The organism is Sporomusa termitida (genome assembly GCF_007641255.1).
GTDB classification, from domain to species: Bacteria; Bacillota; Negativicutes; order Sporomusales; family Sporomusaceae; genus Sporomusa; species Sporomusa termitida.
In genome coordinates, this window is sequence record NZ_CP036259.1 from 2,880,010 (window position 1) to 3,100,000 (window position 219,991).

General features: G+C 49.6%; 190 protein-coding genes, 4 tRNA genes, 1 rRNA gene, 1 pseudogene and 3 riboswitches (2 of these 199 running past the window's edge). Of the genes and pseudogenes, 40 read left to right on the plus strand and 156 right to left on the minus strand.

Going from position 1 to position 219,991, the window contains the following annotated elements; genetic code table 11:
* From SPTER_RS13650 to yedE, 9 genes are all read right to left on the minus strand, one after another.
* On the minus strand, positions 1-678 hold the 5' portion of the coding sequence (locus SPTER_RS13650) for a CPBP family intramembrane glutamic endopeptidase (RefSeq protein ID WP_246105304.1). The gene continues 39 nt to the left of window position 1, outside the view; only the first 678 of its 717 coding nucleotides appear in the window; its start codon is at positions 676-678; its stop codon lies beyond the left edge, outside the window.
* 77 nt (positions 679-755) lie between these two features.
* Complete coding sequence (gene gatB / locus SPTER_RS13655) at positions 756-2,198, minus strand: Asp-tRNA(Asn)/Glu-tRNA(Gln) amidotransferase subunit GatB (protein ID WP_144350891.1); 1,443 nt, start codon at positions 2,196-2,198, stop codon at positions 756-758.
* Between the two features lie 4 nt (positions 2,199-2,202).
* Positions 2,203-3,663 carry an Asp-tRNA(Asn)/Glu-tRNA(Gln) amidotransferase subunit GatA gene (gatA, locus tag SPTER_RS13660; protein ID WP_144350892.1) on the minus strand — a complete coding sequence of 487 codons (1,461 nt, stop codon included), beginning with the start codon at positions 3,661-3,663 and terminating at the stop codon, positions 2,203-2,205.
* 18 nt (positions 3,664-3,681) lie between these two features.
* Positions 3,682-3,972 (minus strand): Asp-tRNA(Asn)/Glu-tRNA(Gln) amidotransferase subunit GatC, encoded by a 291-nt coding sequence (gene gatC / locus SPTER_RS13665; protein WP_144350893.1) that lies wholly within the window; start codon positions 3,970-3,972, stop codon positions 3,682-3,684.
* A gap of 55 nt (positions 3,973-4,027) precedes the next feature.
* Positions 4,028-6,055, minus strand: coding sequence for an NAD-dependent DNA ligase LigA (gene ligA / locus SPTER_RS13670; RefSeq protein WP_144350894.1), 2,028 nt, complete (start codon positions 6,053-6,055; stop codon positions 4,028-4,030).
* Positions 6,056-6,080: 25 nt separating this feature from the next.
* Complete coding sequence (gene pcrA / locus SPTER_RS13675) at positions 6,081-8,303, minus strand: DNA helicase PcrA (RefSeq protein WP_144350895.1); 2,223 nt, start codon at positions 8,301-8,303, stop codon at positions 6,081-6,083.
* Positions 8,304-8,432: 129 nt separating this feature from the next.
* On the minus strand, positions 8,433-8,669 hold the full coding sequence (locus SPTER_RS13680; RefSeq protein ID WP_144350896.1) for a putative Se/S carrier protein: 237 nt from the start codon (positions 8,667-8,669) through the stop codon (positions 8,433-8,435).
* An 80-nt stretch (positions 8,670-8,749) separates the two neighbouring features.
* Positions 8,750-8,911 (minus strand): sulfurtransferase TusA family protein, encoded by a 162-nt coding sequence (locus SPTER_RS13685; RefSeq protein WP_144350897.1) that lies wholly within the window; start codon positions 8,909-8,911, stop codon positions 8,750-8,752.
* A gap of 6 nt (positions 8,912-8,917) precedes the next feature.
* Positions 8,918-9,988, minus strand: a complete 1,071-nt coding sequence (gene yedE, locus SPTER_RS13690; RefSeq protein WP_144350898.1) for a YedE family putative selenium transporter — start codon at positions 9,986-9,988, stop codon at positions 8,918-8,920.
* Positions 9,989-10,135: 147 nt separating this feature from the next.
* Between yedE and SPTER_RS13695 the strand changes: the two genes are divergently transcribed.
* The 6 genes from SPTER_RS13695 to SPTER_RS13715 all read left to right on the plus strand — a co-directional run bounded on the left by SPTER_RS13695 (position 10,136) and on the right by SPTER_RS13715 (position 15,367).
* Positions 10,136-11,023 (plus strand): LysR family transcriptional regulator, encoded by an 888-nt coding sequence (locus SPTER_RS13695; RefSeq protein ID WP_144350899.1) that lies wholly within the window; start codon positions 10,136-10,138, stop codon positions 11,021-11,023.
* Between the two features lie 172 nt (positions 11,024-11,195).
* Positions 11,196-12,515, plus strand: a complete 1,320-nt coding sequence (locus SPTER_RS13700) for a putative DNA modification/repair radical SAM protein (RefSeq protein WP_144350900.1) — start codon at positions 11,196-11,198, stop codon at positions 12,513-12,515.
* Positions 12,499-13,326 (plus strand): TIGR03915 family putative DNA repair protein, encoded by an 828-nt coding sequence (locus SPTER_RS13705; protein WP_144350901.1) that lies wholly within the window; start codon positions 12,499-12,501, stop codon positions 13,324-13,326. The genes SPTER_RS13700 and SPTER_RS13705 overlap by 17 nt, the downstream gene beginning before the upstream one ends.
* 77 nt (positions 13,327-13,403) lie before the next feature.
* Entirely contained in the window at positions 13,404-13,544 is a 141-nt protein-coding gene (locus SPTER_RS24795; protein WP_170233272.1) for a hypothetical protein, read from the plus strand.
* 111 nt (positions 13,545-13,655) lie between these two features.
* Complete coding sequence (locus SPTER_RS13710; protein ID WP_144350902.1) at positions 13,656-14,153, plus strand: cation:proton antiporter regulatory subunit; 498 nt, start codon at positions 13,656-13,658, stop codon at positions 14,151-14,153.
* 2 nt (positions 14,154-14,155) lie between these two features.
* The gene (locus SPTER_RS13715; protein ID WP_144350903.1) at positions 14,156-15,367 is read left to right on the plus strand and encodes a cation:proton antiporter; all 1,212 of its coding nucleotides are present in this window, start codon (positions 14,156-14,158) and stop codon (positions 15,365-15,367) included.
* A 175-nt stretch (positions 15,368-15,542) separates the two neighbouring features.
* Here SPTER_RS13715 and SPTER_RS13720 read toward each other — a convergent pair whose 3' ends face one another.
* The 4 genes from SPTER_RS13720 to SPTER_RS13735 all read right to left on the minus strand — a co-directional run bounded on the left by SPTER_RS13720 (position 15,543) and on the right by SPTER_RS13735 (position 19,098).
* On the minus strand, positions 15,543-16,232 hold the full coding sequence (locus tag SPTER_RS13720) for a P-II family nitrogen regulator (protein WP_144350904.1): 690 nt from the start codon (positions 16,230-16,232) through the stop codon (positions 15,543-15,545).
* Positions 16,233-16,283: 51 nt separating this feature from the next.
* The gene (locus SPTER_RS13725) at positions 16,284-17,048 is read right to left on the minus strand and encodes a DUF1538 domain-containing protein (protein WP_144350905.1); all 765 of its coding nucleotides are present in this window, start codon (positions 17,046-17,048) and stop codon (positions 16,284-16,286) included.
* Positions 17,049-17,066: 18 nt separating this feature from the next.
* On the minus strand, positions 17,067-17,771 hold the full coding sequence (locus SPTER_RS13730) for a DUF1538 domain-containing protein (protein ID WP_144350906.1): 705 nt from the start codon (positions 17,769-17,771) through the stop codon (positions 17,067-17,069).
* Positions 17,772-17,901: 130 nt separating this feature from the next.
* Positions 17,902-19,098, minus strand: coding sequence for a divergent polysaccharide deacetylase family protein (locus SPTER_RS13735; RefSeq protein WP_144350907.1), 1,197 nt, complete (start codon positions 19,096-19,098; stop codon positions 17,902-17,904).
* Between the two features lie 241 nt (positions 19,099-19,339).
* Between SPTER_RS13735 and SPTER_RS13740 the strand changes: the two genes are divergently transcribed.
* Both SPTER_RS13740 and SPTER_RS13745 read left to right on the plus strand, forming a co-directional pair.
* Complete coding sequence (locus SPTER_RS13740; protein ID WP_170233273.1) at positions 19,340-21,214, plus strand: methyl-accepting chemotaxis protein; 1,875 nt, start codon at positions 19,340-19,342, stop codon at positions 21,212-21,214.
* Positions 21,214-21,549: an STAS domain-containing protein gene (locus SPTER_RS13745; RefSeq protein ID WP_144350909.1), complete on the plus strand. Its 336-nt coding sequence runs from the start codon at positions 21,214-21,216 to the stop codon at positions 21,547-21,549. The genes SPTER_RS13740 and SPTER_RS13745 overlap by 1 nt, the downstream gene beginning before the upstream one ends.
* Before the next feature lie 53 nt (positions 21,550-21,602).
* On the opposite strand, the gene SPTER_RS13750 is transcribed toward SPTER_RS13745, so the two are convergent.
* The 6 genes from SPTER_RS13750 to SPTER_RS13775 all read right to left on the minus strand — a co-directional run bounded on the left by SPTER_RS13750 (position 21,603) and on the right by SPTER_RS13775 (position 27,235).
* On the minus strand, positions 21,603-22,097 hold the full coding sequence (locus tag SPTER_RS13750) for a YajQ family cyclic di-GMP-binding protein (RefSeq protein WP_144350910.1): 495 nt from the start codon (positions 22,095-22,097) through the stop codon (positions 21,603-21,605).
* A gap of 207 nt (positions 22,098-22,304) precedes the next feature.
* Positions 22,305-24,155: an ASKHA domain-containing protein gene (locus SPTER_RS13755; RefSeq protein ID WP_144350911.1), complete on the minus strand. Its 1,851-nt coding sequence runs from the start codon at positions 24,153-24,155 to the stop codon at positions 22,305-22,307.
* 160 nt (positions 24,156-24,315) lie between these two features.
* Entirely contained in the window at positions 24,316-24,702 is a 387-nt protein-coding gene (locus SPTER_RS13760; RefSeq protein WP_144350912.1) for a hypothetical protein, read from the minus strand.
* The gene (locus tag SPTER_RS13765; RefSeq protein WP_144350913.1) at positions 24,695-25,288 is read right to left on the minus strand and encodes a GTP-binding protein; all 594 of its coding nucleotides are present in this window, start codon (positions 25,286-25,288) and stop codon (positions 24,695-24,697) included. Before SPTER_RS13765 ends, SPTER_RS13760 begins: the two co-directional genes overlap by 8 nt.
* A 463-nt stretch (positions 25,289-25,751) precedes the next feature.
* Positions 25,752-26,384, minus strand: a complete 633-nt coding sequence (locus SPTER_RS13770; protein WP_144350914.1) for a cobalamin B12-binding domain-containing protein — start codon at positions 26,382-26,384, stop codon at positions 25,752-25,754.
* A gap of 47 nt (positions 26,385-26,431) precedes the next feature.
* A complete protein-coding gene (locus SPTER_RS13775) occupies positions 26,432-27,235 on the minus strand; it encodes a methyltetrahydrofolate cobalamin methyltransferase (protein WP_144350915.1) in 804 nt (267 codons plus the stop codon).
* 312 nt (positions 27,236-27,547) lie between these two features.
* Here SPTER_RS13775 and SPTER_RS13780 point away from each other — a divergent pair, with 312 nt between their 5' ends.
* Complete coding sequence (locus SPTER_RS13780) at positions 27,548-29,350, plus strand: urease accessory protein UreH domain-containing protein (RefSeq protein WP_144350916.1); 1,803 nt, start codon at positions 27,548-27,550, stop codon at positions 29,348-29,350.
* 124 nt (positions 29,351-29,474) lie between these two features.
* Here the strand turns inward: SPTER_RS13780 and SPTER_RS13785 are convergent, their stop codons facing one another.
* From SPTER_RS13785 to SPTER_RS13810, 7 genes are all read right to left on the minus strand, one after another.
* Positions 29,475-30,884, minus strand: coding sequence for an aspartate aminotransferase family protein (locus SPTER_RS13785; RefSeq protein WP_144350917.1), 1,410 nt, complete (start codon positions 30,882-30,884; stop codon positions 29,475-29,477).
* A 324-nt stretch (positions 30,885-31,208) separates the two neighbouring features.
* Positions 31,209-31,613: a hypothetical protein gene (locus SPTER_RS13790; protein WP_144350918.1), complete on the minus strand. Its 405-nt coding sequence runs from the start codon at positions 31,611-31,613 to the stop codon at positions 31,209-31,211.
* 315 nt (positions 31,614-31,928) lie between these two features.
* Positions 31,929-33,596 (minus strand): formate--tetrahydrofolate ligase, encoded by a 1,668-nt coding sequence (locus SPTER_RS13795; RefSeq protein WP_144350919.1) that lies wholly within the window; start codon positions 33,594-33,596, stop codon positions 31,929-31,931.
* Between the two features lie 38 nt (positions 33,597-33,634).
* Positions 33,635-33,808: a hypothetical protein gene (locus SPTER_RS24800; protein WP_170233274.1), complete on the minus strand. Its 174-nt coding sequence runs from the start codon at positions 33,806-33,808 to the stop codon at positions 33,635-33,637.
* A gap of 145 nt (positions 33,809-33,953) precedes the next feature.
* Complete coding sequence (locus SPTER_RS13800) at positions 33,954-34,670, minus strand: response regulator transcription factor (protein ID WP_144350920.1); 717 nt, start codon at positions 34,668-34,670, stop codon at positions 33,954-33,956.
* Positions 34,657-36,552, minus strand: a complete 1,896-nt coding sequence (locus SPTER_RS13805) for a sensor histidine kinase (RefSeq protein WP_170233275.1) — start codon at positions 36,550-36,552, stop codon at positions 34,657-34,659. The genes SPTER_RS13800 and SPTER_RS13805 overlap by 14 nt, the downstream gene beginning before the upstream one ends.
* A 200-nt stretch (positions 36,553-36,752) precedes the next feature.
* The gene (locus SPTER_RS13810; RefSeq protein ID WP_144350922.1) at positions 36,753-37,859 is read right to left on the minus strand and encodes a uroporphyrinogen decarboxylase family protein; all 1,107 of its coding nucleotides are present in this window, start codon (positions 37,857-37,859) and stop codon (positions 36,753-36,755) included.
* Between the two features lie 470 nt (positions 37,860-38,329).
* Here SPTER_RS13810 and SPTER_RS13815 point away from each other — a divergent pair, with 470 nt between their 5' ends.
* The 3 genes from SPTER_RS13815 to atpC all read left to right on the plus strand — a co-directional run bounded on the left by SPTER_RS13815 (position 38,330) and on the right by atpC (position 41,206).
* Positions 38,330-39,280: a LysR family transcriptional regulator gene (locus SPTER_RS13815; RefSeq protein WP_170233276.1), complete on the plus strand. Its 951-nt coding sequence runs from the start codon at positions 38,330-38,332 to the stop codon at positions 39,278-39,280.
* Between the two features lie 374 nt (positions 39,281-39,654).
* On the plus strand, positions 39,655-40,383 hold the full coding sequence (locus tag SPTER_RS13820; protein WP_144350924.1) for a hypothetical protein: 729 nt from the start codon (positions 39,655-39,657) through the stop codon (positions 40,381-40,383).
* A 445-nt stretch (positions 40,384-40,828) separates the two neighbouring features.
* Positions 40,829-41,206, plus strand: coding sequence for an ATP synthase F1 subunit epsilon (gene atpC / locus SPTER_RS13825; protein WP_144350925.1), 378 nt, complete (start codon positions 40,829-40,831; stop codon positions 41,204-41,206).
* A 248-nt stretch (positions 41,207-41,454) separates the two neighbouring features.
* Here the strand turns inward: atpC and SPTER_RS25680 are convergent, their stop codons facing one another.
* The 13 genes from SPTER_RS25680 to SPTER_RS13890 all read right to left on the minus strand — a co-directional run bounded on the left by SPTER_RS25680 (position 41,455) and on the right by SPTER_RS13890 (position 58,869).
* Positions 41,455-42,273, minus strand: a complete 819-nt coding sequence (locus SPTER_RS25680; RefSeq protein WP_144350926.1) for a methyl-accepting chemotaxis protein — start codon at positions 42,271-42,273, stop codon at positions 41,455-41,457.
* Positions 42,274-42,572: 299 nt separating this feature from the next.
* On the minus strand, positions 42,573-43,559 hold the full coding sequence (locus SPTER_RS13835) for a LysR family transcriptional regulator (protein ID WP_144350927.1): 987 nt from the start codon (positions 43,557-43,559) through the stop codon (positions 42,573-42,575).
* Positions 43,560-43,737: 178 nt separating this feature from the next.
* A riboswitch (molybdenum cofactor riboswitch) is annotated at positions 43,738-43,855 on the minus strand.
* A gap of 616 nt (positions 43,856-44,471) precedes the next feature.
* Complete coding sequence (locus SPTER_RS13840; RefSeq protein WP_144350928.1) at positions 44,472-45,965, minus strand: sodium:solute symporter family protein; 1,494 nt, start codon at positions 45,963-45,965, stop codon at positions 44,472-44,474.
* Between the two features lie 536 nt (positions 45,966-46,501).
* Complete coding sequence (locus tag SPTER_RS13845) at positions 46,502-47,758, minus strand: molybdopterin molybdotransferase MoeA (protein ID WP_144350929.1); 1,257 nt, start codon at positions 47,756-47,758, stop codon at positions 46,502-46,504.
* Between the two features lie 186 nt (positions 47,759-47,944).
* On the minus strand, positions 47,945-48,958 hold the full coding sequence (locus tag SPTER_RS13850; RefSeq protein ID WP_246105628.1) for a molybdopterin-binding protein: 1,014 nt from the start codon (positions 48,956-48,958) through the stop codon (positions 47,945-47,947).
* 240 nt (positions 48,959-49,198) lie between these two features.
* Positions 49,199-49,606, minus strand: coding sequence for a prenylated flavin chaperone LpdD (lpdD, locus tag SPTER_RS13855; RefSeq protein WP_144350931.1), 408 nt, complete (start codon positions 49,604-49,606; stop codon positions 49,199-49,201).
* Positions 49,593-50,171, minus strand: a complete 579-nt coding sequence (locus SPTER_RS13860) for a UbiX family flavin prenyltransferase (RefSeq protein ID WP_144350932.1) — start codon at positions 50,169-50,171, stop codon at positions 49,593-49,595. The genes lpdD and SPTER_RS13860 overlap by 14 nt, the downstream gene beginning before the upstream one ends.
* 463 nt (positions 50,172-50,634) lie before the next feature.
* Positions 50,635-52,131, minus strand: coding sequence for a UbiD family decarboxylase (locus SPTER_RS13865; protein WP_144350933.1), 1,497 nt, complete (start codon positions 52,129-52,131; stop codon positions 50,635-50,637).
* A gap of 165 nt (positions 52,132-52,296) precedes the next feature.
* Positions 52,297-53,631 (minus strand): MFS transporter, encoded by a 1,335-nt coding sequence (locus tag SPTER_RS13870; RefSeq protein WP_144350934.1) that lies wholly within the window; start codon positions 53,629-53,631, stop codon positions 52,297-52,299.
* Positions 53,632-53,800: 169 nt separating this feature from the next.
* On the minus strand, positions 53,801-54,232 hold the full coding sequence (locus SPTER_RS13875; protein ID WP_144350935.1) for an MOSC domain-containing protein: 432 nt from the start codon (positions 54,230-54,232) through the stop codon (positions 53,801-53,803).
* A 35-nt stretch (positions 54,233-54,267) separates the two neighbouring features.
* A complete protein-coding gene (gene moaA / locus SPTER_RS13880) occupies positions 54,268-55,251 on the minus strand; it encodes a GTP 3',8-cyclase MoaA (protein ID WP_144350936.1) in 984 nt (327 codons plus the stop codon).
* A gap of 187 nt (positions 55,252-55,438) precedes the next feature.
* Positions 55,439-56,284, minus strand: a complete 846-nt coding sequence (locus tag SPTER_RS13885) for a 4Fe-4S dicluster domain-containing protein (RefSeq protein WP_144350937.1) — start codon at positions 56,282-56,284, stop codon at positions 55,439-55,441.
* Positions 56,284-58,869, minus strand: coding sequence for a molybdopterin-dependent oxidoreductase (locus tag SPTER_RS13890; RefSeq protein ID WP_144350938.1), 2,586 nt, complete (start codon positions 58,867-58,869; stop codon positions 56,284-56,286). Before SPTER_RS13890 ends, SPTER_RS13885 begins: the two co-directional genes overlap by 1 nt.
* A gap of 739 nt (positions 58,870-59,608) precedes the next feature.
* Here SPTER_RS13890 and SPTER_RS13895 point away from each other — a divergent pair.
* Complete coding sequence (locus SPTER_RS13895; protein WP_144350939.1) at positions 59,609-60,502, plus strand: LysR family transcriptional regulator; 894 nt, start codon at positions 59,609-59,611, stop codon at positions 60,500-60,502.
* Positions 60,503-60,579: 77 nt separating this feature from the next.
* Here SPTER_RS13895 and SPTER_RS13900 read toward each other — a convergent pair whose 3' ends face one another.
* The 12 genes from SPTER_RS13900 to SPTER_RS13955 form a co-directional block, all read right to left on the minus strand.
* Positions 60,580-61,569, minus strand: a complete 990-nt coding sequence (locus SPTER_RS13900) for a branched-chain amino acid ABC transporter permease (RefSeq protein ID WP_246105629.1) — start codon at positions 61,567-61,569, stop codon at positions 60,580-60,582.
* A 36-nt stretch (positions 61,570-61,605) separates the two neighbouring features.
* On the minus strand, positions 61,606-62,475 hold the full coding sequence (locus SPTER_RS13905; RefSeq protein WP_144350941.1) for a branched-chain amino acid ABC transporter permease: 870 nt from the start codon (positions 62,473-62,475) through the stop codon (positions 61,606-61,608).
* A gap of 21 nt (positions 62,476-62,496) precedes the next feature.
* Positions 62,497-63,234 (minus strand): ABC transporter ATP-binding protein, encoded by a 738-nt coding sequence (locus tag SPTER_RS13910; protein ID WP_211367284.1) that lies wholly within the window; start codon positions 63,232-63,234, stop codon positions 62,497-62,499.
* A complete protein-coding gene (locus SPTER_RS13915) occupies positions 63,231-63,956 on the minus strand; it encodes an ABC transporter ATP-binding protein (protein ID WP_170233277.1) in 726 nt (241 codons plus the stop codon). Before SPTER_RS13915 ends, SPTER_RS13910 begins: the two co-directional genes overlap by 4 nt.
* A gap of 122 nt (positions 63,957-64,078) precedes the next feature.
* On the minus strand, positions 64,079-65,359 hold the full coding sequence (locus SPTER_RS13920; protein WP_144350943.1) for an ABC transporter substrate-binding protein: 1,281 nt from the start codon (positions 65,357-65,359) through the stop codon (positions 64,079-64,081).
* 439 nt (positions 65,360-65,798) lie between these two features.
* Positions 65,799-66,095 (minus strand): hypothetical protein, encoded by a 297-nt coding sequence (locus SPTER_RS13925; protein WP_144350944.1) that lies wholly within the window; start codon positions 66,093-66,095, stop codon positions 65,799-65,801.
* 288 nt (positions 66,096-66,383) lie between these two features.
* Complete coding sequence (locus tag SPTER_RS13930; RefSeq protein WP_144350945.1) at positions 66,384-67,319, minus strand: cyclase family protein; 936 nt, start codon at positions 67,317-67,319, stop codon at positions 66,384-66,386.
* A gap of 86 nt (positions 67,320-67,405) precedes the next feature.
* Positions 67,406-68,194 carry an SDR family NAD(P)-dependent oxidoreductase gene (locus tag SPTER_RS13935; RefSeq protein WP_144350946.1) on the minus strand — a complete coding sequence of 263 codons (789 nt, stop codon included), beginning with the start codon at positions 68,192-68,194 and terminating at the stop codon, positions 67,406-67,408.
* 19 nt (positions 68,195-68,213) lie between these two features.
* Positions 68,214-68,555: a cupin domain-containing protein gene (locus SPTER_RS13940; RefSeq protein ID WP_144350947.1), complete on the minus strand. Its 342-nt coding sequence runs from the start codon at positions 68,553-68,555 to the stop codon at positions 68,214-68,216.
* A gap of 64 nt (positions 68,556-68,619) precedes the next feature.
* A complete protein-coding gene (locus SPTER_RS13945) occupies positions 68,620-69,267 on the minus strand; it encodes a 3-oxoacid CoA-transferase subunit B (RefSeq protein ID WP_144350948.1) in 648 nt (215 codons plus the stop codon).
* Between the two features lie 21 nt (positions 69,268-69,288).
* Positions 69,289-69,936: a CoA transferase subunit A gene (locus SPTER_RS13950; RefSeq protein WP_144350949.1), complete on the minus strand. Its 648-nt coding sequence runs from the start codon at positions 69,934-69,936 to the stop codon at positions 69,289-69,291.
* A gap of 539 nt (positions 69,937-70,475) precedes the next feature.
* Positions 70,476-72,026: a sigma-54 interaction domain-containing protein gene (locus tag SPTER_RS13955; protein WP_144350950.1), complete on the minus strand. Its 1,551-nt coding sequence runs from the start codon at positions 72,024-72,026 to the stop codon at positions 70,476-70,478.
* Positions 72,027-72,202: 176 nt separating this feature from the next.
* Between SPTER_RS13955 and SPTER_RS13960 the strand changes: the two genes are divergently transcribed.
* From SPTER_RS13960 to SPTER_RS13970, 3 genes are read left to right on the plus strand one after another with little or no spacing between them, the layout of a single operon-like run.
* Positions 72,203-73,381 (plus strand): acetyl-CoA C-acetyltransferase, encoded by a 1,179-nt coding sequence (locus tag SPTER_RS13960; protein ID WP_144350951.1) that lies wholly within the window; start codon positions 72,203-72,205, stop codon positions 73,379-73,381.
* Positions 73,382-73,405: 24 nt separating this feature from the next.
* Positions 73,406-74,230 (plus strand): beta-keto acid cleavage family enzyme, encoded by an 825-nt coding sequence (locus SPTER_RS13965; protein ID WP_144350952.1) that lies wholly within the window; start codon positions 73,406-73,408, stop codon positions 74,228-74,230.
* 14 nt (positions 74,231-74,244) lie between these two features.
* Positions 74,245-75,195: a 3-hydroxyacyl-CoA dehydrogenase family protein gene (locus SPTER_RS13970; RefSeq protein WP_144350953.1), complete on the plus strand. Its 951-nt coding sequence runs from the start codon at positions 74,245-74,247 to the stop codon at positions 75,193-75,195.
* Between the two features lie 66 nt (positions 75,196-75,261).
* Here SPTER_RS13970 and SPTER_RS13975 read toward each other — a convergent pair whose 3' ends face one another.
* From SPTER_RS13975 to SPTER_RS14005, 8 genes are all read right to left on the minus strand, one after another.
* On the minus strand, positions 75,262-76,047 hold the full coding sequence (locus SPTER_RS13975) for a short-chain-enoyl-CoA hydratase (protein WP_144350954.1): 786 nt from the start codon (positions 76,045-76,047) through the stop codon (positions 75,262-75,264).
* A 24-nt stretch (positions 76,048-76,071) separates the two neighbouring features.
* Complete coding sequence (locus SPTER_RS25920) at positions 76,072-76,194, minus strand: 3-hydroxyacyl-CoA dehydrogenase family protein (protein WP_425474370.1); 123 nt, start codon at positions 76,192-76,194, stop codon at positions 76,072-76,074.
* Positions 76,195-76,210: 16 nt separating this feature from the next.
* Complete coding sequence (locus tag SPTER_RS25925) at positions 76,211-76,312, minus strand: 3-hydroxyacyl-CoA dehydrogenase family protein (protein WP_425474273.1); 102 nt, start codon at positions 76,310-76,312, stop codon at positions 76,211-76,213.
* 93 nt (positions 76,313-76,405) lie between these two features.
* Complete coding sequence (locus tag SPTER_RS25930; protein ID WP_144350955.1) at positions 76,406-76,519, minus strand: 4Fe-4S binding protein; 114 nt, start codon at positions 76,517-76,519, stop codon at positions 76,406-76,408.
* Positions 76,520-77,019: 500 nt separating this feature from the next.
* Positions 77,020-78,348: a purine/pyrimidine permease gene (locus tag SPTER_RS13990; RefSeq protein WP_144350956.1), complete on the minus strand. Its 1,329-nt coding sequence runs from the start codon at positions 78,346-78,348 to the stop codon at positions 77,020-77,022.
* Between the two features lie 307 nt (positions 78,349-78,655).
* Positions 78,656-79,240, minus strand: a complete 585-nt coding sequence (locus tag SPTER_RS13995; protein ID WP_170233278.1) for a Uma2 family endonuclease — start codon at positions 79,238-79,240, stop codon at positions 78,656-78,658.
* A gap of 206 nt (positions 79,241-79,446) precedes the next feature.
* Entirely contained in the window at positions 79,447-80,286 is an 840-nt protein-coding gene (locus tag SPTER_RS14000) for a 4Fe-4S dicluster domain-containing protein (protein ID WP_144350958.1), read from the minus strand.
* The gene (locus tag SPTER_RS14005) at positions 80,283-83,252 is read right to left on the minus strand and encodes a molybdopterin-dependent oxidoreductase (RefSeq protein WP_144350959.1); all 2,970 of its coding nucleotides are present in this window, start codon (positions 83,250-83,252) and stop codon (positions 80,283-80,285) included. Before SPTER_RS14005 ends, SPTER_RS14000 begins: the two co-directional genes overlap by 4 nt.
* A gap of 206 nt (positions 83,253-83,458) precedes the next feature.
* Between SPTER_RS14005 and SPTER_RS14010 the strand changes: the two genes are divergently transcribed.
* On the plus strand, positions 83,459-84,361 hold the full coding sequence (locus SPTER_RS14010) for a LysR family transcriptional regulator (RefSeq protein WP_144350960.1): 903 nt from the start codon (positions 83,459-83,461) through the stop codon (positions 84,359-84,361).
* Between the two features lie 107 nt (positions 84,362-84,468).
* Here SPTER_RS14010 and SPTER_RS14015 read toward each other — a convergent pair whose 3' ends face one another.
* The 5 genes from SPTER_RS14015 to SPTER_RS14035 all read right to left on the minus strand — a co-directional run bounded on the left by SPTER_RS14015 (position 84,469) and on the right by SPTER_RS14035 (position 92,275).
* Positions 84,469-85,821: an S-layer homology domain-containing protein gene (locus SPTER_RS14015; RefSeq protein ID WP_144350961.1), complete on the minus strand. Its 1,353-nt coding sequence runs from the start codon at positions 85,819-85,821 to the stop codon at positions 84,469-84,471.
* A gap of 332 nt (positions 85,822-86,153) precedes the next feature.
* Positions 86,154-87,629, minus strand: coding sequence for a sodium:solute symporter family protein (locus tag SPTER_RS14020; protein WP_170233279.1), 1,476 nt, complete (start codon positions 87,627-87,629; stop codon positions 86,154-86,156).
* Between the two features lie 418 nt (positions 87,630-88,047).
* Positions 88,048-89,760 (minus strand): methyl-accepting chemotaxis protein, encoded by a 1,713-nt coding sequence (locus SPTER_RS14025; RefSeq protein ID WP_144350963.1) that lies wholly within the window; start codon positions 89,758-89,760, stop codon positions 88,048-88,050.
* Between the two features lie 153 nt (positions 89,761-89,913).
* Positions 89,914-91,053: a uroporphyrinogen decarboxylase family protein gene (locus SPTER_RS14030; protein ID WP_144350964.1), complete on the minus strand. Its 1,140-nt coding sequence runs from the start codon at positions 91,051-91,053 to the stop codon at positions 89,914-89,916.
* A 115-nt stretch (positions 91,054-91,168) separates the two neighbouring features.
* A complete protein-coding gene (locus SPTER_RS14035; RefSeq protein WP_144350965.1) occupies positions 91,169-92,275 on the minus strand; it encodes a uroporphyrinogen decarboxylase family protein in 1,107 nt (368 codons plus the stop codon).
* 808 nt (positions 92,276-93,083) lie between these two features.
* Here SPTER_RS14035 and SPTER_RS14040 point away from each other — a divergent pair.
* Positions 93,084-94,112 carry a LysR family transcriptional regulator gene (locus SPTER_RS14040; protein ID WP_144350966.1) on the plus strand — a complete coding sequence of 343 codons (1,029 nt, stop codon included), beginning with the start codon at positions 93,084-93,086 and terminating at the stop codon, positions 94,110-94,112.
* An 83-nt stretch (positions 94,113-94,195) separates the two neighbouring features.
* On the opposite strand, the gene SPTER_RS14045 is transcribed toward SPTER_RS14040, so the two are convergent.
* The 6 genes from SPTER_RS14045 to SPTER_RS14070 all read right to left on the minus strand — a co-directional run bounded on the left by SPTER_RS14045 (position 94,196) and on the right by SPTER_RS14070 (position 100,582).
* On the minus strand, positions 94,196-94,930 hold the full coding sequence (locus SPTER_RS14045; RefSeq protein WP_170233280.1) for a DUF1638 domain-containing protein: 735 nt from the start codon (positions 94,928-94,930) through the stop codon (positions 94,196-94,198).
* 1 nt (position 94,931) lies between these two features.
* A complete protein-coding gene (locus SPTER_RS14050; RefSeq protein WP_144350968.1) occupies positions 94,932-95,498 on the minus strand; it encodes a DUF2284 domain-containing protein in 567 nt (188 codons plus the stop codon).
* A 196-nt stretch (positions 95,499-95,694) separates the two neighbouring features.
* Positions 95,695-97,053: an S-layer homology domain-containing protein gene (locus SPTER_RS14055; RefSeq protein WP_170233281.1), complete on the minus strand. Its 1,359-nt coding sequence runs from the start codon at positions 97,051-97,053 to the stop codon at positions 95,695-95,697.
* 55 nt (positions 97,054-97,108) lie between these two features.
* Positions 97,109-98,215 carry a uroporphyrinogen decarboxylase family protein gene (locus SPTER_RS14060; protein ID WP_144350970.1) on the minus strand — a complete coding sequence of 369 codons (1,107 nt, stop codon included), beginning with the start codon at positions 98,213-98,215 and terminating at the stop codon, positions 97,109-97,111.
* Between the two features lie 33 nt (positions 98,216-98,248).
* Positions 98,249-99,424, minus strand: a complete 1,176-nt coding sequence (locus SPTER_RS14065; RefSeq protein WP_144350971.1) for an MFS transporter — start codon at positions 99,422-99,424, stop codon at positions 98,249-98,251.
* Positions 99,425-99,445: 21 nt separating this feature from the next.
* Positions 99,446-100,582, minus strand: coding sequence for a uroporphyrinogen decarboxylase family protein (locus tag SPTER_RS14070; RefSeq protein ID WP_170233282.1), 1,137 nt, complete (start codon positions 100,580-100,582; stop codon positions 99,446-99,448).
* 280 nt (positions 100,583-100,862) lie between these two features.
* Here SPTER_RS14070 and SPTER_RS14075 point away from each other — a divergent pair, with 280 nt between their 5' ends.
* Positions 100,863-101,792 carry a LysR family transcriptional regulator gene (locus SPTER_RS14075; protein ID WP_144350972.1) on the plus strand — a complete coding sequence of 310 codons (930 nt, stop codon included), beginning with the start codon at positions 100,863-100,865 and terminating at the stop codon, positions 101,790-101,792.
* Positions 101,793-101,867: 75 nt separating this feature from the next.
* On the opposite strand, the gene SPTER_RS14080 is transcribed toward SPTER_RS14075, so the two are convergent.
* From SPTER_RS14080 to hisG, 13 genes are all read right to left on the minus strand, one after another.
* Positions 101,868-102,584 carry a DUF1638 domain-containing protein gene (locus tag SPTER_RS14080; protein ID WP_144350973.1) on the minus strand — a complete coding sequence of 239 codons (717 nt, stop codon included), beginning with the start codon at positions 102,582-102,584 and terminating at the stop codon, positions 101,868-101,870.
* Between the two features lie 15 nt (positions 102,585-102,599).
* Complete coding sequence (locus SPTER_RS14085; protein ID WP_144350974.1) at positions 102,600-103,256, minus strand: cobalamin B12-binding domain-containing protein; 657 nt, start codon at positions 103,254-103,256, stop codon at positions 102,600-102,602.
* A 4-nt stretch (positions 103,257-103,260) separates the two neighbouring features.
* Positions 103,261-103,989, minus strand: coding sequence for a GntR family transcriptional regulator (locus SPTER_RS14090; protein WP_144350975.1), 729 nt, complete (start codon positions 103,987-103,989; stop codon positions 103,261-103,263).
* Positions 103,990-104,085: 96 nt separating this feature from the next.
* Positions 104,086-104,775, minus strand: coding sequence for an LrgB family protein (locus SPTER_RS14095; protein ID WP_144350976.1), 690 nt, complete (start codon positions 104,773-104,775; stop codon positions 104,086-104,088).
* Complete coding sequence (locus SPTER_RS14100) at positions 104,775-105,131, minus strand: CidA/LrgA family protein (protein WP_211367285.1); 357 nt, start codon at positions 105,129-105,131, stop codon at positions 104,775-104,777. The genes SPTER_RS14095 and SPTER_RS14100 overlap by 1 nt, the downstream gene beginning before the upstream one ends.
* 151 nt (positions 105,132-105,282) lie before the next feature.
* A complete protein-coding gene (hisIE, locus tag SPTER_RS14105; protein ID WP_144350977.1) occupies positions 105,283-105,936 on the minus strand; it encodes a bifunctional phosphoribosyl-AMP cyclohydrolase/phosphoribosyl-ATP diphosphatase HisIE in 654 nt (217 codons plus the stop codon).
* A complete protein-coding gene (hisF, locus tag SPTER_RS14110; RefSeq protein WP_144350978.1) occupies positions 105,933-106,691 on the minus strand; it encodes an imidazole glycerol phosphate synthase subunit HisF in 759 nt (252 codons plus the stop codon). Before hisF ends, hisIE begins: the two co-directional genes overlap by 4 nt.
* On the minus strand, positions 106,691-107,428 hold the full coding sequence (hisA, locus tag SPTER_RS14115) for a 1-(5-phosphoribosyl)-5-[(5-phosphoribosylamino)methylideneamino]imidazole-4-carboxamide isomerase (protein WP_144350979.1): 738 nt from the start codon (positions 107,426-107,428) through the stop codon (positions 106,691-106,693). The genes hisF and hisA overlap by 1 nt, the downstream gene beginning before the upstream one ends.
* A 6-nt stretch (positions 107,429-107,434) precedes the next feature.
* Positions 107,435-108,067, minus strand: coding sequence for an imidazole glycerol phosphate synthase subunit HisH (gene hisH / locus SPTER_RS14120; protein WP_144350980.1), 633 nt, complete (start codon positions 108,065-108,067; stop codon positions 107,435-107,437).
* 12 nt (positions 108,068-108,079) lie between these two features.
* Positions 108,080-108,667, minus strand: a complete 588-nt coding sequence (gene hisB / locus SPTER_RS14125; protein ID WP_144350981.1) for an imidazoleglycerol-phosphate dehydratase HisB — start codon at positions 108,665-108,667, stop codon at positions 108,080-108,082.
* Positions 108,664-109,707, minus strand: a complete 1,044-nt coding sequence (gene hisC, locus SPTER_RS14130) for a histidinol-phosphate transaminase (RefSeq protein WP_144350982.1) — start codon at positions 109,705-109,707, stop codon at positions 108,664-108,666. Before hisC ends, hisB begins: the two co-directional genes overlap by 4 nt.
* 1 nt (position 109,708) lies before the next feature.
* Positions 109,709-111,049: a histidinol dehydrogenase gene (gene hisD, locus SPTER_RS14135; RefSeq protein WP_144350983.1), complete on the minus strand. Its 1,341-nt coding sequence runs from the start codon at positions 111,047-111,049 to the stop codon at positions 109,709-109,711.
* Positions 111,046-111,711 (minus strand): ATP phosphoribosyltransferase, encoded by a 666-nt coding sequence (gene hisG / locus SPTER_RS14140; protein ID WP_144350984.1) that lies wholly within the window; start codon positions 111,709-111,711, stop codon positions 111,046-111,048. The genes hisD and hisG overlap by 4 nt, the downstream gene beginning before the upstream one ends.
* Positions 111,712-111,901: 190 nt before the next feature.
* Between hisG and SPTER_RS14145 the strand changes: the two genes are divergently transcribed.
* Positions 111,902-112,858, plus strand: a complete 957-nt coding sequence (locus tag SPTER_RS14145) for a D-2-hydroxyacid dehydrogenase (RefSeq protein WP_144350985.1) — start codon at positions 111,902-111,904, stop codon at positions 112,856-112,858.
* On the opposite strand, the gene SPTER_RS14150 is transcribed toward SPTER_RS14145, so the two are convergent.
* Genes SPTER_RS14150 through SPTER_RS14160 form a run of 3 tightly spaced genes read right to left on the minus strand, consistent with a single transcriptional unit; the run spans position 112,855 to position 114,879 of the window.
* On the minus strand, positions 112,855-113,382 hold the full coding sequence (locus SPTER_RS14150; RefSeq protein ID WP_144350986.1) for an HDIG domain-containing metalloprotein: 528 nt from the start codon (positions 113,380-113,382) through the stop codon (positions 112,855-112,857). The two genes, SPTER_RS14145 and SPTER_RS14150, sit on opposite strands and share 4 nt — an antisense overlap.
* The gene (gene hisZ / locus SPTER_RS14155; protein ID WP_144350987.1) at positions 113,375-114,559 is read right to left on the minus strand and encodes an ATP phosphoribosyltransferase regulatory subunit; all 1,185 of its coding nucleotides are present in this window, start codon (positions 114,557-114,559) and stop codon (positions 113,375-113,377) included. The genes SPTER_RS14150 and hisZ overlap by 8 nt, the downstream gene beginning before the upstream one ends.
* A gap of 2 nt (positions 114,560-114,561) precedes the next feature.
* The gene (locus SPTER_RS14160) at positions 114,562-114,879 is read right to left on the minus strand and encodes a YerC/YecD family TrpR-related protein (protein ID WP_144350988.1); all 318 of its coding nucleotides are present in this window, start codon (positions 114,877-114,879) and stop codon (positions 114,562-114,564) included.
* Between the two features lie 201 nt (positions 114,880-115,080).
* A riboswitch (SAM riboswitch) is annotated at positions 115,081-115,186 on the plus strand.
* A gap of 125 nt (positions 115,187-115,311) precedes the next feature.
* On the opposite strand from SPTER_RS14160, the gene SPTER_RS14165 reads away from it, so the two are divergent.
* Positions 115,312-116,133: a MetQ/NlpA family ABC transporter substrate-binding protein gene (locus tag SPTER_RS14165; RefSeq protein WP_144350989.1), complete on the plus strand. Its 822-nt coding sequence runs from the start codon at positions 115,312-115,314 to the stop codon at positions 116,131-116,133.
* Between the two features lie 894 nt (positions 116,134-117,027).
* Here the strand turns inward: SPTER_RS14165 and SPTER_RS14175 are convergent.
* The 6 genes from SPTER_RS14175 to SPTER_RS14200 form a co-directional block, all read right to left on the minus strand.
* Positions 117,028-117,618 carry a TetR/AcrR family transcriptional regulator gene (locus tag SPTER_RS14175; RefSeq protein WP_144350990.1) on the minus strand — a complete coding sequence of 197 codons (591 nt, stop codon included), beginning with the start codon at positions 117,616-117,618 and terminating at the stop codon, positions 117,028-117,030.
* A 13-nt stretch (positions 117,619-117,631) separates the two neighbouring features.
* Positions 117,632-118,150, minus strand: coding sequence for a DUF456 domain-containing protein (locus tag SPTER_RS14180; protein ID WP_170233283.1), 519 nt, complete (start codon positions 118,148-118,150; stop codon positions 117,632-117,634).
* Between the two features lie 27 nt (positions 118,151-118,177).
* Positions 118,178-119,449 (minus strand): phosphoribosylamine--glycine ligase, encoded by a 1,272-nt coding sequence (gene purD, locus SPTER_RS14185; protein WP_144350992.1) that lies wholly within the window; start codon positions 119,447-119,449, stop codon positions 118,178-118,180.
* Positions 119,450-119,470: 21 nt separating this feature from the next.
* Entirely contained in the window at positions 119,471-120,223 is a 753-nt protein-coding gene (locus SPTER_RS14190) for a YdcF family protein (RefSeq protein WP_144350993.1), read from the minus strand.
* A gap of 178 nt (positions 120,224-120,401) precedes the next feature.
* Positions 120,402-122,135, minus strand: a complete 1,734-nt coding sequence (locus SPTER_RS14195) for a glutamine--tRNA ligase/YqeY domain fusion protein (protein ID WP_246105305.1) — start codon at positions 122,133-122,135, stop codon at positions 120,402-120,404.
* 157 nt (positions 122,136-122,292) lie between these two features.
* Entirely contained in the window at positions 122,293-124,260 is a 1,968-nt protein-coding gene (locus SPTER_RS14200) for a methyl-accepting chemotaxis protein (protein ID WP_144350994.1), read from the minus strand.
* 333 nt (positions 124,261-124,593) lie between these two features.
* On the opposite strand from SPTER_RS14200, the gene SPTER_RS14205 reads away from it, so the two are divergent.
* The 5 genes from SPTER_RS14205 (at position 124,594) to SPTER_RS14220 (ending at position 130,558) form a co-directional block, all read left to right on the plus strand.
* Positions 124,594-126,549: a spore germination protein gene (locus SPTER_RS14205; protein ID WP_246105306.1), complete on the plus strand. Its 1,956-nt coding sequence runs from the start codon at positions 124,594-124,596 to the stop codon at positions 126,547-126,549.
* 17 nt (positions 126,550-126,566) lie between these two features.
* A complete protein-coding gene (locus SPTER_RS14210) occupies positions 126,567-127,649 on the plus strand; it encodes a GerAB/ArcD/ProY family transporter (RefSeq protein WP_144350996.1) in 1,083 nt (360 codons plus the stop codon).
* A complete protein-coding gene (locus tag SPTER_RS14215) occupies positions 127,634-128,884 on the plus strand; it encodes a Ger(x)C family spore germination protein (RefSeq protein ID WP_170233284.1) in 1,251 nt (416 codons plus the stop codon). Before SPTER_RS14210 ends, SPTER_RS14215 begins: the two co-directional genes overlap by 16 nt.
* Complete coding sequence (locus SPTER_RS24805) at positions 128,881-129,045, plus strand: hypothetical protein (RefSeq protein ID WP_170233285.1); 165 nt, start codon at positions 128,881-128,883, stop codon at positions 129,043-129,045. The genes SPTER_RS14215 and SPTER_RS24805 overlap by 4 nt, the downstream gene beginning before the upstream one ends.
* Positions 129,046-129,232: 187 nt before the next feature.
* The gene (locus tag SPTER_RS14220; RefSeq protein ID WP_144350998.1) at positions 129,233-130,558 is read left to right on the plus strand and encodes a lipase family protein; all 1,326 of its coding nucleotides are present in this window, start codon (positions 129,233-129,235) and stop codon (positions 130,556-130,558) included.
* Between the two features lie 65 nt (positions 130,559-130,623).
* Here the strand turns inward: SPTER_RS14220 and SPTER_RS14225 are convergent, their stop codons facing one another.
* The 3 genes from SPTER_RS14225 to SPTER_RS14235 all read right to left on the minus strand — a co-directional run bounded on the left by SPTER_RS14225 (position 130,624) and on the right by SPTER_RS14235 (position 133,435).
* Entirely contained in the window at positions 130,624-131,517 is an 894-nt protein-coding gene (locus SPTER_RS14225) for a hypothetical protein (RefSeq protein WP_144350999.1), read from the minus strand.
* Positions 131,518-131,586: 69 nt separating this feature from the next.
* Positions 131,587-132,747: a sensor histidine kinase gene (locus SPTER_RS14230; RefSeq protein ID WP_144351000.1), complete on the minus strand. Its 1,161-nt coding sequence runs from the start codon at positions 132,745-132,747 to the stop codon at positions 131,587-131,589.
* A complete protein-coding gene (locus SPTER_RS14235) occupies positions 132,740-133,435 on the minus strand; it encodes a response regulator transcription factor (protein WP_144351001.1) in 696 nt (231 codons plus the stop codon). Before SPTER_RS14235 ends, SPTER_RS14230 begins: the two co-directional genes overlap by 8 nt.
* A 371-nt stretch (positions 133,436-133,806) precedes the next feature.
* On the opposite strand from SPTER_RS14235, the gene SPTER_RS14240 reads away from it, so the two are divergent.
* Positions 133,807-134,484 (plus strand): DUF881 domain-containing protein, encoded by a 678-nt coding sequence (locus SPTER_RS14240; protein ID WP_144351002.1) that lies wholly within the window; start codon positions 133,807-133,809, stop codon positions 134,482-134,484.
* A 93-nt stretch (positions 134,485-134,577) separates the two neighbouring features.
* Here SPTER_RS14240 and SPTER_RS14245 read toward each other — a convergent pair whose 3' ends face one another.
* Both SPTER_RS14245 and SPTER_RS14250 read right to left on the minus strand, forming a co-directional pair.
* Positions 134,578-136,407, minus strand: a complete 1,830-nt coding sequence (locus SPTER_RS14245) for an ABC transporter ATP-binding protein (protein ID WP_144351003.1) — start codon at positions 136,405-136,407, stop codon at positions 134,578-134,580.
* Positions 136,404-138,128 (minus strand): ABC transporter ATP-binding protein, encoded by a 1,725-nt coding sequence (locus SPTER_RS14250; protein ID WP_144351004.1) that lies wholly within the window; start codon positions 138,126-138,128, stop codon positions 136,404-136,406. Before SPTER_RS14250 ends, SPTER_RS14245 begins: the two co-directional genes overlap by 4 nt.
* Positions 138,129-138,296: 168 nt before the next feature.
* Between SPTER_RS14250 and SPTER_RS14255 the strand changes: the two genes are divergently transcribed.
* A complete protein-coding gene (locus SPTER_RS14255; protein ID WP_246105307.1) occupies positions 138,297-140,126 on the plus strand; it encodes a PEP/pyruvate-binding domain-containing protein in 1,830 nt (609 codons plus the stop codon).
* A 134-nt stretch (positions 140,127-140,260) separates the two neighbouring features.
* On the plus strand, positions 140,261-140,938 hold the full coding sequence (locus SPTER_RS25390) for a PEP-utilizing enzyme (protein ID WP_246105308.1): 678 nt from the start codon (positions 140,261-140,263) through the stop codon (positions 140,936-140,938).
* 183 nt (positions 140,939-141,121) lie between these two features.
* Here the strand turns inward: SPTER_RS25390 and SPTER_RS14260 are convergent, their stop codons facing one another.
* The 23 genes from SPTER_RS14260 to ilvD (SPTER_RS14370) all read right to left on the minus strand — a co-directional run bounded on the left by SPTER_RS14260 (position 141,122) and on the right by ilvD (SPTER_RS14370) (position 167,039).
* On the minus strand, positions 141,122-141,559 hold the full coding sequence (locus SPTER_RS14260) for a hypothetical protein (protein ID WP_144351005.1): 438 nt from the start codon (positions 141,557-141,559) through the stop codon (positions 141,122-141,124).
* A 45-nt stretch (positions 141,560-141,604) separates the two neighbouring features.
* Complete coding sequence (locus SPTER_RS25685; RefSeq protein ID WP_144351006.1) at positions 141,605-142,159, minus strand: C40 family peptidase; 555 nt, start codon at positions 142,157-142,159, stop codon at positions 141,605-141,607.
* A 23-nt stretch (positions 142,160-142,182) separates the two neighbouring features.
* Positions 142,183-142,644 carry a hypothetical protein gene (locus SPTER_RS14270; protein ID WP_144351007.1) on the minus strand — a complete coding sequence of 154 codons (462 nt, stop codon included), beginning with the start codon at positions 142,642-142,644 and terminating at the stop codon, positions 142,183-142,185.
* A 26-nt stretch (positions 142,645-142,670) separates the two neighbouring features.
* Positions 142,671-145,856, minus strand: a complete 3,186-nt coding sequence (locus SPTER_RS14275; RefSeq protein ID WP_144351008.1) for an efflux RND transporter permease subunit — start codon at positions 145,854-145,856, stop codon at positions 142,671-142,673.
* 11 nt (positions 145,857-145,867) lie between these two features.
* On the minus strand, positions 145,868-147,139 hold the full coding sequence (locus SPTER_RS14280) for an efflux RND transporter periplasmic adaptor subunit (RefSeq protein ID WP_144351009.1): 1,272 nt from the start codon (positions 147,137-147,139) through the stop codon (positions 145,868-145,870).
* 21 nt (positions 147,140-147,160) lie between these two features.
* On the minus strand, positions 147,161-148,507 hold the full coding sequence (locus SPTER_RS14285) for a TolC family protein (protein ID WP_246105309.1): 1,347 nt from the start codon (positions 148,505-148,507) through the stop codon (positions 147,161-147,163).
* Between the two features lie 248 nt (positions 148,508-148,755).
* Positions 148,756-148,959: a CopZ family metallochaperone gene (locus SPTER_RS14290; protein ID WP_211367286.1), complete on the minus strand. Its 204-nt coding sequence runs from the start codon at positions 148,957-148,959 to the stop codon at positions 148,756-148,758.
* Between the two features lie 46 nt (positions 148,960-149,005).
* Entirely contained in the window at positions 149,006-151,432 is a 2,427-nt protein-coding gene (locus SPTER_RS14295) for a heavy metal translocating P-type ATPase (RefSeq protein ID WP_144351010.1), read from the minus strand.
* A 70-nt stretch (positions 151,433-151,502) separates the two neighbouring features.
* Positions 151,503-151,772 carry a metal-sensitive transcriptional regulator gene (locus tag SPTER_RS14300; protein WP_144351011.1) on the minus strand — a complete coding sequence of 90 codons (270 nt, stop codon included), beginning with the start codon at positions 151,770-151,772 and terminating at the stop codon, positions 151,503-151,505.
* 247 nt (positions 151,773-152,019) lie between these two features.
* Entirely contained in the window at positions 152,020-153,249 is a 1,230-nt protein-coding gene (locus tag SPTER_RS14305) for an NAD(P)-dependent malic enzyme (protein WP_144351012.1), read from the minus strand.
* Between the two features lie 88 nt (positions 153,250-153,337).
* The gene (locus tag SPTER_RS14310; protein ID WP_144351013.1) at positions 153,338-154,630 is read right to left on the minus strand and encodes a nickel-dependent lactate racemase family protein; all 1,293 of its coding nucleotides are present in this window, start codon (positions 154,628-154,630) and stop codon (positions 153,338-153,340) included.
* 75 nt (positions 154,631-154,705) lie between these two features.
* A complete protein-coding gene (locus tag SPTER_RS14315) occupies positions 154,706-156,013 on the minus strand; it encodes an MFS transporter (RefSeq protein ID WP_144351014.1) in 1,308 nt (435 codons plus the stop codon).
* A gap of 103 nt (positions 156,014-156,116) precedes the next feature.
* Positions 156,117-157,310: a uroporphyrinogen decarboxylase/cobalamine-independent methonine synthase family protein gene (locus tag SPTER_RS14320; RefSeq protein WP_144351015.1), complete on the minus strand. Its 1,194-nt coding sequence runs from the start codon at positions 157,308-157,310 to the stop codon at positions 156,117-156,119.
* A gap of 35 nt (positions 157,311-157,345) precedes the next feature.
* Positions 157,346-158,140 carry a dihydropteroate synthase gene (locus tag SPTER_RS14325; protein ID WP_144351016.1) on the minus strand — a complete coding sequence of 265 codons (795 nt, stop codon included), beginning with the start codon at positions 158,138-158,140 and terminating at the stop codon, positions 157,346-157,348.
* Between the two features lie 18 nt (positions 158,141-158,158).
* A complete protein-coding gene (locus tag SPTER_RS14330; protein WP_144351017.1) occupies positions 158,159-158,791 on the minus strand; it encodes a cobalamin B12-binding domain-containing protein in 633 nt (210 codons plus the stop codon).
* A 336-nt stretch (positions 158,792-159,127) separates the two neighbouring features.
* Positions 159,128-160,333: a DUF401 family protein gene (locus tag SPTER_RS14335; RefSeq protein ID WP_144351018.1), complete on the minus strand. Its 1,206-nt coding sequence runs from the start codon at positions 160,331-160,333 to the stop codon at positions 159,128-159,130.
* 147 nt (positions 160,334-160,480) lie between these two features.
* Positions 160,481-161,353, minus strand: a complete 873-nt coding sequence (sucD, locus tag SPTER_RS14340; protein ID WP_144351019.1) for a succinate--CoA ligase subunit alpha — start codon at positions 161,351-161,353, stop codon at positions 160,481-160,483.
* A 30-nt stretch (positions 161,354-161,383) separates the two neighbouring features.
* Positions 161,384-162,526: an ADP-forming succinate--CoA ligase subunit beta gene (sucC, locus tag SPTER_RS14345; protein WP_144351020.1), complete on the minus strand. Its 1,143-nt coding sequence runs from the start codon at positions 162,524-162,526 to the stop codon at positions 161,384-161,386.
* Positions 162,527-162,544: 18 nt separating this feature from the next.
* Positions 162,545-163,102, minus strand: a complete 558-nt coding sequence (locus SPTER_RS14350; RefSeq protein WP_144351021.1) for a 2-oxoacid:acceptor oxidoreductase family protein — start codon at positions 163,100-163,102, stop codon at positions 162,545-162,547.
* Between the two features lie 41 nt (positions 163,103-163,143).
* Positions 163,144-163,977, minus strand: a complete 834-nt coding sequence (locus SPTER_RS14355) for a thiamine pyrophosphate-dependent enzyme (RefSeq protein ID WP_144351022.1) — start codon at positions 163,975-163,977, stop codon at positions 163,144-163,146.
* A complete protein-coding gene (locus SPTER_RS14360) occupies positions 163,970-165,115 on the minus strand; it encodes a 2-oxoacid:acceptor oxidoreductase subunit alpha (protein ID WP_144351023.1) in 1,146 nt (381 codons plus the stop codon). The genes SPTER_RS14355 and SPTER_RS14360 overlap by 8 nt, the downstream gene beginning before the upstream one ends.
* A complete protein-coding gene (locus SPTER_RS14365) occupies positions 165,108-165,320 on the minus strand; it encodes a 4Fe-4S dicluster domain-containing protein (RefSeq protein ID WP_144351024.1) in 213 nt (70 codons plus the stop codon). The genes SPTER_RS14360 and SPTER_RS14365 overlap by 8 nt, the downstream gene beginning before the upstream one ends.
* A gap of 45 nt (positions 165,321-165,365) precedes the next feature.
* Positions 165,366-167,039 (minus strand): dihydroxy-acid dehydratase, encoded by a 1,674-nt coding sequence (gene ilvD / locus SPTER_RS14370; protein ID WP_144351025.1) that lies wholly within the window; start codon positions 167,037-167,039, stop codon positions 165,366-165,368.
* A gap of 140 nt (positions 167,040-167,179) precedes the next feature.
* Between ilvD (SPTER_RS14370) and SPTER_RS14375 the strand changes: the two genes are divergently transcribed.
* Positions 167,180-168,133, plus strand: a complete 954-nt coding sequence (locus SPTER_RS14375) for a LysR family transcriptional regulator (RefSeq protein WP_144351026.1) — start codon at positions 167,180-167,182, stop codon at positions 168,131-168,133.
* Between the two features lie 71 nt (positions 168,134-168,204).
* On the opposite strand, the gene SPTER_RS14380 is transcribed toward SPTER_RS14375, so the two are convergent.
* Positions 168,205-169,149, minus strand: a complete 945-nt coding sequence (locus SPTER_RS14380; RefSeq protein WP_144351027.1) for a LysR family transcriptional regulator — start codon at positions 169,147-169,149, stop codon at positions 168,205-168,207.
* A 176-nt stretch (positions 169,150-169,325) separates the two neighbouring features.
* On the opposite strand from SPTER_RS14380, the gene SPTER_RS14385 reads away from it, so the two are divergent.
* Positions 169,326-170,540 (plus strand): pyridoxal phosphate-dependent aminotransferase, encoded by a 1,215-nt coding sequence (locus SPTER_RS14385; RefSeq protein WP_144351028.1) that lies wholly within the window; start codon positions 169,326-169,328, stop codon positions 170,538-170,540.
* A 206-nt stretch (positions 170,541-170,746) separates the two neighbouring features.
* On the opposite strand, the gene SPTER_RS14390 is transcribed toward SPTER_RS14385, so the two are convergent.
* The 3 genes from SPTER_RS14390 to SPTER_RS14400 all read right to left on the minus strand — a co-directional run bounded on the left by SPTER_RS14390 (position 170,747) and on the right by SPTER_RS14400 (position 174,018).
* Positions 170,747-170,932, minus strand: a complete 186-nt coding sequence (locus tag SPTER_RS14390; RefSeq protein ID WP_144351029.1) for a hypothetical protein — start codon at positions 170,930-170,932, stop codon at positions 170,747-170,749.
* Positions 170,933-170,968: 36 nt separating this feature from the next.
* Positions 170,969-172,117 (minus strand): aldo/keto reductase, encoded by a 1,149-nt coding sequence (locus tag SPTER_RS14395; RefSeq protein WP_144351030.1) that lies wholly within the window; start codon positions 172,115-172,117, stop codon positions 170,969-170,971.
* 602 nt (positions 172,118-172,719) lie between these two features.
* A complete protein-coding gene (locus tag SPTER_RS14400; protein ID WP_144352912.1) occupies positions 172,720-174,018 on the minus strand; it encodes an amino acid permease in 1,299 nt (432 codons plus the stop codon).
* 740 nt (positions 174,019-174,758) lie between these two features.
* Between SPTER_RS14400 and SPTER_RS14410 the strand changes: the two genes are divergently transcribed.
* Positions 174,759-175,199: a hypothetical protein gene (locus SPTER_RS14410; protein ID WP_144351031.1), complete on the plus strand. Its 441-nt coding sequence runs from the start codon at positions 174,759-174,761 to the stop codon at positions 175,197-175,199.
* A 363-nt stretch (positions 175,200-175,562) separates the two neighbouring features.
* Here the strand turns inward: SPTER_RS14410 and SPTER_RS14415 are convergent, their stop codons facing one another.
* A complete protein-coding gene (locus tag SPTER_RS14415) occupies positions 175,563-176,510 on the minus strand; it encodes a Bug family tripartite tricarboxylate transporter substrate binding protein (RefSeq protein ID WP_246105310.1) in 948 nt (315 codons plus the stop codon).
* A gap of 376 nt (positions 176,511-176,886) precedes the next feature.
* The gene (locus tag SPTER_RS14420; protein WP_144352913.1) at positions 176,887-177,396 is read right to left on the minus strand and encodes a ClbS/DfsB family four-helix bundle protein; all 510 of its coding nucleotides are present in this window, start codon (positions 177,394-177,396) and stop codon (positions 176,887-176,889) included.
* Positions 177,397-177,661: 265 nt separating this feature from the next.
* On the opposite strand from SPTER_RS14420, the gene SPTER_RS14425 reads away from it, so the two are divergent.
* Positions 177,662-178,381, plus strand: coding sequence for a helix-turn-helix domain-containing protein (locus tag SPTER_RS14425; protein WP_144351033.1), 720 nt, complete (start codon positions 177,662-177,664; stop codon positions 178,379-178,381).
* Positions 178,382-178,489: 108 nt separating this feature from the next.
* The gene (locus SPTER_RS14430; protein ID WP_144351034.1) at positions 178,490-179,662 is read left to right on the plus strand and encodes an MFS transporter; all 1,173 of its coding nucleotides are present in this window, start codon (positions 178,490-178,492) and stop codon (positions 179,660-179,662) included.
* On the opposite strand, the gene SPTER_RS14435 is transcribed toward SPTER_RS14430, so the two are convergent.
* The 16 genes from SPTER_RS14435 to SPTER_RS14510 form a co-directional block, all read right to left on the minus strand.
* Entirely contained in the window at positions 179,659-181,587 is a 1,929-nt protein-coding gene (locus SPTER_RS14435; protein WP_144351035.1) for an endonuclease MutS2, read from the minus strand. The genes SPTER_RS14430 and SPTER_RS14435 overlap by 4 nt on opposite strands.
* A 464-nt stretch (positions 181,588-182,051) precedes the next feature.
* Positions 182,052-182,861 carry an AraC family transcriptional regulator gene (locus SPTER_RS14440; protein WP_144351036.1) on the minus strand — a complete coding sequence of 270 codons (810 nt, stop codon included), beginning with the start codon at positions 182,859-182,861 and terminating at the stop codon, positions 182,052-182,054.
* Between the two features lie 329 nt (positions 182,862-183,190).
* Complete coding sequence (locus SPTER_RS14445) at positions 183,191-183,607, minus strand: MaoC family dehydratase (RefSeq protein WP_144351037.1); 417 nt, start codon at positions 183,605-183,607, stop codon at positions 183,191-183,193.
* Between the two features lie 40 nt (positions 183,608-183,647).
* Positions 183,648-184,787, minus strand: coding sequence for an acyl-CoA dehydrogenase (locus SPTER_RS14450; protein WP_144351038.1), 1,140 nt, complete (start codon positions 184,785-184,787; stop codon positions 183,648-183,650).
* A gap of 34 nt (positions 184,788-184,821) precedes the next feature.
* Complete coding sequence (locus SPTER_RS14455) at positions 184,822-185,412, minus strand: indolepyruvate oxidoreductase subunit beta (RefSeq protein ID WP_170233286.1); 591 nt, start codon at positions 185,410-185,412, stop codon at positions 184,822-184,824.
* The gene (locus SPTER_RS14460; RefSeq protein WP_144352914.1) at positions 185,409-187,226 is read right to left on the minus strand and encodes a thiamine pyrophosphate-dependent enzyme; all 1,818 of its coding nucleotides are present in this window, start codon (positions 187,224-187,226) and stop codon (positions 185,409-185,411) included. Before SPTER_RS14460 ends, SPTER_RS14455 begins: the two co-directional genes overlap by 4 nt.
* A 38-nt stretch (positions 187,227-187,264) precedes the next feature.
* Complete coding sequence (gene ilvD / locus SPTER_RS14465; RefSeq protein ID WP_144351040.1) at positions 187,265-188,983, minus strand: dihydroxy-acid dehydratase; 1,719 nt, start codon at positions 188,981-188,983, stop codon at positions 187,265-187,267.
* Between the two features lie 23 nt (positions 188,984-189,006).
* Entirely contained in the window at positions 189,007-189,774 is a 768-nt protein-coding gene (locus SPTER_RS14470) for an HpcH/HpaI aldolase family protein (protein ID WP_144351041.1), read from the minus strand.
* 37 nt (positions 189,775-189,811) lie between these two features.
* Entirely contained in the window at positions 189,812-191,083 is a 1,272-nt protein-coding gene (locus tag SPTER_RS14475) for a nickel pincer cofactor-dependent isomerase, group 22 (protein WP_144352915.1), read from the minus strand.
* Between the two features lie 317 nt (positions 191,084-191,400).
* Entirely contained in the window at positions 191,401-192,174 is a 774-nt protein-coding gene (locus SPTER_RS14480; protein WP_144351042.1) for an IclR family transcriptional regulator, read from the minus strand.
* Positions 192,175-192,432: 258 nt separating this feature from the next.
* Complete coding sequence (locus SPTER_RS14485) at positions 192,433-193,596, minus strand: UxaA family hydrolase (RefSeq protein ID WP_144351043.1); 1,164 nt, start codon at positions 193,594-193,596, stop codon at positions 192,433-192,435.
* 50 nt (positions 193,597-193,646) lie between these two features.
* Positions 193,647-193,943 (minus strand): UxaA family hydrolase, encoded by a 297-nt coding sequence (locus tag SPTER_RS14490; RefSeq protein ID WP_144351044.1) that lies wholly within the window; start codon positions 193,941-193,943, stop codon positions 193,647-193,649.
* 39 nt (positions 193,944-193,982) lie between these two features.
* Positions 193,983-195,329 (minus strand): MFS transporter, encoded by a 1,347-nt coding sequence (locus tag SPTER_RS14495; protein ID WP_144351045.1) that lies wholly within the window; start codon positions 195,327-195,329, stop codon positions 193,983-193,985.
* Positions 195,330-195,574: 245 nt separating this feature from the next.
* Positions 195,575-196,504, minus strand: a complete 930-nt coding sequence (locus tag SPTER_RS14500; RefSeq protein WP_144351046.1) for a dihydrodipicolinate synthase family protein — start codon at positions 196,502-196,504, stop codon at positions 195,575-195,577.
* Between the two features lie 404 nt (positions 196,505-196,908).
* Entirely contained in the window at positions 196,909-198,312 is a 1,404-nt protein-coding gene (locus tag SPTER_RS14505; RefSeq protein ID WP_144351047.1) for an FAD-binding oxidoreductase, read from the minus strand.
* Positions 198,313-198,424: 112 nt separating this feature from the next.
* Positions 198,425-198,751 carry an ATP-binding protein gene (locus tag SPTER_RS14510; protein ID WP_144351048.1) on the minus strand — a complete coding sequence of 109 codons (327 nt, stop codon included), beginning with the start codon at positions 198,749-198,751 and terminating at the stop codon, positions 198,425-198,427.
* A 219-nt stretch (positions 198,752-198,970) separates the two neighbouring features.
* On the opposite strand from SPTER_RS14510, the gene SPTER_RS14515 reads away from it, so the two are divergent.
* From SPTER_RS14515 to SPTER_RS14530, 4 genes are all read left to right on the plus strand, one after another.
* Entirely contained in the window at positions 198,971-199,936 is a 966-nt protein-coding gene (locus SPTER_RS14515) for a helix-turn-helix domain-containing protein (protein WP_144351049.1), read from the plus strand.
* Positions 199,937-200,103: 167 nt separating this feature from the next.
* On the plus strand, positions 200,104-201,894 hold the full coding sequence (locus tag SPTER_RS14520) for an ABC transporter ATP-binding protein (RefSeq protein ID WP_144351050.1): 1,791 nt from the start codon (positions 200,104-200,106) through the stop codon (positions 201,892-201,894).
* Complete coding sequence (locus SPTER_RS14525; protein WP_144351051.1) at positions 201,887-203,629, plus strand: ABC transporter ATP-binding protein; 1,743 nt, start codon at positions 201,887-201,889, stop codon at positions 203,627-203,629. Before SPTER_RS14520 ends, SPTER_RS14525 begins: the two co-directional genes overlap by 8 nt.
* A 344-nt stretch (positions 203,630-203,973) precedes the next feature.
* Positions 203,974-204,417: a VOC family protein gene (locus SPTER_RS14530; protein WP_144351052.1), complete on the plus strand. Its 444-nt coding sequence runs from the start codon at positions 203,974-203,976 to the stop codon at positions 204,415-204,417.
* Here the strand turns inward: SPTER_RS14530 and SPTER_RS14535 are convergent.
* The 5 genes from SPTER_RS14535 to SPTER_RS24810 form a co-directional block, all read right to left on the minus strand.
* On the minus strand, positions 204,414-204,803 hold the full coding sequence (locus SPTER_RS14535; RefSeq protein ID WP_144351053.1) for a PadR family transcriptional regulator: 390 nt from the start codon (positions 204,801-204,803) through the stop codon (positions 204,414-204,416). The two genes, SPTER_RS14530 and SPTER_RS14535, sit on opposite strands and share 4 nt — an antisense overlap.
* 26 nt (positions 204,804-204,829) lie before the next feature.
* Positions 204,830-205,933, minus strand: coding sequence for a GTP-binding protein (locus tag SPTER_RS14540; protein WP_144351054.1), 1,104 nt, complete (start codon positions 205,931-205,933; stop codon positions 204,830-204,832).
* Positions 205,934-205,974: 41 nt separating this feature from the next.
* Entirely contained in the window at positions 205,975-206,781 is an 807-nt protein-coding gene (locus tag SPTER_RS14545) for an MIP/aquaporin family protein (protein WP_144351055.1), read from the minus strand.
* 112 nt (positions 206,782-206,893) lie between these two features.
* The gene (gene arsM, locus SPTER_RS14550) at positions 206,894-207,865 is read right to left on the minus strand and encodes an arsenosugar biosynthesis arsenite methyltransferase ArsM (RefSeq protein ID WP_144351056.1); all 972 of its coding nucleotides are present in this window, start codon (positions 207,863-207,865) and stop codon (positions 206,894-206,896) included.
* Between the two features lie 378 nt (positions 207,866-208,243).
* The gene (locus SPTER_RS24810) at positions 208,244-208,624 is read right to left on the minus strand and encodes an SDR family NAD(P)-dependent oxidoreductase (RefSeq protein WP_144351057.1); all 381 of its coding nucleotides are present in this window, start codon (positions 208,622-208,624) and stop codon (positions 208,244-208,246) included.
* A 648-nt stretch (positions 208,625-209,272) separates the two neighbouring features.
* On the opposite strand from SPTER_RS24810, the gene SPTER_RS14560 reads away from it, so the two are divergent.
* Together SPTER_RS14560 and SPTER_RS14565 are read left to right on the plus strand one after the other, a co-directional pair.
* Complete coding sequence (locus tag SPTER_RS14560) at positions 209,273-209,890, plus strand: hypothetical protein (protein WP_211367287.1); 618 nt, start codon at positions 209,273-209,275, stop codon at positions 209,888-209,890.
* A gap of 301 nt (positions 209,891-210,191) precedes the next feature.
* Positions 210,192-211,472: an MFS transporter gene (locus tag SPTER_RS14565; RefSeq protein ID WP_144351058.1), complete on the plus strand. Its 1,281-nt coding sequence runs from the start codon at positions 210,192-210,194 to the stop codon at positions 211,470-211,472.
* 1 nt (position 211,473) lies between these two features.
* Here SPTER_RS14565 and SPTER_RS25935 read toward each other — a convergent pair.
* The 9 genes and pseudogenes from SPTER_RS25935 to SPTER_RS14610 form a co-directional block, all read right to left on the minus strand.
* Positions 211,474-211,527, minus strand: a pseudogene (locus tag SPTER_RS25935) (hypothetical protein); the annotation flags it as partial.
* Positions 211,528-211,889: 362 nt separating this feature from the next.
* Positions 211,890-211,966 (minus strand) — tRNA-Arg (locus tag SPTER_RS14575).
* A 284-nt stretch (positions 211,967-212,250) separates the two neighbouring features.
* Positions 212,251-213,507 carry a hexokinase family protein gene (locus SPTER_RS14580; protein ID WP_144351059.1) on the minus strand — a complete coding sequence of 419 codons (1,257 nt, stop codon included), beginning with the start codon at positions 213,505-213,507 and terminating at the stop codon, positions 212,251-212,253.
* Positions 213,508-213,920: 413 nt separating this feature from the next.
* The gene (locus tag SPTER_RS14585) at positions 213,921-214,091 is read right to left on the minus strand and encodes an aspartyl-phosphate phosphatase Spo0E family protein (protein ID WP_144351060.1); all 171 of its coding nucleotides are present in this window, start codon (positions 214,089-214,091) and stop codon (positions 213,921-213,923) included.
* Positions 214,092-214,331: 240 nt separating this feature from the next.
* The gene (locus SPTER_RS14590) at positions 214,332-215,591 is read right to left on the minus strand and encodes a diaminopimelate decarboxylase family protein (RefSeq protein ID WP_144351061.1); all 1,260 of its coding nucleotides are present in this window, start codon (positions 215,589-215,591) and stop codon (positions 214,332-214,334) included.
* A gap of 103 nt (positions 215,592-215,694) precedes the next feature.
* Positions 215,695-215,871, minus strand: a riboswitch (Lysine riboswitch).
* 240 nt (positions 215,872-216,111) lie between these two features.
* Positions 216,112-216,187: transfer RNA gene (locus tag SPTER_RS14595), tRNA-His, on the minus strand.
* A 7-nt stretch (positions 216,188-216,194) separates the two neighbouring features.
* Positions 216,195-216,270 (minus strand) — tRNA-Met (locus SPTER_RS14600).
* Positions 216,271-216,595: 325 nt separating this feature from the next.
* Positions 216,596-216,671: transfer RNA gene (locus SPTER_RS14605), tRNA-Asn, on the minus strand.
* 304 nt (positions 216,672-216,975) lie between these two features.
* Positions 216,976-219,991, minus strand: a 23S ribosomal RNA gene (locus SPTER_RS14610) (it continues 33 nt past the right edge of the window).

Here is a 219,991-nt window from a genome sequence, read left to right on the forward strand (position 1 = left end):
ACTGGTATTGATGAACGAATGGGCCGTAATGGCAGTGAGCAGCGACCCTGTCCAAAAATACAGCAGGGCGAACCCAATACCAACGATAATCATCTCCACAAGCCAATACGCATTAAAATGAAACAGGGCAAAAATTGCGGCACTGAGCAGAGCGCCGCCCCACAGGCCCCATCTATCTTTCAGCGGCAGAAAGGTAAACAGGCGGTAAAGAACCTCTTCCGTAACCGGTGCCGCAATACCGGCCAGAAACAAAGGCATGATAAGCTGCTGCCAGGACATGGCGGCCTGCACCTCGGCGACAATCGGATGCTGAGCCGGCGCCACCAGCAGCGTGGTGGTGTACACACGTTCACTGTACAGACTGATCAATAATAAAACCAGTCCGCCAGCCAGACCTTGCCCAACATTGCGCCCCCAGTTGCGGAACGAAAGCCCCAGCTTAGCCGGGTCGCCCCTGGTATCGCGGACCTTCCACAACACTAACGCCACTATAATCAGGCGGTCGGTCAGTTCGATTACCCAGGGACTTGCCGTAAAAAAAAGCGGATATACCAGCCGCACGATAAGTATGCCGGTTGCCAGGCGCAGAACATGAACAGCGAATACGGCCCGTAAATCCCAGGTAGCTTTCAGCATGATAATAACCTCATTTTTTTTCGGCGTTATCAATACTACCATTATGCGCGGTCAGACAGGCTTTCATGCAAAAAACAAGACGCGGTAAACCGCGCCCTGCCTGGCAATTTATGCTTAAATTACATGTTAGCCAGCCGATCTTTTAACAGTTTGTTGACAAGCTCAGGATTGGCGCGGCCCTTACTTTGCTTCATAACCTGGCCAACCAAAAAGCCAATCGCTTTTTCTTTGCCGGCTTTAAAATCAGCTACCGACTGCGGATTGGCGGCAATAACACCGTTAACAATGGCCACAATCGCACCTTCGTCACTGATTTGCACAAGCCCCTGCTCTTTGACAATGACCGCCGCGTCCTTGCCACTGTCCCACATGCCTTCAAACACCGTTTTGGCAATCTTGCCGGAAATAGTGCCTTTGGTAATCAAGGCAATCAAACCGGCTAACTGGGCAGGCGCAACCGGACAAGCGGCCGCCGTCTTGCCGGCGGCATTAAGATGCCTGGCTACATCGCCCATTAGCCAGTTGGCTGCCGCCTTGGCATCGGCACCGGCCTTAACGGCAGCATCATAATAATCAGCCATGACCCGGCTGGCGGTGATGGTCTCGGCATCATACGCCGATAGGCCATACTCACTCATCAGCCTGGCTTGGCGGGCGTCAGGCAATTCCGGCAGGCCGGCCCGGATATTCTCGACCCAGGCTGGATCGACGACGATCGGCACCAGCTCCGGTTCCGGGAAATAGCGATAATCATGGGCCTGTTCTTTATTGCGCATTGAGAGGGTTATACCCTTGCTTTCATCCCAGGAACGGGTCTCCTGGACTACGCGGCCGCCTTCTGAGAGCAGCTCGGTCTGTCGTTCCACCTCATATTCGAGGCCCCGCTGCACAGACCGGAACGAGTTCAGGTTCTTGAGCTCGGCCTTGGTGCCAAAAGGCTCGGCACCGGCCGGCCGCAGCGAGATGTTGGCATCACAGCGCAGGCTGCCTTCCTCCATCTTGCAGTCCGAGACATCAATATACTGCAGGATGGCCTTCATTTTCTCCAGATAGGCCTTGGCTTCCTCCGGGGAGCGCAGGTCCGGTTCGGAGACAATCTCGATCAGCGGCACGCCGGTACGGTTATAGTCAACCAGGGCATATTCGCTGTTGCTGATCGTGCCTGAATGGACCAGCTTGCCGGCATCTTCCTCCATATGGACCCGGGTAATGCCGATGCGTTTGGTCTCGCCATTGACCTCGATGTCCAGATAGCCGTTGACGGCAATCGGCAGATCATACTGTGAGGTCTGATAATTCTTGGGCAGATCCGGGTAATAGTAGTTTTTGCGGTCAAATTTACTAAACGGCAGGATCTGGCAATTAAGCGCCAAACCGGCCCGGACGGCAAACTCCACCACCTTTTCGTTAATTACCGGCAGTACCCCCGGCAGACCCAGGCAAACAGGGCACACATTGGTATTCTGGTCGGCCCCGAAGCGGGTGCTGCACCCGCAAAATATTTTCGATTGGGTTTTTAGCTCGGAATGGACTTCCAGTCCAATGACTGTTTCATATTTCATGGCGTTAAACCTCCCCCAGCGGCGCAAAACGCGTATGGTAATCATTAGCCTGTTCCAAGGTGTAAGCCGCCTGGATAATTGCAGCTTCAGCCAGCGGTTTGCCGATAATCTGCAGGCCGACAGGCAGGCCGTGAACAAAACCGCACGGGATGGATATCCCGGGCAGACCGGCCAGGTTAACCGGGATGGTGAAGATATCCTGCAGGTACATTGCCAGGGGGTCGCTGAGTTCGCCAATTTTAAAGGCCGTAGTCGGCGCCGTCGGCGTAACCAGTACATCAACCTCGGCAAAGGCCTGGTCAAAGTCCTGTTTGACCAGGGTCCGGACCTGCAGGGCCTTCAAATAATAGGCATCATAATAACCGGAGCTGAGGGCATAGGTGCCCAGCATAATGCGGCGCTTTACCTCCGGCCCAAAGCCTTCACTGCGGGTTTTCTTATACATGTCGATAATATCAGTGCCTGGCGCCCGGTGGCCAAAGCCCACGCCGTCATACCGGGCCAGATTGGAGCTGGCCTCAGCCGGGGCCAGCAGGTAATAGGCCGGCAGGGCATACTCGGTGTGCGGCAGGGACACTTCTTTAACCTCAGCGCCCATGGCGATCAGCTGATCAACCGCTTTTTTGATAGTGGTTGCAACCTCCGGCTGAATACCGGTGCCGAAATACTCTTTAGGCAGGCCGACCCGGAGACCTTTAACATTATTCACAAGCGCCCGGGTATAATCGGGGGCGTCGATATTAATGGCAGTCGAGTCCTTGGCATCATAACCGGCAATGGCATTAAGCACCAGGGCGCAGTCGGTAACATCCCGGGTAATCGGGCCGATTTGATCCAGCGACGAGGCATAAGCCACCAAACCGTAGCGGGAAACCCGGCCATAGGTTGGCTTCAGGCCGACATTGCCGCAATAGGCGGCAGGCTGGCGAATGGAACCGCCCGTATCCGAGCCCAGAGCCCACACCGCTTCGCCGGCGGCCACCGCCGCGGCCGAGCCGCCGCTGGAGCCACCGGGAACCCGGTCGGTATCCCAGGGGTTGCGGGAAACAAAAAAGCCCGAGTTTTCCGTGGAGCCACCCATGGCAAACTCATCGCAGTTGGCCTTGCCGGTGACAACAGCCCCCTGGGCGGCCAGCTTGTCTACGACCGTGGCATCATAAGGAGGAACGAAATTGGCCAGAATTTTGGAAGCACAGGTCGTTCTGGTCCCGCGGGTGCAGATATTGTCTTTAATGGCACCGGGGATGCCGGCCAGCGGCGCGATCGCCTCGCCCCGCCCGATTTTGGCGTCGACGGCAGCAGCCTGAGCCAGCGCCTGCTCTCTGGTCTCGGTTATGTAAGAACGTATGGTAGGCTCAACCTCATCGGTTCTGGCCAAGCTGCTCTGCGCCAGCTCCACGGCCGATATTTCTTTTTTTACCAGCATAGAATGCAGGGCATGTGCTGTCTGTTTAAACAATTTCACTGTTCTGACCTCCAATCCTTACCCTTCCATGATCTTCGGCACCTTAAAGTAGCCGTCCTCGGCCTCCGGTGCATTGGCCAAGGCCAGTGCCTGCGGCAATGAAGGCTTGACCGCATCCGGACGCATGACATTTTGCAGCGGCAGCACATGGGCTGTCGGCTCAACGCCATCGGTATCAAGCTTATTTAAGATATCTGCATATTCTAAGATAGCGTTAAGCTGTACGGCATAGGCGTCCAGTTCCTCAGGTGCCATCTCCAGCCGGGATAAGAGGGCTACATTTTCAACAGCTTGGCGGTCAATTTTCATAAAATCCCCTTCCTCAAGGCAAAACGTGCCAATATTTTCAATAACAGATATTATATCATGCCTGCGGCTTTTGTACCAGCATCCGGAACTGTTCTTCGTCCAGAACCGTAATTCCCAGTGCCTGCGCTTTGTCAAGCTTGCTGCCGGCCTCGGTACCGGCAACAACGTAACTGGTCTTTTTGCTGACAGCCGCCGACACCTTGCCGCCGCAGGCGGTAATAAGCTCTTCGGCTTCTTTACGGGCCATCGACAGCGTACCGGTCAGGACAAAAGTTTTACCGGCCAGTTCCTGGCTTACCGCCTGCGTCTCTTCCGTCAGTTTAATGCCGGCGGCTTTAAGTTTTTCAATATAAGCCAAATTGACAGGATCAGCAAAATAACTGGCCGCACTTTCAGCAATTTTGGGACCAATCTCGTCGATTGTCAGCAGTTCTTCCGCACTGGCTGCCGCCAGCCTGTCAATGTCGCCGTACCGCCGGGCCAGGATTGCCGAGGCCTTAGCCCCGACATGCCTGATGCCAAGGGCAAAGAGGGCGCGGGCTAAACCGGCCTTTTTACTGGCCTCAATGGCGGTCACCAGATTTTGGGCCGATTTTTCCCCCATCCGGTCCAGAGCGGCCAAAGCTGCAGGCTGCAGGCGGTACAGATCGGCGGCATCCCGTACCAGCCCCGCGGCCAGCAGGCTGGCAATGACCGCCGGCCCCAAACCGTCGATATTCATGGCATCCCGGGAAACAAAGTGAATCAGCCCCTCCCGCAGCAGGGCCGGACAGCGGGAATTGACACATTTATGGGCCACCTCGCCGGCTTCACGCTCAACCGGCTGGTCGCATTCCGGACAGACAGACGGCATAACAAAGGGTAATTCACTGCCTGTCCGGCGGTTAGTCACAACTGCTATCACCTCGGGAATAATCTCGCCGGCTTTATGGACAACCACCGTATCACCGATGCGGATGTCTTTTTCTGCAATATAATCGGCATTGTGGAGCGTAGCCCGGCTGACAGTGCTGCCGGCCAGCCGCACCGGCCGCAAAACCGCGGTTGGCGTCAGGGCCCCGGTACGGCCGACCCGGACAAAGATATCTTCCACAACCGTGGTGGCCTGCTCGGCCGGGAATTTATAGGCAATGGCCCAGCGCGGGTCCTTGGCCGTGGACCCCAGGACGCGCTGGCTGGCGAGGCTGTTGACCTTAATCACCAGGCCGTCAATGTCGTAGGGCAGGTCAATCCGCTTTTCGGACCAGCTTTCGCAATAGGCGGCAACATCGTCAATATTAGTAAACAGCCGGTAATGAGGATTGATTTTAAAGCCCAGGGACTGCAGCTTTGCCAGCATGGCCGCATGGGTTGCCACTCCCAGCCCCTCTTCGGTCCCCAAACCGTGCATAAAGATATCCAGCGCCCGCTCAGCCGTGATTTTCGGGTCAAGCTGGCGGATGGAGCCGGCGGCTGCATTCCGGGGGTTAGCCATCAGGGCTTCACCGGCAGTTTCCCGGAGCTGATTGAGACGGTCAAACTCACGTCTGGGTAAAAATACCTCGCCCCGCACCTCCAACAGCGGCGGCATCCTGCCGGCAGCATGCAAAACCAGCGGCACCGACCGGATGGTGCGGATATTTGTTGTTACATCCTCGCCATAGGTGCCATCGCCCCTGGTAGCCCCCCGGGCTAACCTGCCATTCTCATACACCAGATTCATGGCCAAACCATCTATCTTAAGTTCAACAACATATTCCACCTCATCACTGTCAAGCCCGCTTCTGACCCGGGCATCGAAGCTTTTAAGCTCGTCCGCGGAAAAAGCATTGCCCAGACTAAACATCGGGGTCAGGTGGGCAACCCGTTCAAAGCCGCCGGCCGGCGCCCCGCCCACCCGCTGACTTGGTGAATCAGGCGTTATGAGGGAAGGGTAAGCGGTCTCAATGTCAATAAGCTGCCTGAGCAGACGGTCGTATTCGGCATCACTGAGTTCAGGGCTGTCAAGTACATAATAACGGTGACTGTGATAGTGAATCGTCTTTTTTAATTCCTCAATGGCTTGCGCTGCAGCCGCCAGGCTGGCCGGTATCTCTGTCTTCACATTGTTAACCCCCGCAAAGAGTATATTACAGCCTGCTGATTGGTGCCATTTGGGCCAGCAGTTTTTTTATGCCTTCATTAGGAAACGCAATACTAAGCTGCAGGCTGCTGCCGCTGCCGGTGACGGCAACAACCGTGCCTGTGCCCCACTTGGCATGATAGACCTTTTCCCCCGGCTTCCAGTCGGTATTGACAGGTTGAGCCCCAGACTGAACCTGGTCCTTGAGCAAAATCAGCTCCGGTTTGGGCATCGCCCGGGACGGCATCACGGTTGCGGCGGCCGGGCGGCCGGGCACAGGGGCTAAATAGCCGGGGCGCCGGGGCGCATACCGTTCAATCAGCGCCGGTGGAATCTCATCCAAAAAGCGGGAGGGCGCGTAGCATACCGAATTACCATAGATCATACGCTGTCTGGCATTGGAAACAAACAATTTGCGCTCCGCCCGGGTAATGCCGACATAACACAGCCGGCGTTCCTCCTCGACCTCCTGTTCATTCATCAGGGTGCGGACATGAGGGAAAATCCCCTCTTCCAAACCAGCCAGGAATACGGTGGGAAACTCCAGGCCCTTGGCCGAATGCAGGGTCATCAGCGTAACCTTGTCATCACCGGTTTCCGCTTTATCAGTATCTGTCAACAGGGCCACATGGCTCAGGAAATTTTCCAGGGTGTTATCCTCTTCATTTTCGGCAAATTTTTTGGCATCACTTTTGAGTTCTTTCAGGTTTTCAATCCGGGTCTCCGCCTGAGGGTCACTGTCGATTTCCAGCTCCGCCAGATACCCTGAATCGCGCATCACTTTTTCCAGCAGGTCGGCTACCGCCAGGGTATGCTGGCAGGCCATCAGGTTGAAAATCAGGGCAGCTAATGATTCCAGCTGATTTTTGGCCCGGGCGGTAAGGCCCGGAACCAGGTCAGGATTGGATACGGCATCAAACAGCGGCACCTCGTTGTGGGCCGCATAATCGGCCAGACGCCCAATGGTAGTGTCGCCAATGCCCCGGCGCGGCACATTGATGATGCGCAGCAGGCTGATGGCATCGGCCGGATTAAACACCAGCTTAACATAGGCCATGATATCTTTAATTTCCTTGCGGTCATAGAAGCGCAGCCCGCCCACCATCGTATAGGGGATCGCACCGTTGCGCAGGCCTTCCTCTATCGCCCGGGACTGGGCGTTAGTCCGGTACAGGATGGCAATATCCTTATAAGGTGTGCGGTATACCGTATTCAGCTTAATGATGGTATCGGCAATATGCCGGGCCTCGTCCCGCTCATCCATGGCCAGGTAATGAGTGATTGCATCACCGGCCTGATTATCGGTCCACAATGACTTGGCCTTGCGGTTGCAGTTGTTTTCGATAACCGCATTGGCAGCATCCAGAATCGTTTGCGTCGACCGGTAGTTTTGTTCCAGTTTGATGACCTTGGCATCAGGATAATCTTTTTCAAAATCCAGGATGTTTTGAATATCCGCTCCCCGCCAGGCATAAATGCTCTGATCAACATCGCCGACAACACACAGGTTGCGGTATTTGGCCGCCAGGGTCCGGGCCAGCAGATACTGGGCCCGGTTCGTGTCCTGATATTCGTCAATCAATATATAATGGAACTTATCCTGATATTTTTCCCGAACCATGGCATTATATTCCAGCAATTCAACCGACAGCATCAAAAGATCGTCAAAATCCAGGGCATTATGTACTTTTAGTTTGCTCTGATACAGCTTGTATACCTCAGCCACCTTGAGGTTATAGAAATTATCGGCCTGAGAGGTAAATTCCCGTACATCCTGCAGGGCATTTTTAGCATTCGAGATCGTAGCCTGGACACCGCCGGGGGTAAATTGCTTATCATCCAGATTCAGGTCCCGAATGCAGTTCTTGATAAGTGTCTGGGATTCGCTGGCATCATAAATAACAAAATTGCGGTTGTACCCGCCCAGGTTTTCAATCTCTATCCGCAGGAATTTGGCACAAAAGGCGTGAAATGTACTCAGCCAGATATCCCGGGCCGCCGGACCGACAAGGCTTGTTACCCGTTCCTTCATTTCCGCAGCGGCTTTGTTGGTGAAGGTGATAGCAAGAATATTGTAAGGCGCCACCCCCTGCGCCAGCAGGTTGGCAATCCGGCTCGTCAATACCTTGGTTTTGCCTGAACCGGCCCCGGCCATAATCAGGAGCGGTCCGTTGGTGTGGGCGACAGCGTCCTGCTGGGCCGGGTTCAGGCGGTCATAAATTTTATTCATAGCTTCCTCCCTCAATCAGAGTAGGGTAAACATATTTATTTTCTCCATCGCTTCCCTTTTTCCTGTCGCCGGGAAAGAAAAAAGAGCCTGTTGCCCAGACTCTCACGAATACTGCATTTACTCTCAATTTCAATAGGCCTGAATCAGCTTAACACCCTTTTGCAGCATGGCAATCCCTTTAGCCCCCAATACCTCAACGGCCCTGTCAACCTCGTGCTCGGCAACCTGAGCGGCCAGGCCTTCACAGGATGCGCTCAGTTCCCGCGGCACCGGGATTAATTCGGCCAGGATACCGTTCTCTCTTAAGATTTTTTTAGCCCGGAAGGCGTGATAGACGGACGGAAATGTAATGACACAACTGAGCATATATCTACCCTTTCTAAAACCGGCAACATCATTGACCGCTATTTGGCTATGTTAATAGTATATTCACCGCCGGCCCCGGCTCATTCAACATGAAGCTTCTGCGACCTGGCATATTTTATTATTTTTTCTTTAACTCCAGGCTCAGCCGCCAGGATGCGGACACTGCTGTCAGCCAGCGCGGCTTGGGTCCTGAGCAGCGGCAGGGGGCAGCTTAGACCCCGTACGTCAAGAGTATTCGCCACGGTTTATCAAACTCCTTTACCTGCCGGTACAAGTTTTTCCCTGAACAGGCAGCCAATGCCGGCAACTACGGCAATACCGGCTATGACGGCAATCTGCCCGTTGATGCCGACACCGGCCGCTGAACCGGCCGCATTAAGATTATGGGCTATACCGGCCCCGGCCAGCATGCCGAGCACGCAAAACATTGCATCCGTACTGCCCTCGCCGGACAGTATCAGCTGACGAAGCGGACAACCGCCGGCCAGCGTGGCTGCCAGACCGGTCAGGAACAGACCAAGAAAATTCCAGATATGCATGGTATGAGCCAGCGGCTGGTTCGCAAAGCCTAGCTTAAAGAACCCGAAATACAGGTTGCCGGCGAGGGCGGCGGCGAACATAACCCCGTAGATTTTAAGCAGCGATGTATCCCCGGCCAGCATAAAATCGCGAAAACCGCCACTCAGGCACATCCGGGTACGCCAGGCCAGGACACCACCGGCCAAACCGGCGACCAGGCTCAGTATGACTGGAGCATGCATAGAACCTGGCCCTTGGACACTGAAGTGCAAAAAACCCGCTTCCATACTTACGCCAATCAGCAGTATAAGGGCCGCTGCTGCCGCCAGATAACCGGTCACCCGGCTCCCGCCGGTATAGGTATAGGCTCGTCCCAGATTAAAACCGCGCTTCAGGAATAGGATCCCGGCCCCAATACCGGCAATAAAGCCGGCCAGGGCGGTGATGCCGTTGAGATCGCCGCCGGCCACCCGCAGGATGGCCCGCAGGGGACAGCCTAAAAACACCAGCGCCCCCAGCATCATCGCCATTCCCAGCACAAAGCGCACGAGCGGGCTGGAGCCGCCCCTGGCTCTGAACTCGCCGCCAGCGCGGGACAGACCAAAAGCGCCAAGGACGAACCCCAGAATCTCAGGCCGGGCATACTGCAGGGTGGCTGTGTTATGAAGCCCCACTGCACCGGCAATATCCCGCAACTGACAGGCGGCACAAAAACCATAATTGCCGGGATTACCAAACTTGACCAGCAACACCGCCCCGAGACCAAAAACTACGCCTGTGACAATAATCAACCAGTTCAATTCCCTCACCCCATATACAGAAAATTTTTAATACCACCATAAATATTATATATAAACAAATATATTCCTCCCCGGCCAGGCTTTAACAGGATAATTTATCCCTGCTTACGAATTATTAACACCATACTAAATTGTTGAGGTGAGCGCATGTCATATATCCAATCTTTAACTGTGTTTTCCTATGTTGCTGAAGAGGGAAGCTTTTCTGCTGCGGCCAAAAGGCTGGAACTCACTCAGCCCACAGTCTCCTTTCACATTGATAACCTGGAAAAAAGTTTTGGCTGCCCCTTGTTCTTCAGGACATCCAAAGGTGTTTCCTTAACCATATATGGCGAAAGACTGTATCAGACCACCCGGATAATAAATGACCTGACGACCGCTGCCCGCAAAGAAATTCAAGCCATGGCCCAGGGTTCGGCCGGCCGGATACTGCTTGGTGCCAGCACAATCCCCGCCGATTATATCCTCCCGCCGCTAATGGCTCAGTTCCTGAAAAGCAACCCCGGCCTGAGCATATCGCTCATAACCGGCGACAGTCATACCATCCTGGAAAAGTTTAGGCGGGGTGAATTCCCTATTGCTGTAGTCGGCACCAAGCCGGACGACAGCCTGATCAGCCAGCCGCTCTGGACGGACGAACTGTTGCTTGTCGCCCACCCAGACTATCAATCAGTGGCCGGCGCTAGCCCGATAAAAGACTGGGTCCTGACATTGCCGTTTATTTTACGAAAAAAATCATCAGGCACCATCAGCTCAGCCCTGGATGCCCTGGCCCGCTTTGGCATTAACCGGGACGAGCTTACTGTTGTTATGGAAGCCGGCAGCAATCAGGCGGTAAAAGCGGCTATCCTGAATAAAATCGGCGTAGGCTTTATCTCTTCGTGGGCGGTTGAGGCTGAGCTTATGTCCGGCCGGCTAATTTCCCTGCCGCTGCCGATACCGGTAATCGAGCGCCAGTTTTATGCGGTTTGCCGCCAGTCGCTGCTGCCGGCCTGTCTGGACCGATTTTGGCAGTATCTCATTGCGCAGAAATAACGGCCTGGTTCAGCGCCGTCGCTGCCGCAGCCAGCTGGTCTGAATGCCGATAAAAATTCAACCCCGCCAGTCAGCTGCTTCTATAAGCCTCTGCTTGCTAAAATATTATTATCCCTCTTTACTAGAACGTATGTTCTCGGGTATAATAAGAGCATGCAAGGAGCTGATGAATGTGGATGTGTTCGACAAACTGAAGATCTTAACCGATGCGGCAAAATATGATGTGGCGTGCACCTCAAGCGGCGTAAATAAAAAAGCCGCCGCCGGCGGTATCGGCAGTGCCGCCGCCTGTGGCATCTGCCACAGCTTTTCCGCCGATGGGCGCTGCATTTCCCTGTTCAAAGTGCTGCTGACCAATATCTGCATTTATGATTGTAAATACTGCGTTAACCGCCGCTCAAACGACACCCCGCGAACCATGTTTTCACCCCGGGAATTAGCTGAACTGACTATCAACTTTTACCGCCGCAATTATATTGAGGGCTTGTTTTTAAGCTCCGGCGTGCTGAAAAATCCGGACTACACCTGCGAACAGATCATAGAGACCTTGCGTATCCTGCGTGAGGAATACCGCTTTGCCGGTTATATTCATGCCAAGGCGATTCCCGGCGCCGACAGTGCCCTGATTACCCGTCTGGGCCTGCTGGCCGACCGGATGAGTGTGAATATCGAATTACCCTCGCAAAACAGTTTGCAGCTGCTGGCACCGGATAAGTCAAAGCATGCCATTTTTACCCCTATGGGTCATATTCAGAACCGGATCCGGGAGAACTCGCGGGATATAGTAAAGTACCGCCATGCACCCAAATTTGTTCCTGCCGGCCAAAGCACCCAGATGATTATCGGGGCTACGGCCGACACCGATTATCAGATTCTAAACCTGACGGAAAATCTGTACAAAAGATATCAATTGAAACGGGTTTTCTTCTCCGCCTATATGCCGGTAGCTGTGGACAGCCTCCTTCCCGCCCTGGATACAGCCCCGCCGCTGTGGCGCGAACACCGGCTTTATCAGGCCGACTGGCTGCTCAGGTTTTACGGGTTTGCTGCTGACGAACTGCTTGATCAGCAGCAGCAAAGTTTCAATCCCTATCTTGATCCTAAATGCAACTGGGCCCTTCACCATATGGATTCCTTCCCGGTGGAGGTTAACCGGGCTTCCTACCGTGACTTACTGCGGGTACCGGGCATCGGCGTAACCAGCGCCCAGCGGATAGTAACCGCCCGCCGTACAACCTCCCTCCATTTCGACAACCTGAAAAAGCTGGGGGTTGTCCTCAAACGGGCGCAGTATTTTATCACCTGCGCCGGCAAAACCGCCGACGGCATAAAAAACACCCCTAATGCCATGCTCCGCTCTTTGCTGTCGGCTAAAACACTGGAACTGTATCATTCCCAATTTGCCAGCCGGCCGGAACAGCTCTCGCTCTTTCACCAGCCGGCGCTGCGCCCCCTACCACAGGAGGCTAGCAACAATGCCGGCCGGGTCTGATCTGATTTACTGCTATGACGGCAGCTTTGACGGTTTATTGTGCTGTGTCTTTGAAAGTTACGAAAAAAAAGAAATTCCCGTTGATATCCTGGTAGCGGCTACAGCTCAGCCGCTGCTCTTTTCGACCAAAGAGATTCCAACTGACAGCCAAAAAGCCGGCCGGGTACTGGCCTCTATTCCCCAAAAACTGGGCCCGGCAGCGCTGGTCTTTATCCAACAGGCCTTTTTAACCTGCCTGGGGCAAAAAGAGCTGTATATCCTGCTCTTCCTGCGGCTTGGCTACCGCAACGGCCCGTCGGTGATGAATATGCTGACCGATAACGTGGTCGGCACACTTTGCAGGGCGGTAAAACATTTAGAGCGGGAAAGTCATTTGTTTAAAGGCTTCCTGCGTTTTTCCATTTTTAGCAACGTCCTGGTCGGTGAGATCGAACCCAAAAATTATGTACTGCCGCTGCTGACGCAGCATTTTTGTGAACGTTATCCGGAAGAACGCTTTTTAATCTATGATAAAACCCATGGCATGGGACTGGTATATCAGCCCTACCAGTCGGCCGTCATTCCCATCAGTTCGCTTGATCTGCCGGCAGCAGATGCCGAGGAACAACGGTTTCGTGAACTCTGGCAACTATTTTATGATACCATCGCGATTGAGGGGCGGTATAATCCAACCTGCCGCATGAGCCATATGCCCAAACGGTACTGGACGTACATGACGGAGTTTGGCAGCCGGCCTAAAGAGGCCCGGCCTAAGCTGCCTGACGCCGGCCGGACATTATTGCCCATTCCTGTACAGGAAAAATTGCCCTGATATTGTCTTTTTGCAAGTGTTTAAGCCCGGTTCCTGGCTTAACCGCCCGCCAAACCAAGTGAATGGAGTTGCCGCCATTGGCTGAGCAAGCCTGCCTGATCCTTGCGCTTACGCCGGCGGTGGGGCTTAAACCGGCTGCGTTTCTGGGGCTTTTAATCCCGGCCGGCGAGAGGCTGGAATACAGCGCGGGGCAACTAACTTTATTTGACTTTTATTAAGTGTTTATATATAATAATACCACCAAAAGCTAGTAATTATCTTCATTTATCTAGAGAATTTCTACATAAAATTAATACAATGAAATTATGTTATAACTTAGGAGGAATTACATGTTTAGTATTAAAGAATCTAATCTTCCGGGAATTGGCAAGAAATATCAAATGTTAACGCGCGGAGGGGATCTATTGGTTTTTGTGATTCATGATGACGGTCGCAGGGAGATTTATCAGTATGATCCCAAAGATCCGGATGAAATGATCTCGACCTTTACACTTGAGGATGACGAAGCGCGGCAAGTTGCTGCCATTGTTGGCGGTATGACATATAAGCCCAAAGCATTGGAAACAATTGAGATGGCTTTGAATGATTTGATTATTGAATGGTATAAATTAGAAAGCAGCTCGCCTTGCATCGGTAAATGTATTGGTGAGTTAGATATCCGTCAAAAAACAGGCGCAACGATTATTGCGATTGTGGAAAAGGACCAAACGCAGACGGTTAGTCCGGGACCGGAGCATATTCTTAAAGCCGATGCCATGCTGGTGGTGGCCGGAGATCGAAAACAAATTAAGGCTTTGAAAAATCTCCTGATTCACAAGGAATCATAAGTATGGAAATACTAGTATTCGAAATAGGCGTGGCGATTGCTCTCCTAGCCTGTGCCGGGTTGATTTCCAACAAGCTTCGCTCTTCGATTGTTCCCTTTTACATCATTGTTGGTATGTTAGTCGGTTCTCACGCCCCCCATGTCGGGATTGTGGATTTCCGTTTTATTGAAAGCGCTGAAACCATCCATTTCATGGGCAGAATGGGCATTTTGTTTCTACTGTTCTATTTGGGGCTGGAGTTTTCGGTAGGGCGATTGATTAGCGCCGGGCGCTCCATCGCCATTGGCGGTACGATCTACTTAGCGATCAATTTCACATTAGGGTTAGTGTACGCTATGGCCGCCGGATTTTCAATAAAAGAAGTTATGGTTATAGCCGGGATCACAACGATCTCTTCCAGTGCCATCGTAGCCAAAGTGCTTGTTGACCTAAAACGTACCGCCAATCCCGAAACGGAAATGATTTTGGGGATTATTATGGTGGAAGACATTTTTCTGGCAGTATATATATCAATTCTGTCCGGGTTATTGCTGAGTGGTGCTACCTCGCTCATGGGAATTATCGGCGCTGCCGCAGTTGCCCTGATATATATCCTGGGAATGCTGGTCGTCGGCCGTAAAATTACACCGTTTTTAAATCGGGTTTTATCCGTTCAGTCTAATGAGTTGTTTATCCTGATGGTTTTTTCGCTACTGTTTTTAATTGCCGGCTTTTCCGAAACCCTTCATGTTGCCGAGGCTATTGGCGCTCTTTTGGCTGGTTTGATTCTTGCGGAAACCGAGCATATACATAGAATTGAACGGATAATTTTGCCTTTTCGGGATTTTTTCGGCGCCATGTTCTTTTTCAGCTTTGGCTTGTCGATTGATCCGTTTAATCTTTTAGGAGCTTTTTGGCTGACCCTTGGCGCGGTTGTTATCACTATTATCGGTAATTTAGTTGCCGGCTTACTGGCTGGAAGAACTGCGGGTTTATCAGCGAAAGCTTCTACCAATATAGGGCTCACCATTGTTTCCCGCGGCGAGTTTTCCATCATTACTGCTAATCTGGGAAAAGCAGGCGGATTGCTGCCGATTTTACAGCCCTTTGCAGCTTTGTATGTATTGCTGCTGGCGATATTAGGGCCTTTAATGACTAAAGAATCAAAAACAATCTACAAATGGCTTAACAGTATCTTTAAGTTTGCCACTAAAAATTTGGCTAAACAAGAGTGATAAAAGCCAAATTCAATATAGAACGACTTAATTCAGTCTGCACGCTCTTATCAACTAGCAGCGAAGAAAATGGCACGATCAACTTTTGACAGTGTCTCTTGATAATGATAAATCCCTCCCATACCCGGGAGGGATTTATCATTATCCGGAATCACTAGTGGATCTGTTGCTAGCGCTATTCTAATTTGGCTGTCTGGATGCCCTTTACACCGTTTACCTGCAATGAAAAAGAAATCCCGCACGCATCAGTAGTGGGACCGACTTTTTCAGCAATGCCGGTCATGATGGCATTAGCAGCACTGTTCGGGGCCACGATCATCAGCATTTCTTTTTCAGGGACGATTGTCACCCCAAAAAATTTTTCCATTTCCGCCATGCCGCAACTGCGCGCGTGCAGTACCGTGCCGCCTTTGGCACCATACGCCCGGGCCACATCCATAACGTCTTCGCTGTATCCGCGGTTAAGCACCACTATAATTAGATTATGCGCAGAATCTTGCCCCATCGTCACCCCTCCGTTTGCATTACTAACAAATTCAACAGGCTTACGGTAGCATCCCTGATGTACCTGCGTTATAAACAATATTCCATTCCCCGGTTTTTTCATTTCCAGTTTCTCATCTATTTTGTCCATTATTTCCCAGGCGGTATTTGTAGGCAGGATGCTAAAAAAGACCACCTTTTCCGATTCGCCCAAGCCAAGATAATTTAAAATCTTGGAGTTAGCCGTGCCCTTTCCATGAGTAACCAGGCTGCAGAAGGTTTCGTACTGTTTCAGGATATTTGTTACTTTTTCGCGCCGGTTCGAGTCGCATATTACCCATAGAAGGCTGATCGCCAAATGACTGTGTTTTTCCAATTGCATAACGATAATCCTCTCCTTTTAGGCTGCTACATTGCCTCAGTTGTTCCGGCGCTATGCTTCCTGGCCAGCAGCCTCCAGCTCCTTGGCCTTTTTCAGTTTGTTGCTATAGATGAGGCCTATTGTTTGTATAATAATGGGCGGGATCATGGTGATTAAGCCCGCAATGCCGAAAGCATCCACAACCACATTGCGGTCTGGAATCACTGAACATACGCCAATGGCAAAGGGAATGACAAACGCCGCGCTCATCGCGCCTGTGACCACTTCACCGGAGTCAAAGCCAATGCCCACAAAGATGTTAGGTACAAAAAAGGTGAGCGCAAGGGAAATGGTATACCCCGGCAGCAAAAACCACCAGATGGAAAGGCCGCTTAAAATACGCACTATCGACAGGCTCATGGCGATACCGACGCCCAGCGCCATGGCAGAGAGCAGCAGCCTCCGGGATATCGCCCCGTCGGTGATCTTTCTCACCTGATTTACCAGCACATAAACCGTCGGTTCTGCCAGCACCACGCAGGCGCCGATGACCAAGGAGATGGGTATCAGAATCCAATTATAGGAAAGCTGGCCTATAGCCTCGCCCAAGGCAACCGCTGCGGGCATAAACCCCTTGTTCACCCCGGACAGGAATATGGTAAGCCCCACCAATAAATAAATGAGCCCTACGAATATCTTGATCAGTTCAATGCGGGAAAGCTTCAGTTTCGTGATCTGAAAGATTAAAAACATCCCCAAAATTGGCACCAGGATGATGGCTACTTCAAGCAGAGTATGCCACATGGCCCAGCCAAACATACTGAACAAACCGGACATGTTTGTGATTTCGACAGCCTACGCGGGAAGATACTGTGTGTCCGACGAATCATAGAACATGCCCAATATCAGCACCGAAATAATGGGACCTACGGAACAAATTGAACTAATACCGAAATTATCTTCCTCAGCGTGCCGGCTGTTGGAAACAGCCGCGAACCCGCCGCCAATGGCAAGGAGGAAGGGTACCGTGACCGGCCCGGTGGTGACTGCTGCCGAGTCGATGGCCACGGCGAGATAATCACTCGAAAAAATCGCGATGATGAAGGCAAGGGGGTATGCTACCGCCAACACGCGCCCCAGGCGCCAGTCAAAAAGCACCCGTAATACGGCCAGCACCAAAAATGCGCCTACGCCCACGCTGATACCGGCAATCAGATTAACTTTGGGAATCGAAGCTACCTGATTGGCAAGCACGGAAAGGTCCGGTTCAGCCGCGGTCGCCATAAAGCCGAAAACGAACAAGGAGATAATGATCAACGGCAGTTTGCGCGACGAAATCAATGCGGCCCCTACATGCTCGCCAATGGGCATCATGGCAAGTTCCACGCCGATGGAAAAAAGCGCAAGCCCCACAAACAGCATTGCCATGCCGACCAGCATCATCCCGAGCGTCCAGGGTGCCAGCGATGCGACCATAAAATGCAGTGCCAAAATGATCGCGCCTATCGGAACAACAGCCATGACCGATTCTTTTAATTTCTCGTTTAACACTTTCCTCATCAATCAACCTCTTTTCATTCTTCAGTATTTTCTTCAATATTTTCTTCAGTTATTCTCTATTTTACTTTACACTGAAAAATTTGGCAAATGCAATTTTTTAAAAAAACCACAGCCTTGTTGCAAAATTATATTATCTGATTAATTGATCGGCATAGACCAGCCGGATGCCGGCTGCTTCTATCTCCGGGATCATTTCCCTTACCGCAATGACTGTGTTAGGCCGGGCATGGCCAATAACGGTTACACTGCCATTTCTCCGGGCCATAGCAATGGCTGTCCGCAGTTGCTTTTTTATTAATTCAATGTCTGAACTATTATCTAAAAACAGCTCATTTTCTCCGGTTCGCAGCCCCAGCTGCCTTGACACCTCGGCCGCCACCGTTTTATTGCTGGTCCGGCTGTCAATAAAAAACAGATTATGGGCTTTAATAACCCCTAATACAGTTTTCATTACCTGCCTGTCGGCAGTTGCCTTTGAGCCCTGATGGTTGTTGACCCCTTTGAGGCCAGGTATAGAGGCAATTGCCTGTTCCACCGTCTGTTTAATCTCAGCCGCAGGCATATTGACAGTAATAACGGTAGGCTCTGTTTCTTCCGTTGCCGACAGCGGCTCCAGCGGCAGGTGCAGCATCACTAGATGACCGGCGCTGAGAGCTGCCGATGCCGCCTCCGTACTATACTGGCGATAAGGTAAAACGGCAAAGGTGATTGGCCGCCCCATATTGGCATATTCAGCAATCGGCTCCCGGATATAGCCAAAATCATCAATGATAATCGCCATTTCACCGCCACCGGACTTGACCTCCGGCTTAGGCTTAATTTGCGGTACCGGGCTTTGCTCCTGCGCAACATAGATCCGGTCTGTCACTATGGTCAGGGGTTCATTGTTTAACATATCCTTAATACCAACATCAATCCGCACAGTCGGCGCCCCATTATAGGTATCCGGTTCGGTGCCGATTACCTGGCCGCCGGCATTAGCAGCCGCCGGGGTTAAGGCCTGCTCCACCACTGCCGGCGACATTGTGGCCGGCACCATAACCAGCATACTCCGGCTATGCCAGCGAATAAGCCCCTCGACCCCGGTGCGGGGGACCTCCTGCCGGGCTTCTGTCAACCTTTCCGGCTTTACCTTGACACTGTTCAGGCCAGCATCAACAGCAGCATGAATCTTATTGGCCGTATCGGTAAAATCAAGGACCACACCGGCCCCGGTCTTTTCCAGATCGTAGCCGGCCGGCGGGCTGCCTGCCTGATAAAAGATAACAGCGATAACAAGGGCAGCCAGTGCCAGTATCCATTTTAAATGATTGCTTTTTTTGGCCATAGTACTTCTCCTTATGTGTTACCTGCATTAAATTCCATAAATAATTATATAGTTTTGGGGCCACTTATGTCTACCAGCAAGCTCTTAATTGTTACTAGGATCTGTCAATAACAGAAACTTAACATAAAGTTAACACTTCCTTAAAATACCAGAGCAGGATAATGCCCGGCCAAAGACTAACATTTTATACAAAGCAAAAGTCAGTACAGAAAAATACGCAAAAATGACAAAGGAGTGCAGCGTGAGGTTATTTAAACGCATTGCCATTAAGGGCAAATTTCCAGGAAAACTGAACATTAAACTACCGGTCAGCTTCAGGTTCGGCGGTCAGTTAAAACTGCCGGCGGCTGTAACAGGGATTCAGCTGACAGCCCTGTCGGCCTTGTTAGGCCGTCTGCATCTCAGAGCAAAACTCCTCATTGTTGTAGCTATATTTTCGCTGTTGTCTGTGGTTATTGGCCTGGTCGGATTACAGGGCATAAAAACGGCCAACACCGCCCTCAAGGATATGTATGCAAGCCGGATCATCGCCCTCCAGGAGCTCAAAATCATGTCCGATGCCCTTACCGTCAATGTTGTCGATACCTGCCACAAGGTTAGCGACAGACATATGGCCTGGGCCCTGGGCAGAGACAGACTCAATGAGGGATCCCAAACCATCAAAGACCAGTGGAGTTCCTACAAAAGCCATGCCGCAACCCCGGAAGAAGAGCATCTGGTCGCTCAGATTGACGGGTTCCTGGGTATGGCGGACGGAGCCCTGGCTAAAGCAGCGGAAATTATGATAAAAGAAGATCAGCCGGCGTTAAATGCATTTATGATTGAAGAACTGTACGCAAGTATTGAGCCGGTATCGGGAAAGCTGACTGAACTCATCCACCTGCAGCTTGAGCTGGCCAAACGAGAATATCAAGCTGCCGATAGCCGGTACAACTGGCTGATAATGCTGTTTTCGGGCATGATTGCCGCCGGCTTGGGCATCGCGGTTACGCTGGCCCTCTTCATCCTGCGCCAGGCGCTGCGGGAGATTGACAAGATGGTGACCAACGTCGAGCAGGTGGCGGCCGGCAATCTGGCATTATCAGCAATCCCCGTCACGGCCACCGATGAAATCGGCCGCCTGGCCACAGCAATAAATTCGATGGTCCTGAGCCTGCGTTCGCTTGTTGAAACAGTTTCTGTATCAGCCGAACAGGTTGTGGCCGGCGCCGAGGAAACGGCCGCAGCGGTTGAGCAGGTATCGGCTACCGCCGCCGAAGTGGCTGGCAACAGTTCGCTGCTGGCCGCCGACGCAGCGGTCGGCACAGCCTCGGTTGTTGAAGTCTCTAAATCCCTCTTAGAACTGTCCTCCCTGGTTGATATTGCCAAACGTGAAGCCACCTCGGCTGCCGCCAATTCCCGGGCAACCCTCAATACAGCCCTGGAAGGCCGGGACACAGTGGCCAACACAGTAGCCTGTATGGGCAACATTAAGGACAAAACCCTGGAAACGGAAGAGCTGATGACAACTCTCAATCAATATATTGCCAAAATCGGGGCCATCACTGCTACCATAACCGGTATTGCCTCGCAAACCAATCTGCTGTCGCTAAACGCTGCTATTGAGGCTGCCCGGGCCGGCGAAGCCGGCCGTGGTTTTGCCGTAGTGGCGCAGGAAGTCAAAAAACTGGCAGACCAGTCCACCCAAGGCGCGGCCGAGGTATCGGCACTTGTGCAAAGAGTGAAGGAAAGTACCGCCGCCGCCGCCCAGGCCATGCAAAGCAGCCGGACCGAAATGGAGCATGGCGTAGCCAGCGCCAGCCAGGCCCAAGGCGCCCTTGAGAATATCTTCACGGCTGTCAGCAATACCGTCACCGACATCGAGGCCGTAATGGCAATCACGGATGAAGAAGTCACCCAGTCTGACCGCATTATTGACCTGATCGACTCGCTGGCCACCGTAATTGAGAATACCGCGCAGCAGGCGGAAGAAGTCTCAAGTGCGACCAGGCAAACAGCAACGGTAATGGACTCTCTTGCCGCCAACTCCACTGGTACCAACAAAATGGCTGCCGGTTTAAAGGCCGCCATTGCCTTTTTTAGAACCGGCCAGTATACAAATGAACAGGAGGCCTAATGATGAAAAATCAGGAATTTATCATTGATAACTGTCAGGTAACCGCAATTCTTACCGGCAACCTGCAAGGAGAACTCGCTGCCGGCATCAGGGAAACGATGCTCACCTATATAGCTGACGGCTATTGCAACTTTAACGTCAACCTGACTAAAGTAAATACGATTAATTCCACCGGCCTGGGCATGCTTGTCAACATCCAGAAGCGCGCCCTGCAGCAGGGCGGCAATATCAGCCTCGAAGGCCTGCAGGGCACAGTGAAAGCCGCTTTTGACCGCACAAGGCTGAGTAAAGCTTTTACTATCCTGGAATGTAAACCCTTCGCTGACAAGCCATAACACTTACTATCAATAAAAACCGCTAACACTTCAAGCCGTTAGCGGTTTTGCCATTACGAGCGGAAATTAATGCATTGCAGTTCGATTCCGAAATCCTTTTCTTTCAGCTTGTGGATAACAGCCTGCAAATCATCTTTTTTAGCACCGGTCACCCGCAGCTGGTCATCCATAATCTGAGCCTGAACTTTCAGCTTTTGTTCCTTAATATAAGCAATTACCTCTTTCCCCTTTTCTTTACTGATCCCTTTTTGGATAGTAACCGTTTGCTTAACGGTACCGCTAAAGGCGGACTCAATCTTACCCGCATCCAGACATTTTAAAGGCACGTTGCGTTTAACCATTTTGGTCCGCAGAATGTCCAGCATTGCCCCCAGCTTATACTCGTCTTCGGCTGATAATTTTAAGGACTGTTTATCCATAACGATTTCTGCTTTGCTGCCTTTAAAGTCGTAGCGCTGCGCGATCTCCTTGGTAGTCTGGTTGACAGCATTGTCCATCTCCTGCATATCCACCTCTGACACAATATCGAAGGAACAGTCTTTTGCCATCCTAATAACCCCTTTCATCTCCATAATATTCGTCTAATTATAATACCATATTTCTCTAATTTAGCAAAAAAACCTGCCCGGCTAATTGCTTTTGGTTAAAGCCGCCTCGCGTCATACCGGTGATAAAAGGCAGGGCTGCGCTTGCCCTGCCTTTACTGCCGCCGGCTTGCCCGTATATTTGCTGTCCGCTTAAGGATATAACCGGGATTAAAGCCGGGGAAATGCAAGGTTGGACAAAAAACGCTGTTGAAAACCGGGCTGAGCTGCCAGTTCGAGATAATTGACTTTACCGGCAATAGCAAAACACCGCTGCATTTTTTCTGCCGACAGCAAGGCCTGGGCGGCCCCGGTACCGGCGGCATTGCCGGCCGAACAGACTAGCTCTTTTTTACACACCGGCAGCATCCCGATCGCCAGGGCACTGTCAATATCAATATAATTGCCGAAAGCACCGGCTAAATAGATTGCCATTTCCCCGTCCGGGTTCAGCTTTTCCATTAAAAACTCAATACCCGTATAGATTGACGATTTCACCAGCTGGATCTGCCGGATATCAGCCTGCGTAATCGAGATATCCGCCCCGCTGGCACTATCTGCCCCCTCAACAAGAACAAACTCCCATTGTCCGTCCTGATTCCGCAAGCGTGCCTGCAGGCCTGGCGGCAGTTTGGCCGCCGCGGCGCTGGTAAATCGCCCGCTGCCGTTTATGATGCCGGCTTTCACCAGCTCGGCAACGGCTTTGACAATCCCTGATCCACAGAGTCCCACCGGCTTGCCATTGCCGATTACCTGTACCTGAATCCCCTGCGCTGTCAGCACAACATCGGTTATGGCCCCATCAGCGGCCCGCATGCCGTCACGGATATGAGCCCCTTCAAAAGCAGGACCGGCCGCAGTGGAGCAGGCATACAGCTGCTGGCCGTCACCGATCACCATCTCCCCGTTAGTTCCCAAATCAACCAGCAACAGCGGTGTTTCCGCAATATCCTGGTCTACAGCCAGAATAGCAGCAGTCGTATCAGAACCAACAAAGCTCGCGATATTGGGTAATACCACAATTTTCCCCTGCGGGTTTATCTCCAGCTCCATATCCTGCGGGTTTAGCGGAGCCATGTATTTAAATAAGGCGGCATAGGGCTTGCGTACCAGGGTTGACGGAGAAATCTCCAATACCAGATGCGACATTGTGGCATTGCCGGCGATAGTTACAGCATAGATATTGTCGGGAATAATCGCCGCCGTACAGCACAGCTCGGCAATAATCTGCTTCAGACAACGCCGGATCAGCTGCGACAGCCCCTCCAGTCCGCCAAGCAGCTCGTGGGTCGCCTGAATCCGGGAAATAACATCGGCGCCCATGGACGCCTGCGGATTATTTCTTGAGCAAACAGCTACTACCTGTCTGGCATTAAGATCAATCAGCATACCTACGACCGTGGTTGTGCCAATATCAAACGCCACCCCGTACAGTACCTTTGACGTATCATGCGCTTCAACCGCTATGGCTTGCTGTTCCAGCAGCGTAATCGTAATAAGCTCAGGCTTTGTTTCTACAACTTCACTTAACCGCCGCAGCATGGCCGCATTATCGATAAAGCCGGTACCGGCCAAACAACCCGTAACAGCGGTCTGGGCCGGCAAGGCCTGTTGAATCATCTCCTGCAAGGAATAATGATTATCTACGGTGGGATAGGCCGGAGCCAAAACCACTTTCCTAACAAGCGGCATACTGTCATCAACTCTGATTTCGGTGGTTTGTCCTTTTTGGCTGGCTTGTTCCTTTTTTAATACAATCGTTATATCACCCTGAGGATAAACCTGACAGGCCAGGTAGGTGTTTTCACTGCCTGGCTGTACTGCCAGTCCGTTTTTATCCGTAACCTGCCCCTGAGGTACCTGGATCTTACATTTACCACAGGTACCCCGGCCGCCACAGTTGGCTTCCAGAAATACGCCGCCATCAATTAGCGCCCGCAACACGGTCTTATCCCGTGAGCACGGCAGGTAAAGGTCATTGCCTTCAATGTGTAAAGTATAGGTTGCGGATGGTTCAATCATAGGTAAACCCTCTTTCGTATTATCATTACCCATACAATATCCAATCAGGGATAAGTCGCTAGAAACCAAAAAGAAGAACTCCTATTTTATTAGCGGATAGTTCTTCTTCCGGTGGAATGTATGTAGCGCGCCTGGCGGTTAGGCCGGCGTCGAAACAGCATTATTCTTCATATAAATTGCTTTGACGCAGCACGGCCAGGGCCGCATCAACGGCTTTGGCAATTGCCGCTTCCTCATAGCCAAAGACCAGTACATTGACATCAAGATCGAACCGGGTAAAACCACGCTCTGCATCAACCGGCCACTGCGCAGAGAATTTTACATCAACCCGGTCCAGGCGGGTAAGCGATACAAATATAAATTCCTCAGCCGACAATTTGGCCAGCACTTTAATATGGCCGACAATAATACCATTATGTGATAACGGGCTGCCGACATCCAGCACCAGCCGCCTGACCAGTTTCTCTACCGCCGGCTTAGTTAATTCCTTATCAAAAGGAATGGTGTAGGTCTTGCTAAACACGGTGGCATCGGTTAATTTATTCAAAATCAATTACCTCCTTAATTACATCCAAAGGCAATTGGTTGGCCGCACTGGCGACTCTGATCGGTGCATTGACAACAAGCTCCCGGATATCGGCGATAATCTCCGCCTGATCGGAACCGGCAATATCAGCTTTATTAATGATAACAAAATCAGTTTTTTCCACCTGGCTGGTAACAAGCGGCCCCAGCACCTCTTTTAGTTCCGGCCAGCGCCCCATATCGACAATCGTTATTGTTTTAAAGCCGGTGTAGAACTGACAGTATTCGTTAATTAGCTTCGCTATATTGCCGGGGATTGCCAGTCCGGTCATTTCAATTATAAGCCAGTCCGGCTTGATCGTGTCATGGATCTCCCGCACCGCACTGATCAGATCACTGGTTATCTGGCAGCATACACACCCGCCGAACAACGGCCGCACTTGTAAACCGCTGTCAGCTAACAACTTATCGTCAATCCCGGCTTCGCCGATTTCGTTTTCAATAAGGGCCACCGTTTCCTGCTTGTTTTCAGTAATATATTTAGCGATTTGCAATATAGTCGTTGTTTTACCAGAGCCCAGAAAACCGCCGAAAAGTAAAATACGCATATTTTCCTCCGCTTCCTGATACAAATTTAACGTGCTGGACACCGCATTGGCAAAGTTAGTCAGCCCGGCGCAAGCAGTGTTTTTTATTTGTCTCCAGCAGGAAATCCGGCTTGCTAAAGCAAGCCGGATTGAACTCACCCACGAGATCGATCATACGTGTATTCACTGGCCTTGGAACCGCTTGCAACAGGTCGCGCTTCAATAGGAATTTTCCGCTCAGACAGACAACAAATCTCTTTAGCAATGCTTAATATCCTGGTAATGATTTGTGCAATCTCATCCCGGCCATATTGTGCAGCTAGTGGAGTCCGTGCATCCTGGCTATCAGGCAAGGTATCGGACTCCTTCCCGTTAACAGGGTTTTGTATCCCATTGTTTTTACGATGCATGCAGAGCCGACACCTGCCTTCAAGTCATCTTTAATAAGCGTTTCCCCAGGCTATAGAGGAGGCTATAGAGGAGACTAGGCTACAGCGCCTGATGCTTTTTTGGACATTTCGACTGCATCATAGGCATTTTTGCAATATCCGTCGGCTGAGCACCAGGTGGCAACATTTTCATCAACAGGACCGCCGCCGACAAGAACAGTGGTTTTAATACCGGTAGCTTTAACTGCGGCAACTGTTTCTTTCATTACGTCAAAAGCAGTCGTCAGCAGGCAGAACATCCCCACCACATCCGGTTTATGGGTTTTTACGGCCTCAACAAAAGTTTCAATCGGTGCATCAACCCCAACGTCAACTACCTTGAAACCGTTGCAGCTCAAAATTGTGGAAACAATATTTTTGCCGATATCATGAATATCATCTTTTACAGTACCAAGGATGACAGTGCCGATAGTTTTGCTTTCGCCGGAGTCAGCCAGGGCTGATCCGAGCAGAGCAGCCGCATTGGCGAATACCTCCGCCGACATAATTAATTCCGACAGATAGTAGTCCCCGGCTTCATACAGCTTGCCTACGCCTTCCATACCGGCCTGCAGTTGTGCCAATATTTCTATTGCTGGCACACCGGCAGCCGCTTGTTCGTTTACTCCGGCAATTACTAAATCTTCCTCTAGTTCAGTTACCGCTTTTACAAGATCAATCTTTGACATTCAAAACTCCCCCTAATTTTTTTTTATGAATAGGCTTACTTCTGTTTCTATTCGTAGAGCCCTTTTCTATGAGCCTTCAGGTATTTGGCGCAATATCTGTCATTACCCAGCAATGCCTGTCCGGCGTATACTACACCCATCATGGCTTTGTCGGTCGGATTCAGAATATAGCCATCCATGCCCACAGTCATGGTTTGAACGACAAACAGCCGGTTGAGCACAGCTCGGTTGGGAAAACCGTAAGAAATATTGCTTAAGCCGCAGGTCAGGTGGACAGCAGGATATTTTTGCTTAATAGCATAAATGGCATCCAATACCGACTTGCCGTATTTGTCATTGGTACTCAGCGGCTTGATCAGCGGATCAATGTAGATATCATCCTGCTCAATACCCTCTTTTGCCATATCATCGATCAGCTTGCTGGCAATACGCAGGCGATCTTCGGCAGTTTCCGGCATGCCGGCGTCCTCAATACACAGGGCCACAATCTTGGCATTGAACTCTCTAACCAGCGGGACAACCGCTTGGTAACGCCCTGTTTCGGCCGTTGTCGAGTTGATCATGCGCTTGCCATTGGTAGTTTTAGCCAAGGTAAGTCCGGCTCTTAATGCATTTACATCAGGACTGTCAATACACAGAGGCATATCAGTAACCTCTTGGATCGTATTTACCAGCCATTCCATACACTCAATTTCCTGTCCAACCATAGTGCCGCAGTTTACATCAAGATAATTAGCACCAGCTGCTTCCTGTTGCTTGGCAACTTCCTGAATATAAGCGGCGTTTCTTGTTTCTACTGCTTCGCGAATTGCCTTGCGGCTGGTGTTAATGAGTTCTCCGATTATTAACATTAATCTTTCTCCTCCCGGTCGATCTATGTTGTATATACATCTATATATAGAGTAACTCCATCTGTTTTTTTTGTCAATACTATTTATTCTCACATTTCAAAAAAATCTCATATTATTGATTCGGGCTTCAGCAAATACTGAACAGGGAGCCGGTGACACTGCCAACACCGGCAATTTGATGGCCGCTTAAACGCTCGCGGAAAGTATACAGCGGCGAAAAATAAAATAAAGACAGCCTGTTCCATTGCTTCTTGGCTATGAGTCTAGTATTATCATTATTAGGATATTTTACAACAAGTAGGTGAGGCTTGATTGTTAATTACAGCAACTTTCTCTGTCGGCGATATGCACTGTCCGGCCTGTGAAAAAAAGATTGAACAAGCGCTAAAGCGCTTACAAGGAATTACTGTTGTAAAAGCCAGCTATTCACAAAACACCGTTACCATCGAATTTGACCCGGCCATCTGCAGCGAAACCCAGATTCATAATACGATCCATGAATGTGGTTATACCGTTAACGGCCAGACCAATGCTAAAAATAAACTGAAAAACTATGTGGGCATAGCTTGTGTGTTTGGGGCCATTTTTATACTCAGTCAGTTCACAGGCAACTTTGATATGAGTTCACAATTAACAGGCCAGGTTACCTATTTGGTGATTTTTGTTATTGGCCTCATGACTTCGCTGCATTGTGTCGGCATGTGCGGCGGCCTCATGATGTCCCAGGCAGTTTCTGCCGCGCCTCACAGCAGGCACTCCCCTTGCTTACGCTCATTTCGCTATAATGCCGGCAGAATAATCAGCTATACGCTGATTGGCGGCATTGTGGGAGCTCTGGGCTCAGTACTAGCCGTTTCGATCGGCTTTATGGCCGGAGCCGCAATAATTGCCGGCTTGTTTATGATTGTTATGGGACTCAATCTGACAGGTGTTACGCTCTTTAGACGGTTTCTAACCCTGCCCCGGCTGTTTAATTTACCGGTAAAGCCGGCTAACTCTCCTTTTATTGTAGGTTTGGTTAACGGTTTAATGCCCTGTGGTCCCTTGCAAACGATGCAGCTTTATGCGCTAAGCACCGGCAGTATCCTGCAGGGAGCAACGGCAATGCTGGTCTTCTCACTGGGCACATTGCCGCTGATGCTGTCTTTTGGCACCATAACAACTATGCTTAGTAAAGACTCTACCAAAGCAATCCTCAGGTTCAGTGGTGTTCTGGTCATAGTTTTAGGGTTGATCATGACCAACCGGGGTCTTGCCATTGCCGGCATCAATCCTTCATTCCTAAATAACTATGCCGTAAAAAACACCGGCAATAAGGCCATGCCGGTCAAAGCCGAGCTAAGGAACGGGCAGCAAACTATTAAAATAGCGGCAACGAACCAGGGTTATGTGCCCAATGTTGTATATGTGCAGAAAAACCTGCCCTTAAAAATGATCGTTACCGGCGATCAAATCAATTCCTGCAACAATGAGCTGATCATTCCATCCCTGCACATAAAAAAGAAGCTGACTGCCGGTGACAACATCATTGAAATGACACCACAAGGCGAAGACCTAAACTTCAGCTGCTGGATGGGGATGCTGCGCGGGCTGATTAAAGTAGTTGATGATCTCAACAGTATCGATATTTCCCAGCAAAATGTCGTAGTTCCTCCAGGCAAGAGCTGTTGCTCTACGAATGGCAAATCCCAGTGCTGTGGCAACCGGGAGAGACGCCCCAGCATATACGGTGACGATATCCGCCAGATTCCCACTGACCGGCTGCTGAAAAAGGCAGTGGCCGGCGACAACCGGCAAACAGTACATATCGCGGGAATTGGTTATGAGCTGGAGCCCTTAATTATCGTTATCAGTAAAGAGATACCGGCGCAAGTGCTGATCAATTTTGCACAATTCGATACCCCCCAAGGTAAATGGGAGATTGTAGCCTTTGACCGGAAAAAAGTTATTCAAACCTTTAGCGGCACCAAAGGTGTCTATGAATTAGAGCTTCCGCCCCAGCCGCCGGGAACCCTGGGTATTTACCACCAGGGAAATATTGTCGGTGTAGTTGAAGTAGTGGAAAATGCAGCTGATGCTGATCCGGCAAAAATCCTGGCAAAATTATTGCAGTAGCAGCCTCCCTTTACAGCCCGCGAGACACTTTCGTAAGTTCCCGCCGTTCACCGGCGCCTGCTATAAAAACAATCCCGGCACTTCACCTCTGAATTGTCGGGATGTTTTTATAGCAGGCGCTTTACTATTTCTTTACCAACGACCCCAGAATCGTTTTACTGCTGGCAATTACCATATCGCCAAAACTTTTGTTCTTGGCGCAGATTACGTCCAGGGCCGCCAGTAATTTGTCAAGTTGTTCATAAGTTACCGTAAGCGGCGGTTCTAAACGAATTACATTGGGATTATTCAAGGTATATGCTGTTATGATCTGATGGTTGTTCAGGAGTTCTCCGGCTACCATTGCGCCCAGATATTCGCCGGCTAGTTTTCCCACGGCGCCGCCGGTCAGTTTGTTGAGAAGCCCCTTCTCCGGCTGGGCAAACTCCATGCCAATGATCAGCCCTTGCCCGCGAACCTCTTTCAGAAACGGATATTTCGCCTGCAGCTGCCGCAATTTGCCTAGGAGATATTCGCCCTTTTCCGCAGCCTGACGGGCCAGATCGTCCCGGAAGAGAACTGACAAAGTGGCAATACCAGCCGCTGCCGCCCGGGTATTCCCGCCAAAAGTCGAGGTGTGCAGCGTAGCTTTTTCCGTGCTGCCGTAAGCTTTCTTCCAGATTTTTTCGGTAGTCGTATAGGCCGCAAGCGGCATGATCCCGCCGCCAAAAGATTTGGACAGGCACAAAATATCCGGCGCAATTCCCGCCAGTTCGCAGGCAAACAATTTGCCGGTACGCCCGAATCCGGTCTGGATTTCATCGACAATCAGCAAGGTATGATATTTCGTACAAATATCCCTGACTTCTTTCAGGTACCCTGCCGGCGGGACAATGATCCCCCCCTCTCCCTGAATCGGTTCTACGATAAAGGCCGCTGCCGCATTGGCCGACAAAATATTTTCAAGGGCCTGGGCATCCCCAAAAGGAATAAAAACTACATCAGGCAGTAACGGGGCAAATGGCTTCCTGTATTTCTCCCGCCCCGTAACGGACAGGGCGCCAAAGGATTTGCCATGAAAAGAGCCTTCACAGGAAATGATTTTGGTTCTGCCGGTGGCGGCCCGGGCCAGCTTTAAAGCCCCTTCCACGGCTTCGGCACCACTGTTGCCAAAAAATGAGTATTGCAGCTCGCCGGGAGTAAATAAGGCTAAATTCCGGGCTAACGCCCCGGCAATCGGATTGGGGGCAGCCTGAATCAGATTCGGCAGTTCTTTTACGGCCTCTACTGCGGCCTCGATTTCCGGGTGGTTATGTCCCAGGTTCAGAGCGCCATAGCCGCCTAAGAAATCCAGGTATTCATTATTTTCCCGATCCCAGATTGTTGTCCCGGCGGCTCTGACAAAACTTTTGTCAAAGTTTAAAAGCCCCATAAGATTTACTAAATCCGGATTTATAAAGTGCCGGTGGTTATCCCGGTTTTGTTCCCGGGATAGCGCCATTGCCTCTTTAAGCTCTATAAAATCCGGCATTACTTCTTTTATGTTTCTGGCCATTTTGTATCCCTCCGCAACTTAGATAGCGTTGTAAACAATTTATTATGTAATAACTTCCCTGTATTGAGGGCAATTACCTGCAATCAGACCGGCAAAATTAGTGCCTTATAGATCATTATGGCATAATTTGCCCTTCGGTAAACGTCTGTACATATCTGACAATAAATAAACTGGCACCTGCAGCTCAGGATGCCAGTTTATCTTATCGACGAGTTAATACTCCCGCCTCTATAGGCGGCGCCAGTTCAGGTGGAGTTGACTCTCCACCTGCCCCCCGAAGTTTCAGCTTTGCTGAAACGAGTTCACTCCCTTATGCCGATAGATTTATAGTTTTCTCATCGTTGGTACTGGGTGATCGGACAATAAGCCGATTTCTTGCGCAATTGCAGCCATCTTCTTAATAATCGCTATGATTTCGCGCTGCTCCATGCCGGAATCGCGCATAGACCTGCAAGCCTTTTGTAAACTTTCCGCAATCAGCTGTAAATCAGTATCTATGTCTTTCGTAACCGCAGGGTGTGTGGCATTTTCCCTGCCGCCCTTGGCCAGAAGGCATTTCTGCTGGTTATCCTTCGCATCGTTTTGCACTTCATCCACCTCGATTTTATATAACAACATATGAAACTCATGAGCTAAGAATATTTGTTTGAGAGTTCGAATAACAAAATATTCATTGGGAAGGCAGAAGATTTTCAGGTACGAACCCAGAAAATTTGCTCTCTTTATCATTGGTGCTACCAATAGCTTAGCGTATTTTACATTAAATTCACATAAAATTAATAACTTGTCATATTACAAAAACATTACAAAACCACTATTTTACTACAATGATGTTAAAACCCAAACCACAGGATCCTCTAGGGCCTATGCACACTGCTCTGCTGTTTTATTTAATTTTGCCAAGTTCCTCATTAAGCGCGAATCTTTTATCATTTAAGGCGAAAGTAATGAGCAGACCCAGCAGCAGGATTACTGCTGCCGAGACAAAGAGGAAAGCCGGCAGATATGCACCGATGGCTTTCCTCGTTTGGGGATCTCCGAGGATTAAAACAAACCAACAATTTTCCCGTTATTGTCAATATCCATTTTGACGGCCGAAGGTTCCTTAGGCAAACCGGGCATAGTCATAATCTCGCCGGTAATAGCCACTAAAAAGCCGGCGCCAGCCGCTACCCTTATTTCGCGGACGGTAAGCGTAAATCCGGTCGGACGGCCAATCTTAGTCAGATCATCACTCAGCGAATATTGGGTTTTAGCCATACAAACAGGCGTTTTATCAAAACCCATGGCCGTCAGTTCCTGGATGGTTTTTTCGGCTGCAGTTGTATAGGTTACCCCATCAGCCCCATAGATTTTTGTGGCTATCGCCGCAATTTTATCTTTAATCGGTGCCTTTTCATCATAGGCGAAAGTAAAGTTATTCGCTTTTTCACAAGCAGCCAATACCTTGTCGGCAAGAACCTGGCCGCCAAGGCTGCCTTTCGCCCAAACCTCAGACAGTGCCACTTCAGCCCCCATTGCCTTACATTGTTCCTCCACAAAATTCAGTTCTTTATCCGTATCTGTGGGAAAAGCATTAATAGCGACAACAGCCGGCAGCCCAAACTGCTGGATGTTTTCAATATGCTTGGTAAGATTGGCAAGCCCTTTTTCCAGTGCCGCCATATTCTCGCCGGCCAGCTGGTTCTTGGGAACGCCGCCATGCATCTTGAGAGCGCGCACGGTGGCTACTATAACAACCGCACTCGGCTGAAAACCGGCAAAACGGCACTTGATATCAATAAATTTTTCTGCCCCCAGATCAGCACCGAAACCGGCCTCGGTCACGCAGTAATCAGCCAGCTTCAGGGCATATTTAGTTGCCGATATACTATTGCAGCCATGGGCAATATTGGCAAACGGCCCGCCATGAACGAAAGCCGGCGTGTTTTCCAGGGTCTGCACAAGATTTGGTTTAATCGCATCTTTAAATAACAGGGTCAGGGCGCCGGTTACTTTCAAGTCATTGGGCGTGACAGGCTTGCCGTCATAGGTGTAAGCGACAATAATCCGGCCAATGCGCGCCTTCATGTCATCAAGGTCATTGGCAAGACAGAGAATTGCCATCATTTCCGAAGCAACGGTAATATCAAAGCCGTTTTCCCGGGGCACGCCGTTGGCCTTACCGCCAAGGCCGCAGACAATAGCCCGCAGAGCCCGTTCGTTAAGGTCAAGTACCCGCCGCCAGGTAATGCGGCGGGAATCAATGCCCAGCGCATTGCCATGGTGAAGGTGGTTGTCAAGAATAGCCGCTAACAAGTTGTGGGCCGTGGTAATTGCATGAAAATCACCGGTAAAGTGAAGATTAATATCTTCCATCGGCACAACCTGGGCATAGCCGCCGCCGGCAGCGCCGCCTTTTACGCCAAAACAAGGTCCCAGCGACGGCTCACGCAAGGCAATTACTACTGTCTTGCCCTGCCGGCGCAAAGAATCGCCCAACCCAACAGTCGTCGTTGTTTTTCCTTCACCGGCCGGCGTAGGATTAATTGCAGAAACTAAAATCAGTTTGCCATTAGGCCGGTCATGAATCCGTTCCCAGGTATTAAGAGAAACTTTGGCTTTGTAGTTGCCGTAGAGTTCCAATTCTTGGGCCGGAATCGCTAATTCTGCAGCTACTTCTACAATCGGCTTCATCAAGGCTTCCTGGGCAATTTCCACATCACTTTTCACAAATATACCCCCTAAAATGCGCTATTCCTTATTACCGATTAATGCTGCGGCTCTGCCGCCTGAGCCAGTTCTGTATTTGAGCCGTGAATTCCGCAGACCGGGCAAACCCAGGTTTGCACTCTTAACAGTACTTCCTTGTCTTCAAAACAGTACTTAACCGTACTGTATTTTGAAGTCTTTTCATCATGTTCACACCACAAAGACAGATTCATAATTGGTCCTCCTTTTTTTATAGTACCAATGCCAGGCAAAGCTCAGGCGATCCTGATTAATTCTATATTAATTCATTAATCATTAAATTCGCATAAAACAAACAACTTCTGCATTACAAAAACATAAAAAATCCCACCAGTTATTTTACTGATGGGATTTTTCCCCTTCCATATTCGGAACCATATAACCAACGCCCGGGTAGGTTACAATAAAACCCCCGTCAATGTCCACACTCTTAATCTTCTGGCGAATCCTGGCGATGGCTACCCGCAAATATTCCACATCATCGCGGTACTCGCTGCCCCACACATCCGTAAGCAGCTGCTCATGCGTCAATACCTTACCCGCATTAGCCATTAATAACGAAAATAGATTATATTCTGTTTCCGTCAGCCTTAGCTCCCGGTCTCCGGCCCAGGCCCGCCGCTGGGCCAGATTAACAGTAACCTCGCCGTTTTTAATTTCACTGGTCATATAATTGTTCTCCACCCTGCCGGCAGAACGCCGCAGAACAGCCTTCACCCTGGCAAACAGCTCCTCCAGCGAAAACGGTTTGGTAAGATAATCATCAGCGCCCATGTTAAGGCCCTGTACTTTATCGGTCGCATGACCACGGGCAGTCAGAATAATCACCGGCACATTGGTAAACGTGCGCAGCCGGTTCAGCACCGCCAGGCCATCCAGTCCGGGCATCATGAGATCCAGCAGAATAAGCTCCGGGTCCAGCAGATCAAACTTCGCCAGCGCGTCGGCGCCATTCTGGAATATATGGGGCTCATAGCCCAGTGACTTAAGGTTGGCTGAGATAAAGCGCAATATTTTGGGCTCATCATCAATAATAAATATTCTACACTTTTTCATAGTTACCACCACTGCCTCTGTATTTGGGTATGGAAACAGTAAAGACACTGCCGGTTCCTTCACTGCTTGCAACACTTATCCGGCCCTGATGGGCATCAACAATCCCCTTGCAGATCGCCAGTCCTAGACCTGTACCGCCGCTGGGACGTTCGCGGCTGGTGTCAACACAATAAAAACGGTCAAATACTTTTGTCAGGTGCTTGTCACTGATCCCGATTCCATTGTCGGCTACACTGATATGAACATAATGTTCGTCACAATTGGCTGTAATTTTAATATGCGGACTGCGTACATTATAACGAATGGCATTAGTAAACAGATTTGACAGAACCTGCCCCAGTCGAACCCGGTCACCATAAAGCAACGGCAGGCTTTCGGCCACCGTTGATTCAATCTTCACACCGCTGGTAAAGTGTTTGGGCAGCTTTCTGACAGCATGCTCAACAACATCGCTCGGCCGTACCGGCTCCCGGTCCAGGCTGATCGCTTTCGCGTCAATGCGGGAAATGTCCAGCCAGTCATTAACCAGCTCCTGAATGCGGCCAATATCCTCATGGATTCCGGTGAGCATTTCCTGTTTGAAAGCCTCATCCCAGTCAGTGTCTACCCGCAGCAAGGTTTCCACACTGCCCTTTATACTTGTTATCGGGGTCTTGAATTCATGGGAAACCATTGAGAGCAAATCACTTTTGAGCTTATCAACCTCGTGTTCCTTGGTAATATCCCGCCAGACAAGCCCCTTGCCAATGATATGATGTTCATCATCCGTAACCGGAAAAGCGGACAGCATGATGTGCCGCTGAGTATCGCCATAATTAATCTTAAACCGGAAGATGCCGTTGCCCTGCCTCACTTGCTCAAAAATCTGCCGGTCCGAATCCGCCAGCCGACCGGCAATAGCCTCAAAGATATGCGATTCTGACAACCCCCGCATCTTGTCACGGGGTATATTCAGCAGTTTGGCCATCCGGCCATTCGCATACACGACTTCGCGCTTTTTATCAATCAGGGTAATTGCATCATACATACTCTCCAGTACGGCTTTTAAAACTGCATGATTTTGTTGCAGCGTCAGAGATAACATTTCCTTTTGAATAATGATTCCCGCCGAGTGTGACAGGGTTTGCAGAAACTGGCAGTCTGCCTCGCTGAGGGGTGAATTAGACACCACCAGATGGCCAAAAGTGGTATTGCCTGACCGGATAGGCTGTACATAATACCGGTGCACATTGTCCTGTCTGATTCTGCCACCGGTTTCGTTATCCTCGCCTCTCATCATATCTTCATAAGCTCCCAGCAAAGAAAACACCGGCTTGGTGAGATATAATTTTACATTTACCCCTGATAACTCGCAAAACTGCCGCACGCACCCCCCAATAATATCGGCGCCCCCCGGTGAGGGGGCAGTCGGGGTGATTAACTGATTTAGTATTGCCAGTTCACGGTTGGTTCGCAGTAAACTCATTGTCCGTTCTTCTACCCGTTGTTCCAATTCGGTATTTAATTTAATCAGTTCCTGGCGGCTTTCCTTGATTTTTTGGGCCATAATAAAAAAATTTCCGGCCATAAGATGAAACTCCTGCGGCGCAAAGCGCGGAAAGCTGACCGGATTGATCTCATCTTCGCTGCTGATGACGGCCTGAATATATTCCAAGAGAATTTTTATCGTACTAGTTATCCGTTTCGCCGGGAAATAACCTAATAAAAGGGTAAATACCAAGGTACCAACAACGCTCAAAATGACAGACTGCAGCGGAATCTCCTGGGACTGCAAAAGCAGCAGGCTGCTAAGAAAGACTATGGGAATTATGGGGATAATCGCAAAAGCAATCCATAAATGCGCCTTTATTGATAGGTTTTTCATCGTAACTGCTTCCGGCATACCTGCCCCTCCTTTGAACACTGCACTATATTGACTCATTTCGCCCTAAGGTTACAATATCCTGTAACTGTCAACAAAAGAAAAAAATCACAAAGCCTTCATGCCGGTCCCGGCTATTAGCATAACTGCGGCCAAACGTCCGGGCAACATAAGCAAAGCCCCTGCATCACAGTAAACTGCGATTACAGGGGCTGAGTTTCTTATTTACCGGTGGCGGCAGCAATCATGGCTTTGACATTCTCAACCTTGGCATTCGGCGGTATCGAGCAGCCGGAAGAGAGGATAAAGCCAGGTCCCATATCCCTGATTAACTGGGAGGAATAATCATATACCTCATCAGGTGTACCCAGTGTCAGTTTCGCGGCCGGAACATCCCCCTTAATGCACATGACGTCACCGATGACTTCCTTAACTTTATAAATATCGGTGGCATTGTCGGTCTCAAAAATGCATTTTCCTTTCGGCAGAGTCCGGAAGTATTCCAGATCGCGCGCCCAGTTGGAATCAATATGAATATCGGCGGCAGCCCCCTCTTCCAGGATGACCTCCACTGTTTCTTTCAAATACTTCCAGGTAAACCGCTGCCATAATTTAGGTGAGAAAAATTCACTGGCCCCGCGGGCCGGAGACATAAAGACAATCGAGGCATTCGTTGCCCTTATTTGCTGCCGCAGCGTTTCGAGGCATTCTTTTTGAATCACATCAAGGACCGCTTCCACCTTATCCGGAATCTTATACAAATCCCGCATAAATTTCGGCATGGAGCGGCCGCCGCCCAGGAGTTCCGGTACGGCAACACCGATAATGGGCGAATAAATCATATAACCGGCATCTTCAAAATTTTTAACAAACTGCGGTGTTTGCGCCAGATCCTCCATAATTTGCGGGAGCGGATAATGCAGTCTGTTTACCAGATAATCCTGCATAAAAGGCCCCCAGCCCTTATTGAGTATCGTATCATAATCCTCTACTGTCATGACTTCTTTCTCGTCCAGCTGCCACAGGGAATTGTCCGGCAGCTCCTGGCCGGGCAGCTTCACATGGGTCATAAACAGCAGCGGAAACAGCGGTCCGGCCGCATAAGGGGCATTCATACCGTCAATATCGCCAAGAGCTTTTGCTGAATTCAACATAGTTTGGTTTTGAACGACAATGCTTGAACAAAACTCAGACATCTTGACCCCCATATGGTTCGCGCAAAAGGCGTCGGCCATTATTATGACCGGCGTTCTGTCCGGTTTTTCCAATGCAATGGCTTTGTGGACCCTGGTTTTACGTTCCAAAAGTAATTCTTGTGGTGTTTTCATGTCAACACTCCTTTGTAATATGATGATCAATTTTTATTTATCCATCATCTGCGCCTTTAGTCTGATTCGCAAAAGCGCAGGCAGCAGCTAAAAAAGCCGGGCTAACTAAGTTTATTCCGGATTCCCGTGTATTCAAGCCCCGAAGCTTTTTGAATCATAGTATATAGTATTGTTTATGCTTGTCAGCTGTATACGCAACCGACTTGTTCGTATTTTTATTTGTAATTATCCCCTTTTAATAATATCTTACAGGCAATATGCTTCTACAATGCAAATGTACTGACTTGCACATTGCTTTAATTCTATGTTAGACTCTTCTGTAAGCGACGTCAAATTCTCATAATTCCGACTACTATTCCTAATCAGCATAATAAACAGGCTTAGCTATCTATCGTTTTGCCGGCAGTTATATTATGATAGATATATATATATCTATATATCATAAATTGGGCAGGCAGGAGGAATTTATCATGGATATTCGGAATTTGCAGTCCTTTATAACGGTTGCGCAATGCCTCAGCTTTACAGAGGCTGCTAAACGGATCTACATTGGCCAGTCAGCCCTAAGCAAACAAATTGCCGACCTTGAATCAGAGTTGGGGGTTGAACTGTTTATTCGCCACCATAGATCGCTGGAATTGACACCGGCAGGCAAAACGCTGCTAAAAGAAGGCAATGCCCTAATGACCAAAATTACCGATATTGTGGAAAAAACCCGTCAGGCCCAGCGGGGAATCCGTGGCAGTTTGAAAATTGGCTGTTTTGGGTTCGAGAATGCATTTCTCCCCTATTCCCTCAAAAAGTTTCGTGCCCTTTACCCGCAAATCAGTGTTGATATCCGTGTCTTAACCCTAAGAATGATCGAAAACGCTATAGAGTCGGGAGAATTAGACCTTGGCTTTACCTTAATCATGGGCAGGGAAATAAAGGCTAACCGGTTCTCCCAGCGGTTAATTCACCGAACCCCCCTGTGCTTTTTGTTGCCCGGTGACCACCCCTATGCCGGCGCCGCTTCATTAGATATCTCGGCTTTGGCGGCAGATTCCTTTATTGTCCTGTCTGATTCCGAAACGCCTGATGGCTTTAACTGGTTTATGAATCTATGTGCCGCCAGGGGGTTTACCCCCTGCATTGCCAGTAAAACCACACGTATGGAAAGTATATACTGGTATGTAGAGGCAGGAGTGGGTATTTCTTTTATGCCTAAAGATCCCTCGCTGGCCAGGCACGTGCCTGCCAATATCTCTTTAGTCAGTATGCAGGGGAAAGAGGCCTATTGCAACATTATGGCAACCTGGAGAAAAGAACATACCAACCCGGCCGTGCCACTTTTCCTAAAAGTTCTCAATCAATTCAGCCAGGATACCCAGCCTGATACCCAAGAATATCTCCTGACAACAGCGGTAGGGTCAAGGAAATAAGCGGCGTAACAAGACCAGTCCTGGCGGTCGGCGCGGCCTCTGCCCGCCACCGTCTGGCAGATACTCCCGCATATCCCGCTCAATGCCAGCGGCCCACCGCGCATCCGCCGGGGCGAAGCGCAACAGGCGCAGCCTCTGCGTTGTTGTGCCCATTGCTGCTTGCCGTAATTCAGCTCCCCTTTACTTATATAATACAATTATTGTAATATATTATATAGAAAGGACGGTGCATTACTATAGCCAGACAAGCAGAAACGTCTGACGAAAAAGTTACCGTTAGTGCCAGGGTCAACGGCGCCGCGGTCAGTATTTTAAAACGTTATGATATCCCAATTTCAGATGTCATCGAAGCCGGCCTCATCTATTTTTTATGTTTGGATGATATTGACAAAGTTGCTCATTACTTAAAAAACAGTTCTGATGTTGTTGATAGGAGTGATTTTAAAATTCCTCATACTTCCTGGACTGAATGTATACGTTATGTACTTGATTTAAGCAGTACTGCCGATGTCAAGGAAGAGGTTAAATCTTTCAAGTCGGCCGCTAAATGGCTGCCGGACAAAGGAGCGGCCAGGATTAACCAACTGAGCCTGCGTAAACTGACGTCCTCAGAAATAATAAAAAAAGCCGATGATCAAATACGGACAGGCAATATTCAGGAAGCACTCCTTTATTATGATTATGCAGTTATGGTCCTAAAAAAGGCAGGAAACTCCCGGCAGATCGGGAAACTGCTGCTAATTATTGGTGACGCTTATTGTAAAATGGGCAACTTTTCTCTCGCTTTAAGTGCCTATGAGGGAGCGGAACTATATTTTTCCAAAGACAATAATGAAAATGATAAGGCAGAACTGGCTTATTCCCGCGGCGTTTGTTTCCAGCTCTGGGGCAAACACAAAGAAGGCTACGACTATTTGCTCATGGCATATGAACTTTTTAGCAATGTGCGCAACTTAGACAAAGCTCACAAAACATTGTCCCGCATGTCACTCAGCCTTAGCTTTTTAGAGCCGGAGGATGCGATTAAAGCCTGCAATGAGGCTCTGGAATTCTTCGAACAGCAAAAGGCTGTTTTTACTGATAAGCTGTTAAAAAAATCGTAAAAAAAGGAGGCTGTCAGTATAACAACCTCCCGATGCGTTCAAGACAAACGAAGGTGGGTACGTCTGCCCCGGCATTCCTCCACTAATGAAGAACCAGCTTACGCCAAAATTATGTAATGCTCAGAAAGAAAGTTTTTACCTTCTATGAGCCAAATCAACTTTACTCACAGCCTGATTATGTATTACAAAAATCATCTTTATTTATTACAAATATATCCTTTTATTATTTTTTTGTCAAGATTTTTTTCCTGTTACTAGAAATTTACATTTCCTATTGACAATCGTTTGCTCAGTTATATAGAATTATCCATATCGATGTATATATATATAGATAGATCATGGCAATTTGTAATAAATAATATGTATATATTTATCGTCAGCTTCCATTGCAAAGCTTAGGAATTAAAAGCGCAAAAGGGCTCAAAGAGTAAGGAGACAATAATATATGGCTTCTAAAATGCGGTTGGATATTGTTACTCCTGACCGAATAGTCTATTCCAAAAACGTTAATAGGGTCATTGCCTCAACGCCTGCAGGCGATTTGGACATTCTGCCAGGCCACTCTTGGCGGATTACCAGTCTCGAAATCAGCGCAATTAAGATTATCAGGGACAAAAATGAACAGCAGCTATCCCTAAGTGGCGGCTTCATAGAAGTACATAAGAATAAACTCATGGTCTTAGCCAGTTTTGTGGAAACACAGACGGAAATTGACGGCAAGCGCGCTAAAGCGGCCAGAGTACAAAAAGAACTAAAGTTAAACGGCGGTATTGTGCTTACCCGCCGGGCCCGAATTCGCACCTATCACAGCACTGCGCCTTAAGACTTCTTACTCCGCAGGATTTACACAGCCACCTTTTCCTGGTATTGAACCGGGACGGTGGCTGCAATTTTTCCATTAATCCCGCCGCCAAGCCTTCAGCGCAAGAAAACTAACCTTCAGATGGGCTAAAAGGTTTGCTGCCCTTAGCCAGGGACTTAACGGCTCTGTACTCCGATAAAACTGCTGTATTTATACCTATTTAAATTTAAGATAATTTCCGAAGAAAGCGTTTAATACATAACTGCCCATTATACACGGAATGCAAGTTCCTGTACCCGTGTTGCCAGACCGGTAAGTGATTCTATAGCTTTACTTATCTCATAGCTGGCAGCTTTCTGCTGGGAGCTGATTTTATCAACCTCGTCTATTTCTTTTTCGATCTGCGTTATTTCCCCGCGCATGCTTTCTAAAATTTCCTTGATCTCCTTAACAGATACCTGGCTATTAGTAGACAACTTCCGAATCTCCTGCGCCACCACCGAAAATCCCCGTCCCTGCTCTCCCGCTCTCGCCGCTTCAATGCTCGCGTTTAATCCCAGCAAATTTGTATTTGCTGCTATATCTCTAATGAACATAAGGATAGCGTCTGACTTGCCAATATTATGTACCATAGATTGCCCGGTGACCCCGAGCAGTTCTAATCGCTTATTAAGCAAGGCCGCATTAGCTGCCAGTTCCTGACTTGATGCCGCCACCTGCTCAGATGCTGCCGCGATGGTTTGGGCAACCGCATGCAGAATTTCCTGGGTTTCTAAACTACACGCCAACCCTATTGCGCCGACGATTTCACGGGTTTCATTAATGACAGGCACACTAATGCTCCGGAACGGAAAGCCCCATACGTCTTTAGACACTACAATATCCTGCGTAATTTTACTGGTTATGGCTTCCCACATGCCATCGCCTTTGCTCACAGCTTTACCGACAGGTGACTCGTGCTGCATCTTTTTGCCTGGCCGATAGTAGAGAAAGGTGTCTCTATCAGCAATAACGACCATTGAGTCAAACGGCAGCACCGTTTGTATAATAGGCATACATAAAATAAGTGATTCTAATGTTTTATCCATAATCAATACTTCCCTCTTTTGCGCTAGTATATAGGGAGCTGTTTAATCCCGGCAGCAGCCACAGCTGAGCATTGTCCTGAGTAAACAAAGCGTTGGTGGCTTTAACTCAAATATAAATTGGTGAATTCTGCATATCAATGCCGGAGTTTATTTCAGCCCCTATGCCTCTATTTATAAGCAATAAACGTGCCAAATCAAGTTTGGTCTCCGCCGGCAGCACAAAAATACTAAAAAACGAAGAGCAGCCCCGCATATAGCAGGCTGCTCTTCGTTTTTGCTGCTTTTATTTAACAATCGCCTTACAGGCCTGATGACAAACAACCGACAACTTCTTGTTTACCATAACAATTATATTGCCGCAGCTCGTGAGAGCTGCCCATTTCTGTATTACCTGTTAAGGCTGCATGGGAACCGGAAAAGCATTTAACAAAAAATGGAATTGCCGGGTTTAAATGCTTTCGATTCCAAGCAAGCATTACATCAAAGCATCGTTGCGGATAACTGAGTTCAATAATGCAGATTTCAGGGCCGGCGACTTCACGAACAGGGCCCGGAACTACCATCACCCCCACACCGGCTTCAACCATAAATAACAACGAAGCTAAGTCCTGACTGTAGTTAGCTACATTGGGAGTAAAGCCACTTTCACCACATATTCGATAAGTTAAATCATGCAGCAGACAATCTGCTTGCTGATTGAACATGACGAACGGTTCATTAGTAAGCTCTGATATATCAATTTTCTCTTTTTTTGCCAATACGTGCTGGCGATTAACGGCCACGCAAAACACATCACTTAACAGTCTGTGACCAACAAGATCAGGAAAACTATGTAATTGACAGGATAGCGTAAAGCCAACATCTAATGCTCCCCGCATCAGCGCTTCATTAATCTTCATCCAATTGTACTGCTGCAGTGTAATATGAATATTAGAGTATTTTTGATGAAATTCTCTAATTGCCTGAGGCAGGATCGCTTTCTCAACGCCGCCTAAAAAACCTATTTTCAAAAATCCGGAAATTCCCTTAACTGCTTGCTCAATCTTACTTGCTATTTCATTAGACACAGCCAGTAAAGCATAAGCCTCTTTTAACAATACTTTCCCCGCCCAGGTTAGCTCCAACGGGCGTTTATTCCGGATTATCAATTGTACATTTAATTTTTTTTCCAATTCTGAAATCTGCTGGCTTATTGCCGATTGCGTAACACCGGCCTGCACAGCAGCATCGGTAAAATTCAAACATTCCGCCACCGAAATAAAGTACTTCAATTTTTGAATATCCATCTTTTTGCCCCTCACCCGCCTCTCATATGCAACGTGTTTTAATACGAAAAGAGAAAGGATATACTTTCTGATAATGTAAAAAAATATACCAAGGCCTTCTATTTTTAGAAAAGGACTTGGCAATAATTCTAAGTCAACACAACACAGGCAACCCAAAATAGACGCGTAAGTTGCGCTGACCTTTTTTTCTTGCACTCCTTTCCAAATAGGGAAGCATAGCAGTTTCCCACTATACCGGTCGGCCGGCTACCATGCCAAAGGGGTTAGGTAAATCGGCTAAGGAGTAGTATCTAATTCAGTTTATCGAAGCATTATTTCTGCAATGATAGCACAAGGCAAAACGGACATGACCAATATATGCCAGAACAAACAGATGCCTGTGATTACAACTATCTTAATACATCTACCAAGCACTGTCAATCACCATCGCTAACATAAGCAAACATAGAAGGATTTAGTTGCTAAGGTTAATTAGGTTTCATCAGTTACATTTACGTTGTACTGTTGCCGCTAAGCCAAAGGACCCGCAAGTCGCGGAGGTGTCTGCCGAAAGTTATACTATTATAACCATACAGAGTAAAAAAGGAAGACATCCCTGGTGCTGCTGTGCCAACAGCAGCACCAGGGATGTCCGTCAATAGCCTTTCCAGCCGGAGAGAGAAGGAGCTTACATTATTTTTTTGAGTTTTGTCTCATTTGCCCAACTGTGCAAATAAGACCGAGAATCAGCATTAGGCCACAAAGATAAGAAGCAACACCAAGGTCGACACTCATTCGCCTTCCTCCTTTACCATTTTTTCCCTGGATTGGCGAATCGCCATGCACCATAAAAGATAAAAGCTATTGCCAGCGTTAGTACTAGCTCTTGAATAAATAACTGTAAAACCCACATATTTCTTCCCTCCAATTTAGTTATTTCATGTTAGGATGCTCTGCTGAAGCATAAGCAACAGCGGCAGTATTGGTTCTTCGCAGCATCCCCGGTTCACCAGGGAGAGCAGCAAATAAAATAAATCCTAACACAACTGAACACAAAGTTACCGGGTACATATTCAAGGCCCATGGTCCGGATGCCCAGGCCGGGGTAGCAAAGGTCCACCAAAAGTTCACAATATAGGTAACAATAACCGTTATCCAGGCAGCCGGCTTACTGGTCTTCCAGATCAAGCCAAATAGAAATATCAGGAACAACGGGATGCCAAAGGAAAATGCCCACAAGAAAACGGGAAATAAAATGGGGGCAATCATTGCGGGAACAGCGGCCAGCAGGCCACACACCAGAATCATCGGCCGCATCAGCTTAAGCCTGGTGCTATCAGACATTGCCGGGTTACAAGCGCCTTTGAGAATGTCGTTAACAAATACGGTTGCGTTCCCCATGATAATAGCACTGCCTGTTGACAATACGGATGTGAGTAAGCTAACCATGAGCAAGGCATAAACCCACTGCGGCATCGTTTTTAAGGCAACTTCCATGACAATCAGTTTAGGGCCGATAGCGGCAAACGCCGGAATTGCCATACCACACAGCGCTATAACCACCCACGGAAAACAGGTAAGAACATTGGTCAAGCTGCAAATCCAGAAGCCTTTCCGGCAGTCTTCATCTGTTCTTGCCGATAAGAGCGGTATATACATCCCCTGAGCAACACCACCTGCACAGATATGCAATACAGCTACCGGTATTATGACCTGGAATAAAGTTTCCGGTGAGAAGTTAAATAAATCAAATTTCCATAATTGATCGACTTGCGCATAGGTGGCGAGTATACCTTCCCAGCCGCCAACATTAGCAGCAAGCCACGTTCCCAGAAAAAACAAGGCAAGATAGGAGCCGACCGTCATTACTATGACGTTGATCGTACTTATCCATACCAATTCTAATACCCCGCCAAAGATAATGTACCCAATCATTAACAGAAAAGCTAATATAATGCACCAGGGCTGATACGGAAGTACTCCGGCACATAAGCCGTAAATAGCGCCGGCTGTAGCCAGCGTTTCAGCCATAGCAATCGCGGTCCAGGTGCCAATCTGTATGCTACAATGTAAAAAACGCATTTTGTGCCCATAGAGAAGCCCCATAGCCTCGGGAATTGTTTCTACTTTTAAATTGCGCACCCACGGCCCGGTCCAGAACATCATGATCGGGATAAAGGCCCCGCCAACGATTATCGGCCACCAAAGCACCGCCGCTCCCATTACCGAGGACGACTCCCATAATGACATTGTGTGTCCGGAGCCATGCGGGATAAGCGCTAACGCTAAAGTAACCAACCCCCAGGTTAGCGACTGCCCCCCCATTGAAAAATCAACCATGTTCTTGATGCGGCTATGGAGAAAATAATTCGCCAAACCAATTAAAATGACAAAATACAAAATAGCAATGATTAACGGTCCCCACATATTAATAAGCTCCTCCTTTTTTGATAAATATTATCAACGTCCTAATCATTATCTTTTATTTATTCCCCCCAATGCCCTTGCCGGCAAATAATGCTGCTCTCCCTGCCTGGCGCCTCCCCTCCGGCCTTAAATTTACCGTTATTAAAATATGCGAATATTCATTTTTTTCTATTGCAATTCATGTGCCAAGCCAGAAATCCGGTTTTAGCAGTAAATCTCTTACATTATGCAATTTATCGATGATTTTTTTCATCATAGCGTGCATAAGTTTATTTAATTTTTTCATAAACATTACTAATATCAGGCTAAATATTTTGATGCTGTTATTCATCATACGATGCTGTCTTCCATCTATTGTTGATTCTGATTTTTACACGGTGTAATCATTATAAAAAAAAAGCGGCAACCTGGTTGAAATCACCAGTTTGCCTGACCATATTTTACCTCCGATTTTTATCCCGCCATCCGCGAGCTGCGTCCACCTGCTAAAATTATACCACTCACCGCCATAATACTTCCGCCTGTACAAAGACTCCTTAAAGGCCGGGCAAAACCGCTGCTGTCCGTTCATCAATATTGCCTACCAATACGGCTGAAACTTTCTGTCCCACACATAGCGGACCACTGTTGGCAGGTATGTCAATTAAAGCATTGCAAGTAATCATAGATTTTAATATGCCATTACTCTGTTCCCCTGTCAGTTTTATATAGTTTTTTTCGTCTTGCCGGTAAATCCTGCCTCGCAAAAATCTTCGCTGCGGGCTTTGCTTAGGGAAATTATCAGCAAATACTGCCGAAATTCGCAAAGGCAACTGACACGCAAGCCCCATCATTTTTTTTAATAACGGGACAACGATTAAGTTAAAAGTTATCAGGGCGGCGGCAGGATTTCCCGAAAGGGCAATAATCAGCTTATTGTTTTTTTCAGCCGCAATAACGGGTGAGCCCGGCTTCATATCGACTTTCCAAAAAATAATATTTGCTGCCATTTGCTTCAGCGCATCTAAAACCACATCATAATCACCGACAGAAGCTCCGCCTGTGGTAATGACTATATCGGATACCATTAAGGCTTGAGAAATCCGTTCAGCGGTAACCGCTTGTTTATCAGCGACAATCCCAAAGGCAATCGGTTCCGTACCCAACTTTAGACAAAGCGCCCGTAAACTATGCAAATTACTATTATAAATTTTTCCCGGCTGCAATTCTTGCGCCGGGTCTAACAGTTCATCACCGGTACTAAGAATAGCCACCCGTACTTTATTAAATACCGGCACTTTGGATAATCCAATCCCAGCAAATAAACCAATCAGCGACGGGCTTAGCAAGTTGTTTTTATAAGCAACGGTTTCGCCTTTTTTTATATCCTCTCCCGCCTGAATAATATTGCTGCCGGCGTTTAAGATATCACTTATGGTTATATAGTCGCCGTTTCTTTCGACAGCCTCGTATTTAATAATCACATCAGCGCCAGCCGGTACAGGCGCACCAGTCATTACTTTGCTGGCGGTGCCTGAGGTTACTTTCTTCGCAGGGAGATATCCCGCCCGGATCTCCTCAATCACACTAAGTTTGACAGAACCCAGTTGGGCAACTTTTTCAGTATCTTTGGCCTGCAGGGCATATCCATCTAAGGGCGATTTGGCAAATGGCGGCAAATCCTGGCCTGCCTGTATGTCTTGGCTTAAGACCCGGCCTGTGGCGTCGAATAAAGACACATAGCCTTCTTTTACAGGCTTAGCCAGTGCCAAAAGCAGGGTTTGAGCTTCTTCCAGAGAAATATTGGTCTTCATCTTTTTCCTCCTCTAAATAGTAATACTAGTACTTCATCTTTCTTAAAACCGATGGAATAGTTTGCGTAGATTTTTACGCAATGCAAGGCGGAGGAAGGAGGCATACCGGACGTATGCCGACTGACGACAACGAAGGGTTGCGGAAAATAGACCGTCAGTATTCACTGGATTAGGGCTGACAAGGTACTATGCGCCGGTGCCAAATGAGCAGGCCGGATACTGGCAGACATCACATTCCAGACATAAACCGCCCTTACCCAGTTTAATGATGTGCGCTCTTGTAATCACCTGCTTTGTCAGTACCAGCGGCAGAATGAGATCGAAAATGGTAGTATGATGATACATGACACAGCCGGGAAGTCCCAATACCGGTACTGTCCCCAAATAAGCCACCAGCAGCATCGTACCTGGTAAAACAGGGGCGCCGTAAGTTACTATTTCAGCCCCGGCTTTTTTTACTCCGCACGGTGTTACATCGTCAGGATCAACCGACATCCCACCGGTAGTCAGTATAAGCTCAACGCCACCGGCTATTAATGTTTCAACAGCATTGGCTATTAATTCTGCTTTGTCCGGAACAGTAATATGCTGTATTACCTTGCAATCATATCTTTCTACTTTTTCTCTGACAACCGGCGTAAATCTATCTTCTATGCGGCCATGATAAATCTCACTGCCGGTAGTAATAATACCGACCCTAAAGGGATGAAATGGTTGTATGGATATTACCGCCTGCCCCTTGGCGATAGTAGCCACAATATCTAGTTTTCGTTCCTCAATGACCAACGGAACAACCCGGACACCGGCTATCTTATTTCCTTTTTTCACCGGCCTGTGATTATTGCGGGTAGCAACTGCTATTTCCTCTACCGAATTAATTTGCAGTAAAACCTGCTCGTCAATCATACATATTCCATCATACTCAGCTGTCATGCTGACCTTACCTTCACTAGGCTCGGAAAAAATAATTCCTTCGCCGCTTATTGTTTGGGCAATGCGTAATCCTGCCTCATTTTCATGGACAAACCCCTCTTTGCATTCCCAGACAAAGATATGCTCCTTGCCTAGCTGTAAAAGTTCGGGAATGTCTTGGGCCGTAACTATATGCCCCTTTTTGAATGCCCGCCCCTTAAATTCTCCGGGAACAATTTTGGTGATATCGTGGCACAATATACACCCAACAGAATCTTCCACTCGCATTTTCTGCACAACTCCATCTCCCTCTGGGTTCATGATCTCAATTTAAAATTTAATTCTCTCTTAAATAAAAATACTTTCTTGAAATAATAAAGAAATACCATTGCGAATTGCTGTACCCGGGCAACACTTGCTTCGCTTGGTAAACATAGCTCGGCAACCTGCCAGTAATAAGATTTTATTTATAACACAGTAGTTATTCTTATATTATAAATTGCAAATAAACAGGGGGCATATTTACGACTACTTTTTTAAACTGTTTAAGTCTGTGATTATTTTCTTTATAAGCAACTTACAATTAACAATAAGCTGGCTAATATCCTCTGTGGATATCTTATCAATATGGATGCCCGCCACAACCGTTACCCTGCAATGTATTGCCGCCGCTATTTTCCTCGCCGCATTCCGGGCTAACATATCCTCTTGGTGGCCGGTTACACACAGGACAGAAGCACTGGCAGAAACCTGCGAGGAGTCAGCAAGGCTGGGGCGCGGTATCCCCAAAGCCACAGCCCCGATATGATAGCCAGTGCCGCCGGCAAGGACTACCACAACATCTGTTCCGCAAATACAGACAGCTGCTTCAATTTTGTGAACCCCTGTCCCCCAGCTTAGCTTGCGCATTTCGATTTGATTGTTACTTTCGGTCACGCACTTTCACTCCTTTCCAGGGAGCGAACTCTGTAAAAACAATATCAAACAGCATCATAATCTTCCCCATAAGGTGATTAACCATATCCTGAATCGAGCCTGGGTTATTGTAGAAAGTCAGCATCGGCGGGAGAATTATGCACCCCTGCTGAGCAGCCTTAGACATATTCTCCAGGTGAATTGAACTTAATGGCAGTTCCCTGGGTACCAGCACTACCCGGCGCCGTTCTTTAAGGCAAACATCTGCCGCCCGCAACAAAAGATTGTCTGTATAACCGGTAACAATGCCGGCTAATGACTTCATGCTGCAAGGAATAACAACCATTCCATCTGTTTTAAAGGATCCGCTGGCAATTGGTGCCGCAAGATTATTAATATCATGCTGATAGTCCGCCAAAACGGCGATATCGTGAAAGCGCATATCGGTCTCATATTCAAAGGTTTTTTTCGCACCGTCAGTGACAACCAAATGAGTTTCACAATCTGGCTGCTCAGCGAGTGCCTTCAGTAAATTCACGCCCAAAATTACACCGCTGGCTCCGGTGATGCCAATAATTATTCTCACGTATCTGTGCCTCCTGTAGTATAACTAAAGAGATTATTTACCATGATGATAGAGCCTTTTTCAATCCGCGACATGATACGGCGCCGTAAACGCTGTTCTACGTTACCCTTGGTTGTACTATTTATGGCACCTGATAAATCCTTGACACTCTGGAACTGAAGAATAAACCAGCTGCCACTTATTTATTAGGCGCTCGCCGCCCGCTTAGTCATCCGGACCGGCTGCTTCTCCCCCAGCGCCAGATACATATTCAGGTTTGAACACTATATAATGCAAAGGGGTCCGAGAATCAAAGAAGACTCTTGGACAAATGACCAGTCTTGTTTTCGGACCCCTTGCACAATCCACTCTACTAACAAAGCTTATTGAATTATGTTTAATAAAGTCTAATAAAGCTTCAGTCTTGCGCTGCTTTTTAGGGTTAACATTGCGGAAGGTGAGCTGTCTGATTAAGTGTATATTACTATTCTTTTTTGAATAACTCCGGCGCATAACGCCTCGGATCTACTTCCATAAATTTTGCCCTTTGGAAGTGGGCTTTTAGGGGAAAAGGTACCGTACAATCAAAAATCACCTTGCAGGAAATCCCACGATCCCGAATCATGGGATTATAATCAGCAGTCTGGGAAGGGTCTAAGGGATGACAACGCACGCCAGGTATAAAAATTGTGTCAATATCACCTTGATAACGGGTATTTAGAGCCCACAGAACATCATTGCTATCAAACGGATCAACATCTTCATCAACTAAAATTACATGTTTAAGCTCCGAGAAGGCGGAGAATGCCAATAATGCAGCTTGCCTTTGCCGGCCTTCATCACTGGGCATGCTCTTTTTGAATTGCAGAACCGCCATATATTTGCCACCGCCGGCCGCATGAGCATAAACATTCAACAGACGGCCTGGCATGGCCTTTTCTACCATCTGCAATATACTTGCCTCGGTCGGTATGCCAGCCATAGTTACATGTTCTTCACTTGGCCCAATGCAGGTTTGCATAATTGGATTACAGCGGTGAGTAACTGCTTTTACTTTGATCACTGGCAGTTCCGGGGCAGCCGGCCCTGAATAACCGGGAAATTCCGGCATAGCTTTGCCGGTATTACTGTGGAAATCTTCTCGCATGCGCACTCCGGGCAGCAACTCACCTTCAATAACATATTCCGCATTGGCAATGGCCCGTTCGTTGATCGTTAAGCATTGCACCATCTCTACGGCTTGTTTTCTTATCGCTCCGGCCACACTTAATTCATCAAAACCAAGCGGAGTCGTCGGCGGCTCAAAACATGACCCCACGGCAATAGCCGGGTCTACGCCGATACTTATTGAAATCGGCAGCGGCTTGCCGGCATCTTCGGCTGTTTTAAAAAAAGAACCGATATGACGGGCGCCGGGGGTTATCCACATCGACATTTCGTCCTTGCTTTGCAGGCATAGGCGGTGTATGGTGACATCTGATTCACCAGTCTCGGGATCTGAGGCATAACACATACCCAGGGTAATATAGGGACCTGCATCCTCTGCGGTATTGGTTGGTGCAGGAATCAATGCTCTAATATCAAAACCCGGTTCAGTCGCATAATGTACAACTGCCTGACATAGGGCTCGCTCGCGGGGAATGGTTATGGGCGCGATCGGTTCTTTAACGGCCTCATTTAAAAGAAAACCAAGCCGTTCCGGTTTTGTACCAAGCATTAAGGCTACTCTTTCCCGACTGGCCAAAAGCCCTGTGACCACTTTCGCACCTGCGTGCCCTTTTATGTTGTTAAACGACATTGCCGGTCCAATTCGCGTGGGCCGCTGCACCGTCCCCCCCGCGCCAACATGGCGATAAACACCTGCTAGTTCTGCCTGGGGATCTACTGGTTCGTCGGTCTCAATTAATTGTCCCTGGACCGTCCTCAGGAGGTCCAGGGCGGAACGCAAATCAGTTATTTGCGCATTTGTTTTTGCAGACATCATACACCCTCCTATAAAAAATCTCGGCAACCGGTATTCTCGTCCTGCACGCCAGGTTATTAAATGCCCCGCAGGCAAGCACGCTTCCCTCCTCTTGCCTGCAAGAAGTTCACCAAAATCCGGCTAACATAAGTCAGGCTTTGTATATCAACAATACAGTCGATACTATTTTGCTAATCTGTTATCAATTGCCGAATTTGTATCTTTTTGAAAAAAATCAGTGGTAAAACTAACAACAATGGCGCTAAAAATGGGAAACAGGGCAAAAAACATCAGATTATAGCCCACAGGCAGGTTCATGGCTACCAGCATGCCGCCAATGATCGGGCCGGCCGTACCGCCAACACGACCAAGGCCATAACCCCAGGTAGTACCCGTGGCCCGGAAAGAAGTGGGATACGATTGGGCGATATAGGAACCGGCCACGCCGGACAGACCATGTTGTGCCGATCCGGTCAGGAACAAGCATACTGCCAGCAGGTAGGGATTTGGCAAAAAACCGATAAGCGAGACCAGTATGGCTAACGTGACCAAGCCTATTTGCAAAGACTTCTTACCGCCAATAGTATCCTGCATCCAGCCAAATAGAGGGATGCCGAGTAAGAACCCAAGGTTCCAGGTCATGGTAAAGAACAAGCTGGTATTTATGCTCCACCCCAGCATGGTCATGAGTTTAGGCAGCCACATCAAAACACCATAGATGAATATATAGTTGCTCATCATCATCAGCCAGAACAGAATAGTATTTTTGCCGTAGCCGGCTGAGAATAAACTGGCCAGACTAGCTTTACCGGTATCCTTTATATCCAGCTGATAGTCATCTGCCGGCGTAGCCTTGAACGTCGGTTCAATTTTTTCTAAAACCCGGCCAATTTCAGCATCCTTTCCTTTCCTCTTAAGAAAGGCTAATGATTCAGGCAAAGTATACTGCGCCACAAGCAGCAGCACCATAACAGCGGTAAGCAGGAACATCGGCCGCCAGCCATAGGCGGAAATAACCGCCATACCCACCAGAGCAGCGATCACTGTACCCGAGGCCATACCGGAAGTAACCCAGACTGTTACACGACTGCGAATTGGTTTCGGCGAAAACTCGGAGGCGTAGGCCACCGCCAGCGGAAAAACACCAGCCAGGGCGAACCCGCCCAGAAAACGGTAGACGGCAAACTCTGTCAAAGTCGAAACAAAGCCACACAATACGGTGAATACGATATACATAGCCGTACCGATCATAATCGCCAGCTTCTTGCCAATCTTATCGGCTAAAGGGCCAAAAAACAAGGAACCGAAAATCATGCCAAACATGCCCCAGCTGCCGAGCACACCGATTTGAGCAGGGCCAATATTCCAATCCTTCATTAAAGATGGAACAATCAGGCCAAAAATGTTAATATCGATACCATCACAGATTGTGGTAATCATGCAAATAGCAATAATTTTTTTGAAAAACCCATTAAATTTAGCCTTATCAATCATTTCACTTATCAATATTGGACGCATTTCTACTCCCCCCTGAACTTAAATCTGCTTAGCACCGCATCCCTGGTTGTACCGAATTTAGGATTTAGATCCCAATTACTGAGTGGAAACAACCCGGATAAATACTGCGAATTTTCTGAACTTAATTCTTGCAATGCTCTATGCAAGTTTAATGACCAAGACGACAGACTTAAACAACCGCCACGACGTCACCAGTTTTTATCGACCCACCTTGCAGCACAGCCGCAAAAATCCCCTCTTTGGGCATGACACAATCGCCGGCCTGATAATAGATGGCACAACGGTTATGACATTCTTTACCGATCTGGCTTATTTCCAGCACCGCTTCCCCTATTCGCAGGTGAGTTCCTATCGGTAAAGCCGGCAAATTTAAATTAACGGTGGTAATGTTTTCTGCAAAATCGCCGGGATTTACCCTGAGGCCTGCCTGCCGCATTTTTTCTATACTTTCTAATGCCAGCAAACTTACCTGACGGTGGGCAAAACCGGCATGCGCGTCGCCCTCTAAACCTAAACCCGGTAGTAAGCGGGCCGAACTAACATTTTTTTTACGCTCCCCCTTGTAAAGACTGGTGGATACGGCGACTACCCTGCTTGCCAAATGTCTGTCCCCCTTTCGACTTTATTTTTTTGGACTCAGCCGCCAATTTGCGACATTCTCCGTTTAAAATCCGGATAGCCACTGGCGCGGCAAAGTGAATGGCCCTGCGGTTTGGCCTTGACGGCCTCATGAAATAACATAGCCAATTCCCGATCACTGGCACCACTGCGTAAAGGCGTTTTAACATCCACCTCCCGGTTGGCTAACAGGCAGGGTCTAAGCATACCGTCTGCAGTCAACCGTAAGCGATTGCATTCGCCGCAAAAATGGTCGGACAGGGGTGTAATAAAGCCGAATGTTCCTCTCGTCCTGGGGAATTGGTAATATTTCGCCGGTCCGTTGCCCTTAATATTGCCTGCCGGCCCCAATGTCTGGCTGCCGGCAACCGTACTTAATAATCTTTTCACAGCAGCGGTATCTGCCCCGCTGCCAATTCCGTTGCCGCCAATGGGCATGTATTCGATAAACCGAACCGCTATGGGATGGCGATAGACTAGTTTATTGAAATAGGCTAAGTCGGTTTCTTGCAAGGCATCGGTCATCACTACATTAAGCTTTACCGGATGTAACTCTGCCGCCAAAGCACTCTCAATCCCCCGCAGTGTGTCTTCCAGCCGCCCACAGGTCGTGATTCGGGAAAAGCTGGCCGGATTGACAGTATCGAGACTGATATTGACGCGGTGCAGCCCGGCGGCTTTTAAAGCCTGAGCCAGCGGCGGCAACAAACTGCCGTTGGTGGTCAGAGATATATCATCAATAATTCCTATTTCCTTAATGCCGCGAATAAAATCTGCAAGGCCGGCCCTTACCAGCGGTTCCCCGCCGGTAAGCCGTATTTTGGTGATTCCTTCGCGGCCAAAGACAGTAATTAACCGCAATATCTCTTCATAAGTGAGAATTTCCTTATGGTCCAGCCACTTGGCCCCTTGGGGAGGCATGCAGTATACGCAGCGAAAATTACAACGATCGGTAACTGAAATCCGCAGGTAGTTCACAACACGCTTATAATGGCCCGGCATACCTTTCCTCCTATCCAGAGAAATTAAGAGAAATTAGCAAACTGTAATTTTATTTCAGATCTTTTCCGGCATTAACCCAATTGGCGTCTGACGCATGGTCTACCAGCAGCATATATCTACCTGCTCTGATAGACCATTTATCATAGCCAAAATCTCTATGCAGCACATCGTGCCCTGTCGCGCTGCATCAGGGATTCAGATAAAAGGTTCCTACATTCACACTTGCATGCAAAGCAAATTCCCTGGTTTGGGCAGCATAGCCGGGATACTCTACAGTAACGGCATAAGCACCGCTATTAGGTTCCAGTTTGTCGATTTTAAAATCACCATAGTTATTGGCAGCTGCCACCCAGACTTGCTGGGATGCTATATTCGTCAGGGTGACTTTTGCACCGTCGGCGCATTCCTTTTTGTCATGCAGTTCTATGCTGCCGGCAACATGGCACTGAGTGAACCGGTACAAATTTTTGTACCATACGCGCGGTTTGGTACCATATTCCGGATGGAAATACTCCAGGCCCTCAGCTGCTGTCTTTTCAGCCATTTCGCTGTCAGTGGCGTATAGAAAAGTCAATGACCCGGTCGGACAGGCAAAAGAACACCGCGGCTGGCTCCATTCACCGCTGTCCAGCAAGTGAGCACACATAGTGCACTTTTGCGGTAATTCGCTCTCTTCATTCCAATAAATGGCCTTATACGGGCAAGCATCAACAATCTGTTTTTGCCCCTTGGCTTTCACCGGGTCAATGATGACAATGCCATCCTCCCGTTTGGAGACCGCGCCGTCTTTGGCAGCCTTTTTACAGGCAGGCTCATCACAATGCATGCAGGCGTAGGATAAAGAACAAACATCCTGCAGCGGATATTGCCCGCGTTCTACATAAAGAACATCACGCCATTTTTGGCCAAAGCGCGGTTGAGCCGCAGCAATTGGTAAATGATCATTGTCCCAATGCTCATCTTTGCAGCTAAGAAAGCAGTTGTTGCAGTCATGGCATCTGGCAACATCCACAATCATATTAACTTTTTTCATTATTTCATCTCCTCCCATTTTTCTACTTCCACCAGGTAGGAGTTGGCAGCCATACCACAGGAATTTTTGGTCATAAACCGTTTGGAGTTCAAGTGGTTGATACAACCTGCCCGGTCCGGAGAATTGCCTGGTTCGCCGATCGGCTGATAATCCGCGCAAGACTCATAAGTATGGCAAGTTCCCGGCGGAACCCGTTCCGTCAGCTGGGCGGCACAAATAACAGCGCCTCTGTCGTTATACACTTTGATTAAGTCATGCTGTTTGATCCCTCTGGCCGCAGCATCCTTAGGATTCAGCCGCCAAATCCAGTAGCGATAGCCATCTTCTTTTAAGACACGGTGGTCCCTCAGTTCATTGAGGTGACTTTCCTTGCAATCGCCCATAGTGTGGAAGCTAAACCTTGGATGGGGGGCAACAGCCTGGAGCGGATATTTAGCGGCATGGGCGGAATGATGTCCTTCCCAGGATTCAATATACCGGGTTACGGGATGCCTTTCCATATCATCAGGATCAAACCGGGTCAGGCTGGTGCTGACAAACTCGAGTTTACCACTGCCAGTCTGGAGACCTTTGCGTTTGACTTGTTCGTGAGGCATCGGGCCCCAATCAGGCGTATCAATTTCTCTGTCTTCAGCAAACCAGCGCATGGCCGGAGTAGACTTCGCTGTTTTCGGTTTATTAGGCACAATATAATAACCCTTTTCAAAGAATTCTTCCCAGGTAATGCCTTTAGGCAGGTCAGTCGCGTAAAAATGCTGTTTAACCCAGTCCAGGTCAGTCTTGCCGCCGTCAGTGTACATTTCCCATAAACCCAGCCGTTTAGATAATTCAGAAAAAATTTCGTAGTCTGACTTAGATTCGCCAAGCGGTTCGATGCATTTCTTTTGCAGAGTGATTACCCGGTGGTTACACTGACTATAGGTGTGGGGAATGTAGCCGGAGCAATTGGCAAATTCGCTGATGTCCCAGCGTTCAAAGTTAGTGCAGGCCGGCAGGATAATATCAGCGAATCTTGCTTCGCCTTCAAACCAGATAGACTGATTGACAGCAAACGGCAAATTCTTGGTCCGGTACATTTTTGCATAACGGGCTGTTTCAGTCATGGTCCCAATAAAAGAACCGCCATAGCGATAGTACATCTGAATTTTTGAATACCCGGGCGCCGGATATTCGTATTTCTGGAATTGAGCCTCTACATTAGCGCCGCAGAAGCCCTTACCCCGCCATTCCAGCTTGCCTTCGAGTATAGCCTCAGGAATTCGTAACCGGGGAATGTGTTGTCCTTGCGGGGAGTTAACCGGATTGGTGACAGGGCGCGAATTGGCAAACATCCTGTACGCAAACTCATAACCGGCTGCTGAATTGCCGGTATCGCAGGCAATGCCGCCTTCCGCGTAACCAGGGAAAAAGAAGCCTTCATCGCAGGGAGCGCCTTGGGTTGTGGACCAGATGTTGATACCGGGTTTGCCCATGCCTTGCATGGCAATCAGGCAAATCATCATCCGCGCCCATTCGTTGCCGGTAGTTGCGCGACAGGCGCCACCCCAGCCGCCTAAGCCGCCGGCGCCTAACATGGTCTTCTGCGCGGCCCAGTCACGGGCTAATGCTTTGATTTCCCGGGCGGGAATCCCGGTCTCATTTTCTCCCCATTTGGGGTCTTTCGGAATACCGTCTTCAATACCAAGAATATATTCCGACCACCGCTCAAACCCGTGCGTGCGTGTTGCCACATATTCTTTATCATACAGGCCTTCAGTAATCCAAACATAGGCGATACTGGCCGCCAAAGCGGCATCTGTACCGATACGCGGCGAAAACCATTTATCTGCATACAAACGGGCACTGTGGTTGTAGTAAGGATCAATAAAGATCATTTTTACGCCCAGCTCCTTCAACCAGAAGCGCCGGGGCGTACTTTCAAAAGCGGAGTAAATACCGTTATTCGTTTCCGGGTCAGCTGACCAGAAAACAATCATTTCCGTATTTTGGAGTCCGTCTTCCAGCAGGTCGTATTGCTCAGGGTTACCAAGGCGCCAGCTAAAGCCCCAATTGTGCATGCCACCCCAATGCCAGCCTTCCCAGCTATCAGGGTTATGATCTGCATACGTAAAACCAGCCAGATTCATAAATCTGAATAAAGTACTAAAACGGTAACCGACATTGCCCCACAGATGATGAGAGCTGGCAGTGCTTAAAATGGCTCCAGGACCATAATCCCGTTTGATGCGGATTATTTCTTTTGATACTATATCTAAAGCCTCGTCCCAGCTAATCCGTTCGTAACCGGAACTACCACGGTTTTCCTCATTTCTTTCACCGTCAGGATCAAAATCTACCCGCTTCATTGGATAAAGTAACCGTTTCGGTGAATAGATTTGAGACTTCCAGGCGGCAGTAACCGGAGTGATAGTAGTTTTACGGGGTGGGGTAAACGTTTTGCCTCTGGCCTCAATCTCCCAGGATGGGGCATCCTCCTCTGTCAGTTCCATGGGATACATCCGCAGAATCTTGCCGGCTTCCACATCGACATCGACAAATACCGGGCCACCGGTAGTACCATTGGTAAATCTCTTAATTTTTCCCATATTTATCCTCCTTTTACATAATTAAAAATAGCCATGTACAATTAGGACCCGCAACTTTTGCCGCCTAGCCATACAAGTCCACTATCAGGCTGTACCCGCCTATCCTGCTACATCCTAATTCACCTCCTTTGTATAAACCAGCCTCCCAGTCCGTCATCTTTGCAAAAAACAATGATCGCTGGCGCGGTTCCTCCATCCAGGTACTGGCTGCCAATCACAGATAATTAGAAAATATTCTGAGCTTATTACTTTTTCTAATGCAATTAATATGCCAACCTAACTGACCCGGAAAATCCGGTCATTACACAGAAATTTTTGTTTATTCTGATGATATCTTGCATCAAGAGAGCAACATAGCAGCAAAACATCAAGTATCTTTCCGTTTTATAAATGATGATGAATTGCATATCGATGATGCCATAATTCATCGTTTTACTAATATAATAATTAGATTAACTAATATAAGTACCCAAGCAGAGAAACAGGTGTAAAATTTATTTAATTTAACACCAATTTTAAAAATAAAATTAGGATTATATATAATCATTATGTATTTTAATGCAACATAAAATAACTGTGTGTACTTGGAGGCAAAAGTAAATGGCCGGGCACCGTCAAAAAGCCCTGGCGGCAATTGGCAAGGCAGATTAGCTGCCTATATTTCGAAAATGCAAAAATTTGCCGTTTAGCATGGAAACAGGTATAATTGGGAAAAAACCATCAATAGGCTGGAGGAAAAATGGATATTCAAAAGCTGAAATATTTTGTTTCTGTTGCCGAATCGTTAAGTTTTACAGAAGCTGCTGCCCAACATGGCATATCCCAGTCGGCAATAAGTCAACAGATCTCCGAATTAGAGAAACAGCTGGACACACAATTGATTGTCCGTAATAAACGCCCGCTGCAGTTAAGCTGGGCTGGCAAGATACTGCTGGAGGAGTCTCACGCCCTGATTGCAGCAGCTAACGAGGCATTAAAAAAAATACAGCTGGCCGCAAGGGGAATGACCGGTTATCTTAAAGTTGGTTTTCTGGGAGGAATCGAAAAGGTTTTTTTGCCACAGGCAGTCAGAGACTTTAGAAAAAACTTTCCTAGCATTCACGTAAGCTTGCATCAATATAACTGGGCGGAAATTAATGAAGCGCTGATGAGAGAAGAATTAGATATTGGCTTCACCCTTTCCCACAATCTCGAAAAATTTCCTGATCTGATTGGCAAAAGCCTGCGCAGCGATGTGCTTTGCGCAGCCATCCACATCAATCACCCCCTGGCCTCCCAGGAAATGATTAATGTCGCCGATTTAGCCAATGAGTCCTTTGTCCTATTTACGCGCAAGGCCGACTATCTCTTAAATGATTTAACCTATCAAATATGCTCGGAAAACGGGTTTACACCAAATGTAGTAAATCAAAGCCGGGATCTGTCAGCTTTACTGTTTATGGTCGAGGCCAGCTTAGGGATAATGATTGTTCCCGGTCCTGTCCGCGAAGTTGCCAGTCCAGACCTTCGCCTAATCGAGCTTAATACCCGGCATAAGCATTTTGACGTTATGGTCGTCTGGAACCGCAACAACTTAAATACTTCAATCCCGGTGTTTGTTAAGCATTTGACCAGTTATCCCCTGCCGAAATAATGGCTACTGCTATAATAAACTAAAGAAAGGTGACGCCTATAGGCTTACAGGCAGCACCTTTTTTAGTTTCACAAGGATTAATCCCGCTTTTTGCGTTGAGAATCTTTGGTCCATCTGCGCGCAGACAATATTTCAAAACCGTAGCGCTCATAAAGTGTTCCCATCGCGCCTTTGGGCGCAACAAAAATAACACCAATAGCAATTATCCCCAGAATAATCATGCTGATGCCAGGATAATCGTAGAGATATTGTTTCAATATCACATATAATACAGCGCCCAGCACCGGCCCTTCTATTGTACCGGTTCCACCGATGATAACCATAAAAACCATAGCTACCGTCCAATCAATCCCAAAAGCAGCAAACGGCTGAACATAAGCAATAGACAAATATAAGGCAGCGCCTGTTATACCGGTAACAAAAGCGGCTAGCAAAAAACACTTTAGTTTTGTCTGATATAGCTCTATGCCTACCGTCTCCGCCGCCGACTCATTATCACGCATGGCCATCAGCGCCAGCCCCAGTGTGGAGCGGAGCAAGGCATATACTAAAACAACAGCCCCGGCACCAACGACCAAAGCGATATAATACAAATCAACAGTCGTCAGCTCATAACTGGCAGTTATATTAAAACCCTGACCAGACCTAACATACGTCCAATTGCTAAAATATACGGCCAAGGCTTCGGCCGCTATCCACGTACCAATGGAAAAATAAACACCGCGCATTTTAAATATTGGTTGAGAAATAATTACCGCCAAGATTACGGAAACCACCCCGCCGGTAATTATGCCCAAAATTATTGGCAGCTGGTAAATCTCCGTAATTACGGCTAAGGAATACCCGCCTAAGCCAACAAACATTTGTTGTCCGAGTGAAACCAGCCCGGCATAACCGGCAAGCAGATTCCACATCTGGCCTAACGCCATATACAGCAAAATCTGGACTAATATTGACGTTATATATTCGTTAACCAAAAAAGGCAAACTGCAAAGTATCACTAGTAATATAACAGGAATAAGCAGCCTGGCCTTTAATTTCCAGAATTGCGACTGTATTGTTATCACCTTAATCAATTATTTACCTCCCCCCAAATCTACAGCCTATTTTCTTGTTTTTGCCGCTAGCAGCCCCTCTGGTTTAATCGTCAATATAATCAGTAAAACCAGATAGCCTGACAATAATTGGTAGCCGGAGCCAAAAAAGAAAGCGCCGAGTAACTGAGCAAGCCCCAATATAATACCTCCTACCAGGGTTCCCAGCAAGCTCCCCATACCGCCAATGACAACAACGCCAAAAGCGATAATTAAATATTGCGTACCGGTAGAAGGATAAAAGACAAAGGTCGTCCCTACTAATAGCCCGGCAATTGCCGCGGAAATCATTGCCAAACCCATGGTATAACTAAATACTCTTTTCGTATCTACACCCATCAGCTCAGCCGCGCGGCTGTCATCGGCAGTAGCCCTTATTGCCCGGCCCAAATAGGTATGGTTTAGAACATAATGCAGTGTAACAATGACACAAATTGCTGCTATGAAATTAACTGAATAAACCGCCGGCACTGAGATTAACTCCGTTGCGGCAATATTTGCTGTTGCAAACGAAACGTTAATGGAACGGGCATCAGCCCCAAAGAATAGGAGCAAGGCATTCGATAAACAAATGGAAACCCCGAAGGTTGTGAGCAGTGCCGGCTCAGGCCCTTTGTCCAGCACTTTGTTAATTAAGAAATTTTGGATTAAAAAGCCCATTACGGTCATCACCAATATTGTTATAACCAGGGCCAGCCACAGACTGCCCACAAGCTGGCTGGCCAGGATCATACAGATAAATGTTCCTACAATAATAAAATCACCGTGAGCCAGATTAGTTAGTCCCATTATGCCAAAGATCAAGGACATCCCGATGCCGATAATCGCATATAATCCACCTAATAATATTCCATTAAGCACGGATTGTATGATTTCCATAGCATTTTCTCCTTACAAACATTATTGTTTATCAGCCTTATGTAAGCCAAAGTAGGCCTCCTTGACTGCCTCCTCACCAAGCGCGGACGATTTCCCGGCCATAACAATCTGCCCTTTTAGCATTACATAGCTAAAGTCCGAATATGTTAGGCTCCGCCGGACATCTTGGTCAACCAGAATAATGGTAAGGCCTTGTTCATTAATTTTTTTGATTGTTAAATAGATATCTTTTATGATTATCGGGGCTAAACCTAAAGAAATTTCATCACAGCAAAGCAGTTTAGGTTCAGACATCAGGGCCCTCGCTATTGCCAGCATTTGCCGCTGTCCGCCACTTAGATAGGACGCCTCCTGCCCGGCTTTATCTCTAAGCACCGGAAAAAGTGTATACACCCTTTCTAAATTTTTGTTTTTCTGTTTCCTGGCCCGGGGTAAATAGGCTCCCATGAGCAGGTTTTCCTTTACTGTCAGCTTCTTGAAAACGCTGCTGCCTTCCGGCGACATTGCCAGCCCCTTGGCCACAATTCTATTTGTCGGCAGGCCGTGAATATTATCGCCGAGGAACATTATTTCCCCGCTGGCAGGTTTATTTATGCCTAATATTGTGTTTAACAACGTTGATTTGCCGGCACCGTTAGCGCCAATAATGGAAACAATTGAACCTGCTCTGATTTGTAGCGATACCTGGTGTAACGCTTGAAAATCACCATAATGAACATTAATTTTTTTTACTGCTAATAGCATATCTTTACTGTTCATGCTTCCACCGCCCCTAAATACACGTTATGTACTGCCGGGGATTGCATGACTACCGCCGGCAAATCGCAAGCAATGTTTCTTCCTTCCGCCAGACATAATATCCTGTCAGTACCTTCATACATGGTTCTTAATACATGCTCTATCCAGACAATACTAATACCTTGCGCCTTAACCGTTTTTACAATAGCAAGAATATCCGTAACCTCTAAATCGGTAAGCCCGCCGGCGACTTCGTCAAGTAATAAAAGCTTGGTATTGCCAGCCAGCGCCCGGGCAATTTCCAGTCTTTTTCGATCTAACAGTCCCAATTTCCCGGCAAACCAGTCCTCCTTGCTACCGAGTCCGCTTATCTCAATGATTTCGCGGGCTTTGCCCTTGGCTTTCGCCTCACTCATGCGGCTGCCATATACGGCTCCCACCACAATGTTTTCAAATACAGTCATTTTTTCGAATGGCCGGGGGATCTGGAATGTACGGCCAAAGCCCATTCGGCAACGCTGTGTTATCGTTTTATGAATAATGTTTTCTCCATAAAAAGAAATCGCTCCCTGGGTAGGTTGTAAAATGCCTGTTAAAATATTTAGCAGCACTGTTTTTCCGGCCCCATTCGGCCCTATTACCCCTAAGACCTCATTCTCCTGTACAGCAAAAGTAAGTGCTTTAAGTACAGCATGATTGCCAAAAGATATGCCTAGATTCTCAACCTGCAACACTGAACCCACTGACGTCACCTCCACCCTGCTGTGCGCGGACTGTGCCAAGGTACTAGTAACTGCAAACCATAAAGACTTTGCAGCTACTTAGCCTGACACAATTTCCGCTATAGTTGAGAAATCTGATACTGCTATGGCTGCGAGCCTGGTATATATTGCATGGGCGCCGGCGATAATGGCACAATTGTCATTTTCTTGTTGTTCACAATATTCATTTCCCAGGGCCAGGTTTTACCTTTAACCCATTGCCCGCCAACTACGAAGGTCTCGGCTAAATTCCGGTCATTATATTGAACATGGCCAACAACCGTGTCAATGTTTGTAGCTTTGATGGCTTCTCTGATTTTATTTCTTTCCAGCGATTGAGCCCGTTTCAATACGTCAACAACTATTTCCATGCTGGCGTGTTTATAGCCCAGGGTAGCCATCGGCTGCTTACCTGTCAGCTCGGTCCAGGTTGCAGCCAGCTCTTGCGAACTTTGTCCTGTCAGGGAGGATTTATTGCCCGACATCGGGCTCCACCAAACCTCAGTTGTCAGGTTTTCTCCTAAGTTGTCACCCAACGCAGCAACATCGGCTGGAAATAGAATCGCTTTGGCGGCAGACATAATCTTGGGAACCAACCCTTGCTGCTGCATTTGTTTCCAGGCTGTCGCAAAATCAGGCGGAATCTGCATGGCCAGCACAATGTCAACGTCAGCCTGCTTGAACTGGTTAATCATTGCCGTGTAGTCTTTGGTATTGGGCGGGAACCTGCCTGGATCTACCAGCGTATAGCCTCTGGCCTGCACTTTTTTCTTAAGCGTATCCGTAATTGCAATCCCGTCAGGATCGTTAGGGGCAATCAGGCCAATTTTTTTATTAGTAGCCAGTTGATCCCACATATCCAGATAAACATCAACCAGAGTATTCACTTTCCAGAAAGCATGGTAGGTCCAGGCATATGGCCCGCCGGAAAGCCAGGCATCTGATAAGGCATCCACGGTTATACACGGAATTTTGTGCCGTTCTGCCGCAGCAGCCACTGGGTTAACCGTATCTGGCGTGTGAGCAGCCATCAGTATATCTACTTTATCCTGAAGAATCAGTTTATTAGCCGCTTCGGCTGCTTTGGTCGGACTGCTCTCAGAATCGGCAACAATTATTTTAATAGGCAGTTTCTTGCCATACTCGGCAATATAAATCCCGCCTTCTTTATTAATTGCTTCAATTGCCTTTTCCTCGATCTGCGGCGTTCCCGCCCCGAAGGATGCCAATGGCCCGGTCACCGGGTTCACCCGCCCGATTAAAATGTAGTCCTTGCGGGCCTCGACTGAGCCGGTGCTTTTTCCACATCCGGCCAATGCAATCATCGCGGCTAATGCTACAATAAAAATCATCGTTGTCAATCTATCCATTTTTGGCTTACCCATTTTTTCTCCCTCTTTTCTTTTATTACTTTATATCCCGCTAATCAAGTACGCGCTTTACCATAATAAGATTTTGTTTTTAAGCAATTAGTTATACTTATATTGCAAACCAAAAATAAGTTTGCTTGAATTCTTTAAAAATTCAGAACAATAATTAAAGAACTCTGCATATGCCAGACGCTATAGGTACAAAACACATTGACACGCTTAACATTCAAACCTGTTGCGTAAGAGTTTTAAGGCCGGGCATTATTAGCCGGAAAACCAATAATACCCGGCCGTGTTATAAATTACATGAAACCAGGGACGTAAGCACTAGAAAAACTTGATTTGTGCCAAGCCCTTCAGGACGCCGGCAGAAGCCGCCTGTACCCTTTAGAGTATTGGCGTTCTTACATATGATCAGAAATCGATATACTTTCTGCTCATGTAGCAAAACCGCTTACGCCTTTACTCGTATACGGACTGTGCATACTTCCTTGCCATCTTCCATACTATAGGTTTCACCTAAATCAGGATCCGCCTTAGCCGTTGCGTCATATTCATCTTTAGTATAAGTAATATTCCCGCCATTTTTATGGCAAAGGACCTTTAAATGTGTCATCAGCAGCCTTGCACCGGATGAGATTTCCTCACATTTCCGCATGGATTCCTTTACTGCCAGAATCAATTCTTCCCGCCCCATTGCTTCCAAGGCAGCTAAGCCTCGCTTTTCTTCTTGTTTTATTGCTTCATTCACTTTACAGCCTCCCTTACATTTTATATCCATCCCGTCAAAGAGACAGTGAGGTTATAATTATACTTCCAATTTCAAAATTCCTGCAATATTTTAATTTTTTCTTCTATTATTATAACTTTTTCTTATATTATATTTATATCTTTCCGGCTCACGCGGTATTGTAACCTGACTGATACTGCAAGGAATACAGTATCAGTCAGGTTTTTACAATGAGGCTAGTCTGAGCAACACCGACAGCTTATTAGTTTGTCTGCTATAACGTATTTGTAGATTCGCTCCGGTACTGGATTAAAAGCCACCATAATTGTATACTCTGTCGGGTACCGGATTTAGATCATCTTCATCTATTTCCGCAACACAGCGGACCATAGCGCCATCGCCCAGCCACCAGCGAATCGGGAAGGCCATGAATTTAAACCGTTTGCCTACCACTTTTTCCAGATCGCCACCGATGTTTTCGACACCGACAATGCCGTTACCCATCATATATTTGTGGCAAGGCTCCCAGGTTCCCGCCAGACCATGATTTTCCAGCTTACCATATGCTTCCATATATTTGTCTTTGCCAAAGGTTTTAATAAATACATCCTTTTCGAACTCTGCATAAGCCTCAATGCCAAATTGCTCAATAAATTCTTCGGTAATCGGTTTGCCTGAATCACCAATAAGATTCATTGCCGGCGGACCATTCTTACCCATTGTTGTATGCAGCGGGTGGTCAAGGGCTTGCATATCCATAGCCACACATTTGGGTTGATATTTATCAAACCATTGTCCCGCTTCTCTGCCGCAGCCGCAGGAATAATGATAATATTCCTTAGTGTCGTCAAATTTCAGATGCATGCCTGTTCTTAAAACAAGTACCATGCCCTTTACTTCCGCATGGGTTACTCCGGCCCGGGCCAAAGCATCGTCAAGATGTTTGGCTGTAATCAGGCCCCAGCGGTCGACACGTATATCGAGGCAAACTGCCTCGCCATAATAAGCATCCAGTGGCAGCTCATGCGTGTAACGGGCGCGTTTACCGTCAAACTCGTATTCCATAACATGGCGGGGGGCATCGGCATGGGTTCCGCAATGCATAACAACATCTATTTTTTGTGTTAATACGCCGCTTTTGGCCAGGCTATGCATAGTGTCAATTTTAGGTTTGGCAAAATACGGCCATACGGGTATGTCAGCATGGAATGGATGCGTTAAATCTACTAATACCTTTTTTCCCATTGTTTTGATTCCTCCAATTGTATTTGCTTTTGTTTATTATAGGCCATGCTAGGGCATAGCAACTATCTCCGGATGCAGCGGTAATATCAGCCGGCTGTGCAGCCGCCATCAACGTAAAGAATTTGTCCTGTTACAAAGTCGGAAGCCGGTGCAGCTAAGTACACGGTTGCGCCGACCATATCCTCGGTCACAGCGGCACGGCCCAGGGGAATACGGGACAGGAAAACCTGCTTGAGTTTTTCATCTTCAAGCACCTGCTGCGTCAGCGGTGTCCAGAAAATGGTCGGGGCAATGGCATTAACCGTAATATTGTACTTAGCCCATTCGGTTGCCAGCTGTTTGGTCAGGCCGTCAACAGCCGCCTTACTGGGACCATACGCCGCATAGCCGCCAGGATGTCCGGCAAAGCCGCGCACGGAGGATATGGTAATGATTTTACCAAAACCCTGTTCTTTCATGACCCGGCCAACATGCTTGCAGGTGAGGAAAGTGCCTTTAACGTTAATATCCATGACCTGCTGAAAGTCTTCAGCCGGAAACTCTTCGGCCGGATACCGTTTGGCAATGCCGGCCACCGTCACCAGGATATCAATCTTGCCGAAGGTGTCCACAGTCTGCTGAACCAGGTTGATTACATCTGCTTCTTTGCTGACATCGCAGGCCACAGCCAATGCCTTCCGGCCGAGTTTTTCAACCCCCTTTACCGCTGCTTCCAAAGTAGCAATTGTGCGGCCGGTAACAACAATATCAGCACCATAGACTGCTAACCCGGCGGCAATTGATTCTCCCAGGGCACCGGCCCCACCGGTTATTACTGCCACTTTGCCTTCAAGGCAAAACAGCTTTTTGATTTTGTCCAAAGTTACTTGCTCCATTTACACATCACCTCTACAATTATGCTTCCGGGTAGTTCATAACCACCAGCATGCTTGCCGGTTTATTAGTTTCATTAATAATTTCTCTGCCTTCATTGGCCCCAATGTAAATAGAATCCCAGGCCTGCAAAACGACTTTTTCCGTCTTGGTAGTAACAGTTACTTCGCCTTCAAGGACAAAATAGATTTTCTCGACTGGAGATGCATCATATTCAGCGCCACCGGCTGGCAGGAAATGCGACAGACCCATCCAGAACATCTGCGCCCCGGTTTCCTCCTTCCCGTGCAATTTCAGAGCAACCATATTGAAGTGCTTGGGTGCCTGGTACGGCTTTACATCCTTTAATTCGACCTTCTTCATATTTTCTGCCTCCTCCTTTCTATGTTTTTCTATTTTTAATCCCATTAACAAACCTCAGGCTTACTTAAACCGCCATTTCTTTGATATCAGGAGAGATAATGTAGTCAGCAGCAGTAGCTTCCCTTACGGTCTGCAGCGTAACCCCCGGCGCTATTTCGGTTAATAACAATCCCGGGTTCGTCACTTGAAACACACACAAATCAGTAATGATTAAATCCACTTCCTGCGAGGCGGTAAGCGGCAGAGTGCACTTCCTTACAATTTTAGGCACACCGCCTTTACCGACATGTTCCATGGCGACAATAACCCGTTTAGCGCCTACAACAAGATCCATGGCCCCACCCATACCTGGCACGATCTTGCCGGGGACCATCCAATTAGCCAGGTTGCCTTCCTGGTCCACTTCCAAGGCCCCCAGCACAGTGGCGTCAAGATGCCCGCCGCGAACGATGACAAAGGACATCGCGCTGTCAAAGGTAGCGCCGCCTGGCAGAATACCGGCCGGCTGTCCGCCTGCATTGCTCAGATCAGGATCAGTGGTTTCGCCGGCAGGCCCCAGTCCGATAAAGCCGTTTTCCGAATGCAGGATCACCTGTTTATCATTGGCAATATAATTGGCAACAAGTGTAGGTATACCAATACCCAAATTCACCACATCGCCATCCTCAAGCTCTTGCGCCACCCTTTTAGCAATTAAAATCCTGTTTTCCATGAACGCTCCTCCAATCTCCCACTAAGCTTGCACGATGCTGGTAATAAAGATTCCCGGCACCATAACCTCATCAGGAGCTATCTCTCCCACAGGCACGATTTTTTCCACTTCCGCAATAACAACAGCGGCTGCCGTAGCGATTTGGGGATTAAAATTACGTGTTGACATTCTAAATACCAGATTGCCCGCAGTGTCGGCTTTATGGGCTTTTACCAGGGCAACATCTGCCCGCAGGGGTTTTTCCAGTAAAAATTCGCGGCCGTCGATGGTTATGGTCGGCTTGCCTGCGGCCACAACCGTGCCCACACCGGTTGGTGTGAGCACGCCGCCCAGACCGGCACCGCCTGACCGTATGCGTTCAATCAAGGTTCCCTGCGGCGATAATTCCACTTCCAGTTCATTAGCATTCATTTGGCGGCCGGTTTCGGGGTTTGTGCCAACATGAGAAACAATGGCCTTTTTCACTTGGCGGTTAACAACCAGTTTGCCAATCCCCTTATCCGGAAAGCCAGTGTCATTGGCGATGATAGTAAGGTCTTTATAGCCTCTGCTAACCACAGCATCAATTAAACCTTCCGGCGTTCCAACCGCTAAAAATCCCCCAATCATGATAACAGACGAATCTTGTATTTTGTCTATTGCCTGTTTCATACTGATTACCTTAGACATTGTTTCCCCCTCAGTTCTTAGAGTTTATGTCCTAACGCCTACGCTTATCTTCATTGCAAGAACTATGCCAACCAAAACATATTGATTGATTATTTGCATATTTTAAAAAACAAGTACCGGCTTAGCAGGTTTTACGGATATCTCCTTCCCGCCGCTTGCCTGTAAACAATAACCCCCTAGTGGTCTGACTACATTGAAAGCGTAAAATAATTCACGGGAATTTTTTCGCAAGGCGAGGCGGAGGACGCTAACTGATTCAGTAAGATCTGCTTTAATAAGGCCGGCAGGTGATGGGTCTCTTATTACTTGCGCGGGCCGCGCATATCGGACATATGTAAGCCGACGACAACGAAGGGTTGCGGGAAATAAACCGTCAGTATTCACTGGATTGGGGCTGACAAGATACTCGCGTTGCCAGCGACAATAAGGCGACCTCCTTCCGGGTCCATTTGCTTTTTGATGAAATTAGTCATCATATTTACCGGATAAATTTTATCGATATAACGATAGCCGCTATTCCTAAGAGATGAAAAAACGCATCATTGTTGATGCGTCTTTTCATCTCTCAGGACGATTCCCAGCCGCTTGGCTTTCTTAACGATGGTTGATTGGTCTACCTTTAAAATTTTGGCAGCTTTTCTTGTACTCCCGCATAACGCCAGGGCCTTTTCGATTGTCTTTTTTTCAATATTGCTGACGATTTCTTTAAGCCCCATCTCTTCCACAACCAGCTCAGACATATACGACGGATGGATATTCAGCAAATTGCCGATTTGCTCGTTACTAATCGTGCCATCGTGGTCAGATACGATAACCAGTCTCTCAATGATATTTTGTAATTCACGAATATTTCCCGGCCATGAATACTGCCGCATCATTTCAAAACCAAGCGGCTCGATGGCTGTGTTCTTGGTGTATTTCGCGTTGTAGATTCCCAGAAAATGGCGGGCTAAGGTCTCGATATCCTGGTTCCGTGCACGCAGCGGCGGGATATGAATAGGAAATACATTCAACCGGTAATAAAGATCTTCGCGAAAACGGCCCTGCTTCACCAGGTCCTTCAATTCGCAATTGGTCGCCGAGAGAATTCTTACATCTAACTTAACCGGTTTCGATCCGCCGATACGGGTTATTTCCTTGTGTTGAATGACCCTGAGTAATTTGGATTGCAGTTCCATCGGCATATCCCCGATTTCATCAAGCATAATCGTTCCTTTGTCCGCCAATTCAAACAGACCGGTTTTACCGGTCGTGGCCGCACCGGTAAAGGCCCCCCTGGCGTAGCCAAACAACTCAGCCTCCAGCAAATTGGCCGGAATAGCGGCACAATTCACTTTGATGAAGGGATCATTTTTCCTGGCGCTATGCAGGTAGATTTCATTGGCGACTACCTCTTTTCCTGCCCCTGTTTCCCCGGTAATCAAAACAGTAACATCCAAACCGGCGACCTGTTGAATGCTTTTGATGACCTGCTGCGTTTCCAGACTATTGCCAATGAGATTCTTGTTTAAATGCAGTTTCCTGAGATGTTCAACCTCAAGCGTACTTTTGATTTTATCTTTTTCCACTGCTTTTATCTGTTTCTGCGAGGCTTCCAGATCAGACTTCATTTGCAGCAGGTCGGTTATTTCCCGGTCAATAATAACAACTTTCTTGACATTCCCCTCGGCATCCAGAACCGGGCTGCCGGTAATCAGCATTTTCGTTCCGTTCCTTAAGCTTTCGCCCATGGAGTTTACTTGTTTTTTGTGCTTAATCACTTCCGGCGTTACGGCATTGAGATAAACACCGGCCGTCAGGAGCTCGTCCACATACTTGCCGACAACTTCTTCAGGACGAATACCAGTGATTCGCGTGTAGGCCGCATTGACGTACAAGGTCTTCCCGTGGCCATCGGTAATGTAAATCCCGTCATAGAGATGGTCCCCGATCTCTCTAAAATCGAGTTCTCTGGCTTCAGTGAGCTCATTGAGCACTTTCTTCAAACCGGCAAGAAGCTCCTGATGGGACGAAATATCCCAGTTTTGTTTCTCTATCCTGGCGATTAATTCTTTTAAAATAGCTTCACTGCTATCTATTTTGTTTTTCATTTCATCGCTCCCTACGATTCACTTAATCAGACATCTATTAACCAAATCATAACCAATCTTTATCCGCTTGTAAATATTCAACTTTACATTCATTTTGTGAATCTTGGCACGAAAATTGCGATTGTTTTTGTTTGTAAGCAGTCTAGTAGTCAATAATCACCTAGGAGGAGGAAAAGATGAGAGAGGTCGTTATTACCGCTGCCCTACGGACAGCCATCGGCACCTTCAACGGCACCCTGGCCCCCTTGGCGGCGACCGAGCTGGGCAGCATTGTTATTCGCGCCGTGCTGGCAAAAGTCAATATAGCGCCAGACGCTGTTGACGAGGTTATTATGGGCAATGTACTCCAGGCCGGACTGGGCCAAAATCCAGCCCGCCAATCAGCCCTGCAAGCCGGCTTGCCGGCTGCAGTACCGGCTTACACAGTTAATAAAGTGTGCGGTTCAGGGCTAAAAGCGGTAAACCTGGCCACCCAGTCCATTATGGCTGGCGATGCTGACATTATTGTCGCCGGCGGCATGGAAAGCATGACTAATGCCCCTTATCTTCTCGAAAAAGCCCGCTGGGGCTACCGGATGGGCGACGGCAGGCTGGTTGATGTCATGATCCGCGATGGCTTATGGTGCGCTGCCAACGACTATCATATGGGGATCACTGCCGAAAATATCGCTGCCCAATACGGGATTACCAGGGAAGAACAGGACCGTCTGGCTGCCGAATCACAGGCCAAAGCCCTGAAGGCCATCGACAGCGGCGCTTTCATGCAGGAGATTGTGCCGGTGACCATTAAAGGCAAAAAAGGAGATACCGTCTTTACCACCGATGAGTTTCCCAAGCGCGGCACATCGGTTGAATCCCTGGCCGCCCTGCGGACAGCCTTCAAAAAAGACGGTACCGTCACTGCCGGTAATGCCTCCGGCATCAATGACGGGGCGGCGGCACTTATTGTCATGTCCGGCGAAAAAGCCAAAGCGCTCGGCCTCAAACCGCTGGCCAGGATTGTCGGTTACGGCGCCGGCGGGGTTGACCCTTCTGTCATGGGCCTGGGGCCTGTACCGGCCAGCTACAAAGCACTGGCTAAGGCCGGGTTGACTGTGGCCGACATCGATCTGTTTGAAGCCAACGAAGCCTTTGCCGCCCAATTCCTGGCTGTCGGCAAAGAACTGGGACTGCCCGGCGAGAAGGTCAATGTCCACGGCGGCGCGACCGCGTTAGGCCATCCTATCGGCGCCAGCGGCGCCCGCATCCTTGTTACCCTTCTCCATGCCCTGCAGCAGCGCGATGCTAAACGCGGTTTAGCCACCCTGTGCATTGGGGGCGGGCAAGGTATTGCCACCATTGTTGAACGCATTTAATTACTTTTATGAGGTGAACTAATCATGGAAAAAACCATCATCACTGTCGCGACAACCGGCGCTTGGCCAACTAAAGAACATAACCCCAATATTCCTTTGACGCCCCGGGAAATTGCCGATGATGTTTATGACTGCTGGCAGGCAGGCGCGGCTGTGGCCCACCTGCACATGCGTGACGACGAAGGCAAAGGCACTATGTGCAAAGAAAAATTTCGTGAAACCGTTGAGCTGATCCGCAGCAAGTGTGATATTGTCCTCAACCTTACCACGTCCGGCGACCTTTACGCTACCGATGAAACCAGAATGGCTCATCTAATTGAACTCAAGCCGGAAATGGCATCCTATGATGCCGGTTCCATGAACTGGATGCATAACAGCTTATTTCTGAACCCGCCCCAGTTTCTGGAAAAGCTTGGCAAGACCATGCTGGAAAACGGTGTAAAACCGGAAATCGAAATCTTCGACGCCGGCATGATCTACAACTCGCTTTATTATATGAAAAAAGGCGTTCTCGCTCAGCCGGCCCATTACCAGTTTGTTCTCGGCGCCGCCGGCGGCACTGCCGCTACTATTGAAAACCTGGTATACCTTAAATCCCTGCTGCCCCAGGGATCTACGTGGTCAGCCCTGGGCATCGGCAACGGCCATGTGCCCATCATGCTGGCAGCTATTGCCATGGGCGGCCACATCCGCGTAGGCATGGAAGATAACGTGTATTACGCTAAAAAGCAATTGGCAAAATCCAACAGTGAATTTGTCGCCCGGGCCGTAAGAGTAGTTAAAGAAGCAAACAGAACAGTCGCTACCCCGGCTGAAGCCAGGGAAATCTTAGGTCTTACAAAGAACTAGCTAGGAGACGAACTATGATTAAAAATATCGGTGTTATCGGCGCAGGCACCATGGGGCATGGCATTGCCTTATCCTTTGCCCTGTACGGATATGATGTAATTATATATGATGCCTACGAAAATCAGTTAAAAAAGGCAATGACGGAAATCGCCGCTGAACTCGACCTTCTAGCTGAGGAGCAATTCATCGGTCCCCAGTCCATTCCGGCTACCCTTGGTCGAATTACAGTTTGCAGTGATCTACAGCAGGCCGTTCAAGACAGGGATTATGTCATTGAAGCCACGCCGGAAATACTGGAACTCAAACAGAATTTATTCAAACAATTAGACGAACTCTGCCCTAAGCATACCATCCTGGCGAGCAATACGTCCAGTCTCAGACTGGATGGCATGATGACCTTGATTGCCGACGACCGCAAACAGCGTATGATTGTTAACCACTGGTACAATCCTGCTCACCTAATGCCGATTGTCGAACTCTCTTGCTTCGGCAATATGCCTGAGGAGCTTTACGCCGAGGTGGAGCGATTACATGCGTCAATCAAAAAACAAACCGTCAAAGTGTTAAAAGATGTACCGGGACTGGTAGCCAACCGCATTCAGCAAGGTGTTGCCAGAGAAGTATTTTCGCTGATTGAAATGGGCGTTGCCGAACCTGCCGATATTGATAAAGCCCTTAAATTCGGCCCCGCCTTTCGTTATGCTACCACCGGCCAGCTAGAAGTTGCCGATTTCGGGGGGCTTGATATCTGGAGCATTGTTGGTGATAATCTATTGAAAGAAATGGATAATCGTCAATGTGCCAACGAGCTCTTAAAACAAAAAGTAGCTGAAGGCAAGCTGGGAATAAAAACCGGTGAAGGCTTCTATAAATATGATGAAGCTAAGATTCCTGCCATTAAAAAGCAATTTATGAAAAAGTTAATCCATCAATTAAAAGCCTCCGAATATTACAAACAGGACTAATAGGCAAACAAAAAATGCACCCGCCAGGGTGCATTTCAGACTTGGCACAAGCCAAGTCTTTTCTTATTACTTACCGCTAAAGCCTGGTTTCCGTTTTTCGATAAAGGCCGTCATCCCTTCGGTCTGGTCTGAAGTGGCAAAACATAACCCGAAAGTTTCCGCCTCATAGGCAACACCTGATGCAAGATCCATCTCCAGCCCCTGGTTAACAGCAGCTTTACACAGCTGTACCGCCACTTCGGCCCGGGACATAATTTTTTCAGCCAAGGCCCTGGCCACACTAAGCAATTCAGCGGACGCCGCCACTTTATTGACCAACCCCAGACGATATGCTTCCTGGGCATCAATCACATCACCGGTATACAGCAGTTCTTTAGCCCGGCCTTTGCCAATTAAACGCGGCAGCCGCTGGGTGCCGCCAAAGCCGGGAGTAATCCCCAGCCCCACCTCAGGCTGGCCAAACTTAGCCTTTTCTGAAGCAATCCGGATGTCGCAGGCCAGCGCCAGCTCGCAGCCGCCGCCTAACGCAAACCCGTTAACAGCGGCAATTACCGGCTGGGGAAGGTTTTCCAGTTTGGCAAACACGCTTTGACCAAATTTGCCGAAATTACGCCCCTCCACCGCCGACAAACCACGCATCTCGGCGATGTCAGCCCCGGCGACGAACGACTTGTCGCCACTGCCGGTCACGATGACCACTTTAACACTTTCGTCCTGAGCAATAGTATCCAACAGGCTATTTAATTCTGTAAGCAGCTCAGAGTTTAAAGCATTTAATGCCTGGGGCCGGTTTAGTGTAATAAGCCCAATACCATTACCAGTCACATACAGCAGATTATTATATTGAGTCACAACCTGCACCTCCAACCTTTTTTCTTAGTTGTAGTTATAGAAGCCTTTACCTGTTTTGCGCCCTAAATAACCAGCCTGAACCATCTTTTTTAAGAGTGGGCAGGAGCGATATTTGGGATCGCCATAACCATTATACAAAACCTCCATGATCGACAAAACCGTATCATTGCCTATCAAATCGGCTGAAGGCCAACGGTCCCAGCGGCTGGTTAAAGCCCAGCTTGGCTACCTGATCAATATCTTCGGCATCGGCAACCCCCTCCATCTAAGCCTTTGATGCATACCATGGCAGCAGCCTTTTCTTCTGTAACCAGTATACCTTTTTCCACCAATTTATTCAAGTTCCGTTCAATCCTGGCTATTCCATTCTGAACAAATTCAGGCTTAATGTCCTAGCCTGCACAGGGCATGTATCAGCACACGCCCCGCACAGCGTACACGCATCAGCTATCGAGGCTTTATCATCCTCCATAACGATGGCGCCTAAGGGGCAGGCCCTTATCCACGCACTGCAGCCATACACTCTTCTTTAGTTATATAGACTGCCATGTTATTGCCTCTGTTATACAATCTTTGCTGCTAATAGTTTATAAGCGTGTTCGTCACCGGATCAATTTTTACCTCAGTTGTATCAGGCACCTGCTGCATACTTTTCATCTCTCCGTATAATAGTGAAGCTTATTTGCATCCTATTAAAATAATGTTGCAAAAATCATGCCAGCCAAACACTACCGTTAAACGTTAAAAAAATCATATAATAAAGCCAGTCTTGATGAAAAACATCATCAAGACTGGCAACACCCTACTAAACACACGAATTAGTTCCGATGAACATCGTCATCTTCTTAGATGCAATTAAGCATCATTTTTAAAAAATTAATCTGGCATAGTAAACTGCCAGAATCCGGCCTGCATATCACATATTTTTTGTAAACTTAAAACTGACAAGGCCAGTCAATACAGTGCCTGCTGCTATAAAAACTGTTCCAGCAAAATGCAGATCAATAGGCCATCCACCATTCCATTGAGCAGCAGGTAGCGTAGCAGCGCCGGCAAATTATTAAACACTGCCTGCGGTAAAAACATTACCCCGACACCTACCATGAGCGCTATCCCTGCTATATACATTTCCCGGTTAGTTAGATTAACCTTAGCAAACTCTTTTAGCCCCATCCCCAGAATCAGACAAAAAACAACAAACATCACCGCATTGCCAACAGCAGGCGGTATAGCGGCAAAAAATACGCCAACTTGTGGGAAAATCCCTAACGTAGTGATTAATAAAGCCCCGGCAATAAAAGGCTTTCTTGATGCCACGCCAGTCATTGATGTAAACCCAATCGCCGACGCATAAGGAATGAACCCGATGACCGCCCCCAAGCCGGCAAAAATGTCTGATACACCGGTAAAAACGGCCCCGCGATTAAACATCGCCGGTTTAAGCGGTTCTCCGGTTACTGCGCTCATTCCTAAAATACTGGCCACTAAATTGGAGAAAAGCAGCAACGCCGCAATAACACAGGCAAGAACAACCCCGATATCAAAGGTGGGCGTACCCCACGCAAATATTTCCGGCTTAGTCGACAATTGCGGGCTATGTTGGCTTATCTGCGGCGAAATTCCAAGAATAAGGGCCATAATCCAGCCACAGCCAACGCCAAGGAGAACGGCTATGCTTTGGATAAAACCCTTGCTTTTCAAAGTGATCCACATGATCAAACCGGTGGTGCTGACAAAGGCAAGTAAACTGGCAAAATCCACCATATGATTGGTTCTGCTTAAGCCCAGCATGCCTTTTATCATAGCCGGACTAAGCTGCAGACACATCAGCACAAGAAAAACACCATTTACCAGGGGGCTAAAAACCTTAGCTACCAGTCCCGCCATGCCGGTTACGCCGATAAAAATGCACACTATCCCGGCGATAATAAAGCCCATTTCAATATCGGTTCGCAGCACATCCAGACTTTTTCCCAGACTCGGGGCCGAAGTAGCCAACGTAATGAGTACACCATACCACAACCCTGCCGGCCCTTCCATGATTGGAAACCGATGACCCCATAACGCCTGAAGTATGGATACAATTCCGCACAGAATAAAAGTCCGCTGTACCAGACTGGCTAACCCCAGCTGGTCAAGCCCCAGGTATCCACCCACAATGACTGGCAAAATAGCAGCATTCGCCAGAAAGTATGTCAAATGCTGCAAACTATAAGAAATCATCTCCTTCAGCGGCAGGTCATCATTCAGACCATATCTCATTCCTGACGGCGGCGGCAGGTTATTGCTGTCCCGGCTCATGCATCGTCCTCCTATATCCGTCACTACTGTGTCTTACCAGCTCGCCGGCTGGCATCTATTTATATTGCAATAAACATGCCAGCAAAAATAGCCTTACCTTGAAACTATAAGGTAAGGCTATTTCTAAAAGTGATCTTCGTACAGTGGCTGATGAGCCCTCATCACCTTTTCCCCCTATGGCAGTCTATAGAACAGCTAAAAATTTCACCAAACAAGGGGTTATGTTCAATATCCTCAGTCAGCCGCGCCTTTATGAAGGCATATTGCCAATGTTGGCAACAGGTGAAACCCACGCTAACGGCAGCCATTATTCTAATATACTGCTGCGGAAAACATCTTCCAGCATAATCTGAAGTTCAGGCAAGACGATGGGAGCAATAATACCCTCCCGGCCGAAATATTCCGCCTTTCTGTACTCAGACAATTCTTCATTCATATAGAATCTGGTAATTATCTGATGCGCCGGATCAACTATCCAATACTCAAAAACCCCGCTGGCTTCATAAATTTTTCGTTTTCTGATAACATCATGGCTTGCTGTAGATCGTGACAAAATTTCTATAATAAGATCCGGACTGCCTTTACAACCGGCAGCATCAAGCTTGTCAGCATCACAAACAACCGTTATATCTGGCTGTACTACTGTTGTAGCATTATTTTCGTTCTCATTTTTTTGCGGTAAACGCACATCAAACGGCGCTGCATATACCTGGCACTTTTTATCTTTAAGATAAACGGCAAACTCAACTAACAGATTTCTTGATATTTCTTGATGTTGCCTGTTAGGAGCTGGAGTCATTGCGTAGGCTGTGCCGTCTATAAGCTCCCAATGCTCATTTTCAGGCCATGCCAGATAGTCGGCGTAAGTATATTTGATGGCACTCTTGCCCATACTGCTCATCTCCTACAATCCTTTATTCTTATTATAGCAAATTTGTTATTTCAAAAGCAAAAAGATTACAACAAACGGGATTACCGCCTGCGGACGATTCTCATGTCAAACCCTGCCGCAAAAAGCCAGGCCCTGTCGCCGGCTTTAAAAATCCGCAAGCGAGGGCCTGAGCCTAGTCCTGGAGTCTAGTATCGAAATTTAATAATTTATCCCAGGTAAACAGTACCGATATTCTGGCTGGTAGTTAACTCAACTGTCACTGTGGCCTTCTTAAACCCGCTCTTCTCAATCTCGAGCGAATACTGGCCACTGTTGCCAGGCAGGTTATCGATTTTGAAATCACCAAAATTATCAGCAACCACCGCGGAAAGCTTTTCCCGGTCCGAGAACAGGGTAATCCGAACACCTTCGGCACAGTCAATAACACCGTTGTTATTAACGGCAACACTCCCGGCAATAAAACACTTAGTAAAGCGATACAAATTCTGATAAAACACACGGGGCTGGGTGTTATACTCCGGCTGCAGCACCTCTAGATTATTAGTCTGACAGATACGGCTCATCTCAGCGTCTGCCACATATTCCACCTTGAGCGCGCCGGTAGGGCAGGCTTGCACACAGCGCGGCTTTTTCCAGCCTTGATCAAGCAGGTGGGCGCAAAAAGTACACTTTTGCGGAACATCCTGTTCTTCATTCCACCAGATAGCCTGATAAGGGCAGGCCTTAACAAGTTCCGGCCGGCCTTTGGCCTTATCCGGGTCAATGAGGACCACACCGTCAGGACGTTTGACAATACTGCCGCCGGCAGCCTTAATGCAGGGAGCGTCCTGGCAGTGCATGCAGGTAGTCGGCCGGTAGGCCACATCAATAATCGGGTATTGCCCCCGTTCGGTGCGCATAATATTTATCCAGCGATGGCCGTGTCGGGGCTGGGGCCGGGTATACCCCGGCCAGTCATTGTCAACATGCTCATCTTTGCAGGCTAAGAAACAATTATTGCAGTCCACACACTTTTCAACATCAATAATCAAATGCCACTGTTTCATGAAACACTCTCCTCCCCGCCCCATTTTCCAATCTCAACCAGGCAGGAATTAGCCGCCATGGCGTGAGACCTTTTAATCATCATCCGGCTTGGTGTCAACAGGTTGATACACCCGCCAATATCCGGCGACTTTCCTGGTTCCCCCACCGGCTTATAGACTGCCGACGATTCGTATGAATGTACGGTTCCCGGCGGAATGCGCTCGGTCAATTGGGCGGCGCAAACAACGGCACCGCGATCATTGAATACCTTGACCAAATCGTGTTCCTTAATGCCCCGGGCTGTGGCATCACTGGCATTGATCCTCACAATCCAGTAATAATGCCCGTTAATCAGCACCCGGTGATCCTTGATATCGTTGATGGTGCTGTCTTTACCGTCACTTTGCGTATGAAAGGTAAACTTGGGGTGCGGCGATATGAGCTGCAGCGGATACTTGGCATACAGCTCGGATGAATGCGGTCCCTCCCAGGCCGGATTATATTTCATAATTGGCGGCCGGTCAGAGTCATTGGGGTCAAAACGCTTCAGGCTGGAAGATTCAAATTCGAGTTTTCCGGACTGGGTCTGCAGCCCCATCCGGTATTCGCCGGTATAGTCGGCCGGAGCCGGAAACGGCTCTGGGGTATCTTTCGCCCGGCCTTCGGCATACCAGCGGAAAGACACCGGATCACGGCGGTTCTCCGGCAGCGGCGGAATCACATAATAGCCTTTTTTCAGGAATTTCTTCCATGATATCCGGTTGGGCAGGTCGGTGCCGTCAAATAAGCGCTTGCACCATTCCAGTTCGGTAGAACCTTCGGAATAGACGGAACCTAATCCCAACCGCTTGGAAAGCTCCAGGAAGATTTCAATATCAGACTTGGATTCCCCCAGTGGTTCAATACATTTATGCTGCAGCACAGCCACCCGGTGGTTAACCTGGGTAAACGAATGGTAAATATAACCGCCGCAGTTGGCAAATTCGCTGATATCCCAACGTTCGAAATTAGTGCAGGCCGGCAAAATGACATCGGCAAACTGCGCTTCGCCTTCAAACCAGATTGACTGGTTGACAACGAACTCCAGCCCCTCGGAACGATACATATTTACGTAGCGGTTGGTATCAACCATTGTGCCGATATGAGAGCCGCCATATTTATAGTACATTTTTACGGGGGAATGACCGGGGGACGGGTATTTGAACGGGAAGAACTGACCTTCGATCGTTTTGGCGTCAGCTGACCAGCCTTCGCAGTGACCGTCCATGATGGCTTCAGGTATCTTGAGGCGCGGCACCCCTTGGTTAACAGTATTCATTGTCACGATATTGGGCATCCGCTGATATAAATTGAGGAAGTTGCCTGTACCAAAAATATCACCGGAAAAACCGCCTTCGGCGTAACCGGGAAAGTAGAAACGGGTATCAACCGGTGTGCCTTGCTGCATCCCGCCCATATTGACGCCCGGTTTGCCCAGTCCCTGCATAGCCATCAGACATACCATGCCTCTGGCCCAGTCTGTGCCGGTGGCGGTGCGGCAGGCGCCGCCGAAGCCGATAATCCCGCCGGCCGCCAGATAGGTTTTCTTGCTGCCCCAGGCCCGCGCCAAAGCTCGGATATCTTTAGCCGGTATGCCGGTTTCCAGTTCCTGCCATTCCGGTGTTTTCGGCACCCCATCTTCTTTGCCCAGAACATAGTCCTGCCATTTTTCAAAACCGGTGGTCCGTTCAGCCACATAGTCCTGGTCATAGAGGTTTTCCTTCATCCACACATAGGCAATCGCCAACACCATGGCACTGTCTGTACCCGGCCTGGGTGCCAGCCACTTACCGCCCATCAGACCGGCAGTATGGTTGTAGTATGGATCAATATGGACAATCTTAATGCCCAGTTCTTTCAGCCACTGCCGGCGCACGGTCCCCTCCTGGGCACCGTATACACCGCTGGTGGATTCGGGGTCACTCGACCAGAAAACAATCATTTCACAGTTTTGCAGACAGTCTTCCACCAGATTGTAGGTTTCCGAGCCGCCGTTACGGGCGCTTTGCCCCCAGTGGTGCGTTGCCCCCCAGAACCAGCCTTCCCAGCTGTCAGGGTTATGCACCACCGGTGTCCAGCCGATAGCATTGAAGAACCGCAGTCTGGCGCTCAGCCAATAGCCTAATGCCCCCCAGGTATGGTGGGAGCCGCTGCCGTTCATAATGGCGCCGGGACCATGATCTTTTTTTACCCGCTTAATCTCGTTAACCACAATGGTCAGCGCTTCATCCCAGCTAATCCGCTCATAGCCTGATATTCCCCGGTTTTGCGGGTTTCTCTCGCCATTGGGATCAAAGTCCACCCGTTTCAGGGGATAAAGCAGCCGGTCCGGCGAATAAATCATCGATTTCCAGGCTAAGGTGTGGGGGTTAACGGTAGTTTTTTTAGGCGGGGAAAAAATTTTGCCTCTGGCTTTGACCTCCCAGGGATCAGCATCCTCTTCATCAAAATCAATGGGGGTAATGCGGATAATCTTATCGTCCTTTACATAAACAAAAACCGGTCCGCCATTGGTATTGCTGGTGTAACGCCTGACACCATTGCCTGCATCAACCCCATATTCGGGGTCGATATTCATCGTCATGTTCAAGGTTTCAGCAAACCAGAGTGTCAGTTCGTCCGGACCTTGCATGTCAATTTGAAAGTGCTTGGCGGCACTGATAAATTCCAGATGCGTCTTGGCCGGGCTCATTAGCCGCACCGCAGTCTCGGCATCTTCGAAGATCATAGCAATATCAGGGTTGTCATGGATGCCGGCCTGGGAAGAGACTTTACCGTCCCGGAAAATAAAATACCGGCCCTGCGTGTTATCCCGCAGTTTTATCTGGGCAGTCAGATTTTTTTCTTTCAGCCGCCGGGCGAATGTTTTCGTTCGTATTGCCGTCATCTTCAGGATTTTTTCCAACCCGAAAAGAATGACAGAAAATTGCGTACTTTCAAATGCCATCTTATTCTTCTCCTTTCAAAACTATGTCTATCCTGTCAACCTAATCATATCGCACTCTGCTTGTTACGGGAAATACCATGTATGTCTAAGCTTATGACAAAAAAGTATTACGGCCTGAATCCACGCATGTTTTTGTTGAAAAAAACTTCCCCTTGGCCCCTAATCCTTTTATACTATTGTTAGAGCGTATTTCGCCGGGAGGTACTATGGAAATCCAGTTGCTACGTGAATTCACCTGCCTCGCAGAACATTTAAACTTTAGTACGGCCGCCAAGCAGCTTTTTATTGCGCAGCCTGTTCTCAGCAGACACATCGCCGATCTAGAATATGCGCTCGGCGTGCAGTTGTTTGCCCGTAATAAACAAAGTGTGCAGCTAACACCGATTGGCGCCGTGGTGCTGGCCGAAGCAAAAACTATTCTTGCGCACTATGATGAAGGCATAAAAAAAATCCAGCTTGCCATTGCCGGCTTCGCAGGTCAATTAAAAATTGGCTTTTTGGGAGCACCTGTAAAAAACTTTTTTCCAGAGCTGATTTCTCGCTTTCGCAGCACCTACCCCAATGTCGATTTACATTTAAACCAGTTAAATCTGGGATCACTTACCCACGCGCTAAAACGTGGGGATATCGACATTGGCTTTACCCTTTCGTTTGATTTATCAAAGCTGACCGGGTATTGCTGGCAAACCCTTTATTCCGAATCGCTGGCCGTGGTTTTGCGCCACGACCATCCTGCTGCCAGCCAGCATAAGATCAGTCTGGCGGCACTGTCCCAGGAAAACTTCATCCTTTTGTCACCGGAGGAATCGCCTGGTCTCCATAACCAGATTATCGATCTCTGTACCGCCAATGGTTTCTTCCCTAAACTCGCCAAGCTTTCGGCTTTTCCCGAGAACGCTTTACTTATGGTCGAATCGGCAATCGGCGTGGCTATTTTACCCCGTCATATCCAGGTATACGCCAGTCCTGAACTGCGCTTTTTGGATATCGACGGTGGCGGCACCGGCTTTGATGTCGTTGTCATTTGGGGAGAAGTTCATGCCAATCCTGCCGTGCCTTTGTTTCTGAAAGAGCTTGAGAACCTGCAAATAGAAAATCGCAACGGCTAATTTGTCCCTGAAACAGATAATGAATTATCCCGTGCTCCTAGTGAACACGGGATAATTCATTAAAATTCCTTTTAATTTGCTATGACCGCCGGCAATAAGGTTCAATATTAGAAAATATAGGTAACCTGCGCTGTAAAGAAGCTTTGGTCATCATGAGTGGCCAGTGACTGGGCCGAAGCCTTCACCCGGTCCAATTTGTCATAACGCATGTTGAAAATGGTGCGTTTGGCCAGGGTAGCCTCAAAACCAACTTCAAAACCTTTAAGGTTATCTGCTATCCCTCCCAAAGCCACAGTGGTATAGTTCAAGGGTGCATTCCAGGCGAACGGACTAGCGAACGCCAGCGCGTCAAAGCCCGGTTCTGCGTACTTATACTGGACAGAATAGCCGGTTGACCCCACCACGAAAGGATTAGCCCCCTTATATTTCGCCCGGATGAAGTACGCCTCAGGGGCCGAACCACCGTTTGCTGTTTTCGCAAAGTCCGCCGTATTCCGGCCCCATTCACCGTCAAGGACAACATCCGATATCCCTTTGTACTTCAGGCCAACCGCAGCCGAATTGTACATTTCCTTGTGTTTGTCCTGAGCGAATGACACCGCCATGTCCGTATTCTGATCCAGGCTGAATTTTACATCGCCGAGATTATACGTCCGGTGGGCGAAGATGCCGCTGGGATTGGAAGTAGTTATCTCCGAACGGTCTCCTAACCGGACAGAATAGAAGTTTACTTTAACCGCTTTGCCGAAAGAGAGCTTGCCGCCGTCCATGTAGGGGGCTCCGCTAATTGTGCCGAAACCGAGGCTGGGGAAGAAACGGCCCAGGCCCACCTCGGCATGGGCGCCGATTTTCTTATTAAAGTTCGCTTCCCAGGCCTGCAATGAGGTAACATTGGTTCTGCCGCCCAGGGTCTCCACGCCCAGAATACCATGGAAGTAGGTGTCGCCGTCAAACTCGTTGGCAATATTCAGCCAGAGCAGGGTACGGGAAGCACTCTTGTCATCGGCTCTGCCCGCGGCGCCCGGAGCCGCAAGTCCTAAATCCTCCGCGATCAGCCGGGGGTTCTTGGTGTATTCATAACGATACTGGGCAAAGCCGTCAATGGTAAGCGGGCCTTGCTTCTTTTCCACTGCATCAACGCGTTTGCCGAGCGCCCTGAGCTCATCGGCAAATTCAGCCGACAGTTTGTCAATCAGCGCTTTATTCTCAGCCGTAGCCTTATCCGTTTTGGTCATGGCATTAGCGACAATCTCGGCCATTTGATACCGGGTAAGTGTCCGTTCGCCCTGGAATGAGCCATCATCATAGCCGCTGACGATACCCGCTTGCGCCAATTTGCTCACTGCATCATAGGCCCAGTGTTTTGCCGGGACATCACTAAATTGATCAGTCGCCGCCAGAGCCACGTTGGCAAAACAAAGCGTTGCCGATGCTGCTGCTACAATTAAACTTTTTTTCATTAGTCTCCCACCCTTTACTGTTTGTCTATAGATTTTTTATGCACACATTTATGGTTTATCGGCTGGCATATTAAACAGACTTAATTCTTCTTAAAAGACCGATAAGCAGTGATTGCCCCAAATATCAGCATCATCACCACAATGGAAGCCATCCAGCTAGTCTCCAGTAACGGGCCGCTATTCATAAAGAATCCTCCTTAGCTTCGATTTTGATACCAAATGACACATTGTCCGACAAAGCAGACAAAAATCATAACTCCCATATTGGCAAGGAACAAGTCCCAGAAAAGCATGCAAATTCCTCCCCTTTACTATCATCCCGCTAACTTTGCTTACGCTTGCGCCGCCTCATCCTTTTCCTGTGTCAACGCCGGTTCCGACAATTTAAATATCCCCGGTTTTCCCTCACAGAAGGCTGTCATCAGCACACCGACAACAATAGACACACTGAGAGTCGCATATACATTGGCAGTTGTCAGCATTTCCAGGCCGATAGCAGCAGGCAAGCTGGTAAACGACCATAGCATGTTAACAATCCAGGCAGCAAACATGGTGGTAATGGCGGCCGTAGTTGACCGCTTCCAGAACAGGCCGATCAGGCACATGACCATGATGGGGGCCGGCCAGGAGAAGAGCCAGTTTATCGCCGTCACTATCGGCGGCAGGATTGGCGCCACAATCGTTGCCAGTAGGCAAAAGACAATAATGGTAATCCGGGCAACCCGATTCTCTTCTGTCGGTGACATGCATTTGTTGCTCGTATACGCAAAGATGTCTTTGGTGAACAAGGTGGAGGTAACCAGGGCGATAATGGAAAAGCCGGACAACATCGAGCCAAAGAAGGCTGCCAGCACCAAAGCAATGGCAAAGTTCGGCAAATATTCCAGCAGCATCGCTATGGCCGCCATTTTGGGTCCCAGGGCATGAAATTCCGGAATGCTCTTGGCGGCCAGGCCCATGGCGATAGTGAAGACAGCCAGCATGCCGTTTACAATAACGGCCATCCACATGGAATTGGCCACAACCCGGTCATTCTTAGCAGCCATGCAGGGCTGCATGAGCTGCTGGCCCAGGCTGTGGTTGACAAGAATGGCGATTACCGTGCTCATCCCAAAGGAAATCAGAATCTGGGGCGTACCCCAAATACTCAGCATCCAGGGCTGCCCCTGATCAATGAAGTACTGGGACACACCTTCCCAGCCTAACGGCAGCCTTTTGGTCAGCAGGATCGTGGCCACAGCAAGCCCCACATATTTAATCACCGCGTTAATGATATTAAGCCACACAACCTGGTTCAACCCGGACAGGCATACATACAATACCCCCAGAATAGCTCCCAGGTACACCCCCTGTTCAACAGTAACCCCGGTCATCAAGGCAAAGGATATCCCCATACCTTGTAACTCCAGGGTCATTACCGCCCAGATAATCGGGATCATGACCGACGGGAGAATGAGGCGCATTTTTTCACCAAACAGCATGTGCATCAGCTCCGGCATCGATGATACATTCAGCCGCCTGACCCACCTGCCGGTAAAAACGCAAACAACGACCAGCAAAATGGAACAGCCAAAGCCAAACCATAAACTTGCCGCCCCCATAAACCAGGCCATCTCAAACATGCCGTAAATATGGGGTGTCCCTAAAATACTCAGGGCCAGCGTTATCGATAACAGCTGCCAGTTGAGGCTCCGGCCGGCCAGCAGAAAACCATCCTGTTTGTTCTCTTGCTTGTTCAGGTACCAGCCAACGACGATGATGCATAAGAATTCAAAGGCCAACACCGCGAGCAAAATTCCCAACTTCATTATTTGTCCTCCTTCATACATCAAGCGGAAGATTGCAAAAAAGCTGCTGGTAATGAGGGAATTGCCGGTATTTCTTCCATTCCGCCTTCCTGCTTTTTAACTTAAGCCCGAATAAAAAAGATGATTACTTTGGTTGCAAAAATGTGCGGTTCCTCCTTTCTTTTGTAAATGTTTTTTCAATTTTCTGCAATATTAAGCCATTTGCAGGTCTCAAGCATTTGCCGCATTCCTGCAGGCCTATGCATGGTATGAATCTATATTTATAATAAACGGAAATCTATTTTTATGGAAATTCACATTCCTCATTGCAGCAATAACAGAAAATAATACCCTTGGCCCGCACTGAAGCACAACGCTCCCGGCCCGGCTAACATATAGCCGGGCCGGGAGCGCATTTACCGGTAATACGACATAAAACCTACACTTTGAACTGCTGAATTGACAGTTGCAGTTCTTCCGCTATTTTTGCTAATGCCTGACTCGAAGCGGCAATTTCTGCCATTGAGGCGGATTGTTCCTCGGTAGCGGCAGAAACGGTCTCGGTTTGTGCTGCCGAGTCCTTACTGCGCCCGTCAATTTCTTTTACGGCTATGACAATTTCCTGACTGCTGGCAGCCACTTGCTGGATAGCGCCGGAAATTCCCTGGACCTGCGCTGATACCTGGCTGATCAGCGCCTGAATCTGACTAAAGGCTGTGCCCGCTGTGTTTACAACTTCAGTTCCCAGCTGCACCTCCCGGTTGCCTGTCGACATGGTCGCAACAGCCCGGTCTGTATCACTCTGAATTTTGCCAATGAGCGTGGCTATCTGCTTGGCCGCCGCCTGCGACTGCTCAGCCAGCTTGCGTACTTCTTCGGCCACAACAGCGAAGCCGCGCCCCTGTTCGCCGGCGCGGGCCGCTTCAATAGCGGCATTGAGCGCCAGCAGGTTGGTCTGACCGGCAATACTGGCAATTGCATCGACGATTTGGCCAATTTCCTGCGACTGCTCGCCCAGCGCCGAGACTACCCGGGCCGAGTCGCCAACTACGGTTTCCACACTGGCCATTTGCCTGATTGCCGTCGCAATGGCATTATCGCCGGCGGCGGCGGCATTGGCGGTCTGTTCCGCCATTGTGGCCACGCCGCTGGCATTTGCGGCGATCTGCTTAATACTGGCCGCCATACTTTCGACAACATTGTTGGCCGCATGAATGCCCTTAACCTGGGCTGCCGCCCCGGCGGCAACCTCTGTGATTGCACCTGCCACCTGGTTCACGGCCTGGGATGATTGTTCAGCACCGGCCGTTAATTCTTCTGATGAGGCTACCATCTGGGCTGAGGCCATTTTTATATGCTTAACCAGCCTGCTCAGGTTTTCCACCATCACATCGAACTCAGTGGATAACCGGCCGATCTCATCCTTCGAACCCAATGCCAATTTTCTGCCAGTCAGGTTTCCAGCCGCAACTGCCTGCGTCTGCGCAACCAGCAGCCGCAACGGAGTAATAATTACCCCCGCAGTGTACCAGGCTATACAGCCGGTCAAAATCAGGGCAATTATCAGAATGACGGCCAGGGACAGGTATGAGGCCTGCCGGCTTTGGGCGGAATTATGCAGCGTCTTCTCGGCCTCTTGCGCGGAGTAGGCTGCTAAGTCCCTAAAACTGGCATTAATCTTATCAAAACGCCCGGCCACATTCTGAATAAACTCAGTATAGGCTTCCTGCCTTGTCCCTGCTGCAGCCAATTGCATGGTTTTTGTGAGCGGCGCCGCCGCCTCTTGTATCACCTGCATCCCGCCGGCCAGCCGTTCCTGTTCGCCTGGGCTCAGCGGCTGCTGGCTAAAAGTCTCAAGGACCGCTATATTCTCCTGCAGTAATTCATCGAGTTTCCGGAAATCCTCTTGCGCCCGGGCCTGATCGGCCGTAGTCGTCAGCTCCAGCATCAGCGCCGTTACCTGCTGCCCCCGGAAGGCAATATCGCCAGCTACCACCGTCTTTCCCATCTGGCGGTGAATTTCGTCGGTGTCCTGCGCGAGCTTCGTCAGATAATAGATGGCAAAAGCTCCTGCTGCCAGCTGGCACGCCAATACAACAGCGACTAAGACAGCAAATTTTTCTTTCACTGCTAAATTTCGAAACCAGTTCAATCACTTGCCCCCTAATATTGTACTTTATTTTTAATAGCAAATAAAATTATCCCGTGCTCATTGTGATCACGGGATAATTTATTACAATGGCAACATTAATTAATTCTCAGTAGCGGCAGATAAGGTTATAGCCAAAAAGCCCATCCCATGGAATCAATTATAGCGTCCGTACTTTTCCACTGCATCGAAGTAAGCTTTCATGTTCTCGTTTTTTGCGTTCATAGGGACGCAGCAGCCTGAGGAATAGATAAAGCCACCGTCTTTGCCCACGACGGTAATCAGTTTCTTGGCGTAGGCGTCGACATCAGCAACCGAGCCTATCGTCAGCAATGCCGCCGGCACATCCCCCATAATGGCACAATGGCCGCCCAATATTTCTTTGGCCTTAAAAATATCGGTATCGCCATCAAGCTGCAAAACGAATTTTTTGGCAGGCAGCTCTAAGAAATATTCGAGGTTTTTGGTCCAGTCTGAATCACAATGGAGTATGGGGACAATATCCTTCTCAGCCAAGCCGTTGACCAGGCGTTTCATAATTGGCAGCAATAATTTTTCGAATCTTTTCAGGGATATCCATTGGGCACTGCTGCGGGAATCACCGATAAAAGTACGCCTGATACCGATTTGATCGGCCTGGGCTGCCAGGATGCTGATCATATCGTCGGTGGTAACCTCCAGTGCCTGATATACTTTATCGGGGATTCTAAACATATCTTTGAAAAAGCACTCCATAGAGCGGGTCATTGATAAAACATCAGGCGCCGACCCGCCGAGAATTCCCCAGGTGGAACTCTGCCCGCGGCGGGCTGTACGCTGGTTTTCATCGGCAAGCAATTTACCTTTCTCGATCATCGCCTGCAGCATTTCCTCGGGGTTTGTGCCAAAAGCAACCTCGTTGAATTTTGTCACATACGCCAGCAGGCCTTTTTCTATCAGCAGGTCATAATCAGCCTGCGTTGTAATCTCGACCTCGTGCATCTGGAAAGAGGCATTGTCCGGCAGCTCGGTGCCAGGCATCTTGGTCCGCATAAGGCCGACCTTCTTCATCAGCGGGGCATAACGCTCACACATAATGAAAGGGTTGCTATCCCAGACCGGAAAGGCCTCATAAACCTTATCAATCGCATTCATGCATTTTTCCCAGTCCCACATAAACTCTTTATTGGTAATACCGGCAAACTGACCCGCATACTGGTCAATCATGGGGGCACATACCACCCGGTCCACCGGCTCAAGGTTGATTGTGGCCACAAGTCTTTCTTCTGCTGTCATAACATCTTTTTTTGCTGTCATTTGTTCCACCTCGCAACAGTAGTTTTATCTTTCAGTTAATATGATACCGGAAAAATTACCGCTTGGGAAATTGATTCTCCTTATTGCACCGATTTATAAATAAAATTCTCAGCGATTATTTGCCGGTTGCAGCCGCAATCATGGCCTTGACATTTTCCACTTTCGCGTTTACCGGTACGGCGCAGCCTGATGCCAGAATAAAGCCTGGCCCCATATCCTTGATCAATTTTGTACTGTAATTATATACATCGTCCGGTGTTCCCAGGGTAAACAGGGCTGCCGGCACATCCCCCTTAATACACATCCGGCTGCCGAGAACCTCCTTTATTTTGTAAATATTGGTGGCTCCGTCTGTTTCAAACACGCATTTACCGACCGGAAAATCCTTAAAGTATTCTAAATCACGTTCCCAGTTGGAATCAATATGGAAATTAATGACCGCCCCTTCTTCGATAATTACGTCAGCTACCTGTTTTAAATATTTCCAGACGAACCGTTCCCACAGCTTCCGCGAAAAGAATTCGCTCGCGCCCCGGGCCGGCGATATGAATACATATGTGGAATTGGTCGCGCGGATCTGTTGGCGCATATTAACCAGAACCTCGGCTTGGATGACATCCAGCACAGCCTCGACCTTATCGGCCCGCTTATACAGGTCCTGAATGAATTTAGGCATGGAACGCCCGCCGCTAAGCAGCTCATTAACCAGATTGATAACAAGCGGGGAATACACCACATAACCGGCATCTTCAAAGTTTTTTACCATTTGCGGGGTATCTGCCAGTTCCGCCATAATCGAATCAAACTGCACATTAAGCCGGTTAACCACATACTCCTGCATAAAAGGGGTCCAGCCCTTATTTAAAATGGTGTCGTAATCCTCAACTGTCATGACCTCTTTTTCATCTAGCTGCCATACCACATCGTCAGCCAAATCCCGCCCCGGCAGCTTAATATTGGTCATAAATCCTAAAGGGAACAGAAGGGCGGCCGCAAACGCCGAATCAAACCCGTCTATATCGCCCAGGTCTTTTATGGATTCCACCATTACTTTGTTGGAAGCTTTTAAGCTTGAACAAAAATCAGATAGCTTAACCCCCATATGTGTGGCACAAAAACCATCAGCCAGGGTAACGACCGGCGTTCGATCCGTTTTTTCCAGTGCTACCGCTTTTCGTATTCGCTCTTTGCGTTCCTGCAGCAATTCTTGCGGTATTTTCATGTTTTGCTCCCCCTAACATGTTAGTTAATGACACTGACCTCAAAATTTCTATTATCTGCATGCAAACAGTAAGCAGCAATATATATATTATAATAAACCGTAATAGATTCAGATGGAAATTCACTTTTCTCATTGCAGCAATAAAAAAAAACAATACTTTTATGCTATAATAGAGAAAATCAAAAAATGCCCTTTTCTAAAATGGGCTGCAATGCTGCATAACCGGCTTGGGCCAGAGCTGTAAAGCTGCACCCGTGACACCGCCGGCAGCGACTAAAGAGCCGGCAGCACCAGACCGCCAATGTAAACGAAGACGGCAACCCGCCCGGCCTAAATGGCGGCCCGGTCTTCCCCCCGTGGGCGTCCCTGCAATTTCAGTATTCTTTAGTATGCTCATGGAACAGCCGCGTGATGCGTATATTCAGCCTGGGCGGCAAGAGCGAAGGTGCCGCACCTGATTGAGTAAGCAGTCCCCTGCCTGCGCCTAAAATCAACGATGAAAAAATGCATCATATTCGATGCATTTTTTCATCGACTGTGGCTTAGCTAACGCTAGCCAACAACAACATTTAGCTGGAAAATGTGATGATAAAATTCATCAAAAAGAAATAATAGGCAGGCTTATTGTTTAAATACTGCTTGGCACAGTTCTTGCTTTAAATATTATTAGATAAATACAGGAAGAGAATAATCCCAAGAACTGTTCATCACAACTCACTGTTTTGCGCCATTGCAAACGTCGGCATTGCAGCATAATTTACTCAATATTCTCACATTTTTCCATATATTCTTAATTTAGGAGGAGTTTATGGATATTCGGCAATTGGAAATATTCATCTGTGTCGCAGAGCGGTTAAATTTTACCGAAGCCGCCAGGCACTTATATCTCACCCAATCAGCAGTAAGTTTACAAATTGCAGATTTAGAAAAGCAGCTTGATGTCAAACTGTTTGCGAGAAATTCCCATTCCGTCCAGATAACAGAAGCCGGTCAGGTTTTTCTGAAAGAGGCAAAATTTATTATTGCCGCCTCAGAAGAAGCCATAAAAAAAGCCCGCCATACCGCTTCCGGTTTTGCCGGTACTATAAAAATCGGTTTTTTAGAATCGCATACGAAACACTATTTGCCTAAGTTAGTCAAAGACTTTCGCAGCTCCTATCCGAAAATCAGATTAATATTAACGCAATTTGATTGGGGCAGTCTGAACCTGGCATTAGAGCGGGGTGAGGTGGATATCGGCCTGACGATGTCGGTTGCCTTGCAAAACACGCCCAAAGTCGTCTGGCAAACACTCTACCGGGATGTCGAGTGTTTTGTAATGCCTAATGACCACCCGTTGGCCAATGAGCCGCACTTGGATTTAGCCGTTGTATCCCGGGAACCTTTTGTTGTTCTTAATCGGGAGGTTGCGCCCTGCCCTTATGACTTTACCTTGCGCCTATGTGTCAACAGGGGCTTTACCCCTAACTTTGTGGAACGTCCCTTTTTGACCGAGATTTTACTTACGCTGGTTGAGTCTGGCGAAGGCATCGCCATTCTCCCCTATTTCACCACCAAACCTTATGCCAGTCCCAATCTTCGGTTTCTTAAACTGGAAGGCGATGATGCGCAGGTTGAGATGGTTGCATCCTGGAAACGAACAAATCGAAATCCGGCAATCCCCCTGTTTCTTAACAAAGCCAAAAGTGCGATTCGGTTTTTCCAAAATAGTATGGGGCTGCCGCCCTGTAGCGACAGCGATAATGATATCTTTCCCCCACCCCTTGAGTCACCGCTTTGGAACCGTCAGGAGTCAGGAGGTTCTGCAGGTGTTAAATTAAGCGTTAATTGCAGATAGCCTGCAAAAAATCTTGACATAACGATTGTCTTATACTTAAATTCCGCAAGAAGCATGGACCTGCCAGAGTCCATGCTTCTGTTTTATGCGTTCGGGGCTGGTGTGCCGGGCGGCAGGCTGCAATCCGCCTGTTTGCCAAACAGATGCTCCATCGCAATGGTCTCCCCCGGGTTTATGACGATAAAATCCTGATCCCAGGGGCCGGACAAAAATTTACGCAGGTAATCCAGAGTTCCGGGAATAACCTCACATTTTAGCTGCAGGAAGTCGGCATGCACCTGGGCTTTCGCCATCAGTTCAGCCAGCGGAAATTCACCTGTATCAATTAAGCCTATTCTTTTATAGTGCTTAAAGGTAACGCGTAATATCTTATCCGCCTTTTCCCGGCCATACCGCCTGATTGTCCGCTCGTATTCTTCAAATATGGTTCTCTCCATTTGTTCCCAGCTGGTAAGCCAGCCGCTGGACAAGAAATAGGTTGGCATTGTTCTTTGCACTTCGGCCCGTTTTTGCTGCGAGCCAAGCAGCATAGTTATGCAGTCGTCGGCCCGGGGGATAATCAGCCTGAACCCTTTCGGCTTAAGACCTAAAATAGCATTGCCGCAATAGCCCATCACTACCAGGACCTGGTCTACGTTGCTGACCCGGTTCAAAACCTCCTGCAGAACCCCCCTCAGCTTATCCGGTTCATTGTGCAGAGCCGATTCCAGATAAATTACGGGAAAACCACAGTCTGTTTGTTGAATAACCTTATCAACCTCGGCCTGAATGGTACGGCAAGTAATGATCAGAGACTTCATCCCCTGCTGCCGGTTCATCTTAACGCTCCTCTGCCAGATTAAACAGTATAAGCCCGACATACGATACGGTGTTCTTGCCATTGTAATAAGGAATCCCACAGGTTTTTTCCAGGTTGATGACATCAATCCCATAGGCTTCCACCGAGGCAAACGCTTCCTCCGGAAACCGGCACGGTTTATTATCCAGATAGGCGCATCTTTCACAATACTCACAGGCACCGGCATTTAAAGGCAGAATTCCTTGCAGCTTGTAATCTTTCTTAACCCGGTCTAACAGCTCTCTGAATACCCCATCATGAATTTTTTTCGCCGCCACCATGCCGTTCCAGTCAAACGAGCTTTTCATTTGGTGGACAGTTTGAAACAAGAGCCCGTATTTATACTGGCAGGCCTGGGCTTTTAATTCGGCAAACGGCCCGACAGCAGGGGGACAGACCCAATTCGTATTATATTTCCGGCATACATTCTGCTCACAGGCTTTTCTAAAATCCTCAACAAATTTGATTTTGGCTACTTCGGCAATCGCCGCATGGTCAGCCTTGGAATCTAACGCTGCCTGCACTAAATCACTAAAAATTGGTACCATATTTTACCTCCTAGACGCAATAGCCAATGATGCAAAAAAATTTACTATACAGATGCTGTAAACAGGTAAAGAAGACTGCCGGGGGCAATCTTCTCCCTTATATATATATCTAGATATAGAGTAGCGGATAACCCCTGCGCTGTCAATATTTTTATACTATTCTTTCAATTAAATCACTTTTTCTTCGCCGGCCGCTTTAGAAGAAAAAGTCCAGTTCGGCTTTCACAGTATTTAATTTGCCGGTATGAATACCGTCCGTTGCTTTCAGGGATGAAGCCCAAAACATGATGCCGACATTTTTATCCACCATTACCATACCGCTTAGTTCAGGGCCTTCCAGCCCCCAGTCATACTTTGAAACCCAATAATTATCAGGGGCGATTGAGGATTTTGCCTCCGCCCGGATATACCGGGCCGTAAGGCCATAAGAGCCGGGTTTGGTTAACTCAGCCCGTTTGTAGTTAAGACCGGCTATGTAGGCTTTGTTCTGATTGGGCGCATTTGATTGCCCAAAAGCAGCAAATAATTGCAGATCTTTGGCAATAATCTTATCCGCACCAATTTCCCACAGCCTGATGCGATCGGCAAAGACCTTGGCGTCGGCACCGTCACTGGTTAGGTGATGATAGGCAGCTTTAACATTAGCATCCCCGGCCAGCGCTGTATTAAACTCCAGGGCCGCATAGCGGTTATCGGTTGTGGAGGAAATAATGTACGGATTCGTCGCATTGCCGGCCCAGCTCTGTCTGAAATACCCGTAAGTCAATATTGTTTTCGATTTTTCGCCCACAGCGAACTGCACACCCTCCACGCCTTTTCGTCCCGGGGCCACCATCAGGCCATAGGCAGCTCCATAATCAAATTTGCCGGCCTTAACCGTGGTAGCGCCCACAAGGCCCTCCGCATACATCTGACCATAACGCTGGCTGGCGCTCACGGAACCATCGGCCGCACCACCGTTTGACCAATAGCCGCCGCTCCGGAAATCCCTGACGGCTTCATCTTCAATTTTTACCTGCCATTTATCATTGACCTTGTAATTAATGTACAAATCAATGCCCAGTGCCGGATAATGGCCATCGCGGGGATGCGGGGTGTCGCCGGTCAGGCCGGTGCTGTTTTTAAAATCGCCGCTGTTATCCCAGACCTGCTCTGACAGGTGAAGGAAACCGTTGAAAGTTAATTTATCACTCTTCTTTTCCACGGCTTCCATCCGCACGCCCAGGCTGTTCAGTTCATTGGTAAACTCAGTTGCAAGTTTGTCAATCAGGGCTTTGTCTTCCGCACCGGCTTTTTCCGCATTCCACACGGCTCTCGCCACCATCTGCGCCATCTCATAGCGGGTAACTGTCCGTTCACCCTGGAAGCTGCCGGTACCGTCACCGTCAATCAAGCCTTCCTGTTTTAACTTGTTCACTGCCTCATAGGCCCAATGCTTGGCAGGAACATCACCAAAAGGGTTGGGAGCGGCCGCCAGCGCGCTGGCGGTAAAACCAGCTAAAGCGGCAAACGTCAGGGTAGCCAACAGTTTTTTCTTTAAGCTGTCCTTATTCATATTTTTCCCACCTTTAACTTCTTGCTTTTTTATCTCTCTATAATAACCGTCAGCCTTATTTACCGGTAGCAGCCGCCACCATGGCTTTGACATTTTCCACTTTCGCGTTTGGCGGTATTGTGCAGCCGGAAGCAAGAATAAACCCTGTTCCCATATCCTTAATTAATTTTGTACTATAGCCATAGACCTCATCGGGGGTGGCAAGCGTCAACAGCGCGGCCGGCACATCCCCTTTTATGGCCATGTGGCCACCGAGTATTTCCCGGACTTTGTAAATATTGGTAGCGCCGTCCGACTCAAAGATACATTTATGCCGGGGCAGTGTCTTAAAATATTCCAGGTCCCGCTCCCAGTTGCCGTCAATATGCAGGTCAGCCACCGCTCCTTCCTCAATAATTACCTCGGCCGCCGCCTTGAGATATTTCCAGACAAAGCGCTCCCAAATCTTAGGAGAGTAGAACTCACTGGCCCCCCGGGCGGGTGAAATAAATACCACCAGCGGCTTCAAAGCCCGGATTTGCTGACGGAAATCGATCAGCGTCTCTGCCAGAATGACATCCAAAACAGCCTCTACCTTGTCCGGCATCTTAAATATGTCTCTCATAAATTTGGGGAACGACCGGCCGCCGCCCAGAAATTCATTGACCGTAATCGACGCGCTGGGGGTATAAACCAGATAACCGGCCTCTTCAAAATTTCTGGCAAATTGAGGAACATCAGCCAACTGCGCCACCAGGGAATCAACATCAACGCCTAAGCGGTTTTTCAGGTAATCATAACTAAACTCATTCCAGCCTTTATTCAAAATGACGTCATAGTCTTCCACAGTCATCATTTCCTGTTCGTCAAGCTGCCACGGCGTGTCGTCAGGCAGCTCACGGCCGGGCAGTTTGATCCTGGTGTAAAACATTAACGGAAACATTGTCGCTGCGGCAAAGGTGCCGCCGGTGCCGTCGACATCGCCCAGATCTTTAAAGGAATTGAAAATCGCCTCATGGGAAGCTTTCATATTCGAGCAAAACTCGGACAGCTTCATGCCGACATGGCGGGCGCAGAAAGCATCGCCGGTCAGAATCACCGGGGTCCGGTCGGTTTTCTCAAATTGAATGGTTTTTTTCAGTCTCTCCGTACGCTCCTGCAGTAATTGTTGTGCTGTTTTCACGCTATTCCACCTCTCCCTTTGTATTTAAAAATTCTAACCTTTCAAGCCTGCTGTCCTGGGCTGTTGTGCATAGTTTTGCAACAGCAGCAGCATCCCTACAGTCAAAAACGCCATCGCACTGACCAACAAATAAAAGCGCCCCGGACCCTGATTAAAGGGAGCTGCAATTAATTCAAACACGAACGGCGCGGCAAACTGGCCAATACCGCTCAGGGCTGAGGCCAATGCGATACTAAAGGCAACCCGTGACGGCGGTGACAGTATCGACAAGGCCACAAAAAAGGCCGGGCAGGTTGTGGAAAAACCAATACCGCCGATTAAACACCCGGCCAACAGTACTCTAAAATCATGCACGCCGGCGACAAGTGACATGCCGATACCGGTTATCAGCCACCCCAGGGGGATGGTAAAGCTTTTCAAGGTTTGCATAGTTTTGCCGAATAGTAATCCCCCCAGCAGCCCGCCGCCGGTAAAGACGGTCAGGGCTAACCCGGCACTGGCCGCATTGCCCAGGTTTTCACCGACAACCTGGAGCGCCACATTCGTAAAAAAGGCAAATATCAGCAGGTTGTAGATAAACACCAGGAATTCCGTAAAATACACCTGGCCTGATAGGGGCGCCTTCATCGTCGGCTTATCCGGGCCTGCAGCCGCTGTGACTCTGGCCGGTTCGGGCAGGTACGCGTAAACAAACAGGAAGACCACCAGCCCGACCGCATAGGCGAGGAAGGTATTATGCCAGTCGACCGTACAGAGCAAACCACCCAGCATGGCGAAAATGATCCCGCCAAGATTGACAGCAACACTTTGCAGCCCCATGATGGTGTCTCTTTCATTACCGTCAAAGAAATCGGAGATGAGAACAATGGACAGGGGAAAGATGATGCCCAGGCTTAATCCCAGCACAGCCCGCATGACTAAAATCAACGTTAAATCGTTCATAAAATAAGGACTTATGCCGCCGGTGAGAAAAAGTACCATACCCAGCTGGAAAAGCCCCCGCCGGCTCACATACTCGCTCAGCTTGCCAAATACCAGCGACGCCAGCACCATTGTCATGGAGGGTAGTGCCACCAGCAGCATAATGGTCTGGGCACTTACCCCGGGAAAGGCCGCGCTGATATTGGCCAGGGCCGGCGAAACAGCAGTGGCTGCCAACAGCAGCAGAGAAATCGATAATACCACCGCTTTCAGAAGCGTTCGATTCATGCTTTTCACACCTTCTCTTGCTTAATAGTAGCCGTACTTGGCCACAGCCTCAAAAAAGATTTTTACATTTTCATGCCTGGCATTCATTGGCATACAACAGCCACAGGCATATAAAAAGCCGCCGCCCCTGCCGACAACAGTAATCAGCTTTTTGCAGTATTCCTCTAGTTCGCCGGGTGAGGCCACCGTAAGGTATGCGGCCGGCACGTCGCCGTGTATGGCGCAATGGCCCTTTAATATCTCCTTGGCCTTAAAAATATCGGTGGCCCCGTCCAGGGCCAGAATGAATTTTCCCCGGGGCAATTCCAGGAAGTACTCTAAATTCTTGGTCCAGTCACAATCAAAATGCAAGACCGGCACAATATTTCCGGCAACTAATCGTTCCACTAAATCTTTAAAATAGGGCCAAACCAGTCTGTCAAAATATTTCTTGGCGATAAACTGTCCGGCTGACCGGCTGCCGCCGATAAAAACCCGGTTTACACCGGTTGCGGCCACTGTTTTTTCCGCGCCTGCCACAAAAGCGTCAACGAGAATAGGCATTAATTCTTCCAGCCGGTCAGGAATCTGAAACATGTCTTTATAGTATTTTTCAATTGACCTGGTTAGAGAAAAAGCGTCAAAAGGGACCAGGCCGCCCAGATCGCCATACAGCGGCGTCTGACCCCGCTGCCGGATGGCAGCAAGTTCTGCCGCCCGCACCCGGCCTGCTTCAGCCAGGCCGGCCAGCACTTCCGCCCGGCTGATGCCGTTAGCCCGCTCCAGGAAATGTATATGGTATTCACCATACCCTTGGTCTGTAACGAGTTGATAGTCAGCCCGGGTCATAACCTCTGTTTCCAGTACCTGGCTGGGAGCATTGTCCGGCAGTTCCCGGCCTGGCAGCTTCATCTTCCCCATACCGGCTCTTGCGGCGACATAACCGCTGGTAATACCGTTAATATCACCACTGCAATCCCACAGGGGATAGTCGCCGGCGAGTTTCTCAATCGCCGCCAGGCCTTTTGTGGCAAACTCCCAGACAAACTCTTTATTGGTTATGCCAGCATATTGTCCGGCGTAATTGCCAGTCTCCGGCGCACATACTATCCGGTCTACCGGCTTAAGATCAATTGTAGCCTGCAGACGCTCCTCAGCCGTCATGCTATCCTTTGTCATTACATTCCCCCCACAGCTTTACGCCAAATGCTTACCGCCTTATATCCCCCCTCGCATCAATTTTTAGAATATTCTTTCTGGAGTCATGATAGCATGCAGGGTAAACCCCTGTGAAATTCAAAAATCGACTTATGGTTGTGCAAAAAATCATAACCAATATCCTGTAGCCTCTGTTGAAAATACGTACTGGAAGCGATATGATAAGTCTAGTCAGAAAATTTAGAACATATAATTTCTAGCAGGCACAACAGCAGATTATCCTGGATGGGGAGAGGATAGAATGGAAGATATCAGGCATTTACGTTCCTTCATCTATGTGGCTGAATATTTAAATTTCACCAAGGCTGCTGAACAGCTTTATATAAGCCAGTCAACGTTAAGTAAACATATTGCCGAATTGGAGGAACAATTGGGCGTTCAGCTGTTTGTCCGCACGCATCATTCGGTCCGTCTGACCCCGCCGGGAGCCACTTTGTTTGCCGAGTCCCGTTCACTCCTGACCAGAATCAGCGAGGTCTTCGAAAGAACCCGCAAATCACAGCTTGAGGTTTGGGGAACACTGCGTATCGGCTGCATGGGCCTCGAACATGTCTTTTTGCCCAAAATCCTGAAACACTTTACCGCCCTTTACCCCCATGTCAAGCTTGATATCCAGGTTATGCCTGTCCCCTTGATCAACGAAGCGTTAGCACGCCAGGAACTGGATATCGGGTTCGATACGTTCGTAGGCAGTGAATTTACTTCAAAATTTGAAACCTGTACAATCCGCCGCGCCCGTCTGTGTTTCTTATTGCCCCGCCATCATCCTTATGCCAACAGATACTCGCTTGATCTGGCGGAGCTGAAGCAGGAACGTTTCATTCTTATGTCCCCCGCGGCTTTTCCTATTGGCCTGGAGTGGTTTACCCAACAATGTAATGCCCGCGGCTTTGCCCCGAACATTGTCAGCCAGCCGGTTCGGGTGGAAACCCTCTTTTGGCAGGTTACGGCCGGGCTGGGTATTTCCTTTTGGGGCTTTGATCCGGTCTTTTGCCAAATGTTGCGCCATAACATCTCCCTGGTGGCAATGAACGGACCTAATGCCTACGGAAATATTGCCCTGATCTGGAAAAAAAGCAATCCCAATCCGGTTATCCCGCTTTTTATCAAGGAGTTTGATAACATAAAACCAACAGAGAAACCGGCCTTACGAAGGCTGGCTGCCCATTAGCCGCGCCTTATTAACACAAATAAAATAAACGCCCGGAACCTCGCTCAGAGGTTCCGGGCGTTTATTCTATTTGTATTATTTGTTGCCGCACAGTTGTAAAGCTGTCGTTTGATTAAAGCGGATCTGCCCACTGCTGTCCCGGCAAATATCCTGCATCGTCACGGCTTGCCCTGGAGCCAATACCAAAAACTCGTCATCCCAGGTACCCTGCAGCAGCTTATGGAATAGACGCAGCGACCCTGGCACCACCTCATGACACAAGTTAAGCTGTTCAGCAAAGTTTTGCGTCTGGGCCAGGATGCTGTCCACGGCATAGGCGCCGGTATCAATCAGCATAAACCGTTTATAGTGACCCATCATAATTTTCATGATTTTCAGGGCTTTAGTCTGGCCGTAACGCTCAACACAGCGCTCATATTCACGGAGCAGGTTATTTTCATAATCCAGCCAGCCTTTGGTTAAAAAATAGGTGCCCGCTTCTTTTGATATATTTTTTCTCGTTTCGCAGGAACCTAACAGCAAGGGAATGCAATCATCCACCTTGGGCAGCACCAGTGTGGCCTTATCTGACTTTATATCAAGCAGACTATTACCGCAATAGCCAAACACTAATAAGATTGTATCCACATTATCAATGCGATTGATCTCTTCCTGAATTCGCTTATGCAATAATTCCGGTGTATTATGCAGCCCTGATTCAATATAAAAAACCGGATAGCCGGCACCGGTGGTTTTAAGTGCCAGTGTAAGCTCATCCCGCAGGGTCTGACAGGCCAATATTGCCGTCCCCATGCAATCCCCCTTCCTTTACGACGACTGAATAATTCGCTGATTTGCCACAAAAATATTGCGGCATAATTCTGTAACTTTAGTGCAATCAGTCGCCCAATAATCGGCGCCTGTATATTTCCTTACACTTTCATTAACTAAGCCGCCGATAATAACGATTGTCTGCGAACGAAGACCGGCCTCATCCAGCAGAATGATGGTTTTCTTCATCGACTCAAAGGCCTCGGTAACAAGCCCGGTTAGACATACCACCCGGCTGTTGTACTGTTTTACAGCTTCAACAAATTTGGGTCCCGGCACATCAACCCCCAGGTCACAGATATCAAAACCGTTATAACGCATAATGCCGGTTGTAATATTTTTGCCAATATCATGGATATCATCCTCCACGGTCCCGAAAATAACCGTAGGATAAAGAGAACGCGGGATAACAGTCTGGTCTTTAATGACCAGGGTCAGCACATCTTTAAAAATCTCAGAAGCCATAATCAGATCTGATAAAAAATACTCGCCTTTGCTGTACAGCTCGCCGACCCGGTCGGTACCGGCCCTGATCTCATCCAGCAGCACATACGGACTAATTCCTATTTGCAGGCCTTGCTTGACTAAATTAATGACCATGGCTTCATCCAGTCGGGACATCGCGGCAACAAGCATTTTCTGGGTCTTTAACATAGTTTCACAACCTTCCTGAAAGTGGATATGAGGTTGCCTTTAATTCAAACCGGTCTTTATGGCAAATCATGATCGAAACACCCAGTGGATTATCCCCCTTAGCATAAATGACTTGTTTAATAACAAGCGCCGGCAGGACTTCATCAGCCTCCAATAATCTGGCTTGTTCCGGCAGCAAAGCCGCCACCGATATAACCGTATCATTGCGGACAGGCACACTTTCCTGATGTTTGGCAACCAATTCGGGAAAATCAGCATATTCCAGCTGCGTTTCGAGCAGAGGTTTGCCTTTTTGATACCGTAAAAACTTTTCTTCAATCGCCACAGGCTGAGCCCCTTTAAACAGGAGGCGCTTGACTGTAATTACACTGGACTGCCCGGTAAACCCCAATTCACTGGCTAATTTCAGGTTATTGCGGATCAGGTTAACACTTAACAGCTTATAACGTAACTGTTCATCATTAACACCGCTGTTCTTCAGATCAATGATCAGCTGATTCAGCCGGGGCCGGGTGACAAAGCTGCCCTTGCCTTTAATGGTATCAATCAAACCGGCTTCCGCCAGCAGCGCGATCCCCTGCCGTACAGTCATCCGGCTTATTCCATACTTTTCCCCTAATTGGGCCTCCGTTGGCAGCAATTCACCATCTTTAAGCTCGCCTGCTTCAATTTGCTGCTTTATATCTTCGGCTAACCGGTAATAAACAGGTATCAAATTCTCGCGACTTTTCATAAAACCGCTCCTTACCGTCCCACGTTAAGCGTTCACGTATATATATATATATATATACAGTTTACACAATAAATAAGAATTGTGCAATTACTTTCTTTAGCCACCAAACAGAGTAACGAGAACAGGGGCTGCCAGGGCCGTAAACACACCGGCCAGAGCCATTGCCACCCCGGCCATCGACCCGGCTTGTTCCCCCTCCAGGAGGGCCATCGCCGTTCCCTGACCATGGGCTACCGTCCCCATAGCCAACCCCCGGGCAACCGGGTCATGGATCTTAAACCAGGTAAGCAAACTGAGTCCCGCCACAGAGCCAAAAGTGCCTGTGGCAACAACAAAGGCCACCGCCAGGGCCGGGTTGCCGCCAGCCAGTTGGGCAATCCCGACGGCAAAGGGGATTGTTGATGACTTAGGAATGATGGAAACAATGATATCCCGTGCTAAACCGCCAGCTTGCGTAATAAATAACACCGTCGCCATTGACACAATGGTACCGGTGCCAACACCAACAACAATTGCCAAACTATATTGTTTCAATAAATGCCGGTGGCGATACAGCGGTACTGACAGAGCAACGGTAGCCGGTCCCAGCAAAAAAGTCATGATGTCTTTGGCCGGAACATAAGCAGCATAAGGCAGTTTGCAAATAATCAGGATCGCGATGATTACAGAAGTACTCAACAGTACTATATTAATCAAGGGATTATTATATCTGAAATATAAATAGCGGCTAAAAAGATAAACCCCTACCGTAATAAGAATCGAAACAACGGTAATGACCGCTTGCATTACTTATCCCCCTTGCGCAACAACTGTGCCAGGCCCCCCACGGTAAAGAAGGGTAACACCGCGCCGGCCAGCAGCGCTGCTGCCAAAACCAGGCCATGCTCATAAAATACAGTTCCCCAGTCCATTAGGCCTACCGCTATGGGTATAAAGAAAAACAGCATATGCTTAAGCAAAAAGTCGGCAGCATCCTGAATATAGCGAAGCTTGATAATGCCGGACAGTAAGAGTAAAAACAGCAGCACCATTCCAAATACGGTACCGGGAATAGGCAAACCGGTAGTGGCAGTTATTTGGTTGCCCAGCCAGTAGACAATCCATAAAAGCATTCCTTGCCCTATCATCTGTAACAGCTTCAATACTTTCTCCCTCCAGCGTTCTCAATAGTAAAAAAGGCCGCGCCTCCAGACTCAATATACAAAGCGTAGCGGAGACAGGCAATTCTGTCAACATTTTTTGCGTCAAACTAATAGCACGCCGCATCCTGATTGTTGGGATGCAGCGTGTTGTCTATTTTCTGCGTTTTTTCAGTTCCTCCAGCAATTCACTGGGAGCAATGTTATGGTTAGCCAGCAATACCAGGCAATGATACCAGAGATCTGCCATCTCATACAGGATCTCGGCTTTATCATGATTCTTAGAGGCAATAATAGTTTCGGCCGCTTCTTCCCCAACCTTTTTCAGGATTTTATCCTGGCCTTTTGCAAACAGGTAATTGGTATAAGAACCTTCTTGAGGATTGTGCTTGCGGTCATTGATGATATGATACAGTTCAAATAAAATGCCGGCTAGCGGCTCTTTATACACAGTGTCCGGAGCAATCGGCTTTTCTGCCTGGCCTTCTCCTGTATCCAGCCTGCGGCTAAAACAGGAGAAGGTTCCCTCATGGCAGGCGCTTCCTGTCTGGATTACTTTTACCAGAATCGTATCGGCGTCACAGTCATAATACAGTTCTTTGACAGCCTGCACATGGCCGGAGGTTTCGCCTTTCTGCCAGAGTGTCCGGCGGCTGCGGCTGTAAAACCAGGTTACACCGGTTTCCCTGGTTTTGCGGAGCGCCTCGGCGTTCATGTAGGCCAGCATGAGCACAGTGCCGCTGGCTTCATCCTGAACAATGGCCGGTACTAACCCCTGGTCATCATATTTTATGTTGACATCATTCATAATCTCACCTCTACCCCGCGGGCTTTTAAAAATTCTTTAACCTGACCAACGGAAAACTGTCCATAGTGGAATACGGACGCCGCCAGTACCGCATCGGCCCTGCCGGCTGTCAATACCTCATAAAAATGTTCAAGCTCCCCGGCGCCGCCGGAAGCAATCACAGGCACATTGACGGCCTCAGACACCGCCCTGGTAAGGGGAATGTCATAGCCATCCTTAGTGCCGTCTTTATCCATACTTGTTAAAAGGATCTCCCCGGCTCCCAGTTCAGTGGCCTGCTTCACCCAGGCCAATACATCCATCCCGGTCGGTGTCCGGCCGCCGTTAATGTATACCTCCCATTGGCCGGGTACAGTCTGTCTGGCATCAACAGCCAGTACGATACACTGGCGGCCAAACCGCTTGGCGCCTTCAGCCAGCAGCTCCGGCTTTTTTACAGCGGCTGTATTCAGGGAAACCTTATCGGCCCCGGCTTTGAGCATCGTCCGGATATCCTCCACCGTACGAATGCCCCCGCCTACCGTAAAGGGTATGAACACCTCGGCCGCCACCCGTTCCACCACATCCACCATCGTCGTACGTTCATCAGAAGAAGCCGTAATATCCAGGAACACCAATTCATCGGCAAGCCTGATATCATAAACCTTTGCCAGTTCCACCGGATCACCGGCATCCCGCAGGCCGACAAAGTTCGTACCTTTTACCACCCGCCCGTCTTTCACATCAAGACAGGGAATAATCCGTTTCGTATACATTATGCCGCCCCCTCCTTAGCCAGGTGAATGGCCGCGGCCAGATCGACGGCACCGGTATAAATGGCCTTGCCAACAATAACGCCCTCAATCCCCTGCGCCTGATTGGCCGCCTGCAGAGCCGTAATATCCGCCAGGCTTTTAACACCGCCCGAAGCAATGACCGGAATCCCGGCCGCTGCCGCCAGCGCCGCTGTCGCCGCGACATTAACCCCCTGCAGCGTACCATCGCGGGCAATGTCGGTATAAATAATGCGGGCCACACCGGCCGCAGCCATTTTCACAGCCAGCTCCTCGGCCCCAATCCCGCCGTCAACCTCCCAGCCCTCAAGCGCCGCCTGGCCGTCCCGGGCATCAATCCCCACCGCAATTTTGCTGCCGAACTGCCGGCAGGCTTCCCGCACCAAGCCGGGATTGCGGACCGCAGCCGAACCCAGAATCACCCGGCTGACGCCGGCCGCCAGCACTTGCTCAATGATCGCCAGCGACCTGATGCCGCCCCCGAGCTGCACCGGGATGGGCACAGCCTTAACGATGGCCCGGACAGCCTCAAGATTGACCGGTTTACCGGCTAACGCACCATCCAGATCGACAACATGCAGATACTCAGCCCCGGCTGCTGCCCATTTGAGCGCCATCGCCGCCGGGTTATCGGCAAACACAGTCTCCTGGTCAAAACGCCCTTCCGTCAGACGGACACAGCGTCCGCCCCGGATATCAATTGCCGGATAGATAATCATGAATTTTCAACCCCTTAAAAAATTGGCTAAGATTTTCAGGCCGGCAGTGCTTGATTTTTCCGGATGAAACTGCACAGCCTGCACATTGCCGCAGCCTACCGCGGCCGTAACCTCACCGCCATATTCGGCGACAGCCGTTACCAGCCGGCCATCTCCGGGTACAGCATGATAGCTATGGACAAAATAGAGAAAAGGGGCTGCCGGCAGGCCGGCCAAAAGCGGGCTGGGCGATTTCATGTTCAGACTGTTCCAGCCCATATGAGGAATTTTTAAACCGGGAGCCCTCAGCTTGCACACCATTCCCGGCAGAATTCCCAGCCCCGGCACCCCCGGGTCTTCTTCACTGCCATCAAACAAAAGCTGTAAACCCAGGCAAATTCCCAGAAACGGCGTATCCCGCCCGGCCACTTCTTTAATAGTGCTAATAAGGCCATAGCTGTTGAGATTAGCCATACAATCACCAAATGCCCCTACCCCGGGCAGCACGACCTTGACCGCACCGCCAATCACCGCCGGATCGCTGGTCACAACAATCTCATAGCCGCTGCCGGTTTCATCATTCAATTTAGCAAAGGCTTTGGACACACTATGCAGATTGCCCATGCCGTAATCAATAATTGCCAACGTTTTGAGCGCCATCGCTTATCCTCCTTATAATATCCCCTTGCTGGACATAACGCCCTGTATCCGTTCGTCCCGGCGGGTGGCCTCAGCCAGAGCCCGGCCGCAGGCCTTAAAGATGGCTTCAATGATATGATGGGTATTTTTGCCTGCCAGCAGCCGCACATGCAGGGTAATGCCGGCATGAACACACACTGCCCGCAAAAATTCCTCTGTCAGCTCACTGTCAAACTGGCCGACCCGTTCACTTGGCAATACCGCCTCAAACACCAGATACGGCCGCCCGCTGATATCCAGCGATACCATAGCCAGGGCTTCGTCCATCGGCACAAAGGCGGTGCCATAGCGTTTGATGCCGGCCTTGTCCCCCAGGGCTTTAGCCAGGGCCTGCCCAAGAACAATGCCGGTGTCTTCCACAGTATGATGCCCGTCAACCTCGAGATCACCCCGGGCGTCAACCCGCAGATCAAACAGCCCGTGTTTACTGAGCAGGATCAGCATATGATCAAAAAAACCAATGCCGGTGGCCGCCTTGGCCTGGCCGCTGCCGTCAAGGTTCAGGGAAACAGTTATGGCGGTTTCTCCGGTTACCCGCTCGATTACAGCAGTACGGCTCATCCGGCAGCCACCTCCAATACAGCATCGTTTTCCGCCGGTGTGCCAACACCAATCCTGATACAGCCGGCCAGTCCGGGCGCAGCACTAAAGTCGCGCACACCAATGCCCCGGCGGCGGAAGCGGGCCACCAGTTCAGGGGCCTGCTCACTCTTTACCAGCAGGAAGTTGGTTTGCGAAGGATATACATGGATGCCGGCAACAGCACCGAGGGCGGCGGTCAGCCGTTCCCGTTCCCGGCTGGTTTCAGCCAGACTGCCGGCAAACTCCCGGCGCATACCAAACACCGTCTCGGCGGTAATGAGTGTTAAGGCATTTATATTATAGGGTAAAAGCACCTTGCCGATCGTGCCGGCAACAGCCTCACTGGCTAACAGATAACCCACGCGGGCTGCGGCCAGGCCATAAGCCTTGGAGAAGGTGCGGGCAACCGCCACATGCGGATATTTGCCCAGCAGGCTGACTGCCGTCCGGCCATAAAACTCATGATAGGCCTCGTCAACTACCACCAGACTCCTGGTATTGGCGGCAATATATTCAATTTGCTCGGGCGGCATCACCGTGCCGGTTGGGTTGTTCGGATTACACAGCAAAATAACACCGGCCGCAGCCTGCTCAGCCGCCGTCAGCATTTTATCCGCATCCAGCGTATAATCGGCCTGCAGCGCCACCGGCACCGGCTGGCTGTCTGCCAGTTTGGCATAAATACCATACATGGAAAACGACGGACTGGGATAGACAATGCTGCGGCCGGCCCCGCCATAGGCAAAACACAGGGCCTCTAAGATCTCACTGGAGCCGTTGCCAATCAGAACATTGGCCGCCTGCAGGCCAAACTCCGCCGCAATCACGGCTTTTAACGATTGCGCACTGATCTCAGGATAACGGTTAAAGGGCAGTAGCCCCAGCCGTTCAATGATCCGGGCTTTAACCGCCGGCGGCAAATCTGTCGGCCGTTCATTGGCATCAAGGCGGATGGCCCAATCGGTGTCGGCCACCGAATATGTTTGTAATGCTTCCAGCCCGGCGCGGGGCATAAACATATTAATTCCCCCTTATCCTGACAGCACTGGCATGGGCAGCAAGCCCTTCGGCTTCAGCCAGCTGAATCACCTGGCTGCTGACGGCGGCCAAGGCCGCCTGTGTATAGGCGATAACACTGGTCTTTTTCATAAAGGTGTCCACAGTAAGCACCGAATAAAAGCGGGCTGTGCCGCCGGTGGGCAATACATGATTGGGGCCGGCAAAGTAGTCGCCCAGCGGCTCCGGCGAATAAGGTCCCATAAATACGGCACCGGCATGCCGCACAAAAGGCAGCAGCTTGAAAGGCTCGGCTGTTAACAGTTCCAGGTGTTCAGGGGCCGCAAGATTGGCCAGTTCAACCGCCTCCTCAATATCTTTGGTAATAATAATCAGGCCGTTATCTTCAAGCGACTGAGCGGCAATAGCTTTACGTGGCAGTGCCGCCAGCTGACTTTCGACTGCCTGCGCCACCCGGCCGGCCAAATCAGCACTATCGGTAATCAAAATACTTGAGGCCAAAACATCATGTTCAGCCTGGCTCAGCATGTCTGCCGCCACATAACCGGGATCGGCCGTACTGTCGGCAATAATTAAAATTTCACTGGGACCTGCCAGCATATCAATATCGACATGCCCGTAGACGGCCTTTTTGGCCAAAGTTACAAAAATATTGCCGGGCCCGGTAATCTTGTCCACCCGCGGAATCGTTTCCGTCCCAAAAGCCAGCGCTGCTACGGCCTGAGCCCCGCCCACCTTGAATATTCTAGTGACTCCGGCCAGCTTAGCTGCTGCCAGGACATAGGGATTAACCCGGCCTTCTGCATCCGGCGGCACAACCATAATAATCTCCTGCACCCCAGCCACAGCTGCCGGCACGGCATTCATCAGAACAGACGAAGGATAGGCGGCGGTACCGCCGGGCACATAGATGCCCACCCGGTCCAGGGGCGTACATTTTTGTCCCAGAACAGCCCCGTGCTCGCGTTCGGTAAACCATGATTCAGGCACTTTTTCGGCATGAAACTGTTTAACATTGGCAGCCGCAGCCGCCAGGGCAGCCAGCACCCCTTGATCAATCCCGGCCACTGCGCTGTCAATCTCAGTCTGTGTTACCTCCAGCGTTGCGGCCGTAAAATCGGCACCGTCTATTAATCTCGTATACCTTAAGACAGCCTCATTGCCCTGGCAGCGCACATCATCGACAATCCGCTGGGCAACCTGCACTGCCGGCAGTTCTTCACCAAACAGTTTTTTTACCTTGGCCTTGGCCCCGGCCCCGAGCGCCACCTTGTCAAAAGCCGGTTTTTCCATAATCTCTGCGATTTCTTCTTTGCTCAAATAACTGCTGTATATCCGTTTCATGCTTTTCCCTCACTTTCCACCAGCGCTTTTAATCCTGCCACCATTTGGTTGATCCGGTCAAATTTCATTTTGAAACTGACCCGGTTAGCGATAAAGCGGGCGGTTGCGGTGTGGATTTGAGCCACTTCCAGCAGATTATTTTCTTTTAATGTCCGGCCGGTTTCCACCAGGTCAACAATAATTTCAGCCAACCCCACCATCGGCGCCAGTTCAATCGAGCCATTGAGTTTAATAATCTCCATTTGGATACCATTACTGTGGAAAAAACGTTCTGCCACCCGGGGATACTTGGTAGCCACCCGCATATGGGCATAATCACTTAGTTTTTCCTGCCTGAGCACCTGCGGCACAGCTACCATCATCCGGCAAAAACCAAATTTCAGGTCGAGCAGCTCGTAAACATCTTTATTTTCCTCTGCCAGTACGTCTTTACCAATGATCCCGACATCAGCGGCGCCATATTCAACATAGGTGGGCAAATCAGCGGTCTTAGTAATAATAAACCGGATTTTTTCAGCCTCGTTCGCAATCACCAATTTACGCGAATTCTCGCTGAGGCCTTCGGCAGTATAACCGAGTTGGCCCAGGCGGCTTGCCGAAAGATCGAATAACTTGCCTTTCGGTAAGGCAATTGTTAAATAATCCATATCATTTGAGGTCATTTCATGCCTCCATTTTAACTTTAATTAATTAAAGTGTTAATATAATAATATATTAACACCATGCAGTAGGAGCGTCAATCCCTATATATTCTTTTTTTACCTATCGTTGTCCTTACATTTTCTAGTAGGAAAAGTCTCTGCATATGTAGAACTAAATGGCAGGATAATAAACCTGATAAGGAGGTTCTGTATGCCTGTACTTAATATAGTAGTGCTCAATCCGCTTGCCGACCGTCATCTGGCGGCCCTGCAGGCAGTGGATCCTGATATCACTATAACGGTCGCTGATGAGAGCAGCGCCCTCGAAAAAATGTCTACCTGCCATATACTCGTTACCTGGGGCTGGTTGGAAACCAGACCTCTGTATCAGGCCGCGCCGCACCTTGAATGGATTCACGCCCTGAGCGCCGGTGTTGAAAGGCTGATTTTTCCTGAAATCCAGGCAGCTGACATCCTCCTGACCAATTCCAAGGGCATTCATGGTATCCCCGTAGCGGAACACGTTTTAGCCCTGATGCTGGCCTTTAACCGGGGGCTGCCTGTCAGTATCCGCCAGCAGGAGGTGAAACAATGGCAGCGCATGCCCACAAGCGAATTGCATGACCAAACAATTGCGATTGTCGGCTTGGGCTCCATTGGCCGGGAAATTGCAAAAAAGGCGAAAGCCCTGAGTATGAAGGTCCTGGCCAGCAAGCAGGAAATTACGACCGAGCTGTTTGTTGATAAACTATACCCTGCCGATAACGACAGCCTGCTTGAGATGCTGGGCCAGGCCGATTTTGTCGTCATTGCGCTGCCGCTCACCGAACATACTCATAACCTGATCGGCCTGCCTCATTTTGCAGCGATGAAACCCTCGGCCTACTTTTTTAATATTGCCCGGGGTAATATTGTTAACGAAGCCGACCTGATTGCGGCTTTGCAGCAGCAGCTGATTCAGGGCGCCGGCCTGGATGTGTTTACCACCGAGCCCCTGCCGGCCGACAACCCCCTGTGGGATATGCCCAATGTCATCATTACGCCGCATATGGCCTCCCTGTCACCGGCCTATCTCGACCGGGCGGTTAAGCTGTTTGCCGACAATCTCACCCGCTTTGTCCAGGGGCGGGATATGATTAACCTTGTTGATAAAATAAAAGGGTATTAATGCCGGCTGTCGGCCAGGCGCAATATTACCAGTTCCGGTTCATCATCAACTGCCGGGGCCTGATGGTGCCGCTCCACAATCCTGATCATGGCCGGGGCAGCGCCGATAGCCTGCAGCATGACGGCCCCCCGGGCCGCATGCTGATAATAAATATATAGGGCATGGCGCAGATTGGCCACTTTGCCGCCTCGCCCCGGACGGGCCCAGCCTCTGGCCCAACCGGCAGCTACCTTATCCAGAATAACTGTCAATACTTTATCAAAAGTGCTGACATCGCCCCGTACTTTGCCAACATCATGTAACAAGGCGCACTGCAGCAGCAGTTCCTGATCAATCGTACAATCGCCGCTGCCAAGAGCAGACGCCGTATAGGCAACATTCAGGGCATGCCGCTGGTCAGGCAGGTTCATCTGCCAAAACAGCGCAGCCTGGCCGGCGGTTAAATGGCTGGCAACAAACTCCCGGTCCTGCTGGGTAATCCGGGCCGACAAGGCTGAGACCAGCTGTTTAACCCGTTTACTCAATATAAATCAACTCTTCATAGCCGGACGCGGACGCCAGCAGCTCGGCCTTATCCCTGGCCGCCGGGGCCAGGGCCAGTTTGGTGCGCCGGCCGTCTTTACGGCATTGCTGCGCCGCCTCAATCGCCGGCGAGAGCCGGCCTTCCGCCCAGGCAATATACACCTCCGGCGCCGGCACACTGACACTGATCCCCTGCCGTTCCATCGCCAGCAGCACCCGTTCAATGCCCAGCGCAAAACCTGTGGCCGGATTGTCAACCCCAAAAGAAGCCAGCATCTTGTCATACCGGCCGCCACCGCAGAGCGGGAAGCCCAGGCCGGGTGTATAACCTTCCAATACCATGCCGGTATAATAATCAAAATCACGAATAATCCCTAAGTCAAAATTCACATACCGGTCAACACCGTAGCCGGCCAGCAGCCTGCGGATATCGGCCAGATTGTCCAGAGCCCTGCGGCTAAGGTCATTATTTACCAGCCGGCAGGCCTTGTTCAGCATTTCCTCCTGCCCATGGAGCAAAGGGATTTGCTGCAGCAAAGCCTGTGCACCCCGGGTCAAGCCGCTTGTCGCCAAGATTTCACCAAGTCCTACTAAATCCCGTGATACCATAGCGCATTTGATCTGCTGCTGACACTGCGGGGTTAACCCGCTCTCAGCCATAAGGCCGTTGATAAAATCCACCTGGCCTAAACTGACCTGAAAATTAGCCAGACCTGATTCCAGCATGGTTTCCACGGCCAGGGCCACCACCTCGGCATCAGCCGCCGGGCCGGGCGCACCCAAGAGTTCAACCCCGGCCTGATAAAATTCACACTGCCGGCCGGCCTGAGCCTGTTCGTGGCGGAATACATTGGTCAGATAAAACAGCCGCAGCGGCAGCGGCCCATCCTTCAGCCTGGTCGCCGCCACGCGGGCAATGGGCGTAGTCATATCCGGTTTAAGCACTAAAATACGGTTGTTGTTATCAAAAAACTTAAATACATGCTGGTGCATATCACTGCCGGTACCGACCGTAAGGGTTTCAATATATTCAAACGTTGGGGTTACCACTTCATCATAGCCCCAACGGGAAAATAGTTCAGCCAGCGAGCCTTCGACAATCCGCTTCTGCTTAGCTTCCCGCAGCAGCAGGTCCCGGGTACCGTAAGGGATTTGCGGTACAAACTGATTTTTGCTCATAACTACACCCCCTTTTCGTCAGCCTTATTTCCCTCTAAATGGCCCAATACTGCCTTGTACCCGTCGGCACCATAATAAAGACAGCGTTTTACCCGGCTGATTGTCGCTGTACTGGCACCGGTCGAGGCCACAATATCATCATAAATGACCCCTGCTTTTAATAAGCGAGCCACTTCCAGCCGCTGGGCCATGGCTTTGATCTCGCCGATTGTACAAACATCCTCAAAAAACTGATAACATTCCTCTTCAGTTTGCAGCGACAAAATACCCTTGAACAACTGATCTGTCAGTTCATCTTTCAATTTGGGATTTACCGGCATGCTATGCGCCTCCCTGTAATACTTGCTATTGATATGCTTAGTTCGCTGTTAACCCGGATTTTCCTTCTTTAATCCTTTTTATCTTTATTTAATTAAAATAGGTTATATAATAAAATTTGTCTTCTTCACGTAAATAATACATTAATAATCCTGTTGACAGATACATTTTGCCATGTTATCATAAATTTTGTAAATTAAATATACTCATCAAGAGCTGGCTGAGGGAATGGCCCTATGACGCCGCGGCAACCATCGCGCAGGTGAAACGGTGCCAATTCCAACAGGATTAACTCCTGACAGATGAAGAACTGGACAACCAGCCTCTTCACACTGTCGGAGAGGCTTTAATTATTGGCCATGGAGGGAGGACCGCAAATCACTTCTGCCTGCTGTCAACAACCACATTATATTTTTATCCGGGAGGAATAATGTATGAAAAAAATTACCTTATTACTGATTACAGTCTTATTGGCATTATCCGCGTTTATCAGCGGCTGCGGCGGCAAAGAGACCCCGGCGCCGGCAGCTGTGGAAAAAAAGACGGTTAAGGTTGGCGCTACCGCTGTACCGCACGCCGAGATTCTCAATGTGATCAAGCCGGTTTTGGAAAAAGACGGAATTAATCTGGTTATTGTCGAAATGAGCGACTATGTCCGGCCGAACATTGCCGTGGCCGAAAAAGAGCTTGACGCCAATTTCTTTCAGCACATTCCTTACCTGACAAAATTCAGCAGCGAGCGTAATTTGGATCTAACCTATACCGCCGCCGTACATATCGAGCCAATGGGCATCTATTCCAAGAAAATCAAAAGCCTGGATGAGCTGCAAAGCGGTGCCCAGGTTGCCATTCCTAACGACCCTACCAACGGCGGCCGGGCGTTAGCCCTTTTAGAAAAAGCCGGCATTATTAAACTGAAAGACGGTGCAGGGATTAATGCCACGGTAAAAGATATCGCAGAAAACCCCAAAAACGTTAAAATCAGCGAACTGGAAGCTCCCCAGCTGCCGCGCGCCCTGGACGACGTTGCTTTAGCGGTTATCAATACCAATTATGCCCTGGAGGCAAAACTGGTCCCGGCCAAAGATGCCCTTTTTATTGAGCAGAAAGACTCGCCTTATGTCAACATTCTGGCCGTCCGCAAAGGGGATGAAACCCGCCCTGAAATTCAAACGCTGACCAAAGCCCTGACTTCTGAGGAAGTTAAAAAATTCATCAACGAAAAATATCAGGGCGCCATTGTCCCGGCCTTCTAACCAGTAGTAAAAAAAGGCTTGCACCCTTTCGCAGAGAAAGAGGCGCAAGCCTTTTTTGGGTCTGCCAGAACTCATAAATGAATTCTGTGGAAATAAGAATTTATAAGTTTTGACAGGCTAACAGTCCTATAGACTGCAGGGAACCAAGATTCAATGCCGGACTTGAGCAAGGGGAAGGGGCCCCCGTAACCCCGGTAACCCACCGGCCATTGCCGGAAAAAGCGTTCCGCAGGAGAAAAGCCGGGCGGTATTCCGTTAAAAAATCCGTCTGTTTGAGCGCAGCGAGTTTACGGATTTTAGGAATACTGTCCGGCTTTTCAGCTTTTGGAGGCTTCGGGCCTAGACCTTTTGTTACTTTACTATGAAAACATCTCCTATGTGTCAGAAAAAAAGGGCGCACAAATACAAGCCTTATAGTCTAGGGCCCAAAAATTTATGGTATGTAGGCAATTAGGCCGTAGCTGTGGTGGGGAGCTCCCAACCCAAAGCCGCTAATTTTTTCAAATATGATTGTATTTTCTTCTCCCGGTTAAATCGATTGTAATACTCGGAACCTAACTCTCGATAAGGAACGCCTGTTTTTAGTATGTGGTAGATCGCTATCAGTAGGGAATGGGCGACAGCTACGGCGGCTCTGCTCTCCCGAATGAGCTGGACAATATGTGGTTCAAGCAGGAAGTCATATCAATTTTGGGGTCGAGTTCTTAGCTCAAAAAGTATCGACCTTATGCCACACTTTAATTATACGACATTGTTTTCGTTTATGGTGATGCTACTGCGCGCGTTGCATCTGATTTTGGGGCGATGCCAAAAGTAAAATTATTCCCTTGTATTTCAAAAGTAACTGCTATACGCACAGCCTGCAAGACCACGTCAGGGGTTTTCTTGTTGCATTCAACGCGCCACAACACCATAGAGAAAAATATCGGCAATATTATTAGCATTCGCCTCAATCGAATCGGCCTGGGCATCGACAAAGCCCTGAAAAACCATCATTACGATGACACTAAACAGCCCGTGGGCCGCTTTATGCACATCACACGGGCGAATAGCCCCCTGCTCAATTCCGGCTTGCAAAATCGTTTCCAGTACGCCAATGGTATGGACAAATCTTTCCCGGTATTTTTCGCGCTGGGCCGCAGTAAAATTTGTTGATTCCTCATGGCCCAGACCGCGCATTTCATGCATGAGCACCCGCCATAAATCGGCATTAGCGACATAAAACTCTAAAAACACCTTGATCACTTTTTTTATTTTGATGAGCGGCACTTCATCAAGACCGGCCAGCCGGTTGAGCTCAGTTTCAAATTTTGCGCTGCGCTCTTTGACCAGGGTATAAAAAAGCTGCTCTTTACTGGCAAAATAATTATATACCGTGCCTTTGCCGGTATCCGCCATGGCAATAATCTCATCCACAGTGGCCCGGTGATATCCCTTATGGGAAAAAACAGTATAGGCGGCATCCAGTATTTGCTGTCGTTTCATATGGTTCCTCCTGTCACCCTGCCCACGTTAGCCTGGAAATAATCAGCGCCACCATCCCGATGGCTATCGCTAATTTGAAGATAAGACCCAATGCCTGACCGACAACAATGCTTTTTGCCACCCGTCCAGCCTTTTCCCGGTTGCCTGTAGCCGCATATTCTGCCAGATAGCCGGCGGCAAAAGAACCGCCGACGGCCCCGGCAATGGAACCCAGGCCCGGCATTATCCCCGTACCAAGGATCCCGCCGGCGATACCGCCGATAAAGGCGACTATGATCGCCGTTTTCGAGGCATTTTCCTTTTTTGCCCCTAACGAACCGGCTACAAACTCAACCAGCTCCCCGGCCAGTACGGCGCCAAACAGAATGAGTAAGGCCGTATTATTCATAGCGGCAAAGGGTGCCAGATAACCATAACCCAGGGCCACGAAAAAAATCAGCCAATTCCCGGGTAAGCCGATAACAGTTAAGCCAATGCCAATAACAGTCACAACAATGACCAGTAAATTAATGGCTGTTAAACCAGCATCCAAAGTATGCACTCCTTCTGCACCCTGCATTTACTTCCGGTTGAACGCCCGGTGAGCAATGTCGTTACGATATTGCATGCCGGCAAACTTTATCTCAGACACAGCCTGGTAGACCTTGGCCACTGCCGCCTGAATATCATTGGCTACCGCAGTCACGCCCAGCACCCGGCCGCCATTGGTTACAATCCGGCCGTCTTTGCAGCCTGTCCCGGCATGAAAAGCGATGGCCCCCTGGGCCTGGACCCGATCAAGACCGCTGATAGGATCACCTTTGGTATAGCTGCCGGGATACCCGTCAGCGGCCAGTACCACACACACGGCGGCTTGGTTTGCCCATTCCAGCGTGATATCTGCCAGCCGTTCGTCGACACAGGCTTCCATAACAGCAACCAAATCACTGTTCAGGAGCGGCAGCACAACCTGGGTTTCCGGATCGCCAAACCGGGCATTAAACTCAATGACCTTGGGTCCTTGTTCAGTAATTATTAAGCCCGCATACAAACAGCCTTTATAGATAATCCCCTCCTGGCGCAGGGCATCCACCACCCGCTGCAATACCTCCCGCGTTACCTGCGCCCGCACCGCCTCGGTAACCACCGGCGCCGGCGCGTAGGTGCCCATCCCGCCGGTATTGGGCCCCTGATCATTATCAAATATCCGCTTATGATCCTGGGCGGCGATCATGGGCGCGACGGTAAAACCGTCAGTAAAGGCCAGCAGCGAGGCCTCTTCCCCTGCCAGATACTCTTCAATAACCACCAGATTGCCGGCACTGCCAAAGGCCTTATCCTGCATAATCATAGTCACTGCCGCAATTGCCTCTTCCACAGTCATGGCGACAACAACGCCCTTACCGGCAGCCAGGCCGTCAGCTTTTACCACAATCGGCGCCCCCTGCTCCTGTATGTAGGCAATGGCCTTCTCCGCATCGGCAAAGGCGGCGGAGGCCGCAGCCGGAATGTTGTATTTATGCATAATCCCTTTGGCAAAAGCCTTGGAACCTTCTAATTGCGCCGCCTGCCGGGACGGGCCGAATACTTTAAGATTAAGAGCGGTAAAATGGTCGACAAGGCCATTGGTCAAGGGCAGTTCAGGCCCGACCACGGTTAAACCGATGTCATGGGCTAAGGCAAATCTGCCTAAGGCTTCATTATCAGTTATATCCAGCGCCACACACTCTGCCAGCGAAGCCAGGCCGGGATTCCCCGGCACACAGTATAGCTTCTCCACCCGGGGACTCTGTTTCAGTTTCCAGGCTAAAGCGTGTTCACGCCCGCCGCCGCCAATAAGTAAAATATTCAAAATACCACTCCTCAGAATTCATTAAAACCAGTTAACAGCCATAAGGCCGAGATACTCTTTGACAGCCAGCTGCGAATTATAGAACGCATCCGCCCGGGGCCACAGCTGATGCCATTCAAAAATAAACTTTGTATTCGTTTGGTAATCGGTGGGATAGGGCACCACTGCCACCTGATATTTAGCAAAATGCGCCACAGACCGCTTCATATGGAACGCGGAGGTCACCAGGATCGGGCTGGTAAACCCCTCCGCCGCCAAAATCATTGTCGTATATTTGGCATTGTCGGCGGTATTAAGGCTCTGTCCTTCCACAATAATTTTATCGGCGGCAATCCCCAGTCCCAGCAGAATATGCCTGGCAATTTCCGCCTCTTTGCCGGTATTGGCAAACACCTGGCCGCCGGATATGATAACAGGCGCCCCGGTTATATAATGCAGCTGCGCTGCCGTCAGCAGCCGGTTGGCAGCAAAGCCTGTCAAATGCCCCTGGCCATGAACATTAGGGGTATCTGCCGTTGCCCCGCCCCCCAGCATCACTATAACATCCCCGCTGATGCGCGGTGGCGGCTGGTAACGGCTTTCCAGCGACCGCATCAGCCAGTCACCGACCAACGGAATGGAAATCAGGTACAGCAGGACGGCGATTACCGCCAGCGCCCCAGCCCCCTGCTGCCGGCGCCTGTACAGCCCCAGGCAGAGCATTGTCAAAATGGCAATAAACAAACCGGGCGGCAGCAGAAAGGTTATATACAGGAACTTAATCAAGACTAACACGGCAACATACCCCGCTTCGCAGATGGCAGAAAGACTTTTACCGGCAGGCCTGCCAGGCAAAAGTCTTTCGTGCTGTTATTTCTTGGTCTACCAGAATTTATAAATAAATTCTGTGGACATAAGAACGAATATACCCTACAGGGCACAGGCGGCTTCTGCCATCGTCCTAAAGGACTCGTCACAAGCCAAGTCTTTTCTTATCAAGCTTAGCCCAGGAATCTTTTAGGGATATAATACGGTTAAACACCGGCTTGCCTGGTACTGAATCCCGGTCCACGGCAAAATAACCGCAGCGTAAAAACTGAAACCGGCTTCCCACTGGCGGCATTTTAATACTAGGTTCAACAAGACAGTCAACCAGTCTTTCCAGGGAATTGGGGTTGAGCCTATCCACAAAATCCTTGGCCTCTGCGCCTTCGTCTTCCTGGTCCTGCTGGCTTGTCAGCAGGTAATCGTACAGGCGTACCTCGGCCTTCCCGGCATGTGCCGCCGACACCCAGTGCAATACGCCTTTGACCTTGCGGTTGGCAGTGCCGCTGCCGCTCCTGGTCTCAGGGTCATAGGTGCAGTGTACGGCCACAATCTCGCCGGTCTGCTCGTCCTTTACCACCTGTTCACACTTTATAATGTAAGCATGCTTAAGCCGGACTTCAGCTCCGGGCGCCAGGCGGAAAAATTTTTTCGGCGGATTTTCCATAAAATCATCTTGTTCAATATATATTTCCCGGGAAAATGGGATTGTCCGTGTCCCCATCGCCGGGTTTTCCGGATTATTTTCAGCTATAAGCTCTTCCACCTGCCCGGCCGGATAGTTGTCAATAATAAGCTTCAAGGGTTTCAGCACAGCCATAACCCGGCTTGCCTGCCCATTGAGATCTTCTCTGATGCAATGCTCCAGCAAGGCCACATCTACAGTACTGTTGCTTTTGGCAACACCGATCCGGTCACAAAAGTCGCGGATTGCTGCCGGCGTAAAGCCCCGCCGCCGCAAACCGGAAATGGTGGGCATCCGCGGGTCGTCCCAGTCACTGACATATCCCTCTTCCACAAGCCGCCGCAGATAACGCTTGCTCATGATCGTATTAGTAAGATTCAGCCTGGCAAATTCAATCTGCTGGCACTGATAAATGCCTAACGCCGCCAGCGTCCAGTCATACAGCGGGCGGTGATCCTCAAATTCAAGTGTGCAAATCGAGTGCGTCACACCTTCGATGGAGTCTGAGATAGGATGGGCATAATCATACATCGGATAGATGCACCAGGTGTCGCCGGTACGATGGTGCTTAGCGCGGATAATCCGGTAAAGAACAGGGTCCCGCATGTTAAGATTCGGGGAAGACATATCAATTTTCGCCCGCAGTACCCGGCTGCCTTCAGCGAATTCGCCGGCTTTCATTTTTTCAAACAGCGCCAGGTTCTCCGCTATTGTCCGGCTCCGGTAAGGGCTCTCTGTGCCCGGCTCAGTCAGGGTGCCGCGATACTGGCGCATCTCTTCGGCCGACAAATCACAGACATAGGCTTTACCCTTTTTAATAAGTTCTACCGTATATTGATAAATTTTTTCAAAATAATCAGAGGCATAATATTTGCGGTCATCCCAGTCAAAGCCCAGCCACTTGACGTCTTCCTGAATAGAATCCACATACTCGACGTCTTCTTTGGTCGGGTTGGTATCATCAAAACGCAGATTGCATTTGCCGCCATATTTGAGAGCCAGTCCAAAGTTCAGGCAAATGGACTTGGCATGCCCGATATGCAGGTAGCCGTTCGGTTCCGGCGGGAAGCGGGTGTGAACGCGGCTGCCATATTTTCCTGTCTTTATATCTTCATTGATGATCACTTCAATAAAATTAGCAGGCATAGCAGGATTGGCTTCAGCTTCTTTATCCATATAATCAGTTTCAGTATTCATGCAAATCCTCCTTAGGGTATGTGTCCATTATATTATATCCTTATATTATACAACATTCCTGCCTTTTCCAAAAGCGAGTACAGGGATTTATTACGTTTTTTTGTTAAAAAGGCCTAACTGCGTATGCGGTTAGGCCTTTTTTGCTAGTCTTGGTCTCTTAAACCCGGAACTTCAACACTGCCTGCTGCAGCTCAGCCGCCATGTGGGCCAAACTGGCGGCGGCGGCGGTGATCTCCTGTACACTGGCGTTTTGCTGCTGGCTGGCGGCCGCCACCTCCCCGGCACTGGCGGCATTAAGGCGGGCCGAATCAGCAATACTGTAAACTGCTGCTTCCACCTGACCGCTGCGCCGCTGCTGCTCTTTGGTCAGCGCCACAATCCGGCCGACTTCAGCCCGCACATTTTTAACCGCCCCATATATTTCTTTAAAAGCAGCTCCGGAGTTTTCCACTGCCCGGACACCGGCGGCTACTTCCCGCCCGCCCTGATCAATAGCATTGACAGTGGCTACCGTTTCCGTCTGGATCGCCTCGATAATACCGGCAATCTCCCGGGCGGCCGCTTCCGACTGTTCAGCCAGTTTGCGAACCTCATCCGCAACCACGGCAAACCCCCGGCCCTGCTCTCCGGCCCGCGCGGCTTCAATCGCCGCATTCAGCGCCAGCAGGTTTGTTTGCCCCGCAATCCCGGCAATTACATCAACAATCTGGCCAATTTGCCGCGATTTATCACCAAGGGCATGAATCATTTTCGTAGCCCTGTTAACATCCTGCTCGATCTCATTCATTTTAATGACAGCCAGGCCAATCTGCTCAGATCCGGCTTCAGCCACCTGCTCGCTTTGCTGCGATGCCGCCGCCACCGCCTGGGCGGCTCTGCCGGTGTTGGTCATTGCCGTCACCATTTCCCGGATGACCTGAACGGACTGCTCGGCACTATTCACCTGGCCGGCAGCCCCCGCGGCCACACCCTGGATGGTGACCGCCACTGCCTCAGCGGCTTTGCCAACCTCACCGGACGATGCCGCCAGTTCTTCCGATGACGCGGCCACCGTTTCAGCAGTAGCCGAGGTTTTGGCCACAAGCCCCCGGAGTGACCGGATCATGGCATTAAAGGCAGCGGTGAGCTGGTTAATCTCGGCCACCCCCCGCACTTCAATCACGTGGGCCAAATCCCCGGCCGCCACCTGGCCGGCCGCATTCACCAGCTTGTCAAGGGGGCGCACAATATTCCGCGCTGCATAATACGCACTAATCAAGGCAAGCAAGACGGCCAGCAGGGTTACAGCCCCGGTTGCCAGTGCAGCCTGGGTAACGGCGGCCATGACCTCTCCGATTGGTTCATAGACAATAACGCCCCAGCCATAGCCGTCAATCGACGAATACGTAACAAGAGACCTGTCGCCCCGGGTCGAGGCTGCCTCCTGCGAACCCTGGCGGCTGTTCATAGCCTGCGCAATATAATCATAAGCAGCAAAAGACTCTTTTTTCAGTACACGCTCTTTGTCTGGATGGGCAATCACCGTGCCTTTATTGTCCACAACATCAACATAGCCGGTTTGTCCAATACGTACCTCATCAACTATTTCCCAGATAGCCTGTAAACTGACGTCGGCCGCCATAACACCGGCAATCTGCCCGGAACTGTTTTTAATAGGAACGGCAATCGTAATACAGGGAGCATTGGTGAAAGATGATATATAGACATCGGTGAAAAAACTATTCCCTTTAATCGCTTCTTTAAAATAAGGCCTGTCGGCACGGTTAGCCAGACTGCCCGAGGTTCTGGCAATCTGCATGCCTGTGGCGTCCATAACAAAAATCAGTTCAAAGATGGACTGATTCTGTTGGGCTGCCAGTACCAGTTCTCTCATGGCCGCCGGATTCATTGACCTGGCAGTCGGTGTGTCGGCAAGCAGCTTTACAACCCCTTGGGCATCGTCTACCATCCGCGTAATTTCGTTGCCGATTTGCTGGGCCGTATTAAGGTTGGCATGGATCGTGGACTCCCTAATCGCCTGTGAATTTATGTAACCGCCCACGCTGCCGCTGATACAGGCCGGAATCAGAGCAAATAAAACCAGCAGCACAATCAATCTTGCTTTTAAACTATTGCTGACAAACAAAGCCTTTAACCTCCGTAAATTATAATTATAATATTCTCTATAATAATTATAGCTGCAACAATTATATTCAGCAATCGCCATTTCTCTGGGTTTACTGTAAGATCATGTAGGATTTTGTAGGTTTAGTGTCTTGACCACATTATCCTTTTAGTTTGCTGACGGCCAAAAGGGCAAATGGCGGCGTCAGCCCCTCCTGGCAGCCCCCTGCCAGTAGGCGTCGCCGGTGCTTCCTGGCCCTTTGCCCTTTTGTCTCGCCCTAAAACTAACACCTAACTTTGCAAGGTACTGGGCAATAACTTAACATTGCTGTATTTACCGGTTAACAGTATAAATATGCTAATAATGCTAAAAATATCCACAGAAGCAAAGGAGTGGTGCGCGCTGATCGATAACTCGATTTTTATAATATACCGCTATTTCAAGAGGCTGTTGCTCTATCAACCGCCCCCCCAGGCCGCACCGTTTATCCTTGAGGAAACACCGGCAGAAAAACCCCGGCCGGAAGAAGCCTCTGACCCGCACCAGGAAGCCGGCCGGGCCGGCCTCAAAGAGCAGCACTACGAGCTCAGTTCGCTGTTGCGGCAGGCTTACCGTATTACAAGCCTTATGGAAAAAGCCAAAGCGGCGTTAACCCAAAAGCCGGATGAGGCAAGCCGCCTGGGGCTTGAGGCCGAGTTTCACCGCCTTGAGCAGCAGCAGCAAGAGTTAACCCCTCTGCTCCTGAGCTATGATAGCCAGCAAGACCGTACAAGCCTGGGATCAGCCCCGCTGCGGCCAAGCCTGGAAGAAAATCTGCATGTCGTCAACCGCCTGTACGAGCTGCCTGCCAATAAAGACCTTGTCGTCAGGGAGATTACCCTGCCGCTCCGCCCACCGGTGCCGGCAGTCCTGCTGTTTATTGACGGCATGGTAGACTCCAAGCTTTTGAACCTGGCTATTATGCAGCCATTACTGATGATGCCGCCCCCCCAGGGCATCCGCAACGGCACCGGGCTGATCAGTCATCTTAGAAAAGAAATACTGCCTGCCAATCAGGTGGTGGCAGGAAAAACCTTCACCGATCTGCAGGATGGCATTAACAGCGGCGACACCGTCCTCTTAATTGATGGTGTCGATGAACTGCTTATTATCGGTTCCAAAGGCTGGGAGCACCGTGCTGTTGCCAAGCCCACCACCGAGCAGTCCATTCGCGGCTCCCAGATGGCCTTCAGCGAAAATCTGCGTGTCAATACAGCCCTGATCCGAACCATGCTCCGCACCAGCGATCTTGTGACCGAAATGATTAAAATCGGCGAACGCAGCCGGGTCAATTGTGCCGTCATGTATGTAAAATCAATTGCTAATGCCTCCCTGGTCACTGAAGTCAAACGCCGGATTGGCAGTATCAGGACAGATTACGTGGACGACATCGGCCTGTTGGAACAATTTATCGAAGATCATCCCAAGTTACCCTTTCCGCAGACAATATCGACAGAACGCCCTGACCGGGTATCGGTCCATCTCGCGGAGGGGCGGGTGGCCATTATCCTGGAAGGCAACCCCTTTGTGCTGGTAGTCCCGGTCGATATGTTTGCGCTGCTGCACTCGGCCGAAGATTTCAGCCTGAAGGTGCCGGCCGGGAGCTTTATGCGGGTGTTAAGAGTTGTCGGTACACTTATATCCACAATGCTGCCGGCCTTCTATATTGCCATCAGCTACTTTCACCAGGAGGCCCTGCCCACCGAATTAGTACTGGCGATCGTCGGCGCCCGGGGCGATGTCCCGTTTCCGGCCTATTTTGAGGTTATTGTTATGGAAATATCCTTTGAGCTGATTCGTGAAGCCAGCCTGAGAATTCCGAATATCCTGGGCTCTACCATTGGCATTGTCGGCGCTATCATCCTGGGGCAGGCCGCAGTGGCCGCCCATATTGTCAGCCCGATTATGGTGGTCATTATTGCCATCACCGGCCTGGCCTCATTTACGATCCCGGAATACCGGTTTGCCTTTGCCGTAAGATCCGTCCGGTTCGGCCTGCTGCTGCTGGCGGCGATAGCCGGACTGGTCGGGCTGTCGTCGGGGATTCTCCTGCTGATCACGACCCTGGCTTATATGAAATCCTTTGGCATGCCTTATCTCTCGCCGATCTCCCCGAAGTCAACGGGGGGCCTTGATGTATTCGTACGGGGCGCTGTTTTCCGGCAGGAATCCCGGCCGGATGCGCTGAACACCAAAGATCCCACCAGGCAGCCCCATATTAGCCGCAGGTGGACCACGGCTGCCCCGCAGGAAGGAGATGATCAACCATAAGCTACCATGTCGGTCATATGGGGATCAGCGAAGGGCTGGCCCTGGTCTTTCTCAATACCTTCCCCCGGATCTTCCTCACCCGCCCGGCCCAAACGATTGAAGCTAATGCCGGCCTGGCCTGGTTTGCCGTTGCCTTGCCGCTCATTACGTTACTTATTCCGGTGTATATGTTACTGTACGTGTTCCAACGGAATCAGGGCGATATCTATGCGGTAACCCAGCAGCTGTTAGGCAAAGTTGGCGCCCGGGCGGTATCGCTGGTGCTGATCACAATGTTTGTTAGTGACGCCGCCCTGCTGCTCCGCCAGTTTGCTGAAAACACGCTGCTGACGGCGCTGCCGTTTATGGAGTTTAACAATGCGATCTCCTGGTATACAGTCAATGCCGTTATTCTCTGTTACCTGGGGATTGAATGCATCGCCCGCACCGCCTATATTATTCTGCCGTTTGGCGTTGCCAGCCTCGGGTTTGTCATGGCAGCACTCACCCCCTTTTATGATATCAACCTGCTGGGACCGTGGCAGGGGCATGGCTTCGGCACAGCCGTCCGGTCAGGGATAGCTGTTTCCGGGATCAATTTCGGCGTCCTGATCCTCTTTGTGCTGGGTCCGGTCTTGCAAAACCTGCGCACCATCAAACGGGCGGCGATTTTCGGCCTGGGTGGCAGCACCCTGCTAAAAGCACTGTCCATATTCGTGTTTACGCTCACCTTCGGGACCAAAATAGCCCTTGAGAAAACCATCCCTTTTTTTGAAATGGCCCGCCTGGTCTATCTCAACCGCTATATCCAAAGGGTTGAATCGCTCTTTATCATGTTGTGGGTTATTGCCGGCATTATGAGCATTGCTATTGATATCTATATTGCCTGCTACCTGTTAACAAGAGCCCTCAACCTTTCGACCCCGCGTCCGCTTATTGCCTCCCTGGCCCTGCTCGTAACCGGAATCGCCATGATCCCGCCGGATATTGCCAGCGTCATCCGGCTGGATACGATTGTAACCGTGACCCTGCACAATGCCGGTCTCTATGGGATACCTTTGCTATTATTTGCGGCAACGGTATTTAAAGGAAGGAAGAAAAAATCGTGGACATCCGCTTAAAGCTTGCCGCCTGTTTGCTGTTGCTTACCGTATGCACTGCCGGCTGCAACGGGGGCAGAGAGATTGATGATTTTGCCTATGTGGTCAGTGTCGGCATTGACCCCGGGCCTGACAACCAGAGTATTATTACCTATCAGATCGCAACCGGTCAGGGGCAAGGCGGCAAAGAGAACGGCACAGGTGAAGCCAGTACTTTTCTTATCACCATTGTTGCCCCCTCGCTCGCGGAAGCCCGTAACCTGCTGAACTCGGTGGTTGCCCGCACCCCTAATCTGTCTCATACCAAAGCGGTGATCATCGGCGAGGATTTGGCCAGGCAGGGGATTGGTGATATACTGGGGCCGCTGCTGCGGTTCCGGGAATTTCGCGGTTCCATGTTTATCACGGTTACCCGGGGCTCCGCTCAGGAATTCATGCAAAAAAACAAACCCTCCATGGAAAAGCTTCCTTCCCGCTGGCTGGAAAACTCCCTGACGTCCCGGCAGGATACAGGCTATTTTCTAGCTTCCAATCTGCACCAGTTTTACACAAGATTGAAATCTACCAGCGGTGCCCCCTATGCCACCTATATGGGCATTAACCCGCTGGATCTCCAGCCCAAGCCTGTTGACAACAAGGACAAGGGCGAAGAGGCAGTCGCTTATTATCCTGCCGGGCTGGGTCGTGAAGGCGGTGACCCGGCCGAGGTAATCGGCACCGCCGTATTTGTAGCCGATAAAATGGTCGGTGCGCTGAACAATGAGGAAACACGGGTGGTTTCCATCCTCAGCGGGGACTTTGTCCGAGGGTTTATTACCGTGACCGACCCGCTAGCCCCGCAGCATGGCATCAATGTCCATCTGCGGCTTGGCCAAAAGCCGGAAATCAAGCCAGCCTGGCTGGAGGGCAGGCTGGTATTTACCATCAAGCTGCTGCTTGAGGGGGAAATAACCAGTATTCCCAGCGGCATTAATTACGAGAACAGGGAATATGGGCTGCTGCTTGAACAACACATCGCCAATGTTCTGACAAATCAGATGGAGAAAATGCTGGCCCACACCCAGGAGCTGGGTAGCGATGTGGTCGGCTTTGGCTTGCATGCCCGCAATCTTTTCAGCAATTTCAGTGAAGTTGATCAACTCAACTGGTATAAAATTTATCCGACTGTCGGATTTAACCTCAATGTTTCAGTAAAGACCAGACGGACCGGGCTCATGTATAAGTCCTCACCCATCAAGACGGAGGCTGACGAATGACCGATATAGCTTTTTTAATTGTAGCCATACTGGCAGGCATTCACTCCGGCAGCTACGCCCTGTATGAACACAAACAGGGCAACCGGTTTGGCGCCGGCGGTGTTATCCTCTTAGCCCTGGCCAGTACCGGGGTGTTTCTGTACCGGATCTTTACCGGCTAAAAACAATGACAGGCCCCCATTCCCGGGCAGGGAGCGGGGGCCTGCCGTTCAGGAATATATTGACACTGAAATTATTCTTGACAGTTGCTGCCTATCACGTACAATTAAAGTAATTACAACAGCCATACTTTACAATAGGTACAACTCGCCAGCTGACATAGAGACACGGTCAGCCGCCGGAGGGATTATGAGAAAAATTCAGCTGCTTCTTTTAAGTGTTATCTTGTTTTGGAGTTCAGCCATTGGCTACGCCGGTCCCCGGGAGGATTATGAGGAAGCCCATGCCCTCTACATAGCCGCTGCCGCCAGCGTAGCTGCCTATCATGACCGGGTCGGGGAATTGGCCAGCCGTTATCTGGAACAGGAAGGGTGGCATATTGACCATTATGTTCAGCCCGGGTCCCGCAGCGGTGCCCGGTTCCTGCTGGCCAAGAAAGAAAATGAACCGGGCAAAAACCTGTACGTCCTGGCCATTGTGGGGACAGAAACCACCGATGATATGAAGATCAATCTAAAATTCGACAAAGTTTATTTTGCCGGCAGCACGGCTGAAGAATTTGCCCTCAATGCTGCCAACAAAAACCCACCCCGGACTGCCCCCCAGGTCCACAAGGGTTTTAACGAATTTATCCAGTCCGGCCCGTCGGCGGTCCTCCGCAATGCGGAAAACACGCCGCTTATGCTGCCTGATCTGCTGCACATGAATCCTAATGATAAACTCTATCTGACCGGCCACAGTTTAGGCGGGGCCGCAGCCACACTGGCCGGAGCCCGCTTGCTCAACCTGGGGACCAAAGCTAAGCAGCTGCAGGTAATTACCTTCGGTGCTCCGGCGATAGGGAATGACGCTTTTGCTGCTGCCTATACGCCGATCCTGCCGTTAACCCGGGTTGTGATCGACGGCGATCCCGTAACCGGTGTCCTACAGACCTTAGTTGGCGGCTACAAGCAGTTTGGCCGCGAAATCATTTGGCAAAAGCCGGCCACAATTAATGACCCCCACAAAATAACCGGTTACGTTGATGCCGCTTTAAAAAATTACTATGATAAGCGGCAGCTGGCGCGGCAAGCCGGCGTCAGCATTGCTGAACCTGTTGCCAAAAAGGCAGCCAATCCCGGCCGGGTCTATATTGCCCCCATGAAAGACAATCTGCCGGCTGCCTTGGCAGATGATTTTTGGTATATGCGTGAAGCGTTAATGGATGAATACCGCAAAACACTGCCTGATTGCCTGATTACCGCTGAAACCAGCACCGGCAACTGGCGGGAAGAGGCCGTTGCCGCCGGCTGCCAATGGATCATTGTGCCGGAGGTAACCGGGATTCGTTTAAAAGAGCAAAAAGATTCCTATCTGATTACCTTCCATCAAATCGTTCTTGATGCCAACACCGGTGCGGCCGTTGATGCGGCTATATTTTCCACACGGACCTACAACCTAACCCCCCTGGAAGCATTTATCCACACCTTTAGAGGCATTAATGCCCATCAGGCTACCTGGTTAAAGGAACGGTAATGAAGTAAATAAAGGCGGGCGTGCAACAGCACGCCCGCCTTTATTTACCGTTAACACGGAACAGTTTACCTGGAGTCCGGGGTCAGGTGCAGGTTTATATGAAGACCGACGGACCGGGGCTGCCATTCCTGGCCGGTATAGGCCAGCACGATTTCCACAGTGGCGAGCCCATCGGCGTTATAAGCGCCGGTGATACGTTGCAGGCCTTTTAATTCATAAATGCCATCATTATTAACGTCAACTGGTTCCAGCCGGCCAAAGGGAGTAACCATGGCCCGGGTCTGTTGCTTGAGGGTTCCTTTATGATCATAAAGCCCCAAACGCACATAATCGGCTTTACGTTCGCCGACATCCAGCGTTACCGCCGAACCGGCCCCGGCTTCATTATAAAGTTCGATTTTATAACCATCCTTAAATTGACCGGACACAAAAATTTTGCTGTTGTCCTGTTGATTAAAAATAACCGTATCCTTACTAATAAAGGTGACAACCCGGTTATCATACCAGCCTCCGCTGCCGCCGGTGGCGGCGGTAACCAGAACATCAGCCACATGATCCCCGGTAAAGTCGCCCAGGAATAAGCGGGCTTCATAGCCGCCCATTGATGCCAAATCGGTTTCAGTCCGGGTTTTAGCAGCCCCGTTCTCGACAATCAATTTAAAGGAATCGGCATAGCCAGAAGCAGTTGCCGGCTTCTGGCCGATCAGATAGACCCGGTCCGGCATTCCATCCCCGGTAATATCTTCGGCCTGTATATCCAGAACCTTAAACCCGGCCGGCAGCTGCCAATCAATCGCAAAGGCCGCGGCAGCCTCGCGGGTGGAGCCAAGGAGCCCGTCATTCCGGTTGCAACCCGGATTTGGCGTATAGCCAGTCTTATTTTGACCGGCCAAAGCCCCCACCGGCATGACTAATATACTTAATAGCAGCACAGCCGCGAGATAATGCTTGTTATCCATGGGTAAGCCCTCCTGGTCAATAACAATCAAGAATGCGTAATACCATTTAACCTGCAAACGTCAGCTCAGTCAAAAAGTAGCGGCCTTATAATTATCTTTTCTTAGCGTTTGTACAGGCAGCAAAACAGAAAAAACACTCCCCCGGCCGACTGTGCTTTCCGCCTGAACTTTGCCGCCATGAATTTCGGCAAGCTGTTTGACAATAGCCAAACCAAGACCTGTGCCGCCGCTTTTTCTGTCCCGTGATTTATCACCCCGGTAAAAATGGTCAAATAAATGCGGCAAATCAGTACTATCGATCCCCTGGCCGTTATCGGCAACAGTAACCCTTACCCAGTTCTGCTCTTCCAGCCTGATTTGAGCAGTGGCAATCGTTACCTGTCCCCCGGCCGCCGTATAACGAATGGCATTGGTGATCAGATTGTAAAAGATCTGGCAAATCCGGTCGGCATCAGCCATAATTGGCGGCAGCCCCGGCAGCAGATTCCGTTCAATGGTAACACCCTTGTCATCGGCAAGGGGTTTCAGCATATATACGGCTTGCTCCACAGTCTGATTAACACTAAGCTCTGTAACCTCCAGTGATAATTGACGGACTTCGGCCAGGGACAAATCTTTCAGGTCTTTGATCAGTCTTGATAGGCGAATCGCTTCTTCATGGAGGGAAGTCAGCTGTTTCCTGTTAGGCTCAATAATGCCGTCAATCATGCCTTCCAGGTGACCTTGGATAACAGCAAGCGGGGTGCGTAATTCATGAGCGATATTGGCTTGAAACTGTTGCCTTAACTTACTGTTATTATCCAAAGTTTCCGCCATGCTGTTGAAAACTACGGCCAGCCTGCCCACTTCATCGGTCGAGGGCACAGGTACTTTCTGGGCAAAATTCCCCCGTTCGATCTCCAGTGCGGCAGCACTTAATTTACGCAATGGCGTGGTAATGCTGAGGGCTAAGACATAACTCGCCCCCAGCCCGGCGACCAACAGGGCCACGCCGACCCAAATGAGGGACTGGTGGACTGATGTCAAAAAATTCTGTTCTAAATTGCCCATCATAACAGACTGACCCTCACTGCCTGCGCTCATATGACGGTGCATTTCGACCTGCTGAACAGTCACATACTCCTGAAATAAACCGGTCATTTGCATGTTTGCCAAATAGATGAGCGAAAACACAGTCATCGCCACCGCGAGAAACATCAGGCCTGTAATCCGGTAGATAATGCTATTCATGGGGGGTGCCTGCCATACGGTAGCCTACACCGTAAACGGTCTGGATATATACCGGTTCTCTGGGGTTGTCTTCAATTTTCCGCCGTAAATTTTTAATATGCGCATCAATCGTTCGCTCATACCCTTCAAAGGAATAGCCCTGAGCCTGTTCCACAATCTGCAGCCGGCTAAAAACCCGGCCCGGATTGGCGGCCAACAGCTCCAGCATCTTAAACTCGGTCGGCGTAAGCTCAACAGTCTGCCCGCCTTTTGTTACCTGATACTGTTTCAGGTCGATAACTACATCCCCCAGCCGGACCGATTCAGTCTTGACTGTCGTTCGCTTGGTCCGGCGCAGAATGGCTTTGACACGGGCCACTACTTCTTTAGGACTAAAGGGTTTGGTCACATAATCATCGGCACCAATTTCCAACCCCACTAATCGGTCGCTTTCTTCCGCCCTGGCGGTCAGCATTAAGATGGGAACCTCATTATCGCGCCGCAGAGCCCGGCAGATATCCCAGCCGTCCATCCCCGGCAGCATTAAATCAAGCACCAGAATATCCGGCTCTTTCTCGCGGGCGGTTTTCAGGGCCGTTAACCCGTCATTGGCGGTAAACACCACAAACCCGTCTTTTTCAAAATACAATTGCAGCAATTCAACCAGTTTTGTATCATCATCAACAATTAAGACTGACCGTTGTGACATTCTTCAACCCTCCAGTGGTTATTATTACTTACACATCCGTACCTTGTATATACCTATAAATCTATTTATATTATAACATAGACCCCATCACCCGCGTGCAGCACATATTGCCAAGCCCTGCAGCCGGCAGCAGCAACCGGTAGCCCTTTTTATGATAAATGTCTGCTCACTCTTAGACTACACCATTGAAATTTATTAATTGTGTGCTGGGCAAAAAAAAACCGGCTTTAGTGTCAATTAGCGGCCGTATCAAACTTATGTGATTTACTGCGCCTTGTTTTTCTGATAATATATGCCTATACACATATTGTGTTAACAATGACTATACTCTCTGACATTCAGAATACCAGTATACTAGTTGAGGTGATTTTATGTTGCCCAAAAAAGGCCAGGTATCCATTAGTCTGGTATGTGTTGTGTTAGGTATCATACTAGCCGTACAGTTTAAAAACAATCAGGACTTCCGGTATTCCCTCCAGAATCAAAGAGTCGAAGATTTAACCCTCCGCTTAAGCTCGTCGGAAAAAGAAATTGCCATCCTCCACTCGCAAATCAGGGAATTGCAGTCTGCCGATGCGGCCCATAAAGAGGCACAGCGCATTGCCATGGGCGCAGGCACCCTCCCCCTGACAGGTCCGGGTATCATTGTCACGCTAGAGGAAGACCGCCGGCAACCGATAAATACCAAAAGCTCTGAGCTGTATTTAATCAGAGCCGAGGACATGCTTAAAATTCTGAACGAGCTGCGGGCCGGCGGGGCTGAGGCCATAGCCATCAATAATCAGCGTCTCATTACCGGTTCCGGCATCATTCAGAACGGACAATCAATGTCTGTCAACGGCACCGACTTTGCTGCTCCTTTTGAAATAAGGGCCATTGGCGATCCGGCAACACTGGAGAATTCGTTAAAAATGAGAGGCGGGGTTATCGAAACCTTATCCTTCTGGGGAATTAAAATTACTGTTTCCCAGCAACCGGATATTCAGCTTCCGGCCTACACCGGCGTGTTTCATTTCCAGTACGCCAAACCGGTTGAGCAAACTGATTAATTTCTTTCCCGCGTCAGCCGATCGCTGCGAAACCGCGCGCTCGTGGCGTGATCCAAATTGGCCGCTTTAAATCGCCTCTACGCTTTTCCCTGATCAGCTTCCGGCCTCCTCAGCCGCGAACTGACTGTTGTAAAGGCTATGGTAAAACCCTCTTTGCGCCATCAACTCGGTGTGGCTTCCCTTTTCCACAATATCCCCGTCATTCAGTGCCAGGATGATATCGGCGTTACGAATCGTAGACAGCCGGTGGGCAATGACAAAGCTGGTCCTTCCCCGCATCATCCTCTGCATAGCGGTTTGAATGAGAACCTCAGTGCGGGTGTCTACCGAACTTGTAGCTTCATCCAGGATGAGTATTGGCGGGGCGGCGATAATGGCGCGGGCAATGGTGATCAGTTGCTTCTGACCTTGCGAAATATTGCCGGCATCCTCACTAATCCGCATATCGTAGTTGTTGGGCAATGTTTTGATAAATTGATGGACATGAGCGGTTTTGGCGGCATCAACAACCTGCTGCCGGGTGGCTCCCTGCCGTCCATAGGCGATATTTTCTTCAATTGTTCCGTTAAACAGCCAAGTATCTTGCAGCACCATGCCAAAAATCCCCCGCACATCATCCCGTTTCATATCCCTGATATCAATACCGTCAATGTTAATACTGCCTTCATCCACATCATAAAAACGCATCAGCAAATTAATCAACGTTGTTTTGCCCGATCCGGTAGGACCGACGATGGCCACCGTTTGACCGCTTTTGACCTCCAGATTAAAATCATGGATGACAGGCTGACCGGGCAGGTAAGAAAATCTTACCTGTTGAAAGGAAACATTGCCTTGGACGTTTTCCAGCTTTACCGGCTTGGCATGCTCGGCGCTTTCCTCCTCTTCATCAAGAATTTCAAAAATTCTTTCCGCCGCCGCCAGCGCGGCCTGCAAAGTTCCCGCCGCATTGGAAATGATACTGATCGGCTGGTTAAACTGTCTGACATATTGCAGGAAAGCCTGAATTTGTCCAACTTCAATTTGTCCGCGAATAGCAAAAAAACAACCCATAACAGCAACGCCTACATAGCCGAGATTGCCTAAAAATGCGGCCAAAGGCGATAGTATTCCTGATAAAAATTCGGCCCGCCACGAATTATTCAGGATTTTTTTATTTAAGTCGCTAAAGCTGGCCTTGGCTTCATCTTCGTAATTAAAGCTGCTCACAATGCTGTAGCCGGTATACATTTCTTCCACATGCCCGTTCATCGCCCCAATAAACTCCTGCTGATTAATAAAGTATTTCCGGGATGCTTTAATGATCATTGACGAGCTAAAAAGAGCCAGCGGTATAACAGCAAAAGCGATTAGCGACATCCAGACATTGATAAGCACTATCATCAAAGATATCCCCGCCAGAGTGACCAGGGAAGAAATAATCTGGGTAAAACTATGCTGCAAGGTAGAACTGACAGTTTCCACATCATTGGTAACCCGGCTCAATAGCTCGCCATGCGTTTTGCCGTCTAAAAACCGCAGCGGCAGGCGGTTGAGCTTTGTATTGAGGTCTTGTCTGATCAAATAAATAATCCGGGCTGTGACCTCGGCCATGAGGAAATTCTGCCCCAAGGAAAACAACTGGGAAATCAGATAGACAACGGTTAATAGCAGCAGCGTCCTTACCATCTTATCCCAGTGAAAAAGCCCTGTAGTCACCCCCTGGTAAAGCAGCGTCGTCACCTGGCCTAAAATTTCCGGCGCCAAAACAGTAAACAGTGTGCTTAACACCGTCATTAAAACAGCAGTAAGTAATTTTCCTTTTAATTGTTTAAAATAGAGCAACAGACGTCTGCCTGTATTGCCGAAGTTTCGCGGCTTCTTAGTATCTCCGTCGCTGATTGCCGGGCCATTTGAATAAAGACTGGGCTTGTTGTTGCTCACCTTAACTCCTCCTGCTGAAACTGCGACCTGACAATTTCCTGATAAATGCCGCAGCGTTCCATCAATTCTTCATGGCTGCCGGCATCGGCTACCTGACCCTCGTTGAGAACGACAATGCGGTCAGCATGAATAATCGTGCTGATGCGCTGGGCAATAACAATCAGCGTCGCGTCTTTTGTTTCAGCCTTTAACGCCTGGCGTACCGCTCTATCGGTCGTATAATCCAGTGCGGAAAAACTATCGTCCAATAAATAGACAGCCGGCTTTTTTACCACCGCCCGGGCAATGGCCAGACGCTGTTTCTGACCGCCCGACATATTGGCTCCACCCTGCGCAATGAGGGTATCAAGCCCGGCCTCTTTCGCCTGGATAAACTCGGTTGCCTGGGCAATACCGGCAGCCTTAAGCAGTTCCTCCCTGCTGGCACTTCTTTTGCCGAAGCGGAGATTTCCCGCAACGGTATTGGAAAACAACACTGCCTTTTGCGGAACATAACCGATTTTCTCACGCAGATTATGCAACGTATAATCCCTGACATCTACGCCATCTATCAGTATCTGACCGGCCGTAGCATCATAAAAACGCAGCAGCAGTTTGGCAATGGTGGATTTTCCGCTGCCGGTGCTGCCGATAATGGCCGTCATTTGATTAGGCTGAGCAGTAAACGATACATTATTTAACACCGCCGCCTCCGCCTGCGGAAAACTAAAACACACCTGTTTAAATTCTACAATTCCTGTATGAATTCTGGCTTCAGGCCGGCAGCCGTCAACAACGCTGGACCGGGTTTCCAATACGGCGACAATCCGGGTGAGCGAGGTAATCAGCCGTGGATACATCATAAATAGCATAGATGTCATCATCACCGACAAGAGAATCTGGTTGATATACTGCACATAAGCGACCAGACTGCCGACATCCATTGTTGCATTCATGATAAGTCTGCTGCCAAAGAACATGACCGTAACGGTGGTTATACTCATAAGCACCGTTACCGCCGGCATTAAAACGCCTATCCGCCGCTGAGTATGTATGGACAATCGGGTGTATTCGGAGTTGACTCCCTCGAACCGCTCCATTTCATGGCCGGCCTGCTTAAAGGCTCGAATGACGCGTATCCCGGTAAGATTCTCGCGTAATACCAGGTTGAGCAAATCAAACTGAGCTTGCATACTTCTGTAGTAGCCGATCATACTGGCCAGAATCCAGGCAATAACAAAGGACATGACCGGCAAAGTAACAATAAGAACAAGCGACAGCTTGCCACTGGTAAAAACAGCCATGATGATGCCGCTAACCATCATTAACGGAGTAAGTATACCCATCTTCAACAAATACAGTAAAAAAGTTTGAATCCGGGTAATGTCATTGGTGGTACGAGTGATCAGCGAAGAAACCCCGAATAAGTCGATTTCATTGGACGAAAACTCCTGCACTTTAAAAAAAATCCGCTGCCGTAAGTCAGAACTAATCCTGGTGGAGATACGGGCTGAAATTAAACCGGAGGCCAAAGAGCAAATCATGGCGGCTATGGCGGCCAGCAGCATGTATATTCCTGTTGTTTCAATAAAATCGGCATCAGCCTTTTGAATGCCCTGATTAATCAAGCCCGCTACCAGGGTTGGCAGCAGAATTTCACAGGCTGACTGAATAATCAAAAACAGCAAAAGTGCAAAGACCGCCAGTTTATACGGTTTTAAACAGTCCCAAAGTAATCGCACTGAATCAATCTCCCCCCATATTTGCTGGGCCGGCGCGTAAACGCACTGCGTTAGCCCAGCTTAGTTTTCAACTTCATATCCGAGATTATGCAATTATGCGAATACATTTGTTATGACAGAAGAATACTAAAAAGCATTGATATGTTCTCAGATACCGGGAGGAAAAGCATGCCAACTTATACACTTTTGTTTACTGAAATCAGTAAACAGGATTTACCAATGGTAGGCGGCAAAGGGGCAAACTTGGGAGAAATTTCTAAAATAGACAAAGTGAACGTACCGCCGGGGTTTTGTGTCACCACAGAAGCATATCAATCTTTTGTCACGACAAGCCCGGCGTTAGCCGGTTTTTTAGACCAACTCTACGATTTAGAGGTTGAAAACTCCGACACGGTCCAATTGTTGGGGCAGCGCATCCGTCAGCATATGGAAAGCCTGCCGGTGCCAGACGATATCCGGCGGCAAATAAATCAAGCCTGGCAGGAAACAGGCGGAGATTATGCTTATGCCGTTCGCTCCAGTGCGACAGCAGAAGACCTGCCCGGCGCATCATTTGCCGGGCAGCAGGATACTTACCTGAACATTCAAGGGATTGACGCCATTGTCGATCATGTCCAGAAATGCTGGGCCTCTTTGTTCAGCGACCGCGCCATCGTGTATCGCGCCCGCAACGGCTTTGATCATAAAAAAGTTTTGCTGGCCGTGGTTGTACAGCAGATGATTGCCCCGGAAGTATCGGGGATTATGTTTACTGCCGACCCGGTAAACGGCAATCGCAGGGTTATCTCCATTGACGCCGGCTTTGGCTTGGGCGAAACATTGGTGAGCGGCACGGTTACCGCCGACCTCTACAAGGTGAAAGAAAATAACATTCTGAAAAAACAGCTTGGTGATAAAAAAATCGCTGTATATGCCGTACCGGAGGGTGGTACCAGGGAAAGATCACTGCCTGTCGAAATGTCCAAGTGCCAGGCGCTCACCGACGAACAAACGCTCGTATTGGCGGCAATCGGCAAAAACATTGAACGCCATTTGTCTTCCCCCCAGGACATTGAATGGTGTTTTGCTGACGGCATTTTCTATATTGTGCAAAGCAGGCCGATTACTACGCTCTACCCATTGCCTGAACTTGCCGATAACCGGTTTCGTGTATTCGCCTCCCTTGGGCATCAGCAAATGATGACCGATCCCATGAAGCCGCTTGGACTTTCACTGTTTCATTTTTCGGAACCCTATGCTCAGATCCTGGTTCCCGTCGGAGGACGTTTATTTTGTGACATTACCTCTACCTGCTCCCCTGGGCAGAAACAGTCAATCGTCATGGGAACAATGGATGTTTTGATGGGCAGCGCCATCGACGAGGTCAAAAACCGCCGTGATCTTGTCGCCTTGCTGCAACCGGAAGCAAAACAAACGTTTAGCTTTGCCGGACTAAAAAAGCTGGCTGGGCCAGTGTTTAAAATCTTAGAAAATCTGACGGCCAAAGATCCAAGCCAGGCCTATAATTTTTATGGTTTGTCTGAGGAAAAAATTGCTGAAGCGCAACAAACGTTAGAACAGCTTGCCGGCGGCGACAAAATCAGGTTTATTGACCGGGATAAAATGGAAATGTTCAAATGGGTCCTGCAGGGCAATATGATGGGACCGTTTATCGCCAGTATCCTGGCCTTTGAATTAATTGACCGCTTTTGTAAACGCTGGCTGGGAGACAGCAAAGAGGTCGAGCATTTAGGCAAATCACCGCCCAGGAATGATACCAGTGAAATGGGCCTGGCGCTTGGCGATCTCGCCGATATTATACGTCAGTATCCCGCCGTTATCGCTTATCTGCCTCAGGCCGGCGACAACACGCTGTTGGCAGGACTGGAAACGGTCGAAGGCGGCCGCATTGTTAAACCGGTTTTTGAGGAATTTCTCCAGCACTATGGCATGCGGTGTACCGGAGAAATTGATATTACACGGCCCCGCAACCCAGCCAGCTTATCCCGGCAATCCTAAGCCATATTCAAAGCGTACAGCCAGGTGAACATCGCCGTAAGTTTGCCGAAGGCGAAAAACGGGCAGAAGAAGCGGCCAAAATGCTGTCAGCCCGCTTAAAAAAAATAAAGGGCGGCGCCGTAAGAGCAAAAATCATGGACAAGCTCGTTAAAACCTATCGGGGACTGGCCGGCTTTAGAGAATACCCCAAATATTTCATTGTCGCCCACTTTAACTTATATAAACAAGCCATTATGAAAGAAGCGGAAAAGCTTGTTTGTCAGGGAGTGCTTAACCAGGCCGAAGATGTGTATTATCTGTCCCTTACTGAACTGGAGCAAGTTATCCGGGCAGCTCATGCCGATCAGCAATTGATTGCTGACCGTAAGGAAAAATACCGGGAATATGAAAAACTAACGCCGCCCAGGGTGATGACCAGTGAAGGTGAAATCATCAATGGCAGCTATGGCGAACAGGCTGCACCGCCGGGAGCGCTGCCCGGAATCCCGGTATCGGCCGGAATCGTGGAGGGACGCGCCCGGGTCATTCTAAAACCGGAGCAAGCAAAGCTGGACAAAGGGGATATCCTGGTGGCCGCCTTTACAGATCCTGGCTGGACTCCGTTTTTTGTATCGGCAAGCGGCGTAGTTACCGAAGTGGGCGGACTAATGACCCATGGTGCGATTGTAGCCCGCGAATATGGTATTCCAGCCGTTGTGGGCGTCCAGCAGGCTACCAGTCTCATTCGGGAGGGGCAGCGAATTCGCGTGAACGGGACCAAAGGCTATATTGAACTACTGGATGATTTGCCGCCTGCCAGCCCGGTACATTAAAATCAGCCTTTAGGGTAAAGATTTTCTTATCCCTTAGGTACTAGCAGCGAATTTTTAATTCTGATGGGACAATAAAAGACGGCTGCCGGTTGCCGTCTTTTGGTTTCCTATCAGACTCTCTTAGTGCGATAGCCCCTTTTGTTTGTATGACCAGCTTTATAAAACAGATCGGGCCGGCCCGGTCTATCCGTGATGCCAACTATGACCGGCAGGAAAACTGTCGCCGTCCTGCTCAGCCGGTTGCGGCGCGCCGTGATCGCTGTCCATATCCACAGAATTTACCAAGTCGGCCATGATTTGATGAAAGGCCATATCCTGCTGAAGCATTTGCTTCATGACCCCCTGCAGCTCGGGCGTTTTCATCATATCCTTCATTACCTGCTGCATGGCGGGGTCTTTCATCATGTCCAGGCACTGCTTTTGCATCGCCGGTGTCTTCATCATTTCAGCCATGGCCTGGGGGTTCATTTTTCCCGGCATCACCCCGGGCTGATTGGCCTGCGTTCCCCAGGCCTGCGTCGATTTTTCAGGCGCCCCGGCGATTGCCGGGCTGACTCCTACAGCCAGCACCGCCGCAGTTAACAGGCCGCCAACAGCCCAAACGCTAAACTTTTTGTTCACCCTAAACCCTCCCAGATAATTATTGTTGCTATTCATAGGTTCTTATTATAATACCCGCTTGGCCCCATAATAGCGGTTGACAAAATAAGTGTCGCTCATATCACCAAATGCTACAATGCCCTGGCCAAAAGAGGTATGGATAAATTTGCCGCCGCCGGTATAAATGCCCACATGGGAGGCACCCTGTTCATAAGTGCTGAAATACACCAGGTCACCTGGCTGCAGGTCTGCCGGCGCAACCGTCCGCCCGACCATAAACTGCAAGTCGGCGGTCCGCGACAAGTTGACACCGGCCTGCCTGTAGACATACTGCACCAGGCCGGAGCAGTCAAATCCCTGGGCCGGTGAAGCCCCGCCCCACACCACCTGCCGGCCGAGCAGATTCCGGGCAGACGCTACAACAAGGGCCGTCCGGCTGGCTATAGCCGGGCTGAAAACAGGGATCTGCCGCTCTGCGGCGACAGGCATAACGGCACCGGCCAAAATCGCCTCAAGCGACTGCAGAAACTGGTTATAGCCGGGAGCCGGAGCGGCTGCCGCCACAGCCGTGCCGCCAAACAGGACTCCGGCCAGGATTATGGGCAGTATCCATTTACGCATGCTCCGTCCTCCTGCCGGGTCAATTAATGACTCATAGTCTGCAGGTGAGCTGTCGTTTGCTTCATCAGGTCCTGCATAGCTTTTGCCTGGTCCTCGATAACTGCCGGGTCCACCTTGCCGGCATTAACCTTATCCTTAATGTCAACGGCCGCTGTGCGCAATTTATCTTTTAATCCGGCATCCATCATATGCGGCATAACCTTATCGGTAATACTCACAAGCTGCCCGGCGCTGTTTTGCGCCGCCATGATCTGTCCGGCCTGCACCTGCTTGACAACGTCCTGCAGGTTTTTTTCCATGTCTTTCATCATGGGCATCGGATCTTCCTTCGGCATCGAGGCACTATGACTCTGGTGGCCGGCCGCCTGCTCCTGGGCGGCCGGAGGCGGCGCCGCCGCTTTCTGACCGGCGCCACCGCAGCCTGTTACCAGAACAACGGCCGCCGTGATGGCTAACAGGCCCAGAACTATTTTACTTTTTTTCATATTTTGCAGTCTCCTTGCTTAATAAATTATTTGGCGACAGGCTCCCTGCCGGCAGCAGCCGTCTGCTTGCGCTCCCGCCACTGGTTCCAGACCAGGTAGATGCACGGCAGCACGATCAGGGTCAGCACCGTGGAAGTGACCAGACCGCCCACGACAACGGTGGCCATTGGCCGCTGTACCTCGGCCCCGGTACCGGTGGCAAACAGCAAGGGGAACAGCCCCAGGCTGGCGACAAGCGCGGTAATCATAACTGGCCGCAGCCGGGTTAAGGCGCCTTCAATAATGGCTTCCTCCAGCGTCCGGTGGTCGCGCAGGTGTTTAATATACGTTACCATAATGACCCCGTTTTGCACAGCAATACCAAACAGGGCAATGAAGCCGACAGCCGCAGCGACCGTGAGGTAGGTGCCGGTGAGATACATGGCCACAATGCCCCCCACCAGGGAGAAGGGGATGTTCAGCAGAATAAGAAAGGCATCGCTGGCAGACTTGAAGGTCAAATACAATAAGAAGAAAGTCAGGATAATGACTGCCGGCACGACCAGTGACAACCGGTCTTTCGCCCGCTGCTGGTGCTCATACTGGCCGGTCCATTGCAGGGAATAACCGGCAGGCAGGTCGACTTTTTCTTTAATCACCTGATTGGCTTCATTAACAAAGCCGACAATATCCCGGTCCCGGGCATTCATTTGAATAATCATCCGGTACACGCCATTATCGCTGCTGATCATGGACGGTCCGTCCACAACCTGGAACCGGGCCACCTCGCCCAGCGGTACATAAGCCCCGCTGACCGGCGCGGCTGGGGCGGCAGGTACGCTATCGCCCATGCCGTCCATCCCGTCGCCGCCGGTTTTGGCCATAGCCCCGCTGCCGGTTACGGGAATAAGGATATTTTGCATGGCTTCGATTGTCTCCCGGTTTTCCCGGTTATAACGGACGAGAACATTAAAGCGTTTGCGGCCTTCAATCGTGGTCGTGGCGGTTTTGCCGCCGACTGCCAGTTCGACGGCGTCTTCGACGTCGGCAATGTTCAGGCCATACCGCGCCGCCTGTTCCCGGTTGACCTCAATCTCCAGATAGGAAGCGCCAAAGACCCGCTCGGCTAAAAGATCGCTGACCCCCGGCACCGTTGCCAGGGCTTGCTCAATAGCAAAGGCTTTTTGCTGCAATACCTGCAGATCTTCCCCATAGAGTTTGATCCCCAATTCGGTGCGGACGCCGGTTGTCAGCATGGCCAGCCGGCCGGCAATCGGCTGGGTAAAAGCTAAGTTGAGTCCGGGAATATTGGCCAGTTTAACCATCATTTCCTGCTCAATGGCCTCTTTGGTCATCCCGGCCCGCCACTGCGCTTGGGGTTTGAGGGTAACAATCGTCTCAATCATGCTGATGGGTGCCGGGTCCATGGCCGACTCGGCCCGGCCAACCTTGCCCACAGACATCTCAATCTCCGGAATTTCCTCAATAACCTTATCCATCGTTTTGGCCGCTGCCACCGCCTCGGTGAGGGACACACTGGGCAGCATAGTCGGCATAACCAGGAATGTCCCTTCATCCAAAGCCGGCATAAAGCTGGTGCCAATGAGCGGCAGGAGTGAAAAGCCGGCCAGCATGACAATAACGGCAATGGCAATCGTGGCCTTGCTGTGCCGCAGCACTGACTTGACCGCAGGCCGATACCATTGATGCAGCCTGGCGACAATCCAGGTATCTTTTTCCTGGATTTTTCCTCTGAGCAACAGGGTGCAGAGTACCGGCACCAGCGTGAAAGCCAGCAGCAGTGACCCGCTCATAGCGAAGGATTTGGCCCAGGCCATCGGCGTATACAGCTTGCCCTCGGTGCCGGTCATGGTAAATACGGGCAGGAAGGTGACGATGATAATCATAATGGAAAAGAAAATCGGGGCTGCCACTTCTTTGGCCGCTTCCAGGGTCACCTCGACAATATCACGGCGGCCCCGGTCTTCAGCCAAATGGCGGTAGATATTCTCCACCATAACAATAGCCGCGTCGGTCATAACACCGATGCCGATGGCGATACCGCCAAGGGACATCAAATTAGCCGACAGGTGGATCTGCTGCATGGCAATCAGCGCGATAAGAATCCCCAGGGGAATGGCGCTGGTCACAATCAGGCTGGACCGCAGGTTGCCCAAAAAAGCGACGACAATAATTGACACAAGGATGAATTCTTCCACCAGGGCCCGGGTCAGGGTATTGACCGCTTTTTTTACCAGGTCGGTTTGATCATAAAAAGGCACAATCCGCATGCCTGCAGGCAAGGTTGGCTCGATTTCAGCAATCTTGGCTTTTACCTGATCAATCACATTCAGCGTATTTTCGCCCATCCGCTGAATGACAATCCCCCCGGCCGCCTCATAACCGGATTTAGTCAGCACACCCCGGCGGAAATCGGGCCCGGTGGTTACCTGGGCTACATCTTTAATATAAACAGGCACATTGTTATTCTGGGTAAGGACAATATTCTTAATATCGTCAGGCGACTGGATTAAGCCCAGCCCGCGGACGATAAACTCCTGACCGTTTTGCTCGACCACCTTCGCCCCGATATTGGCATTGTTGGCGCCAAGGGCGGCAAATACCTGGTTGAAGCTGACCCGGTAGCTTTGCAAAAGCTGGGGGTCCAGATTAATCTGGTATTGCATTACATAACCGCCAATGCTGGCAACTTCGGCTACCCCCGGCACGGCGCTCAACTGCTGCTTAATGGTAAAGTCTTCGACAGTTCGTAAATCAGCCAGATTGTGGCGGTCACTTTCCACGGTATACATAAAGACCTGGCCCATCGGGGTGCTGACAGGTCCTAAAGCCGGCTGCACACCCCGTGGCAATTGGGGAATAGCCTGCTGGACTTTTTCATTCACCACCTGGCGGGCAAAGTAAGGATCTACCCCGTCTTCAAAAATAACAGTGATGAGTGACATCCCAAACGAAGAGGCAGAGCGTACTTCCTTCACGTCCGGCAGCCCCCGCAGGGCCGTTTCCAGCGGATAAGTGACCTGATCCTGAATTTCCTGCGGCCCCCGCCCCATCCAGTCAGCCGCGACAAGTACCTGATTCTCACTGAGGTCAGGAAACGCGTCAATGGGGGTATCGCGGACCACAAAGATTCCCCAGACCAGGACCAGGGCCGATAAAGCCAGGATAATCACACGATTGTGTATGGAAAACTCGATGATTCTGTTTAACATGCCGTGCCCCCTTAATGACCGCTATGGCCGCTGTGTTCGCCGCCGGCAGCGGGCGCAGCCGGCACGCTCGGGGCAGGTGCCGGCGCTGCCGGCGGTGCGGTTCCCGCGGCCGTGCCGCCGCCATGGCCGGCGTGGCTGCCAAAGCTGCCTAACTTGGTCTGAGAATCAATCAGGAAGGCAGCCGCGGTAACTACAGGTTCACCAGGCTGCAATCCGGACAGGATTTGCACATAGCCGTCTGTTTGTTGCCCGGCAACCACCTCGCGTTTGACAAAGGTATCCTCACTTTGGGCCACAAAAACAATTTTCCGGCTGCCGGTATCAAGGAGAGCCGATTCCGGTATGACCAGGCCCGCCGCTAATGGGGTCTGCACCCTGGCGTTAACGAACATATTAGGTTTTAGTTTGCCGCCGGGATTAGCCATCTCGACCCGGACTTTGACGGTCCGGGTGGCATCATCAAGTATCGGATTAATAAAAGTTATCCGGCCGGCAAACTCCTGACCCGGATAGGCGCCGCTGGTTACCACAACCGCCTGGCCGGGAGTAATGCCGGCAATATCTTTCTCATAAATATCGGCATACAGCCAAACAGTAGATAAGTCCGACAGACTGTATAATTTATCCCCGGGCATAATGAAGGCCCCGGGCAGCAGCTGTTTTTCCAGCACCGTACCACCAAACTGGGCATAAACAGTCATCTGCTCCTGCGCTTTCCGGGTGTGCTCCAGATGAACGATCTCACTGTCAGGCACATTGAGGAGCTGTAGTTTGCGCCGGGCCGCCTCCAGCAGGCGGTTGTTGAGCTGGACTACATCCTTGCCGGCATTTTTCAGCTTTTGCACAGTCTCCAGGGCTAACAAATATTCTTCCTGGGCGGCGATGTAGGTGGGACTGTAGACGACGGCGATGGCCTGGCCGGGGGCAATAGTCTCGCCCTCGGCCGTTACGTACAGTTCATCCACCCGCCCTTCAACCCGGGAAGTGATATAGGTCCGGCCGTTTTCATTCATGGCAATCTTGCCGGTAGTCTTAATTTCTTTGGTCAATGCTTTAACAACCGCTTGCGCGGTTTGTACCCCGGCCAGCTGCCTGGCCCTGGCGTCAAGGGTTACGGTATCACCCATCGCCATAACCGGCCCGGACATTTGATGTCCGGTATGGTCTGCCGCCACTGGTTTATTGTGTTGCAGGGAATAATAGTAGCCGGCACCGCCAATGACCAGGACACCGGCGGCCATGCCGATGATAAGCTTTTTTTGGGCCTGTAGTTTTTCGATCATGCTGTCCTCTCCTTCTCCGGCTTATTCAAGCGAGCCATCCACACTGGTAAACAAGGGCTTGCCTACCGCTTTTTCCAGATTAGCCGCCGCTTTTTCATAATCCACCTTGGCCTTGTACAAACCAAGCTTGGCATTGCGCAGGGTATTAACCCCTTCCAGGACAGTCATGAAGTCAACCTTGCCGTTGGTATACCCGACTACCGCCGCCTGGTAAGTCTGCTCAGCCTGGGGAATGATTGTGTTTTTATACAATTCAATCTGCCGCCAGGCTGCCTGCGCTTCCGTAAGAGCCATCTGGACATCAAGCTCGGCCATGTTTTTCATATTCTGGAGGGCCGCCTGCGAAGCCTCGAAGCCGGCCTGGGCCGCTTTGATTTCGGCTTTGTTTTTGCCTTGCCAGATAGGCAGCATCGCCATAACCTCAATCTTCCAGGTTGGTTTTCTCTCCTCCAGCATGAGTGTGGTATTCATCGGATTCATATGATCCACCTGTTCTTCCACCATCGGTTCTTTGTTTTTTTTGTAGCCCAGCCGGACCTCAAAATCAGGCAGCCGCTGCTTCTTGGCCAGTTCAATGCCGTTTTGGGCCATTTCCACCTGATACTCCATGCCGGTTACGGCCGGCTTGCTTTCAGCGGCTTTAACCAGGTAGGCCAGATCAAAGTTAGGCGGCGGTGCCGTAAACTCTTCCTTCACCGCCAGACCCGTATTGGTGCTGCGGCCCATCAGGTTGTTAAGCTTGGCTTTGGCCACCGCCTCCATTGACGCCATATCTAACAGATCGATTGTCATCTGCGAAAACTCGGTCTGGGCTTTCAGGGTATCCTGCAGAGGCACCATACCGGTAGCGTAATTGATTTGGGCCAATTGTACCAGCTGGCCCATAAGCTGCTGGCTTTCCTTGCCGATGCTCAGCGCCTGCCGGAAATACAGATAATCGTAATAAGCCTGTTTGGCCTGGGTATATACCTCAAGCTGTTTGTCATTCCAGCCGGCTCTGGCCATATTGGCCTCACTGCCGGCCATCTTCCCCATCGCTTTCAGCTTAGACGGATTCATAAACTCCTGGCTGAGGCCAAACTCGGTCATCATCCCCTGGCCGGGATTCAAGCTGGAGGTAGGAATGTCGTCCTTCATAATCCCGAATTTGAGATTGGGCTGGGCCGTAACAGCGGGAATCCGGCTGGCTTTCTCCTCCCATTGCTTTTGCGTCTCGACAACGGCCGGATTATTGCGGACAGCATAATTCACAATCTCCTGCAACGTCAGGGGCTGCTCGGCCGCAAGCACCGGCTGCAAATTAGCGGTGACCATAATCGCAAAGACGATAAGTGCGCTTAAAATACCAGGTTTGGCCATGCTGCTCATTGTTCAACCTCCCTTAAGATTATATATTTATCAACTCTCGATGTAAGAGCCTATGTAGAGGTGCCTGTCTGTACTATAGCGTAAAGTTTTGAAGAACTAATGAAGAAACTATGAAAATGTTATGAATTTCCGTAAAATCCAGTGAAATCTTGAGACCAGAGCATTGAGCTTTCTATAAATTCTGGGGGTAAAAAAATACGCAAGCGCCTGAAAATCAGGTTCTTGCGTATTGGCAGCCGGTTATTCAATTACACTACGTCAAAGCCGGTATCTTCGACCGCCTTAACCAGTGCCGCCCGGTCAGCAGTGCCGGTGACCAGTGCTTCCTTTTTGGCCAGGTCAACACTGGCGCTTATAACGCCGGGAACAGCCTGCAGGGCCTTTTCCACACTCATTTTGCAATGTCCGCAGGACATTCCCTCAATTTTCAATATCGTTTGTTCTTGGCTCACAACCTCACCTCCCCTCGCACCGGCTTACACCAAACCCAGCCCGGCCTTAGGGCTTATAGGGGTTAAACCGTTTCAGTCGCAGGGCATTGGTAACCACCGATACCGAACTGAAGGCCATGGCCGCACCGGCCAGCACCGGTGACAGAAACCCGGCTGCCGCCACGGGAATACCTAGTGAATTATAAACCAGCGCCCAGAACAGATTCTGTTTAATGTTCCGCATCGTTGCCCGGCTTAAACGGATAGCCGCCACAATTCCGGTCAGGTCGCCCCGCATGAGGGTAATATCGGCCGCCGCAATCGCCACATCGGTGCCGGTCCCGATTGCAAAGCCCACATCGGCCGTAGCCAGCGCCGGCGCATCGTTTATGCCGTCACCAACCATAGCGACAATCTTGCCTTCCTGTTTTAGCGCCGCAACCTTTTCCGCCTTATGTTCCGGCAATACCTCAGCCATAACATTGGTTATGCCGACCGCGCCGGCGATGGCCCGGGCGGTCCGGCTGTTGTCCCCGGTTATCATCCATACTTCGATACCCATGTTTTGCAGCCCGGCCACCGCTTCGGCCGAATTCGCTTTCACAGTGTCAGCCACCGCAAATAACCCGCTGAGCTGGTTTTCCAGGGCGAACAACATGACTGTCTTGCCCTGAAGCTCCAGCTCTTCCATTGGCCCGATCGCGCCGGCAATATCAATCGCGTTGTCCTGCAGCAGTTTCCGGGTGCCTACCAGAATTCTCTGCCCGTCAACGGTAACCTCGACCCCGTGCCCCGGTATGGCCGTAAAGGAGGCCGGATCTTCCGGCACAAGCCCCTGCTGTTTGCCATAGCTGACAATCGCCTGCGCCAGGGGATGCTCGGAGTTTTTCTCGGCCCTGACCGCCAGCTGCAGGAGCGTCGCCGCATCCAGACCGGCCATGGGTATAATATCGGTAATTTCCGGTTCCCCTTTCGTGATGGTGCCGGTTTTATCAAGGACAATGGTTGTCAGCCGGTGGGCATGCTCTAAATGCTCGGCCCCCTTGATCAGAATACCATGCTCGGCGCCTTTGCCGGTGCCCACCATAATGGAGGTCGGCGTGGCTAGGCCCAGGGCACAGGGGCAGGCGATAACCAGCACGGCCGTAAAATTAACCAAGGCCCGCGAAAAATTGCCGGCGTCCAGGAGGAAGAACCAGGCGGCAAAGGTTAGCAGCGCTAACCCGACGACAGCCGGCACAAAATAGGCCGACACCACATCGGCAAAGCGCTGGATGGGCGCCTTCGAGCCCTGGGCCTCTTCGACAATCCGGACAATCTGGGCCAGGGCCGTATCTTTGCCGACCTTGGTAGCCTCAAATTTGAAGGTGCCTAATTTATTGATGGTGGCACCAACCACCTGGTCACCGGCCTTTTTATCAACAGGCAGGCTTTCGCCGGTCAGCATCGATTCATCAATTGTCGATGTCCCGTCCACAATCACACCGTCGACCGGCACTTTTTCCCCCGGGCGCACGACAACAATATCACCGGTCAGGACCTCGGCAATGGGAATGTCCAATTCCCGGCCGTCGCGCACCACCCTGGCCGTCTTGGCCTGCAGCCCCATGAGCGCCTTAATCGCCTCCGAGGTCCGCCCCTTGGCCGTCGCTTCCAGCAATTTTCCTAAAATAATCAGCGTGATCAAAATAGCCGAGGTTTCAAAATACAGATCCGGGTCCTGGCGCAGCACATTCGCCACACTGTAAAAATAAGCCGCCGAGGTGCCCAGTACTACCAGGACATCCATATTGGCACTGCCATTCTTCAGTACGATATAGGCGCCCCGGTAAAACTGCCAGCCGGCAATGAACTGAACAGGCGTAGCCAATACCCATTGCAGGTAGGGATTCATCAGGAAATGGGCAACGCTGTCCATTACCCCCAGCATATGCAAAACCATAGCCAGCAGCAGCGGCAGGGAGAATACGGCCGCCACCAGCAGCCGCAGGCGCTGTCTGGTTACCTCGGCCTCCCGGGCCTCCTTTTCCCTGTCGACCGCGGCGGTATCGGTTAGATCATGCGCGCCAAACCCCAGCTGCTCGATCTTAGCCTTGATATCGGCGATGCCGCTAACCCCCGCATAATATTCTACCGTTGCTTTTTCCACCGCCAGATTAACAACCGCGCTGGTCACCCCGGGCAGTTTGCCCAGGCCTCTTTCTATCCGGCCGGAGCAGGCGGCGCAGGTCATGCCGGTAATCTTTACCTCCACCTTGTCCCTGACCACCTGATAGCCCAGAGCTTCAATCTTGTGCACGATTTCGCCCAGGCTGGTCCGGGAACTGTCATAGGTTACAGCGGCCTTCTCCGTCGCCAGGTTAACCGCCGCCTTTTCCACCCCCGGCAGCTTGGCGAGCCCCCGTTCCACCCGGCCCGAACAGGCCGCACAGGTCATCCCACCCACCTTTAAAAACACGGTTGCCAGCGGCAACGACGCCTTGGCCTCAGACATTATGCCTCACTCCCCTGCTTGTAGTTCTTCCCCTGCCGCTTGGGCAGAATATACACCGGCACGATCCGGCTTACTTTGTAAATTTGGATAAAACGCCCATTAATTCATCGATGGCTTCCTCAGTACGGTCTTCCCTGATGGCATTGACCACACAGCTCTTCGTATGGCTCTCAATCATAATCAGGGCAACCTGATTGAGGGCCGCCCTGGCCGCCATAATCTGCTGCAGAACCTCCACACAATAGCGGCTCTCATCAATCATTTTCTCAATACCGTTGATTTGGCCGCTGATCCGCCGCAGCCTTTTTTTTATATCAATTTTTTCTTTATCATCCAGCATACAGACCCTCCTACTATACCCCCGTATAGTATATATTTTAATCCGGCTGCAATATATTGTCAATACTTTGATAGTATTCCCCGGCCGCGCGCAAAAAAGAGTAAGCAGCCATCCCCTGATTTTCAGGTGCAAGGCTGCTTACTCTCATTTGAACTTGCCAACCGTGTCCGCCTGCCAAAGCCGGCACTACGGCTTATCCCGCTGAACAGACCTCACTTCAATTACCGGCCGGCAGCGCCGCCGCCTCTTATTGGCCCAGTTTCACCCGGGCGGCAGTTTTGGCTCTCACGGTCTCCGGATCAACGGTAATTCTGGCAACGCCTGTTGCCATAGCCGCCCGCGCCACTGCGGCAGCCACGGCCGGAGCTACCAGGGGATTAAATACGTTGGGAACAACATAGTCCTCACTCAGTTCGTCCGCAGGGATGATATTAGCGATGGCGTATGCCGCCGCCAGTTTCATCTCCTCATTAATCTGCCGGGCCCTTACGTCCAGGGCACCGCGGAACAGCCCTGGAAAAACTGAGGAGTTGTTGACCTGGTTCGGCGCATCCGACCGTCCTGTTCCGGCCACTTTTGCCCCGGCAGCTTTGGCGTCGGCGTAATAGACTTCCGGGACCGGGTTGGCCATTGCAATTACAATTGAGTCTTTCGCCAGGCTGCCTATGATTCCCCCGGTAAATACGCCGGGAGCTGAAACACCGATCAGAACATCCGCCCCGGCGGCAATCTCCGCCAGCGTTCCCTGCCGCTTGTTTTTGTTAGTGTCTTTCGCTAATGCAGCCTGTACCCGGTTTAATCCAGGCATTCCATCATAGAGTGCTCCCCCTATGTCCACCATAGTAATGTTCCGGGCACCGGCATTGACCAGTATCCGGCCGATAGCCGTGCCGGCCGCCCCGGCGCCATTAACCACAATACTAGTGTTTGCCAGGTCTTTTTTTACAAATCTTAATGCCCCGAGAACGCCGGCAAGAGCCGCAATTGCCGTACCATGCTGGTCGTCATGAAATACGGGAATATCCATTTCCTTTTTCAGACTGTCTTCAATATCATAGCATTTAGGCGAAGAGAAGTCTTCCAGATTGATCCCCGCAAAACTGGGTTCCAGCAGCTTTATTGTCGCAATAATTTTTGCCGGGTCTTTCGTGCCGAGACAGATGGGTACGGCATCTACGTCGGCAAAGGTTTTATAGATTACACTTTTGCCTTCCATCACCGGCATGGCGGCTTCCGGCCCGATGTCACCAAGACCAAGAACGCGGGTGCCGTCGGAAATAACCGCAATCATGTTGCCGCGGCAGGTATACTCAAAAGAAAGCTCTTTGTTCTGCTTTATTTCCCGGCAGGGTTCTGCAACCCCGGGCGTATAGGCAATGCTGAGGTCATGCATGTTTTTAAGCGGCATCTTGCTGCTAACCTGTAATTTGCCCTGATGCTCTTTATGTGCTTTTAATGCTTCTTCTCTGATATCCATGTACATTCCCCTAACTTTGTTTAATTGCGGCCCTGCACCGCCGCTATTACCTTTACCCTTTCAACAGCTTTCATCCAATACCTGTATGCTAATCGCCGGTGTTGCCGCACTTGCTTTTATTGATTAAGGGCACGGTGATGCTTCCCATTGGCATCAGAATGATGCGCGGCTGTATCAAATTAAATTTATTTACAGCAAGCTCCATCGCCTCCTCCATGTCCCTGGCCGGCGTGAAAAGCAGCAGTCTGGCAAGCTCCGGCAGCATGGAGGAAACTAAAATAAAGTGCGCTTTTTTCATTAGCCGGGTAACTGCATAGGCCTTATGCGCGCCTATTTGAAAATCAGCTTTAACAGCGGCTTCCACCTGTTCGGGCGTCGTATATTTTTGCATAGTTTTTTCGTAGATTGCCGAACCGGAGCCTTCTGCACATTCGCCAAGGATAATCACCACGCCGCCCTCCCTCACCGCGCACCAGGCATTATCCATGGTCTTCTGCAGCTGATATACATTAATATCCTTAGGATAGCCGCCACAGGAAGCAATAACTAAATCAGCCTCTTTCTCCACGGGAACCCCATAGACGCCGTTTACAAACTCACAGCACTCCCGGTGCGCCTGAATATAGTCACCGGCAAACACTTTTAAAAACTCTTTTTTTTCGTTTAATACGACATTAAGCAGGAAGGATGGCCGGCACATTTCCGTTCCTTCCACCTGGTCATGGTATATGGGGTTGCCGTCCAGTTTACCGATCACGGCATTGGCGTCCAGCATCAAGCTATGATTTTTGCGAACAGTTTCGTAGTGGGCGACACCCGGCAGCATGGCTTTGCGACCGCCGCCGAAACCGGCAAAAAAGTGGTGTACCACACTGCCTGTACAGATAATGTGATCGGCTTCCACAACCTTGTTGTTAAAATAAACAGGCGTCCCATAGGAAGTAGTCCCAAAATACCGGAACTGACCTGCATCCCGGCAATCACTGTTATACAGCCTCACCCTTTGCGACACTGAGCTGCCGACTTCACCAACCATCTCTTCTTCGGTCATCAGCCGGTGCGTCCCCAGCGCGAACACAATCCACATATCCTGGTCCGGAATCCCCGCGCTGTTAAGCTCATCCAGCAATATAGGCATAAAAATGTGGCTATTGGCTATCCGGGTAGTATCATTAACAAGGAAAACCACGGTTTCACCGGTCTTGACGATATCCCGCAGCGGCTTACACCCGATCGGGTTGCGAATTGCCTCTCTGACAGACTCCGCCGGGTCAGACAGAACCGGACACTGCCTGATATATAGTTCGTCAGTTACCAACGATTCATCAACAGTAAAGTTGACTGTGCCTTTGCCATACTTGTAGGTATATTTTTTTTGCATACTCCAGTACACTCCATTATGTTTTGTCAACTTACCCTCTGGCTCTGACATTAGCAATTCAACTGGGGCAGGTAACTATTTATTTCCGTTCCCTGGCAGCACTACCCGCTCAATGTCCTGCACAATAAACAGATAGCATAGGGCACCAAGCAGCGCCAAAGTTCCTACATATACCAACGCTAACTCAAATGAATTCGTAGCATACAAAATATAACCAATAACGATCGGCGTGGCGATGCTGGCCATCTGACCACAAAAATTGAAAATCCCGCCACTCAATGCCACCATTTCCTTAGGCGAGGTATCACCTACTACACACCAGCCTAGTGCCCCCAGTCCTTTGGAGAAAAAGGCTAGTGACATAATAGCAATAACCACGATCTCTGATTCAACATAGTTGCACAAAATGATACTGCTGGACATAACCAATCCCAAAACGATGATAAACTTTCGTGAAAAGGTAAGGGAATGCCCCCGTTTGAGCAGCCAATCCGACCAGGTTCCGCCCAACACACCGCCGATAAAACCTGCTATAGCTGGAATAGCGGCATAGATACCCACTTTTAAAATGGACATCCCTTTGACAGTGACCAAATAAGTGGGAAACCAGGTCAGAAAGAACCAGGTAATGGTAACCACACAGAATTGAGCAAGATATATCCCGATCATCTGCCGGTTGGTGATCAGCACCTTAACGTTGGCCCAGGTCACCGGGGTTTTTTGTGCGCCGATATCCGCTAAGCCGCCGCCTTGACGGATATGATCAAGCTCTGCCTGATTTACACCTTTATGCTCATGAGGGTCACGGACTACTTTAAACCAGATCAGCGCTATCAGAATTCCCGCAAGGCCGCTGAAATAAAATACATACGGCCAGCCATAGCTTGACAGAATCCAGGCCATCAGCGGAGTAAACGCAGCCAGTGCAAAATATTGGGCCGAACTGAAAATTGCCGTCGCAAAGCCGCGTTCCTGAACCGGAAACCACATCGCCGCAATACGGCTATTGGCGGGAAACGCCGGTGCCTCAAATAGCCCCATAAGAAACCGCAAAACAAATAACATTAGAAAACCGGTTGAAAACCCCTGCAAAAAGGTAAAGATCGACCACATTAACAATCCCCAGCCATAAACCAGCCGCGAACCCCACTTGTCCAATACCAAGCCGCCGGGTATCTGAAACCAGGTGTATGCCCAGCCAAAAGCGGAGAACGCTAATCCCATGGACACTGCATCCATTCCCAGATCCTTGCTGATAATAGGTGCGGCAATGGAAAGAGTTGTCCGATCAACATAATTGAAAGTGGTGACTATAAACAGCATAGCCAACATGACATAGCGGACATTTGTTTTTTTCGTTACACTGTTTCCGGCATTTCCCATATTTAATCCCTATCTCCTTTTTGCAAATATTCTAAAAACATTTTATATTTTGTAACCATTTGTAACAAAATCCTTGTTAAGCCAATTCATGTAATTATACAAATTATGGATTTACCGGTCCGAATTCTTTGGCAATTTTAATAATTCTTTCCAGACGGGAGAACTTCATGGCCGTGGGAGCCGTGTCAGCTATACTTAAAATCAGGTGATCACCCTTGCCCATCTGCAAAAACAGGTCGTCAATAAATTTGTCAAATTCATAGTCAGACATACTGCTTTCTAAAACGGATACAGCCGGAATACCACCCCAGATGGTTATTTGCCCATCAAAGGCCGCTCTGATTTCGGCAAGCGTATGGGAAGTCATGGGCGCCGGACAAATGGAATCGGCAATATCAAATTTAGCCTGTGAATAGTAGGGCAATAAGCTTTTATTTTCCCCGTCTGTATGTGTCATCAGAAATTTACCGCCGGCATGTGCTTTGTCAACCGCGGTCGACAAATATGGCAGTATATGACCTGCAAAAAAAGCCGGCCATGTTATCTGGACATCGTAGTTGGCGCCGGAATAGATCCAGTCAGCCGGACTTTTTATCGTTACATCAAGAACCTGTTCATAATAAGGCGTCATTTGCCCGGCAAGCTTTTTCAACTCTTCTTCATGATCATAGTAAGCATAAAAGAACTGATCATAAGGCATCAACTCATGTAAAATTTCATGCATGGGGGAACCCTGGGCCGCTCTGCCGCAGATTACCCCCAAATCGCCCACATACTCTTTGAATTCCGCAAGATACTCATAATTCGGCTGAATCTCAATATTTTCAAAAATATAGCCAACCGCTTCATAATCCGCAACACTCTTAATCGCCTTTTCCGAAACGTGGGAAATAGTAATGCCCGCCTTACGCATTGATTCATCAAAAACGGTTGCGGTGGTTATATTACCATAGGGTGTAATATATTCGACCTTGGTCGTATCGCCACAGTAAGAAATATTGCGCTTGATGTTGCGGAACGAATGCTTCCACGGCAGTGTGTCTGTGCCCCAAAGCCCCAGCGCCCTGTCAACGATGTCCAGGGAATCACCGTAAATATTGTAATCAGGGATTGCGGTATGATAGCCTACGTCCAAATCCAGCAAAATTTCCTTAAGAGTGGCATTGCGGTATTTGTCAGGCAGGGTACCTTTGGCTTTATTACCCTTGTACCATATATCCAGACGTGGAACCATAGGCAAACGGTCAGTTGGCTCACCCCGCAGGGTAGCTAACATTCTCTCACGGTGTGTCATCATCTTCTCATTCTCCTCTCAGCTTTAAAACAGTCTAATTATCCCAGTTTACCCTCCCGGTAAGCAGCTAAATAATCACAGCAAAATTCGTCGCTTCCCATCAAAGCATTCATACTGTGTATTAAGGCCATCAGCTTTTCATCAAGCGGATCAATAAACAAGGCGTCCATCCCGTTCGCGGTAAGGGCAATCGCATATGCCTGATTTAGTAGCCGCCGCTTGGGTAAGCCAAATGATACATTACTTAATCCGCAAGTAATATGAACCCCCTTTAATTCACGGTGAATGCACTGAACAGTTTCCAGGGCAACCTTTCCCGACGTACTTTCGGTTCCTATCGGTTGAACCATAACATCCAGATAGATGTCATCCCGCTGAACTCCGTCCTGCGTCAGTCTTTCAACCAAGCGGCGGGCTATGACCATCCGCTCTTCAGTAGTAGACGGAATGCCTTGGTCATCCATAACCAGGGCTATAACCCCGGCTTTAGCTTTCTTAATTAACGGTATAACACTTTGATAGCGGGCTTCCTCTGCTGAAATTGAATTCACAATAGGTTTCTGACGCGCTAATGGCAAAGCAGCCTGCAAAGCCAGTACATTGGGACTGTCAATGCAAAGAGGAACCTCGACCGCTTCCTGGACTGTCTCTACCAGCCAGGCAAGCAGTTCCACTTCTTGTGTTAGAAAGGTGCCGGCATTGACGTCAATTACATCAGCCCCAGCCGCAACCTGCTCTAAAGCCAGTTTCTGAACAAACGCCTTATCACGTTTTTCAATGGCTGCCGCCGCACTCGGGATACTGCTGTTCAGCTTTTCTCCAATTATAAGCAAGATGAATTCTCCTTTCGATTAGTTTTCAAATACCACATTGGCTCGCTCGACAGCCATTGCCGCATCACCAGCATAAATATCGGCCCCGATTTCATTGGCAAAGGCCTGGGTAATCGGTGCCCCGCCGACAATAACTTTTATATGAGGATATTTTTCCTTAATGGCTTTGGTGGTATCGCGCATATGCGGCATTGTCGTTGTCAATAGCGCCGCAAGACCAACAAAATCTGGTTTGTGCTCGTCTATGGCACTAATATATTTTTCTGTTGACACGTCAAGTCCCAGATCAACCACTTTATAGCCCGCACCTTCGAACATAATTGTGACGATGTTTTTACCGATATCATGAAGGTCTTCCTTCACAGCGCCAATCACCAGCAGGCCTTTTTCCTTAACTCCGGCCTCTAACAATAAGGGCTTAACAACCGCCATGCCTGCCATCATTGCCCGAGCTGAAATCAAAACTTCCGGGATAAATACATTACCGCTTTTAAATTTTTCTCCAATCTGGTTCATGCCTTCAACCAACCCGTGATTAACAATCGTGGTTACCTCAATTTTTTCGGCAACTGCTTGCTCTGTCAGTGCTTTTACTTTTTTTGCATCATGCTCCCATATCGCACTCCGAATTTGTTCCAGTAATTTTTCCATCCAAATTCCTCCTGATAGTTAATATTGACAAAAAATTTGTTATATTTTCAATATATAGTGAAATTTGATATTTGTAAAACGACTTATTTCGATTTAACTTATCACTATTTAGAATATGTTAGTTAGTGTTGAAAGTAAAAACAAAGACCATCTAATGAAAGTCAAGCCCTAAATCTTATTTTTTACTCTAAAAACAGGCATAACAAGCAGACTATCCCTATATAGTGAGCTTTAATAAGGGGTAGCCTAGGAATATTCCAAGTTTTTCGTAGTGTTAAGCCGCTTTCGATAACCGACCCTAATATATTTGAATCTGCGGTGTTCTATTACATCGCATTAAACAGTTGCTTTGATTGTCAGAACCAACAGCAGGAAAAGAGACAGCATGACAATACTTCGCTGGGATCTCAAAAAATCGGCTTTAAAGTAATCCAGGGTTACCAAGAGGCATAAGTGGGCCGGCGAGAGCATATGTCCAACAAAACTGGCAATATAGGCAATGACAGCTACAGAAACGTTTTGGCTCGCAACGGCGGCAACAAGGGGAAAAGCAATGGCCACAGCCCCTTGTGAGGAACCGGTAAGTAAACCGGCCGTAAAACCGACGATACTGATAACCATCACTACAGGCACACCGGATTGTTGCAGAATCGCTGCCACTTCGCCGATAATTCCGGTCGCTGTCAGTACATATTGAAAAAATAAGATACCGGTTACTCCCCAGAGCAATTTATAGGCAAAAGCATGTTTTAGCATACCGGTTATATTCGCCAAAGGTAAGCGGAGTACCACCGTCATAGCGGCAACTACCAGAAACATAGCTATTGCCGGACTCAGCTTAAAGCCAATCACCATGATTAAATTGGCAATAATCGGACCACCTGCCAGCAATAAATAACGATAACTATGTGCTTGCTCCAGCGGGCTCTCCATTGAATTTGCACTTACCCGACTTTCCAGCGGGTAAATGTAGTAAAACCAGCCAATGAACAGCCATAAACCGGTAACCCAAAGCATATTGGCGATAAGGTTTCCCAACGGCACATTGGCAATATTACTTGCCAACAATAATGCTGGTATAATCGGATTGGTACATTCCCACGAATGCCGGAACCAATAATTAATGGCTGTTTTTCGTTCCTGTGAAAGCGAGTACGGCTTCCCGGCCGCTTCCACCAGCGGCGCAGAAAAAATAGCACCGCCTAAGGACGGCAAAAAGCCTAAAAAAGCCGGCATCAGCGGCAGCAGCACTTTATCACTTTTTAAGAGGACACGGGAAACAGTCATGAATCCGTCAATAATCCCGGTTGTCCGCAGCTGATATTCCAAGCACATAACTAAATATAAGGCGAATAATATTTCCCAGGTGCTTGCGCTGAAAAACAGATTGCCAGCCGCCAGTTCCAAGGTTGACCAGTGTGGTGACGATGTAAGAAATAAAAAACAGGAACCGGCTAGCATCGCATTGCCAAGATTAACTTTTTTCTGCAGGAGAATTACGACAATCCCCAACGTCACCAACATCACCAAAATATGTATCATACTGTTCTCCTTTTTGCTTGCTGTGCCTAATACAACCATGACCGCTTCCCCGGGGAAAGGCGTAATCATATTGCTGCGAGAATAAGCGAATAGACCGCATAAAATACATTTTTCCTTTTTTATACGGCCTACACACTGCCTGCTGCATTATAATACTTGTTTTAACAGTTCGACGATCTGAGCCGGGCTGTCGGCAATACGCACACCAGCGGCAGTCAGGATATCAATTTTGGCTTCGGCGCTGCCCGCGCCATCCGCACCGACAATGGCGCCCGCATGCCCCATTACTTTGCCTTTGGGGGCGTGCCTGCCGGCAATATAGGCTATAACCGGTTTTTTCATGTGATTTTTTATATAGCTGGCCGCTGTCTCTTCATCAGTGCCGCCAATCTCGCCAATCAAAACAATGGCTTTCGTTTGTTCGTCCTGTTCGAACATCGGCAACAGCTTGACAAACGAGGTGCCGGGGATTACGTCACCGCCCACGCCCACGCAAGTGGACTGACCGATCCCGTTCTTGGTCATTTCATTCACAGTTTCATAGGAGTTTGTAGCACTGCGGGACATTAATCCCACCGGGCCTTCGCTGTAAATGCTGTGGTCCATGAACCCCGCCTTGCCTTTTCCCGGCGATATCACGCCAAAGGAATTGGGTCCGACAATCATTAGCTCCTTATGCGCTCGGTTAAGATGATAAAGGGTGCGCATATCTTTGACCGGCACGCCTTCGGCGATTGTAATAACCAGCTTAACGCCGGCGGCAATTTGTTCCAAAATGGCGTCCAGCGTCCGCTGCGGCGGTACGAACAGTACGGCGGCGTTGGCCTCTGTTTCCTTTACCGCTTCTTCGACGGAATTAAAGACAGGTATACCTTCCACCGTCTGGCCGCCCTTACCGGGGGTAACGCCGGCAACTACATTTGTGCCGTATTCCAACATCCTTTTGGTGTGAAAAGAACCCTCGCGGCCGGTAATACCCTGCACGATTAATCTTGTTGACGAATCAACCAAAATACTCACTATCAACACTCCTTACTAACAATCAAGTCATCAGTTTTGCGCTTTTAGAACTTTTTCCGCTGCTTCTTTGATGCTATAACCGATTGTAATATCTGTTCTGTTAGCATCAACCAGCAGTTTCATGCCTGCTTCTTTGTTTGTGCCATCCAGTTTAGCCACAATCGGAACAGGAATTTTTTCAACTGCTTTGATGATGCCGCCGGCGATCTCGTCACAACGGGTTATCCCGCCGAAAATACTGATCAGGATGGCTTTGACGCTGGGATTCTGGGCCAGTATCCGAATGCCCTCGGCCACTCTGTCAGCCGTTGCGCCGCCGCCCAGATCCAGCGCGCAGGCCACTTTGCCGCCTTGCTTCGTAATCCAGTCAACACAGGACATAATCATACCGGAACCATTACTGATGACCCCTACCGTACCGTCCGGCTCGCAATCAATATACAGGAAGTTCACAGCCTTGGCCTGTTTTATCAGCTCGCCGACAGCCATTTCTTCCCGCCAGACAACTAAATCCGGATGACGGTAAACACCGCTGTCATCAATATCTACCTTGGCGTCGGCCGCAATAATGCTGCCGTCCTGCAATTTCATCAGCGGATTAATTTCCACCAGCATGCAGTCATAGTCGTTAAATAGAGCATAAAGAGAAGTTATAACCTCTTTGATCCGTTTCTTAATTTCAGGCTCCGCGAGCTCGGCCTTCCTGAAGATAGCTTCAAAATAGAAGTCTTGCAGACCAATAAGCGGGTCAATGCTAACTTTGGCAATTCTTTCCGGCTGGGTTGCAGCCACCTCTTCAATATCGACGCCGCCATGTTTGCTGAAAATAACCACCGGCATTCTGCTGGCGCTGTCCAGAGTGATTGATAGGTAGTACTCTTCCACAAAAGGAACACATTCTTCGATAAGAATGGCGTCAATTTTACAATCCTTGAGATCCGCCCCTAACAGTTGTCCGGTGAAGCCCGCCGCTGCCTGCGGATTCATGGCCCGTTTCACACCACCTGCTTTGCCCCGCCCGCCGGCCAGAACCTGCGCCTTTACCATGGCGGGATAGGATACGGCATAAGTTTTATCCGGTATTTCGGCAGTGCTATGGATTACAGTGCCTTCCGGTGTTTTAATGCCGCCCTTGTTAAAAAGCGCTTTACCTTGGAACTCATATAATTTCATGTATTTTCACCCCTATAACTACTTCTTTAAAAGTGCTTGCGCTTTTTGATAGCCCAGCGCCAGCGCCCGGCTGTTTTCTTCCTTTGACTTGTTCCCCACCTGATCAACAAGTGCGGCCATGAGGTTTTCCAGTTTCACGTTATTCATGATGCCGTTGATGAAGCCAAGCGAAAGAGTGTTGGTGAATAACTCTCTGCCCATTTCGTTGATGGCGATTTCGGTTAAGGGCGCTGCATATACCTCTATGTCCTGTCTGTGCGGCAGCACATCAATATAGTAGGAATCACAAATAACGATGCCGCCGGCGCGTACATCCTTGACATATTTATCACAGGCTTCCTGGGAAAGAGCTAAAAGTACATCCGGCGCCGTTACATGCAAATGATTGATAATTGCTTTACTGTAAATGACTTCACCGCTGGAAGCGCCGCCGCGGGCCTCGATGCCATACGCCTGGGTCTGAATGACATTGAAGCCTTCCTTAGCCAGGGCATTGCCATAAATTATGCTGGCCAGGACAACCCCCTGCCCGCCAAAGCCGCTGAACCGCATTTCGATCTTATCAGCCTTTATCACAAGTCTATTCCTCCTAGCTTTACTGGATGTCACCGGACGGTTCAGCCCATGGTGATTACGACTTCCGTGTCTTTTTTACGCCTGTCCAACAGCTTGGCATACCTTTCGGTAAGTTCAAGCTTGCGGGTATTGACAAACTCACCGATAACAAACTTTTCCGCCAGCTCTGCCGGCGGCAGTTTTTCCGCCGCGGTTTTGGTAACCACCATATTTTTTATCCGTTCCACCATCTTGGCCGGATCAGCCAGTTTGTTGCGCCGGCCGAATTGTATGGGACAGCTCGTCAGCGCCTCGACAACGGCAAAGCCTTTGTGCTGTAAGGCGGCTTTCATAACCTTATACAGGTTGCCCACATTATAGACATCCCCGCGGGCCACATAGGTGGCGCCGGCGCTGGCCGCCAGTTCACAGGTGTCAAAGCTGGGTTCGATCATGCCGTAGGGAGCCGTTGTCGCTTTGTGCCCAACCGGTGTTGTCGGTGAATACTGGCCCCCGGTCATGCCATATATCTCGTTTCTGAATACAACCGAGGTAATATCAATGTTCCTTCTGGCGGCATGGATAAAATGATTGCCGCCAATAGCCAGGGCGTCGCCGTCGCCCATGAAGACAATGACCTTAACATCGGGCCTGGCCAATTTTATGCCGGTGGCAAACGCCAGCGCCCGGCCGTGGGTAACCCGCAGCACGTTAAAATCCAGATAGGTCGGCGTCCGGCCGGCGCAGCCGATGGCACAGACAATCACCGTTTTGCCGCGGTCCAGCTGCAGTTCGTCGGCTGCTCTTACAAACGCATTGATCACCGTGCCATGGGTACAGCCGGGACAAGTAAACAGGGGAAATTGGTCTTCTTTGATATAATCGCGGCTACTCATTTAAAGCTACCCCCTCAACTACCTTAATGATTTGCTCCGGCATTATTAGCGAGCCATCAAAGATATTCAACTGCCTTATCTCCACGCTGGTATCGACAAGTTCTTTGATTTTGTGTACCAGTTGCCCCCGGTTCATTTCCGGAACAATAACGGTCTTTACCTTTTTCAGCAGTTTCTTAAGAGGTTCGTCAATAAAAGGCCAGATGGTGACCGGCCGGAACAGGCCCACCTTATGCCCCTTTGCCCGGGCGGCTTTTACCGCTTCTATCGCCGAGCGGGACACACAGCCGCAGGCAATGATTAACGTATCGGCGTCTGCGGTGGCAATTTCTTCCCATTCCCAAATGTCTTCTTTGTTCCGCTCTATCTTGCCGTTAATTCGTTCTATGGAATTATGGATGGCATCTTTGGTGAGGCTGGGCATGCCGTCAATGGTATGATGCATGCCGTTAATAACATAACGGTAGTTTTGGTCGTTGCCGAACGGCATCAGCCTTACGACCCCGGACTCATCCGGCTGGTAGGGATGATATTCCTCCGGCGGTACTGCCGGGAGCTTCCTGTTAATAATTTCAACATTCTCATACTCAGCAAGATTGATGTTTTCCCGCATATGGCCAATGGTCTCATCCAGCAGCAGGATTACGGGCATCATATATTTCTCCGACAGGTTGAACGCCCGGATGGTGGTTTTATAAATTTCTTGCACCGAGTTAGGATAAAGGGCAATGGTCGGACAGTCTCCTGACCGGCCGTATTTGGCCTGCAACAAGTCCCCCTGCGCGCATATAGTCGCACCGCCGGTGCTGGGACCGCTGCGCTGAACATCAACAATGATGGCGGGAATCTCGGCCATGGCGGCAAAGGCAATATTCTCCTGCTTAAGGTCAAAGCCCGGTCCGCTGGTACAGGTTAATGATTTTGTACCCATAACGGATGCGCCGATAATCGCCCCCATGCTGGCAATTTCGTCTTCCATCTGGATAAATTTTCCGCCGGCGTCAGGCAGTTCTTCCGCCAGTACTTCCATAATTTCTGAAGAAGGGGTGATGGGATAGCCGGCACAGAACTTGACGCCGGCTTTTATGGCCCCCAGGGCGCAGGCCTGATTGCCTTGCATCAGTTTGTTGTTAGCCATTCGCTTGATTCTCCTTCCCGGTAATCGTTATTGCGAGATCCGGGCACCGGTACTCACACATTTTACAGGCAACGCATTCGTCTTCTTTGTCAATAATCAACTTTTTTTTCTCGGTTAAGGCAAATACTTTTTTCGGACAGTAGGCAACGCAGATACCGCAGCTCTTACACCATTTTGTATTCACACCTACGCTATTTCCGGCCAACTAAATCGCCTCCTAAATTATGTGTACAGTACTATGAAACGACAATTATTCTTGCCAATCATCCCGGTAGAGCCAAACTGCTCCTTGCTCGGCTCCCGCCACACCAGCCCGGTAAGCGGCCAGAACACCCTTCAGTTTGCGCACGGGTTTTTGCACTTCGTCTTTGCGCCGTTCCAGCTCCTCCGGCGCAACCTGAAGGTTGAGCAAATTCTTATTCAGATCGATTTCGATAATATCACCGTCTTTAACCAGGGCTAACGGACCGCCGGCCCAGGCTTCCGGCGCAACATGACCTACACAGGGTCCCCGGGTGGCTCCCGAGAAACGTCCGTCAGTGACCATCGCCACCGAGGTGTGTAATCCCATGCCGACCAGCATGGCAGCCGGTATCGACAGTTCTCTCATACCCGGTCCGCCCTGGGGGCCCTCGTAACGGATGACAAGTACCGAACCCGGCTCAACTTTCTTATTGAGAAGATAATCCCGCACTTCTTCCTCCGAGTTGAAAACTACGGCCGGGCCGACGTGATGCTGCATCTGCGGCTCCACACCGCTTTTTTTGACCACGGCGCCTAAAGGCGCCAGGTTGCCGGACAAAACGGCAAAACAACCGTCGGCATACAGGGCGTCGTCCACAGAATGGATGACGTTCCGGTCGATATTACCTTTATATGTATCCAGGTATTCGCCCAGGGTCGTACCGGCAAACGCCAAAGGCACATTCAAATCAAGATAATCGCGTATTGTGGCAAGCACAGCCGGGACTCCGCCCGCACGATGAAAATCGTTGATATTGAGCCCGGCGGACGGCTTGAATTTAGCGATAACCGGCACTGAGGACTGTATGGCATCAACATCCTTTAAGGTTAGTTTTGATCCCATTACCTTAGCTATGGCCATGCTGTGGAGTACGGCGTTCGTTGAGCCGCCGGTAGCAGAAACATGCTTAATGGCGTTGGCCAGTACCACCTCGTTCATATAGGTGGAAAACGGCCGGCCCTCTTGCACCAGCTCTACGATACGCTCGCCTACATCTCTTGCCTGGCGTCCCTTTTCCCCATCGCAGAACAGCATGGTGGAGGAACCGAACGGTGCAACACCGGTGGCCTCCAGCAATGCCCCCATAGTGTTCGCAGTACCATACATGGAGCAGGTACCGGCAGAGGAGCACATATTGGTTCGCCAACGGTCAAAGGTTTCTTCGTCAATTTTGCCTTTGTTAAACTTGCCGATGGCTTCCTTTAGATCGCTTGTGCAATAAATCTTGCCGCCATCTTCGTAGGGCAGCATGGCACCTGCGGTCAGAAACAATGCCGGCAGATCCAAATGGATGGCCGCCATCAACATGCCGGGAATAATTTTATCGCATGATCCCAGGAAAACCAGGCCGTCAAAGCCATGAGCGGAAACCATGGTTTCTACTGAGGCGGCAATCAGGTCACGCTGGGGCAGTATGTAATGCATGCCGGCCCCCTGCGCCATGCCGTCGCAGGGGCCAGGTACCCCGAATTCGGCCGGTGTCCCCCCGGCAGCCCAGATTCCCTCTTTTACATACTTGACCAGTTCGGCAAAGGGTTTATGACCGGGGTTGGCGTCGGTATAGGAATTGACAATCCCGATAACAGGCTTGGCTAAATCCTTCTTTCTATAACCCGAAGAACTCATCAGGCCAATCCAGTAGGCTTCCATCATATCGTTTTCATTGCCGCGTTTGGGCATATTCTTCACTCCATTCTAAATACTCATTATTGACTGAATTCTCTTGCTGAGTTAATATTAATGTAATTCAACTTATAAGTAAAATGAGATATTTGGATATAACATATTCCAATATTCGATAAGATTGCGGGGAATGCATTATGTATAACGCTGGCCTGGAGGCTTTCCTGGCGGTGGCAAGGATGCTGAACATCAGCAGGGCCGCCGAGCAGTTGAATCTGGCCCAGTCGACAGTCAGCAAACGGTTAAAGGACCTTGAGTCCGAGCTGGGAACGGCCCTGATTGAGCGTGGCCAAGGTTCCAAATCCATTCGTTTGACGCCTGCAGGCGAAGAGTTTCTGGATATTGCCCAGCGCTGGAGCGTTCTGTGGAATCAGGCGCAGGCGCTTAAATCCGAAAACCCCAGGCTTTTGCTGACGCTGGGTACCCTGGACAGTCTCAACTATGCTCTGTTTCCGCCGCTTTACCACGCCTTATGCCAGCACCGGCCCAAGATACGGTTGAGCGTAACCACCTCTCATTCTCCGGATTTATACGACCTTCTCGAACGCAGGCAGGTTGATGTCGGTTTTACTTTGCTGGAAAGATCCTATCCAACAATTCTAGTCGATAAATTATTCAGTGAGCCAATGGTGGTTTTGCGCCCCTGCACTGACGGCGGCGCAGCGTCCCGGGTCCTGCACCCCAGTGAACTGGACTCAAATTATGAACTGTTTCTGGCCTCCGGTCCCAGTTATAAAATATGGCATGACCAGTGGTGGGACCCTTTAAACAGTAACTGTATCCGGCTGGACTGCGTCCAATTGATCTTTTCCTTTTTGTACTCGGATAAGCAATGGGCCATCGTGCCCCTGTCTGTTGCACGAATGGCCAAAAGTAGAGGAGAATTCAGCATCTCCTATCTTTCCGAGTCCCCCCCTGAGCGGATCTGCTACAAAATAACCCATAAATACCCCAAGGCCAGCACGCTTGCCAGTCTGGCGATCCTGGATCATTATCTGAAAATATGCCTGCCTGTCAATTTTTCCTTGGTAGATCAAGCTCCGGATAGCAGCTCCCTGCCTGGTGTCCCTCAACGACAAAAGAAAGCCTGACACGTGTCGTCAGGCTGTCTTTTTATTGTCGGCTTTCCCCTTTTACCGGCCGCTGCAGACCGGCTTTTCGGCTACATGGCAAACTCCCTCTCCTGCATGAAATTAATAAAATCGTTACCGATTTGTGAGAGCGGCTGTGACTTTTTGCAATACAGCATAATATTGCGAACTGCATTTTCATCATCAGTTTTATAAAAAAACAATTTATTTGTAGGTTCCAGGTAATGGGTGACTCCGGCCCGCACAAAGGTAACTCCCTTGCCGCTGCAGGCAATATAATAGGCGGTGAGCATTTGATCCAGATACATGGCGACTTTGGGAACAAAACCTGCCTGCCGGCACATTTTCAACCCCCGCTGATACATATCGTTTCCTTTTTCAAGCAGCAAAAAGGGTTCCTGCTCAAATTGTTTCAGGCTTACCTGGGGGCAGGTTTGCTCCCGGTATCTGCCGCGGCCCATATCGGCAAAGGTCAGACGATAGTTCGCCAGCCGGCGGTTAATTTCATAAGCTGCCGGTACGGCCAGCACAATTTGTTCGGCCGCCCACACCCGGGGATTAAAGCTATTGGCATCTAATTTCTCCACATCCAGGATAATATCAACAATACCTGACCGCAGGCATTTGACAAGATCGTCCGCATTGGCTTCCAGCAGATTTACCGAATAACCCGGAAATCTCACTTTAAAGTCCTGCACAATGGTTGGCAGAATGTATGCACAGAAAAATGAAGCGCTGCCCACATGCACTGTGCCCTGATTGCTCAAGCTGTTGAAATGCGCCGCCATTTCCTTTTCTATTGCCATAATTTTTTCTGTTGATTCAATATAGTACTCGCCTGCCGGTGTCAATTGTATGGGATTGCAGCTTCTGTCAAAAAGCGGCAGCTGAATTTCTTCTTCCACCTTTTTAATGGCCGCACTAAGTGCCGGCTGCGAAATATATAGCTGCTGAGCCGCCTTGGAAAAGCTTTTATTTTCATAAACCGCATATACATAATCCATATTTTTCAGCATAAAACTCCTTCTGCAATATAAATAAAATCATATATTTCTATATAATTTTAAGTATTTGAAGCCAATGGTAAAACTTACTATTATTATAATATAGCCTGCTATTGCAGCACAAAGCAAATTTGCCGCTGTAAAACACAAAGGTTGACCGCCATTAAACAGGAAGTGGGGAATGACACTTGGACTTACTTAATGAAAAATTTTTAAAAATCGGTGTCGAGAGCGCGCCCGGACAGGAAACGCGCCAAAACACGGAGGAAATTAAACTGCCGGGAGAAAAGCTTGCCGGCGCGCCGGTGGATTTTTCCCATGGTGATGTCGACGCCTTTGCGCCGGTTCCCGGCGCGCTGGACGTCTTTACCGCCGGTGTTCATCTCGGCGGCAGGCAGGCTTATACCGAATATCGCGGCAGTAAAAGCACGCGCGAGGATGCCGCTTTGAAGCTTGCCGGTTTTACTGGTGCAGCGATTGATGCCGACCGGAACATTATTATCACCCCCGGCACACAGGGGGCTCTTTTCCTGGCCATGGGCGCCACTGTCGCCAGAGGTGACAAAGTTGCTATTGTAATGCCCGACTATTTTGCCAACCGCAAGCTTGTTGAATTTTTTGACGGTGAGACTGTGCCTGTACAGATGAACTATTTTCAGACAAGCGACTGCGCAGGTCTGGACTTAACCCAGCTTGAAAATGCTTTTAAAGACGGTGTTAAACTCTTTTTGTTCTCTAACCCTAACAATCCCACCGGCGTAATCTATTCACCCGCTGAGATATGGGCGATTGCGGATCTTGCGCAAAAGTACGGCGTCTTCGTCATTGCCGACGAACTGTACTCGCGTCAGGTCTTTGAAAGCCGAACCTATACGCATCTATGTGCGCAGGACCGTATTGATCCCGAAAAGGTAATTACCATCATGGGACCGTCCAAAACAGAATCCCTAAGCGGCTACCGCCTGGGAGTGGCATTTGGCGCCGCTAAAATCATTGATCGTATGGAAAAGCTGCAGGCCATTGTCTCGCTGCGCGCCGGCGGCTACAGCCAGGCGGTGCTGAAATGCTGGTTTGCCGAACCGCAAGGCTGGATGAGCCGGCGGCTTGCCCAGCACCAGGCCATTCGCGACAATTTGCTTTTAAAATTGCGCGCCGTTGACGGCATTGCCGTAAGAACCGCCGAGGCGGGCAGTTATCTCTTCCCGTCTCTGCCGGCCCTGGGTGTTACCATCCAGGAATTTGTAAAGCTTCTGCGTCTTCAGGCCGGTGTCACGGTAACCCCCGGAACGGAATTTGGCTCACAGTTTACCCGCAGCTTCCGCATAAACTTCTCACAAAATCACCAGGCGGCTGTTGCTGCCATTGACCGCCTTATCCAGATAATGGAGAGACATCGCCAATAAAATATACCTGTTAGTATCAGAATATCCCCCTAAAACACTAAAGCAAAAAAATAAGTTTTGTAAACAATGGTGGCTCTTGTTTACAAAACTTATTCTATAAGGAGTGATCCATGTGAAAAGGCAGGCTGCTTTGATTGGTTTTGGCACAATCGGCCAGTATTTGTTCGAACGCCTAAACTCCGGGCCGGCATTAAGGTCACCTGTGTTTACGATGCCAATAGAGAAAGAATAAAAACGATGCCGGCTACGGTTGCTGCCGTATCGCCGGCCGAGCTTGAGAAGAGGCTGGCCGGCGGGATGATTGACCTGGTATTGGAAACCGCGACGCAACAGGCTGTCACAGCTTTGGCGCCGGGAATTTTGCAATACCCGGACATAGTAGTATTTTCCACTACTGCTTTTTGCCAATACTTACCTAAGCCATTGAACTATTCAAATAAGGCGGTAATATTCTTTAACTCTTCCCGGATTTTAATCCCCTGGGGACAGTGGCTCTCGCATTTGCCGCATTCCACACATTTGGATGCCGGCGCCGCTAATTTGCTCTGCATTGCATAGCGCTGCCTTGCTGCCGGCGTACCGTCGAAAACATGATGGTCGTTATATGTCGCAAAACAATTAGGAATATTGATCCCCGCCGGACAAGGCATGCAGTATGAGCAAGCCGTGCAGTTGACCCTGATCCGCTCCTGAAAAATCCTTTTAACTTCCTCAATTAACCCCAGTTCCCCGGCAGTCAGCGAACGTGCCGCCGCGGCCTGGGCTATTTTTACATTTTCCACAACCTGCTCCATCGTCGACATCCCGCTTAATACCACCGACACCTCCGGATGGTTCCATACCCACCGCAGGGCCCATTCGGCCGGTGTTCGTTTTACGTCTGCTTTTGCCAGCACCGCCAGCGCAGCCGGGGGCAGATTAGTGATATTGCCGCCCCGCAAAGGCTCCATGATCGCCACCCCCAGGTCTTTAGCGGCGGCATATTCTAACCCTTGCTTGCCGGCCTGATACTCCTCGTCCAAATAATTATACTGAATCTGGCAGAATGACCAGTCATAATAATCCACGATTTCATTGAACAGCGAAGCCTGATCATGGAAGGAAAAACCGGCGTATTTTATGCGGCCGTCCTTGATTGCCTGGTCCAAAAACCCGCTGATGCCGGCTTCCTTTAGGACAGGCCATGTGCCGCTGTTAAGCGAGTGTACCAGGTAAAAATCAATGGCCTCGGTCTCCAGGCGTGTCAATTGCTCATTAAGGTACTTATCCATGTCGGCCCTTGTTTTAATCAGCCAGCTGGGGAGTTTTGTCGCCAGCTTGACGCGGTCCCGGTAGCCGTCTTGCAGGGCTTTGGCCACAAACGGCTCGCTTGCTCCCCCCTGGGTAAAGCCGGTGCCGTGGTACGGATACGCCGTATCCACATAGTTGACCCCGGCATCAATCGCGTACCGGATCATACTGCTGGCCTTTTCCTCATCAATATGGGTAGGGTCGCTGCCGATAACCGGCAGCCGCATACAGCCAAAGCCCAGAGCCGAGACCATTTCCCCCGTTTTACCAAACCTTCTGTACAGCATAGCAATCCTCCTCGTTTCTGAAAATAACCGGCAAAGCAGCAAAGACACAGCTGGGTGTTGCGCCGTTATAAACTATAGCCTTATATATAAACCAACTGTCAACGGTTTTATACACTACTGTTTGTCAATGCATCTATTTTCATACAGGAGTAAGTAATTTACACCCTGTCGGCAGAGATTTTCCTGACCGGTTGCATATTTTTCAATCTATGGGTATAATATAAGCAAAGGACTGACGTGCCCAAACACGCCAGCCCGCAGGCTGTCTAACCGGAAAACGGTTAGCCCAAGTTAACGTTATTAAGAAATAATCGCCACTATTTGAGCACAGGGGCGGTTATTTCTTTTTGGTCGTGACCAATACCATAAGCGTGGCAAATGCGACAGCAAATGTCAATGCTTCATAGATACTCATCGTCCCCCCCTCCTGAAAAGGAAGGGGCTAACCGTCCCCCGAGCAGCCTGTATAATTAGTATAGCATATTTTTTCAGCGGTAAAAAAGAAAATTCTTGCCCCTGCCGGCTATTCTATATTTATGGCGCCACCAGCAGATGCATCGGAAATAAATTACGTAAACAGCGCAAATATAATCGGCTTACGATTACGGCGCCGAGTTCTTTACTTTATAACCGATATACAGGCACAGCAGCCAGACGGGGGCAATATATACGGAAAAACGCAAATCAGGCATATAGGCCATAATGCCGACAACGCCGGTCAAAAATGCCAGACTCACATAAGAGGCCAGCGGATACAAGGGCATCTTGAACGCCGGCGTCTTAGCGGCCTGCTCCTGGGCTTGGCGGAATTTCAGCTGAACAAGCACAATGGTCGCCCAGTTAATAATAATAGATATCGTGGCCACAGCCATCAAATATAAAAAGACCTTTTCCGGATTAAGGTAGCTCAGCAGCACGGTAATCAGGGTAAACCCTGTGGAAACCAAAACAGCATTGACCGGCGTTCCTGCCGAATTCAGCTTAGCCAGCATTCTCGGGGCATTTCCCTGTTTGGCCAGCCCGTACAGCATCCGGCCATTACTGTACAGGGCACTGTTATAGGCCGATACGGCGGCGGTAAGGACCACGAAGTTCAGTAAATGGGCCGCGGCCGGAATGCCCACATAGGAAAATATCTGCACAAAGGGGCTGCCGGTTGCGCCAATCTGATTCCAGGGGAAAATCATCAAAATAACCGTCAGCGCCCCTATATAAAACAGCAGAATACGCCATACGATCTGATTGATGGCGGCGGGAATCGTCTTGTGCGGGTTTTCCGCTTCGCCGGCCGTAATTCCGACCAGCTCTACGCCGCCGAAGGAAAACATAACCAGCACCAGCGACAAAACAACCCCCTGCAAGCCATTTGGGAAAAAACCGCCATGGACCCATAAATTGCTGATCCCCACAGGCTGGCCGCCGTTGCCTACCCCAAACAGGATCATCGCCAGGCCAAACACAATCATGCCGATAATGGCCAGAACCTTAATAATGGCAAACCAAAACTCAGTTTCCCCAAAAGCCTTTACATTAATGGTATTAATAAAGGTCACCACAATTAAACAGACCAGCGCCGACACCCAGGTGGGAATACCGGGATACCAGTAATTAATATAGATACCCACCACCGATAATTCCACCATCTGTACAATTACATAATTAAACCAATAATTCCAGCCGGCAATAAACCCCGGCAGCTCGCCCCAGTATTGATACGCGTACTGACTGAAGGAGCCGGAAACAGGATGCTCGACCGCCATCTCGCCTAAGGCCCGCATGATAAAAAAGATCACGCTGCCGCCCAGTAAATACGCCAGCGTGATCGCCGGGCCGGCCATTTGCACCATTGAGGCTGAACCGTAAAACAGGCCGGTGCCAATCGCCCCGCCCAGCGCAATCATTTGGATATGCCGGTTTTTCAGACCGCGCTGCACTTGCTCCTCATTGTCCACGCTTATTTTCCTCCTTATTTCTCTTTAGATCACCAGGCCGGCCTTGCCACCCCAGGAAATAAATCGACTCACAAACTATATAATGCTACTTTTACTACTGTTTTGTCAAATTATTCACGCCGCTGTCCGTGCTGTATAAACTTTTATCCGGTTCCCCGGCCCGGCCGGAAAATTCTCCGGCGGTCTCGCTGATCTTTTCTTGCAATTTACCGGAAACAGGCTATAATTAGAAATAGGTGGAAATTAAAAAGCCGCCGTGACCTGAAAGTGTTACCGCACTTCCAGGCCCGCGCAAGGTGAACGCAGCACCTACACGTAACAGTCTAGCTGTCCACGACGACATTTCTATTATACACCGCCCTTCTGCCGCAGCACAAGCGGGGGACGCGGGTATAAGGGGACATTGCCGGCGGCGCCGGGCTGTTAGTGCGACTGACGCAGCAAATTATTCCCTCTCTCCCCAGCAGCCAATTGGCAGCAGCAGGGCCAACCCTGACTTACCTGTTTGACCGCCTTGCTGTCGGCCGGGTATATCCGGCTTATTTGGTATTGGGGCTATAACAGTCATCGAAGCAGAACGCATGTGTAGGGTAAAGCCTGCGCACGCGTTCTTTTTAATTTCCCCCTGTAAAAAGCTGGCGGCAGGGCCTAAAGCGTTCTGCCCCAGCCTAAGTATGGGGGGTATACAGGTGTCTGACAAAACAAGAACCCGGCTCAGGCCAACTATTCACGGCCGAAACCGCAGCATCCCGGCTGCCGGCCCGCCGCCGGGCTTGGAGCGCCGGCGGCCAGAGGCCGGCCGGGAGGAAGGGGTTATGCTAAACCGGATATTAGACCAGGCCTTTGACCACTACGTTTTTACCAGAGTAGACCAGATCCTCAACCTGGCCGGTACCAATGATGCCGGCTACAGTAAGACAGCCCGGGAAGTCAGTGCCGCCCTGGACCAGTTGCTGGCCCTGGGCCGGGCACTGAAGGCCCAGCACCCGGAACTGACCGGTTTGGTCATGGATTTCGAGGCCCTCACGGCGCTGGAGTCCGGGCAGGCGGCGGAAATTGCCTACAGGCAGGGGCTAAGGGACAGCAGCCAGCTACGCCAGGCGTTTATGACCTTCCTGCAGCAGCAGTGATCGTGGCAAATACAACAGCAAATGTCAATGCTTCATAAATTAAAAAGTATATATATTTAAAGAGAGTACATTTCCTAACCCCCTATAAAATCAGGGGGTTATTTTTTGTTTTGTGTATATACAGAAATAGATTTCTGGATTTGAACATGCATTCTGTCCCCCATTCGTCCCCAGCCTCAGCAACTGAGCTGCAAGCTACTGGCAAATTTGATATTGGGCAGTGCCTGCCATTCCCAATCCCTCATCAGGCCATACGTTCGGCATTAGCGCCGCACAGAGCACACGTTCCGTGAATAGGGATAATTAAAAAGCCGCCCTATCCGGAGGATGAGGGCGGCGCATTCGATTATTGTTCCTACGTTATTATTTTTTCTGGGTTTTAATCTGCTCTAATATACCGCTTTCCTGCAGTGTTTTCTGTAGCTTTTGGCTATCAGCAATCCATTTATCTGTTGACTCCTGGGGGCCTAGGTACTCGACCTGATTTCCGACCTTCTCCATGTTCTCCTTAAATTCGGGATCATTTACGATAGCCTTGAACCCCTCCGCCAGCTTATTTTTTATCGCAACCGGCGTCTCTTTTGGGACTGCGATTCCATGCCAGTTGTCGATAGTGATATCAATGCCTAACTCTTTAAAAGTTGGTACATGAGCAAACACTGGATCAGCCATACGGTGTTCACCGGTTATGGCCAAAATTTTTACTGTGCCATTTTTTACATGCTCTTTGATGGGTACAGGACTAACAAAAATAAGCTGAATATGACCGCCTAATAATGCCGGTATCGTCTCACCTGCCCCGGAGAAAGGAACTTGCTCAATATTAATACCCGCAGATTGATTAAGCATCTCACATAGAACATGAGCAAATGAGCCTGTGCCTACATTCCCAAACTTTAATTGTCCTGGGTGCTTTCGAGCATGTTCAATCAGGTCACTTAGTGTTTGCCAGGGTTGATCGGTTTGTACTGCCAGCAGCAGTGGTACTGCTGTTACCTGCATAATTGGGCTTAATGCGGTTGCATAGTTGTATTTTCCTGTGCCGTAGAGCGATAGCAATATTAGTTCATTAGAAGTTGCACCAACGGTGTATCCATCTAAAGGTGATCCTGCCAGTTCGTTCCAACCAAGAGCCCCGGCCCCCCCCGGCTTATTAACAATGGCCAATGGCTGTCCTAGATGCTTAACAGCTAATTTTTCTAATGACCTTGCTGTCAGGTCCAATCCGCCCCCAGCATTGTATGGAACAATTACAGTAATAGGCCGCTCGGGATATTTTTCATGCGGAACAGGTATTGCTACCTTTTCCACGCCGGAACAACCCCCTATTATGATAGAAATAACCAATGCTGCTACTGCTAGTAAGACACTCACTCTTTTCCGCACTACACGCTTACCTCCTCGTTCTGCAAAATACTGCAATTCAGACAAACTATAAATAAATTATATGGTAATTTCCATGTCATAAATTGTCATTTATGGATAAAACATAAAAAAACTGCCTGTTCAATTGCAGACAGTATACTATCATTCGGTCAGGTAAAATCAGGATCGTCTTTCTGAACAGCAGGGCTCAGAGAATTTAACAGTATTATTACTTTTTAAACTAAACTGTATCTGAAAAGCATTTCATACACACCTAAACAGAACAAAGTTTCCGCACTATAATAACCTTTTTGGCGACTGCTCATGGCCGGTGCTTTTTCCACTTTCTAAGCTTAGCTCTGAATGTCTTAAAAGGTGCGACTGAATTGATATGCACCCATTTCCACAGCGGCCAGTTGGCATTTGTTACTGTCCACTGGCGCCTATTGGCTGTAAAAAGTTCCTCATTACTTAACTGTTCAAGCCAGGCGCACCATTTTTCCATACTTTGCTTAAACAAGGTCCGTAAGTCTTGCAGGGAATAGCCGCGGTATTCATTGTAAAACTGCTGATAAAGCGGCCCTAATTGGTTCCATTTGTAGTCAGGGGACGGAGTAATCACCTTTTTGCCGGCCAGCTCCGCTTGCTCCCAGCCCAAGATAAGATTTAGCCAGCCCAGCTGATAGGCAAGCATTTCCTGGGGCGTTCGGTCCACTTCTTTAATACGGATATTTATTTCTTCGGCCGGAACATCGTCAAACTCTTTGTCAAAAAGAGTATACGCCTTTTGAATTGCAGCGATTAGAGCTTCTTTACTATCGTACTCTTGCATCCACAGCACCTCTTCAATCATTATATTAACGATAAATTGACGTTAATTCAAGCCCGCACCCTATCCGGCTTTATCAGCCTGGCCGCCTTAACCTGCTGGCTTATTGGCTATCCCCTTGTAAATAAATCATACATACGTTTTTAGGCAGCCACATGGCAAAAGCAATACTGCTTATCGATGTAAAGAAAAGTTGTCAGAGCAGGTCAGACGCTATATACTAATGCTAAGTTCATTCGATAAGGTTAGTTAGCCGGAGGTAAAACTAGTGAAGCAAATCTGTTCAACCCTCGCTGAAAAAATACAGTTTATGGATATTGAGCATACGCACAGCCATTCATTTGGGCACTTAATTCTGCCATTACAGGGAACGTTGCGTTTAGCATCAGGGCAGCGGTCGCTGCTTCTGGACTATCACCATGTTCTTTTCCTGCCGCCGGAATGTGAGCACAGCTACTATTCCAAAGATCGAAATGAATTTTTGGTATTTTATATTCCCTATACCTTACTTTCGCCTAACTGTGCTGACGACGACGTAAAGTATTTGGAGTTTGACGACCGCTGGCGTGCCCTGCGGTTCCTGATGCTGAACGAGTGTGAGGCGGAAAAAACGAGTACCGCAGCTCTGAATCAGCTGCTCTATTATTCATTTCAATTAATCCAGCAGCAGCAGGAATATCCTTCTGTTCGCTATCTTCACAACCATTATCATACCAGCATCTCGCTGCAGACATTAGCGGCCTTAGAACATTATCATGCCGGTTATTACAGCCAGTGGTTCCAGAAGAAAATGGGAGTCAGCGTACAGACCTATCTGCAAAAGTTAAGACTGCTGGCAGCCAAACGATTGCTCCGGGAAACAAACTACAGTATACTGGCGATTGCCCAGCAGGTCGGCTACGAACATCAGGCATCCTTAACCAGGCTGTTCAAACAGTGGGAAGGACTAACGCCCCAGGCTTATCGCAAGGATTCTGTAAATAAGTAAAATATCATCTTGAACCCGGTGAAAAAACCTTTTTTGGCCGCGTCTATAATAAAGTAAGGCACCTGCCTTACTTTATTATTTTGCTATGGCAAAAGAAGGAGCTCCCCTATGCAAAAACACTATCAACTGTTCCTATTGAGTCTCGCTGTTTTTTTACTGATGACAGGCGATGGCATGGTACTGGCTTTACTGCCCAAGGTTGTTATTACTCAGACCAACTCCAGCGCCTCTGTTTGGTACCTGGCAGCCGCATATGCCTTAGCCCAGGTATTGTCACAGCTGCCTGTCGGTCTGCTGGCCGACCGCTGGGGCTCCAAGCCGTTTATACTGCTGGGGTATATGCTAAGCACCCTTGCCGGCTTATTATTCTACTTTACAAATAATGTTTATTTGCTTCTTCTCGGCAGAGTATTGCAGGGAATTGGTGAGGCCCCCTTGCTAAGCCTGGTGCCGGCTCTATTGTCGGTCCGTTATTTCGCCAATAAGGGAAAAGCGATTGGTGTTTATAATGCTGCTATTTACCTGGGGCTGACTTTGGGGCCAGGCTTTCGCGTCCTGCTGCTGAAAGACTGGTCAGATCAGCAGGTGTTCTTGCTTTACGCCGTATTTTGCTTTATTAGTATGCTCATCATTGGCTATGGCCTGCAGCCCTCCGGGGACAGGCGGCCTACAACCGGAGAAACAATCTCGCCCAGTGATTACCTGCTGCTGATAAAAAACCCTCAGCTTGCGGCCGTCCTGTGGGGAATTACGTTGTATGGAGCAGGATTCGGCTTGTTTATGACCGTTATTCCCGCCTTTTTGCTGACTGTGAAAGGATATAGTCAAGCCAGTATTAACCTCTTTTTCTCAGCGTTTTATATTGCAATCAGCCTGGCTCAGCTAACCATCGGCTACCTGTCTGATCGGCTGGGGCGCCTATTATTTATGGTCACCGGTATGCTTGTCGCCGCTGCCGGTATTGCCGCAGCCGTGTATTTTCATTATTTTGCCCTCACGCTGATCTTGTGTTTCGCCAGTTTTGGCTTAGGCGCCTATTATCTCGCTTCTATGGCTTTTTTAACGGAAAGAGTACCGGCAGGATGCAAGGGAGCCATTGCCGGCATTTATTATCTGTTCTGGGGGATCGGCATGTTTTGGGGGCCGATGCTGTTGTCCGGCTACATCCAAGCCACCGGCTATCAAAGCGGCTTCCAGTTATTTTCCGTAATGCTGCTCCTGCAAGTTATTCTTCTGCTAATGACGAAATCTACCCCGGCAAGACTAAAAAGCCTCAGCTAATTTTGTTCATCCCCTTCCTTGACGATGAGAACAGTGTCCTTTACATGCCGTTTTTCCATCAGCTTGCGGGCTTTCCGGTTGGTTACGCTGTCAAAGACAATAGAAAAATCATAATTATCCGGGTACAGTTCGCTGGCGGCCACCTGCAGCTTTAGCCGTTTATGATTAATTATTTTTTTACTGTCCCTGAGTTGAACGCCCACCTCGCCCCTTGCATTGGCGCCGGCATAGACAATGCCGATTTCTTTATGCGGATAGACCATTACACTGTCACCAACAGCAAATTTCCCACGGCAGGAGGTTGGGGCCGGCGGTTTTTCTCGTTCAATGCGGGGGACCGGCCTGCCGTTCTTCTGGTCCGGGGCCCGTTGAGGCGGCTGGGCGGGTTTGGCCACTCCCTGGGCAACGCCATAGGCAGCCGCATGAGCCCGCAGGATCAAGTGCGGCTGCATGCCCAGCCGTTCCGCAATATACAGCGCACAGCTATCACCGGCCTTGCCGATTTCAAGGCGATAGAGCGGAAGAAGGCTCTCTTTGTCAAAGGCCATGCGGGCATTGACAAGCCCGGGCTTGTTTGCCGCGTATGCCTTGATCTCGGAATAATGGGTGGTCACCACAAACAGGCATTTTTGGGCGCTGAGTTCATCTAAAATCGCAACTGCCAGGCCCATTCCTTCTGCGGGGTCTGTTCCCGAACCAAGTTCGTCAAGCAGCACCAGCGATTCGTGATTGGCCTGCTCCAGTATTTCAATAATATTTTTCATGTGGGAGGAAAATGTCGAGAGATTCTCCTTAATGCTCTGCTTGTCGCCAATGTCGCATAATATTAAATTATGCAGACATAAACTGCTGTCTTCATCGGCGGGAACATGCAGCCCACTCTGCGCCATAAGCGACAGCAAGCCGATGGTTTTTAGCGCCACCGTTTTGCCGCCTGTATTCGGGCCGGTAATAATCACACCCGTCGTTTGGGCGCCAATTGCAAAATCCAGGGGAATCGCGGCAGCTGGCGGGAGTAAGGGGTGCCTGGCCTTGATAAGGCGGATCTCCCGGCCGGCATTTATGCTGACAGGAGCTGCATTCATCGTCAGGCTAAGCTTGCCTTTGGCGAACAAAAAATCCAGTTTCTCCATTGTTTCTATATTTACCCTGATAATGGCCAGATTATCGGCAATATGGGCTGTCAGCGAATACAGAATACGCCTGACTTCATTGTCTTCTTCCATTTGCAGGGCGGCAAGCTCCGACTGCAGCCTGCCCACAGCGGCTGGTTCAATGAAACAGGTCGCTCCGGTTTGCGACAGATCGACAATTGTACCGGCAACATCATTCTTGTGTTCCCGTTTGACCGGCAGCGTATAGCGGCCATTGCGCAGGGAAACAAAGCTTTCGGAAAACCAGGCTTTGTTTTTTCTAAGCAGTGCAGCAAGCTTGGTTTTAACGGCTGCCACGGTACCCTCCATTCGCCGGCGAATAGCCGCAAGCTGTTCTGATGCCTGGTCATCCACCGCGTTATTTCTGATGCAGCGGGCAATCTCATGCTCAAGCCCGGGCAATGCATTTATCCCTTCACCATACCAGGCGATGGGAGCATCTGCCGCCTCGGCTTTTTTAAGATATGCTTTCATGCGGCGGCAAGCCACCAGAAAGGTCGCCACCTGTACAATCTGCTCCGGCATAAGCAGGGCATCAATCTCAATCAGGACAATTGCCTTTTGTAGTTGCGTCATTGACGGCAGCGGCGGTGTACCAGTTTGTTGAAGCATACGTTTTGCCTGAGTGGTTTCGTCGAGGCAGCGCTTTACTTCAGCCTCATTTACAGACGGAGCCAGGGCAAGACAACAGGCCTTCCCTTGATCGGACAGCGCCTGATCTGCCAGCAGTTGTTTTATTTTATCAAATTCAAGTGTTGTATGATGATGCATATATTATCTCCTTACCAATTGAAATAGAAACAGCCTGCGCCAAAGACATACCACACCGAAAACAGTGCAGAACGCTTCGCGCAGGCCAATAGCATATTCCTATATGACAAAAGAAGCGCAGCAAGCACACCTTGCCACGCATCGATACTCAAGGATATTGAAGAAGCAGTCTGTTAGGTATGTTTTTCAAAAGGGCAACCCAAATACAGGAAGGAATCCCGTAGCATTGCACCTTTTGCAACTATTTAGTTGAAGGCCACCATAACAGACAAGACCGACATTAAAATTCCACCTTTTCAAACTAATATGGTTTTACTATAAATCTATTTTCGGCTATTGTCAAGGATTTCCCGCCTGCTGCTGCCGGACTATGGGTTAATTTTAAAAAATTACTGCTATGGCCCGGCCAGAAGAAGCGCAGCCGTACTCGTGAGTACAGCTGCGCTTCTGGCCGGGGCCCGGCTTTACCATTCGTATTTTCCGGGAGTAAGGCCAAATTTTCTTTTAAAGGCTTTCTGGAAGTGACTTTGATCACAAAAGCCGGTGGCAAGGGCTACCTCTACCAGCGGTTTACCGGCAGCCAGCAAATCAGTGGCTTTTTTTAAGCGGACCTGAAGCTGGTAGGTATGAGGCGGCACACCGGTTTCTTTTGTAAATACGCGGGCTAAGTGAAACGGACTGAGGCCCGCAATGGCCGCTAACTGCGCCAGTGATACATTTTCCTGGAAGCAGTCTTGCAGATATTCACAAACGCGCGATACCGAGGTATCTTCCTTGCCGGGGGCAGCAGATTTTAGCCCTTCACGGGCGTAACAGGCATAAAGCTTCGCCAGCGTATCCAGCAACAGGCCTTCCTTTTCCAGCCTTGATCCGGCTTCCCCCAGACTACTGTGTAAGCTGCGAATTTGTGAGGCCAGTGCCTGATGATAAATGACCGGCTGTTGAAGCTGGATAGTCTCCTGCCGCCGGCCAGTAATTTGCTGCAGCAGCGTACTCAGCAGCACAGGATCTATCCGCAGGGAGCGGCTTGAATAGGTATAGCCAGCCGGTACGCTGCTGCTGTGTGTCTCATCAACATTTACAACCAGAATGCAGCCAGGTGTTAGATACTGTTTCCCCTGCCTAGTCTCATGAATCCCTACTCCCGCTTCCGCCACACTCAGGCTAAAGACCCGGTGGATGTGCCGGGAAACGGCCCGGGCCACACCAGCGTTCCGGTATAACTCCAGCTCCGGTATGTCCTTAGCTCGCAAAAACTGAATCTTCTCGTTCACCTAATTCACCGCCCGGCCCTGTATAATGCTTTTTGTTTCGCCTGCAAAAACAGCAAGAAAATACAAGCATAGGATCATTGTTTCAGCTAGAATACAACGTATACTCCTAATTATAGCAAAACAAAATTGTTTTTTGGTACAATTCTCATCAGCATCTGCCGTTTAGCGTTTGTTTTATGGAAAAAACCCTGTAGTGGAAACACAAAACACTAGACTCGATAAATCTGTAAAGAGAAAGCAACATGCAGACCATATATTGTCTTATACCACCCTTGTAGGCCTTCATTCCCTGCGTGATAAAGCAATGCGGGGCGATATCAGGGTTTGCGCTATTTCTTCAACATGGTGGCCTTGCCGTCAACCACAAGGGTTCCGTCCTGGTTGGTCACTGTGGTTCTGAGGATGACGCGCTGCTTTGCCGCCATCTTTTCAATGACTTCCACAGTGGCGGTGACGGTATCGCCGATTTTTACCGGCGCTTTGAAAGCCAGTTCCTGCCCCACATAGATTGAATTGGCGCCAGGCAGCGCGGTGCCGATAACCGCCGAGATAAACCCGGCCGCCAGCATCCCGTGGGCGATGCGCTCCTGGAACATAGTGGTTTTGGCATATTCGGCATCAATATGGATAGGATTGAAGTCGCCGGTCACGCCGGCGAACGTATAAATGTCGTATTCTGTTACTGTTTTGGCCATACTGGCTTTATCGCCGATTTTAAGATCGGTGAATTTAATATCCTGAATCACGGCTCACACCTCTATTGATTTTTGATTTTCCTGACTGCCGTTACCGTAACAAAGCGCTGGCAATAACAATGCGCTGCACCTGATTGGTCCCTTCATAGATCTGAGTAATTTTAGCGTTGCGCAGCAGCCGTTCCACCGGATATTCGCGCGAATAGCCGTAGCCGCCGAAAATCTGCACGGCATCGGTAGTGACAGCCATTGCCACATCAGACGCATACATTTTGGCCATAGCCGCTTCCTTGGCAAAAGGCCGGCCCTGATCTTTCAGGAAAGCGGCGCGGTAAACCAGATAGCGGGCGGCCTCCACCTTGGTGGCCATATCGGCCAGCATAAAGGCGACAGCCTGATTGGCGGCGATCGGCTTGCCAAACTGGGTCCTTTCTTTAGCGTATTTGACCGCATGGTCAAAAGCGGCCTGAGCAATGCCCAAAGCCTGCGCGGCCACGCCGATCCGGCCGCCGTCCAGGGTGCTCATGGCAATTTTAAAGCCCTCGCCCTCTTGGCCCAGCCTGTTTGCTTGGGGGACTTTCACATCCTGGAATATGAGTTCCATGGTGATCGAACCGCGGATTCCCAGTTTGTGCTCTTTTTTGCCGAACGTAAAGCCGGGCATGCCCTTTTCCAGCAGGAAAGCCGTTATCCCTTTTACCCCTTTGGCCCTGTCGGTCATGGCGAAAATTACATAGGTCTCGGCTTCACCGCCGTTGGTGATAAAGATTTTACTGCCATTTAGCAGGTAATGGTCGCCGTTATCGACAGCCACGGTCTGCTGGGCGGCGGCGTCGGTGCCGGCATTGGGCTCGGTCAGGCCGAAAGCGCCCAGGGTTTTTCCCGCCACCAGCGGTATGAGGTATTTTTGCTTCTGCGCCTCGGTGCCATAGGCCAGGATAGGCCACTGGCATAAAGAGACCGAAGTCGCCAGGGTTATGCCGACACTGTCGTCAAAACGGGACAGTTCCTCGACGGCCACAATATAGCTCAGGTAATCGCCGTCAGCGCCGCCGTACTGCTCCGGAAAACACAGGCCCGTCAGGCCCAGATCCCCCATGGCGTCATACAAGCCGCGGGCAAACTCTTCATTTTCATCCCGTGCCGCTGCCCCGGGCGCCACCTCTTTCTCGCCAAACTCGCGCACCATTTTTTGCAGCATTTGTTGCTCTTCGGTAAGTTCAAAATGCACGCTTTATCCCCCCTGTAATTTTTTCAGTGTGCCATCAGGTCTGGATCAGGGTGCGCCCGCACTGGAACGCCCTGGTGTCGGCCTCATGAAAGCTGGCATTTACCATGGTGAGCAATTTATTGAGTACTGCCGTGGCCGGCAGGATAGCGGTAAGGGCGGTAAAAGCCCCCAGCATGATTACATTGGTCAGTAATACGTCGCCAATGGCTTTGGCCTGTTGCGTGGCATTCAGGAAATAGCCGGCAAGGCCCTTGGCCTGTATGGCAGCCACCATAGCCGCCTGGGAGGGATATTCGTCAACCAGGAGGTTGGCCAGGATAGTCGGCACCGGCGCTGTGTTGATGATGTATCTGCCCGCCGGGTTTAGCATGCTTATATAGCGCAGTGCTTCCAGCGGTTCAAAACCAAGCAGCACATCGGCCTGGCCCTGGGGGACAAGGGGCGAATAGATTTCGCCGTCGGCGATCCGCACATGGGACAGTACCGAACCGCCCCGCTGCGCCGCGCCTTTGGTTTCGGTGTTGACCACGTTATAACCGGCGTCCATTGCACATTTGGCGATAACCTGCGATGCCAGTATATTTCCCTGGCCGCCGACGCCGGCAATTACTAAATCAAATTTCACTTGAGCGCCCCCCTTTTGCATACAGCTGCACATACGCCGCAGCCGTTGCAGCTGCTGGTGTCGATTACCGCCTTTTCCCCGGCAATGGTAATAGCCGGGCAGCCGAAGGTACGGACACAAAGGCTGCAGCCGTTGCAGACGTCATTGTCAACCTGTACCTGGTGCGGGGTATAGGAGATTTTCCCTTCCCGCCCGAATTTCAGGTAACACAGGGCTTCGGCCACAACCACCTTTACCCCCGGCTGGGCGGTTGCCTCGGTAAGCACCCTGACGGTTTCTGCCACCTGATAAGGGTTGCAGCGGTAAACCCTGGCCCCCATGGCCGCGGCCACCACGCCCGGGTCCATCGGCGCCAGGCCGGCCCGGGTCAGATTGTTGGTGCTGCCCGGATGCGGCTGGAAGCCGGTCATAGCCGTGGTCGAGTTATAGCCGATCACAACGGTAACCTCAGCGCAGTTAAAAATGGCGCTGGCCAAACCCGTCAGGCCATTATGGAAGAAGGTCGAGTCGCCAATCAGCGCATAGGTTGGTTTGTCAAAACCGGCTGCTTTAATACCGTAAGCCATGGGAATGGAGGACCCCATACAGTAGATGGTGGTTTGCAGCTTCATCGGTTCAAAAGTCCCGGCATCGTGACAGCCGATATCACCGGTCACCACGCCGCCGTTTTTCCGGGTAACCTCCTTAAGGGCAATCAGCAGGCCGCGATGGCTGCAGCCCACGCACTGCGTCCGGGTCCGGGCCGGAATATACTGCGCGGCCTGCAGCGGATAAGCCTGGCCGGCCAGCGCGGCGTTGACGGCGGTAAGAATGAGATTGGCGGAGAGTTCGCCTTCTTTGGGCAGGAAGGTATCGCGGCCAAGTATCGCCAGACTGACTTTGTTTTCAAAGCACAGTTCTTTGATCAGGGTTTCCACAACCGGCTCAATTTCTTCAAAAATGACCACCTTGGTGCGGCCTTGGACGAATTCCAGGATTTTTTTCTCAGGCAGCGGCAGCGTGGAGAGCTTGAGGATGGGCAGCTTTTGGCCCAGTATCTGCTCCGCTTCCTTAAGGAACGCGTAACCGATGCCGCAGCCGATAAAGCCGACCTCGCCGTCAGCGGGCTCCGCCCAGTTAAACGGGGACTCTGCCATGAGCGCCTTAAGCTCGGTTTGCTTTTCGTTCAGCCAGCGATGACGCATTTTGGGCCGCAATTCGCCGCCAAGTTCTTTCTCGACCACAGCGGACATGACAAAGCGGCTGCGGTCGGGAATATATTCAGGCTGCCGGCCGGCAAATTCCACTTCGCCGCTGTAGGTCACCATGGCGCCGGCATGATTAATGCGCATAACCGGCCGCAGCGCGAACAATACCTCGGTTCTTTCCGACAGCGCATAGGCCGCCTTGGTCATTTCATAGGCTTCCTGCACACTGGCCGGGTCAAATACCGGCAAATGCCCGTAGGTATGGATGAGTACCCGGGTATCTTCCTCACACTGCGATGAAAGTCCGCCCGGATCGTCAGCCGAAATCAGCACCATACCGGCTTTAATGCCGGTAAAATTGATGTGCATTAAAAAGTCGGCCGCCGCGTTCGTGCCATTGTGCTTCATGACCGCCAGCGACCGCTGGTTGGTCAGCGAGCCGGCCGCCGCCACCTCAAAGGCGTGCTTTTCGTTTGTCGACCATTCTGCATATACGCCGGCAAAACCGGCACAGTGATCGACAATTTCCGTTGCCGGCGTGCCGGGATAGCCGGCTACTACCTTCACGCCGGCTTCCACCGCGCCCCGGGCAATGGCCTCATTGCCCAGCATAAACTGTTTTTGCATTTCTTTGCCTCCTCATCAGGTTTTACAGGCACCCACGGTTACTTCATATAGGCTCCGGCCATGGCGGAAACGGCTCTTTCGGTATACTTTTTCAGTACGCCTTTTCTGGCCTTGCGGACGGGAGGCCGCCATTTTTCCTGGCGCTGCGCTAAGATGGCGTTTACTTCCCCGGGGGTTTTTCTTGCACCGGCGATGCCTACGATACTAAGCCTGCGGGCCGGTATGTCAATTTCAATCAGATCATCGTCCTCAATAAGGGCAATGGGTCCGCCCTCGACGGCTTCCGGCGAGACATGGCCCACGCAGGGTCCCCGGCTGGCCCCGGAAAAGCGGCCGTCGGTTACCAGCGCCACCGTACCGTTTAAGGTTTCGTCAAATACAATCGCGTCCGTGGTCATGAACATTTCCGGCATGCCTGAGCCCTTAGGCCCTTCATAGCGGATGATCACGACATGCCCCGGCCTGATGGCGCCGGTAATAATCGCCTGCTGGGCGTCCTCCTCGCTGTTGAAGACGGCTGCCGGGCCGACATGCCGCTGCATGGCCGGGACAACGGCCGAATACTTGATAACCGCGCCCTCCGGCGCAATATTCCCTTTCAGCACGGCAATCGAACCGTATTGCTTGGCTTTAGCCGCCGGCCGGATAATCTCTGCCGCCGGCACGTTATAGCTTTTGAGGTAATTCAGGCCCCGTTCAAAAAAGCCTTCCTGCTGCAGCTGTTCCAGGTTTTCCCCCAGCGTCCTGCCGGTTGCCGTCATAACATCAAGGTCCAGATAATCTCTGATCTGCCATTGAATCATCGGAATACCGCCGGCAAACCAGAACAATTCGGTAACATACCTGCCGCTGGGCTGGATGTTGGTTAAATAAGGGATCTCGCGGCTGTATTTATCAAATATCGCCGGATCAATCTGCAGCCCCAGCTCATGGGCGACAGCCGGCAGGTGGAGCAGGGCATTGGTGCTGCCGCCGATGGCTGCATGCACTTTAATGGCATTTTCAAACGCCGCTTGTGTCAGTATTTTGGCGGCAGTTATCCCCTGCTGCGCCAGATAGAGCACCTGGCGGCCGGCACGCCGGGCGTTGCGCCGGATCTCGGCAAAGGTCGCGGGCATTAAGGCGCTGCCCGGCAAGGCCAACCCCAGCGCTTCCGACATGCACTGCATGGTGCTGGCCGTGCCCATAAACTGACAGGCGCCACAGGACGGACAGCCGGTAAGCTTATAGTTGCGCAGCTCAGAATGGGTGACTTGCCCTTTTTTTGCTTTGGCGGACAAGGGTCCGGCCAGGCCGGAGGTCCCCATGTCCGGCCCCACCCGCATGGAACCGCCGGGAATATGAATTGTGGGGATGTCCATGCGGGCGGCGGCCATCAGATGCGCCGGCCCTGATTTGTCACAGCTTGAAATCAGTATCATGCCGTCCCAGGGAATAACCGAGGCGTGTATTTCCACCATATCGGCGATGGCTTCCCGGGACGCCAGAATATAATTCATGCCGTCATGCCCCTGGCCCCAGCCGTCGCAAATATCGGTCACATGGTGTTTTGCCGGCCGGCCGCCATTCTCATAGACGCCGACTGCGGCTTCGTCGCTAAGGACATCCAGGTGAAAACTGCCGGGATGGCTTTCGCCGAAAACATCGTCAATCAAAATATGCGGCTTATCCGTATCGTCCTCCGACCAGTTCATCCCCAGCCGCAGCGCATCTACCTGCGCCCACAGCCTGCGGGCACCCTGACATTTTTGCTGCATGGTTCTTCCTCCTTTACGTCTGTCTATACTTTCTCTTCCTTAAATGCCCTGGCCGCTTTGCTGAAGGCCCGGTACAGCAGGCCGACATCGGCGGCGAACGATAGATACTGAATACCCCACCGTTTCCATTGTATAGCCGTTTCGACATCATCGACAAAGAAGCCGATGGCAATGCCGGCCGCACTTGCCAGCTTCATATTTTTCTGCATTGCGGCCACCAGGTCCGGATGATCCACCTGCCCGGGTATACCTAAGGAAGCGGATAAGTCATAGGGGCCGATAAACAATACGTCAATGCCCTTAACCGTGAGAATGTCGGTCAGATTGTCGATGCCTTCCTGGCCTTCCACTTGTAGAATTACAGCGGTTTCTTCATTGGCGCCGCCGAAATAGGCAAATTTGTCTTTAGCGGAGTAACCGGCGGCCCGCACATACCGGTTGCAGCCGCGGGTCCCCGCCGGTGAGAATTTGGCGGCCCGCACAGCGGCTGCCGCTTCTTTTTTGCTGCCAATTTGCGGAACCTGCACACCTTCAGCGCCAATATCCAATGCCTTGGCGATAAGCTCCGGCTGATTGCCGTAAACCCTGACCACCGGGCACACACCGGCCAGCTTGGCAGCCCGCACCATATCAACGGCCCGGTCCGAGGATAGCTCGCCATGCTCGGTATCAATAATCGCAAAATCGAAGCCGGCTAAACCAGCCACTTCCAATACAGCCGGATGACACAGGTTTACAAACGGTCCGAAAACCTGCTCGCCCTGTTTCAGCCTTTCTTTTAATAGCGCCATGATTACCCTCTCCCTTTATCTGCAGCTTGCGTTCCGCTCACCAGAGCAGGTTGCCGCCGCCGTCAAATTGCATTGCCGCCGGGTCACCGCCGATTTTGACAGCCGAATTAGCCCCGGCTGCCGCCAGCAAGGCTTCGGAAATATAGATCTCACCCAGATGCAGCGTGTCTTTAATTCTTACCATTCTTACTTTTGTCAGGTCCCGGGCATTACAGGTCTTGATGGCCGCCAGCACGGCTTCCTTATCGGTTTCCATAATAAGAGGAATCCGGGCGGGAATGGCAATGGTCGATGTCAGACAATTGGCATAGGTGCTTGCAAAATCAATTTTGTTAAACAGCTTGCGGGTCGTGAAGTCGGCGGTACCCATACCATTGGCATTGCCGTGAGTCTGCGGTGTTAAGTCCAGCACCACCAGCTTGGCAACCTCAGGTCCGCCGCTGGCGTAGGGCGTGGAATACCGGCCGGTAATATTCGGATCCATACCGTCCCCGGATATTTCCTTGCCAATCCGGTCGACAATCAGCACATCAATCTGGTCAAACAAGATCCGGGGCATGCCGGCCTTGGCTTCCTGCAGCAGCTGCTGATCCACGGCAATGATCGCCTCCGCCGGCACGGCTACCAGTTTGGCTACCTTGTCATAGGCATTCTCCACTGTCGCAATACCAAACAATACCGGGGTTTTCTCGATCTTAATTTTTGCCATCGCGACAACATGCTCGGCCATATGTTTAAAGCTGTAGGCATGACAAGAGTCAGCGCCTTTTTGCTTTCCCAAACCAATGGTAAGCATTTTGGCCAGACCGCTCTCGCAGGGTCCGCGATAAGCGGTGTGAGGCTTGACCCGGTTAATGACCACAATGCCGTCGGCCTCGTACGCCTGTTTGTCGATTAAGACAGCAAGCCCGTTGGCCAGTTTGCCCACCTCGACCACCTCCATGGAGGATATAATCGGACAGCCGACAACAGCTTCTGTTACCCCCAGTTCAGCCAGCACCTGCCTTTGCCCCGCGGCCGTCGCGCCGCCGTGACTGCCCATAGCGGGAACTACAAAGGGCTTCCCACCCCGTTTTTTAATTTCCTCAACCGCCGCCCGGGTTATCGCTGCAATCTCGGCAACGCCCCGGCTGCCAACGGCAATCGCAATCCGCCTGCCCGGCAAAACACGGTCGCCCACACCCGGTTTGAGAAACTCGGCCTGCAAAGTCCCGACTACATCGTTTAATTCAGGCGCAACAAAGGTTTGACAGACTTTAACCATTCTTGGCATAGGTATATCCGCTAAAAGCTCCTGAATAATGCCTATTTTCGCCACCTCCCTAATCAGCAAATTACTTTTCATTTCTTTTTTGTTCTTATTTTTGAACTATGTTCAATATAAAGAACAAATTTTCACCTGCCTGTTAACACTTAAAATAGGTTTACGTAGTGAACCGGAAGCATCGGCTTGCCTGCTTTTTCAAATATCCCAATCACAAACCTATGTAAATCAGGCCGGCTTTGGTTCTTGCTTATGAACATAGTTCAGTAAAATAAAAACCAAATATAATGAATGATGTACTACATTTCTTACAGTTCTCCTGCCACTTCCAAAGATATTTTATCGATTTTTTGAAATTATCACTATACTTTGCCCAAACGCATGGATATATTGACTCCGGCCGCTTTAACTTTCCTGATCAGTTCCTGTAACAGGTCATCGGTCAAGCGCATTGCCGACACAGTGGCACTTATGGCCGCAATCATTTTATGGGTTTTATCATATATCGGCGCCGCTACACAAACCCCGCCGGGAATAATCTCCTGATTGTCAATTGCATACCCTTGCTCAGCGACCACTTTCAATTCTTCGGCTATCGCCGGATAAGAAACTATGGTTTTTTCCGTATACCGTTCCAGTTCAACGTTGGCCAGCCTGGCTGCCAATTCTTCCTCGCTTAATGACGACAGCAATACCTTCCCGACCCCGGTTGTGTGGGCAGGAATTCTAAAACCAATATTGGAAACGGCACTAAGATCTTTTGTCCCCTGGCATTTGGCAATGTAAACGGCATAACGCCCTTCCAAAATAGCCGCATGGGCTGTTTCTCCCCCCAGTGTGTCGCTGAGAATCTTAATTCCCTGCCATATTTCCTGGGAAACATTTGTGTTATTTATGCAGGCGGCACTTACCTGAATCAGTTTGAGTCCGGGATAATACACCCTTGTATCACTGTCGATCTGCAGATATTCACGGTTCAGCAGGTCCTGCAGCAAATAGGAAAGTGAGCTCTTGGGAATATCCATATAATCCAATATGGCGCTAAAAGTAGGCGGTTTGGGATTCTTCACAACAAATTCAATTATGTCCAGGGCCCGCGACGCCGATTTGACAATTGCCGGTTTGTTTTTGTTCATAAATCCTCCACTCTCGCTTGGGGTTGTTTTTACAATTTAAAAACACGCCCATAGTAACACGCAAACATAATTCCGCTGCGCTTGCGTGCTGCATATAAGCTGATTTTACAGGAAAGCTTCTTTTCCTGTCAACAGCTACGAGAACTTTCGGATGCAACCTGCCGCTGCAACCTGCCAACACCGGCTTATCGTACAGATTAACTGCACCGGTTGGTAGGGTAAACCAGCGCAGTTAATCCGCCCCCTTACCCTACCAACCTACAAAGTCGGGCCAATCCGCTGAATGCCAAAATCGTTATGCCCAAGAATTTCGGCCTTAGTCAGTTTGCCGGAGGCTACCCTGATCATTTCCGCCAAAATGCGCTGGCCTACCTGCTGTATAGTCTCCTCGCCGTCAACTATGGTGCCGGCATTGATATCCATATTGTCTGTCAGCTTAGTATACATGGCCGTATTGGAGGCCACTTTTATTGTCGGGACAATGGCCGAACCGGTCGGGGTCCCGCGGCCGGTAGTAAAAATGCAGATATGACAGCCGCCGGCCGCCATGCCGGTTAATTGCTCAATATCATTACCGGGCGTATCCATATAAATAAGGCCCTTCTTGGTAATCTTCCGGGCATAACCGATAACATCCACCAGCGGCCTGGTACCGCCTTTATAAACACACCCCAGTGACTTTTCCTCGATCGAGGACAAACCGCCGGCAATATTACCCGGCGTGGGATTGCCGCCGCGCATATCAACGCCCATTGCGTTCGCGTTGTCTTCAAAGGCCTTGATGGTGGCGATGCACCGGTCAGACACCTCTTGGCTGACAGCCCGGCCGGCAAGAATATGCTCGGCCCCGATGAGCTCCGGCGTTTCCGAAATAATGGACGTGCCGCCGGCATCGACCAGTAAATCGCTGGCCGCCCCCAGGGCCGGATTGGCGGCAAGGCCGGAACAGGCGTCGGAGCCGCCGCACTCGGTCCCCAGAATCAGTTCTGACACAGCAATTGGCTCACGCGCCAGGCTTGAAGCTTGTTCAACCATCCGGTGCGCCGCAATGGAGCCCGCCGCAATGGCTTTATAAGAGCCGCCCGCGTCCTGAATAATCACACAATGCACAGGCTTATACGGGCATTGCCTTGTTATTTCCGCCGCCACCTCCTGCGCCCTTACCACCTCGCAGCCCAAACCGACGACAACCACTCCATACACATTGGAATTTGTACCATGACCCACAAATACCCGTGCCGTCTGCGCAGCATCCGGCGCCAGTTGGGAACAGCCATGCTGATGCTCCACCCAGACACTGCCTTTTACAGCCTGGGAAATTCCTCTGGCTACCTGGTTTGCACATACCACGGTAGGTATAACCAATACATGATTACGAATGCCAGCCGCCCCGTCCGGCCGGCGATATCCCATAAACTCCATATCTATTCCTCCTGTGATGTTAAAAGGCCTGATTTGTCCTTAATGTCTGCTTAGACTTCCCAATCACCGCGGCCGCGGCAACCGCCCAGATTATGCACATGGGTGTGCTGCCCCGGCTGAATGTCTGTTGTTGCTTCACCAATCACTTCGCCATATTTAATAATTTTGTCGCCTGCTGCAATTTTCCGGATGGCCACCTTATGGCCAAAAGGAATTTTTTCCGTAACATGAACAGCAACCGCAACGCCGTTAACCTGTACTTCTATATCTGTTGCCGGCAAAAGCTCCTGGGCTGCTGTCGCCACATTATCGCTGGCTTTCATCACAATTGCCTGAGACTTACTCATGTTCCCTTCTCCTCTTGTTTATTGCGGTATGCACTTACACTACACGGCGTGCCGCGGGCCGCCGGTGGCTGGGTCAGCGGGCACGGCCGGCTTGGTATTGCTGCCAATCCCCATCGGAATGGAAATCAGGAACAATATGGCCCCCACGAAGGATGCCGCCCCTAATACATATAAGCCGGCGGCAGAACTGTGGAACGTTTGTTCCGCCCACACACGCAGGTTTGGCGCCACGAAACCGCCGAGATTGCCGATTGAGTTGATCAGGGCGATCGCGCTTGCAGCCGCCACCCCGCTTAAAAACCGGGTCGGCATAGTCCAGAATACCGGCTGACAGGAAAAATAGCCTGCTGAAGCAACACACAAGGCAGCTATGCCGATCAGCGGCGAGCCGGTGGCCGAGAAAACAACCCCCAAGCCGGCCAAAGTCATCAGGGCCGCCGCCAGAATACCCCGTTTGCCTGATCTGTCAGAGTAACGCGGAATGGTAGCATTGGCCATTAAGGTAAAGACCCAGGGAATCGCGCTGACAAACCCCACCAACAGGCCGACTTTTTTCCCTAATAAACCGGCCACCTGCGTGGGTAGATAGAAAGTAACGCCATACACGCTAATTTGAATCATGAAGTAGATGGCGCAAAGATACAAGACCTTCGGATTGGCAAGCACCTTCCAGGCGCTGACATGGCCTGCCGGTTTCTGAGAATTTTCTGCTGCGAGTTCGGCAACAAGGCTTTGCTTCTCTGCTTCCGGAATAAAGGTCGCCTTTTCCGGCCGGTCAACAAGGTAGGACAGTGCCCAAATACCGACTGCCGTAGCCATAAGGCCTTCTACGGCAAACATCCACTGCCAGCCGGTAAAGCCAAGGAAGCCATCCATCTCCATAAGCAAGCCGGACAAGGGCGAGCCCACGATAAAGGACAGCGGTGCCCCAAAGTAAAACAGCCCCATAACCGTACTGCGCCTGCTGGCAGTAAACCAGTAGGTTAAATAGTAGATAATCCCGGGAAAAAAGCCGGCTTCACAAATACCCAGCAATACGCGGAGTACCAGAAACTGCATTTCTGTTGTCACAAAAGCAAAGCCGGCGGCAACAATGCCCCAGGTAATCATAATCCTGGCCAGCCACATTCTGGCGCCGACATGATGCATAATAATATTGCTCGGAACCTCGAACACCGCATAGCCGAGAAAAAATATCCCGGCGCCCAGCGCAAAGGCCGCGTCACTGATGCCGGTACTTACCTGAAACTCTTGCTTGGCAAAGCCAATGTTGGCTCTGTCTAAAAATGCCAATATATACATAAGCAGGATAAAGGGTACTAGTTTTTTCTGGGCTTTGTCCATTGCCAAATTCGCGAGTTGCTGCCTTGTGGTTGAAGATTCCATTTGTAAAATACCTCCCTGACCAATAAAGTTTTAGATGTTTAGGGTTCCGGAGCTTTATTGGCCGCTACGGCTGCGACAACTGGAATATGTGGCGAGGAATGGTCATAACTACCAGCATATATTACTACCGCCTATGTACCAAACTACTGACCAACCGTTCGCCTTAAAATGATAATAACAATGCTTAAGCGGCATGACAACCACGGTGTGTCTGCTTCCCAACCAACTCCCTTCTGTGCTCACGATTATTCAGTTTTATCTAAGCCTTCCTGTTGAATAAAGGTAAGTACCGCTTGCAAAGCAGCTGCTATTCCCGCTTTTACCACCTGCAGCTTCTCCTCCTCGCCGGCGGACAGAGGCTGCTTATACGGTCCCATCGCGAAACCGCGCATTTCCAGGGCTGCCTTGAAGCCAACCGGGAATGGCGCTGCAAACATGGCTCTGATAAGCGGCAGCATAGCCTGTTGCACACGGTTGGCTTTCACATAGTCGCCGGCCTGCCAGGCCTCCCAAATCCCTACCATGATTTCGGGGATAATCCCCGCGCTTGCCGTCATACAGCCACAGGCGCCGGCAGTCAGAGCCGGAGCCAGTATTTCTTCCCTGCCGACCAGGAAATTCATATCAGAACCGGTACCCCGGACTTTATCCATATAGTGCATCAGGTCCACCATGCTGCCGCTCGAGTCTTTCATCCCCACGATATTGGCGCGCCGGCTTAGCCTTTGGACAACATCAGCCGAAATAGGTACGGCAAACAGCGGTATGTTGTATAAAATAACCGGCAGTTGGGTAGATCCGGCAACCAGTTCAAAATGCTTTTCCAGGCTTTCCTGGCTAATAGGATAATAATAGGGCGGGCAAACGACAACACCATCACAGCCTAACTCCTCGGCCTTGCGCGTTAGCTTGATCGAATTCTCGGCACAGGTCGAACTAACCCCGGGGGTTATGGCAAGCCTGCCCCTGGTCTGCTCAACAACTACCTCCATAAAACGATAACACTGCGCTAGCGACAGGTGGACAAATTCGCCGGCCGAACTGATCGGAAATACCCCGTGCAGCCCCTTGGCAATCATAAAATCTATCATTTGCCGCAGTACTGCTTCGTTAATGTCGCCGTCAGTTTTAAACGGCGTCAGCATGGCCGCATAAACCCCCGCTGGCTTAAACATATAACAACCTCCCAAACTGGCCTTACATTATTTCTCATACATGAATTAAGTTCAATATATAGAACAATATTTATGTACATTTCGATAAATCAGCTACAATTTGGGCGTAGCTTTATAAATCCGCAATGTACATATATGTGAACTTAGTTTTTATATGTGATTTAATTTAAATTTACCACTTTTAACGAAATCAGTCAATATATTTTCGCTATTTTCAGATATTTAATTTTGGAAATTCAAAAATATTAATTTATTTATGGAGCTGCGCTGGAATACTTGCCAGCGCAGCTCCATAATGGTCCTGTTTGACTATGCAGGCCTAACTAGCAGCGAGGCAGCACTGCCAATCGCCGCCTTAAAGCCGCTGCCCGGCTTGATAGCATTGCTTTTAAGCATGCCTGCTATCACTCCATCAGGAAGACTGTGCCCGGATTTAAAATAAGATTAGGGTCAACAGCCTTTTTGATAGCCTGCATCATCTTAAGCTGCACCGGGTCGGCGAATTTGTGCATCCATTTGGCTCGCTTGGAGCCGATGCCATGTTCGCCGGACATCTTGCCGCCGATACGGTAGGTAAAAGCCAAGAGTTCCTCCAGAATTTCATCAATTTTGGTGGGCCATGCTTCGGCCGGTATATCCCCCTGCAAAATATTCAAGTGAATATTGCCGTCACCGGCGTGGGCAACAGTCCGGCCGACAGCCGAATGTTTGGCGCAAATAGCGGCGATTTCTTTCATGGCGTGTGGCAGGTGCTTAACCGGAACCACCATATCCTCCGAACTATGAATGTAGCTTTCTTCCCGGACGGCATCGCCAAAGGCCTTACGGGCCGCCCAGATTTTCTTGGAATCAGGCACCAGCGTGGCGATTGCGCCGTTGGCATTACAGATCTCATCAATTTGAACGGCTTTGTCATCCAGCGCATCTTCGTCGTTAGTTTCGATGGTAATGATGAGATAATTGCCGTCTTGCTGGTGGGGGAGGCTCTCCTTCAAATATCTGGCACATATCTTAACGGCGCCATTATCCATATACTCCAGGGAAGTGGGATCAACACCGGCTTTCAGGAGTTTAAACACCGTGTCGATCGCCGCTTCCGCATCGGGAAATACGGCCAGCAAATCCATTTTGTATTGCGGCAGCGGTATTAATTTCAGCGTAGCTTTCGTAATGATCCCCAGCGTACCTTCCGAGCCGATTACTAGCTGTTCCAAAGAATAGCCGGAAGTGCTTTTATTGAGTAATCCCCCCAGCTCGGTTATTTCACCGGTGGGGGTTACGATTTCAATAGCATAGACCTGCTGACGGGTAGTCCCATACTTAATCGCTTTATTCCCACCGGCATTTGTTGCAATATTCCCGCCGATAAAGCAGTTATCCCCGCTGGACGGGTCGCCGGCGTAAAGCAGGCCGGCTTCTTTGGCTGCCGTTTGCACATCCTGGGTTTTAACCCCGGCTTCTACTACCATGTACATGTTTTCGGCATTAACCTCCAGGATTTTGTTCATTTTTTCCAGGCCCAGCACAATCCCGCCATATATAGGCGCAGCCCCGGCCGCCAGGCCGGTGCCGGCCCCGCGCGGCGTAACCGGAATCAGCTCCCGGTTTGCCAGTTTTATAATTTCAGCAACTTGTTCGGCCGTTTCCGGAAACACAGCCGCCTCCGGCAAATGCTGATAACGGCTGTCCGTTACTTCATCCTGACTGTAAGTCACCAGCTTATCAGCGTCGGTTACGACATTTTTTTCCCCCACAATGGCTTGTAAGGAAACTAATACCGCTTCATTAATCTTGTTATACGCTTTCATAAAAGACCCCCATTTCGTTCTTTGCAATGAACAGAGTTCGTCAATAAGAACATTTATTTTGTGGTTTATTTATATATTTTGTTGCCAGAATCAAAACTCCTGCTTGTATTTTTCATATTTTTTTGTAATGAGCTGTATACCTAAAACAGCAGATAAAAAACACTCCCGCCGCCAGGTTTACTTTCGCACCGGATTTCCCCCTGATGTTTATTTTCGCTTGTTTTCCTTTGTAGTATCTGTCAAAAATATGAGAAATATCAGCCGGATCGATACCCGGTCCGTTGTCTTTGATGGCAATCTCCGCTTTGCCCGGCCCCGCAGGCCGGGCAGACACTTCAATCCGGCCGCCTTTGCAGGCGGACTCCCGGCTGGCTACTTGCGGGGCCAAGCCCAGGCTAAAGGCCAGACACAGACTTGTTATTACCAGCAGATTTTTCATGGTCCTAACTCCTCATCCGTTTCTGTCTCTTATACCCTACCAAAATGCCGGTGCCTTGATCATATTATATTTATATTTGCTTGTTACACTGCTGGCGAAAGCTTCCTCCCCTCCTTTTTTTACCAGCAGGATTATGAGGGGCTTTTTCTATCTTTTACAAAAACATTTTATTATGTATAATATAATTGATTATTATTATCAATAAGCGGAGATTTTTTTATGAAACACCTGCAAAACAATTTCTTATATTATGGCGATGTTGTAATAAATCAGCAGTCGAACCACTGTGTCGTTTACGCACTAAAAAATGCTGAAGCAGCGGGACGCATCACCAGTTATCAGGTTTTCCCGGGAATCAGACTGACCTACAACGATTTTCATACCGATAAATGCCCGGACCACATGATTCCGGACCAGGATGTAAAAGATATCCTGGAAATCAATCATTGCCGGGAAGGCCGCTTTGAGTGCGAGTTTGTCAACGGTATGTACGCCTATTTGAGTGAAGGCGATCTTGCCGTCAATCCGATAGTGAATAACCGGATCGCCCATGCCTCTTTCCCGCTGGAGCATTATCACGGCGTTTCCGTTTGGATCGAACTCGAAGTCGCGGCCCAAATGATTTCCACCGTACTAAAGGATATTTCGATTGATTTATACGGGCTGCGCGATAAACTGTGTGCCGGCGAGCGTTGCTTTGTCATCCGGGCTAAAGAGTCCATACAGCATATCTTTTCGGAGCTCTATACTATTCCCGAGGCAATAAAATACGGCTATTTCAAACTAAAGGTGCTGGAATTGCTGCTTTTTCTCAGTGCCCTTGACACTGCGGAGCAGTGGGAAGAGCGTCCGTATTTTCCCAAAAGCCAGGTAAACAAGATCAAGGAAATCAAACAATTGTTAACACAGCATATCGAATATCATTTTACCCTGGAGGAACTGTCCAAACGTTTCGCTATTTCTCTTACGGCCATGAATTCTTGTTTTAAAGCGGTTTACGGCATGTCCATTTATGCTTATATTCGAACCTACCGCATGCAGGCGGCAGCGGCCATGCTGCTGCAGACCCAGGACAGCGTCACCGTGATTGCCGGCAATGTCGGCTATGATAATGCCAGCAAATTTGCCGGCGCCTTTAAATCGGTTATGCAGGCCTCTCCTTCCGTTTACCGCAAATCACGTTAACCAAATGGAGCTAAAACCGTTTATATGGAGTATTCGTTCCCCGGTGTTTTCTTTACAATAGAAATCAGTTGCAGCGTTGCAGCCGGTTTCTATTTTTGTTGGCAGACAGTAAGCTTTTGCGCGTATTGCCGTATGTTTGCCGCTGCTTTCTATTAGGAGGGATAACCGTGGCTATTCAACATGATTCCTTGTTTGCCAGACTATTTGCCTTTGCCGGGAGTTACCGGATCCTGCTGGTATTGTCCTGGCTGTTGTCAGGGGTTAGCTCCGTGCTGTCGCTTGGTCCTTTTCTCTGCCTATGGTTTGTCATCCGCGATCTGCTTAACGTGTTGCCGGATTTTACCCAGGCGGCGGAAATCGTTCGGTTTGGCTGGCTGGCCGTAGGCTTTGCCCTGGCCAGCATTGCTTTTTATTTTGCCGCGCTGCTGTGTTCCCATTTGGCCGCATTTCGCGTGGAAAAAAATATGCGGCAGGCGGCGATGCATACCCTGGTGAATTTGCCGCTGGGGTATTTTACGGCCAATGCCAGTGGCAAGCTGCGAAAAATTATTGATGACAATGCCGGTTTAACCCATGCTTTCTTAGCCCATCAGTTGCCGGATTTGTCCGGCGCCGTCATTATGCCGCTGGCCATTTTGGCCGTTTTCTTGGTCTTTGACTGGCGCCTGGGCCTGGTTTGCCTGGTTCCGTCATTGTTCAGCCTGTTCTTCTTGCGGCAGATGATGGGCGGCACAAGCGCCGCCGCCATGAACAGCTATATGAGCGCCCTGGAAGAAATGAATACCGCTGCGGTGGAATATGTCAGAGGCATTCCGGTTGTAAAGACATTTCAGCAAACCGTTTACTCTTTTAAGAATTTCCACGCAGCGATTACAAGCTACTGGAGGTTTGCTTCGGCTTTTGCCTTATCCTGCCGGGTCCCGCTGGTCGGCTTTATGATGACCATTAATGCGCCGTCCTTACTTTTAATCCCGGCCGGCCTATTGCTGATCTTAGCCGCCCCCGACTACAAAAGCTTCCTGTTGGATCTTATTTTTTACATGCTGTTTGTCCCCGTATGTGCCACCATGATGGGAAAAATCATGTATGTGGGCGAAAGCGTCATGGCGGCCAAGGAAGCAGTTGGCCGGATATATGCCATCACGCAGGCGAAAACGCTTCCCGCCGGCAGCCGGGCCGGCGCCAGGAAAGATACCGGCATCTGGTTCGAAAATGTAACGTTTACCTATCCCGGCAATCCCCAGCCGGCTGTTGCCCAAGTCAGTTTTACTATTCCGCCGGGCAAGACCTACGCGCTGGTCGGTGCTTCCGGTGGGGGTAAAACCACGTTGGCCAGCCTGGTGCCGCGCTTTTGGGATGTAGATGAGGGCAGTGTAAAAATCGGCGGCATCGACGTCAGGGAGTTCCCGGAAGCGGACCTGATGCGGCAAATCGCCTTTGTTTTCCAAAATACCAGGCTCTTCAAAGCCAGTCTGCTGGATAATATCCGCGCCGCCAACCCGGAGGCCAGCCGGGAAGCCGCGCTGCGCGCGGCCCAGCTGGCCCAGTGCGATGATATTCTGGCCAAGCTGCCGCAGGCCATAGATACGGTTGTGGGAACCGGCGGCGTTTATCTGTCAGGCGGGGAACAACAGCGGATTGCTTTGGCGAGGGCTATCTTAAAAGATGCCCCCATTATCGTTTTGGATGAAGCGACCGCTTTTGCCGATCCCGAAAATGAGTATCAGATCCAGCAAGCCCTTAAACACCTGACACAGGGCAAAACCGTACTGATGATCGCCCACCGCCTGTCTACGGTTAAAAATGTCGACTGCATTGTTGTGATGCAAAAGGGGGCAATAGTAGAGCAAGGTGCGCACGATCAATTACTGCAGCAGCAGGGTGTGTATGCCGGTATGTGGCGGGAATACCAGACAGCCATTGCCTGGAAGGTTGGGAGGATGGCAGAACATGCTTAACTTTTTGCAAAGTAAATTTGCGCTTAGCGAAAAAGGGGCCCGGAATTTATGCAAAGGCAGTTTATACAGTGCGCTGGTAAATCTCAGCATGATGCTGCCTGCCGGCCTGTTTATCCTGCTGCTGGCCGAGCTGATGCCCCCCCTGACGGGGCTATATGCTCCGGCTCCCCAGCCCGTAACGTATGCGCTGCTTACAGCCGTCACGTTTCTGGTGTTATACCTTTGTCATTTTCTGCAGTATTCCAGTGTGTTCCTGGCCACCTATGAAGAAAGCGCCGCCAGAAGAATTGCTCTGGCCGAGAAGCTTCGTCAGCTTCCCTTATCTTTTTTCGGCCAAAGAGACCTGGCAGACCTAACGAATACGCTCATGGGCGACTGCACAACGCTGGAACATGCTTTTTCCCATGCCATGCCCCAGTTGTTGGGGGCCATCCTTTCCACACTGCTGATTACTGCCGGCCTGCTTTATGCCGACTGGCGGCTGGGCCTGGCCGTGGTATGGGTTATTCCTGCCGCCTTGCTGTTGATTGTCGGCTCAAAATATATCCAGAACAAGGCAGAACTTGCCCATTATCAAGCCAAAAGAATTTGCGCCGACGGGATTCAGGAGTGTCTGGAAACCATCCAGGACATAAAAGCCTGCAGTATGAAGGAACGTTATCTGGCGGACTTGGACAGAAAACTTGATACAGCCGAGCAGGCGCAAATCCGTTCCGAACTGATTACAGGAACCCTCGTAACCAGTGCCCAGGCCGTACTGCGGCTTGGTTTGGCCTCAGTGGTGCTGGTAGGCGGCGCTTTACTAACGGCCGGAAAAACCGACTTGCTGACCTACCTGATTTTTTTGATTGCGGCCTCAAGATTATACGATCCCCTGTCCGGAACACTGGCCAATATTGCCGAGATTTTCATGGTGGAGATTCCCTTAAAGAGAATGCAGGCAATGAAAGCCCAGCCCGTCCAGAGTGGTGAAAAACAGTGTACCCTGCCGGGCTGCGACATCGCCTTTACCCGGGTCGCATTTTCCTATCATACCGGCGAGCCGGTTTTAAAAGATGTTTCTTTCGTAGCCAGACAAGGGGAAGTAACCGCGCTGATAGGACCCTCCGGCGGCGGCAAAAGCACGGCCGCCAAACTGGCGGCCCGGTTTTGGGATGCAACAGCCGGCAAGATTACGCTGGGAGGCCGGGATATAACGACAATCGATCCGGAAACCCTGCTACAAAATTACGCCATTGTTTTTCAGGATGTCGTTTTATTTAATGACACGGTCCTGGAAAACATCCGCCTGGGAAGGATGTCCGCCACCGATGAAGAAGTGAAAGCGGCGGCCAGGCTGGCTATGTGCGATGAGTTTACAGCGCGCCTGCCGCGGGGCTATCATACGGTCATTGGCGAGAATGGCTCGCTATTATCAGGCGGGGAACGGCAGCGTGTTGCGATCGCCCGGGCGATTCTGAAAAACGCGCCCGTCATTTTATTAGATGAAGCTACCGCTTCGTTGGATGTGGAAAACGAAACAAAAATTCAGGCCGCTTTGACAGAACTCATTAAAGATAAAACGGTTTTGGTTATTGCCCACCGGCTGCGGACTGTTGCCAATGCGGATAAAATCGTTGTTTTGGCCGACGGCTATGTTGCCCAGCAGGGAAAACCGGACGAGCTGTTACAACAAGCTGGCTTATATCGTCATATGGTTGAGCTTCAGCAGCAAAGTCTGGACTGGACCTTATAAGAGCCAGGCCTCAAACACTCGCAGCGGTCGCCGAAACTAAAGGGCCGATTATAGCTTTGACAAGCCACTCACCCTGTCGTTTTAATGCAGCCCTGCGGGATACGCTTAGTCCCGCAGGGGACTGCCTATCTTTGGGGTGTGCCGGGTTATAACACTTCCAGGCCCGGCAAATAGCTTTGGCTATTTGCCGGGCCTGCCGCGCGACACCTGGCTGACATCCGGTTTCAGTATCGCTTGTTCCGGCGTATCTGGTTTGGAACGCCTGCTTACAGTTATAATGCGAGTGACGAGCAGCCAGTTGTTGTGGTAAAGTAAAGAAAACAAATAAGGGGAGGCCCGCTTATATGAATCGCATCAATCTTATATGTCTTGGCGTTAGGAATATGGAAAAATCCTTGCAGTTTTATAAAGATATAGGCTTTAAGACATACGAAAAAAACAGCAATCCGCCAATTGTTTTCTTTGACAATCAGGGAACTAAATTGGAATTATACCCCATTGCCGGTTTAGCTAGTGACATCAATGAAAAAAATCCACCGCCCCTTACTTTAGGCGGATTTTGTGGAATCACCCTGGCGATCAACCTGAAATCCGCAGCTGAGGTTGATCAGCTTATGGAGACCGTTGCAGCCGCTGACGGTATAATTGCTAAGAAACCCGCAAAGTTTTTTTGGGGTGGCTATAGCGGATATTTTCAAGATCCTGACGGCTACTACTGGGAAGTCGCTTATAGTGCTGATTGGCAGTTTGACCACAACGATATGCTGGTGATAGACGAAAACAATTAGTGTGCCTGTAGCCGGTCTCTGGCAAAATCCAAAAACAAGCCTATCGAATGTCTATAATCCTCTAGTGTGTTTATCCAGGTTTTAAGACATTCCAAACCATCATCAGTTATTCGATATAGCCTTTTGGCCGGCCCTGAATTTGACAAATCCCACACGGCAGTTACATACCCGTCCTGCTCCATTTGTTTTAAGCACCGGTAAACGCCTGAGGGGTCAGGCTTTTTGCCTTGAAACATACAAATATCCTGAAGTTTTTGCACGATGCTATAGCCGTGCAGTTCCGCATCTGTTAACAGCGTGAGAGTAGCCGGATGGATTAATTTTTCCAGATTCGCTCCCGTGCACGGACAATCATTGAATTTTTTCCTGATACTAAATTTACGCATTCTCGTTATACCTCTTAAAACCTGATTTATTCAGCAACTTGAGCTATGATTTGATTGTAACGGTAAGTCGGCTTAGGATGTCCTGGCTTTAAGCATTTTAATGCGGCGAATTCTGCAATTACAGCACTCCCGCCGGCTTTGGAAATTTCCTCTAAAACAATAGCTTGCAGTGATTCCGGCTCCATCTGGGCCCGGGCGTTCAGCGTCATTGTCGCGGCTTGTCCTACGCCGGCAGAGCCACGCACAGTTATCAGGTTATCAGGGCCTGTAATGTTGCCAAGCACGAAACCGCTGCCTGTTTTCACAAGCAATTTCACATGACCGACCGCAGCCGGCAGCTCGGCCAAGCGTTGTTGCAAGGCATTCAGTAATTGATTGGCATAACTATCCCAGTCCGCGGATTGGTGTTGCAGGTGGACAGTGGTGTTGAGCCAGCCGAGAACAGCCTCGCCTTCGGCGTAAATATCATAGTCTACCTCAGCCAGGCGCTTCCCGGCGGCAGCAGACTGCAGCACATCGTTCAACCAGTTTTCCAGGCCGTCCCCGCTTTTGGCACTGATGACATAGACTTTAGCCCATGGCCATTCTGCAGCGGTGCGTTTTTGCAAGGCTGCGGCTGTTGCCGGACTTAACCGGTCTGCCTTATTGATAATAATAAAATCCGCCTCTTCCAGCTGTTTCCGGAGAATATAAACCGCACTCGGATGCAGTCCTGCCACTCTCCCGTCAAGAAGATGAATTAGCTGTTGAGGATCGACAAGCACAGACAGCGGCGCAACCCGTAATGTATCGGCAAACTTATCTTTCAGCGGCTGCAAGATGGTCGCGGACAGATCGGTACAACTGCCAACCGGTTCGGCAATAATAACATCTACCGCCTCTTTTTCAGTAATATAGGCAATCGCTGCGGTGAAGCCCGGAAAGTTGCAGCAAAAGCAGCTCCCGCTTACTTCTGAAACCAGCGCGTTTGTATATTCAAGCAATACGGTGTCTACCAATTCGGCTGCCTGATCATTGGTAATCAAGCCGACTTGTTTGCCGGCCTGGCTGAGTCTGCAGGCGGCCTCTCCTAATAGTGTTGTTTTACCGGCGCCAAGGAATCCGCCCACTAAAATGAGCTTTGTTTTCATAAAAATTCGCCTTCCCTTCATTTATTTAATCTTAATCCTGCCTAGCTGCATTGGCATGCTGATTTTTTCATGAGCGGCTCCAATACCCGGGTGAAAAGCAGCCCGGCCGCAAGCGCCCCAATGATGGGCGCAAGGATGTACACAAAGAAGAAGCCGCCGGCTTGGTCAGGAAAGGCCGCATTTCCCCAGCCAAAGATCCAGGCCACCATACGGGGCCCGAAATCACGGGCGGGATTTAACCCGGCCTGTGTTAGTGGTGCGACTAAGCAAATAACAGAACTCACCGATAAGCCAATAAATAAAGGCGCTACATTGTCATCAGGCCGGCCAAGATTGCAGCCTTCCGTAAGCGAAAATATCATAAGCACCAGCAAAAAAGTTCCAATAGCTTCGGCCCCGATGGCCAACGGCATGGAGATGACGGTTTCGCTGCCGGGCAGCTGATAATATTCGCCAAACATTTTCGCTACTTTCATAGATTCCGGCGTACCGCGCACGATCTGCTGCGCCGTCTCAAAGGCTACAATAAAGGGATTGAACAAAAAGTACAAAATGAGTCCGGCAAAAAACGCCCCTATAAACTGGGCAATAAGATAGACCGGCATTTTTTTCAGCCCCATCCTTTTACTGGCCACCATGGCGACAGTAACTGCAGGATTAAGGTGGGCGCAAGATAAGTTCCTGGTGGCATAAATAGCCAGGCTAACGCCGACACCCCAAATCAATGCGATTTGCAATAAGCCGCTGTGAGAATTGAAGAGGACCGACACCGCAACAGAACCGCACCCAAACAGAACCAGCAAAAAGGTTCCTAAAAATTCACCAATAAAATCACGCGAATATTCCACAACCTATCATCTCCTACACATCTTTTCATTGCGTGCTTACATCAACAATATTGTCTGCCGACAGATTCCTAACAGACGGGGTTAACTTTTTAAGCCGTCATCGCCTGTCCTGTTAGCAGCAAGTCCCGCGGGGACCGTTGTAATGGTATGTCGGCGCCGTCACAACCATATCACGGCGGTTTAGCTTACGAAAATAAGCTGCGGTTTTTTGACACACCGGCTGAGGAATGTCACGCGGAATAATGAAGCCCTCTTCATCTCGTAAACGCTCTTTGCCAAAATAGATAAGGGTTTCCCCGGCGAATACCCGGGCGCCGCCGGCAGGTACAGGAACTTTATAGGCAACAATATCAACTGATTCTAAAAAAATATGCTCGGCCAGTCCATACCGTTCTCTAGCCAGCACCCGGAAGGGCCGCCGCTGTCTTATCTCTATGGTGCCAAAGCCAGCCCCGATAACCTGATCCAGATATTCCTGATAACGCAAAGCCCCCGCAAGACACATTGCCCGCAGCCGTTCATCTTGCCGCAATTTCTCAGGCATCGGGTTATTCGTAATAGGATCCGATATATAGAGTCTGCCACCAGGCTTTAAGACACGGTGCATTTCCGCCAGGGCTTTCGTAAAATCAGCTTCTTCGAAGATGTTAAACAGGCAGTTCTGGGCGGCAACATCCACGCTGCACTCTGCAACAGGCAGACTAAGAGCATCACCTTGGACCAATTCAATGAAATCCTGCTGGAACCACTCATTCATTTTTGCCGCCAGGTTAAAATTTTCCCTGGCTTTCTCCAGCATTTCCGGAACTTTATCCACGGCAATAACGGCCTGGGGCCGCCGGGTAAAATAGGCAAATTCCAGTGCCTCTAAGCCTCCGCCCACACCGATGTAGAGAATAGTTTCTTCTGGGCGCAAATCGCCAAAATGGACGGTTGTACCACAACCATAATTCATTGCCTGCATGATGCCGGGAATAGTCAACCCCGGCAAAAACCGGTCCTGGCTGCTAACACAACATAAACCAGACTGAGGTGTTAACGCCGCCTTTTTGTACACCTCTTGTGCAGTATCCAAATACCCCATATATCACCCTCCATTCATTAGGCTTTATGATTACTATAGGACTAATACTAATATTAGACTTTTGCAATTATTGTGCCAAAACCAAACTTCCCCTTTTACCCCGGCTTTACATGCTAAAAATCAGCATTATTCGCGCTTGGGGGAGATCACTGCGGCTTATCGGACAACCACCGAATGCAACCAGGCAGGTACAGGTGTGTAGCGGACTGTCACATCTTTGGTACACTTTGATACAGTTGTTTACATTCCGGGAAAAAGTCGGCAATATCGGGCTATTGTTGACAAATAGTTGTCAATATCTGTGATAATAACCAAGGCTGCCGGTATCACCGGCAGCCTTCCTGTAAACAGAACAACGATCTCAATTCCCCCAACTGTTTATTCCTTACTGAGCAAAACAGGCGCGTTGACATTGACAGCAAAATGCCGGTTGATGACGGCCGCTGTTGTGGATAAAATTGTGTCAGGCAATTCGCAGTGAGCGGCATTGTTAATCAGGATATCCACCTGGCCGCAAACAGCTTCCGCATAGTCCAACAGCTGTTTATGCGCCCCGTCCAGACTTAGGTCGGCCGCATACATTCCGGCTGTTTTGCCGTTCTGTTCGATCTCTGCCTGCACCCGCAAAGCCGCGTCTCTGTTACTTGCCTTTGTGTAGTCAGTTTCGACCCCGCCATGAATTTTCTCATCCCGCTCCAGATAGTGGATGAGAACCTTACAGCCTTCCTGTGCCAGTGATTTTGCGATTTGCGCGCCGATGCCGGCACTGCGCCGGTTACAACCGCAGTCTTGTTTGCCAACCCCAGGTTCATAAAATACCGCCTCCTTAAGATTTTAAATTTTTATGAAATGCTGGTAATAAAAAAAGCCGGCAAAAAGCATACAGCACCTGATAGATGCAGAACGCTTCCCGCGGGCAACATCCGGATTATAGTAAAAAAGCGCAGCAAGCACACCTTGCCGCACATAATAATTTAGAAAGTGAAGCCGTCTGTCAGGTATGTTTATCAAAAGGGCAGCCCCAAAAAGAGTATTCCCTAACAAACTGCGCCTTTTGCAACTTTATTCAGTTGCTTGCCACCATAACAGACGAAACAAACATCAAAATCACACCTTTACCATTTATAGTACTACTATACTGTTATTTTCAGCGACTGTCAAACAACACAGGCTGCACATAAACAGTTTATTGTGGGCTGCATCCTACCGGCAACTCAAAAAATCCTGCTTTCAGATAAGGTGGATAATTACCGTCATTATCACTTAGATTGCTTTTGCAACAGTTCGTTTCCCGCTTATGGTTATTGTTTTATACGAATTGGGGAACTATAACGAAAAAAGGCCAGTTGTCTCTATGCCATCGATGTTTTTTCGAATGGAAAATAACTAATAAAAGAGGTTTGTAAAATGAATACTCATTTTAAAGAAGAAAGCAAGACGCCAAAATTAAAGCGCGAAGACCGTATCGCTCTGCATCGCCGGATGGCCGAAAGCTACCATAACGCTTATGCGCGAAAATCAGTAAAAGATGGTGCGACGTATGACGAATGGAAGTTTGCAGACAAAGCCGTATACTGGTCGCCTTATTTCGGCAACGAGCTCATACAGTTGAGCAAGCATCCCCTCTCCGTGGCTTCCTCCGCGACCATGGAAGCGAAGGCATACTCACTCCGATTTCCTGATTGGGGTCCGGCAGAATTTAAATGCTGGCCAGCCGATAATGGCTTCGCAATGAAAACACTGTTCGAGGGGCACACGCAAGACGGCACCAAGATGAGTTTTTATTCGTATGGTTTCGTCGAGACGAATGACCAGGGGGAGATCATGCGTTGGGAAACTCATGTCAGCGAAGAGTACAATGCCTTCCTTGATGTCGCAATCGGCGTGCATGGCCCCTTCCTTAACGGCAACCAACCATTAAGGAGGCGAAGGTTATCGAAGGTGGTCAGTCTCAGACTCTCAGCTTTCGATAAAATAAACGGCAGCGTCGAAATATTGGGTAAATGCTTAAGAACAAATACATAACAATTTGTATAGTGTAAATTATTGACAGGGCAAGGTTCTTCCTTGCCCTGTATTATTACCAGGGGGCAATCCTTCAATCTACATTTATTGTCTCAATACAATAATAATGTTAACTCCATAAATCCGAACGGCAAATGGGAATAAGCCTTTGTTCCGGTGCTAATAAACCCCTGCTCCAAATACCAATCCTTTAAGCGGGTTCAGGCTCAAAATGGCTATCGTTCAATAGCAAGAAAATACAATATAAAGCGATATAAAGTTGTTAAAATAGTGTCCAGCAATGCGCGGGAGGAGGCATTATATGAATAAAGGCACGAATCAGCAAAGTCGCCTGGGGTTGCCAGTTCATTATGGCTGGATTATCGCACTCATCACTTTTCTGGTGTTACTGATAGCCGGTGGAATTCGTTCGCTACCAACGGTTTTCATTGTTCCTTTTGAACATTACTTTGGCTGGAACCGGGCAATCATCACGTTTCCTCTGGCCGTTAATCTTTTACTATATGGGCTGTACGGACCGGTGGTTGCTGTCCTGATGGAGTTATATGGAGTCCGGCGCATCATGCTTTTGGCCTTGCTCCTGCTGAGCGGCGGCATCGGCCTGTCCGGCTGGATGCAGACGCCATGGCAAATGACCTTTTTGTGGGGAATTATCGTCGGCACCGGCACCGGCTTTTTGTCAACGGTTGTGGGATCAATTGTTGCCGTCCGTTGGTTTGTTACACATCGGGGGCTGGTTGTCGGGATATTTAGCGCCGCCGGCGCAGCGGGGCAGCTCATTTTCTTGTCGCTGTTTTCAAAACTGCTCGCAATATTATCCTGGCAAACAGTTGTGTGGTCTATTTCGCTCCTGGCGCTGACCGTTGCGGTATTTGTCGCATTAATAATGCGGAATACTCCCCGTGATGTCGGCCTGCTGCCATACGGGGCCTCGCTCGAACCCGCTCTGAAGCCGCTTCCACCAGTTGCGGCCGTTGCGCTGGTGCTCAAAGTGCTAAAAAGAGCTCTGCCAGTAAGAGAATTCTGGTTGCTGGCCGGCAGTTTTTTTGTCTGCGGCGCTACCAGCAATGGACTAATCGGGACGCATTTTATTCCTGCCTGCGTCGATCATGGTCTATTGGCAATGACCGCTGCGGGCCTGTTATCCGTAGCGGGAGTATTTAATGTGATGGGAGCAGCTGCGTCCGGCTGGCTCTCGGACAAATTCGACAATCGCTGGCTGCTGTTTTGGTATTACTGTCTGCGCGGTTTATCGCTGCTGTTCTTGCCCTTTGGCTTGGAGCAAAACAATATGAGTTTGCTATTTTTTATCGTTTTTTATGGTCTTGATTGGGCTGCTACCGTGCCCCCGACAGTACGCCTGACTGCCGATGTCTTTGGCGGGCAGCAAGGACCCGTTATATTTGGCTGGCTTATGGCGATTCACCAGGTAGGCGCGGCGTTGGCCGCTTGGGGCGGGGGAATCTTACATACCTGGATTGGCAATTACCTGGCAACCTTTGCGGCGGGGGGCGCCCTGTGTCTTATTGCCGCCGGCATGGTGGGCGTCATCCGAAAAGAAAAGCAAACCATGGCCGAATAAATTACCATTCATATTGACCGGGCGTAATGTCAAAATTCCTTTTAAAAGCTTTCTGAAAGTGGCTTTGATCGCAAAAACCAGCGGCGAAGGCTCTGCCACCAGGGGGTCACCGGCAGCCAGCAAATCAGTGGCTTTTTTCAAGCGGACCTGTAGTTGATAGGTATGAGGCCGGTTGATGGCCAATAGAATGAAAGAAGTTCGCGGGGAGGATAAAGGCCTGGAAGAATCAGAGAATGTACACAAAGCAATTCGCCACGTTGCTGCCAAATTGCTATAAAAACGAAAAAAGAGCTTTACGAGAACCTCGTAAAACCCTTGAGAATATTAGATGATGTTCCGCGCTACCGCTTGGAACTAAGCGATTCGCACCAATCAGACTTCGCCTATCGTCTCGACTTCTTGGGCTTTCTGCTTAAATGGCGACCCCGGCAGGATTCGAACCTGCGACCTTTTGATTCGTAGTCAAACGCTCTATCCAGCTGAGCTACGGAGTCATCTTCAATTAACTACTTGACTATTATATTATGAGAATCAAATAATGTCAACAGCGCAATCAGATCTTGCTGCCAAAAGCCATTGCTGCTTCTAGTGCGTCAAGTTGACGGAAGTTGCCAAGCAAGCAAATTTCAAAAGAATACGGCGGTTTAGCACAATTAAAATCGACCGGCTGAAGTTATCGGGCTCTTTTTACGGCTTACCCCTGCCGATTATAGCAGCGGTAGCGTCTAATAATAAACAAGCTGATCACAATACAGAGCAAGCTTGTTTATTATCTATTCTAGGATTTTGCATTACATACTGTGGCGGCAGCAATAGCCGCACCTATACCGGAGCCGTCTTTGCTTAGTTTAATGGTTATCTGCTTTGCATTTTGACTAAATATTTCAGATATAGCTTCCAATAAATGGGGCTTATACCCCGGCATCTTTTCATACAATGAGCCATCAACCGCAATTGTATGCCGCCTTGTTAACATCGGATCAATCTTAATCAATACGCCGGCCCATGTAGCTGCAACTAAACGGGCTGAACGCTTTGTAACAAGGCGGGCAGCGGCCCTGATTGCCGCAAGTTCACCAATCTCTAACCCAGTAATGCCCCAGCATCTGGCGGCCATATTGGCTACAGCGTCAAGTGCGGGCGATTCATCTGCCAAAACTGGTGAAATATCTTCTGTTGAAACGGAATAGGGAACCCCCAACCTGTCTGAAGCGCTATTTATATGCCCATCTGTTGCGAGCTTATGGACAATCAATCTCACCAGTTCACCCAAATATTGTCCTGACGCCATCTTCTCAAGTCGTTGAGAGCCAAATCTTTCACTAGCCTGATCTAATTGCCTGTCATATTCTGTCTGCTGAATCCCGTCAAAGTTACCGGATTCCAGATTAATAATCATAGGCTGCCCAGTCAGAGGATGACAAGGCTCAAGATAACAGGTATTATGGCCGGTTCCACAGATTGATCCTATAGAAGTGGCAGTATCGGTATAAGCAGTTGATAATAATGTACCGGTAGTGTCATTAATTATTGCCAGCGATTTAACATGGCTGCTTCCTTTGCGTTTTAGCGCCGCCTGCAACAGTTCGCCAATATTTCGGCCTTCAACCCCGCTAGTTTTGAATTCTTTAGTCCAACTGATTAACACGGCTTCATTAACACCATGCTGCCGGCAGGGGAAGGAAAACGTGTGCCCCAGGGGATAGGTACCACCCCTTGGTGCAACCTCCGATATTTTGCCGGCAATGAAATCAAAAAGCTCCAAACCAGAGGCTGATGCCGCAGTATAGTCATACTTTCCATTCTTATCTTTTAGCAGGGCCGAACGTTTGTCAATAATATTAACCTGCCCGTTACCAGCCAGTTCGACTAACAATACGCGAACATTAGTACCACCAAAATCAACAGCAATTACTTGCCCCTGTTCCCGGCCTGTCGGATTACCAAGAAAAGATGGTAGCAGTTTAAGGGAACTTGCCTTTCCTGTCAGCCCATTGCACATGTCATGTTGGAAACAGATGGCAATATCTCTCATAAAATCAGTAGATATAACAAACTGTTCCTCGATCAGTGCTAAAATTCCAGCTAATGTTTTCAGGATGATCTACCTCCGGGTTAATATATGATTAAATTAGCCTCCAGGTGTGAGGAGGCTATTTCTTATAATATTTACTTGGAGTAAAGATATACCTTATAACTCGCAGCAGACGAATGTATAGACGTATCAGCAGTCGTTTGAAATCCAGCCACACCATACTTAGGATAATAGCAGCAATAATAAGCATTCGTATGTTAACCGCAGTATAAAACTGATCGATTATAATAAACCCTACCACAGAAATGCCTATAAGACTAGTCCAGCTCATAAAAAACCTTCTTCCATTTGCTTATCATATTATGCTGTAATGAAAGAACTCGTACCGTAAGCAACATGCTGAATTATACTGCTTAACCATCCTGCTGAATACGATAATATTTGCTGATTTGGCTGTCTAGCAACTGACTGGTTTCTAAAACCTGAGGATCAGAGACTCCATAAGATGCAGCCAACAAATTCATCTGTCGCCGTAAATATTCTATTATATCAAGGATATTCAAAGCTTCGATATTTTTAGACAACGAGCGCGCCCCCACACAGAAAAATACCTCTTCTCAACAACAATTAACATTATAAACTATATTCCCTAAATTTGGAAGAAGGATTTTGTTGTTTTTGTGAAATTTTTTATATACTAAATATAGACTTTAAAGTCTATGTTTTTATTTCAAAACAACATCTCCGGAGATCGGGCTAATCAGTCCTGAATATTATAAGAAAATTCACCCGGCAAGAACCAGATGAATTTCTTAAACATTCTATTAGTTATCCAGTCCCGTAAAATCTAAAGTAGAAAAATAATCTTCAATAGTTTCTGCACGCCGAATCAGCTGAACACTGCCATCATGTTTCAGCATTAATTCAGCTGAACGCAATTTACCATTATAATTAAAGCCCATTGCATGACCATGTGCCCCGGCGTCATGAATGACCAATACATCGCCAATATCGATCATCGGCAGCTTGCGATTAACGGCAAATTTATCATTGTTTTCACACAGAGACCCGGTAACATCATAGATGTAGCCAAGCGGCCATTCTTCTTTACCGAGGACTGTAATGTGATGATAAGCACCATATAGGGCCGGACGCATTAAGTTAGCCATGCAAGCATCGAGTCCAACATAATTCTTATAGATTTCTTTTTTGTGTAACACTGTTGATACCAGATAGCCATATGGTCCGGTAATCATCCGTCCGCACTCCATGGCAATTTTGAGCGGTGCAAGCCCATTGGCGGCAATCTTAGTTTCATATGCCTTTTTGATTCCCTGGCTGATTGTCATAATATTAACCGGCTCTTGCTCTGGACGATAAGGAATACCAATCCCACCCCCGAAGTTAACAAATTCAACCTTAATATCCAGGGTACGATAAATTTCATTAATAAGGTCAAACATCATATTGGCGGTTTCCACAAAGTAGTTAGGATCAAGTTCATTGGAAATAACCATTGTATGAAGGCCAAACCGTTTTACGCCTCTGTTCTTCATAATCCGGTATGCATCCAAAAGCTGCTTTCTGGTCAGGCCATATTTAGACTCTTCCGGATTGCCAATAATTGAGTTGCCGCCTTCACGCAACGGTCCCGGATTATAGCGGAACGAAATTATATCAGGAATACCTGCATGTTTATCTAAGTAATCAATATGACTAATATCGTCCAGGTTAATAATAGCCCCTAATTCACGCGCTTTTTTAAACTCAATAGCCGGAGTATCATTAGAAGTCAAAATGATCTCTTCGCCACTCATACCGGCTTTTTCGGCCAAAATAAGCTCAGCCAGCGAACTGCAGTCAGCCCCCAGCCCTTCTTCCCTCAACACTTGTAAAATATACGGATTAGGAGTGGCTTTAACAGCAAAATACTCCTTAAACTCTGGTGCCCAGGCAAAGGCTTTAATTAAATTACGGACATTTTGTCTAATAGCTTGCTCATCATAAATATGAAACGGTGTTGGGTATTCTTTAATTACTTCTGTTAATTGTTCTTTTGTAAACGGTATCTCTTTCTCAGCCACGTGTTTCGCCTACCCTTCAAAAAATCAGTACATGTAATACAAAAAGCAGTCTGCGCTAAATCTCGCAAACTGCCTGGCAACAAAAGAATGCTCTTAACGGCTGGTGCAAGATAGCGCTCCACCTGTAATATCAGCAGGTGACAGTCTTACATTTCTTAAACGTAAAACCAGCAAAAATTTTCGGCAAAACTTTCACTTCGGCGGTCCGCCCCTTTCAGTACCATCATCGCTGCCAGCTCTGCATACTTACTGTTGGTCCTCCGCAACCTCTATCAGAAAACAGTTATTTAATTATGTCTATAATACCAGTGCACCCCAACCAATGTCAATATGCCATGGAGAAATCTTATTACATCTAGTTTTGCCATTTCCTATTCAGCAAATAGATTTTCCATAGTACCAGACACTGGTTTCCCTGCACACCTTTCCTTCTGGCATGCCAAAAGAAAACTTCTTGCGATGTAAGTAACATAAAAGGCGGAAATCTATCGACTAAAATAGATTCCCCGCCTTAAATATCTGGGGTGACTAGAGGGTCTCGAACCCTCGAATACCGGAGCCACAATCCGGCGTGTTAACCACTTCACCATAGCCACCATAAATTGGTTGCGGGAGTAGGACTTGAACCTACGACCTTCGGGTTATGAGCCCGACGAGCTACCAACTGCTCCATCCCGCGATATAAGCATAAGCAGAGAACCAGGTTTTTAGGAGCGACAGCGACGCGGAAACCTGTGTGAATCGCTTAGTTACGAGCGTTAGCGAGTAACCTCCTTATTCCCCTTCTCTAATTAATTCTCCAAAGATTGAATATGGCTCCTCGAGTAGGACTCGAACCAGCGACCGATCGGTCAACAGCCGAGTTACGACAGTTGATAGCATCCCATCTGCGTTGTTGTCAGTCCGGGCGTTCCCTCCGACGTACTTCCCAGTACGACTACGGTCACGTCCTCCTTCCGCCTAGCATATGGAATACTCTAAACTGTCTGAGCCTTAAATGGAATTGGCTCCTCGAGTAGGACTCGAACCTACGACCGATCGGTTAACAGCCGATTGCTCTACCAACTGAGCTATCGAGGAATTATAAACAGAGAACCATAAGCAGAGAACCAGGTTATTAGGAGCATCGCGACGCTAGAACCTGTGTGAATCGCTTAGTTCCAAGCGGAGCGCGGAACCTCCTAATTATCTCTTTGTTCCCTGAAAACTTCACAGAAGAAAGATTTGCGCAATAGTAATTTACTGGTTGCCAGCTCGGAGTTACAACATACATTATGGATGTTATCGCTCCGCTCTAACTAAGCGACTCACACATCTTCCCGTTTCGCTTTCGCTCGCGGCAAGCTGGTTCGCTGCTTATGTTTGCACGTCGTGCAAACGAGGTTAAGTCAAGTCCTCGGCCTATTAGTACCAGTCCGCTCCATGAATTGCTCCACTTCCACTCCTGGCCTATCTACCTTGTCTTCTTCAAGGGGCCTTACTTCTTGCGAATGACAGACCTCATCTTAAGGCTGGTTTCACGCTTAGATGCTTTCAGCGTTTATCCTTTCCGGACGTAGCTACCCAGCTCTACCCCTGGCGGGATAACTGGTACACCAGCGGTCCGTCCACTCCGGTCCTCTCGTACTAGGAGCAGTTCCCTTCAAGTCTCTTACGCCCGCGATGGATAGGGACCGAACTGTCTCACGACGTTCTGAACCCAGCTCACGTACCACTTTAATGGGCGAACAGCCCAACCCTTGGGACCTACTTCAGCCCCAGGATGTGATGAGCCGACATCGAGGTGCCAAACCTCCCCGTCGATATGGACTCTTGGGAGAGATTAGCCTGTTATCCCCAGGGTAGCTTTTATCCGTTGAGCGATGGCCCTTCCACTCGGTACCACCGGATCACTAAGCCCGACTTTCGTCCCTGCTCGACTTGTCTGTCTTGCAGTCAAGCTCCCTTCTGCCTTTACACTCTTCGCGCGATTTCCAGCCGCGCTGAGGGAACCTTTGGGCGCCTCCGTTACTCTTTCGGAGGCGACCGCCCCAGTCAAACTGCCCGCCTGACACTGTCCTCAGTTTCGTTACTCCTTGAGTTAGAACTCCAGTAAATAAAGGGTGGTATCCCAACATCGACTCCATACAGACTTGCGTCCATACTTCCCTGTCTCCCACCTATCCTGTACATCATTTACCAAAACTCAATGTCAGGTTGCAGTAAAGCTCCATGGGGTCTTTCTGTCCAGTCGCGGGTAACCTGCATCTTCACAGGTATTTCAATTTCACCGGGTCCCTCGTTGAGACAGTGCCCAAGTCGTTACACCTTTCGTGCGGGTCGGAACTTACCCGACAAGGAATTTCGCTACCTTAGGACCGTTATAGTTACGGCCGCCGTTTACCGGGGCTTCAATTCAAACCTTCGATTGCTCTAAGCTCTCCTCTTAACCTTCCGGCACCGGGCAGGTGTCAGCACCTATACGTCAGCTTTCGCTTTAGCAGGCACCTGTGTTTGTGGTAAACAGTCGCTTGGGCCTCTTTTTTGCAACTCATTCCCGCTTCGTTCGCTTCTGATCTACACGGTTTACAAGCTCCCCTTTTCCCGAAGTTACGGGGACATTTTGCCGAGTTCCTTAACGAGGGTTCTCCCGCGCACCTTAGGATTCTCTCCCCGCCTACCTGTGTCGGTTTACGGTACGGGCACCTGGTCTCTCACTAGAAGCTTTTCTTGACAGTCTGGGATCAGCAATTTCGCCATTATCTCTAACAGCTGCCCATCACTCCTCAGGTTTTAGCATCACGGATTTGCCTGTGATGCACCCTACAAGCTTAGACGCGAATTTCCATCCTCGCGCTTGCCTACCCTCCTGTGTCACTCCCTCGCTCAATCGATTCCAGGTGGTACTGGACTTTTTACCAGTTGTCCATCGCCTACGCTTTTCGCCTCGGCTTAGGGCCCGACTAACTCTGAGCGGACGATCCTTCCTCAGAAATCCTTAGGCTTTCGGTGGACAAGATTCTCACTTGTCTTTTCGCTACTCATACCGGCATTCTCACTTCTATACTCTCCAGCACTCCTTACGGTATACCTTCTTCGTGTATAGAACGCTCCCCTACCCATTCCGTTAGGAATGCCATAGCTTCGGTTCCGTACTTTAGCCCCGGACATCTTCGGCGCAGCGACACTCGACCAGTGAGCTATTACGCACTCTTTCAATGGTGGCTGCTTCTAAGCCAACATCCTGGTTGTTTTTGTATCTCCACATCCTTTGCCACTTAGTACGGCATTCGGGACCTTAGCTGATGGTCTGGGCTGTTTCCCTCTTGACCACGGGTCTTATCACTCGTAGTCTGACTCCCAGGGTTCGAGTACATCCATTCGTAGTTTGACAAGGTTCAGTAACCCATTAGGCCCCTAGCCCTATCAGTGCTCTACCGTCTGTACTTATTTCCTGAGGCTAGCCCTAAAGCTATTTCGGGGAGAACCAGCTATCTCCGCGTTCGATTGGCATTTCACCCCTATCCACAACTCATCCCAAAGCTTTTCAACGCTCACGGGTTCGGTCCTCCACGCATTTTTACCTGCGCTTCAACCTGGCCATGGATAGATCACTGCGGTTTCGGGTCTACAATATCCAACTTTCGCCCTCTTTAGACTCGCTTTCGCTTCGGCTCCGTGTTTTCCACTTAACCTTGCTGGATACTGTAACTCGCCGGTTCATTCTTCAATAGGCACGCCGTCAGCCTCATACGGGCCTTCGACTGCTTGTAGGCATACGGTTTCAGGTTCTTTTTCACTCCCCTCCCGGGGTGCTTTTCACCTTTCCCTCACGGTACTATGCGCTATCGGTCGCCACGAGTATTTTGCCTTGGAGGGTGGTCCCCCCTGCTTCCCACAGGGTTCCTCGTGTCCCGTGGTACTCTGGATTCTGACCCTCAAACTCTGCTTTTCGCCTACAGGGTTGTTACCTTCTGCGACTCATCTTTCCAGATGATTCGGCTAAGCCTGATTTGATTGTTGTCAGTCCTCAACCCCTGTTTGGATGTTGGATGTTAGATTTTAGATGTTGGAAGTCTAAGAATATTTTACGTTCCTTTTATCCAATGTCCAATGTCTAATCTCCAACATCCAAACAGGTTTGGGCTCTTCCCCGTTCGCTCGCCGCTACTTAGGGAATCTCGCACTGTTGGCCCTTTGGGGGCCTCCAGCATTAGCAGCCTTGCGGCTGCGTCATTTGATTACTTTTCCTCCAGGTACTTAGATGTTTCAGTTCCCCGGGTGCCCCCCTAACCTAAGTTAGGTAATGGTGCATGACCACCATTGGGTTCCCCCATTCGGAGACTCATGGATCAGGGCCTGCTTGCGGCTCCCCATGACTTTTCGCAGCTTACCGCGTCCTTCTTCGGCTCTTGGCGCCT

Excerpts from the sequence above, each read along its gene's own strand:
- gatB (WP_144350891.1), bottom strand. The coding sequence starts at position 2,198 with ATGAAATATGAAACAGTCATTGGACTGGAAGTCCATTCCGAGCTAAAA.
- gatC (WP_144350893.1), bottom strand. The coding sequence starts at position 3,972 with ATGAAAATTGACCGCCAAGCTGTTGAAAATGTAGCCCTCTTATCCCGG.
- pcrA (WP_144350895.1), bottom strand. The coding sequence starts at position 8,303 with ATGAATAAAATTTATGACCGCCTGAACCCGGCCCAGCAGGACGCTGTC.
- SPTER_RS13680 (WP_144350896.1), bottom strand. The coding sequence starts at position 8,669 with ATGCTCAGTTGTGTCATTACATTTCCGTCCGTCTATCACGCCTTCCGG.
- SPTER_RS13695 (WP_144350899.1), top strand. The coding sequence starts at position 10,136 with ATGTCATATATCCAATCTTTAACTGTGTTTTCCTATGTTGCTGAAGAG.
- SPTER_RS13705 (WP_144350901.1), top strand. The coding sequence starts at position 12,499 with ATGCCGGCCGGGTCTGATCTGATTTACTGCTATGACGGCAGCTTTGAC.
- SPTER_RS13710 (WP_144350902.1), top strand. The coding sequence starts at position 13,656 with ATGTTTAGTATTAAAGAATCTAATCTTCCGGGAATTGGCAAGAAATAT.
- SPTER_RS13715 (WP_144350903.1), top strand. The coding sequence starts at position 14,156 with ATGGAAATACTAGTATTCGAAATAGGCGTGGCGATTGCTCTCCTAGCC.
- SPTER_RS13720 (WP_144350904.1), bottom strand. The coding sequence starts at position 16,232 with ATGCAATTGGAAAAACACAGTCATTTGGCGATCAGCCTTCTATGGGTA.
- SPTER_RS13725 (WP_144350905.1), bottom strand. The coding sequence starts at position 17,048 with ATGTCCGGTTTGTTCAGTATGTTTGGCTGGGCCATGTGGCATACTCTG.
- SPTER_RS13730 (WP_144350906.1), bottom strand. The coding sequence starts at position 17,771 with ATGAGGAAAGTGTTAAACGAGAAATTAAAAGAATCGGTCATGGCTGTT.
- SPTER_RS13735 (WP_144350907.1), bottom strand. The coding sequence starts at position 19,098 with ATGGCCAAAAAAAGCAATCATTTAAAATGGATACTGGCACTGGCTGCC.
- SPTER_RS13745 (WP_144350909.1), top strand. The coding sequence starts at position 21,214 with ATGATGAAAAATCAGGAATTTATCATTGATAACTGTCAGGTAACCGCA.
- SPTER_RS13750 (WP_144350910.1), bottom strand. The coding sequence starts at position 22,097 with ATGGCAAAAGACTGTTCCTTCGATATTGTGTCAGAGGTGGATATGCAG.
- SPTER_RS13755 (WP_144350911.1), bottom strand. The coding sequence starts at position 24,155 with ATGATTGAACCATCCGCAACCTATACTTTACACATTGAAGGCAATGAC.
- SPTER_RS13765 (WP_144350913.1), bottom strand. The coding sequence starts at position 25,288 with ATGCGTATTTTACTTTTCGGCGGTTTTCTGGGCTCTGGTAAAACAACG.
- SPTER_RS13770 (WP_144350914.1), bottom strand. The coding sequence starts at position 26,384 with ATGTCAAAGATTGATCTTGTAAAAGCGGTAACTGAACTAGAGGAAGAT.
- SPTER_RS13775 (WP_144350915.1), bottom strand. The coding sequence starts at position 27,235 with ATGTTAATAATCGGAGAACTCATTAACACCAGCCGCAAGGCAATTCGC.
- SPTER_RS13785 (WP_144350917.1), bottom strand. The coding sequence starts at position 30,884 with ATGGCCAGAAACATAAAAGAAGTAATGCCGGATTTTATAGAGCTTAAA.
- SPTER_RS13790 (WP_144350918.1), bottom strand. The coding sequence starts at position 31,613 with ATGATAAAGAGAGCAAATTTTCTGGGTTCGTACCTGAAAATCTTCTGC.
- SPTER_RS24800 (WP_170233274.1), bottom strand. The coding sequence starts at position 33,808 with ATGAATCTGTCTTTGTGGTGTGAACATGATGAAAAGACTTCAAAATAC.
- SPTER_RS13800 (WP_144350920.1), bottom strand. The coding sequence starts at position 34,670 with ATGAAAAAGTGTAGAATATTTATTATTGATGATGAGCCCAAAATATTG.
- SPTER_RS13805 (WP_170233275.1), bottom strand. The coding sequence starts at position 36,552 with ATGCCGGAAGCAGTTACGATGAAAAACCTATCAATAAAGGCGCATTTA.
- SPTER_RS13810 (WP_144350922.1), bottom strand. The coding sequence starts at position 37,859 with ATGAAAACACCACAAGAATTACTTTTGGAACGTAAAACCAGGGTCCAC.
- SPTER_RS13815 (WP_170233276.1), top strand. The coding sequence starts at position 38,330 with ATGGATATTCGGAATTTGCAGTCCTTTATAACGGTTGCGCAATGCCTC.
- atpC (WP_144350925.1), top strand. The coding sequence starts at position 40,829 with ATGGCTTCTAAAATGCGGTTGGATATTGTTACTCCTGACCGAATAGTC.
- SPTER_RS25680 (WP_144350926.1), bottom strand. The coding sequence starts at position 42,273 with ATGGATAAAACATTAGAATCACTTATTTTATGTATGCCTATTATACAA.
- SPTER_RS13835 (WP_144350927.1), bottom strand. The coding sequence starts at position 43,559 with ATGGATATTCAAAAATTGAAGTACTTTATTTCGGTGGCGGAATGTTTG.
- SPTER_RS13840 (WP_144350928.1), bottom strand. The coding sequence starts at position 45,965 with ATGTGGGGACCGTTAATCATTGCTATTTTGTATTTTGTCATTTTAATT.
- SPTER_RS13845 (WP_144350929.1), bottom strand. The coding sequence starts at position 47,758 with ATGAAGACCAATATTTCTCTGGAAGAAGCTCAAACCCTGCTTTTGGCA.
- SPTER_RS13850 (WP_246105628.1), bottom strand. The coding sequence starts at position 48,958 with ATGCGAGTGGAAGATTCTGTTGGGTGTATATTGTGCCACGATATCACC.
- SPTER_RS13865 (WP_144350933.1), bottom strand. The coding sequence starts at position 52,131 with ATGTCTGCAAAAACAAATGCGCAAATAACTGATTTGCGTTCCGCCCTG.
- SPTER_RS13870 (WP_144350934.1), bottom strand. The coding sequence starts at position 53,631 with ATGCGTCCAATATTGATAAGTGAAATGATTGATAAGGCTAAATTTAAT.
- moaA (WP_144350936.1), bottom strand. The coding sequence starts at position 55,251 with ATGCCGGGCCATTATAAGCGTGTTGTGAACTACCTGCGGATTTCAGTT.
- SPTER_RS13885 (WP_144350937.1), bottom strand. The coding sequence starts at position 56,284 with ATGAAAAAAGTTAATATGATTGTGGATGTTGCCAGATGCCATGACTGC.
- SPTER_RS13890 (WP_144350938.1), bottom strand. The coding sequence starts at position 58,869 with ATGGGAAAAATTAAGAGATTTACCAATGGTACTACCGGTGGCCCGGTA.
- SPTER_RS13895 (WP_144350939.1), top strand. The coding sequence starts at position 59,609 with ATGGATATTCAAAAGCTGAAATATTTTGTTTCTGTTGCCGAATCGTTA.
- SPTER_RS13905 (WP_144350941.1), bottom strand. The coding sequence starts at position 62,475 with ATGGAAATCATACAATCCGTGCTTAATGGAATATTATTAGGTGGATTA.
- SPTER_RS13910 (WP_211367284.1), bottom strand. The coding sequence starts at position 63,234 with ATGAACAGTAAAGATATGCTATTAGCAGTAAAAAAAATTAATGTTCAT.
- SPTER_RS13920 (WP_144350943.1), bottom strand. The coding sequence starts at position 65,359 with ATGGGTAAGCCAAAAATGGATAGATTGACAACGATGATTTTTATTGTA.
- SPTER_RS13930 (WP_144350945.1), bottom strand. The coding sequence starts at position 67,319 with ATGGGAAAAAAGGTATTAGTAGATTTAACGCATCCATTCCATGCTGAC.
- SPTER_RS13935 (WP_144350946.1), bottom strand. The coding sequence starts at position 68,194 with ATGGAGCAAGTAACTTTGGACAAAATCAAAAAGCTGTTTTGCCTTGAA.
- SPTER_RS13940 (WP_144350947.1), bottom strand. The coding sequence starts at position 68,555 with ATGAAGAAGGTCGAATTAAAGGATGTAAAGCCGTACCAGGCACCCAAG.
- SPTER_RS13945 (WP_144350948.1), bottom strand. The coding sequence starts at position 69,267 with ATGGAAAACAGGATTTTAATTGCTAAAAGGGTGGCGCAAGAGCTTGAG.
- SPTER_RS13950 (WP_144350949.1), bottom strand. The coding sequence starts at position 69,936 with ATGTCTAAGGTAATCAGTATGAAACAGGCAATAGACAAAATACAAGAT.
- SPTER_RS13955 (WP_144350950.1), bottom strand. The coding sequence starts at position 72,026 with ATGAAAAACAAAATAGATAGCAGTGAAGCTATTTTAAAAGAATTAATC.
- SPTER_RS13960 (WP_144350951.1), top strand. The coding sequence starts at position 72,203 with ATGAGAGAGGTCGTTATTACCGCTGCCCTACGGACAGCCATCGGCACC.
- SPTER_RS13965 (WP_144350952.1), top strand. The coding sequence starts at position 73,406 with ATGGAAAAAACCATCATCACTGTCGCGACAACCGGCGCTTGGCCAACT.
- SPTER_RS13970 (WP_144350953.1), top strand. The coding sequence starts at position 74,245 with ATGATTAAAAATATCGGTGTTATCGGCGCAGGCACCATGGGGCATGGC.
- SPTER_RS25920 (WP_425474370.1), bottom strand. The coding sequence starts at position 76,194 with ATGGAGGTTTTGTATAATGGTTATGGCGATCCCAAATATCGCTCCTGC.
- SPTER_RS25925 (WP_425474273.1), bottom strand. The coding sequence starts at position 76,312 with ATGGAGGGGGTTGCCGATGCCGAAGATATTGATCAGGTAGCCAAGCTG.
- SPTER_RS25930 (WP_144350955.1), bottom strand. The coding sequence starts at position 76,519 with ATGGAGGATGATAAAGCCTCGATAGCTGATGCGTGTACGCTGTGCGGG.
- SPTER_RS13990 (WP_144350956.1), bottom strand. The coding sequence starts at position 78,348 with ATGAGCCGGGACAGCAATAACCTGCCGCCGCCGTCAGGAATGAGATAT.
- SPTER_RS13995 (WP_170233278.1), bottom strand. The coding sequence starts at position 79,240 with ATGGGCAAGAGTGCCATCAAATATACTTACGCCGACTATCTGGCATGG.
- SPTER_RS14000 (WP_144350958.1), bottom strand. The coding sequence starts at position 80,286 with ATGAAACAGTGGCATTTGATTATTGATGTTGAAAAGTGTGTGGACTGC.
- SPTER_RS14005 (WP_144350959.1), bottom strand. The coding sequence starts at position 83,252 with ATGGCATTTGAAAGTACGCAATTTTCTGTCATTCTTTTCGGGTTGGAA.
- SPTER_RS14010 (WP_144350960.1), top strand. The coding sequence starts at position 83,459 with ATGGAAATCCAGTTGCTACGTGAATTCACCTGCCTCGCAGAACATTTA.
- SPTER_RS14015 (WP_144350961.1), bottom strand. The coding sequence starts at position 85,821 with ATGAAAAAAAGTTTAATTGTAGCAGCAGCATCGGCAACGCTTTGTTTT.
- SPTER_RS14020 (WP_170233279.1), bottom strand. The coding sequence starts at position 87,629 with ATGAAGTTGGGAATTTTGCTCGCGGTGTTGGCCTTTGAATTCTTATGC.
- SPTER_RS14030 (WP_144350964.1), bottom strand. The coding sequence starts at position 91,053 with ATGACAGCAAAAAAAGATGTTATGACAGCAGAAGAAAGACTTGTGGCC.
- SPTER_RS14035 (WP_144350965.1), bottom strand. The coding sequence starts at position 92,275 with ATGAAAATACCGCAAGAATTGCTGCAGGAACGCAAAGAGCGAATACGA.
- SPTER_RS14040 (WP_144350966.1), top strand. The coding sequence starts at position 93,084 with ATGGATATTCGGCAATTGGAAATATTCATCTGTGTCGCAGAGCGGTTA.
- SPTER_RS14045 (WP_170233280.1), bottom strand. The coding sequence starts at position 94,930 with ATGAACCGGCAGCAGGGGATGAAGTCTCTGATCATTACTTGCCGTACC.
- SPTER_RS14050 (WP_144350968.1), bottom strand. The coding sequence starts at position 95,498 with ATGGTACCAATTTTTAGTGATTTAGTGCAGGCAGCGTTAGATTCCAAG.
- SPTER_RS14055 (WP_170233281.1), bottom strand. The coding sequence starts at position 97,053 with ATGAATAAGGACAGCTTAAAGAAAAAACTGTTGGCTACCCTGACGTTT.
- SPTER_RS14065 (WP_144350971.1), bottom strand. The coding sequence starts at position 99,424 with ATGAATCGAACGCTTCTGAAAGCGGTGGTATTATCGATTTCTCTGCTG.
- SPTER_RS14070 (WP_170233282.1), bottom strand. The coding sequence starts at position 100,582 with ATGACAAAGGATAGCATGACGGCTGAGGAGCGTCTGCAGGCTACAATT.
- SPTER_RS14075 (WP_144350972.1), top strand. The coding sequence starts at position 100,863 with ATGGAAGATATCAGGCATTTACGTTCCTTCATCTATGTGGCTGAATAT.
- SPTER_RS14080 (WP_144350973.1), bottom strand. The coding sequence starts at position 102,584 with ATGGGGACGGCAATATTGGCCTGTCAGACCCTGCGGGATGAGCTTACA.
- SPTER_RS14085 (WP_144350974.1), bottom strand. The coding sequence starts at position 103,256 with ATGTTAAAGACCCAGAAAATGCTTGTTGCCGCGATGTCCCGACTGGAT.
- SPTER_RS14090 (WP_144350975.1), bottom strand. The coding sequence starts at position 103,989 with ATGAAAAGTCGCGAGAATTTGATACCTGTTTATTACCGGTTAGCCGAA.
- SPTER_RS14095 (WP_144350976.1), bottom strand. The coding sequence starts at position 104,775 with ATGCAAGCGGTCATTACCGTTGTTTCGATTCTTATTACGGTAGGGGTT.
- hisIE (WP_144350977.1), bottom strand. The coding sequence starts at position 105,936 with ATGAATGATGTCAACATAAAATATGATGACCAGGGGTTAGTACCGGCC.
- hisF (WP_144350978.1), bottom strand. The coding sequence starts at position 106,691 with ATGTATACGAAACGGATTATTCCCTGTCTTGATGTGAAAGACGGGCGG.
- hisA (WP_144350979.1), bottom strand. The coding sequence starts at position 107,428 with ATGATTATCTATCCGGCAATTGATATCCGGGGCGGACGCTGTGTCCGT.
- hisH (WP_144350980.1), bottom strand. The coding sequence starts at position 108,067 with ATGGCGCTCAAAACGTTGGCAATTATTGATTACGGCATGGGCAATCTG.
- hisB (WP_144350981.1), bottom strand. The coding sequence starts at position 108,667 with ATGAGCCGTACTGCTGTAATCGAGCGGGTAACCGGAGAAACCGCCATA.
- hisC (WP_144350982.1), bottom strand. The coding sequence starts at position 109,707 with ATGTTTATGCCCCGCGCCGGGCTGGAAGCATTACAAACATATTCGGTG.
- hisD (WP_144350983.1), bottom strand. The coding sequence starts at position 111,049 with ATGAAACGGATATACAGCAGTTATTTGAGCAAAGAAGAAATCGCAGAG.
- hisG (WP_144350984.1), bottom strand. The coding sequence starts at position 111,711 with ATGACCTCAAATGATATGGATTATTTAACAATTGCCTTACCGAAAGGC.
- SPTER_RS14145 (WP_144350985.1), top strand. The coding sequence starts at position 111,902 with ATGCCTGTACTTAATATAGTAGTGCTCAATCCGCTTGCCGACCGTCAT.
- hisZ (WP_144350987.1), bottom strand. The coding sequence starts at position 114,559 with ATGAGCAAAAATCAGTTTGTACCGCAAATCCCTTACGGTACCCGGGAC.
- SPTER_RS14160 (WP_144350988.1), bottom strand. The coding sequence starts at position 114,879 with ATGCCGGTAAATCCCAAATTGAAAGATGAACTGACAGATCAGTTGTTC.
- SPTER_RS14165 (WP_144350989.1), top strand. The coding sequence starts at position 115,312 with ATGAAAAAAATTACCTTATTACTGATTACAGTCTTATTGGCATTATCC.
- SPTER_RS14175 (WP_144350990.1), bottom strand. The coding sequence starts at position 117,618 with ATGAAACGACAGCAAATACTGGATGCCGCCTATACTGTTTTTTCCCAT.
- SPTER_RS14195 (WP_246105305.1), bottom strand. The coding sequence starts at position 122,135 with ATGAATACTGAAACTGATTATATGGATAAAGAAGCTGAAGCCAATCCT.
- SPTER_RS14205 (WP_246105306.1), top strand. The coding sequence starts at position 124,594 with ATGCTAATAATGCTAAAAATATCCACAGAAGCAAAGGAGTGGTGCGCG.
- SPTER_RS14210 (WP_144350996.1), top strand. The coding sequence starts at position 126,567 with ATGGGGATCAGCGAAGGGCTGGCCCTGGTCTTTCTCAATACCTTCCCC.
- SPTER_RS24805 (WP_170233285.1), top strand. The coding sequence starts at position 128,881 with ATGACCGATATAGCTTTTTTAATTGTAGCCATACTGGCAGGCATTCAC.
- SPTER_RS14220 (WP_144350998.1), top strand. The coding sequence starts at position 129,233 with ATGAGAAAAATTCAGCTGCTTCTTTTAAGTGTTATCTTGTTTTGGAGT.
- SPTER_RS14225 (WP_144350999.1), bottom strand. The coding sequence starts at position 131,517 with ATGGATAACAAGCATTATCTCGCGGCTGTGCTGCTATTAAGTATATTA.
- SPTER_RS14230 (WP_144351000.1), bottom strand. The coding sequence starts at position 132,747 with ATGAATAGCATTATCTACCGGATTACAGGCCTGATGTTTCTCGCGGTG.
- SPTER_RS14235 (WP_144351001.1), bottom strand. The coding sequence starts at position 133,435 with ATGTCACAACGGTCAGTCTTAATTGTTGATGATGATACAAAACTGGTT.
- SPTER_RS14240 (WP_144351002.1), top strand. The coding sequence starts at position 133,807 with ATGTTGCCCAAAAAAGGCCAGGTATCCATTAGTCTGGTATGTGTTGTG.
- SPTER_RS14255 (WP_246105307.1), top strand. The coding sequence starts at position 138,297 with ATGCCAACTTATACACTTTTGTTTACTGAAATCAGTAAACAGGATTTA.
- SPTER_RS25390 (WP_246105308.1), top strand. The coding sequence starts at position 140,261 with ATGGACAAGCTCGTTAAAACCTATCGGGGACTGGCCGGCTTTAGAGAA.
- SPTER_RS25685 (WP_144351006.1), bottom strand. The coding sequence starts at position 142,159 with ATGCGTAAATGGATACTGCCCATAATCCTGGCCGGAGTCCTGTTTGGC.
- SPTER_RS14270 (WP_144351007.1), bottom strand. The coding sequence starts at position 142,644 with ATGAAAAAAAGTAAAATAGTTCTGGGCCTGTTAGCCATCACGGCGGCC.
- SPTER_RS14275 (WP_144351008.1), bottom strand. The coding sequence starts at position 145,856 with ATGTTAAACAGAATCATCGAGTTTTCCATACACAATCGTGTGATTATC.
- SPTER_RS14280 (WP_144351009.1), bottom strand. The coding sequence starts at position 147,139 with ATGATCGAAAAACTACAGGCCCAAAAAAAGCTTATCATCGGCATGGCC.
- SPTER_RS14285 (WP_246105309.1), bottom strand. The coding sequence starts at position 148,507 with ATGAGCAGCATGGCCAAACCTGGTATTTTAAGCGCACTTATCGTCTTT.
- SPTER_RS14295 (WP_144351010.1), bottom strand. The coding sequence starts at position 151,432 with ATGTCTGAGGCCAAGGCGTCGTTGCCGCTGGCAACCGTGTTTTTAAAG.
- SPTER_RS14300 (WP_144351011.1), bottom strand. The coding sequence starts at position 151,772 with ATGCTGGATGATAAAGAAAAAATTGATATAAAAAAAAGGCTGCGGCGG.
- SPTER_RS14305 (WP_144351012.1), bottom strand. The coding sequence starts at position 153,249 with ATGGATATCAGAGAAGAAGCATTAAAAGCACATAAAGAGCATCAGGGC.
- SPTER_RS14310 (WP_144351013.1), bottom strand. The coding sequence starts at position 154,630 with ATGCAAAAAAAATATACCTACAAGTATGGCAAAGGCACAGTCAACTTT.
- SPTER_RS14315 (WP_144351014.1), bottom strand. The coding sequence starts at position 156,013 with ATGGGAAATGCCGGAAACAGTGTAACGAAAAAAACAAATGTCCGCTAT.
- SPTER_RS14320 (WP_144351015.1), bottom strand. The coding sequence starts at position 157,310 with ATGATGACACACCGTGAGAGAATGTTAGCTACCCTGCGGGGTGAGCCA.
- SPTER_RS14330 (WP_144351017.1), bottom strand. The coding sequence starts at position 158,791 with ATGGAAAAATTACTGGAACAAATTCGGAGTGCGATATGGGAGCATGAT.
- SPTER_RS14335 (WP_144351018.1), bottom strand. The coding sequence starts at position 160,333 with ATGATACATATTTTGGTGATGTTGGTGACGTTGGGGATTGTCGTAATT.
- sucC (WP_144351020.1), bottom strand. The coding sequence starts at position 162,526 with ATGAAATTATATGAGTTCCAAGGTAAAGCGCTTTTTAACAAGGGCGGC.
- SPTER_RS14355 (WP_144351022.1), bottom strand. The coding sequence starts at position 163,977 with ATGAGTAGCCGCGATTATATCAAAGAAGACCAATTTCCCCTGTTTACT.
- SPTER_RS14360 (WP_144351023.1), bottom strand. The coding sequence starts at position 165,115 with ATGGCTAACAACAAACTGATGCAAGGCAATCAGGCCTGCGCCCTGGGG.
- ilvD (WP_144351025.1), bottom strand. The coding sequence starts at position 167,039 with ATGCCCAAACGCGGCAATGAAAACGATATGATGGAAGCCTACTGGATT.
- SPTER_RS14375 (WP_144351026.1), top strand. The coding sequence starts at position 167,180 with ATGTATAACGCTGGCCTGGAGGCTTTCCTGGCGGTGGCAAGGATGCTG.
- SPTER_RS14380 (WP_144351027.1), bottom strand. The coding sequence starts at position 169,149 with ATGCTGAAAAATATGGATTATGTATATGCGGTTTATGAAAATAAAAGC.
- SPTER_RS14395 (WP_144351030.1), bottom strand. The coding sequence starts at position 172,117 with ATGCTGTACAGAAGGTTTGGTAAAACGGGGGAAATGGTCTCGGCTCTG.
- SPTER_RS14400 (WP_144352912.1), bottom strand. The coding sequence starts at position 174,018 with ATGATTGCGCTGGGCGGGGCGATTGGCACCGGCCTGTTTTACGGTTCA.
- SPTER_RS14420 (WP_144352913.1), bottom strand. The coding sequence starts at position 177,396 with ATGCAAGAGTACGATAGTAAAGAAGCTCTAATCGCTGCAATTCAAAAG.
- SPTER_RS14430 (WP_144351034.1), top strand. The coding sequence starts at position 178,490 with ATGCAAAAACACTATCAACTGTTCCTATTGAGTCTCGCTGTTTTTTTA.
- SPTER_RS14435 (WP_144351035.1), bottom strand. The coding sequence starts at position 181,587 with ATGCATCATCATACAACACTTGAATTTGATAAAATAAAACAACTGCTG.
- SPTER_RS14460 (WP_144352914.1), bottom strand. The coding sequence starts at position 187,226 with ATGCAAAAACAGTTTATGCTGGGCAATGAGGCCATTGCCCGGGGCGCG.
- ilvD (WP_144351040.1), bottom strand. The coding sequence starts at position 188,983 with ATGCAGCAAAAATGTCAGGGTGCCCGCAGGCTGTGGGCGCAGGTAGAT.
- SPTER_RS14470 (WP_144351041.1), bottom strand. The coding sequence starts at position 189,774 with ATGGCGCTATTAAAAGAAAGGCTGAAACAGGGCGAGCAGGTTTTCGGA.
- SPTER_RS14480 (WP_144351042.1), bottom strand. The coding sequence starts at position 192,174 with ATGAACAAAAACAAACCGGCAATTGTCAAATCGGCGTCGCGGGCCCTG.
- SPTER_RS14485 (WP_144351043.1), bottom strand. The coding sequence starts at position 193,596 with ATGGAGTTTATGGGATATCGCCGGCCGGACGGGGCGGCTGGCATTCGT.
- SPTER_RS14490 (WP_144351044.1), bottom strand. The coding sequence starts at position 193,943 with ATGAGTAAGTCTCAGGCAATTGTGATGAAAGCCAGCGATAATGTGGCG.
- SPTER_RS14495 (WP_144351045.1), bottom strand. The coding sequence starts at position 195,329 with ATGGAATCTTCAACCACAAGGCAGCAACTCGCGAATTTGGCAATGGAC.
- SPTER_RS14500 (WP_144351046.1), bottom strand. The coding sequence starts at position 196,504 with ATGTTTAAGCCAGCGGGGGTTTATGCGGCCATGCTGACGCCGTTTAAA.
- SPTER_RS14505 (WP_144351047.1), bottom strand. The coding sequence starts at position 198,312 with ATGAAAGCGTATAACAAGATTAATGAAGCGGTATTAGTTTCCTTACAA.
- SPTER_RS14510 (WP_144351048.1), bottom strand. The coding sequence starts at position 198,751 with ATGAAAAATCTGCTGGTAATAACAAGTCTGTGTCTGGCCTTTAGCCTG.
- SPTER_RS14515 (WP_144351049.1), top strand. The coding sequence starts at position 198,971 with ATGAAACACCTGCAAAACAATTTCTTATATTATGGCGATGTTGTAATA.
- SPTER_RS14525 (WP_144351051.1), top strand. The coding sequence starts at position 201,887 with ATGCTTAACTTTTTGCAAAGTAAATTTGCGCTTAGCGAAAAAGGGGCC.
- SPTER_RS14530 (WP_144351052.1), top strand. The coding sequence starts at position 203,974 with ATGAATCGCATCAATCTTATATGTCTTGGCGTTAGGAATATGGAAAAA.
- SPTER_RS14535 (WP_144351053.1), bottom strand. The coding sequence starts at position 204,803 with ATGCGTAAATTTAGTATCAGGAAAAAATTCAATGATTGTCCGTGCACG.
- SPTER_RS14540 (WP_144351054.1), bottom strand. The coding sequence starts at position 205,933 with ATGAAAACAAAGCTCATTTTAGTGGGCGGATTCCTTGGCGCCGGTAAA.
- arsM (WP_144351056.1), bottom strand. The coding sequence starts at position 207,865 with ATGGGGTATTTGGATACTGCACAAGAGGTGTACAAAAAGGCGGCGTTA.
- SPTER_RS14560 (WP_211367287.1), top strand. The coding sequence starts at position 209,273 with ATGAATACTCATTTTAAAGAAGAAAGCAAGACGCCAAAATTAAAGCGC.
- SPTER_RS14565 (WP_144351058.1), top strand. The coding sequence starts at position 210,192 with ATGAATAAAGGCACGAATCAGCAAAGTCGCCTGGGGTTGCCAGTTCAT.
- SPTER_RS14580 (WP_144351059.1), bottom strand. The coding sequence starts at position 213,507 with ATGAGAGATATTGCCATCTGTTTCCAACATGACATGTGCAATGGGCTG.